Origin of the sequence: Methylocystis sp. (assembly GCF_046349115.1) — a bacterium.
Lineage (GTDB): Bacteria > Pseudomonadota > Alphaproteobacteria > Rhizobiales > Beijerinckiaceae > Methylocystis.
In genome coordinates this window covers 306,180-530,140 of record NZ_JAXMCX010000002.1, presented here as the reverse complement: position 1 = coordinate 530,140, position 223,961 = coordinate 306,180, and the positions used below count along the sequence as shown (strand labels likewise).

The following is a 223,961-nucleotide window of genomic DNA, read 5'->3' as shown; positions in this document are numbered from 1 at the left end:
AAAGGGCGAGGTCCGGGTCGGCGCGCCGACCAAGGCGCCGATGCTGCCGCAATTGCCGGCGCCGAAATCGACGCTCGGCGATGGGCTCTACAAGGCGAAGCACGTCATCATCGCGACCGGCGCGCGTCCGCGCGTTCTTCCTGGCCTTGAAACTGATGGGAAACTCATCTGGACCTATTTCGAAGCGATGAAGCCGGAAGCTTTTCCAAAATCGCTGCTCATCGTCGGCGCCGGCGCGATCGGCGTCGAATTCGCTTCCTTTTATCGCACATTCGGCGTCGAAGTTTTTCTCGTCGAAGCGCTGCCGCACATTCTTCCAGCCGAAGACGAAGAGATCGCGGCGCTGGCGCATCGTTCGTTCAAGAAGCAGGGAATCGACATTCGCGTCGCGACGACGGTGACGGGCGTCGAGAAAAAGGCGGATAGCCTCGTCGTCACGCTGAAAGGCGCCGATGGCGAGACGCAGACTCTTGAAGTCGAACGCGCGCTCTCCGCGATCGGCGTCGTCGCCAATGTCGAAAATCTTGGGTTAGAAGCGCTTGGCGTCGCGCTCGAGCGCGGAGTCATCAAGATCGACGGGCTTGGACGCACCAATGTCGAAGGCGTCTATGCGATCGGCGATGTCGCCGGCGGCCCGATGCTCGCCCATAAGGCGGAGCATGAGGGCGTCTCCTGCGTCGAGGCGATCGCCGGGCTGGACGCCCATCCGCTCGACAGATCGCGCGTGCCGGGCTGCACCTATTGTCACCCGCAGGTCGCCTCCGTCGGCCTGACCGAGGCGAAGGCGAAAGAGCAGGGGTTTGAGTTGAAGATCGGCCGCTTTCCCTATCTCGCCAATGGCAAGGCGATCGCGCTCGGCGAACTCGAAGGGATGGCGAAGACGATTTTCGACGCCAAGAGCGGACGGCTGCTCGGCGCCCATATTTTCGGGGTCGAGGCGACCGAACTGATTCAGGGCTTCGTCATCGCGATGAATCTTGAGACGACCGAAGAAGAATTAATGCGCACGATCTTCCCGCATCCGACGCTGTCGGAAACGATGCATGAAAGCGTGCTCGCCGCCTTCGGCCGCGCCATTCATGTTTGAGGCGAATGCGGACCGCGCCCGCAGCGCAGCGCGTCAGCTCTGCAGCACGTAGGCGCCCGGCGCGTCACAGAGCGCCTGGCCCATCGCCGGCGGCGCGACCGGCGGGCCTGAGCGCGCTGCGAGCCAGGCGCTCCATTCCGGCCACCACGAGCCATCCCTGACCGTTGCGATTTTCGTCCACTCGTCGGGGTCGGCGTAATGTTCCCCGTCGATGCGCGTCGTGAAACGGTAGCCGCCGCGTTTCTTCGCCGGCTCGGAGACGATGCCGGCGTTATGCCCGCCGCTCGTCAGCAGGAAGGTGATTTCGGCGTCGGCGAGCAGGTGAATCTTATAGACCGAACGCCAGGGGGCGACGTGATCGCGCTCCGTGCCGACGGCAAAGATCGGCGCATGAATATCATTGAGCGCGACGGCGCCGCCATTGGCGCGAAGCCGGCCCTCGGCGAGATCATTGTCGAGGAAGAGGCGCCGCAGATATTCTGAATGCATCTTGTAAGGCATGCGCGTCGCGTCGGCGTTCCAGGCCATCATGTCGCTCATCGGCTCGCGCTCGCCCATCAGATAGGACTTTAGCGCATAGGACCAGACGAGATCATTGGAGCGAAGGAGTTGGAAGGCGCCGGACATCTCCTTGGAATCGAGATAGCCGTGCTCCCACATCAAATCCTCGAGGAAAGAGAGCTGGCTCTCATTGACGAAGAGCGTCAGTTCTCCTGCCTCGGTGAAATCGGTTTGCGCGGCAAGCAGGGTCACGCTTTTGAGACGATTGTCATTGTCCCGCGCCATCGCCGCCGCGGCGATGGCGAGCAGCGTTCCGCCCAGGCAATAGCCGGCCGCATGGATCTTTCGGTCCGGCATGAGCTGCGAGATCGCGTCGAGCGCGGCCATGACGCCGAGTCGTCGATAGGCCTCCATGTCGAGGTCGCGATCTTCGGCGCCCGGATTGCGCCAGGAAATCATGAACACCGTAAAGCCTTGCTCGGTCAGATAGCGGACGAGCGAATTATGCGGCGAGAGATCGAGAATGTAATATTTCATGATCCAGGCGGGCGTGATCAGCACCGGCTCCGGCCGCACCGTCTCGCTCGCTGGCGCATATTGAATGAGTTCGATCAGTCGATTGCGATAGATGACCTTGCCCGGCGTCATCGCGACATTCTTGCCGGGCGCGAAGGCGTCGGCGCCGACAGGCCGCTTGCCGCCGGCGCGGCGCTCCATGTCTTCGAGAAAATTCTGCAATCCATAGACGAGATTGACGCCGCCGGTCTCGAAGGTTCGTTGCAACGCCTCGGGATTGGTCGCCAGGAAATTCGACGGCGAGAACATGTCGAGCAATTGCCGCGAGGCGAATTCGACGGCGTTTTCATGCTGCTTGGTGACGCCGCCAATGCCCGTCGTGGCGTTGTGCCACCATTGCTGATTGAGCAGAAAGCCCTGGTAGAGCAGGGCATAGGGCCAATGCCGCCACGCTTCGGCGGAAAATCTCCTGTCTTGCGGCAGCGGCTCGATGCAGGGCGCGGCGTTCGGCTGCAGCGCACAGCGCCAGGCGTAGCTGGCGAACCGCCAAGTCTTGCGCATCGCCTTTTCAGCGAGCTGCATCTGCTTTCCGGGCGAGGACGCGAGATGAACCGCCCAGTCCCAATAGGCGCCCGCCATGGCGGCAGGCGAAAGCCCGCCGGTCAGATGGGCGACGCTGGCATGCAGCGAGCGGTCGATGACGTCGCCGAGCGCCGCGTAACCGTATGACTCTCCCTCGGTGGCGCGCTCAGCCGCGAGGAAGGCGCTGGGCCAGGCCTCGACAAAGGCGCTCGAGGCGAGCCGAGGAAAGGTTTGAACCGCATTGGGGTTGGCCGCGCCAGAGGATGTCCGCTCGGCGCGCTCCTCATTCTTAAGCGCAATATTTGCGTGGGTCGTCATCGCCATTCCCTAAGCCGAGCCGCTCGGCGCCTTGGAATCTATGTTAGATGATGCTGCGCTGCAACATAGGCATTGGTCCGGGCTTGGCTGAACGGCGAGCGCTACCATCTCCTCATGAAGAAATATCTACTGTTCGGGAGTCCCTCGTGAGAGCCATCGCCGCCGCCGTGCTGACGCTCGCTTCCACCGCCGCGCTCGCCGCGCTCAAGCCCGGCGACGTCGCGCCGGATTTCACCCTTGAGGCGGCGCTCGGCGGCAAGGATGTTTCCTTCTCGCTGCGCCAGGCGCTCGCGAAGGGGCCGGTGGTTCTCTATTTTTATCCGAAGTCGTTCACCAGCGTCTGCACCGTCGAGGCGCATGAATTCGCCGAAGCCATGGACGAATTCGCCGGATTGGGCGCAAGCGTCCTCGGCGTATCGAGCGACAAGATCGCCGTTCAGCGCGAATTTTCGTCGAAGGAATGCCGCGACAAATTCCCGGTCGGCGCCGACCCCGACTTCAAGGTGATCAGCGCCTATGACGCGGCCTTCAAGGTTCCGATCGCTGGCGCGATGTTCGCCAACCGCATCTCTTATGTCATCGCGCCCGACGGAAAGATTCTCTCTGTCGTCGAGGACTCTGGCGCGACGGCGCATAGTCAAAATGCGCTCGCGGCGCTGAAGCGGTGGCGCGACGCGCAGGGCAAGTGAGACAATATTCGGTTGAACCGCTCGACTGTCATTCCCGACGCGCGCAGCGCGATCGGGAATCCAGAGCAAAACCAGCATTCGTGGGTTGGCTCTGGAGTCCCGGTCAGGCCTTCGGCCTGCCGGGAATGACAACGGTCCAAGCAAACGGATCAGCCGGAATTCGTACCAGACCGCCCCGTGCGATCAATGATTCCGGATCAGCCGGCGCAGCAGAACGATCTGCGCGAGCAGCGTAGCGACATGTGTGTTCCAGTTGACGAAGTTGGCGCAGGGCTCGTTCTCGTCGCCGCAGCCGAAGCTCTTTGCGAGCGCGGGATCGAGCAGCCATCCAATTGGCGCGCCGAGCGGAAAGGAGAGCGCCTGCATCGCCTGACGCGCGAATCGTCCAGTAGCGCGCAAACGTTCCGAGAGATCGTAATCGTCGTAAGCGTTGACATAGATCGCCAGAACGGCGAACGAGAGGGCGACAGTCGCAACCGCATAGGCCAGCCATGCGAGGCGCAGAAACCGTCCTTGCCCGTCGTGCGGCGGGCGGTCGCTCACCCTCTCTTCGGGCGAATACGGATGATCACGTCGCAGCCGACGATTTCCATCCCTTCAGGCGGCGCCGGCAGTCGCGCGAATTCGACCGAGCCGTCGGCGGCGTCGAACATGCGGCCCGACCCTTCATCCATGAAATGATGGTGCGGCGAGATGCGCGTGTGGAAGTAGGTGCGCGGTCCCTGCACGGCGATTTCGCGCAACAATCCCGCTTCCGCGAATTGGTTGAGCGTGTTGTAGACCGTGGAGAGCGACATGGTCAGACCAGCCTCGCGCGCCTCGGCGTGCAAGGCTTCGGCGCTCACATGCCGGTCGCCGTTGCCGAACAGCAGCCGGCTCAGGGAGAGCCGCTGAACGGTTGGACGCAGACCGGCGGCGCGCAGCCGCGTTTTGAGGTCCGAAATTTTCGTTGCGCTCTCGGACGATTGATCGCGCAGTTTGGTCGAGCGGTCGAAACTCGTAGACGAGGGTTGATGAGTCATTCGTGGCGACAGGCGAGCATCACTCGCTCCCTATTCATGCAAAAGCTTTTTTTAGTAGAAGGCAGCGTCCCGCCCCTGTCAAACGAAATGGCGGAAGGTGTAATATTTCCAAAGAAGCAGCAAAGGATTGGCTCATGACTAGGCGCCTTGCGCCATTACTCTGGGCGCCGATTGACCGCCGACGCATGCTCGGCGGTTTTACGCGCGCATTCGTGGCCGTCTGGATTGCGCGAGATTGCGCCCAAGCCGACACGTTCGAGGCGTTTTTGCAGAGTCTTTGGCCATCGGCGCAGGCGGCTGGCGTCTCGCGTGAGACCTTCGACGCGGCGATCGCAGGACTTACGCCTGACCCGTCGGTGTCGGCGAAACCGCGCGCCCAGGCGGAATTCATCGTCTCGATTCCCGCCTATCTCGGCGGCGCTGTGACGAATGGTCGCGTCTCGCGCGGCCGCGCCGTGGCCGCGGAACTCGCCGGACCGCTTGGCCGGGCGCAGGCCCGCCACGGCGTTCCGAGCGAAATCATTGTCGCCATTCTCGGCGTCGAAAGCAATTTCGGAACGGCGGCCGGCGGCGCCGACGCGCTGCGTGTCCTGGCGACGCTCGCCTGGCAGGGCCATCGCGCGGAAACCTTCATCGACGAAATCGTCGCGGCGCTGGTCATGCTCGAAAAGGGCTATGCGAATCGCGCGCAATTGCGCGGCTCCTGGGCTGGCGCGATGGGCCAGCCGCAATTCATGCCCTCCGCCTATCTCAAATTCGCGGAAAGCGACGAAGGCGGCGGCGCGCCGGACATCTGGCGCTCGCGCGCCGACTCGGTCGCGTCCATCGCCAATTTCCTGGCGAAATCCGGCTGGGTGGCGGGATTGCCGGCAGTCATCGAAGTTCGGCTGCCGGAAGGTTTCGACTATGCCGCCTTCGATCTCGATTTCGCGCGCTGGCGGCAGATCGGCGTCAAGCGCGCCGACGGCGGCGCATTGCCGGCGAGCGGCGCCGCGAGCCTTTATCTGCCGGCGGGCGCAAGCGGCCCGGCCTTTCTCATCAGCGACAATTTCGAAGTGATTCGTCAGTACAACACATCCGACGCCTATGCGATGTCGGTTGCGCTGCTCGCCGACCGCATCGCCGGACGCGACATTCCGCTTTCGCCCTGGCCGAAGGTCGCGCCGCTGCCCACCGCCGACGTCAAGGCGATGCAGCAGCTCCTCAGCGCACGCGGCTTCTATCAGGGAACATTCGACGGCAAGCTCGGACGCGCCAGCCGGAACGCCATCCACGCCTTTCAATTGAGCGCCGGCGTTCAACCCGCCGACGGCTTTGCGACCAAAGAGGTCCTGGCGCGGCTGCGCGGGAAATAAGCCCGCTTCGGTTCAGATGTCGAGATCGCGGTAGACGGATACTTCCCTTTCGCGCGCGGTCCGCGCCGCGTCGCCGGCGCGAATCCCGCGCCAGACATCGAAGGCCATGACCAGCGTCGTGAACAGTCCGGAAATTTTTCCGACGATGAAGCTGAAGGGAAAGATCAGCCGGTCCGGCGCAAGAATGAACTGCCCGCCGAGAAAAATGACGGCGGCGTTGATGAAATAGGCCGGCCGAAACAGCGATTTCTCCTCCCATGCGCTTTGCGCGTAGCTGCGCGAATTCTTCTTCACCGCGCGATTATAGGCGGGATTTGAAAACAGTCCCCCGAACCGCCGTTTGGGAGGAAGCGCATTGGGTCCGGCAAGCAGCGCGCGATAGCTCTGACGCACAGAGGAATGAGCGAGCAAAGCCAGCGCGACATTGGCGAGCGTGAAGGCGATTTTGAGCTGGATGAAGGTGAAGGACAGCTGCGCCGCGAGGTCGACGAAAAACAATTGCGTGAACGCGTTGAGCAGGAACGCCGAGCGATGAAAGCTCGCGCGGTTGATGTCTTGCGTCTTCTCGTCGATGAAGGCCGCGCCGGCCTTGGTCTCGGCGCGTTCCTTCAGAATCAGACGGTCATAGTCGTCGGTCTTGAAGCGCCTGGCGATTTCCTCGATCGTCTCGCTTGGCGCGCCGCGCTTGATCTTGAAGGTCGCCTTGCCAAGGAAGGAAGAAATCCGCGTGAACAGGCCGCGCGCCATGGCGTAATGCGAAGTGACCGACGTAAGAAAATCTGGCTCTCCCGCCATCGCGCGCACCTGAGCTGAATCTCTCGTTCGATTGCTGTTATAGCGGCAACGCGCGCCGGCGCCGACCCTTTGGCCGACTCTTGGGCCGCAGGTTGATCCGGTTCGGCCTCTTGGCCATATTTAGGCCTTCCGATCCTCGCGTCTCCGCATCACAGGAGTCGCCCACCCCTTGAAGGTGTCCCGCCATGTTCAGCGCCTTTCCGACGGCTCGCTCGATCGCCGAAGCCGCCGCGCCCGCCCCAAGGGCGGAAGCGCTGCCTGAATGGAATCTCGCCGATCTTTATCCGTCAACCGATTCGCCGCAGGTCGCGGCCGATCTCGCCCGGGCCGCGCAGGACGTCGCGCAATTCGGCAAGGAATATCGCGGCCGGCTCCAGGCGCTTGCGGTCGGGCCAAACGCCAGCGCCGAGTTGGGCGCGGCGGTCGAGCGGTATGAAACGCTGCAGGACCTGCTCGGTCGGCTGATGTCCTTCGCCGGCCTCCTCTACAGCGGCGATACGACTGACCCCGCGCGCGCCAAATTCTATGGCGACGTGCAGGAGAAAGTCACCAACGCCTCGGCGCAGCTGCTGTTCTTTCAGCTCGAACTCAATCGCCTCGACGACTCGACATTAATGGCGGCGGCGAGCGCTGAGCCGCTCGCGCGCTGGAAGCCCTGGTTGGAAGACATCCGCAAGGAAAAGCCGTACGAACTCGAAGACAGGCTCGAAGAGCTGTTCCACGAAAAATATATTTCAGGCGCGGCCGCCTGGAATCGTCTCTTCGATGAAACCATTGCATCTTTGCGCTTCAAGGTCGCGGGCGAGGAACTCGCGATCGAGCCCGTGCTCAATCTCATGCAGGACCCGCGCGAAGCGACGAGACGGGAAGCGGCCGAAGCGATCGGCCGGACGCTGAAAAACAATCTGCGCACCTTCTCGCTCATCACCAACACTTTGGCGAAGGACAAGGAAATCTCCGATCGCTGGCGCGGCTTCGAGGATGTGGCCGACTCACGTCACCTGTCCAATCGCGTCGAAAGAGAAGTGGTAGAAGCGCTCGCGCAGGCGGTGGAGGCCGCGCATCCGCGCCTGTCGCATCGCTATTACAAGCTCAAGGCGAAATGGTTCGGCAAGGACGCGCTCGATTATTGGGACCGCAGCGCGCCGCTGCCGGCGACGCCGGCCAAGCGCTATTCCTGGCCCGAGGCGCGCGAGATCGTGCTCGAGGCTTACAACGGATTTGCGCCGCGCATGGCGGAGATCGCCGGCCGCTTCTTCGACGAGAATTGGATCGACGCGCCGGTGCGCCCCGGCAAGGCGCCGGGCGCCTTCTCGCATCCGACTGTGCCGTCGGCGCATCCCTATGTGCTGCTCAATTTTCAGGGCAAGACCCGCGACGTGATGACGCTCGCGCATGAACTCGGCCATGGCGTGCATCAGGTGCTTGCGGCAAGGCAGGGCGCCTTGATGGCGCCGACGCCGCTCACGCTCGCCGAAACGGCGTCCGTCTTCGGCGAAATGCTGACCTTCCGCGCCCTCATCGCGCAGGCGTCGGACAAGGCGCAAAAGCGCGCGCTGCTCGCCTCGAAAGTCGAGGACATGCTCAACACCGTCGTGCGGCAGATGGCCTTCTACGCCTTCGAGCGCAAGGTGCATAATGAACGGCGCGAGGGCGAGCTGACCGCCGACCAGATCTGCGATCTATGGATGAGCGTGCAGGGCGAAAGTCTCGGCCCCTCGATCCGACTGGGCCCCGGTTATGAAACCTTCTGGGCGTATATTCCGCATTTCATCCATTCGCCGTTCTACGTCTACGCCTACGCCTTCGGCGATTGTCTGGTGAATTCGCTCTATGGCGTCTATCAGAGGGCGCATGAGGGATTCGCCGAGCGCTATTTCGCTTTGCTCGAAGCCGGCGGCGCCAAGCCCTATGACGAATTGCTCAAGCCCTTCGGACTCGACGCGCGCGATCCTGCCTTCTGGAACATCGGCCTCGAAATGATCGAGGGCCTGATCGCGGAACTTGAGGCGATGGAGGCGTGAGGCGAATGCCGGCCGATCTCTATGCTCGGCGGGTCATTCGCGGCAAATTGAAGCGCTGACCCGGCGCCGGTGTTTTCGGCCGTCGCGGACCATCGTTGCGCAGCGACCAAGCGGCCACGCCAACGAATCAAAACGCCGGCCCGAGGCCGGCGCTTTAACTTTATCGCGGTCGACGCTTATTGCTGCCCGGCGCGGATCGAAAATTTTGAGCCGTCGCATTTGACTTCGCCGCTCAGCACGTGTCCGCTGGCGGTGGCGGCGGGCTTGCCCGTCCAGACGCAATTCTTCTTGTCGTCCGTCCGGTCGACGAGGTTGACCGTGTAGGCTTCGCCTTCGGCGGTTCCATCAAGTTTATATTCAAGCATCTTGCCGTTATCGAACTGCATGTTGGCCGAGCCCGAGAGCTTGCCGCCAGCGTTGTCGAGAGTCCAGGTTCCCGACGCGACCTTGATGCCGACCGCGTTGGTTTCGGTCACGCTCCATTTCGTGGTCTCGGCGGAGGCGGCGGCGCACATCGCTAATCCGATTGCGGTCGTCGTCAATGCGATTTTGATCATCCTTGGTGCTCCCACAGTTACTGATGGGCGACATTTTCCGCCGCAGCGCCGACTGAGGCTCTTGAGAATGCGGCCAACCGAGCCTCTCGGCGTCTCGCGCCTTTGCGCGAAGGGCGACAACGCGTGAAACCATGCGCATTGTCAAATAAATTTATGGAATGCGCCGTCAAGCGCTCGTCAAAAAGGAAAGTTACATGCCTCAACAAGACTGGACTCGGGTCGACGATTACATCGCCGCGGCGCTGATTTCCAAGGACGAATCTCAGCAGGCGACGCTGGCCGCCAATGCCCGAGAAAATCTTCCGGCGATCGACGTGTCGCCGCCGCAGGGCAAATTGCTGCAGCTGCTCGCAAGCGCCATCGGCGCAAGACGCATTCTCGAAATCGGAACGCTCGGGGGCTATTCGACGATCTGGCTGGCGCGGGCGGTCGGCGACGGCGGAAGGGTCGTCACCTTTGAACTCGATTCGCGGCACGCCGAGGTCGCCAAGGCCAATATTGCCCGCGAAGGCGTGAGCGGGCGCGTCGATCTGCGCGTCGGACCCGCGCTTGAAATGTTGCCGCTCTTGGAGTCGGAAGGCCCGGAGCCCTTTGATCTCGCCTTCATCGACGCCGACAAGCCCAGCAACGCCGCCTATTTCGCCTATGCGCTGAAACTGTCTCGGCCAGGCGCGCTGATCATCGTCGACAATGTCGTTCGGGAGGGGACGGTCGCCGACCCTTCGAGCGCCGACGGCGGCGCGCTCGGGGCGCGCGCGCTGTTTGAGGCCGTCGCCGCGGAGAAGCGGGTCGAGGCGACGGCGGTGCAAACCGTCGGCGCCAAGGGATGGGACGGCTTTTTGATCGCGCGGGTCAAATAGCGGCGTCGCGCGCGTCTCAGGCGCTGTCGAACGCGCCTTTCGCGCCGCGCCGTTTTCGGCGCAGAGGCGCGCCGTCGGGGCCGAACATGGCGGCCTCGACCTGGTTGCCGCGGTCGTCGTAGCGCCAAGCGATCCGCGCCGCGCCGAGGTCCTTACGGACCGTCGGCTTGCCCTCGGCGTTGAAATAGGCCTCTTCGACCTGATTGCCCTTGGCGTCATATGAGCGCGCGACCCGGGCCGCGCCCAGGCTCTTTCGCTTCATCGGGCGCCCGTCATGGTCGAAATAGGTCTCCACGACCTCCATCCCGCCGCGCGTCGGCGCCGGCTCGGCGATGGCTTCGGGCGCGACGCGAATGTCGCCGTCGCTCGCGGCGGTGAGCTTCCCGTTCTGCGAGCAGCGCTGCTCTCCCGAGGCGGCGCGACGCGTCGTCTTAACGAGGCGCGTCGCGTTATGAGTTTTCTGTTCCATGATCCCAAGTCGCTGGGCGGTCCGATGGCTCGTCGCAGCCGCCAGTCTGGAAACTGAACGGCCCATGCGCGCTACGCGACGCACGCTGACAAACGACGGAAACGCTGTTCTGACTTCCCGCCGCCGGCTTGCCGGCGCATCGGGCGTGAGGCCGCGGACTGCGGCAAGCGTCAGATCAGGACGGGAGGGGCGCGGGATCCAAGAGGCGGAGTCGACGCCTCGGGGGTGGGGGAGGCCTCGTCAAAGGCGAGCTTGATCGTCGAAAAGGACGCCAGCGGATGCGTTTCGCCGACGAAGGCCGACGCCGCCGTCGCGCCGCCAAGCGACGCGCAATGCACGACGCAGCAGACATCGCCTTGTCGCGCCGGGCGCGCCGGCGTCGCTGGATCGCCTGAAAGCGGTCCGGACGACTTGTTAAAGCAAATGGCGTTGGCGAACAGGCCCGAATTGCGCCCGCTGAACGAGACGCCAATTGCGAAGCCCTGCAAAACAAGCAGATAGGCGACGAGCAGGGTGACTGCCGTCGAACCGCACTGCCATGTCTTGACGTCGCTGCGACCGCTCATAGCGGGTCAAAGCTATTCACTGATTCCGTCAAGGTCAATGCCGGCGCCGGGCGCCATCGGGCGCGCCGCGATCAGGGGCTCCAGGGCCGGGCGTCTTCCGGCGCGCGCTCAAGGGCTTTCTGCGCCTCGATGGCGTTGAAAAGCGCGCGCAGCGCCTCTTTGACGCCGGCGCCGCTCGCCGATGAAAGGGGGAGGGGCGCCGCCTGTCGGTTAGCGCCGGTCCTGGGCCCCGCTGAGGCGATTGCCCGCTTCAGCCGCTCCCGCTGCTTCTTGAGATGATCCGGATCGACCGCATCGATCTTTGAAAGCGCAACGATTTCAGGTTTCTCCGCAAGGCCGCCGCCATAGGCCGCGAGTTCGGCCCGGACGATCTTGTAATCCTTGCCGGCATGTTCGCCGGTCGCGTCAATGAGATGCAGCAGCGCCCGGCAGCGCTCGATATGGCCGAGGAAGCGGTCGCCGAGCCCGTGCCCCTCATGCGCGCCTTCAATCAGGCCGGGAATGTCGGCCAGCACGAATTCCCTGTCGCCGCTGCGCACGACTCCGAGACCCGGGTGGAGCGTGGTGAAGGGATAGTCGGCGATTTTCGGCTTCGCCGCCGTCACGGCCGCCAGAAAAGTCGATTTGCCGGCGTTCGGCAGGCCGATGAGCCCGGCGTCGGCGATCAGTTTCAGCCGCAGGACGATGGTGCGCTCCTCGCCCTCCTGCCCGGGGTTGGCGCGCCGCGGCGCCCGATTGGTGGATGTGGTGAAATGGGCGTTGCCGAAGCCGCCATTGCCGCCCTTGCAGATGACGACGCGCTGGCCAATTTCGGTGAGATCGGCGATGAGCGTCTCCTCATCCTCCTCGAAAATCTGGGTTCCGACCGGTACTTTCAGAACCGCGTCGGCGCCGCGCCCTCCGGCGCGGTTCTTGCCCATGCCATGTCCGCCGGTCTTGGCCTTGAAATGCTGCTGATAGCGATAGTCGATCAGCGTGTTGAGGCCCTCGACGCAAAGGGCGACGACATCGCCGCCGCGCCCGCCGTCGCCGCCGTCCGGTCCGCCGAATTCGATGAATTTCTCGCGCCGGAACGAGACGCATCCGGCGCCGCCGTCGCCGGACCGCACGTAAACGCGCGCCTGATCGAGGAATTTCATCTTGCGCTCACGTCGACGGAAAGCGCGGCCGACGCGCGCCGAACAGGGTATGCGCTTCGCCGCGCTTCAATTCGAAGAGCTCGACTTCGATATCGCCGCCGCGCGCCGGCGCCGCCAATATGCCGCGTCCCGTGCGCCGAAATCCGAGCTTCTCATGGATATGCAGGGAAAACTGGTTGTCGGGCCGCGCCGAGGACACGATCCGGTCGAGCGAAGTAATGCCGAAGGCGAGGTCGATCAGCGCCCGCGCCGCCTCGGTCGTGAAGCCTTGTCCCCAATAGGGCTTTCCCAGCCAAAAGCCGAGCGTCGCGGCGCCGCGCCGGTCCGCGCCATGCAGGCTGACGAGGCCGATCGGCTCGTTCGGACGATTCTTCGGGGTGACGACGAGATGCAGGCCGCCGCCGGCGGCGTTCTCCAACCGCGCCGATTTGATGAAGGCGTCGGCGTCATGCGCTTCATAGGGATGGGGAATGTTCGCCGTCATCAGCGCGACGTCGGGTTCGCTGGCGTGACGGCGAATCTCGTCGGCGTCCGCCGCGCGCGGCCAACGCAGCCACAAGCGCTCGGTTTCGAGCCGGAAAACGTCGTCGTGGGTGATTTCGGGAAACATCCAACGCTCCAAGCGATATTCGGAAATATTGGCCTAAAAGCCGTTAAGGAGAACATTCTCCCTCCCGGCCCGTCACGGCTTTTCCGGACATCTCGCCTGGAACGTTTCCCGCCTGGATCGCCAGCAAGCGGGTCGAGACGACCGTGATCCGCCGGAATGATCGGCGGCGGGTCGTCCCTACCGCCTTACTCCGCGGCCTGCGCCGGCGTTACCGATACGCTGGACCGTCCGCCGCTAGACTTAAATTCGACCACGCCGTCGACAAGGGCGAACAGCGTGTGGTCCTTGCCCATGCCGACATTGCGGCCCGGATGCCATTTAGTGCCGCGCTGGCGCACGATAATGTTGCCGCCGACGACCGCTTCGCCGCCGAATTTCTTGACGCCGAGGCGCCGGCCGTCCGAATCGCGGCCGTTGCGCGACGAGCCGCCTGCCTTCTTGTGAGCCATTGTTTTGCTCCGAATGTCTTAAGCGGCGACTGGGCCGCTGTGTTCCTAATGGCGCGAGAGGACGATCAGCCCTCGATCGCGGTGATTCTGACGAGCGTCAGGTCCTGACGATGACCGCGCTTGCGCTTTGAATTCTGCCGACGGCGCTTCTTGAAGGCGATCGACTTCGGGCTGCGGGTCTGTTCGGCGATTTCGCCGGAGACTTTCGCGCCGGCGACGGCCGGCGCGCCGATCTTGGGGCTGTCGCCGCCGAGCATCAGCACTTCGTCGAAGGTGACGGCGTCGCCCGGCGCGCCGTCGAGCGCCATGACGGTGATCACGTCACCGGCGGCGACGCTATATTGCTTGCCGCCGGTTTTGATGACTGCGAACATCTTCTTGTCCTGTGTTCGTTCCGGCTCTGGCGTTTCCGCCGGCCGGCTTCTTGGCAGTTGATTTTATTTCGCTTCGCTATTGCGTAGAGGCGCAAAAGAAAAACGCGGCGAAACCGCCGCGCCGAAGCGAAGTTCATCTACTCTCTAAACGCGGCGGCTGTCAATTGCGGGCGCTCGGTCGAAACGACTTCGCCGGCGGGGAACGTCCAGCGTCCCGAAGCGTTATTCTGTCATTGTTACGGTAAGTTATGGAGCATTGCTATGACCGTGCGATTTGGCTTGCGCCTCTGCGCGTTACTTTCCCTGTTACTGTTTGCGCTCCTGCTGGCGACGCCATCGCCGGCGATCGCCCGCCATGGCGGCGGGGTGGGCGCCAAATGCGGCGGCTTCGTGGGATTGCGCTGCGCCCCCGGCCTCTGGTGCGAGATGCGCCCCGGCGCCTGCCGCGTCGCCGACGCTTTCGGCCGGTGCGCGACGCGGCCCAAATTCTGTCCGCTGATTTATCGGCCGGTTTGCGGCTGCAACGGCCGCACCTATGGCAATGACTGCCAGCGGCGCGCCGCGATGGTCAACAAGAGTCACAACGGACCTTGCCGGCGTCATCATCGCTAGCGGTTAATCGAGGCGGCCGGCGCGAGCTGATGCGCCGCGCCGTTCCTTCGGCTAATTGAAGCAGCCGCTGGCCCGCATCTGCACGAACCAGACGGCGCAGGCCGCCTTGGCGCGTTCATACCGCTGGCGGCGATAGCCGCCATAGCCGGGACCGTAGCCCCCGTAGCCGGGACCGTAGCCCCCGTAGCCGGGACCGTAGCCCCCGTAGCCGGGGCCATAGGCTTGATCCTGGTAGTCGTCGTAATCGCCATCTCCGCCATAGGGACGGCCCGGATAGCCTGGGCCGTAGCCGCGGCGATAGAATCCGGCGAACTGGCTCTGGCGGACGCAATTATTGTAATTTTGCGCGATGGCGACGCAGAGCGGGAGATTGGCCGAATTGGCGGCGGGAGACGCGAGCAGGGCCGCCGCGCAGGCGGCGCCCAGAAGAGACGAGGTGACGAGGCGCATGTCGGCCAGTCCTTGAATGCGCCCAGCAGGGCGCCGACGACCCAGCCATTTTGACCGGCGCCGCTTAAAGCAAGCTGAACGGCCTCGGTCCGGCAGTGGGAATAATCACCAGCCGGCGATGCGTTTGCAGGAAGAGTCGCCCGCGCCAAAGGCGTAATGGTCGCCGCAGGCGAAGGCCACCGGCGGTTCGCCCGTCTGTTCGAAAAGGTCGTAGCCTTCCTTCAGGTTTTTCCAAAAACCGGTCCAGTGCTCGTAATTGCCGGTCGCGCCGACGAAGGCGAGCCAGCCGCCGCCGGTTTCGCGGGCGAGCGTCTGCTCCGTCATCCGGAACGGAAAAATATGCAGCTGCACTTCCTTTTGCCCGGCGCGGAGCGCCGCCTCGACGAAGGCGTAGATTTCCTCGATGCCGCGGTCGGTCATCGCGAAACAGCCGACCGATTTGCAGGCGCCATGGACCATGACGAGGCCGCCGGTCCGGCCGTTCTGGCGATCGAAGGCGTTGGGATAGCCGACGTTGAAGGCGCGATGATAATTGGAATTGGGATGAAGCTGTTTCGCCGAAACGCTGTAGAAGCCTTCCGGCGACTGGTAATCGGCTTCCTTCATCTTGGGGCCGAGCCTGCCCGACCATTTGCAGATCGGGTAGGTCTTATAGAGCGTGAAGCGGGCGTTGCTCTTTCTAAGCCATAGTTCGAGCTGGCCCTCCTGCTTGAAAATCCGCACGAAGACCTGGTCGCCCATGCCGTAACGGATCGGGGCCTCCTGCTGGAAGGCCTCGTCCGGCGCCGCCCGCAAGGTCGGCTCGACGGCGCGCGCCACCTGGGTCGGATGCGCCGCTTCGGCCGGTCCAGCCGGCGTCGTTTCGAGCGCGGCTCTCGCCGATGGTTGCTGCAGTCCGGCCGGCGGCGCAGTGGCGGCCGTTTCAGCTTGCGTCGGCTCGGCGGGCGTCGCGGCGGCTGACTCAGCGAAGCGGATCGCAAGCTCGGCGAGATCGGCCGGCCGCAGCGGCGGCAGCGGCGTGGATTTCTCGGCGGCCGGAGGCGGCGCGGCCGGGAAGGAGACCGAACCCTCCACCCCGTCCGAGGCGGGCGGAAGCGCCGCGACCTCGGCCGACGAATTGAGCGGCGCCGAGTCGAGAAGCAGCGGCGGCGCGATCATCGTAGCGGGCGGCGGCGTGGGGGGAAAAGCGCCGGGCTGCATGCGCATGGCGACGCGCATGCCGGTTGGCAGGGCGCCGCTCCAAATCTTGCGCGCCGCTTCGGTCCGGGCGGGAGGGCCGCTCCCGACGCCGGGCATGTAGCGGAGGGCTGCGAACCCGCCGATAAGCGCGACGACGGCGACCGACGCCAGCGCCAAAAGGGTCCGTCGCGGCGTCATGCGCCTGTGCAGCCTCTCCTGCTAGATCACGCCGCATTGGGGCGGAATCGCCCATATGCGGATAACGCGATCGATTTCATAAGTTTAAAGCACGCTGTGCTCGACGAGCCGGTTCCTGCCTTCTCGCCGCGCGCTCTGCAGCCTGGGCTGAACAAAAACATGAAACAAGGCGGTTTAGTGGCCTTCGAAGGCGACAAGGGTGCGCACCGGCACGCCGAGCGCCTCGAGCCGCTTCACGCCGTTAAGATCGGGCAGGTCGATGACGAAACAGGCGGCGACGACATCGGCCCCGGCCTGGCGCAGAAGCTTCACCGCGCCCTCCGCGGTGCCGCCGGTGGCGATCAGGTCGTCGACCAGAATCACCCGCTCGCCGGGGGTCGCCGCATCCGCATGCATCTCCATTTCGTCGACGCCATATTCGAGCTCATAGGCGACCGAGACGACGCGATGCGGCAGCTTGCCCTTCTTGCGGATCGGGATGAAGCCGGCCGAAAGCTGATGCGCCACGGCGCCGCCCAGGATGAAGCCGCGCGCCTCCATGCCGGCGACCTTGTCGATTTTCGTTCCCGCCCAGGGCTGCACCAGTTCGTCGACCGCCTTGCGGAACGCCTTGGCGTCGCCGAGCAGCGTGGTGATGTCGCGAAACAGGATGCCCTTCTTGGGGTAATCGGGAATCGTGCGAATGGCGTCGGCGAGGGGCATGGGGCGGCTCTCGGATCGGCGGCGGCGTCGCCGCGACTGGATGGCGATGGCGAACCGCCACGGCGTGAGAGAGATACACGGACGGCGGGGCAGGGCGCAAATGGGGCTGACAAATTAGAACGGAAAGCTTGAATCGATAAGCCCAGCTGACCGGTATTCTCTGCTTGCGAGACTGCGCTGAAAGAACTCTATGTTTTGCCAGGAGTGGAATATCTTTCGACTCAATACCGATAGGCCCAAGGCACAATTAGTTCGAAACAATTCTCGCCCGTGCAAAGCCGAAGAACGTCTCCTACCGCAGTCAAAGCGTCTCCTGACTGTCTTGGCGAAGCATCCTTAGTCTCGTGCATCAAGTTGTTACGGTGGCTGCGGACATCATTGATGCGCTGCTTCAAAAAATCATCGATTGCTCTCTCCTTGGTTAGCTTCTCGATCATCCCGTGAAATCCCAACTTGCTCAACTGACCACGCGAGATAGTCGATTTTAATCGGGAACCGTCCCAAGGCGACCGGAAGCACCAGCCACAAAGCCGTTCGCGAATATGGTCTCCTCAAGAGCGGCTTCGATCACCAGAGCCGAAAGAGCGATACTGGCTCCCGCGTGCTGACGACCATGCAAGACCATCGCCTGATAAGTCATCACCATCAGAGAGACGGGATCAGCGGCAAAATAAGAGGGTGTCGTGTTCAAGAGCCTGTCGGCTATATCGAATCCTTCATTTAAAGCATCTAATGGGATCGAATACCAATCTATTTCGCCATTAGGCCGTGTGGACGAATTTTATCAAGCACAGGCCTGCGGCGAAACTGACGATGGATCGGAAATTTCTGGCTGTCTTTTCGCAGCGTAGGGCGACGCGCTTGAAGCGTTTGATGCGTCCGATGCCCTGCTCGATGCGGGCGCGTGCTTTGTAGAGCGTCTTGGCGAAGAACTTCGGTTTGTCTTTCTCATTGGCTTTGTGCGGGATGACCGGGGCGATGCCGCGCGCCCTCGCCGCGGCGCGGTTGGCCTTGCTGGCGTAGCCCTTGTCACAGATGGCGGCGCGCGGCCGAATATCCGGGCCGATGTTGAGCAACGTTTCGAAATGCGGTGCGTCGGCAGCCTCGCCGCCAGTCAGATCGAACGCGATGATGTCGCCCGATGCGTCCGACTTCGCGTGGATTTTCGTGGTGAAGCCGCCGCGCGAGCGCCCGAGCGCCTGCGCCTCTTGCCCCCTTTGGCGCCTGCGGCCGACACGTGCGCGCGCACGATGGTTGAATCGAACATCTGGATCAGATGCGCCGACGAACTCATGGAGGCGAGCGTGTCGAAGAAGGCCTCGAATACGCCGGCCTTGCTCAAGCGGTCGAACCGTTTCCATACGCTGTTCCAGTGTCCGAACCGCTCCGGCAACGCGCGCCATCTTACGTTTTCGACCGTGAAGAAATGAAGCGCTTCGAGGAAGCGGCGATCGTCTTCGGCCTTGCGTCCGCGGCGCGGAAGGCAGGCCCGAAACACCGCGAGCGTATGCGCCCAGTCTTCCTCGTCCATCCGCGTCGACATGGCTTCTGGTCTCCGACTCAGTCGGAGTCCTATGAATCATGCCTGATTCCGCGAGGGAATCCCCTCGCAGTCTTCAATCATCAATTCGTCCACACGGCCTAGTCAAAGCGCGCTGACGGGTGCCAAGTTGGCTTTGCAGCCGCTTCGTATCCATCTCCGGCAGGAATAGTCCAGTGTCCGGAATTTCTACCCAACCATAAACGTCGTCGAGGCTTGGAAACGTAGGATTGTCAATAGATCTGCAGCTTCGCTTGGCGTGAACGCCGTAGATGCAAGCGGTTACGAATGTTGCAACTCTGAGGCGGTTAAGTTGCAATGAAATCAAGGCATCTGTGTTCTCGACCACCCGCTGTGGAACTTGTCCGGAACCTAGAAACTCCACACGACGAAAGCCGCCTAAGTTGCTGTTCCTATAATTGAAAGCCAAAAGGCCTAGATTCACAGCCAACACCTCGACGCCATTCGTCAGAAGACGTCGACCAAATATGCTCTGATTGAGCGTCCGCGATTTGTCCACCCCCCCCAAAAAAATATAGGTCTCACTTGGGAGGATGGCGATGCGATCAGTAAAATCTCGTTCAACGATCATTTACCGAGACTCGAAATCGTGATCCGCAATAACATTGAACCTCCGCTTGAGGTCGGCTTGCGTTGCGGTGTTTTCCGCTAGCGCCTCCTCGCGATGTTTGCGGGTAAGCATTGGTGGCGATCCTTGAAGCGATGACAGCGCGCGGCTGCGCAAAGCCCGTCCAAAACTCTACCCCGTTCCAAGCGCCTTCGTGGCGAGCGCGACGACGCGCGGGATCGGCTTCTTGCCCTGTTCGTAATAGGCGACCATGCGGCGGCTGATGCCAAGCGCTTCCGCCGCCGTGTCGAGCGTAAAAGCGTGGCGCTCGCGCCATTCCCGAAAGGCGTCGGCAGACAAAGTGGCGCCGGACTGTTCCTGCGCCAGCCGCCACAGCGTATCGGCGGACATGTCGATGTCGTCGGTCCAGACAATATCGGTTCCATGTTCGCCGACGCGCGCCTGCCGGAACAATTCAGGCGAGCGGCGCAGCGGCTCATAGACGCGGAACGTCGCGATGACGCCGGAGAGGTTCACAAGGCTCTCGTCGCCCCTATCCCAGCGCAGGCGCAAGGTCCGGGGCTTTTTGCCCGGCGCGACAGCGACGATGCGCGGCAAGGTCTTTTTCGGCATGGTCAATTCCGTTCGTTCAGTTCCGTCCACTTCAACGCGAGCATTTCCTTGTGCTCGCGCGCCCACGCCAAGGCTTCGGCGAGGTCGCCCGGTTTGGCGTCGCCGGCGATCACGGACAAATCCGAAATCCGCACCAGCGCCTGAAAATCGGGCGCGACGATGTGGACGTGCGGCGGACGATGATCGTCGGCATACATGCGGATGCTGACCGCGCCGAAGCGTTGCAAAACAGGCATGCCGATCCATCGATTGCCATAGTGCAATAGTTGCACCATTCCGAGTCAAAAATCAAGGTCGGAAGCAGTCGAGATTCGCGAGTATTGTTACGCTAGCAAACCTGCTCGCTGAGCACGGCTGTCAGGTTTTCAAATTCGTACGAAGCTGACGATGGACCATAGCGCCCGCAAACTTGCCCGCTGAGCTGCGTTCCTGTCGCGATGCCATTGCGCACGACGCCTCATCCCGCCTATCCGCCATTCACCCGCTTCATCACCGCGTCGAGCTTCTTCAGCAGTTCCGGATCGCGCGCGTCGGGGGCGGTGAGGATGGCGTTGTCGAGCGCGCGGTCTGAGCCGATCGGGCAGGGCTCATGCTCGCGCGGAAACTCCGACAGAATCCGCGTCAGCAGACGCGCGACCGTCGAAGAATTCTTCTGAACGACGGCGATCACCGCAGTGATGTCGACATTGTCGTGATCTGGATGCCAGCAGTCGAAATCCGTCACCATGGCGACGGTGGCGTAGGAGATTTCGGCTTCGCGCGCGAGCTTCGCCTCCGGCATCGCCGTCATGCCGATCACGTCATAGCCGGCGGCCTTGTAGGTGAGCGATTCGGCGTAGGACGAAAACTGCGGGCCTTCCATGCACACATAGGTTCCGCTTGTGACGTGATCGATGTTTTCGGCCTTGGCAGCCGCGGCGATGCGCGCGGACAGCAGCGGCGCGATCGGATGCGCCATCGACACATGGGCGACGCAGCCACTGCCAAAAAATGAGGATTGCCGCCCGAAGGTGCGATCGACGAATTGATCGACGAGGACGAAGAGACTTGGAAAAAGCTCCGCCTTGAACGAGCCGCAGGCCGAGACCGAAATCAGATCGGTGACGCCGGCCCGCTTTAAGGCGTCGATATTGGCGCGGTAGTTGATCGTCGAGGGCGAGAGTCGATGGCCCCGCCCGTGCCGCGGCAAAAAGACCGCCTGCGTCCCGCCCAATTCGCCGAAACAAAGTTCATCGGAAGGGTCGCCCCAGGGCGTCGTGACGCGCTCGCGGCGGATGTTGGCGAGCCCCGGCAGGTCGTAAACGCCTGACCCGCCGATAATTCCGACGACCGCTTTAGCCATGGGTGACGTCTCCTTGCATTGCTGTTGCTTGGCGCTTGCTTATCCGGCGAGCGCCGGCGCCAAAAATCGCGGCATTGTGACAGGGTTGCGCCCCCAAAACGCCTGTGTTAGGGGACGCTCGCCTTGGAGCTGGGGCGCAGCCGCCCTCGTTCCTTTTCCTACAGCATCCGTCGTTTGAGGCTAACCGCTTATCGTCGCGACCGCGCGATTTGCACTGCGGGCGGCGTCTCCAGACGATGTAGATTGACGAGCGAACCAGGTGGCTCAAGCCGAAGATTCCTTATCGGGCGTTGCAGGTCGCTACGCCTCCGCCCTTTACGATTTGGCGACGGAAAAACACGCCGCCGATGACGTCGCCGCCGCTCTCGACAAGTTTCAGGCTTTAATCGACGGCAGCGATGATTTGAAGCGGCTGGTGAAAAGCCCGGTGTTCTCCGCCAAGGAGCAGGTCAAGGCGCTCGACGCCGTGCTCGACAAGGCGCAGATTTCCGGCGTCGCCGCCAATTTCATCCGCCTCGTCGCCGCCAAGCGCCGTCTCTTCGTCATTTCCGACATGATCGCCGCCTACCGGCGCCTCAACGACAAGGCGAAGGGGCTGGTGCGCGCCGACGTCACGGTCGCGGGGCCGCTGAAGCCGGATCATGAAGCGGCGCTGCGCGAGGCGCTCGCCGGCGTCACCGGCGGCAAGACCGTCGATCTCAACGTCAGGACGGATCCGTCGATCATCGGCGGCCTCGTCGTCAAACTCGGTTCACGCATGGTCGACGCCTCCGTTCGCACCAAGCTCAATTCAATCCGCACACGCATGAAAGAGGTCGGCTGATGGATATCCGCGCCGCAGAAATTTCCGCGATCCTCAAGAATGAGATCGCCAACTTTGGCGCCGAGGCCGAGGTCACCGAGGTCGGGCAGGTTCTTTCCGTCGGCGACGGCATCGCCCGCGTCTACGGGCTCGACAATGTTCAGGCCGGCGAAACGGTCGAATTCGAGAATGGCGTGCGCGGCATGGCCCTCAATCTCGAAACCGACAATGTCGGCATCGTGATTTTCGGCTCCGACCGCGACATTAAGGAAGGCCAGACGGTCAAGCGCACCGGCGCCATCGTCGACGTGCCGGTCGGCAAGGAGCTTTTGGGCCGCGTCGTCGACGCGCTCGGCAATCCGATCGACGGCAAGGGGCCGATCAAGACCGCGCAGCGCGCCCGCGTCGACGTGAAGGCGCCCGGCATCATTCCGAGGAAGTCCGTGCATGAGCCGATGGCGACCGGCCTCAAGGCCGTCGACGCCCTGATCCCGATCGGCCGCGGCCAGCGCGAGCTCATCATCGGCGACCGCCAGACCGGCAAGACCGCGATCGCGCTCGACACCATCCTCAACCAGAAGTCCCTGAACGACGGCGACGACGAGAAGGCGAAGCTCTACTGCGTCTATGTCGCCATCGGCCAGAAGCGTTCGACCGTGGCGCAATTCGTCAAGGTGCTCGAAGAGCGCGGCGCGCTCGACTATTCGATCGTTGTCGCCGCCACGGCTTCCGATCCGGCGCCGATGCAGTTCCTCGCGCCCTTCTCGGGCTGCGCGATGGGCGAATATTTCCGCGACAATGGCATGCACGCGGTCATCATCTATGACGATCTGTCCAAGCAGGCCGTCGCCTATCGGCAGATGTCGCTGCTGCTGCGCCGCCCGCCGGGCCGCGAAGCCTATCCGGGCGACGTCTTCTATCTCCATTCGCGCCTGCTCGAACGCGCTGCGAAGCTTTCCGACGATCGCGGCGCCGGTTCGCTGACCGCTCTGCCGGTCATCGAGACTCAGGCGAATGACGTGTCGGCCTATATTCCGACCAACGTCATCTCGATCACCGACGGCCAGATCTTCCTTGAGACCGATCTCTTCTACCAGGGCATTCGTCCCGCGGTGAACGTCGGCCTGTCGGTGTCGCGCGTCGGCTCCTCGGCGCAGACCAAGGCGACGAAGAAGGTCGCCGGCAAGATCAAAGGCGAACTCGCGCAATATCGCGAAATGGCGGCCTTCGCTCAGTTCGGCTCGGACCTCGATGCGGTGACTCAACGTCTCCTCAATCGCGGGGCGCGCCTGACCGAATTATTGAAGCAGCCGCAGTTCTCGCCCTTGAAGATGGAAGAACAGACCTGCGTCATCTACGCGGGCGTGAACGGCTATCTCGATCCGCTGCCGGTCAATCGCGTGCGCGCCTTCGAGGACGGACTGCTCGCCCTGTTGCGTTCGCAGCACAGCGACATTCTGGAAAGCATCCGCACGACGAAGGATCTGAACGACGAGACCGCGGCGAAACTCAAAAACGTCGTCGAGACCTTCGCGAAGAGCTTCGCTTAACGCTTCTCCCTCTCCCCATGAGATGGGGAGAGGGTCGGGGTGAGGGGCTTGGGGACGTTCGCGCTGCGCGCCCCGGCCCCTCACCCTAGCCCTCTCGCCGCAGGCGGGGAGAGGGAATTGAAACTGAGATAGGCAAAACGATATGCCCTCGCTAAAGGATCTTCGAAACCGCATCTCCTCCGTCAAGGCGACGCAGAAGATCACTAAGGCCATGCAGATGGTCGCCGCCGCCAAGCTGCGGCGCGCGCAGTCGGCGGCCGAGGCGGCGCGGCCCTATGCCGAGCGCATGGAGTCGGTGCTTGCCAATCTTGCTTCCGGCGTGACGGCTGGCGGTCCTCAGCTCTTGGCTGGCAATGGCAAGGACGAGACGCATCTTCTCATCGTCGCCACCGCCGAGCGCGGCCTCTGCGGCGCCTTCAATTCCTCGATCGTGCGTCTCGCCCGCGAGCACATTGTGCGGCTTCAGGATCAGGGCAAGACCGTCAAAATCCTCTGCGTCGGCAAGAAGGGCTACGAACAGCTCCGCCGACAATATGAGCGCCACATCATCGAGCTGATCGAGCTGCGTGGCGTCAAGCAGATCGGCTTCGACAACGCCGACGAGATCGGCAAGAAAATCATCCGCATGTTCGACGAGGGCGGCTTCGACGTGGCGACGCTGTTCTTCTCGCGCTTCAAATCGGTGATCGCGCAAATCCCGACCGCGCAGCAGATCATCCCGGCGCAAATCCCGTCGAACGAAAACGCGCCGGCCGTCGAAGGTCCGCAGCCGTGCTACGAATATGAGCCGGGGCAGGACGAAATTCTGTCGACGCTGCTGCCGCGCAACATCTCCGTGCAGGTGTTCCGCGCGCTGCTCGAAAACGCCGCCTCCGAGCAAGGCGCGCGCATGAGCGCGATGGACAACGCCACGCGCAACGCCGGCGAAATGATCCGCAAGCAGACGACCCTCTACAACCGGTCGCGGCAGGCGATGATCACCAAGGAGCTCATCGAAATCATCTCGGGCGCCGAGGCGCTCTGACGCATTTTAGGACGAGGACGAAACATGGCCGCCAACAAGCCCAGCGGGCGCATCACCCAAGTCATCGGCGCCGTCGTCGACGTGCAGTTCGATGGGCATCTGCCTGAGATTCTGAACGCGCTCGAGACGACGAACCAAGGCAACCGCCTTGTGCTCGAAGTGGCGCAGCATCTTGGCGAGAATTCCGTTCGCACCATCGCCATGGACTCGTCGGAAGGCCTTGTTCGCGGTCAGGAAGTGACCGACACCGGCGCGCCGATTTCGGTTCCGGTCGGCGACGAGACGCTCGGCCGAATCATCAATGTCATCGGCGAGCCGGTCGACGAAGCGGGGCCGCTCAACACCGGCAAGACCCGCGCGATCCATCAGCCGGCGCCCTCCTATTCGGAGCAGGCGACGGAAGCGCAGATTCTCGAAACTGGCATCAAGGTCGTCGATCTGCTCGCGCCCTACGCCAAGGGCGGCAAGATCGGCCTCTTCGGCGGCGCGGGCGTCGGCAAGACCGTGCTGATCATGGAGCTGATCAACAATATCGCCAAGGCGCATGGCGGCTATTCCGTCTTCGCCGGCGTCGGCGAGCGCACCCGCGAGGGAAACGACCTCTATCACGAGATGATCGAGGGCGGCGTCAACAAGAAGGGCGGCGGCGAAGGCTCGAAATGCGCGCTGGTGTACGGCCAGATGAATGAGCCGCCGGGCGCGCGCATGCGCGTCGCGCTCTCCGGCCTCACCGTCGCCGAGGATTTCCGCGACCGTGGCATGGACGTGCTGTTCTTCGTCGACAACATCTTCCGCTTCACCCAGGCGGGCTCGGAAGTGTCCGCGCTCCTCGGCCGCATCCCGTCGGCGGTCGGCTATCAGCCGACGCTCGCGACCGACATGGGCGCGCTGCAGGAGCGCATCACAACGACCACCAAGGGCTCGATCACCTCGGTGCAGGCGATTTACGTGCCGGCCGACGATTTGACCGACCCGGCGCCCGCGACCTCCTTCGCGCATTTGGACGCGACGACCGTTTTGTCGCGCTCGATCGCTGAGAAGGGCATCTATCCGGCGGTCGATCCGCTCGATTCGACGTCGCGCATGCTGTCGCCTGCGATTGTCGGCGAGGAGCATTACGACGTGGCGCGCAAGGTGCAGTCGACGTTGCAGCGCTATAAGTCGTTGCAGGACATCATCGCCATTCTCGGCATGGACGAGCTCTCAGAAGAGGACAAGCTGGTCGTCGCCCGCGCCCGCAAGATCGAGCGCTTCCTGTCGCAGCCCTTCCATGTCGCGGAAGTGTTCACCGGTTCGCCCGGCAAGCTCGTCGCGCTCGCCGACACGATCAAGGGCTTCAAGGGCCTGGTCGAAGGCGAATATGACCATCTCCCCGAGGCCGCCTTCTACATGGTCGGTTCGATCGAAGAGGCGGTCGAAAAGGCCGCGAAGCTCGCCAAGGAAGCGGCGTAACTTTGAAGTAGGCGTCATGGCCGGGCTCGTTCCGGCCATGACGCTGATCGGTTGTCGTGGATGGCCGGGTCAAGCCCGGCCATGACGGGCTGGAACGCTAAGCGCCGTCGGAGAAAGTCATGGCCGCATTCCACTTCGAACTCGTTTCTCCCGAGAAGCATCTCTTCTCTGGCGAGGTCGAATCGGTCGTCGCGCCGGGCGCCGACGGCCAGTTCACCGTGCTCAAGGACCATGCGCCGGTCATGACCACACTGAAGGCTGGCGTCGTGACGGTCGCCGGCGGCGACGGCAAGGTCGAGAAGCTTTTCGTGCGGGGCGGTTTCGCCGACGTGAGCGCGTCCGGCTTCACCATTCTCGCCGAACAGGCGATTCCGCTCGCCGAGATCGACGCGGCCAAGGTCGACGCCGATATTCAGGACGCCCGCGAAGACATCGCTGACGCCAGATCCGACGAAGCGCGTCTCGCCGCCTCCGACAAGCTCGCTCAGCTGCAGGAATTGCGCGCGGCGATTGGCGCCTGATCAGACTTCGCTCGCCTCTTCAGACTCCGGCGGCTCCTCGAGTTCGGCTTCGATCATGTCGCCATGCCGTTCCGCCGGCGCGAGTTCCGATCGCGAGCGCATGACTTCGCGGATGGCGTCGCCGATTTCCGGATTGCGCTTGGTCAGCGTCTGCAAATCATAGGCGTCGAGGACAAGAAGCTTCGTCGCGGCCGTTGCGTGCACGTCGGCGCTGCGCAAGGTTTTTTGCAAGACGGCCATTTCGCCGAAGAACTGCCCTTCGCCGAGCCTGACGGTCTGACGCGCCAGTTCGACTTCGACCTCTCCCTCGGCGATGAAATACATCGAATGGGCGGGATCGCCCTTGCGCACGATCAACGCCCCTCGCGGGATCGACTGCGCCCGAAGATAGCGCATGATTTCGGCGATTCCCGAAGCGTCGAGACCACGAAACAGCGGCACGCTCGCGACCATCGTCCAGGTGACGACGAATTCGCGGCGATGGATTTCCTCGGCGAAGGCGGTGGCGAGAATGCCGACCGGAAGACCCAGCAGCATGAAACCCGTCACCATGGCGAAGGAGGCGATGAGCTTGCCCGCGAGTGTGAGGGGAATCACTTCGCCATAGCCGACGGTGGTCACGGTTTCGATCGCCCACCACATCGCGTCGGGAATCGTGCCGAATTTTTCAGGCTGCGCCTCATGTTCGGCGAGATGCATCGCGGTCGAATAGAAGAGCACCGCGCCAAACAGCAGGATCAGCCATGCAAGCAGCGCCTTGCGCTCCGCCTCGATCACCGCGAGCAAGGTGCGGATGCCCGGAGAATAGCGCGCGAATTTGAAGAAGCGCAGCAGGCGCAGCATCAAAAAGACGCGCAGATCAGTTGAGAAGTAGAAGGAGAGATAGAAGGGCAGGAAGGCGGCGAGATCGATCAGCGCCCAGCCCGACCTCATGAAGGCGAGGCGCGCGGCCAGGGGCGTGCGATGGGCGTAATAGGCATGTTCTGGCGCGCACCAGACGCGCAATATATATTCGAGCGTGAAGGCGGCGACGGCGACATATTCGACGCCATCGAAGACAACCGCATAACGGTCGCCATATTCAGGGACCGATTCGAAGATCACCGAGACGACCGACAGCAGCACAAGCGAAATCAGCGCGCGATGAACCACACGCGCGACATGGTCATGGCCGCCGCCGTCGAGAACGACATGGACGCGCCGCCGCAGCAGCGCCAGACCGCGCCGCCGGTCTGGCTCGCTCATGGCGCAGCCGCTTTTCCGCGCAGCGCATCCTCGACCGAGGCGAGCGCCTGATCGATCGCGGTCGCGTCGGGGCCGCCCGCCTGCGCCAGATCGGGCCGGCCGCCGCCGCCCTTGCCGCCGAGCTTGACGCTGGCGACGCGGACAAAATCGACGGCGCTGTATTTTCCGGTGAGATCGTCGGTGACGCCGACGACGATCCCGGCTTTTCCGTCGGGCGAGGCGCTGGCGATGGCGACGACTCCCGAGCCGATCGCCTTCTTGGCGTCGTCGACCATCGACTTCAAGTCTTTCGCCTCGATGCCTTCGACGGCGCGCGCGAGAAGCTTGACGCCGCCAATGTCGCGCGGCTTGTCCGCGGCGCCGTCGCCCGCGCCGCCGCCCATCGCCAGTTTGCGTTTGGCGTCGGCGAGTTCGCGCTCTAAGCGCTTGCGCTCGTCGAGAAGCGATGCGAGCCGCGTCGGCGCCTCTTCGAGAGGCGCGCGCATCAGCGCCGCCATGTCGCGCAGCGCGCGCGACTGCGAGACGAGCTGGCCGCGCGCGCCCTCGGCGGTGCGCGCCTCGATGCGTCGCACGCCGGACGCGACCGCGCCTTCGCCGACAATGGCGATGAGGCCGATGTCGCCGGTGCGGGCGACATGGGTGCCGCCGCAGAGTTCGACCGAGAAGGGATGCGCGACGCCAACGTCCGGCCGGCCCATCGAGACGACGCGCACTTCATCTCCATATTTCTCGCCAAAGAGCGCGCGCGCGCCGGAGCGGATGGCGTCGTCCTGGGCCATCACGCGAGTCTCGACCGGCGCATTGTCCTGAACGATCTCATTGGCGAGGGTTTCGACCCGCGCCAGCTCCTCTTCGGTGAGGGGTTTCGGATGGGTAAAGTCGAAGCGCAATCTGTCGGGCGCGACGAGCGAGCCTTTTTGCGCGACATGCTCGCCGAGCACCTGGCGCAGCGCCTCATGCAGAATATGCGTCGCCGAATGATTGGCGCGCGCCTGCTTGCGCCGCGCGTGATCGACGTCGAGCTCGAGCGCCATGCCCGGCGTGATCTCGCCTTCCTCGACGACGCCTTCGTGGACGATGAGGTCGCCGAGCTTTTTCAGCGTATTCTCGACGCGAAAGCGCAGGCCGCGGGCGCGCATCGCGCCGACGTCGCCGACCTGTCCGCCCGATTCTCCGTAGAAGGGCGTCTGATTGAGCAGGATCGCGCCGCGCGCGCCTGTTTTGAGTGAGAAGGCCTCGGCGCCGTCGTGGAGAATGGCGGTGACGACGCCTTCGCTCTTTTCGGTTTCATAGCCGAGAAATTCTGTCGCGCCGAGACGCTCCTTCAGGGCGAACCACAAAGCCTCGGTCGCGGTCTCGCCGGAGCCGGCCCAGGCCTTGCGCGCTTCTTCGCGCTGGCGCGCCATCGCCGCGTCGAAACTCTCCTTATCGACCGCGATGCCGCGCGGACGCAGCGCGTCCTCGGTGAGATCGAGCGGAAAGCCGTACGTGTCGTAGAGCTTGAACGCGGTTTCGCCGGAGAACTTGTCGCCCCGGCCGAGCGCCGCCGTCTCTTCGTCGAGGATCGCGAGGCCGCGCGCGAGCGTCGCGCGAAACCGCGTTTCTTCGGTGAGCAGCGTGTCGGCGATGAGCGCCTGGGCGCGCACCAGCTCGGGATAGGCCTGGGCCATCTCGGCGACGAGGGTCGGCGCGAGCTTCCACATTAGCGGCTCTTTCGCGCCGAGAAGCTGGGCATGGCGCATGGCGCGGCGCATGATCCGGCGCAGCACATAGCCGCGGCCTTCGTTTGACGGCGTGACGCCGTCGGCGACGAGGAAGGCGGAGGCGCGCAGATGATCGGCGATGACGCGGTGGCTCGCGCCCTGCGGGCCGTCGGCCGGCGCGCCGGTGAAATCGGCGACGGCGCCGGTTAGCGCGCGAAAGAGGTCGATGTCGAAAACGGAATGCACGCCCTGCAACAGCGCGGCGATGCGCTCCAATCCCATGCCGGTGTCGATCGACGGGCGCGGCAGCGGCGCGCGCTCGCCGGGCGCGACCTGCTCATATTGCATGAAGACGAGATTCCAGAATTCGAGGAATCGGTCGCCGTCTTCGTCGGGACTGCCGGGCGGGCCGCCGGCGACGCCTTCGCCCTGGTCGTAAAAGATTTCCGAACAGGGGCCGCAGGGGCCGACGTCGCCCATGCTCCAGAAATTGTCGGCGGTCGGAATGCGGATGATGCGATCGTCCGAAAAACCGGCGATTTTCTTCCACAGATCATAGGCCTCGTCGTCGTCGTGATAAACGGTGACGAGCAGTTTTTCGCGCGGCAGGCCGAGTTCGCGGGTGATGAAGCTCCAGGCGAGTTCGATCGCGCCTTCCTTGAAATAATCGCCGAAGGAGAAATTGCCGAGCATCTCGAAAAAGGTGAGATGGCGCGCGGTGTAGCCGACATTGTCGAGGTCGTTGTGCTTGCCGCCGGCGCGCATGCATTTTTGCGCCGAGGCGGCGCGCGCATAGGCGCGCTTCTCGACGCCGGTGAAGACATTCTTGAATTGCACCATGCCGGCATTGGTGAACATCAAGGTCGGGTCGTTATGCGGCACGAGCGGCGACGACGCGACCTTCTCGTGCCCATTGCGCGCGAAATAGTCGAGGAAGGCGGTTCGGATCTGGTTGACGCCACTCATGCGGTCACGGCTCGCGAATGCGCCCCTGTTCGCGAAGCGGCGGCGCCGATGCGGGAGAGGCGTTTAAAACAATAACCTGGAGCGGCTTTTCGTTTCAATGAAACAGGCGACGATCCGAGGTTGCGGCGAAGGCCGCGGCAGGCGGCGGCCTTCGCGCGCTTCGTCATGCGCGATATGACAGTTTCGGCGACAAACGGCAATGGCGGGAAACGCGCCGAACGGTCGGCGCAGGTCCAGAGCGACGAGGCCTATTCCTCGTCGTCCTGCGCCGCTTCGAGAATGCGCTCGGCGATCAGCCCGGCGTTTTCGCGGATCGACTGTTCGATGCGCTGGGCGGCCTCGGGATGCTGCTTCAGATAAGTCTTGGCGTTCTCTCGGCCCTGGCCGAGCCTCTGGCTGTCATAGGAGAACCAGGCGCCCGATTTCTCGACGACCCCGGCCTTGACGCCAAGATCGATCAATTCGCCCATCTTGGAGACGCCCTCGCCATACATGATGTCGAATTCGACCTGTTTGAACGGCGGCGCGACCTTGTTCTTGACCACCTTGACCCGGGTCTGGTTGCCGATCGTCTCGTCGCGCTCCTTGATCGCGCCGATGCGGCGGATGTCGAGCCGCACCGAGGCGTAGAATTTCAGCGCATTGCCGCCGGTGGTGGTTTCGGGCGAGCCATACATCACGCCGATTTTCATGCGGATCTGATTGATGAAGATGACCAGCGTGTTGGAGCGGGCGATCGAAGCGGTGAGCTTGCGCAGCGCCTGGCTCATCAGCCGCGCCTGCAGGCCGGGCTGCACGTCGCCCATCTCGCCCTCGATTTCGGCGCGGGGCGTCAGCGCCGCGACCGAATCGACGACCAGCACGTCGACCGCGCCGGAGCGCACCAGCGTATCGGTGATCTCCAGCGCCTGTTCGCCGGTGTCGGGCTGCGAAATCAACAGATCGTCGAGATTGACGCCGAGCTTGCGGGCGTAGACCGGATCGAGCGCATGTTCGGCGTCGACGAAGGCGCAGACGCCGCCCGCCTTCTGCGCCTCGGCGATGACATGAAGGGTGAGGGTGGTCTTGCCCGACGATTCAGGCCCGTAGATTTCGACCACCCGGCCGCGCGGCAGGCCGCCGACGCCGAGCGCGATGTCGAGCCCGAGCGAGCCGGTCGAAATCGTCTCGATCTCGACGGCCTTCTGGTTCTTGCCGAGCCGCATGATCGAGCCTTTGCCGAAGGCGCGCTCGATCTGCGACAAAGCGGCGTCGAGCGCCTTGGTCTTGTCCACGGACGTCCCTTCCACGAGGCGGAGGTTGGCTTGGCTCACGGCTGAAAATCCCTTCTGGCACGGTTGACTGGGCGCAGGCAATTGCTGCGAGGGCGCCAGCGCGTAAGGGGCGAGGGGAGAATGGCCGCGCTTGACCCTGACCCTCAATGTGCACGATTTGTTCTTTTTTGCCAAGTTCTTTTTTTGTTCGAGGTATTCAATATTGTTCTTCTAAGCCACGCTTCGCGCGAAGGCGCGGTCAGGCGCGGGACAAGTGCACGCCATTTGAAAGCGAGGCAGTGTTGTTAATCAATTATGCCTTGCTATTTGCTCTGCCTCGTCGACTGAATCCCCGAGGCTATCACCATAGGCGGCGTTTCGAGATGACCGTTCAGCATCTCTTCAATTCGTCAGGCGAGTGGATCGCGTTTCGGAAGGGCAAATATCTATTCACGACGGATGGAACGTGGATCGGCTGGCTTCCGTGGGATCAGTCAGAGGTAGTCGATAAGTCCGGGGCTTACCTTGGCCATATCCATGGTCGAAACAGGTTATTTAGGAAATTTTACAGTCCCTATCGGGGCTACCCCGGCTACCCCGGCTATCCCGGATATCCAGGTTATCCCGGCTACCCTGGGTATGCTGGATATACGCCGCTTCCCTACGGCATGACGGACGTTGATATCGAAAAGGTGTCTAAATGAACTCCGTCAAAAAGGGAGATACGTCTGAGCGATCCGACTTTAAGGAAAAGCTCGCGATCAACAAAATCGAGGAAGCTAGCAAACCCACTAAGTTGAAGCACGCGATCCTGATCCACAATCAGACAATGGCCGCAGTTGCAAACTTCCATCAACTGTACGTTGATAGCCAAAAGAGCACCACGGGATCCGCAACACACGATAAGCAGGACCTACTTCGCGCGATGCTCCTATTTGCGTGCTCTGGTCTGGACGCTGTGGTAAAGCAGCTGATTCAAGACACACTAGAGATAGTGCTTAGGCATGATGAGGGCGCGCAGAGGGAATTCAAGAAATTTGCCGAACGACGACTAAAGAAGACGTCAACGATAGACGATCGTGACAGGGGAACGACCGGCCAAAACTCACCGGACGTAAGTTTCCTTGCGGAACTCTTGGTCAGCTTCGATCCTCGCTCGTTACTGATCTCCACCCTGACCAACACCCTGGTATCTGATAGCTTGCAATCACGAGATCAGCTTCTGAAGGTTGCGACCCATTTTGCGCTCACCAGAGACGAGGTAATGGTAAACGACAAAATAACCAAAGAAGCGTTCGACGCCCGTAACCAAATCGCACATGAGATGGATGTTGACCTCCAGAATGGCGAAGGTCGCAGGGATCGAGACTACGCGACAATGGTGCGTTGGAGCGAGAACATCGCGGAAGTGTCGCGCAGCTTCATCGAGAAAGCAGCAGGCAAAATGCAAACGACAAGAGGCGATCCTGAGCAGGGGCAGGTATAATCCGCCGATGTTTATTTCTACGACTCTTGTGCACAGCAACCTGTCAACTCCGTGCCACGGCCTAACTTAACCAGCGAAAGCTTATTTGTTCTGAACGGGTGAGATGCCTGCTGAATCAGCCGCATCAGAGCCAACGATTCCTCCCTTCCGCGAGCGGGCGCCGTGGTTTGGGGGCGATTTGCAGACGTTGCGCAATATCATCTGCTGCGGGCCGCCGGAGCTTTTGGGTGGCGAGCGGCTGCTGCTCGCCCTGCCGGACGGCGACAGGCTCGCGGCGCGGTTCGATCAGCCGGGCACAGTTGCCGGCGCGCCGCTTAAGCGCGCGCTCGGCGCGCCGTCTTGCGGCTCGAGTTTCAGCGCGCGTGCAGAGCTTTCACAGAATGGATCGCCGCTGGACCGTCCTCGGTCCGGCGACGATCGCCCATCCGCTGGCGCGCGGCGGTACTTAAATTCGAATGTCGCTGAAGGACTCGATGCGACGGGCGCCGACCGTCGCGGCTTCCTCTTTGTCCGCGTCCATCAAAGGTCCGAAGTCGAGCTGCGTCAATTTCGCAATGTCGGCCACCGACACCTGAAACACTTTTACGTCCTCGGCGGTCAATCTTTCTTCGATGCGATCAATGTTCAAAATTAAATTTCGCTGGCTGACAATGAACGCAAGGATTTTGAGCTCGCCTTCCTCCTTGGTGATGAGAATTTTCCAAAAATACTTTGGTATGGGAATGCCGCCAAATTTGGGATCGGTATGCGCGGGAGCGTTGGGATCGGGCAATTGGTCTCCCTCGGCGTCGGGCCCGTCGAATATCGGCCCATTCATGACGATGCCCTTCTCACGATTGCGGAGCAATGTGTCGCGCGTGTAATCCTCGAGACCGGCCCATAATCTCCTTCCCTGATTGAACGAATAGAATTGCGGCGAGCAATTGGTGAAATGGAAAGAGTCGTTGCCATGCTCTTTCGCTTCGTCGACGCTGCTTCCCCATGTCGCGTCGAGCCGCCGAACAAGATGGCCTCGATCGAACGGATTGGCGGTCCGGTCGGCCTCGAATGTCGATTGCCGGCCATAAAAGTCATTGTCGATCTGAAATTCGGTTTCGATCCGCGGATCGACAAACCAAGCATCGCCCATGCGCCTGCCGACATCTAGCTGCTGGCTGGCGTCGATGTTGACGACGCTGAAAAATGCGAGCTTTCGCACCTTGTTCATAACGACGCTGTAATTGAAATATTTCAGCTCCGACTGCGCGGCTTTTCCCTTGAGGGTGGCGACCTGCGATTTCAGAGAAGCGGGGATTTTAGGAAGCGGCACGCTCAATTTGCCCGAACCCAGAAAATTCGGCTGATATCCAGGCCGCGAGCCCAAGGTGGTTTGATCGATTGTCACCGCCTCCACGGACAATGCGTCCAGCGCTGGGGCAGGGATCACATCGGTCTTGCCCGTCTCGACGGGGCGAACACTGGCCTTCGGACTGGTTGCCGCCAGTCTGCGTAGCTCGATCGGGATACGAAGGGGCACGACAAGGGAGGCTTTGTCGCCGTCGTCCTCTATCCACATTTCGGCGCATTCGTGCTTCGCGGCGATTGGCGCCATGACAGAGCTTTCGATCGGCGCTTGGGCGCGTTCTCCGCTTTCCAGCGCCGCCTTGACGAGAGGATGTGAGCCCATTGAGGCGTTAAGGTCAGCAACGATTGAACTGACCCGCGCGCCTTCATTCGCGATCCAGTCGATCAGCGATTCGTCCTTCGTCTGGTTCCAGACCGTGCCGTCGATGCAAAGGATTTCTCCCTTGGCGTTCTTTTTCGGGACGCCGCTGTGATGAAGCGCGATGACCTGCCAAAACCGATTGAAGGCGGGCGATCCTGACGATCCGCTGGTCGTGTCCGTCATATACCAGACGAAGTCGCCGAAATATTTAAGGAGCTTATTCTCGCGGACGCAAATCTGCTTGGTCTGACCGCCGGGGTGTTGGATGATGGTGAGATATTCGCCCGGGTCGCCTTTGCCGGGATCGCCGTTCAGCGGCAGCCAGCCCCAATCAGATAGATTGCGTCCTCCGTTGCGCGACGCCGGCGCAACGGCGACGACGGAATAGTCCAGCTTGTCATTTGTGTAAAAGAGCTTTGCGGGCTCGAAGCCGAAATGCACGCTCGCTCGCTCCTGGCCGTCGATATCGAGTTCGTAATCAAAATCGGCGATCGAGTTGGCTGCGTCTTGAGCGGCGCCGAAGACGTGATGATTGGTGATCAGGACGCCAGGTCCAATCAAAAAGCCAGATGCATAGCCGACGAGATTTGAGTTGGCGTCATTCAACTGTATGCGGCAAACGGCACGCGAGGCGCGCACGCCCTTGAGCAGATAATTGACGCTATCGAGATCATTGCCGTTGATGATCCGCTCAAGGCCAATTTGGGCCCTAATCGGGTCGCCGTCGTATTGCGCCAGAAGCTGGCGTCGGCGAACTTGGACCTTGACGGCCGACATATCGAGCGGGCGGCCGTCGCCAAGTTTTTTATCCATTTCAACTGGCGAAAAATCCGCTTTCTTGAAGCGTTGCTCGGAGGACGCCATGACAGAAGGCTTAATAATCATTTCCGTGACTCCCAAAAATTTCGACGGTAGAAAACAGGCGGTGAGTGTTAAGCTAAATCAGCCGATTAACGTCAGGGTCGCATGGACGAGCTCCTATCGAAATGTCGTTTATGAACTACGCGAAGCAAAGATGTAACTATTGTGACGATCGTGCTGGCGATACATGAATTGAGAAGAAAGCCGCAAAACGCAATAAAACATCATGCCGCATGAAACGCCAGTCTCCGCGCCGCCGCTTCCGCCCTTCCGCGAGCGCGCGCCGTGGTTTGGCGGCGATCTGCAGACGTTGCGCAACATCATCATCGGCGGACCGGCGGAGCTTCCCGGAGGCGAGCGGTTGCTGCTCGCCATGCCGGACGGCGACAGGCTCGCGGCGCGGCTCGATCGGCCGGCTTCAGATACGGGCGCGCCGCTGATCGTTCTGGCGCATGGGCTCGCCGGCTCAGAATCGAGCCTGCACGGAATCGCCACCGCGCGCTATCTCGTCGGCGAGGGGTGGCCGGTGCTGCGCCTCAATCTGCGTGGCGCGGCGCCCTCGCGGCCGACCTCGGGCGGGCGTTATCATGCCGGCAAGACCGAGGACCTTGCCGAGGCGCTGCGCGGCCTACCGGCGGAACTCGCGCGCCACGGCATCGTGCTCATTGGCAATTCGCTCGGCGGCAATCTCGTGCTGAAATTTATCGGCGAGGGCGGCCATGGCCTGCCCGTGCGCGCCGCAATCGCGGTGTCGACGCCGATCGATCTCGCCGCGACCTGCGCCCGGATGATGGCGCCGCGCAATTTCGCCTATCATCGCTATATGCTCGATCAGATGAAGCGCGAGGCGCTGGCGCCGGGCGCGGCGCTTGCCACGGCTGAGCGCGCGGCGATCGCTGGCGCGCGCAGCGTCTATGAATTCGACGATCTCTTCGTCGCGCCGCATTTCGGCTATCGCGACGCGCCGGAATATTACGAAGCCAACGCCGCCAAGAATTTCCTCGCCGGCGTCAGGCTGCCGACATTGATCCTGCACGCGCTCGACGATCCGTGGATTCCGGCGGACTGTTATCAGGCGATCGACTGGGCGAATCTGCCGGCGATCGAAACAGTGTTGACGAAAGGCGGCGGCCATATGGGCTTTCATGACGCGGAGAGCCTCACGCCATGGCATGATCGCATAAGCGCGCAATGGCTGGCGCGGCAAGGCCTCGGGCCGCGAATCCTGTCGGCGTAGGGCGAAATCGATGGAGGCGCGCCAGACGATGCTGTTCGGCGACAAGGCCGACGACTATCGGGCTTTTCGCCCGCATTACCCCGACGCGCTGTTCGCCTGGCTCGCGGGCGTCGCGAAGGAGCGCCGCCTCGCCTGGGATTGCGGCGCGGGCAGCGGGCAGGCGGCGGTCGGCCTCGCGCGCCATTTCGCGCGCGTGCTGGCGACCGATGAAGATTCACGCCAGCTCGCGCGCGCGCCGACGGCGCCCAACATCGATTACCGCTTGGCGCGGGCGGAAGCCGGTCTCGGCCTTCGCGAGGAGGTCGATCTCATCGCCTGCGCCTGTTCGATCCACTGGTTCGACCTGCCGAGATTTTACGAAGGCGCGCGGCGCGCATTGCGTCCCGACGGCGTCATCGCGGCATGGACCTATGACTGGCCATGGACGCAGATCGCCGAGATCGACAGGGTCCTGCTCAGGCTCAAGGAGGATATTCTCGGCCCCTTCTGGGGCGAGAACGCGTCGCTCTATTTCAATCGCTATGAGACGCTGCCGTTTCCTTTCAGGGAGATCGAAGCGCCGTTGTTTCATACGCTGGTCGCCCATTCGAAAAGCGATCTCTTAAGCTTTCTCAGGACTTGGTCGGCGGTCGAGAAATATAGGCTGCGCTTTGACAGCGATCCACTGGCGCTGATCGATCAGGAACTCGAGGACGCGTGGCGCGCGCAGCCGCCGGCTTTACCGCTGTCCGTCCCGCTTTACCTGCGCTGCGGCGTCAATACGCCGTAGCCTTGAGAATTGACGCGCGCTGTTCTGCTTCTCGCCCCGAACTTTCCCTAAATTTGCCTATTTCCTGACGACGATGAGGAAATCGTCGCGTTGAGCCGATGCCATGTGTCTCCTTTAAGGGGGTCGTTCAGCAAAGGATTGCAACATGCTTGAGGCCGGCAGAATTTACAAAGTCACGACGCTGGTGAATTACGAAGGCGCCTGGGACGAGGAGAGCGACCTTTGGACCGTCACGGCGGTCGAAGGCACCTGCGCCAAGCTCAGCAATGACGCTTGCGAGAATAGAATTGTCGATACCGCGTCCTGGAACTTCGTCAAAGCCGAAGCGGTGGAATAGACGCCGAGGGTGAAAGACAGTTTATCCCGGTAGGAATTGCGTTCCCGACGCACGCCGGGCGTCTCGAAGCGCGCGTCGTCAGCCATTATCTCGCTGTCAGCGGCCATGGGCAGAGGCCCGGACTAGGGTTGCTCCATCAACTCCTCCGCGGAAAGCCGTTCGAGCGCCTGTCGGCTCTTTTTCGACGCATAGCTTGGATGGGCGAACCAGACGATTACGGCGAGGCAGATGAATGTCATCGCGCCAAGCAGGAAGGCGTCGTTGAGCGCGAGGATCGCCGCCTGCTGGCGGATAAGCAGCGCCGCGCGGCTCTGCGCAGCGCCGGGCGACAGGCCCATCGTCTGCATGCGGTCCAGAAAATTCGTCAGCAGGTCGAGCGAGGCGAAGCGCCGTCCGCCGAATTGATCGGCGAGATCGAGCTGATGGAACGGCGTGCGGCGGAAGAAGACGACGCCGAGCAGCGTGATGCCGAAAGCGCCGAACACCGTGCGCAGCATCGCAAGCTCCTCCGCCGCGCGGATCAGACGCTCGCCGGCAAGGCCGGTCATCGCGAGCGTCGCGAGCGGCGCAAAGAACAGCGCGAGCGAGAGGCCGAAAAAGAACATCGGCGTCGTGATGTTATCGAAAGAAGCGCTCCTGTCGTATTGGCCGAGCCAAACGAAGGTCACCGCGAGGCCGGCGAAATTAAAGAAGGCGATCAGTCGCGCGTCGACGTTCCTGGTGAGTTCGTGCACCACGGCGGCGACGGCCATCGCCAGAAAGATCATGGCGAGATAGACCATGCCGGCGAGCGAAGACGTATAGCCGAGCAGAAGCTGCAGTTGCACGACGAACAGCGACAGCAGTCCCTGAATGACGAGAAAGCCGATCAGCGAACAGAATGTCGCGATCGCGAAGTTGCGATGCAAAAACAATCTGAGGTCGAGGGCGGGCCGGCGTTCGCCGAACTCCCAGAAAATGAACATCGGAAGCGCGAGCAGAACGACTAAGAGCAGCCATGCGAGCAAGGGTGAGGCGAACCAGTCGAAATCATTGCCCATGTTGAGAATCATCTGCACGCCGACAAAGACTGTCGCAAGCAGAAAAAAGCCGATCGTATCGAAGCGCGCGATGCGGCGCTCGAAGCCGCGCCCATGGAACAGCGCGGCAAACACGGCCGCCACAGGCAAAGCGACAATGACGTTGGAATAAAACAGCCACCGCCAATCGAAATATTCCGCCCAGAAGCCGCCCATGAAGACGCCGATGGTGAAGGGCGCCATGCTCATCACGCCCCAAAAGCCGACGCCGAGCGTGCGCTGGTCATCCTTATATTGCGCGAGGGTCACCGATTGAGCGAGCGGCAGCGCGACGCCGCCGGCAAGACCCAGAAGAAAGCGCATGAACGCGAAGAAGTAGATCGTCTCGCTCGCCGCGCACATCAGCGAGAAGACGGCGTAGATGACGAGCGCGCCGATCAGGACGCGATAGTCGCCAAATCGCGCCGAGAACCAGCGCGACAAGGGAAGGCCGAGCGCGACGCCGATCATATGGTCGGTCGTCGCCCAGGTGCCGTAGCTCGGCGTCACGCCCTGGAGGCTACCGGCGGCATAGGGCGCGAGCACCGTATAGCCGGGCACATTCGAGAGCATGACGACATTGGCCGCGCCCGCCGCGCCATTGAGCAGCAGGAAGCGCCAGCCTTTCATTCGAGTCGGTTCGTTCATGATCGCCTTGCGCTTGCGACTCATTGCTCAAAACGAGGCGGCTGTCACCCGAAGGGCGGATGGTGAAATTCGTCGCAAGCTTGTCAATGGCCCTCCGGATCGGCAATAAAAGCCGTTTGGCGGCGGGGATGGCGCATGACGGGGATCTGGTTTCAGGCGGCGCTCATATTCGGCTTGGCGCTCATCTCCGCGATGATCGCCGCGAGATTTCGCATCTCGACGGCGCTGACGGAAATCATCGTCGGCATGAGCGCAAGAGCGCTTTTCGCCGCGACGGTCGGCGCTGAAATTTTCAGCGCCCAGGAGCCCTGGGTCAAGACGCTTGCCGGACTGGGCGCCATCGCGCTGACCTTTCTCGCCGGCGCGGAACTCGATCCCGACGTTTTCAAGTTGAAGTGGAAAGAGGCGGCGGCGATCGGCGTCGCGAGTTTCCTTGCGCCCGCCATCGGCTGCTGGGCGGTCGCCCATTATCTGCTCGGCTGGGCCAGTTCGCCGGCGCTGCTCGCCGGCATCGCGCTCGCCGCCACCTCGGTCGCCGTCGTCTATACGGTGATGATGGAATATGGATTCAACCGCACCGATTTCGGCAAGACGATTCTCGCCGCCTGTTTCATCACCGACCTCGGCACGGTCGTGACGCTCGGTCTGGTGTTCGCCCCTTTCACTTGGAAGACCGCCCTATTCGTCGTCGCGGTCGGCGCGGCGTTTATTGGATTGCCGCGGGCGACGCCGGCGATCTTTGCAAAGTTCGGCGGACGCCCTTCCGAATTCGAGACAAAATTCCTGTTCTTTGCGCTGATGGCGCTTGGCGCGCTCGCGACTTGGGCGGGAAGCGAGGGCGTTTTGCCCGCCTATCTCATCGGCATGGCGCTCGCAGGCTCGGTCGGCCGCGACCACGCGCTTATCCGCAGATTCCGGGCGGTCACCATCGGATTGCTGACGCCTTTCTATTTCATCCGGGCTGGATATTTTGTTTCCATCCCGGCCGTTCTCGCCGCGCCGCTCGGCGTCGCCGCCTTTCTCGTCGTCGAGATGGCGACCAAGGTCGTCAGCGTCTATCCGGTCGCCCGCCAATTCGGCTCGCCGCACAAGGACGCCATGTATACCACGCTGCTGATGGCGTCCGGTCTCACATTCGGCACGATTTCGGCGCTGTTCGGCCTGTCGAACAACATCATCGACGAAAGCCAATATTCGACGCTGGTCGCGGCGATCATCGCGACGGCGATCGTGCCGACAATGATCGCGAACAGTCTTTATTTGCCGCGCCATTGGCTCCCGCAAAATCTGGCGCAGAAGCTAGCGAATTCGGCAGACCAGGAAACCGAGCCAGCGCTCGAGGGATAAATGCGACTTGATTCCCGGCTGGCGCGATGCAATCAACGCCCGTTGTCGCTCGAAGGCGCGCCCGCCCAGCCGCGCGTTGCTCTCCGCATGACTTCGAGGCGCCAAAGAAGGAAGGATAAGGTGAATGCGCATCTTCGTGAGGCTATCGGCTCTGCTGGCGTTTTTTGCGGTCGTGCCGACTTTCGCTCAAGGGACGGCTGAGCAACGCGCGGCTTGCGAAAGCGATGCGCATCGCGTTTGCGACGCCTATATACCCGACGCCATCGCCATCGAACGATGCCTGAGAGGCAACGCCGCTTCGATCAGCGCCGCGTGCCGCGCCGAACTCGGTCTTGCCTCGCCGGCGCCCGCGGCCGGCAAACGGCGCAAGCGCTAACCGACGCTGGGCAAGCTCAATTTCGCATCAGGTCGCGACGGCGAGCCGAGTCTCGGCGAGCCGCGCGGCCTCGGCGCCGGATAACATCGCGCCATTGAAGCCATGTTCGCCGCCGAAGGCGGATGCGAGATAGAGCCCAGCGAGCGGCGTGCGCGGCGTGCGCGGAAATCCCATCAGGATCGGCGCTTCGGCAGGCAGCGCCGCGAAGCCGTAAACCGCGCCTTCGGGCGTGTTGAGATAGCCCGCCATCGAATAGGCGTTGAGCAGCATCCGCGTCGTCACCAGGCTGGAAAATCCCGGATAGTCGCGGTCGAGCGAGGCCTGGAACGCGTCGAGCCAGCGTTCGCGTCGCGCGACCGCTTCTTCGCGCGGCAGATCGCGCCAATTGTCGAGGCGATCGAGGCCGAGCACGCTGACGAGGATCGGCGGTTCGTCCCAAAGTCCCGAATCGACCGCGGTGAAATTGGCGATGGTATGGAGCGGCATGGCGCCCTTGGGATCTTCCGCCATCGCGCCCGCCCCGTCGCCATATTGATCGAAGCGCTGCATGTCGGGCGGCATGACGACGGTGGTGAAATCCGTCAGTCCGATGGTCGAGGGTTTGGCGCTCAAGCCGAAATTCGCCGCGAACAGCGACGTCGAAAGCCTGCGCGCGCCGAAGGCCTCTTCCATTTTTACGCGCGCGGGGGCGTCCATCATCGCCGCCGCTTCCGAAGGCGCGCAATTGGCCATGACGACGCGCGCCGCGATGCGCTCTTCCCCCTCGCCGTCGCGCCGCGCGACGTGGCGAACCGCGACGACGGCGCCGTCCGAGTCCGTCTCGATGGCGTTGACCAGCCGGCCCAGGCGCACCACGCTCCCCGTCTTGGTGATCGCCTTGGCGAGCTTCAGGCTCAATTGTCGCGAGCCGCCTTTGATATAGGCGCCGCCGGAGGCGATGTAGCCGCCCTGGGCGAGCGCGTAGAAAATCCACCAAAGCCGGCGCGGATCGTCGCCGTAATAGGCGAGATTGGCCCCGAGCGCGCATTTAAGCGCCTCGCAGCCGGCGAAATCGCGCTCCATAATCTCGTGCAGGGAGTTCTGCCAGCCGGCGGCCGCCGGCGCGACCTCCCATAGTCCGCGGGCGAATTTGGCGAAGGAGCTTTCCTCGCGCGCTTGTTTCAATGTCCAAAGCGCGTCGTGGATTTGCTCGACCTCGCCGAGAAAGCGTTGGATGGGCGCGCGCTTATCCGGGAATCGGGCGGCGAGCGCCTCATAGGCCGGCCCAAAGCCGAAAGGCAGTTCGAAAGGCTCGCCGACCGGGCCGCCGCGCACCGTATAGAGCGCGCCGGTCGGCAGAAATTCGATCTCGTCGAGAATTCCCAGCCGGCGCAGGATGTCATGCTTCACGTCGCGGGGATTGCGCGCGTCCGAGGTCTGGTGGAGCGACGCTTCGACGGTCAGCGGCCCGACCTTATAGACCGAGGCGGCGCCGCCCAGGCTAAAATTGCGCTCGAGCAGGCAGACGCTGTAGCCGGCATGGGCAAGCAGCGCCCCCGCCGTCAATCCGCCCAGTCCCGAGCCGATCACCACGGCGTCGTATTGCTTGTCGCTCATTCTCGAATCATCGCTTTCGCTGAGTGTCGGCCACTCTATCCCTTCCAAAGCCTCTGGCGAAAGGCGGCGGTTGACATAGGATAGGAACTCGAACCCAAGAATCTTTGGAAAAAGGGGCCCTGGCAAATGGCCGATGAGAGCTTTCCCGTAACCCATACCGACGCCGAATGGCGTGCGCTGCTCACGCCCGAGCAATATCAGGTCATGCGCGGCCATGGCACCGAGCGTCCCGGCAGCTGCGCGCTCAATCACGAGAAGCGGCCCGGCGCATTTAACTGCGCCGGCTGCGGACAGCCGCTGTTTCGCTCCGGCGAAAAGTTCGAGAGCGGCACCGGCTGGCCGAGCTTCTTCGATCCGCTTCCCGGCGCGCTCGGCTCCACCGTCGATCGCGGCTACGGCATGGTCCGCACGGAAGTGCATTGCAGCCGCTGCGGCTCGCATCTCGGGCATGTGTTCAATGACGGGCCGCCGCCGACCGGACTGCGTTATTGCATCAACGGCGTCGCGCTCGACTTTCAGCCTGAATAGGGTCGAGCGACTATTGGCCGTCGCGATCGGCCGATAGAGTCAAGGATGCGACGCTGACTGCGACAAAATTTTTTCTCAGGCGCGTCTCAGCGACGCGCCGCCCGCTCGCCCACAGGCCATTCGGATAGGCGAGGATGGGGCGGAGCCGCGCCGAAGCGCGCGTCGCTCGCCTCTCCAGACCCGTCGCATCAGCCTTTCGGATGTGTGGGAACCGTCATGATTTCTGTAACAAATGCGCGGATTCAGCGACACGCAATCAGCCCTGCCTTTCCTATCTGAATGGGTGGTTATCGTATAGGCGCCCGGCCGGCTTGTCGAATAAGCGATCCGACTCGCGCGCGCCGTCAAGCGAGGGGCGACCGCATTGCGGCGCCAATGACGACGACGCGCCGCTAGCGGGTTTGCCGGCTTGACGAGCAATTTTGATTCCCGTCATACGGAATATCCGCCAATGAATGTTTCGGTTTGCGGACTCAATGCGCGCGTCGGCTTGTTGCGGCGAATTACGGGCCTTGATGCGCGGATTGGAGAAAACTACGGTCGCAAGAAAGGCTGCAGCCTGAGATCTGCAGGATTTCAGCCCGGTCTACCGGGAGCGGGATCGGCGGCGCCGACGCTCGTTTCTCGATGACCGAATAAAGAACGAATTCTGGGCCCTGAGCGACGCGGGCCCCGAGAGGGAGTGGACTGCATGTCAGAAAGGCCAGCCGCCGCGCCGGGCGCGAGCGGAAAAGACAATCAGCATCTTGCGCCGAAGTCCGACATCGAGATTTCGCAGGCCGCGAAGATGCGGCCGATCATCGACGTCGCCCGCGACAAGCTCGGCATCCCGGCCGAACATGTGCAGCCTTACGGCCACTACAAGGGCAAAATCTCCCTCGACTATATCTCCTCGCTCGCGGGCCAGACCGACGGCAAGCTGATCCTCGTCACCGCGATTACGCCGACGCCCGCCGGCGAAGGCAAGACGACGACCACCGTCGGCCTCACCGACGGCCTCAATTACATCGGCAAGAAGGCGCTGTGCTGTCTGCGCGAGCCCTCGCTCGGCCCCTGTTTCGGCGTGAAGGGCGGCGCGGCCGGCGGCGGCTATGCGCAGGTGGTGCCGATGGAGGACATCAACCTCCATTTCACCGGCGACTTCCACGCGATCGGCGCGGCCAATAATCTGCTCGCGGCGCTGATCGACAATCACATCTATTGGGGCGGCGAGCCCAAGATCGATTCGCGCCGCGTCTCCTGGCGGCGCGTCGTCGACATGAATGACCGCGCCTTGCGCTCGGTCGTTTCCTCTCTCGGCGGCGTCTCGAACGGCTTCGCCCGCGAGGACGGATTCGACATCACCGTCGCCTCGGAAGTGATGGCGATTTTCTGCCTCGCGTCGGATTTCGCCGATCTGCAGCGGCGGCTCGGCGACATTATCGTCGGCCAGACGCGCGAGAAGAAAAGCGTGCGCGCTTCGGAACTCAAGGCGGCGGGATCGATGGCGGCGCTGCTCAAGGACGCGATCGCGCCCAATCTCGTGCAGACTCTAGAGAACAATCCGGCGATCATCCACGGCGGCCCCTTCGCCAATATCGCGCATGGCTGCAATTCGGTGATCGCGACGAAGGCCGGCTTGAAGCTTGCCGATTACGTCGTGACCGAAGCGGGCTTCGGCGCCGATCTCGGCGCGGAGAAATTCTACGACATCAAGTGCCGCAAGGCGGGCTTGAAGCCCGATATCACGGTGATCGTGGCGACGATCCGCGCGCTCAAAATGCATGGCGGCGTCGCCAAGGACGATCTGAAGGCCGAAAATGTCGCGGCGGTCGAGAAGGGCTTCGAGAATTTGAAGCGCCATATCGGCAATGTCCGCAAATTCGGCGTGCCGGTGCTCGTCTCGATCAACAAATTCTCGTCCGACACCGCGGACGAAATGGCGGCGCTCGACAGGCTCTGCAAGGCGGAAGGCGTCGAATGCGTCGTCGCCGATAATTGGGGCTCCGGCGGCGCCGGCGCGGCCGACCTCGCGACGGCGGTCGTCAAGACGATCGAGACGCAGCCCTCGAACTTCAAGCCGCTCTACCCCGATGACATGCCGCTCGCCGACAAGGTGCGCACGATCGCCAAGGAACTCTACGGCGCCGCCGACATCTCCTATGATTCGAGCATCAAGGCGCGGTTCGCCGAATTGGAGAAGGAAGGCTTCGGCAAATTCCCAGTCTGTATCGCCAAGACGCAATACAGCTTCTCGACGGATCAGAACGCCAAGGGCGCGCCTTCAGGCTTCACGATTCCGATTCGCGAATTGCGTCTCTCGGCGGGCGCCGAGTTCATCGTGGCGGTGTGCGGCGACATCATGACGATGCCGGGATTGCCGAAGGTTCCCGCCGCCAACAACATCTATGTCGACGAGTCCGGCCGCATCGCCGGCCTATTCTAACCCATTCCCGGCGCCGTCGGCGTCGCGCCAACCCAATCCTGCGGCTCGAAAGGAGCATAAGAAATGTTGAATTCCAGAATTCCCGGCAAGAATTTTCTTTTTGTGCCGGGTCCGACCAATCTTCCCGACCGCATCGTGCGGGCGATGGCGGTCGCGTCGGAAGACCACCGCTCGCCGACCTTCCCGGACCTCGTCAAGCCGCTGTTTCCCGGCCTCAAGAAGGTCTTCGGCACCGAGAAGGGCCATGCCTTCATCTTCCCGGCGTCCGGCACCGGCGGCTGGGAAGCCGCGATCACCAACACGCTGTCGCCCGGCGACAAGGTTCTGGCGCAGCGGTTCGGCCAGTTTTCGCATCTGTGGATCGACCTCTGCAAGCGCCAGGGCCTCGACGTCATCGTGCAGGAGCGCGAATGGGGCACGGGCAATGATCCCGAGCTGATCGAAGAGACGCTGAAGGCCGACAAGAATCACGAGATCAAGGCGGTTCTCGCCACGCATAACGAGACGGCGACGGGCGTTACCTCAGACATCGCCGCGGTGCGCAAGGCGATGGACAACGCCAAGCATCCGGCGATGCTCTTCGTCGACGGCGTGTCCTCGGTCGCGTCGCTCGAGTTCAAAATGGACGAATGGGGCGTCGACGTGATCGTGTCGGGCTCGCAGAAGGGCTTCATGCTGCCGGCCGGCCTGCTGCTGATGGCGGCGAGCCCGAAGGCGATCGAAATGGGCAAGACCAACAAAGGTCGCCGCGCCTATTTCGAATTCCAGGACATGATCAACGCCAACAAGGCGGGTTATTTCCCCTACACGCCTTCGGTGCCGCTGCTCTATGGCCTCAAGGAATCGCTGTCGATCCTGTTCGAGGAAGGCCTCGATCAGGTCTACAAGCGCCATCATCATCTCGCCGAGGGCGTTCGCGCGGCGGTCGCCGCCTGGGGTCTCAAATGCTGCGCCAAGGAGCCCAAGTGGAACTCCGACACCGTGACGGCGATCGTCGTGCCGGAAGGCTATGACGCCGCCAAGGTGATCGAGATCGCCTACAAGCGCTACAACCTCGCGCTCGGCGCCGGCCTGTCGGAAGTCGCCGGCAAGGTGTTCCGCATCGGCCATCTCGGCGATCTTAACGAGCTCATGCTGCTCGGCGCCATCGGCGGCGCCGAGATGGCGATGCAGGACGTCGGCATTCCGGTGACGCCGGGTTCCGGCGCCGCGGCGGCGCAGGCCGTCTATCGCGCCAATCCGCTGCTCAAGATGTAAGTCGGCAATAGGCGTCGGCAGTCGGAGAATTTCGACTGCCGAAGCCCAATTGCCGACTGCCGACAAGAACGAATGACGTGAGGGGGAAACTGGGACATGTCGCACAAAATCGTCTTTCTCGACCGGGAAACGCTCGACGCCAATGTGCGCAAGCCGAATTTTCCTCACGACTACGTCGAACACGCTCAGACGGCGCCCGACCAGATCGTCGAACGACTGAAAGGCGCGACGATCTGCATCACCAATAAGGTGCCGCTGCGCGAGGCGACGCTAAAGCAGCTTCCGGATCTCAAGCTCATCGCCGTCGCCGCGACCGGCACGGATGTGATCGACAAGGCCTATACGACCGCCAATGGAATCGTCGTCTCCAATATCCGCAATTACGCCTTCAACACGCTGCCCGAACATGTGTTCGCGCTGCTGTTCGCGCTGCGCCGGAACCTGGTGAACTACTATAATTCCGTTCGCCAGGGCCGCTGGGGCTACGCCAATCAGTTCTGCTATTTCGACTATCCGATCTATGACATCGCCGGCTCGACGCTGGGCATCGTCGGCTATGGCGCGCTCGGCAAGGAAATCGAAAAGCGCGCGGTCGCGCTCGGCATGAAGGTGCTGATCAACGATGTGATGGACGTGCCGAACAAGGTCGACATCCCGACCATTCTGCGCGAGGCGGATGTCGTGACGCTCAACCTGCCGCTCACGCCGGAGACGAAGAACATGATCGGCGCGAAGGAATTCGCGTCGATGAAAAAGACCGCCTGCATCATCAACACCGCGCGAGGCGGGATCATTGACGAGCAGGCGCTCGCCGACGCGTTGCGCAATGGCGTCATTGCCGGCGCCGGCATGGATGTTCTGACCGTCGAGCCGCCAAAGAACGGCAATATTCTTCTCGATCCGACGATTCCCAACCTCATCATCACGCCGCATGTCGCCTGGGCCTCGAAAGAGGCGATGCAGGTGCTGGCCGACCAGCTCGTCGACAATATCGACGCCTATGTCGCCGGCAGCCCGCGCAATGTCGTGACGGGGTGAGGATGACGTGCCTTGCTCCCCGCCGCCGTCATGCCCGCGCTTGTCGCGGGCATCCACGCGGCGCTGCTGCGGAGCGACTGAAAATGTTGCGCAACGTCTCGGCGTGGATGGCCGGGACAAGCCCGGCCATGACGCGGCCTGAGGAAAGCCGATGACCAAGAAACTGCTTTTCCTATTCGACACCGACCCGGTTCCGAGCGTGTTCGACACGGTGGTCGGCTACGACGGCGGCGCCGATCACATCATCGGCTATGGCGCCGTGACGCCCGAGAACGTCGGCGCGCTGGTCGACGGCTGCATTTACACGCGCGGGCCGAAAGAGAAGCAATATACGGCGATTTTCGTCGGCGGCGGCAGCATGACCGCGGGCGAGGCCGTGTTCAAGGCGGTGAAGAAGCGCTTCTTCTCCAATTTCCGCGTCTCGGCGATGCTCGATTCGAACGGTTCGAACACCACCGCCGCGGCCGGCGTCGCGCTGCTCGCGAAGGCGAGTTCGCTGAAGGGCAAGAAGGCGGTCGTTCTCGCCGGAACCGGTCCGGTCGGCATGCGCGCCGCGGCGATGCTGAATATCGAAGGCGCTGAAGTCGCCATCACCTCGCGTGAGAAGTCGCGCGCCGAAGCGGCGGCTAAGGCGATCGAGGAGCGCTTCGGCTTCAAGCCCGTAGTGATCGAGGCCGCCGACAATGCGGCGCGCGCGGCGGCGTGCAAAGGCGCGCAGATCGTGTTCGCGGCGGGCGCCATCGGCGTGCCGCTGCTCGACGAGACGGATTGGCAGAACGATCCGACGATCGAACTTATCGCCGACTGTAATGCGCAGCCGCCGCTCGGCATTGGCGGCGTCGAAGCGACCGACAAGGCCAAGGAGCGTCACGGCAAGATCGTCATCGGCGCGCTGGGTCTCGGCGGGCTCAAGCTCAAACTGCATCGCGAATGCGTCGGCAAGCTGTTTGACGCCGCCGACCAGGTGTTCGACTGCGAAAACATTTACGCGCAAGCCAAAGTGCTCGCCTGAGCGAGGAAAGATATGAGCGCCAAGAACGATACGATCGGAAAATTCCTCGACGAACTCGCGAGCGATGCGCCCACTCCCGGCGGCGGCGGCGCGGCGGCGTTGTCTGGCGCGATGGGCGCGGCGCTGGTGTCGATGGTGTGCAATCTGACCATCGGCAAGAAGAATTACGAAGCGGTCTCCGCCGATCTGCAGCAGACCCTCGCCAAGGCCGAGAAGCTGCGCGCCGAACTGACCGCGGGCGTCGATGAAGACGTCGTCGCCTTCAACACGCTGATGGGCGCCTACGGCCTGCCGCGCGGCACGGACGAAGAGAAAGCAAACCGCTCGGCGGCGATTCAGTCGGCGCTGAAGGAAGCGACGCTGGCGCCGTTGAAGACCTGCAAGGTCTGCTACGAGGTCATCGCGCTGTCGAAGGAAGCCGCCGACAAGGGCAATCTCAACGTCATCAGCGACGCCGGAGTCGCGGTGCTCGCCGCCAATGCCGGCCTGCGCAGCTGCGCGCTCAATGTCTTCATCAACGCCAAGGCGATCAAGGACCGCGACTTCGCCGAGAAGCAACTCGCCGAGGTCAATGCGCTGCTCGCCAAGGCCGCCGCCGAGACTGAAAGCGTCTATGACACGGTCAAAGCCAAGATCGGCGGCTGAGGAAGCCGCGCCGCAATTGCGAGGAGAGGACTGAAATGGACGTCCACGAGTATCAGGCCAAGGAAATTCTGGCGAGCCACGGCGTCGATATTCCGCCGGGCACGGTCGCCTTCAGCCCGGATCAGGCGGTTTACGCCGCGACTGAACTTGGCGGCTCGCACTGGGTCGTCAAGGCGCAGATTCACGCCGGCGCGCGCGGCAAGGCCGGCGGCGTCAAGCTCTGCCGCACCTATCACGAAGTGCAGCAGGCGGCGCGCGATCTTCTCGGCAAGCGACTCGTCACCGCGCAGACCGGTCCCGAGGGCAAGCCGGTGCAGCGCGTCTATGTCGAAGTCGCCGATCCTTTCGAGCGCGAGATTTATCTCGGCTATGTGCTTGATCGCAAATTGGAGCGGGTGCGCGTCATCGCGTCGAAACATGGCGGCATGGAGATCGAGGAGATCGCCAAGAACACGCCCGACGAATTGCTCCAGGTGATCGTCGAGCCCGCCGTCGGCCTGCAGCAGTTTCAGGCGCGCGAACTCGCCTTTCAGCTCGGCCTCAATCTCAAGCAGGTGTCGCGCGCGGTGAAGACGATCATGGGCGCCTATCGCGCCTTCCGCGACAATGACGCGACCATGCTGGAAATCAACCCGCTCGTCGTCACCAAGGACGATAAGGTGCTCGCGCTCGACGCGAAAATGTCCTTCGACGACAATGCGCTGTTCCGCCGTCGCAACATTGTCGACATGAACGATCCTTCGCAGAGCGATCCGCGCGAAGCGCAGGCGTCCGAGCATGCGCTCAACTACATTGGCCTCGACGGCGAAATCGGCTGCATCGTCAATGGCGCCGGGCTCGCGATGGCGACGATGGACATGATCAAGCACGCCGGCGGCAATCCGGCGAACTTCCTCGATGTCGGCGGCGGCGCGTCGCCGGAGCGCGTCGCGACGGCCTTCCGCCTGGTTCTGTCCGACCGGCGCGTGAAAGTCGTGCTCGTCAATATTTTCGCCGGCATCAATCGTTGCGACTGGGTCGCCCAGGGCGTCGTCGATGCGGTGCGCGCCGAGAAGATCGAGGGCGTGCCGCTGGTCGTGCGCCTCGCCGGCACCAATGTCGAAGCAGGCAAGAAAATCATCGACGAGAGCGGCATTCCAATCATTCAGGCCGACACGCTGGCCGAAGCCGCCGAAAAAGCCGTCGCCGCCTACAAGGGCGCCAAGTAAGCGCCGGAGAACGACACATGAGCATTCTCATTGACGAAAAGACGCCGATCCTGGTTCAGGGCATCACCGGCGACAAGGGCAGCTTTCACACGAAAGAGATGATCGACTACGGCAGCAATGTCGTCGCCGGCGTCACGCCCGGAAAGGGCGGCAAGACTCATCATGGGGTGCCGGTGTTCGACACCGTGCGCGAAGCGGTGCGCGAAACCGGCGCGCAGGCGTCGATCACCTTCGTCGCGCCGGCGTTTTGCGCCGACGCGATCATGGAGGCGGCCGACTCGGGCGTCCGCCTGATCTGCTCGATCACCGACGGCATTCCGGCGCAGGACATGATGCGGGTGAAGCGTTACTTCCTGCGCTTCCCGAAGGATCGCCGGCCGATGATGGTGGGGCCAAACTGCGCTGGCATCATATCGCCCGGCAAGGCGATGCTCGGCATCATGCCGGGCCACATCTACAAGCAGGGCAACGTCGGCTTGATCTCGCGCTCCGGCACGCTCGGCTATGAGGCGGCGTCGCAGCTGAAGGCGCTCGGCCTCGGCATCTCGACATCCGTCGGCATCGGCGGCGATCCGATCAACGGCTCGTCCTTCCTCGATCATCTGGTGCTCTTCGACAAGGACCCGGAGACCAAGGCGGTGCTGATCATCGGCGAGATCGGCGGTCCGCAGGAGGCGGAGGCCTCCGCCTGGATCAAGGAGAATTTCTCCAAGCCGGTGATCGGCTTCGTCGCCGGCCTCACCGCCCCGAAGGGGCGCCGCATGGGCCACGCCGGCGCGATCATTTCGGCGACCGGCGACAGCGCCGCGGAGAAAACCGAGATCATGAAATCCTACGGTCTGACCGTTGCGCCGAGCCCGGCCGAATTCGGATCGACCGTCGCCAAAGTATTGCAGAGCGCCTGAAGGATAGGACCGACGCCGGCGCCGCCGTGCGTCGACGTCCGCACTCATGTCGCGACAGCCGTTCGTCCTGGACGCGCGAGCGCCTAAGGAGTCTTGATGACCGCCGAGACACAGACTTTGAGGAGCACGTCTTCGACCGGCCTGCCGTCGGCTTATGCGACTCGTTCGGTCACCGAAGCGTCGGCATTCCTTCGCGAGCAATTGCTCACGGTCATCCACCGTCACACGCCGGAGATCGAGGCGGTGGTGCGCGACTCCAAGGCGGGCGCGGGTCTCGAGCCGCGGCAGATGGCGCGTGCGCTTCAGGCGCAGGGCATTCTGTTTCAGCTCGTCTCCATCGCCGAACAGGCCTACGCCATGCGCCGGCGCCGGCGGATCGAACGCGAAAAAGGCCACGACAAGCTGCTCGGCACCTTCGACTATGTTTTGTCGAGCGCGGCGGCGTCGGGCGTCGCGCCCGATGAGATTCGCGCGCAATTGCAGACGCTGCGCATCCGCCCCGTCATCACCGCCCATCCGACCGAGGCGAAGCGCGTCTCGATCCTTGAAAAATATCGCCGTATCTATCTGCTGCTGCGCGAACTCGAATCGACCCGCTGGACCGACCGCGAGCGCGAAGCGCTGGTGAAATCGATCTATGATCAGATCGAGCTGTTGTGGCTCACCGGCGAATTGCATCTCGAAAAGCCCACGGTCGATCAGGAAGTCGCTTGGGGCCAGCACTTCTTTCACGAGAGCATTTTCGATCTCGCGCCGGAGCTTTTGTCGACCTGCGAACGCGCGCTGAGACGCCACTATCCCAACGAGACCTTCGAGGTCTCGCCGTTTTTCCAATTCGGCTCCTGGATCGGCGGCGATCGCGACGGCAATCCATTCGTCACGAATGACGTGACGCGCCGCACGATGCGCGAAAACGCTTCGGCGAGCTTGAATTATTATCGAACGCGCGTCGTCGACCTTGCGCGCATGCTGTCGATCAGTCAGCGCGCCGCCGATATTCCCGTGTCGTTCCGCGAGGAACTCGCTGAACGCCTCGCAACTTTGCCGGACGGCGCCGCGATCGAGGCGCGCAATCAGAACGAACCCTATCGGCAGTTCGTCACGACGATTCTGCGCAGGCTCGACCAGACGCTGCGCGCCGTGACCGGCGAGCCGGCGACGGGTCCGCGCTACGCGAGCGCCGACGATCTCATCGCCGACCTGCTCGTGCTCGAAAAGGCGCTGATCGAAGCCAAGAGCGACGCGCTGGCGACCGATCTCGTGCGGCCGCTGCGCCGTGCGGTGGAAATCTTCCGATTCAGCACGGTGCGTCTCGACATTCGACAGAACACGACGCGCACTACGCAGGCGCTCGAAGAATTGTGGCGCCTCAAGACCGGCGGCGAAACCCCGCCCGATCTTGAAGCGCCCGAGTGGCGCGATTTTCTGCTCGCCGAACTCGCGAAGCCCCGCACGGCGCCCGTTCCGCGCGAAAAACTTTCCGACGAAGCGCGCGACGTCATCGAAATGTTCGAGGTCGTCGCCGAGATGCGCACGCAACTCGACCGCGAAGCATTCGGCGGCTTCATTCTCTCGATGACGCGCTCGGCGGTCGACGTGCTTGGCGTTTATCTCCTCGCCAAGGAAGCCGGACTTTTCCTCGACGAACCCGGAATCGAGATACTGACCCTGCCGATCGTGCCGCTCTTCGAGACGATCGGCGATCTGCGCGCCGCGCCGGCGATCATGCGCGATCTCTTGCAGGTGCCGGTCGTGCGGCGCTCGACGCGCTGGCAGGGCAATCTGCAAGAGGTGATGATCGGCTATTCTGACTCGAATAAGGACGGCGGCTTTCTGTCGTCGAACTGGGAGCTGTTCAAGGCGCAGGCGCGGCTTTCTCAGGTCGGACGCGAACAGGGCGTCGCCATCGCCTTCTTCCATGGGCGCGGCGGCTCGGTGTCGCGCGGCGGCGCGCCGACCGGCCATGCGATCGCGGCGCAGCCGGCAGGCTCGATCCGCGGTCGCTTCCGCGTTACGGAACAGGGTGAAGTCGTCTCGTTCAAATATGCCAATCGCGGAACGGCGGCCTATCAGATGGAGCTTCTGGCCTCATCCGTCTTCCAGCACGCGCTGAAATCGGAACGCGAGGAAGCGCTGGCGCCGCATGCGGAATTCGACGAGGCTCTGGAGGAGATTTCCGGCGCCTCCTTCGCGACCTATGCGAAATTTATCGGCGATCCCGATCTTGTCGCCTATTTCCAGGCGGCGAGTCCGCTCGAAGAGATTTCGCTTCTCAATATCGGTTCGCGGCCGGCGCGGCGCTTTGGCGCGAAAAGCCTCGCGGATTTGCGCGCGATTCCCTGGGTCTTCGCCTGGGCGCAGAACCGCCATTCGATCACCGGCTGGTACGGCGTCGGCTCGGGGCTGAAGAATTTTGTCGACGTGCGCGGCGAGCGCGGCCTGGAGCTGTTGCGCCGCATGTTCGAGGATTCGCGCATGTTCCGGCTGATCATCGACGAGGTCGAGAAGACTCTCGCGCTCGTCGATCTTTCGATCGCCAAGCAATATGCCGGACTTGTCGCGGATGAGGCCGTGCGAACCAAAATCTTCAAGGCGATGGAAGAGGAATACGCTCTGACGCGCGAGATGGTTCTGCGCGTCGGCGGCGGCGTCGAATTGGCGGATCGTTTCAAGGAATATCAGGCGCGGCTGTCGCATCGCCTGCAGACCATCAACGAGGTCAATCGCGAGCAGGTGGCGCTGCTTCGCCGGTTCCGCGAGGCAAAGGACGAAGCGGAGAAAGAGGCGGTCAAAGTGCCTCTGCTGCTGTCGATCAGCTGCGTCGCCGCCGGCCTCGGCGCCACAGGCTAATTCAACAGGAAGGGGTAAAGATATGAGCTTCACTTTGATCGAGCAGGCGACGCCGCGTCTCCATCGCTCGGAACTTGCCGTGCCGGGCTCCGCGCCGGGCATGTTCGAAAAGGCCGCCCAGTCGAAGGCCGACCAGATCTTTTTGGATCTTGAAGACGCGGTCGCGCCCGACGACAAGGAACAGGCGCGCAAGAACATCATCCAGGGCCTCAACGACATCGACTGGGGCAAGAAGGTGATGACGCTGCGCATCAACGGTCTCGACACGCAATATTGCTATCGCGACGTCGTCGACGTTCTCGAGAACTGCCCGCGTCTCGACATCGTGCTGATCCCCAAGGTCGGCGTTCCGGCCGACGTCTATGCGATCGACATGATGATCACGCAGATCGAGCAGTTTAAAAAGCGCACCAAGCGGATCGGCATCGAAATCCTGATCGAGACCGCGCTCGGCATGGCCAATGTCGAAGCGATCGCGCAATCGTCGAAGCGCCTCGAAGCGATGTCCTTCGGCGTCGCCGACTATGCGGCCTCGACCCGCGCCCGCACCACGGTCATCGGCGGCGTCAATCCGGATTACGGCGTACTCACCGACAAGGACGCGAGCGGCAATCGCGAATATTACTGGGCCGATCAGTGGCACGCGGCGCAGACGCGGATGATGGTCGCCTGCCGCGCCTATGGCCTGCGTCCGATCGACGGCCCCTTCGGCGACTTCGGCGATCCCGACGGCTATATCGCCGCCGCCAAGCGCGCCGCGGTGCTCGGCTATGAAGGCAAATGGGCGATCCATCCGTCGCAGATCGAGCTTGCCAATCAGGTGTTCACGCCGTCGGAAGCGGAAGTGAACAAGGCGCGCCGCATTCTCGACGCGATGGCCCAGGCCGCCAAGGAAGGCAAAGGCGCGGTTTCGCTCGACGGCCGCCTGATCGACATCGCCTCGATCCGCATGGCCGAGGCGCTGATCGAAAAAGCCAACGCCATGGCGGCGTAACAAGGCGAAACGTTGGGCGCATCCTTCTCCCACTTGTGGGAGAAGGTGGCCCGGCGAAGCCGGGTCGGATGAGGGCCATTGGATTGACCGATGCCTGCGCGGGTCTCGAAATCTCAAACCGACTTTGCGCGTAAACTTCGGCGCAATATGACCATAGCCGAAGAAATACTGTGGCGATCGTTGCGTCGTTCGGGACTCGACGGACTCAAGTTCCGCCGACAAGTTCCAATCGGTCGCTATGTCGTCGATTTTCTATGTGTCGAACATCGACTCATTGTCGAACTCGATGGACCGCCACACGACAAGGATGAACAAAGGCTTCATGACGCTGCGCGCGATGAATGGTTGCGTGCGCAGGGATATCGGATGCTGCGTTTTCAAAACGACCTTGTGATCGGCGGCGGGAATATTCCGCTTGATCGCATTCGTGAAGCCATTAGGACTGGCGCGCGGCAAACTGAAGCGCCCTCATCCGACCCCGCTTCGCGGGGCCACCTTCTCCCGCAAGCGGGAGAAGGGAGAAACAGCGATTTGTGATCGGACTTCGAAGCCCATGCCCCAAGATCACCGCCAGCTTCTTCGCGCCATGTTTGACGCCGCCGTCGGCGCCGCGTCGCCGGCCGTGTGCCTGCCGCCGCATCTTGCGAGGATCGCGCCGCCCAAAGGCCGCACCATCGTCGTCGGCGCCGGCAAGGCGGCAGCCTCAATGGCGGCGGCGGTCGAGGCGCATTGGCAGGGTCCACTCGACGGGCTCGTCGTCACCCGTTATGAACACGGCGCGCCGACGAAGCACATCGAAGTCATCGAAGCCTCGCATCCGGTGCCGGACGCCGCTGGCCGCGAGGCGGCCAAGCGCATTTTGCAGAGAGTGCAGGGGCTCTCCGAAGACGACCTCGTCCTGGCGCTGATTTCCGGCGGCGGTTCGGCGCTGATGGCGCTTCCGGCCGAGGGCGTCACGCTTGAAGAAAAGCAGGCGGTCAACAAGGCGCTGTTAAAGAGCGGCGCGAATATTTCCGAGATGAATTGCGTGCGCAAACATCTCTCGGCGATCAAGGGCGGGCGACTCGCCCGCGCCGCCGCGCCGGCGCGAGTCGTGGCGCTGATGATTTCGGACGTGCCGAATGACGATCTATCGGTGATCGCCTCCGGCCCCACCGTTCCCGATCCGACGACGCGCCAAGACGCGCTCGCGGTCATCGCCAAATATAAGATCGACGCGCCGGCCGCGGTGCTCGCGCATCTGCAAAAGCCGGACTGCGAAACGCCAAAGCCTGGCGACGCCATCTTCGACAAGGTGCAGAACATTCTCATTGCCACGCCGCAAGGTTCGCTCGACGCCGCCGCGGCGGTCGCCAGGGCGGCGGGGTTCACGCCCTGCATTCTCGGCGATCTAGAGGGCGAGTCGCGCGACGTGGCGCTGGTGCACGCCGGCATCGCCAAGCAGATCGCGCTCCATGGTCAGCCCTTCGAGCCGCCGGTCGCGATCATCTCAGGCGGCGAGACGACGGTCACCGTACGCGGCAAGGGACGCGGCGGACGCGACGCCGAGTTCTTGCTCGGTCTGACGCTGGCGCTCGAAGGCTTCGGCGGCATCGCGGCGATCGCCTGCGACACCGACGGCATCGACGGCAGCGAGGACAACGCCGGGGCGATCATGACGGCGGATTCATTCGCGCGCGCGATGCAGGCGGGCGTCGATCTGAAGGCGCTCTTCGCCAATAATGACGCCTACACCGCTTTCGAGAAGCTCGGCGATCTCATCGTGACCAAGCCGACACGCACCAATGTCAATGATTTTCGCGCTATTCTCGTGCCGAAGCGGGTGTAGATCGTCCCAGGCTAAGCCCTTGGACCGTCGCGCGCGGCTTGTTAAACTGGTGCAAGAGCGCCGTGACAAGCTTGGCTTGCAGCGCAAGCCTTTCCACATTGGAAGCCCATGAACAAGCCTTTAAGCCCGCAACCCTTCGATCCGCGTGGCGCGGCGGCGATGTTTGAGCGCTATCGTCGCGACGATTCGCCGAAGCCGACGCAGTGGAACGACACGCTTGATCTCATTCTCGCGCATCGTTCGCATCGCAATTTCCTGCATCAGCCGCTGCCCGAAGGCGCGCTGGAGACGATCGTTGCCGCCGCGCAATCGGCGTCGACCTCCTCGAATTTGCAAGTCTGGAGCGTCGTCGCCGTCGAGGATCAGGCGCGCAAAACCCGCCTTGCCGATCTCGCCGGCGGACAGAAACATATTCGCGACTGCCCGCTGTTCCTTGTCTGGCTCTGTGATCTCGCGCGGCTGGAACATCTCGGGCGCGAGAAGGGGCGCGACGCCGCGGCGCTGCCTTATCTCGAAATCTTTCTCACCGGCGTTGTCGACGCCGCGCTCGCCGCGCAGAACGCCGTCACCGCGCTCGAATCGATCGGTCTTGGCTGCTGCTATATCGGCGCGATGCGCAACAAGCCTGAAGAGGTCGCCAAGGAATTGAATCTGCCGCCGAATGTCTTCGCCGTCTTCGGCATGGCCGTCGGCGTTCCCGATCCCGCGGCCAACGCCGCGGTCAAACCGCGCCTCGGGCAAGGCGCCGTGCTGCATCGCGAGCAATATGAATGGGGCGACGCGCAGCGCGAGGCGATCGAGACGCTCGATGTGAAGTTCAAGGACTTCCAGAAGGAACAAGGCCTGCCGGACCAGGGCTGGATTCGCCAGGCGTTGTCGCGAGTGCGCGGGGCAGAGGCGCTCAGCGGGCGCGACCGTATGCGCGAGGCTTTGAATGCGTTGGGCTTCGCCCTTAAGTAAGCGGCGACAAAGGGGCAGGCTGATGGACGCTCATCCGACGAACGCCTATTCGGGCGAGATTTTCGATCTCTGGGACACTTATAAGAAAGTCGTCGTCAAGGATTTGATGTTCCATGCCGCGCTCAGCGAAGATGTCGAGCGCGCTTTGCGCGCGCGCTTCCGGGGCGGCGACTATTCCCTGCTCGATCTTGGTTGTGGCGATGCGCAAGTCTTCGCGCCGATTCTGCGTCGCATCCCGCCGTCGAGCTATAGGGGCGTCGATCTTTCCGACACCGCGCTGACGCTCGCCGCCGAGAATCTCAAGTTCCTGCCATGCGCTGTGCAACTCGGGCATGGCGACATGCTGTCGGCGCTCGCCGATGGCGAGACCTATGACGTCATCCACAGCAGTTTCGTTCTGCATCACCTCGCCACCGCGGACAAGGCTGAGTTCTTCCGTCGCGCCGCGCGCGCGCTTGCGCCCGGCGGCGTGCTGCTGCTGGTCGACACCATGCGCGAAGAAGATGAATCCCGCGAAGACTATCTGAAACATTATTTCGACTGGATCGAGAAGGATTGGGCGGCGCTGTCGCGCGCTGAAAAGGACGCGGTTTACGAGCACGTCTCGACCAGCGACTATCCGGAGCCATTGTCGCTTCTTGAGCGGCAGGCGCGCGACGCGGGTCTTACGCGCCTCGCCGCCGATGCGCCGCATCGCTGGCATCATCTGATGCAATTCGAACGGGCCTAGCCGATGTCGGAAGCGGCGGTCGCCGCCCCGCCAAAGCCGCGCGCGCCGCAATCAATCGACGCCGACCGCGTCGTCGCCAAGGCGGCGCGGCGACTGGTTCCCTTTCTCGTCACGGCCTTTATCGTCGCCTATCTCGACCGCGTAAACATCGGCTTCGCGGCGCTGACGATGAATGGCGAACTTGGTTTCACGCCGGAATTCTTCGGCTGGGGCGCCGGCGTCTTCTTTATCGGCTATTGCCTGTTCGAGGCGCCGAGCAATTACATCATGCACCGCGTCGGCGCGCGCATCTGGATCGCGCGAATCATGGTGAGCTGGGGCCTGGTGTCGGCGCTCACCGCCTTCATCTGGAACGAGGCGAGCTTTGTTATTCTGCGTCTGCTGCTCGGCGTGATGGAAGCCGGTTTTGCGCCGGGCGTCATTCTCTATCTCACCTATTGGATTCCCGCCGCGCAACGCGCGCGCGTGCTCGCCGGCTTCCTCATCGCCGTGCCGGTGTCGAGCGCGATCGGATCGCCGATCTCCGGGCTTATTCTGGCGGCAATGGACGGCGTCGGCGGGATCAGCGGCTGGCGCTGGCTGTTTTTGATGGAGGCGCTGCCGTCGATCCTTCTCGGCGTCGTCTGCTTTTTCTATCTGCCTGACGGACCGCAGTCGGCGAATTGGCTAACCTCCAGTGAGAAAACGTCTCTGCGCGCCGCTCTCGATAAGGACGCCGGACAAGACCACGGCGATCACTGGCGCGCGCTCAAGGACATGCGCGTTCTTCTGCTTGGAGTCGCCTATTTCGGAATCGTCATTGCGCTTTACGGCTTGAGCTTCTGGCTCCCACAGATCATCAAATCGTTCGGCTTTGGCGTTATCGCCACGAGTCTGCTGGCGTCACTTCCTTACATCTGCGCCGCGCTCGCGATGTGGGCGTGGAGCCGCAGCTCAGATCGCCGGCGCGAGACCGTCGGCCATACGGCGCTTGCCGGCGTCATTGGCGCTGTTGGGCTCGCCTGCGCCGCCTATGCGCCGACGCCCTTGCTGTCGATGATCGCGCTGTCCGTCGCCGCCGTCGGCGCGATCGCCGCGCTGCCGACGTTTTGGAGCTTTGCGACTCTGGCGCTCGGTTCGGGGGACGGCGTCATCGGCGTCGCGGTGATCAACTCGATCGGCAATATTTCAGGCTTCGCCGGTCCCTACCTCGTTGGCCTCATCAAAGGCGCAACCGGCGAATTTTCGGATGCGCTGCTCGCGCTCGCCCTGGGACCGCTCGTCACGGCGCTCCTGCTTTTGCGGGCGCGGCGTTCAGCGAATAGTAAATATCCAGCGCGCGGCGCCTGAGCTCGTCGACGGTAATCTCTTCCTTGCGCGTCGAGAAGACCCAGACATGGCCGAAAGGATCGCGGACCGTTCCGCTGCGATCGCCATAGAACATATTTTGCGGCCCGCAGATTTTGGTCGCGCCGGCTTCGATCGCCTTGATGAAGATCGAATCGACTTCCGGCACATAGACGTTCAGACTGATTGACGACCCGCCGAGCGCTCTCGGCGACGAGAGCCCGCTCTCTTCATAAATATCGGAAAGCATGACAATCGAATCGCCGATCATGATTTCGGCATGGACGATGAGACCATTGGGGAGTTCGACGCGCACGCGCTCCTTGGCGCCGAAAGCGCTTCGATAAAAGTCGAGCGCCTTCGCCGCGCCGGCGATGCAGAGATAGGGCGTCACTTTGCTGTAAGGCGCTGGAACCGATTTGTCGGGCATGCTTCTTCCCCCCATTCTGCATCGCCCCCTCCGCATTAAGGTAACGCGCCCAGGCTTAAGGCAAGAGGGGCGCTCGATCTATCCTTCGATCGCCTCGCGCTTGATTTCGAGTTCCAGCCATTCCTCCTCGGCCGCGGCGAGTTCCGATTCCACCGTCGCGAACATTTCGCTCGCCTTGGCGAATTTGGGGGCATCTTTCGCGTAAAGCTCGGGATCGTCGAGCAACGCCTGTAGCTTGGCGCGTCTCGCGTTCAGCTCCTCGATCCTGCCGGGCAGAGTGGCGAGCGCGTGCTGCTCCTTGAAGGAGAGCTTCGCTTTCGACGCCGTCTTCTCGCGCGGCGCCGGCTTTTCCTTCGCCTCCCGCTGAATCGGCGCCGCGCACCGCGCCTCGACGCCTTCGCCGCGTTGTGCGACCATGTCGCTGTAGCCGCCAGCATATTCGATCCAGCGGCCGCCGCCTTCGCTCATCAATACGCTTGTTGCGACGCGATCGAGAAAGTCGCGGTCATGGCTGACGACGATGAGCGTGCCGGGATAATCGGCGAGCATTTCCTCCAAGAGATCGAGCGTTTCGAGATCGAGGTCGTTGGTCGGCTCGTCGAGCACGAGAAGGTTCGACGGCTTCGCCAAAGCCCGCGCGAGCATCAGGCGTCCGCGTTCGCCGCCGGAAAGCCTCCCGATCGGCGTGCGCGCCTGTTCGGGCTTGAACAGGAAATCCTTCATATAGCCGATGACGTGACGCCGTTCGCCGTTGATCTCGATCGTGTCGGAGCCGCCGCCGGTCAGTGCGTCCTGCAATGTCGTTTCGGGATCGAGACTCGCGCGGTTCTGTTCGAGGGTCGCCATGTCGAGATTGGCGCCCAATCGCACTTTGCCGCCGTCAGGCGCGAGGCCGCCGGTCAGAAGATTGACCAGCGTCGTCTTGCCGGCGCCATTGGCGCCGACGATCCCGAGGCGGTCGCCGCGCAGAATGCGCGTCGTGAAATTCGTGACAATGGCGCGTTCGCCAAATGATTTGCCGATCTTGATCGCCTCGATGACGAGCTTGCCGGAAAGCTGCGCCTCGCTCGCTTCAAGCTTCACGTCTCCGGTCGGCATGACGCGATTGCGCCGCTCGGCGCGCAGATGATGCAAGCCGGCAAGCCGCTTCATATTGCGCTTGCGTCGGCCCGAGACGCCGTGACGCAGCCAATGTTCTTCGGCGACGATCTTGCGCTCCAATTTGTGCTGCTGCTTTTCTTCTTCCTCCAATTCGCGGTCGCGCCAGGCTTCGAACTCCCTGAAGCCGCGCGCCAGATGTCGGGTGCGGCCGCGATCGATCCACAGCGTTTCGCGGGTCAAATCCTGAAGAAAGCGGCGGTCGTGGCTGATGAGCACCAGCGCCGAGCGCAACCCCGCGAGCCTTTCTTCGAGCCACAGGATCGTCGGCAGGTCGAGGTGGTTCGTCGGCTCGTCGAGCAGCAAAATGTCGGGTTCGGGCGCGAGAACGCGGGCGAGCGCCGCGCGGCGCTCTTCGCCGCCCGAGAGGCGCGCGGGGTTCTCGTCGCCGGTCAGACCGAGATCGTTGAGCAGCGTCCGGGCGACGTGGGGATCGTCCAACGGTCCGAGACCGGCTTCGACATAGGCGAGCGTCGTGGCGAAGTCCGAAAAATCCGGCTCCTGCGGCAGATAGCGCAATGATGCGCCGGGCTGCAGAAAGCGCGTCCCGCCGTCCGGCTCAATTTCGCCAGCGGCGATCTTGAGAAGCGTCGATTTGCCGGAGCCATTGCGGCCGACGACGCAGAGCCGCGCGCCCGGCGCGACGGTAAGGTCGGCGCCATCGAGCAGCGGCTTGCCGCCGAGCGTCAGGGTGACGTCTTGCAGGGCGAGAAGGGGCGGCGGCGGCATGGAGGATTAGCAGCGTCTTAGGGACATGAGATAGGCTTTTTCCACGCAGCCGGGCCGCTGTCACCCCCTGCGTTGGCAATCGTCCCTGGGAGCAAACGCAATGCCCGTCACCGCCGAGCAAATTCATGCCGGACAGGCGATTTACACGCCCAAAATGCTCGCGATCTACGACGTGCTGGTGCTCGGCCTGTCCAATCGCTGGATATGGAAATGTCCGACGCCGCAGGTGCTGGCGCATTACGACCGGCATGTCAGCGGCAATCATCTCGATGTCGGCGTCGGCACCGGCTATTTTCTCGACCGCTGCCGATTTCCGATGCCGACGCCGCGCATCGCGCTGATGGATTTAAATCGCGACGCGCTGCAATTTGCGGCGCGACGCATCGCGCGCTACCGGCCTGAGATTTATGTGCGCAATGTGCTGGAGCAGATTGACGTCGACGGCGCCAAATTCGACTCGCTCGGCGTCAATTATCTGCTTCACTGCCTGCCGGGCGATATGGCGACCAAGGCGCGCGCTTTCGACTTTCTGTCGCCCTTGTTGAACTCTGGGGCGATCGTCTTTGGCTCGACGCTGCTGCTCGGCGGCGTCGCGCGCAGCTTTGCAGCGCAACGGCTGATGGCGTTCTACAATTCCAAGGGCATATTCTCGAACACGCAGGACGATTTCGACGCACTGAAGCGCGAACTCGAAAAGCGCTTCGATGCGGTAAACGTCGAGACGGTTGGTTGCGCGGTCCTGTTTTCAGGGAAGGCGCGCGAATCAGGCGCCTAGTCCCAGCGCGCTCCGCACCCGCGCCGAATAGCCGTAAAGATCGGGGCGCAGCACAAGTCGCCCACCTTCATCGACATAGGCCGTGAAATATTCGATGTGGATCGGCAGCGGTTTTGAAAGATTGATGTAGCGCTCCGAGCCGCCGATCAGCCGGCGCACGCGGCTTTCCGACCAGCCGCTGCCGGGGCCGAGCACGGCTTCGGCGAGTGCAAAGGGCGCATCGACGCGCATGCAGCCATGGCTGAAGGCGCGATGCGACGCAGAGAACAGATTGCGCGACGGCGTATCGTGCAGATAGACCGAGAAGTCGTTGGGGAACATGAATTTGATGCGGCCCAGCGCATTACGCTCGCCCGGCGGCTGGCGCACCACGAGCTTGCCGCCGCGATAGCGGACGTCGAAGCCGCTCGCTGCGATCGCGGCCGGGTCGCCATTGGCCTTCGGCAGCAGTTCCTTGTTCAGGATCGACGGCGGCACGTTCCAATAGGGATTGACGATAATGTATTGCAGCGCGTTGGAGAAAATCGGCGTCGGCGTCGTCTCCTTGCCGACAATGATTCGCGTGCGATGTGTCACCGCGCCGTCGCGCACCACGGCGAGTTCGAAATCGGGGATGTTCACTTCGACCCGCTCGTCGCCGAGATCGCGCGGCAGCCAGCGCCAGCGCTCCATATTGGCGATGATTTCCGCTTCAATGCGGGAGGTTGAAGGCTTGGCGAGCGCGGCAGCGCGGCGCCGCTTGGGTTTGCCCGCAGGCGGCAGAGCGTCGCTCTGCGAGGCGCTCTCAGCGGCGGCGTAGCGTTCGTCGGAAGAAGGCGCGGCGGCGCGCTGCGCCTTCAGCTCGATCAGCTTTTCGCGCAGCTGCTGATAGCCGTAATGCGCAGGGTTATAGGCCTGCAGCGCCTCGCCAGCGGTTTCGCCGGCGCCGGCGATGTCGGCGATGGCGCGCGCCGGATCGGGCAGGGCGGTCTTCGCGCCGATGAGTTTCGAGATGCGCTCGGGGTCGATCCGGGCGCCGCGCGCCTGCAGCGCATAGGCGGCCACGGCTTCCGAAAGAGCAAGTTCGTCCGCCTCCGTCGGCGCGGCCTTTTCGGCGTCAGGCGTGGCATAGACGCGAAGATCGAGCCCGTCGTCGGCGGCATGGGCGAGCCGCGCCAGCGCCGCTTTCGCCGAGGCGCGCCATTCGCCATTCTCGATCCAGAAGGGCGCGAAATTCTCGGCCGCGTAAGCCGCAGCGAGCGCCGCCCGCAGGCGGCGGCGCTCCGGCGCCACGGCGGCGTGGCCGGCCCAGGCGTCGAGCGCCGAGGCGAGGCCGCGGTTCTCTTCGGGCTGGAGGCTCCAGGCGAGGCCGAGCGGGTCAGCGGGCTGCGCCGGCGCGGCGCGCGGATCGGCGTCGAGCAGCGCTGCCGCAGGCGCGGCGTCAGCGACAGCGAAATCCGGAACGTCTAGCGGCGCGCGCGTCGGAACGCGCTCAACGCCGTAAAGCGCGACGAGCGGCGGCGGGTCGAAGAGTTCGGCGCGGCGCGGCGGATGTTGATCCGCGCGCGCCGGAGCGGCGAGCGCCCAGGCGATCACGGTCGCAACATAGTAAATTCGCCCGGCTTTCGCGCCAGCAGTCATGGCTCGTCCTCGCATGAACCTCGTCGCGCGAGGTCTGAGCGTCTTTAGGGAGAAAATCTGTGCGATGGCGCAAGCGCGGGCGCTCGGCCATTGCTTCGACGTAAAGGTAATGCGCGGCGCGAGCCTTGTGAATCCGCCGACGCCCGCCGGCGCCGCTCAGACGCCGAAAAAGTCGGACTGTGGCGGCTACGCTACAGTCGCGCCAGGCGGCGAATCCAGCTTAGCGAGGCGTCATCTCGCCGCGTCATGGCCGCGCTTGTTGCGGCCATCCACGCGACGACGCGCTGCACTTGTGAGAAAATGGGCCGGACATGCCGTCTCAGCACGAAACATTTCGCGATGTCCCGGCGTGGGTGGCCGGGACAAGCCCGGCCATGAGGGCTGAAAGTGAGCGGAAATTAACCCGAGTTCGGAGCCCTGTGCTTACCCCGCCTGCACAAAACTCTCCAGCACCATCTTCCTGCCGGCCTTGTCGAAATCGACCGTGAGCTTATTGCCGTCGATCGCCGCCACCGAGCCGGGCCCGAACTTCAAGTGAAACACGCGCGCGCCAACCGAAAAGCGCGAGCCGCCTGACGGGCGCGCGATCACTTCGCCCTCGATCGTTATCGGCTTTTTTGCGCGGCCGCCGCGCGACTCGCGCATCGAGTCGCTGCGAGAAGACTCGCCTCGCGCCGAATCTGCGCCCGCCTTGGCGCGCTTCCAGCCCGGCGTCGAATAATCGGAGCCGTAAACATCGAGATTGGCGAAGCGCGAGACGCCATAGGAGCCATATTGCGAGCCGTTCGGCGCCTCGACCACTTCGACATTATCGGACGGCAGATTGTCGATGAAACGCGACGGCACGGTCGGCTGCCACAGACCGTGAATGCGTCGGTTGCTGGCGAAATAGATTTTGGCGCGGCGCTTGGCGCGCGTGAGCCCGACATAGGCGAGGCGACGCTCTTCTTCTAATCCGGCGCGTCCCTGTTCGTCGAGGGTGCGCTGGCTCGGAAACAGGCCTTCCTCCCAGCCGGGGAGATAGACGGTTTCGAATTCGAGGCCCTTGGCGCCATGCAGAGTCATGATCGACACGCGCTCCTGATCGGCGGCGCTGTCGGTCTCCATGACGAGCGAGACATGTTCGAGAAAAGCGGCGAGATCCGGGAAAGCCTCCATCGCCCGAACCAGCTCTTTTAAGTTATCGAGCCGCCCGGCGGCCTCCGGCGTCTTGTCGGCGCGCCACATTTCGGTGTAGCCGGATTCATCCAGCACTTGCTCGGCAAGCTCATGCTGCGGCTTTGCATCGATCAGCCCGCGCCAGCGGTCGAAATCCGCGATCAGGCCGCGCAGCGCGCCACGAGGCTTTGGCCTCAGCTCCTCGCTTTCGACAAGCACGCGCGCCGCCTGCATCAGCGGAACGCGCTCGCGCCGCCCATATTCATGCAGCATTTGAAGAGTCGCGTCGCCTAAGCCCCGTTTCGGCGTATTGATGATGCGCTCGAACGCGAGATCGTCGGCGGGCTGGGCGACGCAGCGCAGATAAGCGAGCGCGTCGCGGATTTCGAGCCGTTCGTAAAAGCGCGGGCCGCCAATGACGCGATAGGGCAGGCCGATCTCGACGAAGCGCTCCTCGAATTCGCGCATCTGAAACGAAGCGCGCACCAGAATTGCGATGTCTTCGAGCGAATCGCCCTGGCGATGCAATTGCTCGATGTCTTCGCCGATGACTCGCGCCTCTTCCTGACTGTCCCAAACGCCGGTAAGCGTCGGCCTGTCGCCGTCGCCGCCGTCGGTGAACAGCGTTTTGCCGAGCCTTCCGTCATTATGCGAAATGAGATGCGAGGCGGCGGCGAGAATATGTCCGGTCGAGCGGTAGTTGCGTTCGAGGCGGATCACTTTCGCGCCGGGAAAATCCTGATCGAAGCGCAGAATGTTCTCGACCTCGGCGCCGCGCCAGCCATAGACGCTCTGATCGTCGTCGCCGACGCAGCAGAGATTTTGCTTATCCGGCGCGCGCGCCTGCGAGATCAGCCGCAGCCACAAATATTGCGCGACATTGGTGTCCTGATATTCGTCGACGAGAATATATTTGAAGCGGCGCTGATAGTCCGTGAGCACGTCCGGATTGTCGCGAAAGAGCCGCAGGCTCTCCATCAGGAGATCGCCGAAGTCGACGGCGTTCAGGACCTTGAGCCGTTCCTGATAGAGCGCGTAAAGCGCCGCGCCCTTGCCGTTGGCGAAGCTCTCGGATTCGCCGGCGGGCACCTGCGCTGGCGTCAGGCCGCGGTTCTTCCAACCGTCGATGCGCATCGCGAGCGCCCGCGCCGGCCAGCGCTTGTCGTCGATGTTTTCGGCCTGCAGCACTTGCTTCAAGAGGCGGATCTGATCGTCGACATCGAGAATGGTGAAGTTCGGCTTCAACCCGACGAGTTCGGCGTGGCGGCGCAAAATCTTGGCGCTGATCGCGTGAAAGGTGCCGAGCCATTGCATCGCCTGCGCGCCTTCGCCGACCAGCGCCTCGACTCGTTCGCGCATCTCGCGCGCCGCCTTGTTGGTGAAGGTGACGGCGAGGATTTCATAGGCGCGAGCTTTGCCGAGGGCGAGGATGTGCGCGATGCGCGTCGTCAGCGCCCGGGTCTTGCCGGTGCCGGCGCCGGCGAGCACCAGCACCGGCCCGTCGAGCGTTTCGACGGCGGCGCGCTGCTCGGGATTGAGCGCATCGAGATAGCGCGGCCGTCCAGCGCTCGCCGCCGCGCGCGCGGCGAGCCCGCCGGATTGGGGCGCGTAATCGTCAATCTCGGGAGGGTGCGCGGGCCTCGGGCTGCCGTTCATGATTCTGCGATCATATAGGAGAACGGAAGGGGAATCACTGTTTTGGATGCTTATCGCGCGCCAATCCCCTGGCCCCTCATCTCACTTCTCCCCGCAAGCGGGGAGAAGACGCGGCGGCGTCGCGCGCTTTTGTCTTCGGCGGATTGGCGCGGTCTCTATGACCCCTCTCCTCGTTTACGGGGAGAGGCGAGGGGCTTGGGTGTGTTTCCCGAGCCTTCACCCTCTTTCGGCGCGAGCGCATCACAATCCGGCGGCCAAGACCAGGCTGCGGGTGCTTGGTTCTCCTCAAGGACCGGGCTTCGGAAAAACGCTCTTCCAGTCGTTCTTCATGCTGACGACGATCCAGCCGCGCGCCTGCGCCTCGTCGAGACCGCGATTCAAGCGCCCGACGGCGGATTTGCGGTCATAGGCCGCCTCCCTTTGGGCGTCGTCGTGGTGGACAATGAGGCCGAAGCGCGCGCCTTTGCCGGCGGTGGTCCATTGCAGCATTTCGAAATCGCCGTCGGAATTGCCGAAGGCGGCAATCGGACGTCGGCCGAGATATTCATTGATCCCGACCGGCTTTCCAGCCTTGTCGTCGATGAAATTGACTCGTGGTTCTCGTAAGAGCATCGGTTCGCCGTCCTTGACGACGAATTTCGTAACGATGGTCGAACCGATCACCATGTCGGGCGGCACGCCATAGACGCGCTCGGCGAATGTTCTGATGAACTCCGAGCCGCCCCCCGAAACGATATAGGTCTTGAACCCATTGGCGCGCAGATAGGACAGCAATTCGAGCATCGGCTGATAAACGAGTTCGTCATATCTCCGCTTGAAAAAGGGGTGGATCGCGGTCGCAAGCCATTGCGCGACGGTCGCCTGGAATTCCTGCGGCGTATTGCCCGCATGCGTCGCGGTGACGAGTCGCAACGCGGTTTTTTCGCCCCCGGCGGCAAGCGTTTTGAAATCATTTTCCAGCGCCGCCTTGAAGGGCTGTTTCTTGCGCCATTTGGGATGTTTGGGCGCAAGCGCCTTTACCCGATCCAGCGCGAAGAAGAGCTGGGAATAGGCCGGCCATTCGGTCCACAACGTTCCGTCATTGTCGAAAACCGCGATGCGATCCTCGGGCTTTACAAATTCGGCGCCTCCTTCGGCCGTCACACGAGAGACGAAGGCGATGATCGCCTGTTTGGCGGCGCCGTCGTTCCAGGAGGGAAGAGCGTCGAGCGCCAGCGCCGGACGTAACAAAAGAATCGCCAATGCGAACGCGACATGGACGAACAACCGCACCGATCTCACTCCCGTTGCTTGATCGGCAAGCCTGCAGTCGGCGCAGCGATTGGCGTTCAAGGAATGGCGCTCGCAGGTTCGGTTTAAGGCTTGTCGAAGCCAAAGGGGGAGCTATCTGCGGTCATATATAGGGAATTAGTCCGACGGGAGGGAAGGCGTCATGCGACTGACTGCGGTCTTAACGCTCGCGGGCGCGCTGGCGAGCCCGCTCGCCGCCGCGCAAGCCGAAACGACGAAAAAGCCACATATCGTGGTGATTTGGGGCGACGATATCGGACAGTCGAATATCAGCGCCTATACGAACGGTCTCATGGGCTATCGGACGCCCAACATCGACTCGATCGCCCAGCAAGGCATGATCTTTACCGATTATTATGGCGAACAAAGCTGCACCGCCGGGCGCGCCTCTTTCATCACCGGGCAGAGCGGATTGCGCACCGGCCTCACCAAAGTCGGCCTGCCGGGCGCGGACCTTGGATTGCGCAAGGAAGACCCAACGATCGCCGAGCTTCTCAAGGCGCAAGGCTATGTGACGGGCCAGTTCGGCAAGAACCATCTCGGCGACAAGGATGAGTTTCTGCCTACCGCGCATGGATTCGATGAATTCTACGGAAACCTCTATCATTTAAATGCCGAGGAAGAACCCGAGCTGCCGGACTATCCCAAGCCCAACGATCCCGAATTTCCCAATTTTCGCAAGAATTATGGCCCGCGTGGGGTCATTCATAGTTTCGCGACCGCGAATGGCGGACAGAAAATCGAGGACACCGGGCCGCTAACCCGAAAGCGTATGGAAACAATCGACGACGACGTCGCCGCGCGAGTCGTCGATTTCCTCGAAAGGCAGGTGAAAGGCGATAAGCCTGTGTTTCTGTGGGTGAACTTCACTCACATGCATTTTCGCACGCACCCAAAGCCGGAAAGCGTTGGCCAATCGGGACGCTGGAATGGTCCCTATGCGGATGTGATGATCGATCACGACAAAAACGTTGGGACGATTCTTCAAAAAATCAAAGATCTCGGGATCGAGGATGAGACGATCGTCTTTTATTCGACCGACAATGGCCCGCACATGAATTCCTGGCCGGATGCGGCGATGACGCCATTCCGCAACGAGAAGAACTCCAACTGGGAAGGCGCCTATCGCGTGCCGGCGATGGTTCGCTGGCCTGGAAAGATCAAGCCAGGTTCGGTGTCCAATGAAATCGTTTCGCATCTCGACTGGATGCCGACGCTTCTCGCAGCCGCAGGCGCGCCGGACATAAAGGAAAAGTTGCTGAAAGGGTACAAGATCGGAAAATCCAACTACAAAGTCCATCTCGATGGATACAATCTGCTGCCGTATCTGACAGGCAAGGAAGATAAGAGCTCGCGCAAGGAGTTCTTTTACATATCCGATGACGGCGATCTGACCGGACTGCGATTTGACAATTGGAAGTTCGTCTTCTCGGAGCAAAGAGCGCCAGGCACTTTGCGGGTTTGGGCCGAGCCGCTGACCAATCTTCGCGTGCCGCTGATTTTCAACCTCCGCATGGACCCCTATGAGCGCGCGAACATCACCTCAAACACTTATTACGACTGGCTGCTGGATCATGCGTTCATGCTGATCCCGGCACAGACCTATGTCGGACAATATCTGGCGACGTTCAAAGACTTCCCGCCTCGACAGAAGGCCGCGTCCTTCTCGATCGATCAGGTTTTGGAAAAGCTGAAACGACCGCTGCATCGCGATTGATACGGGCGGCGGCGAATGAATTGGGCGCTTGTAACGGCGAGGCGTGCGCAAAATGCGCTTCAAAATGTCGGCCTTTGTTTTTTGGTCTGGCGTCTACAACGCCGTCTTGGCGTCGTTTTTGACGTTCCCACCGCTTTATCGGGCGATTGGACTGAATATCTGTTCGCCGGAGTGGGGATGGCTCATTGCGGGGTTCCTCGCTTACACCGGCGTTGTGTTGATTTTCGCCTCGCGGAATCTGATTCAGCGCGGCGCATTGGTCTATTGGGAGTCGTTGCTTCGCTTTGTCGCGGCGATCGTGCTGATCCCGGCTGGCGTGTTCGGCGATGTTGGCTTGATCGCCGCCCTTCTGGGCTTCGGCGACCTCATCATCGGCCTCAATTATGCGTTCGGCCTGCCGAGAGAGCTTGGCGTATCACACCGCGCCTTGCTTTTTGCAGAGCCGGTTGAAGCCAAAGACTAGCCGGCGCAACCAGAGCATGGGAGCGACGTTATTCGGCGAATTTGGCGCGTCCCTTGCGACTTTGGCCTGTGGTTTCGAGGGAATTCAAAAGCGTCCGAGCGCCCGCTCGAGCACATATACCCTTAGCGCCGAGGAGAGATTCGCTTCGCCGCGTCCGGCGTCCACCCGCGCGATGAGCGCCGCGAGCGATAGGCCTTCCAGCGCGGCGATGTCCTTCAGCGCGCGCCAGAAGGCGTCTTCGAGCGACACGCTGGTACGATGGCCGGCGATGACCACCGAATGTTTGACGACGCGTGAGCTGGGGTCTGGCGACGCCGGCGCCTCGCTCACGCTCTGTCGTCCGTTTCGCCTTCGCGCTTCTGCGCGTCGAGCTTCGCTGTCTCCAGCCGCGCCTGTGCGGCGGTTAGTTCGCGTTCAGCTTTGCTGCGTCCATGCGCGGCGCGATTCGCTTGCGCCGCGTCGTCCTTGGCGCGGCGGTCGCGCTGCTTGCGGGCGCGGCGCAGATTGACGATGTCGCCCATCAGGGCTTTTTGCGGAAGGCGTCGATCGAGACGACCTTCTCGTCGCCTTCTTCTTTCGTTTCGACGGGCCTCAGCTTTCGCTGCTTCTCGCCGCTCGCCGCTTTGGCGGGCTCCGGTTTGCCCGCTTCGACTTTGACCGCTTCGATCTTGGCGGGTTCGATCTTGCCAGTCTCCGCCTTCGCCGGCTTGAGCTCCTTCACCGGCTCGGGCGTCTTGGCGACAAGGCTCGGTCCGCTCGCGGGCGTCTCGTCTTCCGTCTCCTCATCCTCATCTTCGGCCTCCTCGAAGCGCAGGCCGAATTCGACCGCCGGATCGAAAAAGCCGGTGACGGATGCGAAGGGCACGTAAAGATGTTCGGGGATCGAGCGGAACGACAAAGTGACGCCGAAGCCTTCCTCGTCGACCTCGAGATTCGAATATTGATGCTGGAGGATGATCGTCAGCTCACGCGGCCATTGCTCGGCGAGACGGCGCGAAATCGTTACGCCCGGCGCGTCGGTGCGAAAGCTGATGGTAAAGTGATGATCGCCCGGCAGATAGCCGTTTTCCGCGACGTCGCTCAATACTTTGCGCATCACGCCGCGCATGGCGTCCTGGACGAGAAGATCGTAACGAATAATGTCCTTGGCCATTGCGTCGCGCCAAACCACTAGCTGCATGGTCGTCGGGCTGTCGCTTTCGACCATCTTAGTTGCCGCGCTTTGCGTCGTCGCGGCGCGGCGCGAGAGAAATTAAGTGGAGGCTTCTGTTGCCAGGCGCCTCCGGACCCCGCCTAGAAGTGCAAACTCCTAGGGCTTTGATCCCGGTATGGGCGCTGCATTACGCAGCGACGGCCACCGGAGCATAGTTGTCGTTGGCAACTATAAGGTTTGACCCGATAACGGCGGTATCATGCCGAGCGAAAAATCACCCTTTACGCCCTCGTCGATCCTATTTCGCCCCCGCCGAAACCCGCCGCAATGACGGGCTTGGGTGGAGGCGCCGGGTACCGCCCCCGGGTCCGAATGGTTTATTGCGGTGTTCGTTTATCGCCATAGCCGCCGCAAGCGACGGCGCAGTGAATATAGGGGCTTGCGGGATTTTGTGAAAGGGCGCCGCCGTGTCGCGCTGTGGAGAAGGGCCGCGGCGGCGGGGCGCGCCGCCGTGGCCATTGATAAAACCGCTCCGCTTACGCCGCCTTATGCTTCATCGGATGATGGACCGCCCTGCCATAGTGCTTTCCCAGCAGTTTCGTCTGATGCTTGACATGGCGCTTTGCGGCCTTGTGCTTCGCGGCCGGCGCCTTGGTCGTTTCGGCGGCGGTGGGCTGATTTGCGTCGGCGGCCGCGAAGGCGGCGCTCGATTGGATCGCGATCGGCGCGGCGAGAATAGCGCCGAGAGCCAGTATCGTCGTGAGTTTCATGGGTCAGTCTCCGTTTCGAAAATGCCCCTCTCTACTTGCGCTTGATACTCTATGACGCGCCCGCTGAACCGGCGCTGAAATCGCCGTTCATTCGGGCTTCATCAGGCGGCGGAGGAGGAGGCGCAATCCGAGGATAGGCGCTTGGCGACGCGGCGTTGCGCTCGTCGCGCCTTACGCCTCGCCGACGCGCTTTACGGCGCTAAAGCCCTTCGCCTCCATGGCGAGATGGAGCCTGTTCTGCAGGCCGGCGTCGTCGCCCTTGACGATGAGCGCGGCATTGTCGGCGATCGCCTCGCAGAGCGCGGAGACCCAGGGCTCCTCGCTCTTGGCGAAATCGCTCAGCACATAGGAATGCACCAGCCCCTTGTCGCCGGGATGGCCGATGCCGAGCCGCACGCGCTTATAGTCATTGCCGATATGCGCGGTGATCGAACGTAGCCCATTATGTCCGGCGACGCCGCCGCCGGTCTTGATCCGGCATTTGGCCGGCGCGAGGTCGAGTTCGTCGTGGATGACGACGATCTCATTGAGGCCGATCTTGTGAAAACGCGCCGCTTCGCCAACCGAGCGGCCGCTCTCGTTCATATAGGTTTGCGGCTCCAGCAGCATGATTCGTTCGCCGCCGATCGTCCCCTCGCTGACAAGGCCCTGAAAGCGCGCCCGCGCCTGCGGGAAGCCGTGCCGCCTGGCGATCGCTTCGAGCGCCATGAAGCCGATATTGTGCCGGTTCCTGGCGTAGGCGCGTCCGGGATTGCCGAGTCCGACAAGGAGCAGCATGGAATGTACCCCCACCCCAACCCTCCCCCCTCTTCGCGGGAGAGGGAGCAGATCCGGCGCTTCGCCAGTCTCGTGAGAATGCCGATCGTCCGCGATCCCTCTCCCGCAAGCGAAGCGCGGCGGGGGAGGGCTAGGGAGGGCGCTACTTCTTCTTTTCTTCCTTGGCGGGCGCTGCCGTGGGCGCCGCCGCCGGAGTCTCCTCCGCCGCGCCGCCGCCGGCCGGCGGCGTCAGACTGGCGACCGTGAAATCCTTGTCGGGATTCGTCGGCTTGCAGCCTTGCGGCAGCGGGATCGCCGAAATATGCAGCGAATCGTTGAAGTCCATCCCGGTCATGTCGGCGGTGATCGCTTCCGGAATATTGTCGGCCGGCACCCACATCTCCACCGTATGGAAGACGATGTTGAGCGCGCCGCCGCGTTTGATGCCGGGCGAGGCTTCCTGGTTGATGAAATGCACCGGCACGTTGACGCGCAGCCGCGAGCCCGGTTTCAAGCGCAGAAAATCGACATGGATCGGCGTGTCCTTGACGACGTCGAGCTGATAGTCGCGCGGGATGGCGCGCTCCTTCTTGCCGTCGATGTCGAGTTCGAAAATCGTCGTGAGGAAATGCCCCGCGAAGATAAGCTGGGAGACGCTCTTCTTGTCGAGCGAGAGCGGCTGCGGCGCTTCGCCGCCCCCATAGAGCACTGCTGGAATGCGGCCTTCACGGCGAACGCTGCGGGCGGCCCCCTTGCCTGTCCCGCTGCGCACCGCGGCCGCGAGCTTCTTGGTCTCGGCCATGTCGGTGTCCTTTAGTCAAAAGAAAAGGCGCTGCTCGCCTCCAGGGGTGTCGGAAACGCAGGCGCCGGGGGCGCTTATAGAGGCCGGCGCGGGGCGTGGCAAGATTGCCGCGCCGGCGCGGGGGTAGATGTTATAAATCTGTCGTCGTGTCTCGGGCAGATGGCGTTCATGGCAAGCGATGCGACAGAATTAGACGAGCGCCTGATGGCCGACGACGCGACGCTCGAACTGCGCCAAATCCGAGACGAGGTCGCCGCGCTCCGCGACGCCGTGGCGCGCGAAAGCGAGACGCGCCTCCTGGAGTGGGGCGCGACCCGCGAGGGGGCCTGCAATCTCGCCCATTATCTCGCGCTTCGCAGCCATGACCTGATCGCGCTGCAGCTGCGCCTCTCCGCTTACGGTCTCTCTTCGCTCGGCCGCAGCGAAGCGGATGTCATGCCGGCGCTCGACGCGCTGCTGGCGACGCTGTGCAGGCTGTGCGGCGAAGAAGCGGCATATCCCGCGCGCGGAGCGATGCGCGCGGGCGAGGATGCGCTGATCCGCGCCTGCGATCAAATCTTTGGCGGCAGCGGAGGCGTGCGCCTGACGCGCATCATGGCGACGTTGCCGAGCGAAGCCGCGACCGACGCGAGCCTCGTCGCGGCGCTTATCGACGCCGGCATGGATTGCGCCCGCATCAATTGCGCCCATGACGACGCCGCGGGCTGGCGCCAGATGGTCGACAATGTCCGCGCCGCCTCGCGGCGTCTCGATCGGCCCTGCCGGGTGCTGATGGATATTGCGGGACCGAAGCTGCGCATAGAGGCCGTGCGCGCGCCGGAGCACTACCGACTGCATCCGGGAGAACGCCCGCGTCTCGTAGCCCGCCTCGACCGGCGCAGCGGCCCCATCGCCTTCTCGCTAAATTTTCCGCAGGTCGTATCGCAGCTGCGTCCCGGCGCGGAGATTTCCTTTGACGACGGCAAGGCGACAGGACGCATCGTCGCGGCGGATGACGAGGGCGTGGAGATCGAAATCATAGCGGCCCGGGCGAAGGGCATGCGGCTGAAGCCGGACAAGGGCGTGAACCTTCCCTCGATCGACCTCGACCTTCCGCCGCTCACCAAGAAGGATATCGCCGATCTCGATGTCGTCGCGCGTTTCGCGGATATCGTCGGCTTTTCCTTCGTTCAGCGGGTCGAAGACGTGATTCTCCTGCAGGCCGAACTTGCCGCGCGGCGCGGCGAAAAGCCGGCGCAGGCAATTATCTTGAAGATTGAAACGCCGCTCGCGATCCGCAACCTGCCGCGCCTGATCGTCCAGTCGGCGGCGCGCCATCCGACGGCGGTGATGATCGCGCGCGGCGACCTTGCGGTCGAAGTCGGCTTCGCGCGCCTGTCCGAGATGCAGGAAGAAATCCTGTGGCTCTGCGAAGCCGCGCATGTTCCCGTGATCTGGGCGACGCAGGTTCTGGATCAACTCGTGCATGAAGGCGTGGCCAGCCGGCCCGAGACCACCGACGCCGCGATGGCGCAACGCGCCGACTGCGTCATGCTCAACAAGGGCGACTATCTGCCCCAGGGCGTGCGCTTCTTGCGGGACGTCATCACGCGGATGGAACGTCACCAGTCCAAGAAATTCGCTCGGCTCGCAAGGCTGCAGGCGTGGAGATAGGCGCCAAATTCGTCAGGAGGGATTGCTTCACCCCTTCTCCGGCAGATTGAGCCTGATGTGCAATTCGCGCAGATGTTTCATCGTCGCTTCCGACGGCGCGCCCATTAAAAGATCCTCGGCGCGCTGATTCATCGGGAAGAGCGTCACTTCGCGCAAATTTTCCTCTTCCGCGAGCAGCATGACGATGCGGTCGACGCCCGGCGCGATGCCGCCATGCGGCGGCGCGCCATATTGAAAGGCGCGATACATGCCGCCGAATTTGTCGATCAGCACCTCTTCGCCATAGCCGGCGATCTCGAAAGCGCGGCGCATGATGTCGGGGCGATGGTTTCTGATCGCGCCCGAGGACAATTCCACGCCATTGCAGACGATGTCGTATTGCCACGCCTTGATGTCGAGCGGCTCCATCGTGTCGAGCGCGTCGAGCCCCCCCTGCGGCATCGAGAAGGGATTATGCGAAAAATCGACCTTCTTCTCGTCCTCGTTCCACTCATACATCGGGAAGTCGACGATCCAGCAGAATTCGAACACGCCGATCTTCGACAGGCCGAGTTCGTCGCCGATGCGGATGCGCGCCGCGCCGGCGAGTTTCGCAGCCGCCGTCTCTTCGCCGGCGGAGAAGAACACTGCGTCGCCGGCCGCAACGCCGGCCTTGGCGGCGATCGCCGCTTGGGCTTCGGCGGGAATGAACTTGGCGATCGGACCCTTGCCGGCGAGCGCGCCGTTTTCTTCCTCGAAAATCACATAGCCGAGGCCCGGCGCGCCCTCGCTGCGCGCCCAGTCGTTCAGCTTGTCGAAAAAGCTGCGCGGCTGAGCGGCGGCGCCAGGCGCCGGAATGGCGCGCACGGTCTTGCCCTTGAACGCCTTGAAGCTGACATCCTCGCGGGCGAATTCCTCGGATACGTCGGCGATGATCAGCGGATTGCGCAAATCCGGCTTGTCCGTGCCATATTTCAGCATCGCTTCGCTAAAAGGAATGCGCGGAAATTTCTGCGTGACGGTCTTGCCGTTGGCGAATTCCTCGAAGAGTCCGCGCAGCACCGGCTCCATCGCCTCGAATACGTCGTCCTGGGTGACGAAGCTCATTTCGACGTCGAGCTGGTAGAATTCTCCCGGCGAGCGGTCGGCGCGCGCGTCCTCGTCGCGAAAACAGGGCGCGATCTGGAAATAGCGGTCGAAGCCGGCGACCATGATCAGCTGCTTGAACTGCTGGGGCGCCTGCGGCAGCGCGTAGAATTTGCCAGGATGCAGGCGCGACGGCACGAGAAAGTCGCGCGCGCCTTCCGGCGACGAGGCGGTCAGGATCGGCGTCTGGAATTCGAAGAAGCCCGCCTGCTTCATGCGGGCGCGGATCGAATCGATGATGCGGCCGCGCAGCATGATGTTCTGGTGCAGCTTCTCGCGCCGCAGATCGATGAAGCGATATTTGAGGCGCGTGTCCTCCGGATAGGGCTGGTCGCCGAACACCGGCACCGGCAATTCCGCGGCCGGACCCAGAACCTCGATCTCGCCGACGTAAATCTCGACCTGTCCGGTCGGCATGTCGGGATTTTCAGTGCCGGCGGGGCGCTTGCGCACCTCGCCGTCGAGCCGCACCACCCATTCCGAGCGCAGCTTCTCGGCCTGGGCGAAGGCCGGCGAATCCGGATCGACGACGCATTGCGTCAGCCCGTAATGGTCGCGCAGATCGATGAACAGCACGCCGCCATGGTCGCGAATGCGATGGCACCAGCCGGAGAGGCGGATTTTTTCGCCGACAAGCGCCTCATTGGGCGCGCCACAATTATGCGAACGGTAGCGATGCAAGGGTCGGCTCGTCGGGCTTGGGTTGTAAGGGGACGCGATCCCGGAAGGATCGGGCGATTTCGCGGCGCAGAAAGGGCATGGGCCACAACCGGCTGTCAAGCCGAGCGCCGCCGGCCGCTGCTTACTTCTTGAAAAAAGCGTCCGCGGCGGCGCTCGCCGCCTGTTTCGCCGCGCGGGCGGCCTCCAGGCGCGCGATTTCCTGCCGCAGCCGCTCGATGCGCTCGTCGATTTCGGCGATGGAGAGAAGATCGAGCGGCTGGCCGATCTCGAAGGGCGCTGGGCGGCGCGGCGCGTCATCCTCTTTGCTTTTCATTGCGCCTCGCCTTCGCTGAATTTCCTCGATCGTCGGGAAAATAGCGCCGAAGGCGCGATGCGCCAACTTGTCGGCGCGCGTCATTTGAGCGTAATTTCCCGCGCGCTTGATGGCCCGCGCTGGCGGGGCGTCGGCGGCCGTTCTAGCGCCGGCCAGAAGCGCTCATGACCGCTCAAGGCGCGGCGCGGCCTCGCCTCACTCTCGCGCCGGACGAATATTCGTATGACCAAATGGGTTTACAGTTTCAGCGCCGGCCAGTCCGAAGGGTCGGCGTCGATGAAGGAGCTGTTGGGCGGCAAGGGGGCCAATCTCGCCGAAATGGCGGCGCTCGGACTGCCGGTGCCGCCGGGCTTCACCCTCACCACCGAGGTCTGCGCCTATTTTTACGGCAATGGCAAGACTTTCCCCGCCGATCTCGCCGGACAGGTCGATGCGGCGCTCGCCGAAATCGGCCGCATCGCCGGACATGCTTTCGAAGACCCGCAATGGCCGCTGCTCGTCTCGGTGCGCTCGGGCGCCCGCGCCTCGATGCCGGGGATGATGGACACGGTGCTCAATCTCGGCCTCAATGACGACACCGTCGAAGCGCTCGCGCGCAACGCCGGCGACGAACGCTTCGCCTGGGACTGCTATCGTCGCTTCATCGAAATGTATTCTTCCGTCGTGCTCGGCGTCGAACATCACGAATTCGAGGAAGCGCTTGAGCAATTCAAGGAGAGCCGGGGGTTCGCGCTCGATACGCAGCTCTCCGCCGACGATTGGCGCAAGGTCGCCGCGCAATATAAGGCGCTCGTCGAAAAATTCGCCGGCAAGAGCTTTCCACAGGATCCGCGCGAGCAATTATGGGGCGCGATCAAGGCGGTGTTTTCCTCCTGGATGAACAACCGCGCCATCGTCTATCGCAGCCTGCATAATATTCCCGAAAGCTGGGGCACCGCGGTCAATGTCCAGGCGATGGTGTTCGGCAATATGGGCGCGCAATCGGCGACCGGCGTCGCCTTCACCCGCAATCCTTCAACCGGCGTGCGCGAGCTATATGGCGAATATCTCATCAATGCGCAGGGCGAGGACGTGGTCGCCGGCATTCGCACGCCGCAGCCGATCGCTCAATCCGCGAGCCATGCCTCCGGCTTCGAGAAAGTGTCGCTCGAAGCGGCGATGCCGGCGATTTTCGCCGAATTCAAGGGCTACGCCGACAAGCTCGAACGCCATTTCCGCGACATGCAGGACATGGAGTTCACCGTCGAGCGCGGCAAATTATGGATGCTGCAGACGCGCGCCGGCAAGCGCACCGCGCGCGCGGCGCTGAAACTCGCGGTCGACATGGCGCGCGAGGGCCTGATCGGCAAGGACGAGGCGATCACGCGGGTTGAGCCGCAGTCGCTCGAACAATTGCTGCATCCGACGATCGATCCGGCGGCGAAGCGCAATATTCTCGCGACCGGCCTTCCCGCATCGCCGGGCGCGGCGGTCGGCGAAATCGTCTTCGATCCGGAAGAGGCGGCGAAGCTCTCTTCGAACGGGCGCAAGATCATCCTGGTGCGCATCGAGACGAGTCCCGAAGATATCGGCGGCATGCATGCGGCGGAAGGCATTCTGACCGCGCGCGGCGGCATGACCTCGCACGCCGCCGTGGTCGCGCGCGGCATGGGCAAGCCCTGCGTCACCGGCGCCGGCGCGCTGCGCATCGACTATGAGGACCAGAGTTTCACTGTCGCTGGCAAGCGCTACGGCAAGGGCGAGCGCATCACCATCGACGGCTCGGCCGGCCAGGTCATCGCCGGCGAGGTGAAGATGCAGCGGCCGGAACTCACCGGCGAATTTGCCGTGCTGATGTCCTGGGCCGATCAGAAGCGGCGCCTAAAAGTCCGCGCCAACGCCGAGACGCCGTCGGACGCGCGGGCCGCCCGCCGCTTCGGCGCCGAAGGCATCGGCCTCGCGCGCACCGAGCACATGTTCTTTGAAGGCGAGCGCATCGTCGCGGTGCGCGAAATGATTCTCGCCGACAATATCGAGGGCCGCCGCCACGCGCTCACGAAGCTCCTGCCGATGCAGCGCGAGGATTTCAAGCAGCTCTTCGAAATCATGTCGGGCCTGCCGGTCACCATCCGTCTGCTCGACCCGCCGCTGCATGAATTCCTGCCGCATTCGGATTCGGAAATCGCTGCGGTGGCGAAGGCGATGGGCGCCGATCCTTTGAAGCTGCGCCGGCGCGCCGCGCAGCTGTCCGAATTTAATCCGATGCTCGGCTTTCGCGGCGTGCGCCTCGCGGTGATTTTTCCCGAAATCGTCGACATGCAGGCGCGCGCGATTTTCGAGGCGGCGATCGAAGCCTCGCTTTCGACCGGGGAACCGGTCGACATCGAGATCATGGCGCCGCTCGTCTTCGCTCGCGCCGAACTCGATTTGGTCAAGGCGCGCGTCGCCGAAATGGCGAAGCTCGTCGAGGACGAGACGGGGATCAGGCCGAACTATCACGTCGGCACGATGATCGAACTGCCGCGCGCCGCGCTGCGCGCCGGCGACATCGCGCCCTCGGCGGATTTCTTCTCCTTCGGCACCAATGACCTCACGCAGACGACGCTCGGCATTTCGCGCGACGATTCAGGCTCCTTCCTCAACGCCTATGTCGAAAAGGGGCTGCTGCCGGCGGACCCCTTCGTGACGATCGATCAGGACGGCGTCGGCGAGCTTGTGCGGCTCGGCTGCGACCGCGCCCGCGCGGGAAATCCGACGATCACGCTCGGCGTCTGCGGCGAACATGGCGGCGATCCGGCCTCCGTCGCCTTCTTCGACAAGATCGGTTGCGACTATGTGTCCTGCTCGCCGTTCCGCGTGCCGATCGCCCGCCTCGCCGCGGCGCAGGCCGCGCTCGGCGAAAAACCCGCGAGCACGGCGTAAGGCGAACTCCGACTGCGTTCGCTTGGGCGGTCATTCCCGGCAGGCCGAAGGCCTGACCGGGAATCCAGAGCCGACCCAAGAATGTTGGTCTTGCTCTGGATTCCCGATCGCGCGCGTTGCGCGCGTCTGGAATGACACCCGAACAGCTCAAACCGATTTCATCTTACGCGCTCTCCAGCTCTTCGTCGCGGTGGTTCATCTCGAAGCGGCGGACGATCAGCCTCACGAGATAAAGGCCGAATTCCGGGTTCTGGAAATAGAGCTGTTCGAACTGCTCGTAGGTGATGACGAGCAGGCTGACGTCGCTCAGGCAGCGCGCCGTCGCGGTGCGTTTGCCATGCGCCGTGAATAGCGCCATTTCGCCGAAAATATCGCCGGGCGAAAGGATCGCGCCCCGTTCGATGATTTCGACCCGGCCCTCGACGATGACATACGCCTCGTCGGCTTCGTCGCCTTTCAAAAATACCGCATCGCGGCGTCCCAGCGCGCGCGGATGCATGAAGGGCTTCAGCCATTCGATGTTCAGGTCGCTGTCATTGGCTTCGCGGACGCTGGCGATCAGCCGGCGCATTTCGCGCATGCGGGTGAAATTCAGCGGCAGATTGATCGCATGTTTGGCGATGGTCGGCGGGCTGAAAGTGAGGAGTCCATAGGTCACGCCGAGCACATTGCCGAGCATCGCCGTGATGCGCAGCGGGATCATCCGCTTCATGTAAGCCGCGCCGACGACCGTCGAGGCCTCCGCCCAGGCGAGCGCCGTCAACGCCGCTGCGCCGACCGTCTTGCCTGTGTCCGACGTCGCCCAGCTTGTCACCGCATCAATCAGTTCAGACATTCCGACTTCCATCCTTCCGCCGCGCTTAACCCGCGTGCGCAAACAACTCAAGCGCGCGGGGGCTGGACTTTCCCATGCGCTTTCGCACATTCGCCCCATGCGACAAATGAGCCGAATGCTGCGGATCGAAACTACGGGACGCGGCTGTTACGAATTCACGCCGAACATTCGCGACTTTGCGCGTGACGCCGGCATGACGCATGGCCTGCTGACAATTTTCTGCCGCCACACCTCGGCCTCGCTGCTCATTCAGGAAAACGCCGACCCGACCGTGCTGAAGGATCTCGAAGCGGTTTTTGAACGGCTCGCGCCCGAAGAAGCCAATTACGCCCACGACACGGAAGGCGCCGACGACATGCCGGCCCATATCCGCGCCGCGCTGACCCAGACGCAGCTCTCGATTCCGCTGATCGGCGGCGCCTTGGCGCTCGGAACCTGGCAGGGCGTCTTTCTATTCGAGCACCGCCGGCGCCCGCATCGGCGCGACATCGCGCTCCATCTCATCGGCGAATAGGCGGGCGGGCGCCTCATTCTGGCACGGCCTCGCCTTTCCGCCGGCAACGGTTCCGCAAGCCTAATGAACGATAAGAATTGCGAAAGATCGCATCCGGGGCGGCGCGAATCGCAGCGCCTTGCGAATCGCGTCGTCGCAGGTGGGCCAGTCTATGCGTCGTCAGTCGAGAACGCGTTCCGCACGCAGAGGGATGGCGCCCTGGGTCGTCAGCGTTATGGCGCCCTGGGCGCTCGGCGTCGGCCTGCTGGTGTCCTTCACCGCCGCCGCCGGCCAGGACCCGACCGCCGACTGGAAGCTTTCGCCGCTCGTGGCGCGCGCGCCGGGCGCGCTGGCGATCGGCTTCAGCGAGGCGGCGAGTGGCGATTACGGCTTCTACGGCGAGACGCGCGCCAGAATTCAGGAGGCGCGGCTCGTCGTCGGCGCCGCGCAGGAGAACGCGATCGATCCCGACGAGCGCGAGCCGCATGTCGATCTCAAGCCCGACGTGAAGAATTTTCCCCAGGTCGATCGGCGCAATAAGGGTGATCCCGTCGTCGCCATGCGACCTGGTTTCGAGACGCGCCGGCAAAAGCCCGCGAATTTGGGGCTGACCGATTCGCCGCCGCTGTCCTTCGGCATCGAGGGCAAGTCGACGCGGCCGACGCCGACGCCGCTGCCGCCGCGCGGCAAGACCCCCGGCGACGAGGCGCTGGAGGAGGCCGACGCCAGCGCGCCCGCGGAACCGGCGACGACCCAAAAATCGACGGCTGCCGCCTCGCCGTCGCAAAGTTCATCGATTTCGACGCCCCCCGCCGCCGATCTCCCGCGCGACGCCGGGCGAGAGGCGCCGACCGAGCGCGCGCTGCACGGCGCCAGCCCGCAGACGCCGCGCGCCGTCGCGCTCGGGTCGTCGACGCCCGCCCAGCCCGACGCCGTGCCGATCGAAGTGTCGTCTTTCCAGGGCGCGACGCTGGCGCTCGCGACCCCCGGCAAAGAGGACGCCTCGCGGCCGGATTACGCCGCCTCGATCGATCCGGAAAAGCTCGGCCGCGAGACCCGCTGTCTCGCCGAGGCGGTCTATTTCGAAGCGCGCAGCGAGCCGGAGGCGGGGCAGGCCGCCGTCGCGCAGGTGGTGCTCAACCGCGTCCAGAGCGGGCTCTATCCGGCGAGCGTCTGCGGCGTCGTCTATCAGAACCGCCACCATTACCGTGGCTGCCAGTTCTCCTTCGCCTGCGAAGGCCGCTCGCTGCGCATCACCGAAGGCGACGCCTGGGAGCAGGCGGTGCGCGTCGCCAAGGAAGTCATGGTCGGCCGCACCTATATTTCCGACGTCGGCCGTTCGACGCATTATCACGCCAATTACGTGCATCCGCGCTGGGCGCGCGCGCTGAGAAAGATGGACGTGATCGGCAGGCATATCTTCTATCGGCTGAAGCCGGGGCAGACGTAGACGACGTCATTGCGAGCGAAGCGAAGCAATCCAGAGTCGCGCTCACGGCCCTGGATTGCTTCGTCGCTGCGCTCCTCGCAATGACGAGGCGTCGGTATCGGAGCCTCAATCGATAAGTCGCGCCCGGACAAGGCCGCGCACCGAATTGCCGAGGAAAAATTCTCGTTCCGCAATGTCTTCGAGCCGCAGGATCGACTCATGGGCGCGGCCTTGCGCGATCAGCGCGGCGCGCAGCGTTCCCGGCAGCAGGCCGCTGGAGAGAGGCGGGGTCAGTAGGATTTCGCCTAGCGGAACGAAGAGGTTGCAGCGCGCCGCTTCGCAAAGCTCGCCGCGTTCGTTTTGAAAGAGAACCTCGTCGGCGCCGCAACGTTGCGCCGCTTCGGCGAGCGAATCTTCGTAAAGAGCGCGCCGCGTCGTCTTGTGGCGCAGCAGCGGATCGGCGGAGGAGAAGCGCCGCGCGGCGAGGGCGACTCGCCAGACAGTGTCGCGCGAAATCGGTTCGATCGGCGTTTCGCTTATTTCAATCGCGCCGTCGCGCGAAAGAACCAGCCGCACGCGAAGGCGTTCGCTCGCGGCTTGCGCCACGGCGGCGTTCAACGCGTCGCGCACGCGCGCTTCGTCATAGGAAAAGCCCAGCGCAGCGCTCGACGCGGCGAGTCGTGCGACATGTTCCGCCAAGAGATGAAAGCCCTCGCCGCGCGTCCACAGCAGCGTTTCGATCAGGCCGAAGTCATTGTCGCGCCGGTCAGAAAGCGCGCCTTGATCAGACATTCCTCATACTCTTCGCGCGCCCGGGAATCGGCGACGACGGCGGAGCCGACATTGCAGATCAGTTCGCGGTCCGGAAAAATCGTCAGCGTGCGGATCGCGACATTGAAGCGAATGTCGCCATCGGGCGCGATCACGCCGAGCGAGCCGCAATAGACGCCGCGCGCCGCGCATTCGAGATCGCGGATAATTTCCATCGCCCTGATCTTCGGCGCGCCGGTCACCGAGCCGCAGGGAAAAAGCCCGGCAAAGAGATCCTTCAGCGTCACGTCGTCGCGCAATTGCGCCTCGATGCCCGAGGTCATCTGATGCAACGTCGGATAGGTCTGGATAGTGAAGAGATCGGTGACCTTCACCGTGCCGACGACGGCGAGGCGCGAAAGATCGTTCCTTAAGAGATCGACGATCATCAGATTTTCGGCGCGCGATTTTTCGTCTTCGACGAGATATTGCGCGCGCGCCATGTCTTCGGTCGGCAACACGCCGCGCTGCGCCGTGCCCTTCATCGGGCGCGCGCGGATGGCGCGGTCCTGCGCCTCGAAGAACACTTCCGGCGACAGCGAGACGACGGTTTCGGCCGCGAGCGCGACGACGCCGCCATAGGCGACCGGCTGGCGCTTGCGCAGGCCCCGATAGAGCGCCAGCGGATCGCCCTCATAGCGCCCGTAAAGCGGGAAGGTCAGATTGATCTGATAGACGTCGCCGGCGAAAATATATTCGCGGCATTTGTTGAATCGCGCCGTGTAATCTTCCTGCGTCCAGGCGGGCGAAAGCGGAATATTCGGCGCGGCGCTTTCCGCCGGCGGCAGCGACCAGGGCCGCGGCGCCCGAAACGCGCCAAAGAGCAGCAGCGGCGTGCGCGCCGCCGGCGTGGCTTGCGTCGCGAATTTCGGCTCCAGCGCGTAGCCCAGCTCATAGCCGGCATAGCCCGCGAGATAGAGGCCGCGCCTTGTCGCCGCCTCCATCCGTTCGAAGGCGGCCGGAACGTCTTTCGCCGCGCGCGCGACGATGATGTCCTCCGGCTCGTCGAAGAGCAGCGCCTGACCGCCGCTACGGCCGTCTTCGAATACGACGTAAGGCCGCGCCGGCGCGTCGCTTTGGGTCAGGACGGCGGGGCGTTCGGCGGCGTCTTGCATCTTTGGCGGAGCTTTCAAGGGAAAGGGATGTTACATCAGCCCGCCCCAGTTATGAAACGCCGCGTCGCCGCGCAACCGCCGCTGCGCTTTGCCCTCGCCGCGCGCGCAGGCTATGACGGCCTATGTCGACATCCGCGCCGCTCCGGCTTCTCTTTATCGGCGACGTGCTGGGCCGTTCCGGCCGCGCGGCGCTGGCGCGCTTCGTGCCGCGACTGCGCGAAAAATGGGCGCTCGACTTCATCGTCGCGAATGGCGAGAACGCCGCCGGCGGCTTCGGCATCACCGAAGCGATCTGCGACGAAATGCTCGGCCTGGGCGTCGACTGCGTCACGCTCGGCAATCACGCCTTCGATCAGCGCGAGGCGCTCGTGTTCATCGAGCGCCAGCCTCGGCTGCTGCGCCCGATCAACTATCCGCCGGGAACGCCGGGGCGCGGCGCCGGCATCTTTTCGGCGGGCGGCGGGCGGCAGGTTCTCGTCGTCAATCCGCTCGGCCGGGTGTTCATGGAGGCGCTCGACGATCCTTTCGCCGCGATCGAGCGCGAACTCGGCGCCTGTCCGCTGGGCGTCGGCTGCGACGCGATCGTCATCGACATGCACGCCGAGGCGTCGAGCGAGAAAATGGCCATGGCGCACTTCGTCGACGGCCGCGCTTCCGTGGTGATCGGCTCCCATACCCATACGCCGACCGCCGACGCGCAGATTCTGCCGGGAGGCACCGGCTATCAGACCGACGCCGGCATGACCGGCGACTATGATTCCGTCGTCGGCATGGACAAGGAGGAGCCGCTGCGCCGCTTCCTGCGTAAGACGCCCGGCGCGCGCTATGAGCCGGCGAATGGCGAGGCGACTTTCTGCGGCGTGGCTGTGGAAATCGGCGCCGACGGGCTCGCGGCGATGATCGCGCCGGTGCGGCTCGGCGGCAGGCTGCGGGAAGAATGGCCCGAGGAATGGGGCGCGCCATGAGCGGGCGCGACGATTTCGCTAAAGCCCTACTGGGATACGGCGCGATCGACGAAAGACGCCGCAAAATGCTGGATCAGATTATAGAAGATGACCGGCAGCATCACTTCGGGGTGTTCGGCGAGGGCCGTGGCGGCGAGCACCAGCGCCGTGCCGTTGTTGTTCATGCCCAGGCCAAACATTATCGAAACCGTGTCCGGCCGACTGACGCCGAGGGCTTGAGAAAGACCGTAGCCTGTAGCGAACATGACCACGCATAGCCCGCCCACGATCGCGAGAATCGCCGCCAAAAAATCAAAGTCAGGGTAGGCCACGACATTTGGCAGCGACAAGGAAGCATTGGAATAATTGAGCAGCGTCAGGACAATCATATTGGCGATCTTCAGGTAAGGGCTCGCGGCTGCGACGCGGCCTTGGCCGGCGATCCTATTGACCGCAAGCCCCAGAACCGTTGGCAGGATCACCCAGGCGCCGAGAAAGGCGAAGGCGCCGCCGGAAGCGAGCTCATGCAGGTCTTCGGAATAATCCCCGATCGTCACATAGCCGACGCCATGGAGAACAACCGGCGTCAGGATCGGACTGAGCAGCGTCGTCAGCAGCACCAGCGCCAGGCTCAATGCGAGATTGCCATTGGCGTTTTGCGACCAGGCCGTGGAAGCGCCTGCGATCGGCATGGAGGCGATAAGTGCCAGTCCGACGAGAATTTGTTGAACCTCCTGGGGATTGTGCCAAAGGGTCAGCGTGGCGCTCATCGCGGCGATAAATGCGAGCGGAACGACAATGTTGGCCGCGAGCCCAGACGCCAATAATTTCGGTCGACTGAGCAGGTTTTTGATGTCGCCGATTCTGGCGGCGAACCCGGCATTGAAAAGTAAGAGGGCTAACATCATCGTGGGCAGCGAAACATTCAGCTGCACGGGAAGCAGATCGAGCGGACTGAATTCGACGCCGCGAATCATCAGGCCGATCGCGGGCCAAAGCGCGGCTGCTACATAAGAAACCCCGATAATATAGATGAAATAATGATGAATAACCCTGACGATTATTTGTATTTTACTTGAATCAGCACGCATGTTCATCCCTTGAGGCCGCCGGTATTTTAGGGCTGTCTACGCGCGCATTCCTTTTGCATAATCCTGGAGCGGAGTGGCTGACCGCACACATCGCGCCTCTGTCTACTCTACCCAGAGCCGGCTGGCTCGCTTAAATAGCAGTCGCAGCGCCCTTCGAGCGCGCCGGTCGGAGCGTGACGTTATGAAATGGGAAGATCTCCAGTCGTCCGAAAATATCGAGGATCGCCGCGGCCAGGGTCCAATGAGCGGGGGCGGGCCGCGTATGGGCGCGGGCGGCATCGGCCTGGGCACAATGGTGATTTTGGGATTGATCGGCTGGGCGCTCGGCATCAATCCGGCGATTCTCATCGGCGGCGCGCAGATGATCAACAATATGCGCCCGGACCGCGAGGCGGCGCTGCCCCGGCAGGAGGCGCCCCGGCAAAGCGCGCCGCCGACCGATCAGCTGGGCGGTTTCGTCGCGAAAGTGGTGGGCTCCAACGAACAGGTCTGGTCGCAGGTGCTGCCGGAGCAGAAGGGGGTGCGCTTCCAGCCGCCGCGGCTCGTTCTCTACAGCGGCTACACCCAGTCGCGTTGCGGCACGGCGCAGTCGGCGATGGGGCCGTTCTACTGCCCGCTCGACCAGCGCATCTATCTCGACACTTCCTTCTTCCGCGACATGCAGCGCCGGTTCGGGGGCGGCGGCGATTTCGCCTATGCCTATGTGATTTCTCATGAGATGGGGCATCATATCCAGAATCTTCTGGGCATTCTGCCGAAGGTGCAGCGCGCGCAGCAAATGGCAGGCAGCCGGTCGGAAGCCAATGCGCTTTCGGTGCGGGCGGAGTTGATGGCGGATTGCCTCGCCGGCGTCTGGGCCAACAACGCCAATAAGCAGAAGCCCATTCTCGAAGAGGGCGACATCGAACAGGCGGTCGCTTCGGCGCAGGCGATCGGCGACGATCGCATGCAAAGAGCGACGCGCGGCTATGTCGTGCCGGACAGTTTCACCCATGGCTCCGCCGCGCAACGCACGCAGTGGCTGCTGAAGGGCCTGCGCACCGGCAGCGTCGACGCCTGCAACACTTTCGCGAATTGAGTATTGACTGCGCCAACCCCGGGTTGGTCGGAACCCTGCGAGCCTCCAGGCTCGCCAAAGCTCCATTTCATGGCGTCGCCTTAGTCTATGAGACAAGGCGGGCGCGGGTGGTGAGGTCCGCGCCGCGCAGCTTGCGCGCCAGTCGGCGAAAATCCGTGGCTTTGGCCGCAGCAAGCGCGTTCTTTGTCGCAATGAGGCCGACCGGTCGCGCCAGGCCGGGCGCGAGGCGGGTGATCAGGGAATCCGGCGCGGCGCGAAGCGTCCTGGCGCGACTTTTGTCGCCATAAGCGAAAATATCCTGCGCCTCCTCGACGAATCCGCGCTCCACCGCAAATCCTGCGAGGAGAAGGAAGACGTGGTCGCGCCGCGCCGCCTTCAGCGCCTGCGCAACGGCGTCGCCACAAGGCGCTTCGATCAGCGCGCAGCCGGCTTCGTCAGCGACTCCTTCCAAATCTCGGATCGCCTGAGCGACGATGATGGCGTCGGCGACGAGTCCCTGCACGCATGCCTCGATCAGCGAGCCGAGGCTGCGCGCCACCGCCTCACGACGCAATGGCGCTCGAGGGGAGTCGACGGCGATCAAAATGGCGCTGAGCATCCAGCAGACATAGCGGAAAGCCGCGCGTTGCGAAATGCGGCGCCGCATTAACATGCGTTGCGTTGATCTTATCGGCGGCGCCCATTGCGCGGGCGACGCCATTCGGTCACCATCGCGCCATGCCTTCCGCTCTCCCGCTCGAAATCCTGACGACGGATCAAATGGCGCGCGCCGACCGCCTGACGATCGAGGGCGGCGTCCCGGCGATGACGCTGATGGAGAGCGCCGCCGCGGCGATCGCGCGGGCGACCAGCCAGATTCTTCAGCGCACCAGCGGGCGGCGGGTCTTGGTGCTCTGCGGCCCGGGCAACAATGGCGGCGATGGCTTTGTCGCGGCGCGGCTGCTGCGCGCGCAGCGCTACAAGGTTCGCGTCGCCTCGCTGACGCCGCTCGACAAATTGCGCGGCGACGCGGCGCGCGCCGCCGCCTCATGGCCCTGTCCGGTCGCTTCGGCGCTCGACTGCCGCTTCGACGGCGTCGATCTCGTCATCGATGCGCTGTTCGGCACGGGGCTGGCGCGCGATCTCGACCCTGCCGCCTGCGATCTGGTCCGCCGCCTCAACCGCTGGCGTCGCGAAAGCGGGCAGAATGTCCTCGCCGTCGACATTCCAAGCGGCGTCGACGGCACCACGGGGGCGGTGCGCGGCGCGGCGGTCGAGGCCGACACCACTGTCACCTTCTTCCGAGTGAAGACCGGCCACCTGCTTCTGCCGGGCCGTCTGCATTGCGGCCAGCTCATCTGCGCCCATATCGGCATTCGCTCTTCGGCGCTTGAATCGATTGGCGCGACGGCTTTCGTCAACATGCCGCAGCTGTGGCGGGGGGCGCTGCCCTTGCCGCAGATCGAAGGCCACAAATATTCGCGCGGCCACGCATTGGTCGTCTCCGGCGGCGCCTCGTTCACCGGCGCGGCGCGGCTTTCGGCGGCGGCGGCGCTGCGCGCCGGCGCCGGCCTCGTCACCCTCGCCAGTCCGATGGAAGCGCTCGCGGTCAACGCCAGCGCGCTGACCTCGGTCATGGTTCGGCCGTCCGATGGCGCAAAGGGACTCGCCAGGGTTCTCGCCGACGAGCGCAAGAACGCCGTCGCCATCGGTCCGGGGCTGGGCGTGAGCGAGGAAAGCTGCGCGCAGGTCGAAACCGCGCTTGCGCCGCAGGCCTATCGCCGCGCCGCCGTGCTCGACGCCGATGCATTATCCAGCTTCGCCGACGATCCGGAGCGACTGTGGCGGGCGACGCGGGCCGCGCCCGGCCCGGTGGTGATGACGCCCCACGCTGGCGAATTCGCCCGCCTTTTCGCCGCCTGCGACGCCAATTGCGACTGCCGCTCGAAACTCGACAAGGCGCGTGAAGCGGCGCGGGCCAGCGGGGCGATCGTGCTGTTCAAGGGGCCGGACACGGTCGTCGCGGCGCCAGACGGACGCGTTTCGATCCTGCCTTACGCGACGCCCTGGCTCGCCACCGCGGGCTCGGGCGACGTCTTGACGGGGATCATCGCCGGCCTGCTGGCGCAGCGCATGGACGGCTTTCTCGCCGCCTCCTGCGCCGCCTGGATGCATGCGCGCGCCGCCGAGATTTTTGGCCCTGGACTGATCGCCGACGACATCATCGCCGCCCTGCCGCAGGTCTGGCGGGAGCTGTGCGCCGTCCAGCCGAAGTAACCGCATGAAATAATTAACTTTTGACGTTGACCCGCCCAGCCTGGCGCTATTTGAGCGTCAGTCCACGGGCTTGTCGGGACCGCGCGAGCTTCGTAGACTCCGCAGCCTTTGAGCCATGGCGCTGTCGACGCGGACAGATCGTCTCGGCTCGGGCTCTTGCGATAAGCGGCTGCCGTCGTCGCCACGATAGTGTCGCTGCCCGAAGGCCTCAAAGCGCGACGGGTGAGGAAATGAGCGCCGGATGCAATCCTTCGAAAAACTGTTGCTTGAGAACAAAGCCTGGGCCGAGGAAGTCAAGGATCGCGACCCAGGCTATTTCGAGCGCCTCGCGGCCGCCCAGAAGCCGGAATTCCTGTGGATTGGCTGCTCCGACAGCCGCGTGCCCGCGGACATCATCGTCAATGCACGGCCCGGCGCCATTTTCGCGCATCGCAATATCGCCAATCAGGTGATCGCCACGGATTTCAACTGTCTGAGCGTCATTCAATACGCCGTGCAGGTGCTCAAGGTTCCACATATCATTATCTGCGGCCACTATAATTGCGGCGGCGTTCGCGCCGCTCTCGACCGACAGCGTCCCGATCTTGCGCTGCTCAACAAATGGCTGATGCACATCAAGGACACCTATCGGATGCACCGAGTCGAGATTGACGCGCTCAACTCCGAGACGGAACGGGCCAATCGGCTGGTCGAGCTCAACGTCATCGAGCAAGTGATCCGCCTGTCGCAATTCTCCATCGTGCAGACCGCATGGAAGGAGGACCAGCGGCCGACGCTGCATGGCTGGGTGTTCGGCCTCGACGATGGAATTCTGCATCAGCTCATCACCCTGCCGCCGGGCAGCGACGTCGATGTCATCTATCAGCAATTCGGCGAGGATTTTTAATCGGGCGCAAAACGCCACAAGGAGAGCTCTGGCGTGTTCAGACGGCATTTCGACTACTACTACCGCTACCTCGATCACGACCTTCCGGCAGGCGTCGTGGTGTTCCTCGTCGCTGTGCCGCTGTGCCTCGGCATTGCCGTCGCTTCCGGCGCGCCGCCGTTTTCCGGAATTATCGCAGGCATGATCGGCGGGCTCGTCATCTCGATTCTCAGCGGGTCGCAGTTGAGCGTCTCGGGTCCGGCCGCGGGCCTGACCGTCATCGTGGCGGCCGCGGTCGACAAGCTCGGCTTCGACGCCATGCTGCTCGCCGTCGCGCTGTCTGGCCTGATGCAATTGGCGATGGGGTTTCTGCGCGCGGGCGTTATCGGCGCCTTTTTTCCTTCCGCTGTCATCAAGGGCATGCTCGCCGCGATCGGCCTGATCCTGATCATGAAGCAGCTGCCGCACGCGGTCGGCTATGACGCCGATGCGGAAGCCGATTTGTCGTTCCTCGAGGACGACAGCCACACGCATCTGTCCTTTCTCTGGGACGCGCTTAGCGCTTTTTCGACCGGGGCGGTGATCGTCAGCCTTGTCTCGGTCGCGATCCTGTTGCTTTGGGAAACGCCTGTCATCAAGCAGCGTCGCGTCCTGTCGCTGGCGCCCGGGCCTCTGGTCGCGGTGCTGTTCGGCGTACTCTACAACGTCGTCGCGCAGACGCTGTTTCCTTCTTTGGCGATCGCTTCGCAACATCTCGTCAGCCTTCCCGCGATCTTCGGACCGATGGATTTCGCGCGGGAGCTTAGCTTTCCGGATTTTGCCCGGCTGATCGACATTCAAATCTATGTGACGGCGGCGACTCTGGCCCTGGTCGGCAGCCTTGAAACATTATTGAGCCTCGAAGCCGTCGATAAACTCGATCCGCTCAAGCGCACCGCGCCGACCAATCGCGAGCTCAAGGCCCAGGGCGTCGGCAATTTTTTAAGCGGAGTGTTGGGCGGGCTGCCGATCACCGCGGTGATCGTGCGCAGTTCCGCCAATATCGACGCGGGCGCCCACACCAAGGCGGCGTCCTTCGTTCATGGCCTGCTGCTGTTGCTGAGCGCGATGTTCCTTTCGAGCCTGCTCAATATGATCCCGCTTGCCTGCCTCGCGGCGGTGCTGATCTTGACCGGCTACAAGCTCGCGAAGCCGACGCTCTTCATGCAGCAATATGAAAAGGGCTTCAATCAATTTGCCCCCTTCGCCGTGACGGTCGGCGCAATTCTATTGACGGACCTTCTCAAGGGCATGGCCATCGGCATGGCCGTGGGTCTGTTCTTCGTGTTGCGCGCCAATTATCACTCGGCGTTCACGCTGACGCGCGACGGCCGGAATTACCTTTTGCGACTGCAAAAGGACGTGTCCTTCCTCAATAAGGCGCAGCTGCGTAGCTTGCTCGAGAATATCGAGAATAACAGCTACCTGGTGATCGACGGAACGCGCGCGAACTTTATCGATCAGGACATCATGGAAACGATTCAGGATTTCATCAAGGCCGCCAGCGATTACGACATTCGCGTCGAACTTAAGGAGATGCGCGGGCTCGAACCGGTCAACGGATTGGTTCCCGCCCAATAGCGCGCGCTCTATGGCGCAAAGCCTTCGAAGACGATCTGGTCGGTCCAGTCTCGCGCCGGCGCCGCTATTTCAAGCGAGCGCACGGTCCAGGCGGTTATCGGAATCCCGAGCGCGTCGCGCAGCAGCAGCGGAATCGCATGCGGCAGATCGCGCACGTTCCAAGACAGGAAATCCGGCAGCGTGCGCTTATAATGCAGGAAATGCGTAAGCTCGGCGCGCTGCGCCGCCGACAATTGCGGCCAGTCCGCTTCGCTGTACTGCGCTTCGCCGACGATGCCGAGCGGCCGATGCGCGATCCCCAGCGCCGCGGCGCGGGCGCGAAGAAATGCGATCAGATCGGGATCGAAACTTTCGATGGCGACTGGCCCGTCATAACGCGCCAGCGCCTGCGCGGCGCGCAGCGCGGCGGTTGTATCGCCATCGAAGGCGCTCTTGATTTCGACGACGATCGGGGTCCGCCCGCCGATCGCCGCGAGAAAATCCGGAAAGGCAGGAATGGCGTCATTGCTCCCGCGCAGGCGCAGACGTTTCAGCTCTTCCGCTTTCCGCGTCGCGACCGCGCCGGCGCCATCGGTCAGGCGGTCAAGCGTCTCGTCATGGAAAACGACAAGTTCGCCATCGGCGGTCAGCTGCACGTCGCATTCGACGCCAAATCCGCTGGCGATCGCCGCGCGCGCCGCCGAAATCGAATTTTCGATCACGCCCTCGGCGGCGTCATGCAGGCCGCGATGCGCGATCGGGCGCGCCGTCAACCATGAAAGATCGGGCCTCATCACGCCAGAATCTCGAAAATCCCCTCGACTTCGACGGCGGCGTCGAGCGGCAATTGCGCGACGCCGACCGCGAAGCGCGCATGTTTGCCGTTCTCGCCAAGAACCGTGGCGATGAGATCGGATGCGCCATTGACGACTTGCGGCAGCGCGGCGAAATCGGGCGCGCTATTGACAAAGCCGCCGAGCCGGACCGCGCGCAGCCGGGCAAGATCGCCAACGGCGGCATTGGCTTGGGCGAGGACGTTGAGCGCCGCCTGGCGCGCCGCGGACTGGCCGTCCTCAAGCGACACGCCGGCGCCGAGTTTGCCGCGATGCGCCGGGTCGACGCCATTGGCGCCAATCGGCAGCTGTCCCGATATGAACAGCAACGCCCCCGTGCGCACGAACGGAACATAATTGGCGACGGGCGCCGCCGCCGTCGGCAGCGACAGTCCCAGTTCTTTCAGCCGCGCAAGCGGCGTATCGGACGATGCGGTCATGGCCCCTCTTTAAAAGAGAAAGTCGTTGCTCCAAGGAAAGCGCGACCCTAGTTTCCTACTTCACGCGACGCAATGGCGCCGAAGCGCCGACATTGAAAGAGGTCCGATGATTTTGTCACGCGCGCTGGCCGCCGCGATCTGCATGGCGACGCCGCTCGGCGAGGCGTTGGCGGAGAGCGCCCCCGCGCTCGCCAACCATCGCGCCGTCTATGAGCTGAGCCTCTTGAAAACGAGCGGCGCGAAGGCGCCGGCCCAGGCGCGCGGCCGTATCGCTTTCGACTTCTCCGGTTCGGCCTGCGAGGGCTATGTGCAGAACTTTCGCCAGATTACCGAACTTCAGCCCTCGGAGGGGGCGCCAAAGCTCTCCGACATGCGCTCGGCGACTTTTGAAGGCGGCGACGGCGGCGATTTTCGATTCAAGGTGGAAACCAAGGTCGATAATTCGCGCGCCGAGGAAGTCGACGGAAAAGCCAAAAAATCGAGTGACGCGCGGCTCTCCGTCGATCTTTCCAAACCCAAGCGTGCGCGTGTGGAATTCGCCGGTCCGATGTTTTTTCCGACCGAACATTTGCGTAAAATCGTCGAGACGGCCATGGCCGGCGAACATCTGCTCGAAGCGCAGGTCTTCGACGGCACGGGAGACGGCGAAAAGGCGTTCGACACTTTAACGGTGATCGGCAAGCCGACGACCGAGCCGCCGCAGGAAAAGGCGGCGCGAGTCGACGAGCTCAAAAACATGCGCCGCTGGCCAGTGGCCATCTCCTATTTCGACCTCGGCAAGAAGGACGGCCAGCCGATTTACGTGCTGTCGTTCGACCTTTATCAAAACGGCGTCTCACGCGCTCTCAAGCTCGACTACGGCGATTTCGTCTTGAGCGGCGACATGACCGATCTCGTTCTCCAGCCGACGCCAGCCTGCAAAAAATAGAAGGGCGCCTAGCGGCTCAACGGCGCCGCAACAGCGCCGCGATTCGTGCGACAAGCGATCGCGGACGCCAGTAGATTACGGCGTGAATGTCGAGGGTCTGGTCCGGAAAATCCGCCGTCGGCGGGTCGGCGAGAAGCGTCGCGTCCTCGGGAGCGCGTCTCAGCGCCGCTTCATCGTCAGGCATGGCGATCGACACGCCGCGCTCCGTGACGATCGCGCCCGACACATAATGCAGCAGCATGAGATTGGCGACGATTTCCTGCATCTTCGAGCGCGGATTTTTGCGCCGGGCGCATCGCGGCGCGCGGATGAGATAGTCGCCGCTGGTCTTGTCGGAATGAAGCATCAAGCCTACCAGACGGCCGCTTCCTGGAAAGCGGCATTCGCTGGGTCGCTTCAGGCGGATGAAGTCGCCTTCGAAAACCTTGGATACGATGTGACGCCGCTCGCACGCGCCGCGCGCGCGCGCGCGTCTCACGTCGACGTATTCGAAGCGAATCTCCCTGTCGCGCGCCTCGGGGATTCGGGCGTCGCCCAAACTCGTTAAGACCGCGGCGGCCACGGCCGCCGAGGCCTTGATCGTCAGGTGGTTTTGATCCTGATAATGCGCCGCCGTCGGTCCCCCGGGAAATACATCCTCCAGCCAGATGGCGGGGGTCGCATAACGCTTCGTCGCTTGCGCATAGAGCCGGCGCGCGCGCCGCCTAGCGCCGCGCAGCTCTTTCGACGGCGCCTCGCTTGGGTCGAGGCAAAGGAACATCAGCCGAATTCCCCGCCGCGCACAGCAGGCGGCGACAGCCTCCAACGTATCGACGACCAGCGTCTCTTGCAGGCAATTGGCGGCGAAAAGCAAAATGTCGTTTAGACAATATTCGAAAATGATGATCTCCGGAGGCGCCGCTCCCTCGCGCTCCATCCTCAACAGCGCCATCAAACCATAGAGAGATCCAACCGCGCCGAGAAACCGATTCTCCACTTCATGCTCCGACGCCTGCCGTTGAAATTGGAAGGCCCATCCTTCCTTGATTCCGGCGTTGGAGCCGCCGAGCAGCAATATTTTCATGTGGTCGAGATATCTTGCGTCAGAGGTCGGGGGCCGAAGCGCGCTGCGCGATGCTAACCGGTTCGCGCGCGCGAGGCCAGACGCATCTCGCTGACGCGCTTATGGCGAAGCGGCGTTTTCGTTCTAATTGAGATGGCGGGTTTCTTCGCTACGGAGCGCGTGAGATGTTTCCCATACCACAATGCGTCTTCCTGACGCGCGGCGTCGGCGCGCATCGTCATCGTCTCACGGCGTTCGAATATGCGCTGCGCGACGCGGACATCGAGCAGCAAAATCTCGTGGCGGTCTCGTCAATTCTGCCGGCGGGGTGCGATATTGTTCCGGTCGAAAAAGGAGTCGCGACGCTCCAGCCTGGCGAAATCACTTTCACCGTGCTGGCGCGCGTCGAGACCGACGAACCAGGACGGCGCATCGCGGCGAGCATCGGATTGGCGCGGCCAAGAGAGCCGACGCTCTATGGCTATATTTCGGAGCATCACGGCTATGGCGTCACCGAGCGCGAGAGCGGAGATTACGCCGAAGACCTCGCAGCGACGATGCTTGCGTCGACGCTTGGAATCGAATTCGATCCTGACGCCGCCTGGAACGAGCGCAAGAAGGTGTATGAAACAAGCGAGCTGATCGTCGAAAGCCTGTCGCTGACCGCGGCGGCGCAAGGCGCGTCGGGCGGCGGGTGGACCTGCGCGGTCGCGGCGGCGGTGTTCCGCTTCGTCAAACTGGACGGTTCGCCATGAGCGATACGCCGACATTCGCCGCGCGACCAACGTTTCTCGGCGCCGAGGCGCGCGCCGATGCGGCGTTCGTCGTCGCCGGCGTCCCCTTTGACATCGGCGCGACCAATCGCAGCGGCGCGCGCTTTGGGCCGCAGGCGATTCGTTACGCCAGCCGAATGTTGATCGACGGCGCGCATCCCTTGCACTGGATGTCGCCCTCCGATCTCTCGCTTGCCGACGTCGGCGATTTCGCCATCGCGCTCGGCGACATCACCGCAAGTTTGAAGCTGATTGAGGCGCAGGCGTCAAACTATGCGCATCTCGTCACGCTTGGCGGCGATCATGGCGTTACGCTGCCCTTGCTGCGCGCCTGCGCGAGACGGCGCGGACCGCTGGCGCTGATTCATTTCGACGCCCATGTCGACACATGGCCCGATAATTTCGGCCAGCCCTATGCGCATGGGTCGATGTTCTATCACGCGATCAATGAAGGAATCGTCGATCCGCGCCGGATGATTCAGATTGGCATCCGCTCGCCCGTGCAACGCGAGGTCTATGAGTGGACGCTGGCGCAAGGCGTCGCGATCGTCGCCGCGCAGGAGGCTCATGAAATCGGACCCGCCGCCATCGCCTCGAGAATCGTCGAGACGATCGGCGAGGCGCCGGTCTATTTGACCTTCGACGTCGACGCGCTCGATCCGGCTTTCGCGCCTGGAACGGGGACGCCGGAAGTCGGCGGTCTCGCGACCTGGCAGGCGCAGTCGATCATGCGCAAACTGACCGGCTTGAGCTTTGTCGGGATGGATGTCGTCGAAGTCGCTCCCGCCTATGACGTCTCCGAAATCACCGCGCTCGCGGGCGCGACGATCGCGTGGGAATACCTCAGCCTTCAGGCGAGGTCGGCGGCCCTGTCTCGTAAGGCCTAGCGGCAGCTTTTTCGCCATGAAACGGCTCTTGCCAAGGCCGCTCTTCCGCAGCACTCTCGACGGTGATCCATTCCCAGGCGGCAGCCCGGTTCAAGGCGTTTCGAGCGGAGGGGAGGGCGGCATGACTGGTGCGGATGGCGGTAGAAGCCGCGAGGTGGTCGGCGTTTTCTCGGATGGCTATGCGCTGGAGAACGCCGTGGCGGAATTGCTGAATTCAGGCTTCGATCTTGGCGACGTCAGTCTGCTTGCCGGCGAAAAAGCCGTCGCGAGCAAGCTTGGCCATACCTATGAAAAGATCGAGGAGGTCGAAAACGACGACAAGGCGCCGCGCATCGCCTATGCGCCAAGAGAATCGCGCGGCGCGAAAAAGGGCGCGCTGGTCGGCGCTCTCGTCTATGTCGGCGCCGCCGCCGCGGCCGGCGCCGTGCTCGCCTCCGGCGGCGCGCTCGCGATGCTTTTGTTGAGCGGCGTCGTCGGCGCCGAATTCGGTGGGCTGATCGGTGTCGTGCTCGGCGAATTTATGGACGAGAGTCACGCAAAATATCTCCAGGAGCAACTCGACCATGGCGGTCTGCTGCTCTGGGTGCGAACGCGAAATTCAGCGCTTGAAGAAAAGGCCATGCAAATTCTTGCCAAACACTCGGGCCGCGACGTGCATGCGCATGACATGCCCGTTGCGGCGGCGTAACTTCGCGCATTTTGAATTTCAGGTCGAAAATGCGCCTGGCGACGAACGGACTGACCCTGGCGCGGTTGGTTGGCGATGCGCGGGTGCGGCGTCCGTCCCGCAGCCTTGACGCCAGTGACCGTTTTTTGGGCGACGCATCGGCAGGATAGCAATGATTCAGAAACATATTGTTCCCAGGGAAGTTTTTTGCTTGGGAGCACTGTCATTATTCAGTCACGGTGCATCTCCTCTAGAGTAATGTCTTGATCAAGCTCCAGCGCTCGTGACAGAAGGCGCTGGCATTTGGAACCGGTCGGCTGGGCGGCAATCTGGAAGTGAAACAGGCGTTGGGTCTCGCGAGCCGCATTTCTTTGAGTCGACGCCAAATTCTCATTGTGGCATCGGCGTTGGGCGCTTTGGCTCTGGCCGTCGCGCTGCTTTTTCGGATGGGTTGGGAAGGGAGTTTGTCGCTCGGCGACGCGGGAAGGCAGTCGGATCGTCGGCGCGTCCCGCCGCTTGTGCGGAAGGGAAAGGCGATATTTATTCCCGAGGGTTCTCCCTATCGCGCCCATATCGTCGTCGAGCCGGTCCAAACCCGCAATGTCAGCCTCAGTCGCGTCGTGCCGGGAGCGGTCGAAGCCGATCCGGCTCGTACAGTAAGGGTCTTGGCGCCTGTCAACGGACGCGTCAGCGAACTCGACGTCGAGCTTGGCGACAATGTCAAAAAGGGCCAGCCCCTGGCGACGATTGATTCGGGCGATTTGGCGCAGGCCGTGGCCGACGCGGAAAAGGCCCGCGCCTCGGCGAAACTGACCAAGAGCGCCCTGGATCGGGCCACGGGGCTGAACAAAGCGGGCGGCCTTGCGCTTCGCGAGCTTGAGCAGGCGCAAAACGACTATCTGCAGGCGACGTCGGAACTGAAGCGCGCCGAGGCCCGGCTCGATGTGATCGGCGACAACAGCAAGGTCACCGGGCAGCGCAAGATCACCCTCAATGCGCCGATCGACGGCACCATCACCGCGCTCGACACCGCCCCCGGCGACTTCATCGACAATACGACGTCGCCGATGATGACCATCTCCAACCTTGATCGCGTGTGGGTCACGGCGAGCGTGCAGGAGAAGGATCTCTCCTTTGTGCAAAAAGGCGAGCGGGTTGAAGTTTCGCTGGTCGCCTATCCGCGCCAGATATTCCCCGGCAAGGTTGAAATCATCAGCCAGCTGCTCGAAGCGGATACGCGCCGCAACAAGGTCCGCATCGCCTTCGACAATCCCAACGGAATATTCAAACTTAACATGTTTGCGACGGTGCGCTTTTTTTCGCCGCCGTCGCAACGCGTCGTGGTTCCGGCCTCGGCGCTGATGATGGTCAATGACACGTCAAATGTTTTCGTCGAAGTCGCGCCTTGGACCTTTGAGCGGCGGCCGGTGCAGCCTGAAGCCGACATCGATGGCGTTACGGCGATCGCGGGACTGAACGCCGGCCAACGCATCGTCGTGCGGGGCGGAGTCCTGCTGAATGATTGAGCGCATCGTCGAGTTCTGCCTCAAGCACCGCTATGGGGTGATATTGGCGACGGCGATCCTGTTCGCCTTCGGCGTCTACTCATGGACGCAGCTCAAGATCGAAGCCTACCCCGAAATCGGCGATGTGACGGTGATCGTCACCACCAAGGCCACTGGCCTCGCCGCCGAGGAGGTGGAACAGCAGATCACCGTGCCCCTGGAGCGCGCGCTGGCGAGCACGCCGGGCCTCCTCACGATACGCTCGACCAGCACTTTCGCGCTGTCGCTGATCACGATGGTCTTCAAGGACGGCGTCGAGGATTATTGGGCGCGCCAACGCGTATTGGAGCGCATCGCGCAAGTCTCGCTTCCCGCCAATATTCAACCCGCGCTCGGCCCGTTGACCGGCCCGACCGGCGAGATCCTCAGATACACTTTGGAGTCCGACGCGAAAAATGTCGAGGAATTGTCGGAAATCCAGCGCTGGATCGTGATCCCGGCGCTCAATCAGGTCGCCGGCGTCGCCAGCGTCGCCAATTTCGGCGGCGTCACGCGCCAGTTTCAGCTCCAGCTCGATCCGGTCGCGATGCAGCGCTACGGACTCGGACTGACCGACGTCACCAATTCCATCATCGCCAACAGCGCCAGCGCCGGCGGCAGCCGCATCACCCGCGGCGAGCAGTCATACGTCATTCGCAGCATCGGCCTCGTGCGCACCAAGGAGGATCTCGGAAATATCGTCATCGCCCAACATGGCGGCGTGCCGGTGTTGACCAGGGACGTCGGGACCCCGCGTTACAGCGCGCAAGAACGCGAAGGCATGCTCGGCAAGGATTACAACTCGAACGCCATTCAAGGCGTCGTGCAGATGTTGAAAGGCGAGAACGCCACGGTGGTTTTGAAGGCGGTGCATGACAGAATTGACGAGCTGAACGCCCAACTCGCGCCGAAAGAGGTGAAAATCGTTCCCTACATGGACCGCAACGAGCTGGTGCAGCTCACGGTTTCGAAGGTCGCGCACACGGTGACGGAAGGCATTGTTCTGGTCATCGTGGTGCTGATGCTTTTTCTTGGCAGCCCGCGCAGCTCGCTCGTCGTCGCGGCGACAATTCCACTGTCATTGGCCTTCGCCTTCATCCTGATGAATTTCACCAAGCTGCCGGCCAATCTTCTGTCTCTCGGGTCGATCGACTTCGGCATTATCGTCGATGGCGCGATCATCGTGACCGAATCGATTCTCAGGTTACGGGAGCATAATCCCGACCGCGAGCTTCAGGTCGTCGACGTTCAATTCGTCGTCGGCCAGGTGGTGCGGCCGATTTTTTTCGCGACCGTGATCATCATCGCCGGCTATGTGCCGCTGTTGGGGTTGGAGCGCGTCGAGGCCAGACTGTTCGCGCCCGTCGCCTATACGATCGCCTATGCGTTGCTGGGCGCGCTTCTCTGTACGTTGATGCTCGTCCCCGGCCTCGCCTATATGGCGCTGCGCTATCCATCGAAGCCGTTCCACAATCGCGTGCTTGAATGGATGGAGCAGCGTTACAAGGACCTTCTCTATCGGTGCCTCGAGCGGCCTTCTATCATCTATGTCACGACGGCGCTGGCGATCTGGGGCCTCGTCATGGCCGGCGGCGCGGTCGGACGCGACTTTCTCCCCAATCTCGACGAAGGCTCACTTTGGCTGCAAGTGCAGCTGCCGAGCGGCATCTCATTCGAAAAAGCGTCTGATATGGCGAGCGATTTGCGTCAGGCCGTGATGGAGTTTCCGGAGGTTTCTTACGTCATCACCCAGATCGGGCGAAACGACGATCGCACCGATCCCTGGACGACCAGTCATATCGAGGCGCCGGTCGGACTGAACCGCTATGATTCCTGGCCCGATCGCGAGACGAAGGAGCAATTCGTCGCCAAGCTGACAAGGCGTCTCAGCCAGCTTCCGGGGATGGATGTCGGCGTCAGCCAGCCGATCATCGACAATGTCAATGATCTCGTCAGCGGCGCGCATAGCGCAATGGTGGTCAAGGTTTTCGGTGAAGATCTCAAGGAGACGCGCCGCATAGGAAATGAAATCGTCGCCGCGTTGAAGACGGTAAAGGGCACCACCCAGACGTCGATCGTGCAGGAGCCGCCTATTCCGCAGATCGCCTTTCATATCGATCGCGCCGCGGCGGCGCGCTACGGCATCAACGTCGCCGACGTTTCGAACATGATTCAGATCGGAGTCGGCGGCGCCTCGATCGGACAGGTTTATGTGAACGACCGCAGTTACGACATGACGGTGCGCTTTCCGCTTCAGTCGCGCAACAGTCCGGAGGAGCTCAGCGATCTTCTGGTGAAGTCTTCCTCCTCCAACGCGCAGATTCCCCTTTCAGCCATATCAAAAATCACGCTGCAGAATGGCGAGAGCGCCATCTCGCATGAAAAGACCAAGCGCGTGCTGACCATTCGTCTCGACTATGCCGACCGGGATCTCAGCTCCTATCTCGCGGACGCGCAAAAGAAGGTCGCGGAGGCCGTCACTTACGACAAGCAGGCGAACAGCGTCGTCTGGAGCGGAAAATTCGAAAATCAGCAGCGCGCGCAGGCGCGGCTGACGATCATCGTCGGCGTCGTGCTGTTGCTGATGCTGCTGATTCTCTACATCGGCTTCGCCAAGCTGCGCAACGCGCTGCTGATCCTGGGGGTGGTGCCGTTATCGGCGTTGGGCGGGCTGATCCTGCTGATCGTGACGCGCGAGACGCTGAATGTGGCGACAGGCGTCGGCTTTCTGGCGCTGTTTGGCGTCGCGGTGCAAAATGGCATCATCATGGTGTCGCATCTCAATCGCGTCACCGCGGTTCATGTCGCGTCAGCCCGCGCGCGCCGTCTTGGAGTGACGGACGAAGATATCATCGGCGACGAGCGCGCGAATTTCCGCGATCAGGTTCTCGACGGCGCGTCGGAGCGTTTCCGCTCGGTGCTGATGACGTCGGCCGTGCCGATGGTCGGCATGCTGCCGGCGGCGTTGGCGACAGGCGTCGGCAGCGACGTTCAGCGCGGCCTCGGCACGGTCATCGTCGGCGGACTGTTCGCCGCGACGGGTTTGATCCTCTTTGTCATTCCAACGCTGCATTTCGTCATCGAACGCTTTATAGAAAAGCGCATGAGCGGCGGCGCGAGAGAAGCTCTTCGGGTCTGATAACTGCCGATGGACGAGACGAGCGACCTTTCGAGGCAAAGAGCCGGCGCCGCGCGCGTAACGCGCGCCGCGACCGTCGCGGGGCTTGTCGCTTCGCTTGCCGCGTCGCTTGCCGGCTGCATGGTCGGCCCTGACTTCATCAAGCCGCCGGCGCCCGACGCCCCGCATTTCACGCCGGAAAAGACGACTTCGCCCGGATTGGGTCAGCGCTTCGCCGAAGGGCGTGACATTCCTGAGGATTGGTGGGCGCTCTATCGGTCGAAGCCGCTCGACGTTCTGGTGCGCGAAGCGCTTGAACATAATCCCTCGATCGAATCCGCCGAGGCGGCGATCCGCATGGCCTATTTCAACGCCGAAGCGCAAAGGGGCGCGCTGCTGCCGCAGGTCGGGATACTGGCCAATGAAAGCCAGAACCTCCTGTCGAACAACCGCTCGCTTGGCGCAATCAACCAGTCGCTCTTCAACCAATATTTCCCGAGCGCCTATAACATCGTCACCGGACAACCGACGCCGAGCCCGTTTACGACCAATCCCAACGCGCCTTACGGCCTGTTCCTCAAGCAGCTCTCTATTACTTACGCGCCCGACATCTGGGGGCTAAACCGGCGATCGCTCGAATCGCTTGAGGCGCAGACCGAACAGGCGGCGTTTCAGATGGAGGCGGCGCGGCTGGCGCTGACCTCCAACGTCGTCGTCGCGGCCATTCAGGAGGCGTCGATCAGAGGACAGATCGAGGCGACGAAGAACATCATCACGATTCTCAAAGACTCGCTCGAAATCCTCAATCGACAATATTCCTTCGGCTCCATCGCCAAGGCCGATGTCGTCGCGCAGGAGGCGGCGCTCGCGCAGGCCGAGCAGGCGCTGCCGCCGCTGGAAAAGCAGCTCGCGCTCCAGCGCGACCTTCTCACCGCGCTCGCCGGCCGCTTTTCCTTCGATGAGATCGGACAGAAGTTCAGCCTCTCGCAATTGAAGCTGCCGGTGACCGTTCCGGTCAGCGTGCCCTCGATGCTGGTCGAGCAACGTCCCGACATTCGCGCCGCCGAGGCCAATCTTCATGCCGCGACCGCGGCGGTCGGCGTCGCGCGCGCCTCTCGGCTGCCGAACATCACGCTCTCCGCCAATCTGGGCGCGAGCGCCTTTCATCTCGCGCAGCTCTTCGCGCCCGGCACGGGCTTTTATACTTTCGCGGCGAATGCGGCGCAGCCGCTATTCGACGGCATGACGCTTCTCAATAAGGAACGCTCAGCCGTCGCCGCTCTGGAGCAGGCCGACGCGCAATATCGCAGCACGGTGATCAACGCGTTTCAAAACGTGACCGACGCGTTGCGTTCCCTGCAGTCGGACGCGCGGGCGGTCGAAACCGCGCGCAAGAGCGAAGACGCCGCGAAACGCAGCCTCGATATCGTGCGCATGCAACTCAAATACGGCCAGGTTTCGCAGATCGCGGTCTTCACCGCGCAGCGCATCTATTTCTCGGCGTCGCTGTTGCGGGTGCAGGCCGAAGCGACGCGCCTCGCCGATACGGCGGCGCTGTTCATGGCGCTCGGCGGCGGCTGGTGGAATCGCGCGCCGGACGCGCCCAATTAGAGCGCGCCGGTTTTGCCGTTGTTTCCGGCGATCTCGGGCTTTTCCGTCATGCCGTTTTTGATCTTGTCGAGAATCTTCGGCAAATCGTCCGGGTCCGGATTGAGATCGCGCGCGTGATTCCACTGGAAATGCGCTTCGAGCTTGCGGCCGATGCGCCAATAAGCGTCGCCGAGATGATCGTTGATCACCGGGTCGGAGGGCTTCAGGTCGATCGCCTTCTCCAATTCGCGCACGGCATCGTCATAACGGCCGAGGCGATAATAGGCCCAGCCGAGACTGTCGACGACATAGCCGTCGCGTTGCCGCAGATCGACGGCGCGCCGCAGCATCTTGAAGGCCTCGTCGAGATTGGCCCCCTGATCGACCCATGAGTAGCCGAGATAGTTCAAAACCAGCGGCTGATCGGGGTTGAGCTCCAGCGCCTTTTTGAGATCGGCCTCGGCCGCCGGCCAATCCTTGCGCCGCTCATTGGCGATGCCGCGATAATAGTAAAGCAGCCACTGGCTCTTGTCGGTCGGCGCGCGCAGATCAAGCACGCGCGTATAGGTCGCGGCGGCGTCGGCGAAGGCCTTGCGCGAACGCTGAAGATTGCCGAGGGCGGTCAGCGCTTCCTGATTCTGCGGATGCGCGGCGACGATGGCGGCAAGCGCGTCGGTCGCCTCTTTCGATTTCCCGAGGGTTTCGAGCAGCAGCGCCGCCTGAACGTCGGCGTTGACCCGTAGCGGATCGTCCTTCGCGACGCTCTGATAAAGATCGATCGCCGCCTCTTCCTGCTTCATGCGCTCATAGACGTCGCCCAGCGTAACGAGCGCCAGCGCATTTTCCGGCGCAAGATAGAGCGACAGGCGCAGATAGATCAGCGAGGCGAGCTCGTCGCCCTGACGACCGCCGACCGCGCCGAGTCCGTAGAGCACCTCGCCCGCGCCTTCGTCGGCGCTGCGCACGAAGGGCGGCAGCGGCTTGCCTTCGTCGAGCGCCGCAAGCCCGGCGATGACGATCGGATGATTGGGCGCGACCTCGTTAAAGGTGAGATAGAGCTGCTTGGCTTCGTCGCGCCGTCCATGCGTCGCGAGAAAGCGCGCATAGGCGTCGACGAGGCGCAGCGTGTTCTTCTCGGCGTTGTAGGCCGATTTGAAGCGCTTTTCAGCCTCGGCCTTGTCGCCGCCGAGATCGGCGATCATGCCCGCGTGATAGTCGCGGAACACCACGAAGGCGTCGTCGGTGAGCGTATCGAGCGTCGCCAGCGCGCGGCGCGTGTCCTTGGCGCCGGCGTAGCTCCATGCCGAGAGCAGGGTTGAGGTGATGTCGCGGCGCCGGTCGCCGCCGCCCTTCGCGAGTTCGGCGCGCGCGGCGGCGTATTTCCGGTTCTTGATCATATCGACGCCGCGCGAGAGATGCGCGAGGCCGTTGGCGCGGTCATGCGCGATCACCCGACCAGCGAGCGCGAGTCCCTCGGCCATATTGCCATTGGCGAGAGCGGCGACGAAGGCGCGATCAGTCAGGTCCGGGTTCTTGGGATCGTCGCGCAGCGCCTCGCGGAAAAAGGTCGAGGCGGCCAGCGTGTCGCGCTCCGCGCCGGCGACGATCGCGGCAAGGTAATTGCCCGAGAGGCTTGAGCCGACCTCGAAGGGTCGGGCGATGACAATGTTTTCCCGCGCCGCGAGGCTGCTGTCGCAGGAGAGCGCGAAGGCGCCGGTTCCGGCAAGGACCGCGAAAGACAGGCGCGCCAGAGCGCGTCTCGCGCGGCTGGCGGAGGACGCAGACAACAGGGCAGTTTTGGGCACTGGCGCTTTCCTAAAAGGCGGCGGGGCGGGCGAGGCGCGAAAACTGCGACGCCTGCGGCGCGGTCGCCGGGAAGGGCTAAAGTCGCCGCCAAACATGGCCCTTTTGCGCCACTCCCGCAAGGCGAAAGAGAAGCGAGGCTTTGCCGCTTGCGGAGAGAAGCGAAATCAACCGGCGCGAACCCTTCTCCCGCAGGCGGGAGAAGGAAAAACCCAACGATCGCGCAACGGCCCCGAGGCGCGCCGCTTATGCCGCCCTTATCGCCGCGACGATTTTCTGCGCGGCGTCGTCGAGATCGTCGGCTGGGATGACGTTGAGGCCCGATTCATTGATGATCTTCTTGCCGAGATCGACATTCGTGCCTTCAAGCCGCACCACGAGCGGAACCTTCAGCCCCACTTCCTTAACCGCCGCGATCACGCCTTCGGCGATGGTGTCGCAGCGCATGATGCCGCCGAAAATATTGACCAGAATGCCCTTCACATTCGGATCGGCGGTGATGATCTTGAAGGCGGCCGTCACCTTCTCGGTGGTGGCGCCGCCGCCGACGTCGAGGAAGTTCGCCGGGAACTCGCCGTAAAGCTTGATGATGTCCATCGTCGCCATGGCGAGGCCGGCGCCGTTGACCATGCAGCCGATATTGCCGGGCAGCGAAATATAGGCGAGGTCGTATTTCGACGCCTCGATTTCCTTCTCGTCCTCTTCGCTCTTGTCGCGGAGCTCGACCATGTCGGGATGGCGATAGAGCGCGTTGTTCTCGAAACTGACCTTGGCGTCGAGGCAGCGCAGTCTGCCGTCCTTGGTGACGATCAGCGGATTGATTTCGAGAAGCTCCATGTCCTTGGCCACAAACGCCGCGTAGAGCTTTTCGGTCAGCTCCCCCGCCTGTTTGGCGAGATCGCCCTTGAGGCCCAGAGCGTCGGCGACCTGGCGGCCGTGATGCGGCATCAGGCCGGTCGCCGGATCGACCGAGAAGGTCACGATTTTCTCAGGCGTGTCATGCGCGACCTTCTCGATGTCCATGCCGCCTTCGGTCGAGACCACATAGGCGATGCGCGAGGTCGAGCGGTCGATCAGCATCGAGAGGTAGAATTCCTTGTCGATATCGGCGCCGTCCTCGATATAGAGGCGGTTGACCTGCTTGCCGGCGTCGCCGGTCTGCAGCGTGACGAGCGTCGCGCCGAGCATCTCTTTGGCGAAGGCTTCGGCCTCGTCGATCGATTTGGCGATGCGCACGCCGCCCTTGTCGCCCGCTGACGCTTCCTTGAACCTGCCCTTGCCGCGCCCGCCGGCGTGTATCTGCGCCTTCACCACATAGACCGGGCCGGGCAGCTTTTCCGCCGCCGCGCGGGCGTCTTCCGCATGCAGCACGGCGAAACCGTCGGCGACGGGCGCGCCGAAGTCTCGCAGAACGGCCTTGGCCTGATATTCATGGATATTCATGGACTTGCGTCTCCCTGGCGTAATCTCGCGCCGGCGCGGGCGTAGGCGACATTCGGAAATATATGCGCCAATCGGGGCGCGACTCCCCTCTCCCCGCTTGCGGGGAGAGGGTTAGGGTGAGGGGCCTGGGGCATTTTGCCGAACGCTGGAAACACCAACGGATTTAAAGCCGTCATCGGCATTCCTGTTCCTATCCCCGGCCCCTCACCCCAGCCCTCTCCCCGTAAACGGGGAGAGGGGGCTCGCGTCCAATCGATTCACGTATTTTGTGGCGTCGCCTTAGTCGCGGCCAAAAGGCATGAGCGGCGCGGTTTCGTCAAGGCGACGGGCGGTCGCGGGGCGAGCGGCGGTTGCCTTTGGCGGGTGCTTTGACCGGCGGGGCGGGTGGTGAAGCGGCAACGGAAGGTTGCGGCGTCTTCGCCGCTTCGGGCGATTCCGAATTATTCTTCAGCGCCTCCGCCCTGATCTTTTGTAGGCGCGCCTTGTCGGCATCGGTCAGCGCGGCGGAGACGGGGCAATCTTTTCCTTTGAGAATATCGTCGATCAGCGCCGGAGCCTCGCGACCGGTGGCCTCAAGACGAGGAAAAAAACCGTTGCTGACCCCGCGCAGAATGTGGATCGCATTTGCTTCGGAACTGCAAACCAGCATGCGAAGGCGCCGCGCAAGCGCCTTCGCATATGTCGATTCGTCGGCCTGTGCGGCTTCGAGAAGCCCGCGCCATTTGCGTACTGCAGATGGCAGTTTCGCATTCTCTGCGCAGGACGCCAGATCATCGCCGCTCTTCTTGCAGTCAAGGCGCGCGATGCGCTCCAGGGCGTTAACGCGCGCGTCGCCTTGCGGGACTTCCCCTTCGATCCTCTTGCGCAGTTCGTCATAGGTGCGATCGGTCCATGGTTCGTCTTGATATCTCAGAGCCTTCCAACGCGGGTGGACGAAGCGGATAGGCTTCATCGCCCTATTCAACTCGCCCCAATTCGCGCGCCACAGATAAGAGCCTCCGAACGCCACGTCCTCAAGCTGCGCCCCATTGAGCGACGCGCCCTGAAGCTGCGCCTCATAGAGCGATGCGCCCTGGAGCTTCGACTCATTGAGAGACGCGCCCTGAAGCTGCGCCTCATAGAGCGATGCGCCCTGAAGCTGCGCGTTATAGAGCGAAGCGCCCTGAAGGTCTGTCCCATCGAGCGACGCGCCCTGAAGCTCCGCCCCATTGAGCGACGCGCCCAGAAGCCCCGTCACAAGCAGCGACGCGCCCTGAAGTTGTGCCCGATCAAGGGACGAACCTTGAAGCTGCGCTGCAAAGAGCGATGCGCTCTGAAGCTGCGCAAGGTCGAGCGAGGCGCCCTTAAGCCGGGCCGAATCAAGCAACGCCCTGAAGCTGCGCGTAAACGAGCGACGCGTCCTGAAGGTCCGCCCCATCGAGCGACGCGCCCTGAAGCTGCGCCTGAACGAGCGATGCGCCCTGAAGGTCCGCCCCATCGAGCGACGCGCCCTGAAGCTGCGCCGCTTTCAAATCCGCTTTGGGCAGTTTCGCTCCCCAGAAGACCGCCCGATCCAGCGCGCGGCCGCGAAGATCGATCAAATGGTCTTTCCAATCGAGCTTCGTCTTGTCGTCGACTTTCAGCGCCACGTAAACATCGAAGCCCGGCAAGACGAGCGTATTGGAGAACAGGCTCTTGCGGCGGCGCGTCACTGGGTCGACCTCGCCCGCGAAAAGGCGCTCTCGGGTAGAGACTAATGGGACCTCGTCGGCCTGCCATTCGCTAGGGTTCGGCCAAATCTTCGGGTCGAGCGCGGCTAAATTCTTCTCTTGCCATTCGTTGGGAATGGTCGCCACCACCACCGAGAACCAGATCGCCAGAAGACTGAGAACGCCCGTAACGGCCAGACCTGCGCCGCGCATCGCGCGCACGCGCTTCGGGGCCGTCTCCGCCTCGCCCCCATGAAAGCTCCAGCCGCCAACGCCGTTCAGAAGCGTCGGCGGCCGTAACACCCAAAGGATCGCAATGTCGAACATCAGCGCGCCGCGCTGTGTCCATGTGATCCAGCCGGCGTGGTAAGGCAGGAATTGAATCTGCAACAGCAGCAGCAGAAGAACCGGACAGACGAGCAGCGTCAGAATGACGATCGCCTTCAGGATGAGGCCAAAACGGCCGTCGCGCAGTTCCGGCGGCCCAGCGAAAATCTGTACCAGCACATTGCTCGGCAAGAGCCGCCGCAGCTTGTCGCGAATTTCTTTTTCGTCTTTGAGCTGATGATGCAGCTCGGCGTTAAAACGCGCCGCCTTCTGGCCAAGCATATTGAAATGCACGATCGTATAGATATGCGTCGCGACGAAGAGGAGCGGCGCGAGGAAGAAGAACGCCAGCAGCGGAAGTTCGACATTTAAAAAAGGCAACTTGACCGGGCGCTGAAGCAAGAGGTCTTCATGCGTCACCGCGCCGGCCGCGACGGCGATGTAAAACATCACGAAAAGATAGGAGAGCCACAGCGCGCCGCTGACCGTCGCGGCGCTGTCGACCGTATCCTTGATCGCCTGAAGGTCATCGGCCTTCTTGGCGATGTCAGGCAGCGTCGGTTTTGGCGCGGCGAAATCCTTCGCCCGCTGCAATCGAAATTTGCGCAATTCGTCCGACGCCATCGGCTATACTCGCAATCAAACGCATTTTGCGTCAGACGCGCCGTTGTCGGCAAGAGGCCAAGAGGCGAGGCCAGGGCTCGAACTCGGGTTAATTTCGGCTTGCTTTCCGCCGTCATCGCGAGCGCAAGCGAAGCGATCCAGAGCCGCGGGGCGGCGCGATGGATTGCTTCGCTGACGCTCGCAATGACGCGGTGAGGCGACGCTTCGTTAACCTGGATTCGGAGCCCTGCAGGTGAGACAGGGGTGAGGCAAGAGGCGAGGAGAACGCGCGCCTGACCCCAGGGGTCATACGGATTCCGGCTGATCGGTTCGCTGGGGCTGTGTCATTCCCGACAGGCCGAAGGCCTGATCGGGAATCCAGAGCCAATTCAAGAATGCTGGTTTTGCTCTGGATTCCAGATCGCGCGCGTTGCGCGCGTCTGGAATGACAGCCGAGCAGATCACCCGGAACTCGTATCATGCGCTAGATGTTATCGTAAAGGCGTCGTTTCTAAGCAGAGTTTCTTGCGCCCGCCTGGAACAATTCTAGACCCCTGCGGGTTCCATCCGCACGGAGCTCCCCCTCCCCCCTCGCACTACGCCCGACCAACCTGGCCGGGCGCTTTTTTTTTTGGCGAAGGTCAGTATTTCGCGACGATCGGCGCGACGCCCCAGTTGAGGTGATAGTTGACGCCGACGCGGACGACATGGCCGTCGAACCGCGCGCGCGCCTGAGTGGCGTTGGCGGCGAGGAGAGTCGGTGTCTCCCAATCTCCGGTGATTGCGACCGGATAGGCGGCGGCGCCAAGATCATAGAAGAGATATTCGAGCTTGGCGCTCCACTGCGGCCAGAACAGCCATTCCAGCCCGGCGCCGGCGGTCCAGCCGACGCGCATCTGCGAATAGCGGCCCTGATTGGCGCCGAGCAGCCAGAAGCCCGGCGTGTCATTGGGCACGTGCTGGAAGAAATTGGTGGTCGAACTCGCCTGGCCATAGGCGAGGCCGCCGGTCGCATAGGCGAGCAGGGTGGGCGTGATGAGATAGCCGAGCCGCGCCCGCGCCGTGCCGAGAAAATCCAGCGATTTGGCGGCCGACACGCTGGTCAGGAAATTGAGCCCCTGCGCCGCGAGCGGCGTCGGCGCGAGCGTCAACGCGCCGGCGCCGTTGCTCGAGCCGGCGACGCCCTGAATGTCGGTCTCCAATCCGGCGAGGAAACCGCCGGCGAACTGCCAATCATAGCCGATCTGTCCGCCGCCGATGAAGCCGGCCCAATTGGTCGAAAGGACGCCCGAGCCCGCAGCCGCCGCGCCCAAAGCCCAGGGAGCATTGTCGGCGCCATTGATGACAAAGGGCGTCGAGACGAAATTGGTCGTCGTGCTTGCGGCCCACGTTCCACCGGCGTTCAGACCGACGTGAAACCCGGTCCACAGCGGCGGCGGCGGGACATAGGGCGGCGGCGCCTTGAGGGAGGGAAGATCCGCGGCGAACGCCGATCCGGCGGCGAGCGCCAGAGCCAAAACCACGCTCGCGATGAATTTATTCGTCACTGCCCTGTCCCCGCCGCTGCGAACGACTCATTAAGGTCCAAGGCAACTGAGCAAGGCGAAAGCCGTTTCGCAATTAAAACCTTATGTTTTTGCAGGGGCTTTGGTTCATTTCACGAGAGCTGTGCCATATCTGCAACAGGCGGCGTGGCGATCGGCGCGCGGCCTATGGCTTCTCGCCGGCCATCTCCAGCACCACGCGCCATTCTTCGTCGGTCACCGGCTGCACGGAGAGGCGCGAATTATTGACGAGGACCATGTCCTTCAGACGCGGCTCGCCTTTAATTTCAGCAAGCGTCACCGGCTTTTTCAGGCCCTTGACCGCCTTCACGTCGACCATGCCGAATTTGCCGGTCTCGTCGGTATGGTCGGGATAATAGGTCTTGATGATTTCGACGATCCCGACCACCGCCTTGTCCTCGTTGGAATGGTAGAAAAAGCCGCGCTCGCCCTTCTTCATCGCCATCAGATTGAGTTTGGCGGAATGGTTGCGCACCCCGTTCCAGAAGGTGCCCTTGGCCCCAGCCGCGACCTGCTGATCCCAGGACCAGCTCGACGGCTCGCTCTTTAGAAGCCAATGCGCCATCAGAGCTGCGCTCCCACCACGCGTTTCCAGGGTTTTAAGTCAACAGAGGCGAAGAGGCCGGCGATTGCGTAGGGGTCTTCGGCGAGCAGCGCGCGCGCCGCCGCCTCGTCTTCGCAGTCGAGAATGAGCATCGAGCCGATCGGCGTCTCGCCGTTAAGCAAGGGGCCGCCGAGCTTTACCCGCGCGGCGTGTTTTTCGAGAAAAGTGAGATGCGCGGCGCGCGTCGACAGGCGCAAATCGACATGATCGGGCTTATCCAGACAAAGGGCGACGAAGAGCACGAGCGGCCTCGCGAAGGTAGAGCGAAGGCGCAACTTGTTCCAAAGCGCGCGCCGCCGGTCAACCGCGCGCGCGTGCGATTTCGCTTTCGGACGAAAGTTTTGGGGGCGGGGAGGGGCCGCGCCTCAGGCGCGTTTGGCCGGCGCCTCGAAGTCCTGCGCGACCACACGGTCGCCGAATTCGACGATCGCCTCCCGCAGCGACGCGATTTCAGCGTCGCTCGCCGCGGCGGGAACGACCGACAGTCCCTTGGCCCCGCCAGTGGCGCGGCGCAGATTGGCCCGATCGGCGCGCAAGGCCTCCACCGCGCCTTGCAGCATGGCGTTGTCGGCGCGCGCCGATTCGAGCTTGCCGGCGGCGTCGTTGGCTTCGGCACGAGCGACGCGCAGAGCGCCCTCCAATTGATCCGCTTCGCTTTTTTGGCGCTCCTCGACGGCTTTGAGCTTCGCCCGCGCCTCGTCGAGTTCGGCGGCGAGCGTATCGCCCAGCGCGCGGGTCGCCGCGAGTTCGCCAGAAATATGGGTAAGCTGATGTTCGAGTTCGGTCGCCCGGGCGTCGGGCAGGCCGGCCCGCGCATTTTCCTCGCGCAAAGCCTCCAGCACGCCCTGCAATTCGGCGTTATGCTGATGCAGCGCCGCGACGCGCGCCTCATAGGCGGCGACGAGCCCTTCCAGCTGCACGCCGGCCTCTTCGTTAAGCTGCGCCGTCTCTGATCGAATCAGGCGCATCTGCGAGACGCGGGTCTCGGCGCGGTCGGTCATGTCCTGTAGCGCCCGCTCCGTGGCGTGCAGAAGGCCGGTGCGCTCCGCCAGAGCCTTTTGCGCCTCGCCGACGCGAACATTCATGTCGCGATTGTCGGCCGCGGCGACTTTGAGCTGCGTTTCGAGATCGTTGATTCGCGCGACGTGGCGGCCGATCGTCGCGAGATCATTCGCGCGCGTTGCCTGAACCGATTCCATCGACTGTTCGAATCGCCGCTCGCGGACGGCGAATTCGGCGCGCAGCAGATCGCGCTCGGCGAAGACCTCCTCCATCGTCATCGGCGCGAGCATCTGCAGCCGCCGCATCGAAAGTCGAAGCGCGCGCCGCCAGAAAGCGGGCAGGAACATCAAGGCGAAAAGCCCGGCGACGAGAAAGCCGAGCGCAAAATACATCGCTTGTTCGATCAAGACGCAGCAATCCTTGATCCGTCTCGAAGCGGACGGCGTCATTGATTTTGCCACGTAATGACGCCGAACGCAAAAACCCGCCGGGCGATTCGCGTCGCTCGAGCGCGCCCGGAGAGGTCCGCCGCGCCGAATTACGGCTTCGTCTATTCGGATGACGACTTCTCCGCCGGCGCGCGGCAGAACCCGCGTCAGTCACGCCGCGCACGCGGTTTGCGGACGAATTGGAGTGAAGCCATATGAGTTTGCGCTGCCCCGGCGTTCCTTCGCTTCCTGCCGGCGACGCGCGCGTGAGCGGCGATCAGCGCCCGAGCGCCCCGGCTTTTGCGACGACGCTTGCCGCCGATGAGGGCTTTCTGGCGGCGGCGCTATATCAGGGCGCGCCTGCCGCGCGCCGGCGATTCGCGCCAGCTTGCGTCGAAACCGACTGCGCGCATTGGCGCGGCGGGGGATGCGAGCTGCTCGGCCGAATCGCGCAACTTCTGGCGGAGGCCGGCGCGCCGGTCAGGCCGAGCCCCGCATATGACTGCGGCATTCGTCAGGACTGCCGGTGGCGCCGGCAGCGCGGCGACGCGGCTTGCGGCATTTGCAGTTTCGTCGCGCGCGAACCGCTGGAGCCGTCCTCCGATCGTCTCAGAACGGGTTCCAGGTCGATTCCGGCGTGAATTTCAGATAGCCGAGATTGAGGCCAAGCCGCGCGCCGAGCCCGGAGCGCACCGGCATCACGACGACCTCGTCATTGTTGAGCGCCGTGAATCCGAATCCGCCGACGAGATAGGCCGAGCCATTGGCGCCCGAATACCGCCGATAGATCGCGTCGACCGACGGCAGATTATAGACCAGCATCATGGTCCGGTCGCCGTCGCCGCCAGCGTCGAGGCCGATCGAAGGCCCTTGCCAAAAGACCCGCTGCTGGCCTGCGTTGCGCGTATACATCGTGCCTTCGCCATAGCGGAGCCCGCCGACGAAGGCCCCGCTCGCCTCCTGGCCGAGGATGTAGGCGTTCGGGCTGCCCCATTGGCGCGAGGCGCGTTCGACGCCTTCGGCGAGTCCGCGCGAGATCGAGCCGAAGAAGCGATGGCCGTTCTCGACGATTTCGCCGCTCGAATAGGTTTCGGGACGCTGATTGGCGCGCGCGAAAGACAAAGGCGCCGCCCATGCGCAGGCCGAGGCGGCGGCGAGGCGAATGAGATCGCGGCGCGAGGCGGCGTTGAACGAGGATTTGCTCATGGCGACGAAACTCCGGAACCCGAATGTCAGGGCAAGCGTCGGCGCGAACCATGGCCGACGCGCGGCGCCGCCGCGTCGCAAAGACGACGCCCGGCGTTGCTTGCTTCAAATTCGCGCGTCGCGGTTAAGGAAGCGTTGCGGCGTCGCGCGCGGCTGGGTCCGCCCAGGCGATGAACGGGCCGTTACGAAAAGCGGCGTCGCTCTTGCCGTAGCGCAGCGGCGCGCCGTCCGGATCGAGCGTGGCGCCGCCGGCGGCGCGCAGCACCGCGTCCGCCGCCGCCGTGTCCCATTCCATCGTCGGGCCGAAGCGCGGATAGACGTCCGCCTCGCCTCTGGCCAGCAGGCAGAATTTGAGCGAGGAGCCGGCCGACATGCTGCGCGCGATCGGATGGCGGGAAAGAAACGCCTTCGTCTCCTCATCGAGGTGGGATTTTGAAACCAGCGCAACGAGCCCGTCTTCGGGACGCGGTCGCGCCCGCAGCAAACGCCAGTCCTGCGACGCGGGCAACGATCGGCCGGGCGCCGCCTCCGCCTCATAGCCGCGCGCGCCGGCGAACCAGATGCGCCCGTGAGCCGGCGCGTAAACGGCGCCCACGCGCGGCGCGCTTCCTTCGGCGAGCGCCACATTGATGGTGAAATCGGCGCTGCGGGCGAGAAACTCGCGGGTGCCGTCGATCGGATCGATCAATAAAAAGGCGTCGCCTGCGCTCAGCGTCACGCCGCGCGCGGCGCTTTCCTCGGCCAAAAAGGGCACGCCGGGCAATGATTTTTCGAGTTCGCGCAGCAGATAGGCCTCGACGCGCTCGTCAGCCTCGGTCACCGGCGACCTGTCGCCCTTGAGTCGCGATTCAATGTTCGCGTTGTTGAACGTCTCCATCGCCAGCGCGCCGGCGGCGACCGCGAGAGTCGCGAACAGGCGGGCGAGGTCTTCCAACTCCTCGGACGCGACCGGCGTATGCAGGGATTTGCCTTCCGTCATCGTTAGCTTTCTCTTCGCACGTTTTAAAATCGCGGCGCGAGTTATTTGCAATCCGCGCCGCGCCCGCTAGTTTCGATCAGCCGGAACGCGGTGATTCGCCCGTAACGTCATTCCGTCGCGCGTTCTACTAGAAGTTCAATCCGAGCTTCCTTAGACGTCGCCGCTTTCGCCCGCTTTGGATGGCGCCATGACCAAATTCACGCTCGACCCGCTCGATCTCGCCGCGCTCCTGTCGTCGAGGGTCTGCCATGACGTCATCTCGCCCGTCGGCGCGATCGTCAACGGCCTTGAAGTCCTCGAAGAGGAGAAGGACGCCGAAATGCGCGGCCATGCGCTGGCGCTGATCAAGTCAAGCGCCAATGAGGCCTCGGCGCGGCTGCAGTTCTGCCGGCTCGCTTTCGGCGCGGCGGGCTCCAAGGGCGCGTCGATCGACACCGGCGACGCGGAACTGGTGACGCGTCAACTGATCGCCGACGAACGCACCCAGCTCTTGTGGAGCGTGCCGCGCGTTCTGATGTCGAAGAACAAGGTGAAGCTGCTCCTCAATCTGTGCCTTCTCGCCGACGCGGCGATCCCGCGCGGCGGAATCATTTCGGTGAGTTCCTCGGGCGAAGACGACGGGCTCGCCTTCAAGATCGAGGCGAAGGGCGTCAATGCGCGAGTCGCCGCCAACGTGCCGCAGCTCTTGGAAGGCGAAGCGGAAGAGGGCGCGATCGACGCGCGCGCGATCCAGGCCTATTACGCCGGCCTCGTCGCAAAGGCCTGCGGGATGCGGGTTGTCGTGTCGGGCGAGCCCGAGATTGTGACCATCGAGGCGGTCCCGGCGCAGACGCAGACCGCGGGGTCGGACGGGTCCGCAGAGAGCGCCGCCGCCTGAGAAGGCGCTCGCCGGCAATGGGCTTTTCGCGCCCGATCGCCGTAAGATCGTGCGGCCCGGTTCCCGAACCGCGTAAGATGCAGTTCTGCATCGAAGAGAAAGCTGCTCATGGAGATTTCGAATGAAAATCTCGGTCGCTTCCGCCTCGACGGCCGCCGCCGCCATCGCGCTGGTTCTTGCCGGAGCGGCCCCGTCCGCCGCAAAGGGCAAGAACCATAGCCGCTCCCAAGCGTCTGCCGCGAAACAGGATTGCAGACAGCAGACCCAATGCGGCCGAAAGGCCAAGGCGGAAAAGCCGACCGACGGCGCCCAGGAAACGGGCGGCAAGTAAGACGCTGCGCGACCAGAGCGGATAGTATAATCGCCGCAGCCGAGCGCGCCGTATCAAGAAGTTCGGCGCCTCCAGAATAATCGTAACCATTTGAGAATGAGACAAGATCATGCAACTGTCCGGCGTCGGGGCCGGTCTTTTCGCGGGGTCTATCTCAAGGGCCGCCCAATGAGGCTTCTGCGAATCCTCGCGATACAGGTCATGAAGTTGCCATCAGGTTCGTTTCGCTTGGAAGGGCGGCGTGTTGGTCTTAAAGAGCGGCAATCATATAAGTCGGCAAATTGACCGGGAATCGGAACCTATTGGGATAGGCATGAAAAAGTCAGCTGTCGTTTTTGCCGGCGTCGTTTTGTCGATTTCCATGACTCCCTCGGTTGCCGGAGAATTCGCCAAGGACGCGCCGCCTGCTCCGATCATGGCCGGCATGCTCGCGTCGAACTCCGAACCGACGCTGCGGCTCGGGGGCTATGTCGGCGTGCTCACCAATGAAGCATTGGTCGACATAACGCTGTTGAGACCTTGGCGTCAGGATTTCAAGTCAGGCCTTCTTGTCGACGCCCATGCGATTTACACGGCCTACCGTTTTCAAAGCATCCCCCTCGAACTTGAAATAGAGGGCGGCGTCGCGAAGCGCTTTGGGACCGCTTATACGGGAAACCAATGGGAGTTTGATTTGATCCCCATGGCGAGGTGGACGTATTTTCCTTGGAATGATTACGTATATACCAACTTCCGTCTTGGATTATTTGGGGCAAGTTACGTCACCGGCGTTTCTGGCTTTGAAAGAGATTTCGACAGTAGCCACCACGGCAATGGATTTCTCAATCTACTCATCCCCGAGGTTACATTTTCTCCCAGCAAGGAAGCGCCTTTCGAGGTTTTTGTTCGCGTGCATCACCGTTCGGGCGTATTCGGCGCCATCAATGGCGTGCATGGCGGATCGAATTACATTTCGACCGGCGTGAGGTTCACCGCATTTTGAATTTCCGCCGCAGGCGGCGCTCCTGAAAAGCGGCGTGTTTCGGGACGCGAAAACCTGTCGAAAATCCAGCCTCGGCGGCGACGCCTCACAACTGACGTCGGCCGTCTTGTCGCGCTTTGGGACGATGGCCGAAGCAGGGGCGCTCACGCCGTGATGCGCTCATCCGCTTCGCTTGGTTCGCGCAGCACATAGCCGCGGCCCCAGACGGTTTCGATGTAATTGCGGCCTTCGCTGGCGTTGGCGAGCTTCTTGCGCAATTTGCAGATGAAGACGTCGATGATTTTCAGTTCCGGCTCGTCCATCCCGCCATAGAGATGGTTGAGGAACATTTCCTTGGTCAGAGTCGTGCCCTTGCGCAGCGAGAGCAGCTCCAGCATCTGATATTCCTTGCCGGTCAGATGCACGCGGGCGCCGGCCACCTCCACCGTCTTCTGGTCGAGATTGACGACGAGTTCGCCGGTGATGATCACCGATTGGGCATGGCCCTTGGAGCGGCGGACGATGGCGTGAATGCGCGCGACGAGTTCGTCCTTGTGGAAGGGCTTGGTGAGATAGTCGTCGGCGCCGAAGCCGAGGCCCTTCACCTTGTCTTCGATGCCGGCAAGTCCGGAGAGAATGAGGATCGGGGTCTTCACCTTGGCGACGCGCAGCGTGCGCAGCACCTCATAGCCGGACATATCCGGCAGATTGAGGTCGAGAAGAATAATGTCGTAGTCGTAAAGCTTGCCGAGATCGATGCCCTCTTCGCCGAGGTCGGTCGTATAGACGTTGAAATTCTCGGACTTGAGCATGAGCTCGATGCTTTGAGCCGTTGCGCTGTCGTCCTCGATCAATAAAACGCGCATGTTGGTTCCCCACCGAGCTTCGTCGTCCACAACCGGCCCGCGCCAAGAGCGCGCGCCGGCGGGCCGGCGAGTCCTCGCCCCTGCGACCTGACCGACCTTCCAGGAAGGTAAGCGGAATTGGTTAATAAACCTTCACTTACGCCTCAAACGCGGCCCAAAGTCTTAATCATGGGCGCCAAGCGAGGCGGACGCGTCACGCTACGTCTGGAAGGATACGGACAACGACGCGAATCACGTCGTTACCAATCTATACGCCGTCGTGAGTCAGGTGGGCAAAGACAAAATACGCGACGCGTATTCGAGGCTCATGCGAGGCTGCGTATCAGCGTTTCTCGCCCCATTTGCGTCATCATCCGGCCCGATGCGCGGCGTGAATGAGGCGCCGCGAAGAAGTGCGGGCGACGCGCGCAGCGGACTAGGCCCTCGGCCTCGGCAAATTCGGTTCATCGCGCTTTTCATCAGTTCGGATTGGCGCGCGAGAGGCCGTCTTGCACCCTTGCGCCCCTCTTGCCAAACTAAGACGACTGGTCATATTATAACACGATGAGCCGACGCGACGTAAATGAGCTGAGAGAGAAACTCCTGGACCGTGGAGTCGCGCTGCTAATGGAGCAAGGCTATCACGGCACCGGGCTGCAGGAGTTGGTGCAGAGCGTCGGCGTGCCCAAAGGCTCCTTTTACAATTACTTCGAAAGCAAAGAGGCGTTCAGCGCAGAGGTCGTCAAACATTATATCGAGCCATTCATCCAACAGCTCGACGCGCATCTGCGCCGTGAGGGCGTCACGGCTGACGTCGCGCTCAAGGGATATTTTGAGGAGATGATTGAGGAGACGGAGCGTCGCGATTTCAAAGGCGGATGCCTCCTTGGCAATCTCATTGGCGAGATCGGTGACACGAGCGAACTCTGCCAGACGTCGCTGCGCCAGGCTGTCCATCGCTATCGTGACAAACTGCGCGAGGGAATCGCCCGAGCTCAGCGCGAAGGTAGGTTCCGCACCGACATGGAGGCGAAGGACATGGCGGATTTCCTCGTCAACGTCTGGCAGGGGGCATTGCTGCGCATGAAGATCGAGCGCTCGGTGCGTCCGCTGACGCAGTTTTGCGACATGTTGCTAAACGGCTACTTCAAGGCGTGATCTTTTTTCGCCGAAATGAGACGACCGGTCATATCAATACGTTGCAAGATAGGAAGGATGGTCAATGCAGAAATTCATCATCGAACGCGACATTCCCGGCGCCGGCCAGATGACTCAAGCCGATCTCCAGGCGGTTTCGCAACGCTCCTGCGCGGTGCTGCGCGAGCTCGGCCCGCGGGCGCAATGGATCGAGAGCTATGTCACCGACGACAAGCTCTATTGCGTTTACATCGCCGAAGACGCCGAAGCGATCAGAGAACATGCGGCGCAAGGAGGCTTTCCAGCGAACCGGATCAGCGAAATCAGGGCGATCATAGACCCTGCCACAGCCTGACCGGAGTCTGACCAAAAAGGGAGAATGGTTCAAATGAAAAGCTTGCCGTCTCGCGCCGCCGTCTGCGCGCTTGCCTTGGTTTGGGCGCTTGCGCCTGCCGCTGCGGACGAAACCTGCAACTCGCCTTTCATGACCGGTCTGATCAAAGGGCAGGAGCAGTATCTCCATGTCTGGACGCTTGGCGAAAAAGGCGTGGGCGATGGATCCGACAAGCTCGTCACGATCGACGTCATTCCTGGCTCTCCGACTTACGGCAAGGTGATTCACGCCATTTCCGTCGGCGGGCGCGGCGAAGCCCATCACATGGGCTTCACCGACGATCGCAAACATCTCTGGGCGGGTCGTCTCGACGACAACAAGATTTTCATTTTCGACGTCGGCTCCGATCCCTCGACGCCGAAGCTCGTCAAGACCATCGACAATCTTGCCGAGAGCACAGGCTACGTCGGGCCGCACACATTTTACGCGCTGCCTGGCCGCATGCTCGTGCAGGCGCTTTCCAACAACAAGGATCACGGCGGCGTCACCGGGCTGATCACTTACAACAATGCCGGCGAGCTCGTGACGACGACGCCCATGCCGCTTGGTGACGGCGGCGACGGCTATGGCTACGACATCGCCATCAATCCGGCCCAGAACCGCATGCTCACGTCGGGTTTCACGGGCTGGACCAACTACATGATGGATCTCTCGCAACTCATCCAGGACAGTTCCGCGATGAAGAACTTCGGGAACACGATGGTGATGTGGGATTTGAAGGCGATGAAGCCTTTAAGGGTGTTTTCCGTCCCCGGCGCGCCGCTCGAAATCCGTTGGGCGCTGAAGCCCGGCGCGAATTGGGCGATCACCGCTGGCGCGCTCACCTCCAAACTCTATTTGGTCAAACAGGACGACAAGAACGAGTGGCAGGCGAAAGCCGTCGCCGACATTGGCGATCCGTCGAAGATTCCATTGCCCGTCGACATTTCGATTTCGTCCGACGCTTCGTCGCTTTGGGTCAACACATTCATGGACGGGACGGCGCGGCTCTTCGATCTTTCCGATCCGGAAGCGCCGAAACAAGTCTATGCGAAAAAGATCGGCGCGCAGGTGAACATGGTCTCGCAAAGCTGGGACGGGAAGAGAGTCTATTTCACGACCTCGCTACTCGCCAACTGGGACAAGAAGGGCGCCGAAAACGAGCAGTTCCTGAAGGGCTACTCCTGGGATGGCAAGGAGCTGAAGCAGGATTTCGTCGTCGACTTCCACAAGGAGGGCCTCGGCCGTGCGCATCATATGAAGTTTACCGCAAGCGCGCAGAAGGCCGAGCTGCCGTGAGCGCGCGCCGCAGCATTTTGAGAGCCGCGATCGCCTTTGTGCTCGCGCTCGGAGCGACGTCGGCCTTCGCTGTGGACCCGGCGGCCACGAGACTGCCGGCGCCCGGAAGCTATGTGCTGCATTCGATCCAAAGCGCGCCAGAGGCGTCGCTGCTCGACGCGCAAGGCAGGCGGACGTCGCTCTCCGCTTACACGCGGGGCGCGGTGACTGCGCTCGGCTTCTTCTATTCGCGCTGCGCCGATCCCCTCGGCTGCCCGGTTGCATGGTCGACATTTGAAGAGACGCGAAAACAGGCGGAGACCGATCCGCTCCTGAAGGGCAGGCTCCGCCTTGTTTTCGTCAGCCTCGATCCCAACCGCGACACGCCTTCCGTCTTGCGCTTGCTGGAGACGCAAGAGCGCGGCGGCGACGTGCCCTGGGTCTTTCTCGCCGGCGCGAGCGAAGCGGAGATGACGCCGCTGCTTGCCGCCATGGGACAGGATATCGCCTATGAGACGGATCGCGCTGGGAGGCGCACCGGCGCGATCAATCATATGCTGAAAGTGTTTCTGATCGATCCCGAAGGCCGGGTCCGCGAGATCTACAGCACGGCGTTCTTGACGACAGAAGGCTTGCTGAACGACCTCCGAACGCTCGCGATGGAGTTTCCGGACGCGAGCAATGCGGTGACCGCAAAATGAACGTTGCGCAGTTCTTCATTGTGCGCTTTCTGACCATTCTCGCTGTGCTGGGCTGCTTCAACAGCGCCGCAGGGGAAGCCATCGAACCGCCGCTGGGTCTCCCTCCGGTTCCCGCCGCAGTCGCGGGAACGCCTGCGATGCGCAAGCTTGGCGAGAAGCTGTTCTTCGATCGCAGCCTTTCGGCGAATGGCACGCTCTCCTGCGCCATGTGCCATATTCCCGCGCAGGGCTACGCCTCAAACCAAAGCGCGCTTTCGATCGGCATGGAGGGGCGATCGCTGCGGCGTAATGCGCCCTCGCTCTACAATGTCGTCTTCAAGAAATTCCTCTTCCATGACGGTCGCGAGACCGATCTCGCAGCGCAGGTCTGGGGGCCGCTGCTCGCCGCCGACGAGATGGACAACGCCGGCATCGGCCCGCTGATCGGCCGCCTCCGCGCTGACGCGGACTATGGGTCACTATTCGATGCGGTCTTTCCGGGCGAAGGCGCAACAATGATGACGCTGGGCCGCGCCATCGCCGCCTATGAAGCTTCGCTGCTGCGCGGCGGTGGGCGCTTCGATCGCGCGGTCTATGGCGGCGAGCGCGCGGCGCTGACGCCCGAGGAATGGCAGGGCTATGAGCTTTTCATTGGCAAGGCCGGCTGCGCCGCCTGCCATATGATCGGAACCGAGACGGCGCTGTTCACTGACCAATCCTGGCACAACACCGGGGTCGCGTTTCGGTCCGGAGCGAGGCGCGCCAAACGGTTGGTGCAACTCGCGCCCGGCGTATTCCAAAATGTCGATATCGCTGCGGTGGGCCTAGCTCTGGCCGGAGCGTCGAACGACGTTGGCCGTTTCGAGATCACCAACGCGCCCGCCGATCGCTGGGCGTATGCCACCCCGATGCTACGCGGCGTGAGCGAGAGCTCGCCCTACATGCACGACGGAAGCTTGAGCACGCTCGCCGAGGTTGTCGAATTTTACGACCGCGGCGGCGGCGCCAATCCATCGCTCGACCCGAAAATCCGCCCGCTGGATCTGTCCGTCGAAGAAAAGGCGGCGATCGTCGCCTTTCTCGAGACGCTTTGAATCGGAACTGTCCGCCTCGAACCCGCAGGTCATCTGCGACCGCGGTCCGGCCGTTTTACGCGCCTCCGGACGCAAAACGGCCGGGGCCAACATTGACTTGAACGCGCGCTTTCTCCTATATGCCTGCGATCGGCGCCGCTCCAAAAGGGGCGGCGAATGTTTTGTGACGACCGTGCGGCGTCGCAGGCGCCGAACCATTTTCAAGCCGTCTGCGGCGAGCCGCCGGGGGCGATCGGCAAGTCGAGCGCGGGAGCGGGCCATGACGTCCCTTTCGCCAGCGGAGAAGAACGGTGAAACGGACATTCCAGCCCAGCAAGATCGTGCGCAAGCGGCGTCACGGCTTTCGCGCCCGCATGGCCACGGTCGGCGGCCGCAACGTCATCGCCGCGCGGCGCGCACGTGGGCGCAAGCGCCTGTCGGCCTGATCCGGCGCTGCGCGGGCGAGGCGGATGGCTGCATGAAGGCGCAAGTCCCCGCCGAAGGTGAGAAATCCCCGCGCCCGGAGGTTTTGCGCCGGCGCGGCGATTTTGTGCGGGCGTCGGGCGGCGCGCGCGTCGCCCTGCCAGCCTTCACGGTGCAGATGGCGTCCCGGGAGCCTGCGGACTCAAATGCGCCGGCCCGCTTCGGCCTGACCGTCACGCGGAAGGTCGCCGGGGCGGTGGAGCGCAACCGCATCCGCCGCAGGCTTCGCGAGGCCCTGCGGCTCGGCGGCGCCCTTGGCGCGAAGCCCGGACGCGATTACGTCTTTGTCGCGCGGCGCGCAGCCCTCTCAGCGCCGTTTCCCGAACTTCTCACGCAGATGACCGAAGGACTCGCCAGATTGCACGATCGCGGCGCGGCGCATCCAAGGCGCAAAGTCCAAGACGCAAACAGGAAGACAGGCTGACGCGGCCATGAACGACAACACCAAAAATATGCTCCTCGCCGCGGCCGTGTCGCTGATCTTCATCGGCCTGTGGGATTATTTCTACGCCTTCCCGGAGATGGATAAGCAGCGCCGGGCTCAGACTGAGCAGGCGCGTCTCGCGCAGGTTCCAAAGCTTGGCGCGCCCGAGCAGCGGGTGACGGCGGCGCCTGCGAAGGCCGCGACTAAGACCCGCGCCGAAGCCCTGGCGCTCAGCCCGCGCATCGCCATCGACACACGGTCGATTTCCGGCTCGATCGCCCTGAAAGGCGCGCGGATCGACGACGTCTCGTTGAAAACTTATCACGAGACGGTCGACCCCTCGAGCCCGATCATCACGCTGCTGTCGCCCGAGGATGCGCCCGGCGCCTATTACGCCGAGCTCGGCTATCTGACCGCCGAAACCGAAAATGCGCCGGTTCTGCCGACCACCGAGACGCTGTGGACCGCCGATTCCGAAGTTCTGACCGCAGCGAAGCCTGTGACGCTCACCTGGGACAATGGCCAGGGCCTTGTTTTCAAGCGCGTCATTGCCGTTGACGATGAATATCTTTTCACGGTCAACGACAGTGTCGAAAACAAGACGGGTAAGGCGATCGCCCTCTATAATTACGCGCGGGTGAATCGCGTCGGCCATCCGCCGTCGGCGGGCTACGCCGCCCTGCATGAGGGCTTCGTCGGCGTCGTCGGCGACGCCGGACAGGAAGTCACCTACGACAAGATCGAGAAGGAAGACAATGCGGCCAAGACGTTCAAAGGCGTCGGCGGCTGGGTTGGATTGACAGACAAATATTGGGCCGCCGTCGTCGCGCCCAATCAAAATGCGCCGATGGAGGCGCGCTACGCCGCGATGGGCGGCGCGGTGAAAACCTATCAGGCGGATACGGTCAGCGACCCCGCCACGGTCGAGCCTGGGAAATCGGGGCAGGCGACGACCTATGTCTTCGCCGGCGCCAAGGTCGTCGACGTGCTCGACGCCTATAAGGACAATCCCGGCCTCAAGCGCTTCGATCTGCTGATCGACTGGGGATGGTTCTACTTCATCACCCGGCCAATGTTTCGCTTGATCGACTTCCTCTACAAGGTCCTCGGCAATTTCGGTCTGGCCATTCTGGCGGTGACGGTGATCGTCAAGCTCGCCTTCCTGCCGCTCGCCAACAAGAGCTACCAATCGATCGCCAAGATGAAGGCGATTCAGCCAAAGATCAAAGAGCTGAAAGAAAAATACGGCGACGACAAGCACAAATTCAACATGGAGCAGATGGAGCTTTACAAGCGGGAGAAGATCAATCCCGCGAGCGGCTGTCTGCCGGTGATCGTGCAGATTCCGGTGTTCTTCTCGCTCTACAAGGTTCTGGTCGTGACCATCGAAATGCGTCACGCGCCCTTCTTCGGCTGGATCAAGGATCTGTCGGCGCCCGATCCGACCAATGTCTTCAATCTGTTCGGCCTGCTGCCGATCGATCCGACCCACATCGCGATTTTCGGCCCCTATCTCGCGCTCGGCGTCTGGCCGCTCTTGATGGGCGTCTCGATGTGGCTGCAGATGAAGATGAATCCGGAGCCCGCCGACGAAATTCAAAAAACCATGTTCGCCTGGATGCCGGTGATCTTCACCTTCACCATGGGCGGCTTCGCCTCGGGTCTGCTGATCTACTGGACTTGGAACAACCTCCTGTCGATCGTCCAGCAGGGCGTCATCATGAAGCGCGCCGGCGTGAAGTTCGAGTTCTGGGACAATCTGCGCAAGACGTTTCAGCGCGCTTAAGGGACGGCAGTCGGGCTTAGGCAGTCGGCAGTAGACAACAATCCGACTGCCGATTGCCCACTGCCGATTGCTGATCTCATGCACGAAGCAGCGGAGACAGATTTCGCGGAGCAGGGCCGCCTTCTCTTTGCCGGCCCTTGCGACTTCATCTTTGCGAGCGCCAAGGCGAACGATCTTCCGCCGATCGGCCCGTCGGAGGTCGCCTTCGCCGGGCGCTCAAATGTCGGCAAATCCTCGCTGCTCAACGCGCTGACCAATCGCAAGACGCTGGCGCGAGTCTCCAACACGCCGGGCCGCACGCAGCAGCTCAATTTCTTCGCGCTCGGCGGCGCGCCCGGCGCGGAACGCCTGCGCCTCGTCGATATGCCGGGCTATGGCTACGCGGCCGTCGGCAAGGAGAAGGTCGCGAACTGGTCGCAGTTGATGCGCGATTATCTTAAGGGCAGGGCGAGTCTTGACCGCGTCTTCGTGCTCGTCGACGGGCGGCGCGGCGTGAAGCCCCTCGACGAGGAAATGTTCGATCTCCTCGATCAGTCCGCCGTCTCCTATCAGGTCGTTCTGACCAAGCATGACGAATTGAAGAATGCCGAGCGCGACGAGGTGCTCGCCGCGACGACGAAGGCGATGGAGAAACGGCCGGCGGCCTATCCCGAGGTGATTTTCACATCGGCGCTCAAGGGCGAAGGAATCGCCGAATTGCGCGCGGCGATCGCAAAGCTCATCGCCGAACGAAACGCTTGAATACGACGGGCGCGGCGGGCTAGTTGGGCCCGTCAACCCTGGAAGAGGGCAGCGCCCCGCGAGGCTCCACGATGACCGACGCCGCCGACACCGCGCTCCAGCAGGCCCGCATTCTGATGCAGGCGCTGCCCCATATGCTGCGCTATGACGACGCCATCGTCGTGGTGAAATATGGCGGCCACGCCATGGGCGACGATCAGGTGGCGCGCGATTTCTCGCGCGACATGGTCCTGCTCGAACAATCCGGCGTCAATCCCGTCGTGGTGCATGGCGGCGGACCGCAGATCGGCGCGATGCTGAAGCGGCTCGGCGTCGAGTCGCGCTTCGCCGACGGGCTGCGCATAACCGATGACGAGACGATGGATGTCGTCGAAATGGTGCTCGCCGGCGCCATCAACAAGCAGATCGTCGGCTTCATCAACTCCGAGGGCGGCCGCGCCATCGGCCTTACCGGCAAGGACGGGCGCATGGTCACCGCCAAGAAGCTGGAGCGGCCCGATGGCGTCGATCTCGGCTATGTCGGCGAGCCTGACAAGGTCGACACCACCGTGCTCGATCAGGTGCTCGGCCGCGAACTCATCCCGGTTCTGGCGCCCGTGGCGCAAGGCCCCGACGGCGCGAGCTACAATGTCAACGCCGACACTTTCGCCGGCGCGATCGCCGGCGCGCTTCACGCCAAGCGCCTCATCTTTCTGACCGACGTGCCTGGCGTGCTCGACAAGGACAAGAACATCATCGAGGAGCTGAAAGTCGACGATATTCCCGAGCTCATCGCCGAAGGCGTGATCACCGGCGGCATGATCCCCAAGGTCGAGACCTGCATGTATGCGATCGAGCGCGGCGTCGAGGGCGTCGTTATTCTCGACGGCAAGCTGCCGCACGCCGTGCTGATCGAACTGCTCACCGACCATGGCGCGGGCACGCTGATTACAAGGTGAAGGAGCTTGTGCGTTCTTGCAGCGCGTCATGGCCGGGCTTGTCCCGGCCATCCGGGCTTGTCCCGGCCATCCACGCCGGAACGCCGCGCGCTGACGAAGGAGTTGCCGCACGATCGAGCTTGACGTTCCAGCCGATTGCAATGTCCTGGCGTGGATGCCCGCGACAAGCGCGGGCATGACGGGACATGGTCGATGAACCTCTTCATCCTCACCGGCGCCGGCGTCTCCGCCGAAAGCGGCCTCGGCGTCTTTCGCGGGCCGGGCGCGGCGTTGTGGAAGCGCTACAATCCGATACGGCTTGCAACGCCGGAAGCCTTCGCGCATGACCCGGCGCTGGTGCATGACTTCTACAATACGCGGCGACGCAATCTCATCGCCGCTTCGCCAAACGCCGCGCATGTCGCGCTGGCGCGGCTCGAAGCGGAACTCGCACGGCGCGGCGGCGCATTCACGCTCGTGACGCAGAATATCGACGATCTGCATGAGCGCGCCGGTTCAAAGAACGTCATTCACATGCATGGCGAATTGCTGAAGGCGCGTTGCGCGTCATGCGGCGCCGTGCGCGACTGCCGCGACGATCTTTCCGTCGACTCACGCTGCGGCTGCGGCGGCGCGCTGCGCCCGCATGTCGTCTGGTTCGGCGAAACGCCGCTCGATACGGACGAGATTTATGAAGCGCTGGCGGCGGCGGAAATCTTCGTCGCCATCGGCACGTCGGGCGCTGTCTATCCCGCGGCTGGCTTCGTGCGCGCGGCGCGGGCGAGGGGCCGGCGCTGCTGCGAGCTCAATCTCGAGCCGTCGGGCAATGCCGAGGAATTCGACGACAGGCGCTATGGTGCAGCGAGCGAAATCGTGCCTTCATGGGTGGAGGAGATACTGGCGCGATGAATTGGCGTCATTCCCGAGGCGCGAAGCGCGATCGGGAATCCAGAGCGACCACAGCGATCTTTGGCGTTGCTCTGGATTCCCGCTTTGGCGGGAATGACATGCGGCGATCGATACGATGACGAAAGACTTGCCACGGAAATCGCGCTTCGCCGAGATCGACACATGGGTGTTCGATCTCGACAATACGCTTTATCCGCAGACCGCCGATCTCTGGCCGAAGATCGACGCGCGCATCACTTTGTTCATGATGCGGCTCTTCGGCCTCGATGCGATTTCGCTGCGGGCCTTGCAGAAGCACTACTACCGCCAATATGGCACGACGCTGCGCGGGCTGATGACCGAGCATAACATCGATGCCGAAGCCTATCTTTCCTATGTGCACGATATCGACCGTTCGTCGCTGGCGCATAATCATTCGCTCGCCGAGGCGATCGCGGCGCTCCCCGGACGCAAGCTGATCCTCACCAATGGCTCGCGTCATCATGCGATCGAAACCGCGAAGCAGCTCGGCATCGATCATGTCTTTGAGGATATTTTCGACATCATCGCCGCCGAATTCATCGCCAAGCCCGATGAAGGCGCCTATATGCGCTTTTTCGAAAAGCTGAAGATCGAGCCCAAACGCGCCGCGATTTTCGAGGATATCGACCGCAATCTCGTGGTGCCGCATAAGCGCGGCATGACGACGGTGCTGGTGCTGCCGTCCCATGACGAAGGTCCGGAGCGGGAAGAATGGGAAATCGCCACCGGCGACGAACCGCATGTGGATTTTGTCACCGATGATCTCGTCGAGTTTTTGGAGGGGTTGAGCGGCGCTTAAGCCGAAAATGGCTCCATCAGCATCAAATCGGTGTCTTGCGGCCTGACGCCTGCGGCGGTCAGCATCGCATGGACTTGGCCCCTGTGGTGAGTTTGGTGGTTGAAAATATGGCTGACGACAAACCATTTCGGCCGTGCGAGTTCTGCATTGATGATCCTCGAGCGCCAGATGAGATCGCCCGTGAGCCACTCGTCAGTCACGCCGTCGGCCCAGATGATCAGCCGTTCGTCACAAGTCATTCTGTCCTGTTTCAATGTCGTCCAGTCGTCACGATATGAACTCGATTCCTCAAGCTGTGTTGAGGGCGGCTGCGCATCGGAAATGCGGCTCAGCCACATATGATCCGCCCAAAGCAAATGGCTGAGGGTCGCATGAATTGATTTGAAGAAAGCGCCGCGGTCCTTGCGCCGCTCATCATTCGACAAACTATCGGCTGCGGCGTAGAGGCTGGCGTTCTGCCAGCGATTGTAGCGCGCCATGGTTCTCACAAATGTCGAACAGGTCATGTGATTGTCTTGCCTCCTGAAAGCAGCAACGCAGCGGCTTTCGCCAAAGCCTGCGCCACTTCCGCCTTCGTCGCGGCGCCTTTCTTCTTCGCCTTGCGCGCGCGCCAGTCGAGGCTCTTCACCTGATCGGCCAAAGCGGCTGAAGGCTTCGCGTCCGCGAGCGCAACTTCGAACGGATAGCCCTTGATCTTCGTCGTCATCGGGCAGGCGAGCATCAGCCCGGTCTTGCCATTATAGGCCTTGGGACTGAGCACCAGCGCCGGGCGATGGCCCTTTTGTTCATGTGCCGCCTGCGGATCGAAACTGAACCAGACGATGTCGCCGCGCTCGGGGATGTAAGCCATTTCAATGTCCATTTCGTGCATGTCATTCCCGACGCGCGCAAGCGCGATCGGGAATCCAGAGCAATATTTAGAAAGCTTGCGGTTGCACTGGATTCCTGATCAGGCCTTCGGCCTGTCGGAAATGACATGCGCGGTTTCGCGTCATCCATCAACTAAAGAGCCTCGCGGCCGACGGGCGCGCCGAAGTCTTCCTCCTCATGCAGATTGTCGCGCGTGACGCCGGCGAGCAGCGCGTCGAGCGTGAACTCCGGCGGCGCCAGCGGCTCGATCACCACACGCCCTTGTTCAACCCGAACGTCGACCGGCTGGTCGATTTCAAGCCGCGCTTCCTCCATCACCGCAGCCGGCAGGCGCACGGCGGCCGAGTTTCCCCATTTCTTCACGGTCGCGCGCATAACGCTCTCCAATTAGGAGGTCGTCATTGCGAGCCAAGCGAAGCAATCCAGAATCCGCCCCGTGACTCTGGATTGCTTTGTCGCTGCGCGCCTCGCAATGACGGCGGGTGTATCTACATCGTAGAAACATAGGGCGCGTCGTTCGGCGCGTCAACGCCGCTCTGCTGGCCGATTCCGCGCCCCTTGTTGACTCCCTTCGCCAGACTCCTACAACCGCGCCAGCCTCCACCGCATCATTTCGGGAATTTCATGCCGCACACCGGACTTGAGACGCTCATCACCGCCGCTTTCGAGGATCGCGCCAATATCACCGCCGAGACCCAGGGCGACATTCGCCGCGCCGTCGACGGGGCCCTGCGGCTCCTGGACGCCGGCAAGCTGCGCGTCGCCGAGAAGATCGAAGGGCAGGACGGTCCGGAAAGCTGGAAGGTCAATCAGTGGCTCAAAAAAGCGGTGCTGCTGTCCTTCCGCCTGAACGAAATGGCGGTGATCGCTGGCGGGCCGGGCGGCGCGACCTGGTGGGACAAGGTCCCTTCCAAATTCGTCGGCTGGGGCGCGGGCGAGCATACGTCGGCGGGCTTTCGCTCAGTGCCCGGCGCGATCGTGCGCCATTCGGCCTATGTCGCGCCCGGCGCGATCCTGATGCCCTCCTTCGTCAATCTCGGCGCCTATGTCGACAGCGGCACGATGGTCGACACCTGGGTCACCGTCGGCTCCTGCGCGCAGATCGGCAAGAATGTGCATCTTTCCGGCGGAGTCGGCATTGGCGGGGTGCTGGAGCCTTTGCAGGCGAACCCGACCATCATCGAAGACGATTGTTTCATCGGCGCGCGCTCGGAGGTCGTCGAAGGCGTCGTCGTCGGCAAGGGCTCGGTGCTGTCGATGGGCGTCTTCATCGGCGCCTCGACGAAAATCATCGACCGAGCGACAGGCAAGATCCATGTCGGCTATGTGCCGCCCTATTCGGTGGTGGTTTCGGGGAGCTTGCCCGGCAAGCCCTTGCCGGACGGCGCGCCGGGCCCGTCGCTCTATTGCGCGGTGATTGTCAAGACCGTCGACGCGCAGACGCGCAGCAAGACCGGCATCAACGAGCTCCTGAGGGATTGATGGACGCGGAGCGCCTGCGCTTTCTCTATCGGACCGAACAGGGCCGCATCGATCGCGCGACCTGGCGGCGCGGCGCTGGCGCGCTTCTCGCGGTTATTCTTCCCCTGACGCTGATCTGGTTCGCGCTTCAGCCGTATTCGGCCCATGATCTGGCGACGACGCCCTTCTTCGCGCCGATGACCATTCTTGCCTACGCCTATGTGATTTTTTTCGCCTTCGCGGTCATGCTCTGCGTAGTGAGCTTCATCAATCTTTCGGCCAAGCGCTGTCGCGACCGCGGCCTCACGCCGCCGCTTGGCCTCGCGAGCCTTGCGCCGCTCCTGGCGCTCATCGCCGGCGCCGCGCATTTTTGGCAGCCGCGCGCCGCCGAGATCATGTCGCGCTGGTATGTCTGGGGCATCGACGCAATCTTCGTCGCCGCCGCACTCTGGACTGTCTATGAACTGGGCTGGCGGGAGGAACCTCGCTCATAATGCGCATTGCGTCCGCCTGAATTGCTCGAGCTGAACGAAGCGAAATGACAATGCCGGAGTCCCCCGCCGTCGCGCTCACCCGCGAGCTTATCCGCTGTCCATCCGTCACGCCGGCCGACGCCGGCGCGCTCGATGTCGTCGAGAAGGCGCTGAAAGCCGCCGGCTTCGAGACGCATCGCGTCACCTTCTCCGCGCCGGGCACGGCGGACATCGACAATCTCTTCGCCAAGATCGGCGCTGGCGCGCCGCATCTTTCCTTCGCCGGCCATACCGACGTCGTGCCGCCCGGCGATCCCGCGCGTTGGCGCTTCGATCCCTTCTCCGCTGAAGTCTCGGACGGCCGCGTCTACGGCCGCGGCGCATCGGATATGAAGGGCGCCATCGCCGCCTTCGTCGCGGCGGCGATTCGTTACGTCGAGGGGCATGGCCCGCGGAATGATAAATCTTGGGGGACGCTGTCGCTGCTCATCACCGGCGACGAGGAAGGCCCGTCGATCAACGGCACGGCGAAGCTCCTCGAATGGGCGCGCATGCGCGGCGAGCGTTTCGATCATTGCATCGTCGGCGAGCCGAGCAATGTCTCGACCCTCGGCGACATGATCAAGATCGGCCGGCGCGGCTCGCTCAACGGGCGGATTCGCGTCATGGGTCAGCAGGGCCATGTCGCCTATCCGCATCGCGCCGAAAATCCGGCGCCGATCATCGCGCATATCGTCGCCGCGCTGTCGGGGCATGAACTCGACAGGGGCACCACCCATTTCGAGCGCTCCAATCTCGAATTTTCCACCATCGACATCGGCAACAAGGCGGTCAATGTTATTCCCGGCGAGGCGCGCGCCGAATTCAACGTCCGCTTCAATGATTCATGGACACATGACACGTTGAAGGAACGCATTCTGCAGGTGATCAAGGCGGCAGCGCCGAGCGCCAATGTCGAGGTCGAATTTCCGCCGTCGAACGCCCACTCCTTCATCACCAAGCCCGGCCCTTTCACCGAACTTGTGGTCGAGGCGGTGCGGCAGGTTACGGGCCTGACGCCCGAACTCTCGACGACCGGCGGCACGTCCGACGCGCGCTTCATCGTCAATTATTGTCCGGTTTTGGAATTCGGCCTCACCAATGAGACGATCCACGCGGTCAATGAGAATGTCCGCGTCGCCGATGTCGACCAGCTTTGCGCCGTCTATCTGAATGTGCTGGAGCGCTATTTCCGTTGCTGATCGCTATGGGATGCCCGACAGCCCGAAAGCTCTAATTTCATACGCTTGATGAGTGAAGAGCATCTCGGGCGACAGCAGCGACAAGGACGATGTGATCGGCGGCGGGCCTCCGCCACGCTTGGAGTTTTTTGGATAGACGATCTTCGTCAGCTGCGTTTTGCCGGAGGGCGGGCCGATGGTGATCAGCAGGGTGCTCGTATCCTTTCTGCTCGCGTCGAACAGCGGCGCGGTGGAGGTCGAGACGCGCACGAGGCTCCAAGAGGGCGTGGCGTTGACGTCGAATCTGAGCGCGAATTGCACTTGATGGGTGAGGGTTGAAATCGGATTTCCCAGAAGGATTTTTGTAAAGTCCGCCTTACGGCAGGCTTCGCTCTGTTCGGCTTCGCCAGCGAACATCGTCATTCTTTGCGCTTGCTCAACATCGAGCGGAAATCCCAAAAAGGCGCATTTCTTTACCGGCTCCAGGACGTCGTCGAGCCAGTCATTCAGCTTAAGATCCGCTTCGATGGTGACGCCGGCGATCGAATAACATGGTTGGTCATCCGACAGTTCGACAAGTTCTTTTCTCTCGTCCAGGAACTGCTGGAACGGATAGGCGAATTGGACCATGTCTTCTCGACTGGGGTTATATTGAACGCTTCCGCCAACGCTAAACCTATATGACTGCGGCACAGTGCGCCTCGTGGTGTTCGCCAGCCACACAACCGCATCGGGCAAATTGGGGGTGAGAAGGGAAACCCCCGGACTGAACGTAATCGAATCGTCGATTTTGACATTCAAGTCGATCAACGCGTTCCAGGTCTCAAGCCATGCGAGCTTACGCGCGCCCCACCAGCCGGCCCGATCACGGTCGATCTGCGCCCTGACCGACCTTCTGATCTCGCACTGCACGCCCCGGATCACGTCGTAAAGAATGCGCTTCTTTCTTTCGTGTCCCAGCAAGGGCGCGGCTTCCGGAATGATACAGCCGGAAAGGCTGGGGGCGATCAAAGAGATGGCCGAAATGAAAGATATTATTCGACGAATTGATGCGCGCTCAGCCATATTGAGCACTCCTTGGCCGGAACTCGGTCAAATAACTGAATTACAATCACTACACTGTCGATGAGGCGCGCGCGATCCGCGTCGACTCGCTCAAGTCGCCAAAATCATAGGCAAGTGTGAACGTTGGCGCAACGGTTCGACAATAAAGAGTTATTTTGCATCCGCGCCGGGAGGTTGACGCTGGCATGTTTCCGAAATGACGCCATTCGATGGCGTGGGCCGTTCGTGGCTGTAATTTTGAAGCCTTTCTTCTCGAGACGCCCCCAAATTCAGTTATCAATCGCTTTCACGAAGTGGTCGTCGAAACTGCCGGCCGTGAGGTAATCTCTTGTTTCGTCGCTGACGCCTCAAGCTCGCCGTAAAATCAGCAAGGCGCTGACATTTTTCTATGCGCATCGCTTTCGGGTCGTCAGACTGTTCGTTCGACCAGCGGCTCAATGCGCCAAGCGCCTAAGGCGTGGAAGAAGGAGGCTAAATGAGCGGGACGCCTCTCAGCGATTGGACGCCGATCGCCTATTTGCAAAGGGAAGAAGAGCGCCGCCGACGCGAGCAAAAACTGGCGCCGCCGCCGTCGCCCGGGCAGGAGCGTCGAAACAATGATGAAAAGCCATTGAGCGACGTGACGGTCGTAAATCTGCAGCGCAGATTTCTGCTCCTCGAACAACGTCTCGCTGTGCTCGAGCAGCGGGAGCATGAGCGTCAAATCAGAGAAAAGTTTCAAGCGGCGACGGCGCAATCCCAAAGAGGGACGCCGACCGACGGCGCGCCATATTTCGAAGAAGATAGTTCCGTCCGGCAACGAGAAGATTATTCGAAGGCGAATTCGGGGCCAGAATTCACCTACAGCAAAGTCGAACAGGACGAACCGGCCGCCGAACATAAAATCCGTGATCTCGACGCTCAATCGCCGGCAGGCGACTCATCGCGCGACAACGGGAGCAGGTCTCCAAGTGATTTTGTCGAGATACATCCCTTGCGGAGCGGCGAGCCAAGTCAGGCGGGAGCGGCGCGCAAGGCCGCGGAAGCGTTCAATTCCTTCGTGGTGACAGCATTCTTGGCCGGCGCCATTGGCTTTATCGGCGCAATTGTGATTATGCCGGCTGAAAAAGCGCTCCAATTTCACGCTCTCGTCAACTTCGCGGTTAACGCGATCTCCGCCGGTTCTCACGCCAAATAGCGTCCGTTTCCCGGCCAGGGCGGCGTCGCCCGCCGAATTACCGACGACTTACGCCGCGTTGTCGTTGAGGCGAACTGGCTAAATTTCAGCTGCGCGGCGTCATGCGACAAACGACCGCGAGAAGCGCCGGCTTTGAGCCCTACATCCTTGTGAGCGACGAATCCCAGCTCCGCCGCAACAGAACGCCCCGCCCGTGGATGTAACGGCGGGGCGTATTTGCGTGTCAACCCAGCTTTGACGCCAGCACTTCAACTTTCTCGATTTTTGGCGGCTGCGAGAAAAGCTCCGGCGCCTTCGCCATAAGCGCCTTTGCGACCTCCCCAGCAAGATGAGCGTCTCTGCCGGCTTCGTCTTGAAAGACATCGAAAATGCCGAAAGTGGTCGACGACATCTTGATTGCGAACCACGACACAGTTCCCGGCTCCGCTTCCACGAGCGGCAATGCCGAATTCAAGAATGCTGCGACCTCGTGCTCCTTGCCGATCTTCGCTTCCAGCGTCGCCAAGATGCCAAATTTCACCATTGCGCACCTCGCTTGAAACCTATGGCCTCCTGGTCGTCAGTTTTCGCACCTTTCGATGCATTTTGCACGATGGCACGATTCTTGGGTCGCGCAACCGTCATGGAACCAATAGTCTGACGATGGTCGGTAAGCCTAAACAGTCAACGGTCGGAGCCGTCAATGATTGCGCCAAATTTTGACCAGGCGGTGGACGAAACACTCCGCGGAAACGAGGACTTGGCAGATCAGCCAGCCCCTCAGACAGACGAGGTCGCTGCCGCGCTAAATCTTGTGTCAGAAACAGCCGCGGCGATCAAAGCATTCGAGGAGCAGGCGGCCAATGCGCTAATGCGCGCCCAGGAGGTCGCCGACGCCGTGAGGGAGGATTTGGCCCGCGCTGAGCTGCGGGCCGAGCGTGCAGAGACGATGTTGCGCCTGGCCGAGGATCAAGTCGAGCAAATGTCCGCCACCCTCGGGCGCGCGCGTCAAGAGATCGAGGCGCTGCAATCACAGCTCGACTCCAAGGACGGAGAGTTAACCGCGTCGGAACAGCGGGCGGACGATGCAGAGGGCACTATCGAGCAAATCATGCATGTGATCCGCGAGCGCACCCTCCCGCGAAATTGACCAGCCCGTCAGAGTAAGCGCGGGCCTATCTGGGCTCCGCCGCGTCCAAGATCGCCCGCGCGATCGTCTGCGCTACGGCCCTGGCGTCCGCGCCTGAGAGGCGATTGACGAGCGCCCGCCTGGTCGGCTCATCCTCGAAGCAGGCACAGGCGAGCTCGATCCCGTTCGCTTCTTCAACGATCTAGGATTCACCGCTCTTGCGGACGCACAGCGGTAGTGCGTAGGGCGGGGGCGTCACCTCTTCCGTGGCTCGGGGAACTCGCCTAAGAACGCTCATGGGTTGGCGCGGACAGGATAATCGCGATCGAGACGCGGAACGCGAGTGGCGGAAACTGCCGCTCCGCGAGCGCTATGACGCTGCCGCTTCTTGGTGCTTTGCATCAAATCGAAATTTGCCTCGCTGTTCGACGCAGGACGCCGCGTCCTCGCTTCGCAGGAACTATGAGCGCATCTGCGCAAGCTTATGACCGCCCGCCGCCCGCTGGATGACTTCGATCCGCGCCGTCGTGGCGACGTTGAAGCGCGGCGCGAGATTCCGCGGCTGCCCGATCAAGTCGGCGAGGCGTTGGAGCTCTTCCCAGGATAGATGTTGCGTGAAGCGTCCCCGCATGGCGGAAGCATAGCAGGCCCGCGCGCGAATTTGGCGACGAAAAAAGAGGCCGGCGCCCCCAGACACCGACCCCGACGTTTCGAAACGCTGAACGTTTTCGCAACAACCAGATCATCGCGCGTCTCGCTTAATGGCGCAGTGCGCCCGCGCACGTGATGATCCATTATCGCAAGCGCCCGTCGCCGGATGTAAGCGCGGGCGTATTTTTTGCTGTGTCGGGCGGCGAGACCAGGTTAAGGGCGATCTCGCCGCCCTAGCCGCGCCACGGTGGCGTCTCGCCCGGCGCGGGAATGGTCTTAGGCCGCTCGCTTCCGCCCTTTGCAAAGAGCGAAGGCTCGCTCTTCCAACCGGTCACGAATGATATCGAGCATTTCACGACGATCGTACCAAGGAGCAATTGCGCTACGAAATCGCGAGCGCAATCGACCGCGTCTGCCGTGATAGGAAACGAGCGGCGCGCAAGGGGAGTCTAACGTTTCCGACTCGCTATAGGCAAATGCATACTCGGCAAAATTGCTGGCGTGTTCACGGACTGCCAGCAACGTTTCACATGCTGCGCCCTCAGCGTAGATGACATCGTGGCCATCGAGCTTGATGTGATAATATTCGAGTTTGTCGAATTCCTCTGCAGCGTAACGCGTTATCGTGATCCCATTAATCAGATCGCGCGCTGGCACGAGCACATCGTCGACGAACAGGGCGTGGCCGCTGCTAACGAAGAGATCGGCGCTCGGGACATTTGGCGCAAGGGCCGAACGGGCGATGCGAACCGGCCGCGCATCATTCGCCCAAGGCTTAGAGGGATCACTCTTACCGTAGGAATAGCGCCCGACCCATCGAATGGGCCGCACTCCGCCAAAGAGAGTCGGCAGCATATCGCCCGCCGCCAGCTCCTCGACCTTGCGATCGCCATCAGCCGTGCGAATTTTGGCGCCCTTCAGGAAGCATTTTCCATTGTGACCATAATCACCATTTGAACCATTTGAACCATCATCATGAGTGCAGGTTGAACCATCATCATGAGTGCAGGCCGCATTTGCGATGATAGCGCCTGCCGCGAGGATGTTGCGCATCATTATTCTGCGCCCCACCACTTGATTGAGCGCCGGTTCATGTTTTTCAGAATTAGTCATGGTGATCTCTAACGGATATCAGGGAGCATTCCATTTGGCTCATTTTGAAGCAAGCGTGCTTCTAAAAAGGACAAACGCGACGAGCCAAATATTGCGTGTCAATCCGTGTGCCGTCTGTATTCGTTCAATTGCTTGCAGTTGAAAGAAGGGGAACGAAGTGTCCTCTTCCCCGCGCGGCTCTCGACTTCAGCCCATTCGCTGCGGGCCAAGATTCAGACGGCTAATTGATTTTCGACTGCAGCAGCTGCGAAGAGGCGCTTCCGCCGATGGCGTCCGAACCACTGCGCCCTGACGAGGCGCTCACAACGAGATGCGCTCATGTGGACTATGTCCGCCGCGACCGGTGACAAAATGTCGGGCGGCGACGGCCGGTTCGATCAGCGTCGGATCGTCATCGCCGGCGCCCGATCTGTTCACCCTCGGCGAGACGATCCATTCTTGCAACGCATCCTCGGATGAACAGGCGGGGGCTTGCGTTTGCGAATGGTTACGGTTGGTTGCGTGCAGTGATGCTAATAGCCCCACACTTTACCGGCGATGATCCGCGCGCCAAGCCTCAGTGCGAGCAATAACAAAGCGGCGACCATGACGTATTCGACTAAAGTCATGTCGGACTTCTTGTTCTTGGGGAAGCGAGAAAGGAAATCCTTCATAATCTCTACTCTCAGCTGCGGTGAACTTAATTTGCTATGCCGCCCGCCGCGTGCCACGCGAACGCGATTTCGCTCCATTGTGAAACGGTATTTCTTGCGAGGGAGCTGGAATAGGACGGGCTACAACCAAGCTGTGCGGGATCCGTACAGCTAGGCACGAGCCATCGCGTCTTGGGCAGCTCGATGAAAACGAAGCCCTCAGGTGCGCCGATCGCTCCGAAAGGCACGAACCCATAATGCTGGCAAGCTCGATTTAGGCACCTTACGCGCGCGCCCTGAACGCGCTGGGCGCGAAGACCGACGATCATCGCAAGGGGAAGGCGCCCGAATCTCGGAAGCGGGCGGCGGCCGGCGGTGCTCGTCGCTGCTACTATCGGATCCCCAAAAACCCCAGAACGCCCTTTTTCTTTTTGAGGCGTCGGACGTCTGCGGCTTCACGACGAACTGACTCTCGAAGTTCGAGGATTTTCTCGTCGGGAATCGAGAAATCGATTGCAGCCAAGGCCAGATTCCGGCGAGCTCCCGCAAGATTTTCTTGCAAGTAGTCGGTCAGGTTCTTTTTCGCCATGTCGTCCCTCCTGTGATCATCCTGCCAATCATAGCCTGGCTGCCGGCGACGATCCTTTCAACCGCGAAACTCCAGCCCGGCTGGCGACGAGCGGGCTTTTTCGCGTGGGTGAAGCCGCGAATTGGCCGGATTCGATCACCCCCGCGCGCTCAATACGGCGGCCAATCCGGCATGAGTTTCGCGTCGCGGGCGCGCATTTTCGGCAGAAGATGCTGGACGCCCGTGTGTGCTCTAGCACGGTCCTTGTCGAGGAACGGCTCCATGACTGTCCGGTCAGAGGAAGCACGATCGGCACAACGAAAAGGATGAGGAAATGCAGCTCGGGACGATCAAATACTACAGCCCAGAACGCGGATTCGGATTTGTGCGTCCCGACAGCGGTGGAGCGTCTGTGTTCTTTCACTCTGACGTTCTTCAGCACGCGAGAATTGAGGGCGTCACGCCAGGCTTGAAAGTTTATTTCGAGACCGCAGCCGACCTCCGTCGCGGGACCGAATGGGTCGAGAAGGTGAAGCCCGGCGGCGCGCCGATCGCTTCGAAGGGCACGACTCCATAATGCCGGCAAGCGCGGTTTAGGCGCCTTGCGTGAGCGTCCTGCACGCCAGCGCGAAGATCGGCGATCGTCGGAAGGCGCCGGGCGATTTCGCTCTGGTGGCGACATGATCTCGCCAAGGGCGGCGATCGCGCGGATTTTTCCGTCTATGAATTTGATTTTATTGGTGGAGCCAGACGGAATCGAACCGACGACCTCTTCAATGCCATTGAAGCGCTCTCCCAACTGAGCTATGGCCCCATTCCATTCGGTCGCCTCTTGGGGGAGGTCCGGACCGGCTCGTTGCCGTCGTGCGCTGTATAATTCAGCCGCGCGTCGCCCGCAAGCCCGTCGAACGCGCTGCCATAACGGCGAAATCGTCGGTCAGGAGCGTTCCGCGAGAAAGGCGTTCACCGTCTCGAGAAACTTCGCCACCGAGATTGGTTTCGACAGATAGGCTTCGCAGCCGCCCTGAAGGATTTTTTCCTCATCGCCCTTCATCGCGAAGGCGGTGATCGCCACGACCGGAATGGATTTGAGATCGTCATCCGCTTTGAGCAGGCGCGTCACGTCGAGGCCGCTGATATCCGGTAGCTGAATATCCATCAAGATGAGATCGGGCCTATGGTTTCGCGCCAGGGAAATCGCTTCGCGGCCGTTTTTCGCGCAGAGCGTCGCATGGCCGTTGGATTCGAGAAGATCGTTGAAGAGCGTCATATTGAGCTCATTGTCTTCGACGATCAGAATGGTTTTGGTCATTGCCTTTCGGCCCGCTTTCCGGGAGCGATGGAATATTGCTTAGCATAGGCGGATTAATGGAAAGCGCCAAAAAACGGCGCATTTCTAGTGATTTTGCGATTCCCGCGGACCTTCTTGGCGCTCTTGCGCAGGGTCCGGCCCTCAACTAAACGGGTTGGACGCGGGGCGCGGCGCGCCTTAGCAAAGTCTATGCTTTGGCGGAAAGCTGGCGCGTTCAGCGGCGCTCTCGCGCGCATCGGAGGCGCGGGTCGATGACTCTCCTCATGCCGGCGCCGGAGCCGGAGATCATGTCGCGGCGCGATGAGCTGATCGCGCGGCTTGGCGCGATTCTCCCTCGCGAAAGCCTGATCGTCGACGAAGTCTCGCGCCGCGCCTATGAATGCGACGCCTTCACCATGTATCGCGCGCTCCCGCTCGTCGTCGCGCTGCCGGAGAGCGTCGAAGAGGTGCGCGCGGTCATGGCGCTCGCCGCCGAAATGAATGTCAAACTCGTGCCCCGGGGCGCCGGCACGTCGCTTTCCGGCGGCTCGATGCCGCTTGAGGACGGCATTCTTCTCGGCATGTCGAAGTTCAATCGCATCCTCGACATCGACTATGAAAACCGCTGCGCGCGCGTCCAGCCCGGCGTTCAGAATCTGGCGATCTCGAAAGCCGTCGAAGCGCAGGGCTTCTATTATGCGCCGGATCCCTCCTCGCAGATCGCCTGTTCGATCGGCGGCAATGTCGCCGAGAACGCCGGCGGCGTTCACTGCCTGAAATACGGCCTGACGACCAACAATATACTCGGGCTCGAGGTCGTGCTGATGGGCGGAGATCTCATCAGGCTCGGCGGCAAGCATCTCGACAGCGAGTTCTATGACCTGATCGGCCTGATGACCGGCTCCGAAGGACTGCTCGGAATCGTCACGGAAGTGACCGTGCGGCTCTTGCAGAAGCCGCCGGTCGCGCGCGGCCTGCTGCTCGGCTTTGCGAGCGTTGCGGCGGGCGCGCGCTGCGTTAGCGCGATCATTGCGCGCGGAATCATCCCCGGCGGGCTGGAGATGATGGACAGAGCGACGATCCATGCGGTCGAGCGCTTTCAGCCTTGCGGCTATCCGCTCGACGCGCAAGCGCTGGTCATCGTCGAACTCGACGGGACGCAGGCGGAAGTCGACCATCTTGTCGGGGTGGCGGAAAATATCGCGCGCGACGAAGGCGCGACGACGATACGGGCGTCGACGAGCGAAGCGGAGCGGCTGCGGTTCTGGGCCGGCCGCAAGAACGCCTTCCCGGCGGTGAGCTGCATCGCCCCGGACTATCTTTGCATGGACGGCACGATACCGAGGGCGCGGCTGCCCGAGGCGCTCGCCGGCATGGATCGGCTCGCCAAGGAGCAGGGGCTGAGCGTCGCCAATGTGTTTCACGCCGGCGACGGCAATCTCCATCCGCTGATTCTCTATGACGCGGCGAAAGCGGGCGACGTGGAACGCGCGGAGAAACTCGGCTTCGACATTTTGCGGCTGTGCGTGTCGCTCGGCGGCGTTCTCACCGGCGAGCATGGCGTCGGCGTCGAGAAGCGCGACCTGATGGGCGAAATGTTCAGCGACGTCGATCTTGCGCAGCAGATGCGGCTCAAATGCGCTTTTGATCCGGCAGGCCGTCTCAATCCGGGCAAGGTGTTCCCGACGCTGCATCGTTGCTCCGAATTCGGGATGATGCATGTCTCCGGCGGCAAGACGCCGTTTCCCGATCTGCCGAGATTTTAGCGATGCGATGCGCTTCGGCGACGCTAGACATCCGCGACGAGGCGGACGCCGCTGACGCGATCCAGGCGGCGAATGCGACGGGTGTTTCTTGCGCGATCGTCGGCGGCGGCTCGAAGTCGCGGCTTGGCCGCCATGCGCCGCAGGCGCAGTCGCTTTCCACGGCGGCGCTGACGGGGGTGACGCTGTATGAGCCCGAGGAGCTCGTGCTCTCGGCGCGCGCGGGGACGCCTCTGAGCGAAATCGAAGCGCTGGTGGATCAGCATGGCCAGCAGCTCGCTTTCGAGCCGATGGATTACGGACCGCTCTTCGTCGCGGCGCGGGGCGGCGCGACGATCGGCGGCGTCGTCGCCGTCAACGCCTCCGGCCCGCGGCGGATCAAGGCGGGCGCGGCGCGCGACCATCTGCTGGGGTTTCGCTGCGTCACCGGGCGGGGCGAGATTGTGAAATCCGGCGGCCGCGTCATGAAGAACGTCACCGGCTATGATCTTTCAAAACTCGTCTGCGGCTCTTACGGCACACTGGCGCTCTTGACCGAGGCGACGCTCAAAGTGCTGCCGAAGCCGGAGACCGAATGCACGCTGCTCGCGATCGGCGCGAGCGAAGCCGAGAGTCTCGCGCTGCTGCGCCGCGCCACGGCGACGCCTTGCGAACCGTCGTCGCTCGCGATGCTGCCGCCCGGCTCCGGTTTGGCGCTCGCCGCGAACGGCGCCGCCATTCGCCTCGAAGGCCCCGCGATATCGGTGATGGCGCGTCGCGACGATCTCGCCCAGCGATTGGCGGGCGATGGCCTCCGGTTTGAGACGCTGGGCGAAGGCGACTCGAAGGCGCTGTGGCGCGACTTTCGCGACGCCGCGCCCGTCGCCGCATCGGCCGGCCAAGTCTGGCGGATTTCCGTCGCGCCGACCGACGGCTTCGCAGTTGTCGAGCGCCTGCGCCGCGCCGGCGCGCCGATACTCGCACATTTTTACGATTGGGCCGGCGGATTGATCTGGCTCTGTGTCGAACCCGCGCCTGACGCGCATGCCGGCGCGGTGCGCGGCGCGGTCGACGTCTGCGGCGGCCATGCGACTCTCATCCGGGCGAGCCATGAGACGCGCGCGGCGGTCGACGTCTTTCATCCGCAGCCGGCGGCGCTTGCGGCGCTGACCAAGCGCGTTAAGGAAAGCTTCGATCCGGCGCATATTTTGGAGCGCGGCCGCATGCGCGCGGAGTTCTGATGCAGACGTTCTTTTCGCTGCAGGCGCTGGCCGATCCCGATATGGCGGAGACGGAGAAGATTCTCCGCGCCTGCGTCCATTGCGGCTTCTGCACGGCGACCTGTCCGACCTATCTTTTCACCGGCGACGAACTCGATGGGCCGCGCGGGCGCATCTATCTCATCAAGGACATGTTCGAAAAGGAGCGGCTGGCCGATGCGCATACGGCTCTTCATATCGATCGCTGTTTGTCGTGTCTCTCCTGCATGACGACATGCCCGTCGAGCGTGCATTTCATGCATCTCGTCGATCACGCGCGGGCGCATATTGAGAAGACGTTCCAGCGCCCCTTCGCGGAACGCGCCATTCGCGCGGCGCTCGCCTTCGTCTTGCCGCGGCCTTCTATGGCCCGTCCGCTGTTTCTCCTCGCCGCGGCGCTGCGCCCCCTGGCGCGATTGCTGCCGCGCCGAGCCGCGGCGGCGCTCGCGCTCGCGCCGGCGCGGCTTCCGCCGCGTTCAAAAGTCGATTCTCCGCAGGTCTTTGCCGCGCAAGGCGCGCGCAAGAAGCGCGTCGCGCTGCTCAGTGGCTGCGTCCAGACGGTGCTCGACACATCGATCAATGAGGCGACGATACGGCTGCTCACCCGCCATGGCGTCGAGGTCGTGATCGCGCAAGGCGCCGGCTGCTGCGGGGCGTTGCCGCATCATCTCGGCAAGATCGACGAGTCGCTGCGCCATGCGCGCGCTGACATCGAAGCCTGGTCGCGCGAAATTGAGTCTGGCGGACTCGACCAAATCGTCATTAACGCCTCGGGCTGCGGCACGAGCGTCAAGGATTACGGCCATATGTTCCGCAACGATCCGGCGCTCGCGGACAAAGCCGCGCATATCTCGTCAATCGCCAAAGACGTGACAGAGCTTTTGCAAGAGATCGGCTTTGCGCCGTCGGGCGACGCGCCAAGGCTTCGCGTCGCCTATCACTCGGCCTGCTCTCTGCAACATGGGCAGAAGATAACGCAAGAGCCGGTCGCGCTTCTGCGCGCCGCGGGCTTCGAGGTCGTCGATGTTCCGGAAGGCCATATCTGCTGCGGCTCGGCGGGAACCTATAATGTGCTGCAGCCCGATTTCGCAGGCGCGCTGCTGACTAGAAAAATCGCCAATATCGAAAACGTCGCGCCGGACATCGTTGCAGCGGGCAACATCGGCTGCATCATTCAGATCAGGTCCGGCGCGGCCGTTCCCGTCCTCCACACCGTCGAACTGCTCGATTGGGCGAGCGGCGGACCGAAGCCTCCAACCGCCTAGAAAAGCTGATATAATCGGCGACCGAGGACATGGCGATGCCGCTGCTCGACACGTTGCTTTCAAAACGCGCGGAAGTGCTCAAGGCCGCATGTCGGCACGGCGCTTCGAATGTTCGTCTCTTTGGATTGGTCGCGCGCAGGACCGAAACGCCGTCGAGCGACGTGGACATCTTGATCGATTAGGCGGGAGACCGCGGTTTTTCCGATTTTCTTGCGCTCGCCGAAGAACTCGAAGAGCTGATCGGACGAAGAGTCGATCTCATCACGTCGCTAGGCCTCAGTCCTTTTTTGAAGCCGCTCATCGAAGAGGAAATCGTCGCGATCCAAGACGAAGGTGAGTTGTCAAATGCGCAATCCTGCTTCTGACCGGACTGCCCGTGTCATTCCCGACGCTCGCGAAGCGAGCGATCGGGAATCCAGAGAAAAACCAGCATTCATGGAGCGGCTCTGGATTCCCGGTCAGGCCTTCGGCCTGCCGGGAATGACGCGTCTTGCAAATTGAATTACCGAATTCCCTACATCTCCGGCCTACCGCAAAAACCCGACAATGTCCTTCACCGCATTCATATTCTCGCGGGCGATGGCGCGGGCGCGTTCGGCGCCGTCGCGCAGCACGCCGTCGACATAGGTCTCATCCTCGCGAATGCGGCGCATCCTGTCGGTGATCGGGGCGAGCTTGGCGACGGCGAGATCGACCAGCGCGTTCTTGAAGGTCGAGAAATTGGCGCCGCCGAATTCACCGAGCACGTCCGCCTTGCCGCGTCCCGACAGCGCCGCGTAAATGCCGACGAGATTATCCGCCTCCGGGCGCCCTTCCAATCCCTTTTCCTCCGAGGGCAAAGCGTCGGGATCGGTTTTCGCCTTCTTCACCTTCTGCGCGATCTGATCGGCGTCGTCGGAGAGATTGATGCGCGAATAATCGGAAGCGTCCGACTTCGACATTTTCTTCGTGCCGTCGCGCAGGCTCATCACCCGCGTCGCCGGGCCCGAGATCAGCGGCTCGGGCAGGGGGAAGAAGGCCTCGCCAAAGCCGTTGCGCGCGATCGACTCCGAGAAGTCATTGTTAAACTTCTGGGCGATGTCGCGCGCGAGTTCGAGATGCTGCTTCTGGTCGTCGCCGACCGGCACATGGGTCGCGCGATAGATTAAAATATCGGCGGCCATCAGCACCGGATAGTCGAGCAGGCCCATCGAGGCGTTCTCGCGATCCTTGCCGGCCTTGTCCTTGAACTGAGTCATGCGGTTGAGCCAGCCGATGCGCGCGACGCAGTTGAGCACCCAGGCGAGTTCGGCGTGCTCCGGCACCTGGCTCTGGTTGAAGACGATGTTCTCCTTCGGGTCGATGCCGCAGGCGATGAACGCGGCGGCGATCTCGCGCGTATTCGCCCTCAGCGCGACCGGGTCCTGCGGGACCGTGATCGCATGCAAATCAACGACGCAATAGATGCAGTCGAAGCTCTTCTGCAGCTCGACGAATTTGACGATCGCGCCGAGATAGTTACCGAGATGCAGATTGCCTGTGGACTGCACGCCCGAGAAGACGCGCTGTGGGAAAGGAGACATGGGGTCGGCCAAGGTTTGTGCGTTTGGCCGGTCTTATGGCGAGAAGCGTGCGCTGGCGCAAGGGGTTCAAGGCTTGCAGCCTAATTGCGTCTTGAAATTCGGCCAGCGTCGTGTAGATAGACGATGTCTTTACAGAACTTGGGGTCCGTTATGGCTCAAGCGCGCAAGCAACCCAAGGCCGCGCCGCGCGGACTGGTGAACCTCCGCATGGCGCAGGAGGACCGGAATATCATCGACCGGGCGGCGAAAGCCGTCGGCAAGACTCGAACCGAATTCATGGTCGAGGCGTCGCGCCGCGCGGCCCATGAGACGCTGCTCGATACGAATTTGATCGTCGTCGACGAAAAGACCTTCGATCGGTTCCGCAGCCTGTTTGACGCGCCGGCGAAGCCAAATGCGCGTCTGCGCAAGCTCATGAATATGAAAGCGCCATGGGATCGGACGTGACGCCGATATCGGCGCCGGAGCCATTGACCGATGTGCATGAGATTGACGAGTTCTGTAGCGGCGAACCCTCGCTCGATGATTGGTTGAAGCGTCGCGCCCGGGCGAATCAGATCAGTGGGGCGTCGCGCACATTCGTGGCCACGCGCGGTTTGCGCGTCATCGGCTATTACGCGCTGGCGGCCGGCGCGATCGCTTCGAGTAAGGCTCCCACCCGGCTTCGCCGAAATATGCCCGACACCATTCCGGTTTTCGTTCTCGGCCGGCTGGCGGTCGATCGCAGCGAGCAGGGCAAGATGCTTGGTTCGCTCCTGCTGCGCGATGCGATCTTGCGCAGCCGTAAGGCGGCGGAGTTCGGCGGCGTCGCGGGGGCGCTCGTACACGCCATTTCGGAGCGCGCACAGAAGTTTTATCTGCGCCATGGCTTCATCGAATGTCCCCATCATCCGATGACGCTGGTCGCGCGTATGAAGGATCTGGCGTGACTACAAGATAAACCGGCTCAGATCCCGGTTCTTCGCCAGATCGCCGATATGCTCCTCGACATAGGCGCCGTCGATGACGATTCTGTCGCCGGCGCGGTCGGACGCCGAAAAGCTGATGTCGTCGAGCACGCGCTCCATCACCGTTTGCAGGCGCCGCGCGCCGATATTCTCGACGGACGTGTTCACCTGCACGGCGACCTTGGCGATCGCGTCGACGGCGGAGGGCGCGAATTCGAGCGTCACCCCTTCCGTGCCCATCAGCGCCGAATATTGCTTGGTCAGACAGGCTTCGGTTTCGGTGAGAATGCGACGGAAGTCGTCTTCGTTGAGCGAGGAGAGCTCGACGCGAATCGGCAGGCGTCCCTGCAATTCGGGCAGGAGGTCTGACGGCTTCGCCACATGAAATGCGCCCGACGCGATAAACAAAACGTGGTCCGTCTTCACGGTCCCATGTTTTGTCGCCACCGTGGTGCCTTCGATCAGCGGCAGAAGATCGCGCTGCACGCCTTCGCGCGAAACATCGGCGCCGCCACGTCCCTCGCGCGCGCAAATCTTGTCCATCTCGTCGATGAAGACGATGCCATTGTTCTCGACTTCGTGGATCGCCTCGCGGACGCTCGCTTCCTGGTCGATCAGCTTTTCGCTCTCTTCGGCGACGAGCGGCCCCTGCGCTTCTTTTACCGAAAGCTTGCGCGGCTTGCCGCGCTGCATCGCCTTGCCGAAAATATCGCCGAGCGAAAAGGCCGAGACGCTGGCGCCGGGCATGTTGGGCAGTTCGAACATCGGCATCGAGGAGCCCGATTGAGTGAGTTCGATCTCGATCTCCTTGTCGTCGAGTTCGCCGCTGCGGAGCCTTCGCCGAAAGGTTTCGCGCGTGCCGGGCGAGGCGGCCGGCCCGACGAGGGCGTCGAGCGTACGCTCTTCAGCCGCTTGTTGCGCGCGCGCCTCCACATCCTTGCGGCGGCGCTCCTTGACCATCACGATGGCGACTTCGATTAAATCGCGCACGATCTGTTCCACGTCGCGGCCGACATAACCCACTTCGGTGAATTTCGTCGCTTCGACTTTGAGAAAGGGCGCGTTAGCGAGGCGCGCCAGGCGCCGCGCGATCTCGGTCTTGCCGCAGCCTGTCGGGCCGATCATGAGAATATTCTTCGGCAGCACCTCTTCGCGCATCTGGCCTTCGAGCTGCAGCCGGCGCCAGCGATTGCGAAGCGCGATGGCGACGGCGCGCTTGGCGTCGTTCTGCCCAACGATAAAGCGATCAAGTTCGGAAACGATCTCGCGCGGCGAGAAATCGGCCATGGGGAGTTCCTTCGGAACGGCAGGCAGCAGTCGGCAATAGGCAGTCGGATTATCCTACTGCCGATCGCCGACTGCCGATTGCCCTATATCTTCTCCACCACCACATTCTGGTTGGTGTAGACGCAAATTTCTGAAGCGATGACCATGGCCCGTCGCGCGATGGTTTCGGCGTCGAGCGATGAATCGAGCAAAGCGCGCCCGGCGGCGAGCGCGTAGTTTCCGCCTGAACCGATCGCGGCCACCGCGCCTTCGCCTGTTCCTTCCGGCTCCAGCACGTCGCCGGAGCCAGTGAGGACGAGGCCGACGCTCTTGTCGGCGACGAGCATCATCGCCTCAAGCCGCCGCAAATAGCGGTCCATGCGCCAATCCTTGGCGAGTTCGACGCAGGCGCGCATCAATTGTCCGGGATATTGTTCGAGCTTCGATTCCAACCGTTCGAACAGCGTGAAGGCGTCGGCGGTCGCGCCGGCGAATCCGGCGATCACGTCGCCCTTGCCGAGACGGCGCACTTTCCTGGCGTTGCCCTTCATGATCGTCTGGCCGAGGCTGACCTGACCGTCGCCGGCGATCACCGTTTCTCCCGCTTTCTTGACGAGGATGATGGTCGTCGCGTGCATCGCCGCCGAGCGGCATTGTTCGCTATCCATTCGCTTTTCCAGCCTGAGACGTTCAGCCGATGTAAGGTTCTGCGCAGATTTGAGCAAGAGCGGGGCGGCGTCGGCCGTCGCGATCCCTTCATTCGCGCGGCGAGGGCGCTGAAAAATCGAGAATCTCGCGCGTATAGGTCTCATGCACTTCCGAGACCGGACGTTGATCGCGCGCATAGACCACGGCCGTGTGTTCGAAGAGATCGTGCGGCATGGAGAGCGCGCCGCTCGTCTTGGCGGGCGCGGCGGCGGTCGCGGAGACTTCCCAGCCTTCCGGCAGGGGCGACCAGCGCATCTTCATCTCGATCGTGCGGCGGAACGGCTGAAGCGGGGCGATCGTCTTGCCAAAGGGCGTTTCCGTCGTGTCCAAGGCGCGGTTCATGTCGTCGGAAAGCCGTCCCGGCACATACCAATTGTCGGCTTCCGACAGCACATGTTCGCCACAGGCGAGCTGCACCCGGCGGTATTTCACTGGCTCCTCGGCGCCAACCTCGAGCCGCCGGCGCGTCTCCTCGCTTGGCGGCTTGTCGACGCCTGAAACGCGGCGCGCGACGATTTTGGGCTCCGCCGACATTTTGTGATCGGCGCACCATTTCTCGAGCGTCGCGGTCGCGCTGCGGCTCGCGAGCAGCGATGCGTTCAGCGTTTGCATGACGGCGAGCGCCTCGACGCGCGAGACGAAGCCGTCCCGCCACGGTTCGGCGGTCGCCGGCTGAAAGGCTAGCGCCGCCGCAACGAGGGCAGGAAGCGATCTCGCCCGCATGTCGTCTCCTCTCCTCGCCTCGCCCCCCCGGCCGTTCGGTTGCGCGAGCAACATAAGCCCCCGCGGATGCGGCATTTTGCTCAGGGAGGCGTCTTTTTAGGGCGTTTGCGCCAAGCTATAAGCGTTTAGAGCGCCAGACAAATTGCCCTGGTCGCGCTTTGGCCGGGAATCGAGGCGAACGGAAGGACCATTCCCTGCTTCGCTTCCGATTTGCCGACAAGCGGCGCTCGTTGGCGCGCATCTCGCTTCTCCTTGACGCGGACGGTTGACGCGGAAGCGGCGCGGGTGGCTTATCCGACAAGGAATTGATACAAACCGGCCGCTTCGGCCACAGTCGCCGGAATCGCCGGCCAGAGCCCACAAAAGGCAGGAAATGCGCAGCGCGACGATCGAGCGCAACACGAAGGAAACGAAGATTTCCGTGGCCGTCGACCTCGACGGGGCCGGCCGCTCGGAGATTTCGACGGGATTAGGCTTTTTCGATCACATGCTTGACCAGATCGCCCGTCACGCGCCGCTGGATCTGACCGTGCGCGCCGAGGGCGATCTGCATATCGACGGCCATCACACGGTGGAGGATGTCGGCATCGCCCTCGGCCAGGCGGTGGATCGCGCGCTTTCCGACCGCAAGGGCATTGCCCGCTACGGCGACGCCCATGTGCCGCTCGACGAGGCGCTGACCCGCGTCGTGGTGGACGTTTCCGGCCGTCCCTTTCTCGTTTACGAGGTCGCCTTCCCGGCGCAGCGGATCGGCGAATTCGATACCGAACTGATGCGCGAATTCTTCCAGGCCTTCGCGGTGCACGCCCGCATCGGGCTGCATATCGAGCGCCTGCGCGGCGTCAACAGCCACCATATCGCCGAAAGCGCCTTCAAGGGCTTCGCGCGGGCCTTCGGCAAGGCGGTGGCGATTGATCCACGCCGTTCGCAGGGCGAAGCGCCCTCCACCAAGGGAACGCTCACCGCCTAAAAAGAGGCGCGTGACGCGAAGGAGGGGACGGCCGATGGCCATATTCACTGTTCATTATCCGCGAACGGCGTCGGGCGCGCTTCCGCCGCCGGACAAGATCTTCTTTCTGCGCGACGGCTTTTCCTGGCCGGCTCTGCTGTTCGGTCCCTTTTGGCTGGCCTGGCGCCGGGCCTGGATCGTCGCCGGCCTGTGGACGCTTCTGCTCGTCGCCCTGGCGCTCATCGCCTGGAAAATGCGGGTGTCGCGCGACGCCATCTCATGGCTGACCTTCGCGCTCGCCGTCTGGCTCGGCTTCGAGGGGGAGCGGCTCGTCGGCTGGAATCTGGCGCGGCGCGGCTATGTCGAGCAGGACCTTGTCGTCGGCGACGACATTGACGAGGCCGAGACGGCGTTCTTTCACCGACGCTGCCCCATCGCCGACCAAGACGCCGCCCGGGAGCCCGCTCCTTGACAACGGCGATCATCGACTACGGGTCGGGCAATCTTCATTCCGCCTTGAAAGCCTTTGAGCGCGCGGCGCGCGAATCCGCGCAGCCGGCCGATATCCGCGTCACCAGCGATCCTGACGTGGTGCGCGCCGCCGAGCGCGTCGTTCTGCCGGGCGTCGGCGCTTTCGCCGATTGCCGTCGCGGCCTGATGGCGATCGACGGGCTTTACGCCGCGCTGCAGGAGGCCGCCATCGGCCGCGGGCGGCCGTTCCTGGGGATTTGCGTCGGCATGCAGCTGATGGGCGCGCGCGGCCTCGAACATGGCGAATGGCCGGGCCTCGGCTGGATTCCAGGAGACGTCGCGGCGATCGCGCCCGCCGATCCGTCGCTAAAAATTCCCCATATGGGCTGGAATACGCTGACGCTGAGCCGCGCGCATCCGCTCTTTGCCGGCGTGCCGACCGGAGAACACGGATTGCACGCCTATTTCGTGCACTCGTTTCAGCTCTCGCCTGAGGCGCCGGAACAGGTTCTCGCGACAACCGACTATGGCGCGCCGCTGACCGCGGCGGTCGCCCGCGACAATCTCGTCGGCGTGCAGTTTCATCCCGAAAAAAGCCAGAGGCTCGGCCTAGCCTTGATCGGCAATTTCCTCAGGTGGCGACCGTGATTCTATTTCCCGCAATCGATTTGAAGGAAGGGCAGTGCGTGCGCCTCGCCCAGGGCGACATGGACCGCGCGACTGTGTTCAGCGACGACCCGGCGGAGCAGGCGCGGGCCTTCGAGCGGGTCGGATTCGAATATCTTCATGTCGTCGATCTCGACGGCGCCTTCGCCGGCGCGCCGCGCAATGCTTCCGCCGTCGAAGCGATTCTCGCGGCGCTGACCATTCCCGTGCAGCTTGGCGGCGGCATTCGCGACATGCGCACGCTGTCGCGCTGGCTGGATAGAGGCGTCGCCCGCGTCATCATCGGCACGGCGGCGGTCAAGGATCCGTCTTTCGTGCGCGAGGCGGCCCGGGTTCATCCCGGCCGTGTCGCGGTCGGCGTCGACGCCAAGGACGGTTGCGTCGCCGTCGACGGCTGGGCCCGCGCGACCCGCATGTCGGCGCTCGATCTCGGCAGGAGTTTCGAAGACGCTGGCGTCAGCGCCATCATCTACACCGACATTTCGCGCGACGGCGTGCTCACGGGCCTCAACATCGAGGCCACTCTGGCGCTTGCCGACGCTCTGACGATTCCCGTCATCGCCTCCGGCGGCCTCGCCTCGCTCGCCGATGTGGAGCGGCTGCTGCAGCCAGATTGCCGCAAGCTCGCCGGCGCCATCACCGGGCGGGCGCTTTATGACGGGCGGCTCGATCCGGCGCAGGCATTGGCGATGATACGCCGGGCGCGGGCGGCGACGGAGAACGCATAATGCTCAAGGCGCGCGTCATTCCCTGCCTCGATGTGAAGGAAGGCCGCGTCGTCAAGGGCGTCAATTTCGTCGATCTGCGCGACGCCGGCGATCCGGTCGAATGCGCCATCGCCTATGATTCCGCCGGCGCCGACGAGCTCTGCTTCCTCGACATCACCGCGAGCCATGAGAATCGCGGCATTCTGCTCGATGTCGTGCAGCGCACCGCCGAAGCCTGTTTCATGCCGCTCACCGTCGGCGGCGGCGTGCGCACGCTCGACGACATTCGCAAACTCCTGCTCGCCGGCGCCGACAAGGTCTCGATCAATTCGGCGGCCGTCGCCAATCGCGGCTTCGTTCGAGAAGCCTCGGAAAAATTCGGCGCGCAATGCATTGTCGTCGCGATCGACGCCAAGCGCGTCGCCGACGGACGCTGGGAAATTTTCACGCATGGCGGCCGCCGTCCGACCGGGATCGACGCCGTCGACTATGCGCGCGAGGTGACGGACCTCGGCGCCGGCGAAATCCTGCTGACCTCGATGGATCGCGACGGGACGAAGAGCGGCTTCGACATCGCGCTGACCCGCGCCGTCGCCGACGCGGTGCCTGCGCCGGTCATCGCCTCGGGCGGCGTCGGAACGCTCGATCATCTCGTCGCGGGCGTGAAGGAAGGACATGCGAGCGCCGTGCTCGCCGCCTCGATTTTCCATTTCGGCGAATTTTCGATCCCGCAGGCGAAGATTTACATGGCTGCTGCGGGATTGCCGATGCGCCTCGACGGTTTGGAGGCGGCGGGATGATCGCTATTGAACGCCTTGAATGTCATTCCCGACGCGCGCAACGCCCGAGATCGGGAATACCGGGTAGGCGCAGCGTTGCAGCAGCGGCTCTGGATTCCCGGTCGGACCGTCGGTCCGCCGGGAAAGGCGCGACGCAATTGATCGACATTAGCGAACTCCTGATGAAGCGCTTAGCTTGCTCCCTCTCCCGCGAAGCGGGGGAGGGCTGGGGAGGGGGCCAGTCGTGACCTTTACCCTCGACGATCTCGCAGCGCTGATCAAATCGCGGCGCAACGACAGCGCCTCGACGTCCTATACGAAGACCCTGCTCGACGCCGGCATGCCGAAAATTGCCAAGAAATTCGGCGAAGAGGCGGTGGAAGCCGTGATCGCGGCGATGGAGGGCGATCGAAGCGCGCTCATCAACGAGGCCGCCGACACGCTCTACCATCTTCTCGTCATGCTCGAAGCGCGCGATGTCTCGCTTGACGATGTCGTGCGCGAGCTGGAGCGGCGCACGCAGCAATCTGGCCTTGCGGAGAAAGCCGCGCGGGGAGCCAAGGAATGACGGCGGCGGAGCTCGTTCCCAATAGCGAGGCTCTGTCTCCCTACCGGCATTTTACGCGCGCCGACTGGGCGGCGCTGCGCGCCGACACGCCGCTCACTCTCACCCTCGACGATCTTGCCCGGCTGAAATCGCTCAACGATCCGATCTCTCTCGAGGAAGTCATCGAAATCTATCTGCCGCTGTCGCGACTGCTCGCGCTATACGTCGCCGCGACCCAAGGCCTCTTTAAAGCGACGCAGCGCTTTCTCGGCGCCGAAGACGGCAAGGTTCCCTATATCATCGGCGTCGCGGGCTCGGTCGCGGTGGGAAAATCCACGACCGCGCGCGTGCTGCGCGCCTTGCTGTCGCGCTGGCCGAACACGCCGAAAGTGGAGCTCATCACCACCGACGGCTTTCTCCTGCCCAACCGAACTCTCGAAGCCGAAAGGCTGATGGACAAAAAGGGCTTTCCCGAGAGCTACGACAATAAATCGCTGCTGCGATTTCTCTCCGACGTGAAGGCCGGCCGGCGCAATGTCTGCGCGCCGGTCTATTCGCATTTGACCTATGACGTGGTCGAAGGCGAGGCGACTTGCGTCGACCGGCCCGACATTCTCATTGTCGAAGGCGTCAATGTTCTGCTGGCGCCGCGTCCGCGCGACGGCCGCGAGATTCCCTTCGTCTCGGATTTTTTCGATTTCTCGGTCTATCTCGACGCCGCCGAGGACGTGCTGGAGCACTGGTATGTGGAGCGGTTCCGGCGGCTTCAGCAGACCGCGTTCCGCGATCCCGAATCCTACTTCCGGGTCTACGCCGATCTCGGCGAAGTGGAGACGACGCGCGTCGCCAAGGACATCTGGACGCGCATCAATCTCGAGAATTTGCGCCAGAACATCGCGCCGACCCGGCCGCGCGCAAGTTTGATCCTGACCAAGGGCGCCGATCACAGGATCGAGGAAGTGGCGCTGCGCAAATTATGAGCTTCGCTTCAGTCGCGACGCTGAGTTCGCTTGCGCGAGGCGCGGCTTATGGGGAGAGCGCATGATAACGGCTCTGGAAACGCTTGTCGTTCTCCTCGCGGTGGTGGCGGCCGTCGCCTTCGTCGCCTCGCGACTCGGACTCGCCTCGCCGATCCTGCTCGTCGCGGCGGGCGTGGCGATCGCGATGGCGCCGGGCGTGCCGCCGCTGGTGCTTGAGCCCGAATTCATCTTGCTCCTCGTCCTGCCGCCGGTGATCTACATTTCGGCGATCTCCATGAGCTGGCGGGAATTTCAGTTCAATCTGCAGCCGATCCTTGTGCTTGCGATCGGCTGCGTCGTCTTCACGACCATCGCCGTTTCGGCGGCGACGAATTGGTTGCTCGGCTGGCCCTGGGCGGTCGGCTTCGTGCTCGGCGCGATCGTCTCGCCGCCCGACGCCCTCGCGCCGCTCGCGATCGCGCGCCGCATGCGGCTGCCCCGGCGTATCCTCGTCATTCTGGAGGGAGAAGGCCTCGCCAATGACGCGACGGCGCTGGTTCTCTATCGTTTCGCGGTGGCGGCGGTCAGCGTCGGCTCCTTTTCGCTGGCGCAAGCGGGCGAAACCTTCACGATCATCATCGTTTCGGAGATTGTGTGGGGCGTCGGCGTCGGCTGGACGATGTTGCGGCTGCGCCGCTTCATGCGCGATCCGCGCATCGAAATCACGCTGTCGCTGATTACGCCGTTCCTCGCCTATTGGCCGCCAGAACATCTTGGCGGCTCGGGCGTCATCGCGACCGTGGCGACGGGCCTCTATATCAGCTGGAATGGACCTCGGCTGATCAGCGCCGCGACGCGTCTGCAGGGCGTCTTCTTCTGGGACTTCTTCATCTATCTGATCGAAGGCCTCGTCTTTCTCTTCACCGGCCTGCAGGCGCAGGCGCTTTTCGCACGCATCCAGAACCACTCGCTTTACGATCTGGCGGCGTCGGCGGCGCTTGTTTCGCTCGTCGTGATTGTGGCGCGCTTCGTCTGGGTTTTTCCGCACGCCTATCTGCCGCGATGGCTCATCCCGCGCGCGCGGCGCCAGCCGGCGCCGCCCTGGCAAGGGCCCTTCATCACTTCCTTCACCGGCGTGCGCGGAATCGTCTCGCTCGCCACCGCGCTGGCGATCCCGATCACGACAGCGCGCGGCGAGCCCTTTCCCTATCGCGACGCTATTTTCTTCCTCGCCTTCTGCGTCGTGATGGTCACGCTCGTCTTACAGGGCGCGATGTTGCCTTGGGTCATTCGTAAGCTCGGGGTCGCCAAAGTCGGGATGGAGGAGCGTCTGCTCGACCGAGCCGAAGAAATTCAGGCGCGCCGGCTCGCCATAGAGGCGTCAAGCGCGCGGCTGGCGGCCTTGGGCGAAGAGCGGGAAGTGCCAGAAGAAGCGACGCTATCGTTTCTCGCGCAACAGGATTATTTCCTGTCGCGCATCCGCATGAAATGCGACATCGAGGAAGAACGCCGCGCGCTGACCGAGCTGCATGACGAGATTGAATTGCAGCTCATCGCCGCCGAGCGCGACGCAATCAACTGCATGCTGCGCGAGGGCGCGCTCAAGGACGAGGCCCGCCGCCGCATTGAGCGCGAACTCGATCTGCGCGAAGCGGATGTGCTGAACCGCCGCGCCGAACGGCTGTGGTAGCAGCGGCGCGCCGCGTCATGGAAGCGGCGCTCGGGCAATGCGAAGAACCCCCTCCTTGCCCCTCCCCCGCTTCGCGGGAGAGCGTAGGGGAGGGGGCTCAAGCGTTCCCCACCGTCCGCAGCAGCGGCGCGGCCCGCCCATGCGTCGACTTGCCGTCGATGACAAGGCCTGTCGCGTCGGCCGAAACCTCGACCGTCGCGCCGTCGATGATCTCGCCGGCGAGGAGGCGTTCGGCGAGCGCATCCTGCAGTTCCTTCTGCATGACGCGCTTTAACGGCCTTGCGCCATAGGTCGGGTCGTAGCCCTTTGCCGCCAGCCAGTCGCGCGCCTTTGAGTCGAGATGCAGCGTGATCTTGCGATCTTCGAGGAGCTTCTGCAGCCGCTTGACCTGGATGTCGACGATCGCGCCCATGTCCTCGCGCCGCAGCCGATTGAACAGGATGATCTCGTCGACGCGGTTGAGGAATTCGGGGCGGAAATGCGCCCGCACCACCTGCATGACTTCATCATGCACGGCCGACGAATCCTCGCCCTCCTTCTGCATGACGAGGAATTCCGAACCGAGATTCGACGTCATGATGATTAGCGTGTTCTTGAAATCCACGGTGCGGCCCTGGCCGTCGGTGAGACGTCCGTCGTCGAGCACCTGCAACAGCACGTTGAACACGTCAGGATGCGCCTTCTCGATTTCATCGAAGAGCACCACCTGATAGGGCCGGCGGCGGACCGCTTCGGTCAAAGCGCCGCCTTCCTCATAGCCGACATAGCCGGGCGGTGCGCCGATGAGCCGCGCCACCGAATGCTTCTCCATATATTCCGACATGTCGAGACGGACCATCGCGGTCTCGTCGTCGAAGAGGAAGCTCGCCAGCGCCTTGGTCAGCTCGGTCTTGCCGACGCCGGTCGGGCCAAGGAAGATGAAACTGCCGATCGGACGGTTCGGGTCCTGCAATCCGGCGCGCGCGCGGCGCACCGCGGTCGACACCGCGACGACCGCGTCATGCTGCCCGACGACGCGCTTTGCAAGCTCGTCCTCCATATGCAGCAGCTTCTCGCGTTCGCCTTCCAGCATTTTGTCGACCGGCACGCCGGTCCAGCGCGAAACGACCTGCGCCACGTCATTGGCGGTGACCGCCTCGTCGACGAGCGTGTCGGCTTCGCCTTCAGTCTCCTTGAGTTTCTTTTCGAGGTCGGGGATCACGCCATAGGTCAGTTCGCCGGCGCGCTGATATTCGCCGCGCCGCTGCGCCTGGGCGAGATCATTGCGCGCCGCTTCAAGCTGCTCCTTGAGCTTCTGTGCGCTTCCGAGCTTGTCTTTCTCGGCCCGCCACCGCGCGGTGAGCGCCGCCGATTTCTCTTCGAGGTCGGCAAGCTCGCCTTCGAGCTTCGACAGACGGTCCTTTGAGGCGGCGTCGGTCTCCTTCTTTAAGGCTTCCTGCTCGATCTTGAGCTGGATGATGCGCCGATCGAGTTCGTCGAGCTCCTCGGGCTTCGAGTCGATCTGCATGCGCAGACGCGACGAGGCCTCGTCGATGAGGTCGATCGCCTTATCGGGAAGGAAGCGGTCGGAAATATAGCGGTTGGACAGCGTCGCCGCGGCGACGATCGCGCTGTCGGTGATGCGCACGCCGTGATGGAGTTCGTATTTCTCCTTCAACCCGCGCAGGATCGAGATCGTATCCTCGACAGTCGGCTCGTCGACGAAAACCGGCTGGAAGCGCCGCGCCAGCGCCGCGTCCTTTTCGACGTGCTTGCGATATTCGTCGAGCGTCGTCGCGCCGACGCAATGCAATTCGCCGCGCGCCAGCGCCGGTTTCAGGAGGTTGGAGGCGTCCATCGCGCCATCCGCCTTGCCGGCGCCGACGAGCGTATGCATCTCGTCGATGAACAGGATGATCTTGCCGGCGGCGGCGGTGATCTCATTGAGCACGGCTTTCAGCCGCTCCTCGAATTCGCCGCGATATTTCGCGCCGGCGATCAGCGCGCCCATGTCGAGCGCAAGCAGCTTCTTGTCCTCGAGCGACTCCGGCACGTCGCCATTGACGATGCGCAGCGCGAGTCCTTCGACGATCGCAGTCTTGCCGACGCCGGGTTCGCCGATCAGCACCGGATTGTTCTTGGTGCGGCGCGACAGCACCTGCACGGTGCGGCGGATTTCCTCGTCGCGGCCGATGACCGGATCGAGCTTGCCCTCGCGCGCCGCTTCGGTGAGGTCGCGGGCGTATTTCTTCAGCGCGTCATAGGCGTTTTCGGCGGAAGCCGAATCCGCGGTGCGGCCCTTGCGCAAATCCTCGATCGCCGCGTTCAGCGTCTGCGGCGTCACGCCCGCGTCGCGCAGAATGCGCGCGGCCTCCGAATCCTTCTCCATCGCCAGCGCCAGCAGCAGCCGCTCGACGGTGACGTATGAATCGCCCGCCTTCTGCGCGATCTTCTCGGCGTTGTCGAAAAGCCGCGCCGTCGCCGGCGCGAGATAGAGCTGGCCGGCCCCAGAGCCGGCGACTTTCGGCAGTTTGGCGAGGGCGGCTTCGGTTTTGGCCAGAGCCTCGCGCGAACGCCCGCCGGCGCGATCGATCAACCCGGCGGAGAGGCCCTGATCGTCATCGAGCAGGACTTTTAAGATATGCTCGGGGGTAAACTGCTGGTGGCCTTCCCGCGTCGCCAGCGCCTGCGCGCTCTGCACGAATCCGCGCGCGCGTTCGGTGTATTTCTCAAAGTTCATTCATCGCCCCTCTGACCATGAGGCGGCCCTTCTTCGAGCGGCGCGCCTCGCGTCCGAAATTTTAGCTTAAGGCCCCTTGCGGCGGCCCTCGTGGTCGATATGGGAAGCGGAGGCCATATGAAAAGGCCCGGTTGCGGCGCAAGCGCCGCAATTTGCCGCCGCTCCGGCAGGACGTATTGTCGCTGCCGATTTTCGCCGGAGTTCGCATGCGTCTCGCCACACTCTATCGCTATCCCGTCAAGGGCCTCTCGCCCGAGCCGCTGCAGACCGCCGATCTCGAAGCCGACGGCTATTTTCCCGGCGATCGGCTGTTTGCGCTCGAAAACGGGCCGTCAGGCTTTAGGCCCGAAGCGCCCGAGCATCAGCCCAAGATCAAATTTCTGATGCTGATGCGGAACGCCGCGCTCGCTGGTCTTAAGACGCGTTACGACGCGGCGACCGGCATATTGACGATCGATAAGGATGGCGGCGAGGTCGCGCGTGGCGATTTGCGGTCGACCGAAGGTCGCGAAGCGATCGAAGATTTCCTAGCCGGCTTTCTCAGCTCCGAAATCCGCGGCGCCGTCAGGCTTCTCGCCGCGCCGGGCGGTTTTCGCTTCACCGATTCGAAGTCGGGTTTCGTCTCGCTTGTTAACCTCGCGAGCGTTGCGGCGATCAGCGCGGCGCAGGGGGCCGCGGTCGATCCGCTGCGGTTTCGCGCCAATCTCTATGTCGAGGACATGGCCCCCTGGGCCGAGGCGGCGCTCCCTGGGCGAACGCTCGCGATCGGCGGCGCGCGGCTCGATATCCTCAAGATGACCGACCGCTGCGCGGCGACCGGGGTCGAGCCTGGAACCGGGCGGCGCGACATGGACCTCGTCCAGACGCTGCGCGCCAACTTCGGCCATATCGATTGCGGCGTCTATGCGCGGGTGACGCAGGGCGGCCGCATCGCCGCCGGCGACGCGATCAACGTCGTTTCAGCATAGCCTTAGGCGACGCCATGAAATGACTGAATCGGTTGCAGGAAACTTGGCGCGCCTGGAGGCGCGCGGTCCAAGGGCGTCGCGGGCTGGACCGCGCGCCTCCGGGCGCGCAGCATCGCGAACAAGCCGGAGCTACCCCATTTCATTCGCGGCGCCGATTTAGAACCGGTCCGGCTCAGCCGGCAGTTCGCCGACCTCCGGCGCGTCATCGTCCCGCGAGCCGCCGGCGACGTCGTCCATCGGCGGGCGCGGCCGCCGGCGACGGCGCGAGCTCAGATGATAATTCACGCCGCCCTCATGGTCGCGCGGCGCGTTTTCTCGCTCGACGAAGGGCTCGGCGCTTTCGCTCGGCGCGGGGCGGGAGGCCACTGGCGCGGTGATGAACGACGGCAGCGCGGCGCCTGCGGCGCCCTCGGCGGCGGCCTCGCCGCGCGGCTGGAAGCGACGGTCGCGGCTGCGGTCGTAGCCCTGGTGACGCGGGCGCTCGCCGCCCTCGGCGTTTCGGTCCCGGTTAAACGGCGGCCGTTCGGGCCGCTGCGGGCGCTCGGGCCGCTCAGCGCGCTGCATCTCGCCGATCGGGCGCTCCTCGAAAGGCTGAGGCTGGGGCTGCGGCGCGGCGAAATGCGGCTGCGGCGTGAAGGGCTGCTGTTGCGGCTGCGGCTGATAGGCCGGCGCCGGCAGCCTCTCCGAAAGCGGCGCGAAACGGTCGGGCAGCGCGGCGAAATCGTCGTCGTCCTCGCTGGTTTCAACTTCCGCTTCGTACTGCGGACGGGCATAGCCGTTGACCTGCTGCTGCGCCGCCGCGATCAGCCGGAAATAGTGCTCCGCATGCTGCAGCAGGCTTTCGGCCATGATCGTGTCGCCGGAAGACTGCGCGTCGCGCGCCAGCTGAAGATATTTTTCGGCGACATGCTGAGCCGTGCCGCGAATCTTCACGTCGGGGCCGTTCGACTCATAGGATCGCGTCAGCGGATTGGGCCCTTTGCGGCCGTTGCGTCCGCGCATTCTCTTGTTTTGTCCTGGTCTCATCAAACTCCCCGCAATCTCGTCGCGCTTGGCCCTTGCCCGCGCGGCCTGATCAACAACGCCGCCGCCAAATTCCTTCGCGAAAAGCCGCCAACGCCATACGACCGGGCGATAACGACCCGTGCCCGGACCGCGAGCATCAAGAGCGGCGCGCGCGAGTCGAATGTCCTCAAGTCGGCCGCATTCGGCGGCCCCGCGTAGCTCTGCGCCAATTCCCCTCAGCGCGAATTCACGACGCTAAGCGCGACGGGATGCCGTCTGCCTGCCTGGCGTGTAACGCCCGGCGACGATCGAAGTGGCCTCACTCCGGCGCGCTCATGTCGATTTCGACTTTGCTCCTGGCCGGTCGTTTCGGGCTTCCGTTCGCGAAGCGGAGCCAAAGGTCTCGAGGTTCTCTCTCGAAGTCGGCGATCGGCTGGACGTGAGATGACTATAGTGGAGGGGGCGCCCCCCAACAAGACCGCGCGCCGAGCAACGGGCCAAAAAAGGGGGTACTGTAGCCAATATGTCACGTCAGCGGGGGCGCAAACCGCGCCGCGACAATCCTTTCGTGTCCGCCGGCGTCGCGGGCGACGCGCTCGATTTGCAGCCCTTGGGCGCCCAAAAGCTCGGCGACGCTCGCAGCTTGGTCGAATCCGACCTCGAAGAGGACGAAGGCGTCTTCCGCCAGCAGCCGCGGCTGATCGCGGATAATGTCCCGATAACAGTCGAGCCCGTCGGCGCCGCCGTCGAGCGCCATCGCCGGATCATGCAGTCGCACCTCAGGGTCGAGCCCCGCGATGTCGCCGGTGCGCACATAGGGCGGATTGGAGACGACAAGGTCAAAACGCCCGCAAAGCGCCTCGGCCCAGCGGCCTTGGACCACTTCCGCGCGATCGGAGAGGCCGCAGCGGGCGAGATTGGCGGCGGTCGCCGCGCAGGCTTCCGGCGACAGATCGACGGCGAGCGCCCGGGCGGCGGGAAGCTCGCTGAGCAGCGCGCAGACGATGGCGCCCGAACCGGAGCCGAGATCGAGAATCGAGAGCGGCGCGTCGCGCTTTTCGGCGACAAGGCTCAACGCGGCTTCGATCAGCGTTTCGGTGTCCGGCCGCGGATCGAGCACGCCGGGCGCGACGATAAGATCGAGCGTCCAGAATCCGCGCTCGCCCAGAATGCGCGACAGGGGTTCGCGGGCGATTCGCCGCGCCAGATAGTCGGCAAGGATGCGCGATTCATCTTCCGTCAGAGGCGCGCGCGGCGCGAGCGCGAGTTCGAGCCGCGTCAGCGCCGCGGCGCCGCGCAGCAGCGCGCGGGCCTCGTCCTGCGGATGCGCGACGCCGGCGGCCTCGAGATCGTCCGCGACCATCGCGATCGCCTCGATTCGCGTCGGGAGCGGCTCGCCGTTCGTAGCCGCCTTGTTCCCAACGCCTGACGTCATGTCCTATCCCTTATTGGCGAGAAGCGCCGCCAGCCGCTTAGCGAAAGCCGCCGCATCGACCGGATGCTCGCCGTCCGCGACGCGTGCGAGGTCGAAAAGAAGGAGCTGATCGTCGCGGGTCGCCTCGCGCCCCTTCTCGCGCAGGGCGCCGGCGAGTGCGATGATCGCCTCATGTCTCGGGTTGACCTCCAAAACCGGCTTTCCAAAGGCCGCTTCCTGACCATGTTCGGCCAGAAGCCGGGACAATTGGCGATCGAAGCCGGCGTCGGGCGCGACGAGGCAGACGGCGCTGTCGGTGAGCCGGGTCGAGGCGCGCACGTCGTCGACATAGTCGCCGAGCGTTTCCTTGAGCGCCGAAAGCAGATCGGCGACGTCGGCCGGCGCCGCGCTCTCAGTTTTGGCGTCGTCGACGAGTGCGATCGCGTCGATGTCCGCCTGACCCTGGGTCACGGACTTGAACGGCTTGCCGTCGAAGCCCAGCGCGCTCGTCACCCAGAAGGCGTCGACGGGGTCGTCGAGCAGCAGCACCTCGACGCCTCTGGCGCGGAAGCCTTCGAGCTGCGGGCTGGCGCGCAGCCGCTTCATATCGTCGCCGACGAGATAATAGATCGCGGTCTGATTCTCCCTCAGATCGGCGACGTATTCCTTGAGCGTGCGGGTCTTTTCCTCTGATTTGGTCGAGGCGAAACGGGCGATTTCGAACAAAGCGTCGCGGCGGCTCGGGTCTTCATGCAGGCCTTCCTTCAGCACGGCGCCGAAGTTCTTCCATACTTCCGCGAATTTCTCGGGCTCGGCGTCGGCGAGCTTTTTCAGCTCCTGCAACATGCGCGTTGCGATCGCCTTGCCGATCGCGCCGACGGCCGGGCTCTTCTGCACCATCTCGCGCGAGACATTGAGCGGAATGTCGGCGCTGTCGACCACGATCCGCGCGAATCGCAGCCATGCCGGCAGCATCGCCATGTCCCGCGAGATCAGCACACGGCGCACGTAAAGCTTGGATTTGCTGCTTCGCGCCGGGTCGAAAAGGTCAAAGGGCCGCGAGCCCGGAATGAAGGCGAGCACCGTATATTCGGTGCGCCCTTCGGCGCGCCAATGAGCGATCAGCGCCGGCTCATCCAATTGACCGGACAATTGCCGGTAGAAATCGACATATTGCTCCTGCGTGATCTCGGATTTGGGCTTCGTCCACAGGGCGACGCCTTCGGCGATTCGTCGCGGCTCTTCGCCCGGCGCGGCGACGAGGTCGATCGGCGCGGCGATCGCGCCCGAATGTTCGCGCACGACGCTTTCGACGCGCCAGCCGTCGAGAAATTCGTCGCTCTCTTCGTTGAGATGCAAGGTGACGCGCGCGCCGACCGGCGGCGCGTCTTCGAGCGGCAGCGGCGCGATCTGATAGGAGCCCTTGCCCTGCGAACTCCACAGCCAGGCCTGATCCTCGCCGGCGCGCCGGGTCGCGACCTCGACGCGGTCGGCGACCATGAAGGCGGAATAAAAGCCGACGCCGAACTGGCCAATGAAGCCGTCGTCCTTTTCCTTGCCGAGCTTGTCGAGAAAGGCGCGGGTTCCGGAATTGGCGATGGTGCCGAGCGCGCTGATCAGCTCCTCGCGCGACATGCCGACGCCATTGTCGGCGACGGTCAGCGTGCGCTTGTCCTTGTCGAGCGAGATCGTGACCAGCGGCGCGCCGGCCTGGGCGGCGAGCTTTTCGTCCGAAAGCGCCTCATAGCGCAGCTTTTCGCAGGCGTCGGCGGCGTTCGAGACAAGCTCGCGCAAAAACACGTCGCGCTCCGAATAGACGGAATGCGTCATCAGTTCGAGGAGCCGCGAAACATCGGCCTCGAAGCCGAAATCGGCGGCCTGCGGATCGGCGGCTGGGGCCGCGCTTTCGACGGAAGCGGCGTCGTCGGTCATGTTCTCTCCAATGAAAAGCAAAAGGGAATCAGCGTCGCGGTCGGCGCGACGGCGCATCTTGAGTTCGTCATTGTCGGGAATTTTGCAAGGGCGCCATTGGGCGCGCTGGAGCGCGCCTCATTTCCCCCGGACGCGCATGGCCGAGGCCAAAAGTAGACGAGCCGGCGCGGGAGCGAGACTCCCGGCCGACTCGACCATCGCCACGACCTCTATATCTCGGAACCGCGCGCTTTCGGGGGGCTGGGGGGCTGACGAAACCGAAAACGCGAGGCCCCGAGCTGTCGAGGCAATGAATTTCATTTTGGGCGGCGCGTTTGTCTGGCAAGGGGCGCCATGTCGGCGAAAGTATGATTATTGCAGGCTAAATCTTATCCGGTTGCAGGACTGCGAAGATTTTCGTCGCAAACTCGTCATTAAGTCTTGCCCGCCGGATGCGCGCTTGCCAACATGGCGGCAAGACAGTGAGGAGAGCGTCACGCATGGCGGAGTCGGAGACGACGGAGCCCAGCCGCGCCCGGCCCGCGCTTTTCGTCGTGAACGGCGTTTCGCCGGACGCGGCGCCAGGGGCGCGGGGAGATCGCGGCGCGGCGGTTTCATTCAGCCGGCCGGAACTCAACGTCATCTTCAATCTTTACGGAGCGAAGGTCGCGCAGGGCGAATGGCGCGACTATGCGATCGACTTCACGCCGGCCAAGGCGGTGTTTTCGATTTTCCGCCGTGCGAGCGAGGCGCCGCTCTATCGAATCGAAAAAAATCCCGCGCAGGCGCGCCGGCAGGGGGCTTTTTCCGTCATCGCCGCGACGGGCCTGGTGCTGAGGCGCGGCCATGATCTTTCGCGGGTGGTGCGGGTTCTGGAGCCGGCGCTGCGGCTCGTCGGGGCGGAGTAGGGTTAGAAGCGGTCGGCGCGATAGGGCGTCGGGTCGATGAAGGGCTCCTCGCCGGTCATCATTTCCGCGAGGAGGCGACCGGAGACGGGGCCGAGCGTCAGCCCGTGATGGGCATGGCCGAAATCGAACCACAGGCCTTCATGGCGCGGGGCTGGGCCGACGATCGGCAGCATGTCCGGCAGACAGGGCCGCGCGCCGCGCCAGGGCTCCGGATCGAGCCGTTCGGCGAGCGGAAACAGCCGGCGAGCGGCGGGTTCGCATAATTCGATCTGCACGGGCGTCGGCGGCGCGTCGCGGCGCGCGAATTCGGCGCCGCTGGTCAGCCTGATGCCCCGGCGCATCGGCGCGAGGAGATAGCCGACGTCGGCGTCTAGGATCGTATGATTGAGCTTCGCCCCGTCCTTCGCGGCGTAATGCATGTGATAGCCGCGCTTCCAGCCAAGCGGGATGCGATAGCCGAGCGGGCCGTAGATGGCGTCCGACCAGGGGCCGAGCGCTGCCACCGCCGCGCCGGCGATGAGCGGACCCTCCGCCGTCGCCACGCGCCAGCGCCCATTTGTCTCCTGCGACAGGCTGCAGGCCTCGCCGGCGATGAATTGGCCGCCGCGTGAAACAAAGAGGTCGGCGTAAGCTTTCGAGAGCGCCGCCGGATCGACGATTCCAGCCGTGTCGCGATAATGGACGCCGCCGGCGATCGGCTCGAAATCTGGCTCCAGCGCCGCGACCCCGGCCGAATCGAGCGAGTCGATGTGTAAGCCATAGCCGCGCAGCCGCTCGGCGTCGGCAAATCCGGCCGCGAGGGTCGCCTCGCTGCGAAAGAGCTTGATCCAGCCGTTTCTGCGCAGGAGTTCGCCCGCGCCGGCCTGCTGGATCAGCGCCTCATGTTCGCTGAGGCTGTTTTCGATCAGCGGGCGCCGCGCCTCGATATTTTGCTCGACGCGCTCGGGCGCGCTGGCGCGCCAATAGCGCAAGAGCCACGGCGCCACCGCCGGCAGGGCCGAGAGATGGTAATAGGATTCGGGGAGAAGATTCAGCGCATATTTGACCAGCCGCGCCGGATCTCGCGGGAAAAGATAGGGGATGAGCGAGGAGCGTTCGATCAGCCCGGCGTTGCCGAAGCTCGTCTCCTGACCTACGGCGCCGGCGCGATCGATCAGCGCGACTTCCCGGCCGCGCGCCTGCAGATGCAGCGCGGCGCTCACGCCGACGACGCCGGCGCCAAGAACGACGACATCCGTCGACTTCATGAATCCTCCAGGGTCGTCGGCTCATATATGGACTTTGATGCAATGCGCATGCTAGGCGCCTGTTTCATTCCATAGAATTTCAAGGCGCCTGATGATCCCCCGCTACTCCAGACCCGAAATGACGGTCATTTGGGAGCCGCAGACGCGGTTTCGCATCTGGTTCGAGATCGAAGCCTATGCCTGCGACGCTCTCGCCGAGATCGGCGTCATCCCGCGAGAAAGCGCCAAGGCGATCTGGGACAAGGCGGATTTTGTCACTTTTGATGTCGCGCGGATCGACGAGATCGAACGCGTCACCAAACATGACGTGATCGCCTTTCTCACTCATCTCGGCGAATTCATCGGCGCCGACTCGCGCTTCGTTCATCAGGGCATGACGTCGTCCGACGTGCTCGACACCTGTCTCGCCGTGCAATTGTCGCGCGCTGCGGATTTGTTGATCGCCGATGTCGACGCGCTGCTCGCCGCGCTCAAGAGGCGCGCCTTTGAGCATAAATACACGCCGACGATCGGCCGCTCGCATGGCATTCACGCCGAGCCGACGACCTTCGGGCTGAAACTCGCCCAGGCCTATGCCGAATTTGCGCGGGCGCGCGCGCGGCTCGTCGAGGCGCGCAGGGAAATTTCGACCTGCGCGATTTCCGGCGCCGTCGGCACCTTCGCCAATATCGATCCGCGCGTCGAGGAATATGTCGCGCATAAGATGGGCCTGACCGTCGAGCCGATTTCAACCCAGGTCATTCCGCGCGACCGCCATGCGGCCTATTTCGCGACGCTCGCCGTGGTGGCGTCGTCGGTCGAACGGCTGGCGATCGAAATCCGTCATCTTCAGCGCACCGAGGTGCTGGAGGCGGAGGAGTTTTTTTCTGCGGGGCAGAAGGGCTCTTCCGCCATGCCGCATAAGCGCAATCCGGTGCTGACCGAAAATCTGACCGGCCTCGCGCGGCTCGTGCGCGGCATGGCGATTCCGGCGATGGAGAATGTCGCGCTCTGGCACGAGCGCGATATTTCACATTCTTCGGTCGAGCGCATGATCGGGCCCGACGCGACGGTGACGCTGGATTTCGCGCTCGCGCGCCTGACCGGCGTGATCGAAAATCTCGTCGTCTATCCGGACAATATGCGCAGGAATTTAGAAAAGCTCGGCGGACTCATCCATTCGCAGCGCGTTCTTCTGGCGCTCACGCAGAAGGACGTCTCGCGCGAAGACGCCTATGTGATGGTCCAGCGAAACGCCATGCCGGTCTGGCGCGGCGAAGGCGATTTCCGCACGCTGCTTGGCGCGGACAAGGACGTGAGCGCGAAACTTTCGCCGCAGGAGCTCGACGAACTCTTCGACCTCTCGTACCACTTCAAACATGTGGATACGATTTTTGCGCGCGTTTTCCGCGAGACCTGACGTTTCCCTCGATCTCCAAAAACCCAAGCTGCAATTCTCTCGCGAAGGCAATCAGCGCGCCGGTGAAAAGGATCATCGCGACAGCGAAGAGGAAGCCTGCGCCATATTCGTGACGCACGTGCAGAAAGGCCGCGCCGAATCCGAGAATGACGAGGACGCTCGTCGCGATGCAACTTCCGACGCCCCAATAGATGGCGCGATGTATCAGCTTCGCGCGCATCCTGAGGACTGGCAGTTCGGCCTTGAGATTCGGCTGCGCCTGATTGTCCTGCGCGTCGATCTCTCTTGAACGGTCGACGATGCGGTCGAGCCGCGAGATAAGCACGTCCAAAAGCTGCGCCTCGGCCGCAAGCAGAAAGGCGGGGCCGGTGACCTGCGAGATCACCGTGGAAAGCTGTTCGATCGAAGGCGAATAATACATCGTCAGCGCCGGCCTGTTGGAGCGATCCAGTTCTGCGGCGCTTATACCGCAAGTCGCGAGACGGGCGCCTGGCATTTTTGCGCCGGCGCCGCGCCGCTGGTCCGGTGCGTTCCGCCTGGTATGTCTCTTCCAAACTCCCCCGCAAAGCCTTAAACAGCGGGCCATGATCTGGCTTACCTTCGCTTTGCTGACCGGCGCCGCGGTCATGGCGGTGCTGGCGCCGCTCGCCATGCGGGGCGGGGCGCAGAATGACAGCGCCGCAGACATCGCCTTTTTCGAGCAGCAGATCGCCGAGATCGAGCGCGAGCGCGCCGAAGGCCGGCTCGACGCATCTGACGCCGAAACCGCCAAGACCGAGGTGGCGCGCCGCCTGCTGCGCGCCGAAGCCGCGCCGAAGGCCAAGGCCGCGGCGTCGCGCAAATTGGCGCTCGCCGCCGCGCTCGCCGCCATCGTCGCGATACCGGCGGTCGCGCTGTCGCTCTATGCGAAACTCGGCCATTCCGACCTGCCTGACATGCCGCTGACGGCGCGGCTCGACTCCGCGCCTGAAGGGCGCGATCTCGCCGGCGCCGTGGCGCGTATTGAACAGCATTTGCGCCAGCATCCCGAAGACGGCCGTGGCTTCGAAGTCGTCGCGCCTTATTATCTGCGCACCGGCCGCGGCGAAGAGGCGATCCACGCCTATTCGGAAGCGCTGCGGCTTCTGGGCTCGAGCGCGGCGCGGCGCGCAGCGCTCGGCGAAGCGCGCGTCGTCGTCGCGCGCGGCGTGGTGACGCCGGAAGCGAAGGCGGATTTCGATGCGGCGCTGGCGCTCAATCCGTCAGAGCCCGAGGCGCAATATTATCTTGGCGTCGCCGCGGCGCAGGCGGGCGACAACGAAAAAGCGATCGAAATCTTTTCCAAAATGGTCGCTGACGCGCCACCCGGCGCCGCTTATCTCAAGGCGGTGAACGCGCAGCTCGCGATGTTGCGCGGCGAGGAAAGCCCGCCGGTCGCCGCGAGCGGTCCGTCGAGCGAACAGGGCAAGGCGATCGCGGCGATGCCCGCCGACCAGCGCCAGGCGATGATCCGCGGCATGGTGGATCGTCTCGCGTCGCGGCTTGAAGCCCAGGGCGACGATGTCGAAGGATGGCTGAAGCTCATTCGCGCCTATAGCGTCCTCGCCGAGACCGAAAAGGCGAAGAAGGCGGTGAGCGACGCGCGACAGGCGCTGGCGCGCAAGCAGGACGACGTCGCGCGCATCGACGCGCTGGCGAAGGAATTGAATATCGGCGGCTAGAGCGAAGTTTCGCCTCTATGGGAGCGTTCTGAACAAGATGACGCGCAAGGGCAAGCGACTGACTTTAATTGCTGGAGCGATGGCGGTTCTCGGCCTCGCCGCTGGGCTGATGCTGTTCGCGCTTCGCGACAATATCGTCTTCTTCTACACACCGTCGGAGCTTGCGAAGAAACAGGTCGCCGCCGGCGCGCGGCTGCGCATCGGCGGGCTGGTGAAGGAAGGCTCAGTCGTCAAGAATGGCCAAGACGTGAACTTCACCATCACCGACAAGACCAGCGATCTTGCGGTGTCCTACACCGGCCTGCTGCCGGATCTTTTCCGCGAGGGGCAGGGCGTCGTCGCCGACGGCGTGCTGCAGCAAGGCGGCGGCTTTCGCGCCGACAGCGTGCTGGCGAAACACGACGAACGCTACATGCCGCGTGACGTCGCCGACGCTCTGAAGAAGCAGGGCGTCTGGCAGGGAGAGAAGAGGTGAGCAATATTCGCGCGCGAAATCCCTCTCTCGCAAGCGGGAGAGGGTGGCCCCGCGAAGCGGGGTCGGGTGAGCGCGCCGCGATCGCCCGATCGGCCCTCATCCGTCACGCCTTCGGCGCGACACCTTCTCCCGCAAGCGGGAGAAGGGGGAGACAGCTGCATGATCGTTGAAACCGGACATTACGCGCTCGTTCTCGCCCTCGCTTTGGCGCTGGCGCAATTCGCCATTCCCTTCATCGGCGCGCGCTTAAACGACGCGGCGCTGATGCGCGTCGCGCGTCCGGCGGCGATCACGCAATTTCTGTTCGTCGCGCTCTCTTACGGCGCGCTCACTTACGCGCATGTCGTCTCCGATTTCTCTCTCGTCAACGTCATCGAGAATTCGCATTCCTTAAAACCCTTCATCTATAAAATCTCCGGCGTATGGGGGAACCACGAAGGCTCGATGCTGTTGTGGGTGCTGGTCCTCTCGCTCTGCGGCGCGCTGATCGCGATTTTCTCGAATGCCATGTCCGACAGGCTGCGTTCCGATGCGCTCGCCGTGCAGGGCCTGCTCGGCGCCGCCTTTCTTCTGTTCATCCTGCTCACCTCTAATCCCTTCGCGCGCGTCGCGCCGGCGCCATGGGAAGGCCGCGATCTCAATCCGATCCTGCAGGATCCCGGCCTCGCGATCCATCCGCCGCTGCTCTATCTCGGCTATGTCGGCTTTTCGATCGTGTTCTCCTTCGCCGCCGCCGCGCTGATCGGCGGACGCATCGACGCCGGCTGGGCGAGAGTCATTCGGCCCTGGACGCTCTTCGCCTGGATCGCGCTGACGCTCGGCATCGCGATGGGGTCCTATTGGGCCTATTACACGCTCGGCTGGGGCGGCTTCTGGTTCTGGGACCCGGTCGAGAACGCCTCGCTGATGCCCTGGATCGCCGGCACGGCGCTGGTGCACAGCGCCGCGGTGATGGAAAAGCGCGAGGCGCTCAAGGTCTGGACGATTTTTCTGGCGATCCTCGCCTTTTCGCTGTCGCTGCTCGGCACTTTCCTGGTGCGCTCCGGCGTGCTCACCTCGGTGCACGCCTTCGCCAGCGATCCGGATCGCGGCGTGTTCATCCTCGCCATTCTCGTCTTCTTCATCGGCGGCGCGCTGGCGCTGTTTGCGCTGCGCGCCGGGGCGCTGCCCATCGGCGGATTGTTTTCGCCGATTTCGCGCGAAGGCGCGCTGGTTCTCAATAATCTGCTGCTGTCGGCGTGCTGCGCCACCGTCGTCGTCGGCACGCTCTATCCGCTGGCGCTCGAAGCGATCACCGGCGAAAAGATTTCGGTCGGCGCGCCTTTCTTCAACACTGTGTTGATGCCCATCGCGCTGCCGCTCGCTTTATTGATGCCGATCGGCCAGATGCTGTCCTGGAAACGCGGCGATCTTGCCGCCGCCCTGCAGCGGCTGCGCGTCGCCTTCGTCGTCGGCGTTCTGGCGGCGGCGGTTTTCGGCGCCTGGTATGGAACGCCTTTTCTGTCGATCATTACCGCCGGAATTGCGATCTATCTCGTCGTCGGCGGTTTGAGCGATCTCGCCATACGCGCTCGTGGACGCGCCGGACGCGTAAGCCTTAAGCGCCTCGCCGGCCTGCCGCTTTCGGCCTTCGGTACATCGATCGCCCATGCCGGCATGGGGCTGACGCTGCTCGGCCTCGCCGCCACCGGCTGGGGCGTCGAGAGCATCGTGGCGATGAAGCCCTTGAGCTTCTATGACGTCGGTCCCTACCAGATCGGCATCGAATCCGTCTCGCCGCGGCAGGGACCAAACTATTCGGAAGTCTATGCGGTGATGGCGGTGCGCAAGGACGGCGCGACGCTCGCGACGATCGAGCCGGCGAAGCGCTTCTATCAGGCGCGGCGCATGTCGCGCTCCGAGGCCGGCATCGTCACCATCGGGCTGGGGCAGGTCTATGCGGCGATCGGCGAGTCGCATGAGGACGGAACGATCGACGCGCGGCTTTACTGGAAACCGCTGGTGACTCTGATCTGGATCGGCGCGCTGGTCATGGCTTTCGGCGGCGCGCTGTCGCTCGCCGATCGCCGCCTGCGCATCGGCGTCGCCCGCCGCGCTCCCGCCCCGGCGCTGGAGCCGGCGGAATGAGCGGCGGAGCCCCCTCCCTGTCCCTCCCCCGCTGGCGCGGGAGAGGGGACCCTAACGATCGGCATTTGCGCGTTTCGCGGGGATCGCCGAATCGGACTCCCTCTCCCGCGAAGCGGGGGAGGGCTGGGGTGGGGGCCTTATTCGCTTTGCTCCTCCTCCCGCTCACCGCCCATGCCGTCACGCCCGGGGAAATGCTCGCCGATCCGGCGCTCGAAGCCCGGGCGCGGGAGATCACTAAGGAGCTGCGCTGCCTCGTCTGCCAGAACCAGTCGATCGATGATTCAGACGCTTCGCTCGCCCAGGATTTGCGCGTGCTGGTGCGCGAGAAACTCCAGGAGGGGATGAGCGATGCGCAGGTGCGCGACTATGTGCATTCCCGATACGGCGATTTCGTGCTGCTGCGCCCGCCGATGAAGCCCGGCACGCTGCTCTTATGGAGCGCGCCGGCGATCGCGCTGCTCGCCGGCGCCGCCGCCGTCTGGATGGCGGTCCGACGCAATCGCGGCGCGCCGTCGCTGGCGGCGAATTTGACCGGCGAGGAAAAGGCGCGACTGGAAAAATTAGGCGTGACTGGTCTTAGCGATTCGGAACCGAGCGAATAGCGTCGAGCGTCATCCGAGAGTTGCACGAAAAGGTTAGACGGGCTGTGTCCATCAGGAGCGGTCCATGACATCTCTTGCCTCCGGCGTCGACCTTACGGCTGGCCACGATCCCCACAGCCCCAAGCCCAAACTCGATCGTTCCTTCGACATTCGCGGCCTGCTTGTTTTTCTCGCCGTGATGGCTTGCGGCCTCGGCTTCACCGCCTTCAGCATCTGGAGCGATCTGCGCGACTCCGGCGCGCCGGTGACGACCTATCTGCCCTTCGTCCTGCTCGGCGTCGCGCTGCTGATCGCGCTCGGCTTCGAATTCGTCAACGGTTTCCACGACACGGCGAACGCCGTCGCGACCGTGATCTATACGCATTCGCTGCCGGCGACCGTCGCGGTCGTCTGGTCCGGCGTTTGGAATTTCCTCGGCGTCATGGCGTCGACCGGCGCGGTCGCTTTCGGCATCGTGTCGCTGCTCCCGGTCGAACTCATTCTGCAGGTCGGCTCGAGCGCCGGCTTTGCGATGGTGTTCGCTCTGCTCATCGCCGCCATCGTCTGGAATCTCGGCACCTGGTGGCTTGGCCTGCCGGCCTCGAGTTCGCATACGCTTATCGGCTCGATCATCGGCGTCGGCGTCGCCAATGCGCTCTTACGCGGTCGCGACGGCACGTCGGGCGTCGATTGGGCCAAGGCGGTGGAGATTGGCTATTCGCTGCTGTTCTCGCCGATCGTCGGCTTTGTCGCGGCGGCGCTCTTACTGCTCACCATGAAAGTGCTCGTGCGCAATCCAGCGCTTTATCAGGAGCCCAAGGGCCAGAATCCGCCGCCCTGGTGGATTCGCGGCCTGCTGATCCTCACCTGCACCGGCGTCTCCTTCGCGCATGGCTCGAATGACGGCCAGAAGGGCATGGGCCTCATCATGCTGATCCTGATCGGCACGGTGCCGACCGCCTATGCGCTCAACCGCGCGCTGCCGGCAAGTCATATCGCGGCGTTCACCAGCGCGTCGGAAGCAGCTTCAAAAATCGTCGAAGGGAAGGCTGAGGGCTATCGCGTTCTCGGCGATCCGCGCCCGGCGGTGACGCAATATATTTCGCGTCACGAGCTGAGCGAAGGCACATTTCCCTCGCTCGCCGTGCTGATGCGCGACATCGCCCACGAAATCGAATCCTACGGCTCGATATCGAAAATTCCCTTCGCAGCCGTCGGCAATACCCGCAACGACATTTATCTCGTTTCCGAGGCGCTCCGCTCCATCGTCAAGGATCGGGACGCTGAACTGACCGACGGCGACAAGAAGGTTCTGAAAAATTACAAGGATGAGATCGATCGGGCGACGAAATTCATTCCGACCTGGGTCAAGATCGCGGTGGCGATCGCGCTCGGCCTCGGGACGATGATCGGCTGGAAGCGGATTGTCGTGACCGTCGGCGAAAAGATCGGCAAGCAGCATCTGACCTATGGTCAGGGCGCTTCCGCCGAACTCGTCGCGATGAGCACGATTGCGGTCGCCGACGCCTATGGCCTGCCGGTCTCGACGACGCACGTGCTGTCCTCGGGCGTCGCCGGAACGATGGCGGCCAATGGCTCCGGCGTGCAGATGGGCACGATCCGCAATTTGCTGATGGCCTGGGTGCTGACGCTGCCCTGCGCCATCCTCCTCTCGGGCGGACTTTATTTCGTGCTGAGCCATATTTTGAAGTTCGGCTGAGGCGGCGACGCAGGGACGTCGCCGCCCTTTGGTCGGGCCCGCCCGCCAAAGCGCATTATGGGAATCGATTCATCAATGCGCTGTAATTTCTTGAATTGACGTATTTTCTGGGCCAAGCCGGCATTGGCGTCGGCGGAAAATGCTCTACCCAAGCCGCGCCGCCTGCAATATAGGGACGGGAGAGTTTCCGGCCGGGGCGACGCCCGCGGCCCTCAAGCCGACGAGCGAACGATGGCCGAACATTCCACGCCCCATTTCCACAATCAGCCCGGCGTTTCCCAAATTCGCGTCGGCGCCAAGGAATTCATGTGCGTCGGCGCGCTGCCGCCCTTCGACCATCCGCATGTCTATATCGACATGGGCGCCTCGAATGAGGCCGTCTGCCCCTATTGCTCGACGCATTACGTCTATGACCCCGCCCTCCGCGGCGGCGCCGACCCGGCCGAATGCATCTATCGCCCGGCGCAAGACGCCGCTGCTTGACGGAAGCTAACGGGTGAGCGCGCCGATCGTCATCGCCGGCGCAGGCATCGGCGGCCTCGCCGCGGCCCTGTCGCTGGCGCGCGCCGGCAAACGCGCGCTGGTCCTGGAGCGCGCGCCGCGGATCGAGGAGATCGGCGCCGGATTGCAGATCGCGCCGAACGCCGGGCGAGTCCTCGCCAGCCTCGGTCTCGAGACGGCGCTCGCAGCCATGGCGCTCGAGCCCGAAGCGATCAATATCCGCCGCGGACGCGACGGGGCCGTGCTGGCTCGGCTCGACCTTTCCGATGCTAGGAACCGCTGGGGCGCGCCGTTCAGGCTGTTCCACCGCGCCGATCTGCAGGGCGCGCTGCTGCAGGCGGCGCTCGAGAATCCGCAGACACATGTCCGCTCCGGCGCCCGCGTCGGCGATTTCGAAGCGCGCGCGAACGGGGTTCGCATTCGCGTGCACACGCAGGAGGGCGTCGAGGAAATCGAAGCGGCGGGACTTGTCGGCGCCGATGGCGTGCGCTCAAGCGTGCGCGCCCATCTTGTTCCTTCGGAGCGCGACGCGCCCTATTATTCCGGTTGCGTCGCCTGGCGGGCGACTTTGCCCGCCGACAGCGTTCCGGCGGCGCTGCGCGCCCGCGAATCGAACCTCTGGCTGCTGCCGGGCGCCCATGTCGTGCACTATCCTTTGCGCGACGGCTCGCTGATCAACGCCGTCGTCATCATCGAGGAGCCGCCGGAGGCCGAGGACGCCCATTCGAGCCTGTCGCTCAAGGGCGCGGAACTTGCAGGTCGCTTTTCGCAGCGTCGCCTCGCCGCTGAGCTACGCGAATTGATCGAGGCCGGCGATTCCTGGCGGCATTGGCCGTTGTTCATGCGCCCGTCGCTGAAACAATGGACGCGCGGGCCGGTGACGCTGCTCGGCGACGCCGCGCATCCGATGGTTCCGTTTCTGGCGCAGGGCGCGGCGCAGGCGATCGAGGACGCCGATGCGCTCGGCGGCGCTTTCATGCGCTTGGGCGCGACGGTCGAGACCGGCTTCGCCGCCTATGAAACCGTCCGGCGCGACCGCGCCGAGCGGGTGGTGCGCGCCTCGCGACGTCAGGGCGCATATGATCATCTGAGCGGACTGCCGGCCGTCGCGCGCGATCTCGCGATTCGCGCGCTCGGCGGACCCGGCTTGCTCAGGCGCAATGCCTGGCTCTATCGCGATCCGCTCAGGTGATGACGCTTGGCGCTGCGCGCTGCGTATAGCGCTCGATCGCGGCGAGTTCACGCGACAGCGCTATGAGGTCGGCGAGCGCCGACTGAGTTTCCAGATATTGTTGGGCGGGATCGGGTTCGTAACGCTCGATGTAAACGCGCAGCGTCGCGCCAGACGTGCCGGTGCCCGACAGCCGATAGACGATTCGCGAACCGTCGGCGAACATCACCCGCAAGCCTTGATGCAGAGAGTCCGAGCCGTCGACCGGATCGTGATAGGCGAAGTCGTCGGCCTTCGCGACTTCGAGCCCGCCGAAACATTTGCCTTCATGAGTCGGCAAACGATCACGCAGCGCGTCGATCAGCGCATGAGCGCCGTCGCTCGCGACTTCCTCATAATCGTGACGCGAATAATAATTGCGTCCATAGCTCGTCCAATGCTGACGAACGATGGCGTCGACGCTCTCCTTGCGCGCCGCGAGCATGTCGAGCCAGAACAGCACCGCCCACAGCCCGTCCTTCTCGCGCACATGATCCGAGCCGGCGCCGGCGCTTTCCTCGCCGCAGATCGTCACAAGGCCGGCGTCGAGCAGATTGCCGAAATATTTCCATCCGGTCGGCGTTTCGTAGAGCGGGACGCCGAGTTTTGCCGCGACGCGGTCGGCGGCGCCGCTTGTCGGCATGGACCGCGCGATTCCCGCAACGCCCTTGCGATAGCCCGGCGCAATCGTCGCGTTGGCGGCAAGAATCGCGAGACTGTCAGAAGGCGTGACGAAACGCCCGCGGCCGATGATGAGATTGCGATCGCCGTCGCCGTCAGAGGCGGCGCAAAGATCGGGCGCGGCGTCGGACATGGCGAGATCGTATAGATGCCTCGCATAGACGAGATTGGGATCGGGATGATGGCCGCCGAAGTCGGGCAGGGGCGTCGCATTGATGACGCTGCCCGGCCGCGCCCCCAACTCTTCTTCGAAAATCGCACGCGCGTAAGGGCCGGTGACCGCCGACATGGCGTCGAATTTGAGGGTGAGCCCCGAACGAAACGCGTCGCGAATGCGATCGAAATCGAACAGCGTCTGCATCAGCGCCTGGTAATTCGCGACGCTGTCGACGATTGCGACGCGCATGTCGCCGATCGTCGTTTCGCCGATCCTGTCGATATCCACGTCGTCAGTTTCGACGACGCGGTAGGATGTAATTTCGAGCGTGCGTCGGTAGATCGCTTCCGTCGTCTTCTCAGGCGCGGGGCCGCCATTGGCGACGTTGTATTTGACGCCGAAATCGCCGTGCGGGCCGCCGGGATTATGGCTCGCCGAGAGCACGATTCCGCCAAAGGCCTTGAGCGAACGAATAAGCGCCGAGACGGCGGGCGTCGAGAGGATGCCGCTCTGTCCGACGATGATGCTGCCGACGCCGTTCGCCGCGGCGATCTTCAAAATTTTTTGAATGGCCTCGCGATTGTAATAGCGGCCGTCGCCGCCAAGGACGAAGGTCGCGCCCTCAAATCCTTCGAGACTGTCGAAGATCGACTGAACGAAATTCTCAAGATAATTGGGCTGCTTGAAGATTTCGACCTTCTTGCGCAGTCCCGACGTGCCCGGCCGCTGGTCGGCGAAGGGCATCGTTGCGATTGTTATCGCGCGTAATTTTCCCATTTCGTGTGGAAGCCTCGCATAGCTGACGGCGCCGCGATCGGCGCGGCGACAGCTTCTACAATTTGCTTCCTGTCACGGCAAAAAGGCGGCGAGAGAAACGCTCGCCGCCTTTTTCAGATTTCGTGACGGGCTTTGAGCTTACCAGCCCCAGCCGCCGTAATAGGGATATCCGCCATAATAATAGCCCGGATAGTATCCATAGGGATAACCATAATATCCGCCGCTCGACGCCGCGAGGCCGGCGCCCAGAAGTCCAAGGCCGACGCCCGCCGCGACGGCGGCGCCGGGATTGTAATAGCCGCGCCGATAGTAGCCGCGATAACCCCATCCACGTCGATACCAGACGTTTTCGACGGAGCTCGAGGGCGAGACCACCGACCGATCCGGCGCGCTCATCGGGCCAGCGAGCGCCTCGGTGGGAATGGCGGTCGCCAAAGTCGCGGTGCATAGCGCGCCGCAAAGCGCCAATTTTAGGCCATTACGCATCATTTCTACTCCTCCTGGCGCGGCGTTCCGCCGCGATGCGTCGCAAACTCTGCTGGAGCTCGCGCCGTAACTAACAACTCGCTTGGGAGGGAATTGATCCGAATTCGGGAGGCTGAAGCCGAACTTTTTTCTCCTTCATGCTAAACGGCCGGCGTTGGGGACGAACGTCACCAACGGCCGCGACGGCCCTCGCGCGTCGCTCGAGAGTCAAATGACATAATGACTGCAAGGCTTTAAGCGGCGCCGTCTCGAGACGTGGCCTCCTCCTCGGCGACCGCGAGCCGGTAGCCGCCGCCATCCGTCTTGAGCCAGCGCGGGCGCGCCGGCGACGACTCCAATTTGCGTCGCAAGCGGTGAATATGGGTTTCGAGCGTGCGGGTCGACATATTCGGCCCGTAGCCCCATACGTCGCGCAGCAGCGCTTCACGGGACACGGCTGCGCCCTGCGCGCGCGCAAGCCTCGCGAGAATGGCGGATTCTTTTTCCGTCAGTTTCAGACGCGCGCCGGTCGGGGTCCATAATTCGCCGGCCTCGAAGCGATAGGGGCCGACGGCGCTCGGCGCCGGCGCCGAATCGACGAGATCGACAAGCTCGGCGAAGCGGAACGGACGCGCGATGACCGCGTCGACGCTTGGCGGCGGCGCTTTCGGCGCATCGGCGATCAGCACGATCTTGGTCGTGCAGCCCTGCCGGCGCGCATCGGCAAGCGCTTCCGCGTCGCAATGCGCCTCATCCAGGATCGCCGCATCGGGCCAATCTTCTCCCGGCGCGGCGAACCGGCCGTCGCGCAGCGCATAGCGGCCGAGCGCGGCGAATTGCTCGACGACAATGGCCTGCAATCGCGGTTCGGCGGCGATGCTGACGATGCGCGGAAGTGACATGATCCGTAAAGCGCGCTCTAAACTGCATATGGGCGATTCCGCCCATATTCGGCGTGACCCAGCGCGCCGGCAAGCGGCGCGGATGAAGCCATCATGCCACGGCGATCAATGCGGACGAAACCCGTTGAACTCAATTTGCTACGCGTCGCGCGGCGAATCGGCGGGCGCCCGCACGAGGGTCGGCTGATCGCCGGGACGCTGGTTCTTCCTTGCGCGCTGGGCCGCAGCGGAATCACGCGTTGCAAACGCGAAGGCGATGGCGCGACGCCTGCCGGCCGCTGGCCGCTCCTCTATTTCTACCTGCGCGCGCCACTTCCATTGCGCCTGCTTTGGCGGCGCATGCGGCGGGGCGATATCTGGTGCGACGATCCGCGGTCGTTTCTCTACAACAAGCCGCTTCATGGGCCCTCGCGCCTCGGCCATGAGGAAATGTGGCGCAAGGACGAACTCTACGACGCCGTCGGGGTGTTGGATTACAACCTTCGTCCCCGCACGCGCGGGCGCGGCAGCGCGATTTTCTTTCATGTCGCGACCGGCGATCTTTCGCCCACCGCCGGCTGCGTGGCGCTGCGAGCGCGCGACATGGCGCGACTTCTGCCGAGGCTCGGGCGCTCAGTCTCAGTGTCAGTATCTTGAGACGGCTCCTTTTGATCTTTGGTTGAGCTATGATGCAACCCTAGGCGTTCGAGTTCTTCGATTCGCGGTTATAGAGGCCGTATGCTCCGTGGCTAATGCAACCACAGTCCATTTTGACTGGAAGAACCACCCCGTCGTAGTGGCCGCGCTGGCTGCTGCGGGGGCGTTTGCGTTCGCTATCACTTACATAGTTCCCGTTTACACTACGGAATTGCAGGCCGACCTTCGCCTCCTGAAAAAGGAAGTCGAACGTTTGCAATCGGAATTGAATTTGCAAACCGATGCTGCCGTTGCGGCCAAAGAAAAAATCAAAGAGTTAACTTTGGCCAACGAGACTGCGCATAAAAGGCTCCAAAAGGCCGAATTGAGCGGTCTGTATTCTTCGGGTAGCGCTTATCCCGTGGGTTTAGAAAGAATTAAGATAGGCGACAATATCAACGACATATTCAAAGTATATCGGCCAGAGTCGATTAAAAAGGCAGATGAAGAAAGCTATGAAGTTTCTAACGAACACACTTTTTTTGATAAGGTAACCTATTCATACGATCCAAAATCTCCAAAAAGTAACATTGTACAAATTTCCCTGCACGCTTCCAGCGTACCATTTGACGGTGATGATATTGTGTTAGAGAAGCTCTATGGAAGTATAGGAAGGCCGGCATCGAATCCGGAGAAGGGCCGCTACTGCTGGAATCTCAAACAAGGAGTGTCAGCTTACATTATATTTGGTGGCTCTTACCAGTTAATGGACTCGCAACATTATCCCAGGCTATGGCCTCAAAGTGGTTGTGTGGAAAAAAAATAGAAAACAATGCCTGCCGTCGTAAGCGTTTACGCGGGATAATCGCGCTCGCCCATGATCGCTGAGCCGACCCGGACATAGGTGGCGCCGAGCTGTATCGCGAGTTCGAAATCCGAACTCATGCCCATCGAGAGTTCGCTCAATCCATTGCGCGCGGCGATGTCGGCGAGGAGCGCGAAATGCGGCGACGCCTGCTGATCGACCGGCGGCACGCACATCAAGCCTTCGATCCGCAGCCCGTAATTGTCGCGACAGGCCGCCAGGAACGCGTCGGCGTCTTCGGGAAGGACGCCGGCCTTTTGCGGCTCGGCGCCGGTGTTGACCTGCGCGAACAGCCTTGGGCGCTTGCCTGTCCTGGACATTTCCTCGGCAAGCGCTTTAGCGATCTTTTCCCGATCGACGCTTTCGATGACGTCAAAGAGCGCCACCGCCTCATGCGTCTTGTTCGATTGTAGAGGGCCGATGAGGTGAAGTTCGATATCGGAATATTTCTCGCGGAGCTTGGGCCATTTGGCCGCTGCCTCCTGAACCCGGTTCTCGCCGAAAATCCGGTGGCCCGCATCGAGCAGCGGAACGGCCGCCTCGGCCGGAAAAGTCTTGGTGACGCAGACGAGGCGGATGGCGCGGAGGTCGCGGCCGCAGTCCGTTGCGGCGCGGCAAATCGCGTCGCGCGTCGAAAAAGGCGGTCCAGGGCTCCCATGGCTCGCGAAAATCGCGATTTTCGCGAAAGGGTCAAGCGCCGAATGTTTTGTGCTTTCGCAGTGCGGAACTTCCTGCGGTCCGGCGCGTTAGCTTTCGGCCGGGGCGAGATGCGGTTGCGACGTTCGATATTGAGAAACGCCGGAGCCCTACCAATTACCATTCTCACAGCATTGGAGGCCGAAAATGGTCAATGACAGCCTGATTTACGACGGCGGAGCGACGCAATTGCATCATCTGCGCCGCAAATGGGGTGGATCGTCGCGCTTGGCGCGCTGATGCTCATTGGCGGCCTGTTTGCGCTCTACAATGTCGCGACAGCCACGATCGTGACCGTGTTTTACGTCGGCGCGGCGATGCTCGTCGCCGGCGCGATGGAAATCATCACCGCCGTGCAAATCAGGCCCTGGGGCAGGGCGCTGCTGTGGGGCGCGATCGGAATCATCACGATCCTCGCTGGATTCTTTACATTCCAGCACCCCTTGCTCGCTGCGGTGTCGCTGACGGCGCTCGTCGGGGTCGCGCTGATCGTCGCCGGCCTGTTCAAGCTGATCCTCGCTTGGCACATCCGCGACGTCGGCCCTTGGGGCCTCGTGGCATTTTCAGGCGTGATCAGCGCCGTGCTCGGCGGCATGATCATGGCGGAATGGCCGATGTCGGGCCTCTACATCCTCGGCCTGTTCCTGGCGATCAATCTGATCTTCGAGGGCGTCAGCTGGATCACCGTCGGGCTTTCCGCGAAGGCGTAAGCCGACCTAATCATCCGAGCAAGACCGGTGGGGGGGACCGCCGGTCTTGCTTAAGGGCTCCGAACTTGGGTTAATTTTAGCTCACTTTCAGCCGGCATGGCCGGGCTTGTCCCGGCCATCCACGCCGGACAATCGCGGAATGTTTCGCGCAGAGTCCGAATGTCCGGCGCAGTTTTTCACATTTGCCGCGTCAAGCGCGGCCATGACGCGCCGAGAGGGCGCCTCGTTAACCTCGATTCAGACCCCTGGGTCTTGCTTGCGCAGCCTTGCTTTCATCCCGCTGCTGCATCAAGCAGCAGGGTCGAATAAGATGCGCTGGTCAGGCTCCCGACGATTGACGAGCGTTGGATTGTTAAACCATGCGACGCAGGTTCGGATTAAAGCTCGGACATCCTATTTTTGCCCTTCCGGCCATTTGAATCCGAGGTAGTAGCCATTCGCGATTCCGGCGAGGAGCAATAGATTTGAATCGAATTTTGGAAACGAGAGTTGCGATAGAACCGACCATAGGAATATCGCGACGAGGATGAGAGTCCAGGCGAGCATTTGAATTCGATAAAGAGTCACGGTTTGCCCATCAGACAAAATGTCGGTCAGGAAATTGCCGCTCGAAGGCAGCGCCTTTTCCTTCGAATCCATCAGAACTGAAGCCAGTCCACTGCTGCCTTGAATGCCTAGCAAGGTAAGAACCTCCGGCGTTATTATTCCGTCCGATTTTCCAGTGACGACCCAAAGCAGGATGAAACATCCGATCGTCAGGATCGACCATAAGCCCAAGCCGACTTTGCTCAGGCTGAAAGTGGTTAGATACGGCGTTGCATCTTTGCCATCGACGAGGCCTGCTCCATGTCCGCTTCCGTCTCGAAGCAACCCCGAATTCAAGTTTCCGATGATGAGGCCGCCGGCGACCAACAACAAACCGATGAGGCCCGCCAAAACCAAAATGGGTTTGAACACCACGAGCGTCGTTTTGTCGTCTTCGCTGGTAACGGCGCGCGGAACCGACTCCTCGGCATCGCCCAAGCCGATGCTGACCGATCGCTGTCCGGTCAGAAGCCTGGCGCCGCCGAGAATCTTTTTCCAATTTGACTGGGCTTGCGGTTGATCGGCGACTCTGACTGGCCAGGTCGTCCACAGCCAATCCCCCGAGTCGGCGTTTGGCGCGATTGGAATCGCGATATGCGCGTCAATGTCGTCGATAAATAATTTTAACGACTTACCTTTGGTTAACTCTGGATACTTTTTTCCGTTGAGCGCAATACAGAGCGGTCCGTTCAATTCAAAACTTCGGAGGATGTCGCTCCCAAAGGCTTTTTGTGCTGGCGGGACGACCACCGAAACATTTGGATTCAGCGTGGCCGACTTTTTGACTTCCGCTGTGCACCCGACGGCGTTCATCGCTTCGGTGACCGAATATCCCGAGAAGGCCAATACCCCCGCCATCACCAAGGCGCCGAGGACCGCGACAATATTTCCAGTAGATGCGCGCATTTTGGAAAGCCTCAAAAAATTAAACAATTAGAATCCGGGATGCGGAGGATGAGCAAAGTCTGCCCCTCCAAACGCCAATCACATACCCAAATGCGATTTAATTGTGCGGCGCCAAGATCATCTCGCCGGTGGGGGTCTGTCAAGGATCACGGAGTCGTTGCGCGACCCTTTGACATCCCCTCGACCCCCCGGCATTTAGAGGCGCAATCCAGAACGCCTGTGACCGGACGCGCCAGCCAGATGAGACCCGAACGCTATAATTTCGCCGAGGCGGAGCCGCGCTGGCAAAAAATTTGGGAGGAAAAGCAGTCTTTCAAAGCCGGCGACCGACCGGACGCCGAAAAATATTACGTGCTCGAAATGTTTCCCTATCCCTCGGGCCGGCTGCATATGGGCCATGTGCGCAACTACTCGCTGGGCGACGTCCTCGCCCGCTTCATGCGCGCCAAGGGCTTTGACGTGCTGCATCCGATGGGGTGGGACGCTTTTGGCCTTCCCGCCGAAAACGCTGCGGCGCAAACCGGGGCGCCTCCGGCGCAATGGACCTACGCCAATATCGCGGCGATGCGGGCGCAGCTCAAAACGCTGGGCCTGTCGCTCGACTGGTCGCGGGAAATCGCGACCTGCGGTCCCGAATATTACGGGCGCCAGCAAAAGCTCTTCCTCGATTTTCTCAAGGCCGGCATCGTCGACCGCAAGAAGTCGAAGGTGAATTGGGACCCGGTCGACATGACGGTGCTCGCCAATGAGCAGGTCATCGACGGGCGAGGCTGGCGTTCGGGCGCGCTCGTCGAGCAGCGCGAGCTGACGCAGTGGTTCTTCAAGATCACCTCCTATTCGGAGGAGCTGCTCGCCGCGCTCGATGGACTTGACCGCTGGCCCGACAAGGTGCGGCTGATGCAGCGCAATTGGATCGGGCGCTCGGAAGGCATGCTGGTCCGCTTCGCGCTCGCCGATAAAGTCGGGGATACGCGAGAGATCGAAGTCTTCACCACCCGCGCCGACACGCTGTTTGGCGCGAAATTCGTCGCGCTCGCCGCCGATCATCCGCTGGCCAAGGCCGCCGCCGAGAAGGACCCGGCGCTCGCCGCCTTCGCCGAGGAGTGTCGGCGCGGCGGGACCTCCGCCGAAGCGATCGAGACCGCCGAAAAGAAGGGCTATGACACGGGGCTGCGCGTCGTTCATCCCTTCGATCCCAATTGGACGCTGCCGGTCTATGTCGCGAATTTCATTCTGATGGATTACGGCACGGGCGCGATTTTCGGCTGCCCGGCGCATGACCAGCGCGACCTCGACTTCGCGACGAAATATGGGCTCGGCTTCAAGGTCGTCGTCTGCCCGGAGGGACTCTCGGCGCAAGCGCTCGAACGCCAGATCGCCGAAAGCGGCGAAGCCTTCGAGGCCGACGGCGCTCTGGTGAATTCGGGCTTTCTCGACGGGCTCGCCGTGCCGGAGGCGAAGGAAGAGGTGGCGAACCGTCTGACGACGACGGCGCTGTTCGGGCTTCCTCAGGGCGAACGCAAGGTGAATTTCAAGCTGCGCGACTGGGGGATTTCGCGCCAGCGCTATTGGGGCTGCCCGATTCCGATCATTCATTGCGAGAGCTGCGGCCCGGTTCCGGTTCCCGAAGCCGATTTGCCGGTCAGGCTGCCGGACGACGTATCCTTCGACCAACCCGGCAATCCTCTCGACCGCCATCCGAGCTGGAAGAACATCCCCTGTCCCTCCTGCGGCGCGCCGGCGCGGCGCGAGACCGACACGATGGACACTTTTGTCGACTCCTCCTGGTATTACGCGCGCTTCGCCGATCCGCATAATGAGACGGCGCCGGCGAGCGCCGAAGCGGTGGCGCGCTGGCTGCCGGTCGATCAATATATCGGCGGCGTCGAGCATGCGATCTTGCATCTTCTCTATTCGCGCTTCTTCGCCCGCGCCATGCGCGATAGCGGCCATGCCGCGGTCGCCGAGCCTTTCGCCGGACTCTTCACGCAAGGAATGGTGGTTCACGAAACCTATCGCGCGCCGGACGGCCAATGGGTCGCGCCCGACGCCATCCGGATCGAAGCAAGGGACGGCGGCCGCCGCGCCTTTCTCCTCGACGGCGATGTCGAGATCGAGATCGGCCCGATCGAGAAAATGTCGAAGTCGAAGAAGAACACGGTCGACCCCGACGATATCGTCGCGAGCTATGGCGCCGATACGGCGCGGCTTTTCGTGCTTTCCGACAGCCCGCCCGACCGCGACGTGATCTGGTCGGACGAGGGCGCCCAGGGCGCCTGGCGTTTCATCCAGCGCCTGTGGCGCCTCACCGGCGAACTCGGCCGGGTCGCGGCGCCCGTCGGCGCGGAGCCGCCGGCGGAGTTCCACGATCTGGCGCTTGCCGTGCGCAAGGCGACGCATCGATCGATCGCCCAGGCGAGCGAGAATATCGAGCGGTTGCGCTTCAACAGCGCCATCGCCCGCATCCGCGAATTCGCCAATGAGCTGACAAGCGCGCTCGACGCCGTGACCGAAACCCCGGTTCCCGACGATCTCGCCTTCGCCTTCCGCGAGGCGGCGGACGCGCTCATCCGGCTCGTCGCGCCGATGACGCCGCATGTCGCGGAAGAATGCTGGGCCGATCTGGGCCACGGGGGCCTCGTCGTCGAGGCGGCATGGCCCGTCGCCGATCCTACCCTCGTGGCCCAGGAGATGATAAGCCTGCCGGTGCAGGTCAACGGCAGGAAGCGCGCCGAAATTCTCGTCGCCCATGACGCCGACGAAGAAACGATTCGCAAAGAAGCTTTGGCGCAAGATGGGGTTCAGCGGGCCATGGAAGGCAAGCCGCTGAAGAAATTCATTCTGGTTCCGAAGAGGATCGTCAATGTGGTGGTTTAGCAAGTCGGCAGTCGGCAGGTCGGCAGTCGGCATCCGTCCTATTGCCGACGGCCGACGGCCGACTGCCTTGCGCCGGCAAGTGCCGCTCCTGTGCCTGGCGCTTCTCGCCCTGCCGCTCGCCGGCTGTCTGCAGCCGCTTTATGCGCCGGCGGGCATCGGGGTCGACTCGGCGCCGCTCGCGGCCGAGCTGCAATCGATCGCAGTGGACGAAATTCCCCAGCGGCTCGGGCATTATGTTCGCAATGAGCTGATCTTCGGGCTGAACGGCACAGGCTCGCAGCCGCCGCCGCGCTACCGGCTGATGGTGACGCTGCGCGAGCGCGTGCAGACGCCGATTCTCGACACGGTGACGGGTCGCGCCACCTCAGCGACGGTGATCGTCGACGCTGAATACCGGCTGGTCACCGTGCCGCAGGAGATCGAGGTGACCAAGGGCATCGCCTTCAATATCGCGAGCTACGACCGTTTCTCGAACCGCTTCTCCAATGTGCGCGCCGCGCGCGACGCGGAGATTCGCAACGCGCGGGTCATCGCCGAATCGATTCGCACCAGAATCGCCACGGTCATGGCGGCCCGCTTGGGGCCCGTCCCGCCGCCCGTCGTCCCCAATTGACGGGAGTAGCGGGCGGCGGCGCATCATGACGGCGATCAGGCATCGCGACGCCGAACGCTTCGTCGCCGCGCCGCCGGAGGGCATTTTCCTTTTTCTTGTCTTTGGCGCTGACGCCGGCATGGCGCGCGAGCGCGCGCTGGCGATCGTCCACAGGCGCGTCGACGATCGCCGCGATCCGTTCCAATTCATCGAAATGAGCGGCGATACGGTCGCCGCCGATCCACTCGCGCTGCTCGACGAGGCCAACACCACGCCGCTCTTTGGCGGACGGCGCGCGATCCTTGTCGAGACCGGCGCGAAATCGGTGCTTCCGGCGCTCACTTCGCTCATCGCCGCGCCGCCAGAGTATTGCACGGTGGTGCTGACGGCCGGCGCGCTGAGGCGCGACTCGCCGCTGCGCAAGCTGGTCGAAGGCGCGAAGCTGGGGGCGGCGATCGAATGCCAGCCCGACGCCGAAGCGGATTTGCAGGCGCTGATCGATCGCAGCCTGGGCGAGGCCGGTCTTGTCGCCAGTCCCGAGGCGCGCGGGCTGCTGCTGGGCGCGCTCGGCGAAGACCGGCTGATGAGCCGCGCCGAACTCAGCAAGCTCGCGCTCTATATGCACGGCCGCGAACATGTCGAAGCCAAGGACGTCGAAGCGATCGTGGCGCATGCTTCGAACATCGCTTCGGATCGCCTCGTGACGGCGGCGTTCGGCGCGAACGCTGACATCGGCGCGGCGCTCGACGCCTATTTCGCGCAGGACGGCGACGCGCAGCCGCTTCTCATCGGCGCCTTGCGCTACGCCGTCGCGCTGCACCGCGCCCGTCTTGCCATGGAGCGCGAAGGCGGGCGTCCCGACGCTGGCGTTTCGGCGCTGATGCGCGCGGGCTTCGGCTTCATGCATCGGGCGTTGATGGAAGAGCAGCTCAAGCGCTGGTCATCGGCGCGGCTCGGCGCGCTGATCGAGCCGCTGCGCGCCGCGCAGACTCGGGCGCGCGCCAACGCCAATATCGCGCAAATGGAGGCCGAACGCGCGCTGTGGAACGTCGCGAAAGCCGGCGCGCGGCGATAGTCAGGCGTCGGTCAGCCTTGGCCTTCGTCCAGCAATATGGTGAAGCCGCCGAAGATCATGCGCTTCCCATCGAAGGGCATCGGCATGTCCTTCATGCGCGGGTCTTCGTGCATTTTCTTATGGGCCGCGTCGCGAATCTCTTTCGACGGCCACAGCACCCAGGAGAAGACGACATTCTCGCCGCTCTCGGCGGCGACGGCGCGTTTGAAGTCGGTGACCTTGCCGTCGGGCACCTCGTCGCCCCAGCATTCGACGACGCGCAGCGCGCCCCATTCCTTCATGATCGGCCACATCAGCGCGGCGGCCTTCTGGTAATCTTCCTTCCGTTCCACCGGCACCGGAATTACGAAACCGTCGACATAGCTCATTGCGCCGCTCCTTTTTGCTGACGCGCGTTTGACGCTGCCTTGGAGTATACGCAAAGCTTGCGTCGCCAATGACGGTCCGTTCAAGCCGCGCTGGCGAGGCTTTCGAACAGCGCGCGGCCATCGATTCCGCCGACCAACGGGTCGATGAGATTTTCCGGATGCGGCATCAGGCCCAGCACATTGCGCTTGTCTGAATAGATTCCGGCGATGTCGTTGCGCGAACCGTTGGGATTAGCCTCGCCGCCGACCTTTCCGGCCGAATCGCAGTAGCGGAAGGCGACGAGGCCGTCGCCCTCCAGCCGCTCGATCGTCGCCTCGTCGGCTTCGTAATTGCCTTCGCCATGCGCGATGCAGACCTCGATGATCTGGCCGCTGGCGTAATGCCGGGTGAACGCCGTATCGTTGCGTTCGACCTTGAGATGCTGCATTCGACAGACGAAGCGCAGATTGGCGTTGCGCATCAGCACGCCCGGCAGAAGGCCGCTTTCGCAGAGTATCTGAAAGCCGTTGCAGACGCCGAGCACAAGCCCGCCGCGCGCCGCATGGGCGCGCACCGCATCCATGATCGCGGCGCGGCCGGCGATCGCTCCGCAGCGCAGATAGTCGCCATAGGAAAAGCCGCCGGGCAATACGACGAGATCAGTCCCGGCAGGCAGCTCGTGATCAGCGTGCCACAGCATCGAGGGCGCGCGCCCCGTCGCTTGTTTCAACGCGCGCGCCATGTCGCCTTCGCGATTGGAGCCGGGGAAAACGACGACGGCGGCTTTCATGGGCATGTCCGTTTCGGCAGGTCGGGCTTCGGCAGTCGGCAGTCGGAAAAGCTGCCCCGACTGCCGATTGCCGAAGCCCGACTGCCCCTCATCGCCTTACACATCGATCTGGTAATTCTCGATGACCGTATTGGCGAGCAGCTTCTCACAGGCCGCTTGCAACTGAGCTTTCGCGGCGTTGGCGTCGGCGCCGGCGAGCTCCACGTCGAACACCTTGCCCTGGCGCACGCTCGCGACCCCTTCGACGCCGAGCGATTTCAGCGCGCCTTCGATCGCCTTGCCTTGCGGATCGAGGATGCCGGATTTGAGAGTGACGACGACGCGGGCTTTCATCGGCTGGGTCCCATCATGAATGGAAAAACTGTTAGTCGGCGCCGCGTGAACACGCAATCTTATTTGCGCCGATATTCACCAGATCGCCATCGATCCCGGCCAAGCTGCGATCCGCGTCGCCGCGCGAGCCAGCGCGCGCATTGTCTCGCAGAGCGATGGGGATAAGATCAAGTCATGGCATTCCAACGTCCATCGATGGTTTGGATCGCGACCGCTGCGGTCGTCGCCGCAACGATCGTCCTGCTGCGCGAAATCCTGACGCCTTTTTTGGTTGGGATCGCGCTCGCCTATCTGCTCGACCCGCTCGTCACCCGACTGGCGCGTCTCGGATTGGGCCGAGGCGTCGCGGCGCTTGGCATCATCAGCCTTTTCTATGCCGCCATCATCGCCTTGATCGTCGTTCTCACCCCGATAATTGGCGAGGAGATCGCGCTTTTCGTCGAAAAACTTCCTGGTTATCTTTCGCAGCTGCAAACCTTGGCGACTGACCCAAGCCGGCCCTGGATGCGCAAGATCATCAGCGAAGGTCTGAACGAAGCCCGGCAGTCGACAGGAGAATTGACGACCCTCGGCGCCAATTTGGGCGCCAATCTCTTGCGCAAGCTCTGGTCGGATGGCGGCGCATTGGCGTCGATCTTCTCCTTGCTCGTCGTCGCGCCGATCGTCACCTTCTATCTGCTGATCGATTGGGACCAAATCATCGCGACGCTCGACAAGATGATTCCCGCGGCGAATCGAGAGACGGTGCGGGCCTTGGCGCGCGAGATCCATGAGACGATCGGCGTGTTCCTGCGCGGCCAGGGGCTGATTTGCCTCATTCTCGCTTTGTATTACGCGGTGGCGCTCGGCTTGACCGGCCTCAACCATGCGTATCTGATCGGCATCGTCGCCGGTCTGATCAGTTTTATTCCTTATTTGGGCGTGCTTACCGGCTTGGTGTTGTCGATTAGCGTGGCGCTTCTTCAGTTTTGGCCGAGCTGGGATTCGATTCCGTTCATCGCGGGCATCTTCATCATCGGACAATTGGTTGACGATAACCTGTTGACGCCCCGTCTCGTCGGCGCGCGGGTGAATCTCGATCCGCTTTCGGTCATGTTCGCCATCGCGGCGTTCGGCTATCTGTTCGGCTTTGTCGGTCTGCTTATCGCGGTGCCGTTGGCTGCGACGATCGGCGTGATCGTGCGCTTTATCCTGGCGCAAGGTGTGGAAGCCTCGTTCGACCGGGCGCCGGAGCGGAACGCCGTCGCGTCAAATCCTCCGCCGAAGAAAGGCCGCTGGTGGTTCTGACCGGTATGGAGCCCTGCGGCTCTGCTATTCCACCAGCTTCGGCGCGCCGGTGCGGATCGTCTCGTTTTCCTGCATCACGCCGAGACGGCGCGCGACCTCGGTATAGGCTTCGACGAGCCCGCCCAGGTCGCGACGGAAGCGGTCCTTGTCGAGCTTGTCGTTCGACTTGATGTCCCATAGCCGGCAGCTGTCAGGCGAAATCTCGTCGGCGACGACGATCCGCATCATGTCGCCTTCCCAGAGCCGTCCGCATTCCATCTTGAAATCGACGAGGCGGATGCCGACGCCGAGGAAGAGGCCGGAGAGGAAGTCATTGACGCGGATGGCCAGAGCCATCACGTCGTCGATCTCCTGCGGGGTCGCCCAGCCGAAGGCGGTGATATGCTCTTCCGACACCATCGGGTCGTCGAGCGCGTCGTTCTTATAGTAGAATTCGATGATCGAGCGCGGCAGCTGCGTGCCTTCTTCCATGCCGAGGCGCTTGGCGAGCGAGCCGGCCGCGACATTACGCACGACGACTTCGAGCGGGATGATCTCGACTTCGCGGATGAGCTGCTCGCGCATGTTCAGCCGGCGGATAAAGTGGGTCGGCACGCCGATGCTGTTCAAATGCTGAAAGATATATTCGGAGATCCGGTTGTTCAGCACGCCCTTGCCGTCGATCACCTCGTGCTTCTTCGCATTGAAGGCCGTGGCGTCGTCCTTGAAGTGCTGAATCAAGGTGCCGGGCTCCGGGCCCTCATAGAGGACCTTGGCCTTGCCCTCGTAAATGCGGCGACGGCGGTTCATCGGGATCAACCGGGGCTTGAGAAAATCCATGGGGTGGGCTTGGCTCCTCCGAAGTCATGTCCGCATGCAGCCGCCCGTTCCGGGCGCGGGGCCTCAAGGAGCGGCGGCGGGCAGGCGCCCGGGCCGAAGATTAGGGCGGTCCTAGCGTTTTTAGCCGCCAGTGACAAGCCGACATCGCATTCTATAGCAAAGGGAAAGGCGAGACAATCAAACAGACGAGGCGGCGGCTGAGCATTACCGCGCCTCTCACGCATCCCCCTCGCGCCGGCGCCCTTTTGGTGGGCGCCGGGCCGGGCCGCTCATTTTTGAAGCCTCCGGGCGCCACTACTTCCAGCCGGCCTGTTTCTCGCACTCTTTTCGGGCGTCAGGATTCGAATTTTCCCATTCGGTGACCGACCGCGTTTCGCTGTCGTCCATCTTCTCATTCATGCAAATGCAATAGGCGCGGATAATGGCGGGCGTCCCGCCTTCCTCGTCCTTGTTATCGCTGATGCATTGATTGATCCATTTAAGGTCGTCGCTGTTCATTTTCTGGGCGAGCGCTGGGCCGCCAATAGCCAAGACGCACGAAAAGACGCATGACGCAGCGATTGCAACTTTCCTCATCGACGACTCCCCAGCCTGGTCCGACGATCGGACGACGAATGCTAGCATTCGCAGAAGGTTTGGCGAGATGGCGCGGCCTCGCTTGCGATCTATTTTCGCCGGGCGCGACATCTCATGAACGGTCGCGGTCGCGACTGACCCTAAGTTTCGAGCGAAGAACCGAGCGGCGCGCCCGCTTGCGATCGGCCGAAATCGGGCGTTTGGACGCAGTCAAGATCGCGCTGTCCGGCATTGGCTTTGCGCGCGAATGCGCCTATATCGAACCGAAGCAGACGCTTTCTGCGTCGCCCTCCCCATAGATCAGCCCGCCGAGGATGAACGTGAGCACTTTCGACCAGCGCGAAGACTCCTTCGAGAAACGCTTTGTCCATGACGAGGAGCTTCAGTTTCGCGCCGAGGCGCGCCGCAACAAGATGCTCGGCTTGTGGGCGGCGGAAAAGCTCGGGAAAACCGGCGCCGAGGCTCAGGCTTACGCCGAGTCGCTGGTCGCGGCGGAAGTCGCCGCCGACGCCAATGAGCGGGTCGTCGCGCAGGTCAAAAAGGATTTCGAGGCGGCCGGCGTCAACCAGTCCGAGCACCAGATCCGCCGCACCATGGACGAAATGCTGGCCAAGGCGATGGCGGAGATCAAGGCGGGCGAATAGCCGCGGCTAACGGCGTTTTCATTTTCTGCGGCGACAGTCGCGCGATGCGCGATTCGTCTTCTAAAGCGCCGCTTCCCGACGCCGCTAGCTTTTCGGCGGCGCCGGCGATCGCTGCAGAAGCGGCGGCGTGGTTGAGCTATCTCGCTGGCGAGCGGCGCGCCTCGCGCCATACCGTCGAGGCCTATCGCCGCGACCTCGCCGCCTTTCTCGCCTTTCTGACTGAACATCTCGGAGCGCGGCCCGGCGCCGCCGAGCTGCAAGCCCTTCAGCCAGCGGATTTGCGCGCCTTTCTCGCCAAGCGCCGCCGCGACGGATTGGAGAGCCGCTCGCTGCTGCGGGCGCTTGCCGCCGTGCGAAATTTTCTGCGATTTCTTGAGAAGAAGGGCTTGGCCCGCGCTGATGTTTTCGGGGCGGTGCGCCCGCCTAAGCGCCCGCACAGCCTGCCCAAGGCGCTCACCGTGACCGACGCCCGCGACATCGTCGACCCCGCGCAGCGGGCGGGCGAGGCGCGCGAGCCCTGGGTCATCGCCCGCGACGCCGCCGTGCTGGCGCTGCTTTACGGGGCCGGGCTGCGGATTTCCGAGGCGCTGTCGACCGCGCGCGACGCGGCGCCGGTCGGCGCCGCCGATCGGGTCACGATATTGGGGAAGGGCGGCAAGAGCCGGACCGTGCCGGTGATCGCCCCGGTGCGCGCGGCGATCGAGGCCTATCTCGCGCTCTGCCCATACGAGCTTGCCGGGGGGCCGCTGTTCGTCGGCGCGCGCGGCGGGCCGCTGTCGCCGCGCATCGTCCAGCTCGCCGTCGAGCGCCTGCGCGGCGCGCTGGGCCTGCCGGACAGCGCGACGCCGCATGCGCTGCGCCATTCCTTCGCGACGCATCTCTTGGGCAAGGGCGGCGATCTGCGCACGATCCAGGAATTGCTCGGCCACGCCTCGCTGTCGACGACGCAGATTTATACCGCCGTCGACAAGGCGCGGCTCCTCGACGCTTATCGGTCTGCCCATCCGCGCGCCGCGGATTGAGCCAGCAGGCCGCGATCCCACCCTCCCCTTGAGAGGGAGGGTGGCATTGCGTAGCAATGCGGGGTGGGGTGACCGCGTGGAAAGGGAGCACGCATGTTCGGCCGGGCGTTGCGCGTCGCGTTGGTCGTCTGCTTAGCCGGCGCCGGCCTTTCGGCGAAAGCCGCCGCGCCGGACGCCTGCAGAGGCGACGCCTGCGAGAGCGTTTTCGCTGTCGGCCCCTATCTCTTTTCGTTTTTCGCGACCCAAACCCGCGAGGATCGAGCCGCGCAGCGCTATGACCGGGAAATCCCGAGTTTCGGGCCGACCCTTTTGAATATTGAAATTGTTGGGCGCACGGATGATCCGACGCGTCCGCCGCCATTCGAGGACGTCAGGGACCTCGACATCGAAGCGCAGCTCTATTGGGCGAGAAACGACCTCAAGACGCCCGAACTCTTAAAAACCTATCGGGCGCATGGCGTCGCGACGCTTTCCTTCGACTATGATTTTTCAGAGGACGGCAAATATGTCGTCGCGGTAAGCGTTCGAACGCCAGATGGCGTCGCGCATCAGGGCGAACATATTTTCTTCGTCATCGCCTCGGCCGAGTCTGGCCTTCCCATCGCAGGGGCAGCCTCGCTTTTCCTACTCTGCTTCGCCATCCTGGTCTGGCGGCTGAGAAAACCGCTTACTCCACCGGCTCGACGGCGGTGATCTCGATTCCGAAGCCTGAAAGCCCGACGAAGGCGCGGGGCGCCGAGGAGGAGCGCAGGCGGATCGAGGAGACGCCCAAATCCTTCAAAATCTGCGCGCCGAGGCCGACATCGAACCATTGGCGTTTGCGCGTCTCCTCGGCGTTTTCCTCGCCGCGCCCGACGATGTTCGCGGGCACGCCGGCGGCGCCGTCGCGCAGATAGACCAGCACGCCGCGGCCTTCGCGGGCGAAACGCGCCAATGTCTTCTTGATCGTCGGCGCGCCGCACATCACATCGGAGATGATGTCGGCGCGATGCAGCCGCGTCGGCACGTCGCGCCCGTCGCCGATCGCGCCGAGCACGAAGGCGAAATGCTGCACGCTGTCGAAGGGCGTCACATAGGCGTGGCCGATCATGTCGCCGGCCTCGGTGGCCACCGGAAAGGTCGCGACCCGCTCGACGAGCTTTTCGCGCCCCTGCCGGAAGGCGATGAGATCGGCGACCGACACGAGCTTGAGATCATGCGCGCGGGCGAATTCCTCGATCTGGCCGCCGGTCATCACCGTGCCGTCGTCATTGGCGAGTTCGCAGATCACGCCGACCGGCGGCAGGCCGGCGAGCTTGCAGAGATCAACGGCGGCTTCGGTATGGCCGGAGCGCATCAGCACCCCGCCGTCCTTGGCGATCAGCGGAAAGACATGGCCGGGCCGCACGAAATCGCTGGCGCCCATATTGCCATTGGCGAGCGCGCGCACCGTGTTGCAGCGCTGTTCGGCGGAAATGCCGGTGGTCAGGCCATGGCGGGCGTCGACCGAGACGGTGAAGGCGGTGGCGAGCGGCGCGTCATTTTCCGCCACCATCGGCGCGAGATGGAGACGGCGCGCCTCTTCGATCGTCAGCGGGGCGCAGACGATGCCGCTGGTGTGGCGGATGATGAAGGCCATCTGTTCCGGCGTGCAGAGCGATGCGGCGATGACGAGATCGCCTTCATTTTCGCGATCGTCGTCATCGGTGACGACGACCATCTCGCCTCTGGCGACGGCCTCGACGGCTTCGGTGATGGAATGGGACAATGAGATCTCCGGGACGCGCCGCTTGCGGCGGCTGCCCCGCATATCTAGCCTTGCCGCGACGCGGTTTCAAACGGGTCGTCGCCCGTTATTCACGCGCGGGCGCGTCACCCGTCATTGCGAGCCGAAGGCGAAGCAATCCAGATTCGCGCGCCAGCATGGATTGCTTCGGCGCTTTCGCGCCTCGCAATGACAGACAGGCGGAAGGGAGGTTCGATTGCTCGACGCGAAACTGAATAATTGCGCGGCGTCACGTTTCGTGAAGACGCTGGCGGTTGCGGCGCTGACGCTCCTTTCGGCGCCAGCGCTCGCTGGCCAACCCTGCGTCGACATCGAGGACGGCGGCGCCTATACGCTGTGCGACTTCGATGCGCGCAAAAGCGACATTCGGCTTTTTTTGCGCAATGAGACAGGCGAGACCTATGGCGACTTTTCTCGCCTGGCGGGCGAACTCGCGCGCAAGGGCGAATCGCTCGCCTTTGCGATGAACGCCGGCATGTATGCGGAAGATCGCGCGCCGGTCGGACTCTATGTCGAGAACGGCCGGATGCTTAAGAGCGCCAATACGCGTCCGGGCCCGGGCAATTTCCATATGAAGCCGAATGGCGTCTTCTGGATCGACGGGCCGCGCGCCGGCGTGACCGAGACGGCGCATTTCCTCAAAAGCCGCCAGCGCGTCGACTTCGCCACCCAATCGGGGCCGATGCTTGTCATCGGCGGGCGCATTCATCCGCGCATTCACGAAGACGGCATGTCGCGGAAATTCCGCAACGGCGTTTGTGTTCAGGACGGCCATATCGCGCGCTTCGCGATTTCCAACCGGCCGGTGAGTTTTTTCGAATTCGCGCGGCTGTTTCGCGATCGGCTGCATTGTCAGGACGCGCTGTTTCTCGACGGAGGCGCGGCTTCGGGACTCTATGCGCCCTCGCTCTCGCGCCATGATCGCTTCCTGCCGGCGATGGGGCCGATCGTCGGCGTCGTCGAGAAGGCCGCGCGCTAGATCACGCTGCATTTGGGCGGAATCGCCCAAATGCAGATGAAGTGATCGATTCCAAAAGTTTAGAGCGCGCTCTACCCGAAAACCGGTTCCCACGTTTTCGCAACGCGCTCTAGCTCAATCGCGCCAGCGCCGCATTGAGCTTGTCGATGCGCGCCGCCGTCTCGTCGCGCCGTTCGCGGTGCTCGTCGATTACTTCCTCGTCGGCCTTGGCGAGGAAGCCCTCATTGGCGAGCTTGGCGTCGAGTTTTTTCAACTCGCCTTCGAGCTTGTTGATCTCTTTTGTAAGTCGCGTCCGTTCGGCGCCAAGATCGATCACGCCTTCAAGCGGCATTGCGGCGACGCCGCCGCGCACCAGAAGCTGCGCCGAAGATTTCGGCGCGGCGTCGGCGAAATCCAATCGGGAGAGTCGCGCAAGCTTGCGGATCGTCTCGTCCCAGCGCCGCGCGCGGGCCTGCAGCACGGCATCGGCGCCGATCAGCAGCAGTTCGGTCTCGCTGGTTAAGTTCATCTCGGCGCGCAGCGACCGCACTTCGGAGATAAGATCGACGACCCAGCCGATTTCCTGTTCGACCTCGGCGTCTTCGAGACCTTCGAGCGACGGCCAGGACGCAAGCGCCAGCAGGCTCTCGCGCTTGGGCCCCTCGGCGCCCTTTATCGCCCACAGCTCCTCGGTGAGAAAGGGCATGAAGGGATGCAGCAGCGCGTAGATTTGATCGAGGGTGAAGGCGACCGTCGCGCGCGTTTCGTCCTTGTCCGCGCCGTCGGCGCCTTGCAGCAGCGGCTTCGCGAGTTCGACATACCAGTCGCAGAAGACGCTCCACACGAAGCGATAGACGGCGTTCGCCGCATCATTGAAGCGATAGGCGTCGATCGCCGCGCTGACCTCCGCGGTCGTGCGCGCCGCTTCGCCGACGATCCAGCGGTTGAGCGTGATTTTATTGGCGCGCGGATCATAGTGCGCGACGCGCGCGCAGCCGTTGAGCTCGGCGAAGCGCGAGGCGTTCCACAGCTTCGTCGCGAAATTGCGGTAGCCTTCGACGCGCTGGGTCGACAGTTTGATGTCGCGTCCCTGCGCCGCCATCGCCGCAAGCGTGAAGCGCAGCGCGTCGGCGCCATAGTCGTCGATGAGATGCAGCGGGTCGATGACATTGCCCTTCGACTTGCTCATCTTCGCGCCCTTCTCGTCACGGACGAGCGCATGGATATAGACGTCGCGGAAGGGAACCTCGCCCATGAAATGAAGGCCCATCATCATCATCCGGGCGACCCAGAAGAAGATGATGTCGAAGCCTGTGACGAGCGTATTGGTCGGATAGTAGCGCGCAAGCTCGGGGGTCTTCTCCGGCCAGCCGAGAGTCGAAAAGGGCCACAGCGCGGAGGAAAACCAGGTGTCGAGAACGTCTTCGTCGCGTCTTAAGAGCGAAGAGGTTGACCCGGCCGCGACGATGTCGTCGGCTTCTTCCTCCGACATGGTTCCGTCAGCGACATATTTGCGCAACGACGCAATAATCGCCTCCGCCTCGGTCTCCTCGACAAACATGTCGGTGGGATCGTTCTCGTGGTTCGGCCCGTACCACGCCGGAATCCGATGGCCCCACCAAAGCTGGCGCGACACGCACCAGGGCTGGATGTTTTCGAGCCATTCGAAATAAGTTTTCTCCCAATTCTTCGGGACGAAAACCGTCTTGCCGTCGCGCACCGCATTGAGCGCCGGCTGCGCCAGCGTCTTGGCGTCGACATACCATTGGTCGGTGAGTCGCGGCTCCAGCACCGCGCCAGACCGGTCGCCATGCGGAACCATGTGCTTGTGATCGTCGATCCCGTCGAGAAGCCCCTGGGCCTCCATCATTTCGACGATCAATGTTCGCGCTTTCTCGCGCGGCTTTTCGTCGAGCAACGTGATCAATTGTTCGGGATCGGCTGACGATTCGACGCCGTACCAGAAGTCGGCGTTTCCTTTCAGCGTCACGCGCGCTTGCGCGTCGAGCACATTGACGAGCCGCAGTCCGTGTCGCTTGCCGACTTCGAAATCGTTGAAGTCATGCGCCGGCGTGATTTTCACCGCGCCGGTGCCCTTCTCTGGATCGGAATAGTCGTCGGCGACGATCGGGATCAGCCTGCCGACGAGCGGCAGGCGCACGCGCTTGCCGACCAGCGCCCTGTAGCGCTCGTCTTCAGGATGCACCGCGACGGCGGTGTCGCCCAGCATCGTCTCGGGGCGCGTCGTGGCGACGACGATATGGTCGCCGGTCTCTTCGCCCGCGTCGTCGACGATCGGATATTTGAAGCGCCACAAATGGCCCTTCACTTCGACCTGCTGCACTTCGAGATCGGAAATCGCCGTGTGCAGCGCCGGGTCCCAATTGACCAGGCGCTTATCCTTGTAGAGCAGGCCCTCGCGATAGAGCTGCACGAAGACTTTGACGACCGCGCGCGACAGGCCTTCGTCGAGGGTGAAGCGTTCGCGCGACCAGTCGCAGGAGGCGCCGAGCCGCTTCAACTGCTCGACGATCTTGCCGCCAGATTCCGCCTTCCATTCCCAGACGCGCTCGACGAATTTCTCGCGCCCGAGCGTGCGGCGATGTTCCTGGCGCTCCATCAGCTGGCGCTCGACCACCATTTGCGTCGCGATGCCGGCGTGATCGGTGCCCGGCTGCCAGAGCACGTCGTCGCCCTTCATGCGGCGGTAGCGCACCAGAATATCCTGCAGCGTATTGTTGAGCGCATGGCCCATATGCAGGCTGCCGGTGACGTTCGGCGGCGGAATGACGATGGAGTAGGGCGCCGCACCGGCGCGCTCTCGCCGCCCGGCGCGAAAGGCCTGCGCCGCCTCCCAGGCGTCGCGGATGCGCGATTCGATTGCGGCGGGATTGAAAGTCTTGTCCATGGTCATGGGGGCGAGCAGAGGCAGGAATTATGCTAAACCCGCCCCGTTGCGGGGCGGGCGGACCCGCGAAGCCGGGCCGGGTGCGCTTCTATACGCAAAGAAACCCCGTCCGTCGAAGCCGGCGGTTGATAAAATTTCGGCCGCCGTCACCCCCGCGCCGCGAGCGGCACGACATTATGGAGCTGCGTATCCGCCGTCTCGAAGAAGCGGCGCAGATTACGCGCCGCCTGACGGATGCGCTGCTCGTTCTCGACCAGCGCGAGACGGACGAAGCCCTCGCCATGCTCGCCGAAGCCCTCGCCCGGCGCCACCGCGAGGTCGGCCTTCTCGATCAGCAGTTTCGAGAATTCGAGCGTGGAGATATTGCGGAAGCGCTCGGGCGCCGGCGCCCAGGCGAACATCGAGGCGCGCGGCGCCGGAATCGGCCAACCCGCCTGGGCGAAGCTCTCGACCATCACGTCGCGCCGGCGCTTGTAGATCGCCCGCATCTCGCGCACGCATTCGTCCGAGCCGTTGAGCGCCGCGACCGCCGCGACCTGCACCGGGGTGAAGGCGCCATAGTCGAGATAGGACTTCACCCGCGCCAGCGCCGACAGCAGCCGCTCATTGCCGACCGCGAAGCCGATGCGCCAGCCGGCCATCGAGAAGGTCTTCGACATCGAGGTGAATTCGACCGTCACATCCATCGCGCCCGGCACCTGCAGAACCGAGGGCGGCGGATTGTCGTCGAAATAGACTTCGGCATAGGCGAGGTCGGAGAGCACGAAAATCTCGTGCTTCTTCGCGAAGGCGACGAGGTCTTTGTAGAAATCGAGCGAAGCGACTTCCGCGGTCGGATTGGACGGGTAGCAGACGACGACCGCGATCGGCTTCGGGATCGAATGGATGATCGCCCGCTCCAGCGCCACGAAATAGTCGGGCGTCGGCGCCGAGGGCACCGAGCGGATGACGCCGCCGGCCATCAGAAAGCCGAAGGCGTGGATCGGATAGGAGGGGTTCGGCACCAGCACCACATCGCCCGGCGCGGTGATCGCCTGCGCCATATTGGCGAAACCCTCCTTGGAGCCGAGCGTCGCCACAACTTGCGATTCGGGATCGAGCGCCACGCCGAAGCGGCGCGCGTAATAGCCCGCCTGCGCCCGGCGCAGCCCGGCGATGCCCTTAGAGGCCGAATAGCGGTCGGTGCGCGGCTTGCCGGCGGTCTCGACCAGCTTGTCGATGACATGCTTGGGGGCGGGGAGATCCGGATTGCCCATGCCGAGGTCGATGATGTCGGCATGCGCCGCCCGCGCCTTGGCCTTGAGGCGGTTGACCTGCTCGAAGACATAAGGGGGCAGACGCTTGATGCGATAGAAATCCGACATTTCAGTTTTTGTTCCGGAGGGCGCGAAGCGGGAGTTTAGCATCTCTCCCGCCGCGCGGGGAGGGGCGGCGGCGCGGGCCGACGGCAATGGCCAAGGCAATGGCTGGGCCGGTGGGAAACTCACGCCCGCGCGGATCAAGTCGCACGACGCGGGCATGAAGGGCCGGGGCCATGTCGACAGGTGGCCAAAGTGCGGATAATGTGCGAGTATTCAGTCAATTGACGGAAACTGCACAGTATAAAAATAATTTGCAAATGCATTCTAAATTAAAAGGAGTTTATTGATGACCGATGCAATCGTTAATCCCACTGCCGGCGATCATTTCGATAGATTGTCCGCTCTCGAGGCGCGCGTCGATACGCTAAGCGCAGAGACGGAGAAGAAGAAGTCGAAAAGTTTCGTTAAAGATCCGACACAGCTCATTGCCGTCGCAGCCTTTATAATTTCTCTTGGCACGACCATAATGTCGGCATATCGGACTTATCAACAAGATAAGAGCCAGATAAAGTCAGATTTGAGAACGACAATCATGCAATTAAATGCAAATTACCTAACTGGCACCGAGATGAGTATCAAATACAAAGACAATGAACATCTTTCCTCACTGGCGAGTTATGTTAATTCATATAATACGCTGAACGCCAGGCAGGCTTATTCTATCTTGCGGGAACTTGGCTCCTCCGCATCGGCCTTTGACCATATTTATGTTTCCTTTGCGTTGAAAAACTCAGGCAATTTCGCAAGTGCCGAGCAACTCGCAAAGCGGGCTGTTGATTTTAGCAAGCAACACATATGACTATTCCGCCGCGACGCAACTTCTAGGCGCCTTAAGTCTCTCGCACGGCAACCTGAAAGAAGCCGATATCTATCTTCAAGAATCGCTCAACTCATTCAGTAAATTCAGCAATGAGAACTTTAGTGAAACCTATATCAAGCATGAGAAGATCAGAACATATTTATATTTTATTTCTAACACAAATGATTGTGGTTTTGCAAAAAATAAAATGGCGGATGTTGATACGTATTTTGGCGCTGGTCCGAGTATTATTTTGGCCGATCTCACGTCTCAGCGGCAGTTCCTGAAGGCAAACATACAGAAATATTGTAGTCAAGGCGATGTCAAAACGCTGACTGGCGTTTCAGCGCCGCCGTTGGCGAACCACTGACGCCATCGCGACAAGAATCCGCGCGCTGGCCAAGGCTGGTCGCGCGCCGCCATCGAGTTTGGGTCCGGACGGCCATCGGTCTGCCGCTCGTCGGACAAGGCGGAGCCCTTGCCCGCTAATCAGCTGGCTCTACCTCCCTGTTAGGCGCCCTGAAATTGGGCGCCGCACATTCGCTGGTTCAAAATTGTCAGCGCCCGCGCAGCAGCCTCGCGACGCGGCGTCATCGAGCTCCAACGCACGCCCCAAGAGTTTTGCCGCAAGAGTTTTCAGGGCGAAGCCGGCTCGATGAAGAAACGCCCGAAAGCGAAGCGCCGGTGACGCTTTGGCTGCTTGCGCCGCGTCGGGGGGAAAAATGATTGGCAGGATCTCGATTTGCTGGCGTGAACCGCTCAGGCTCCTGCTTGTCAATCTGGGAATCCTGGCGGCGCTTTACCTAATCGCCGAAATCGCGCTTCACCTTTATTCCAGCGCGGCCAATCCGCTGCTCGGCGCGGGGACTTTCCGCGTTCGCCACCCCGCCTTCCATCACGGGCTGAAGCCCAATTTCGAAGGCTCCGAAGGCTGGATCAAGGACGTCTATCCCTACCGTATCAATTCGCTCGGATTTCGCGATGCGGCCGCGCGCGAGGCCCCGCTCGCCGTCGACCGCAGGCGCATTCTCTTCATCGGCGATTCCTTCACGGAAGGGTTGGGTCTGCCCTATGAGCAGACCTTCGTCGGGCGGTTTGCGGCCGCCTTTCCCGAACTCGACGTTTTGAACGCCGGGGTCACCTCCTACGCCCCGTCGGCCTATTACGAGAAGATCAAATATTTTCTGAGCAAAGGCCTCAAGGTCGACGAGGTCTTCGTCTACATCGACATTTCCGACATTCAGGACGAGGCGCTGAGCTATTATTATGACGAGCGCGGAGTCCTGCAATGGAAGACCGACGCCTGTTCGCCGACCGAGCCGCTCTGGTCCGAAAAGCCGCTGTGGAAACGGGCGTTCTATGTCGCGGAATTCGCCGATCTTTTTTTCGAGAAGCGCAAATTGGCGGAGCTCATCGACAAGGCGAGCCTGACGGCGCTTTCTCAGTCGGGCTACATCTACAGCCGCGACTGGCCGCGCCCGTCATGGACCTATGACCCTGCCGATTCCTGTTTCGGCGCGCTGGGCGTCGAGGGCGGCATTCGCAAGGCCAAGGAGCGCATGGACAGGCTCCACGAGCTTCTTGCCGCGAATGGAATTCCGCTGTCGGTCGGCGTTTATCCCTGGCCGCAGCAGCTCCTCTATGACGAAGAGAATTCGCGTCAGGTCCGGATTTGGCGCGACTGGTGCGCCGGCAAATGCAGGCGCTTCCTCAATCATTTTCCGGCGTTTTTCGAGGCGAAGCGAAGCGATCCGGATTTCGTCAGGAATCTCTTTATCTGGGGCGACGTTCATTACAGCGCGCGCGGCAATGAAATAGTGGCGGACGGGCTGATCAAAGCTTTCCGCGCCGAAGCGTTTTGAGCTTGTCCGCGACCGCCCCATCTCGCGCCGGCCGCGACTCGCGGCGGCAAAGCGATGGGCGCGAGCGGCCCTTGGCGCGTCGACGACGGTCGGCGGGCGAGGCGGCGCCCTTGCCCGCCGTCATGCTGGCTCTAACTCCCAATGACGCCTCGTAGCGGCGAGGGGCGCATGTGATGGAGGATATGATGATATCAGCCAGAGAACACATGACGATGGCGGCGTTGGGCGGCATGGTCGGCGCAGCCTTGGGCGCCGGAATCGGCGGCGCGCTGTTTGGTCTGCCGGGCATCCTCTCCGCTGCGATTCTGGGCGGAATCGGCGGCGCCATCTTCGGATCGTTTCTTTAATTGAGCGGCGACGTCGTCGCGCTCGTGAGAGATAAGCGCCGCGCTGTCTGGGCGCGGCGCTTTGGCGAGGTCTGCAAATCTTTTTGCATTACAGTTCACTGGCGAGCGCCGTGTCCCGCGATGATGGGCAATCGCTTTCCTAACACATGCCGCGCGAGTTTCGATTGACGCCGGAGGCGCCGATCAATTTGTTCGAGCGCCCGCTTCTGACCCAAAGCGGAAGCCCCATGAAGCGCGATTCAGGAAGTTCCTTCAGCATCTGCCAGCCGAGCCAGCTGCGCCGGATTACGCACCGTTACCTTTTGTCTGCCCGACACAACCAGGCCGCGCTCTTCCCATGCGCTTAATATGCGGCTCACGGTATGCAAGGTCGTGCCTGTCATTTGCGCGATGTCCTGGCGCGATATCGGAAAATCGATCAAAACACCTTCTGTTGTTTGCTTTCCGCCTTGGCTCAAAAGTCGCAGCAAAGCGTGCGCGATGCGACGTTCGACCTCCAGCGTCGACATTTCCATAAGCCGCGTTTGCGACTCCTGCAGGCGCGCGCCGAGCGTCTGCATGGTGTGGACGCCAAGAGTTGGAAAGCGCGCCAGCATCCCCGGCCAAGCGCTGTTCGGCCAGGCGAGGGCCACGCTTTCGACCACGGCGATCGCGGTGGCAGGGTAAATGCTTTGACCGATGGCCATCGCAACGCCGAACATCTCTCCGGGCGCGATAAATCTGATCACGACCTGTTCGCCAGTGGGCGTGAGTTTTTGAGCGCGCACCCGTCCATGGAGGAGCAGGAAAAAGCTTTCCGCCTCCTGCCCCTGTTCAAAGGCAACCGCATTCTTGGCAAAGCGCAGCGACCGCGCCTCGCGCAGCGCATCGTCCAATTCCGTGAGCGTAAGCCCCGCGAAAATCGATAGTTCGGCGACAAGAGACCGATCGACCGCCGACATTTGCAAAAGTCCTCCTGGCAGCCGGAGGCGCTGCGCGCCTGCGCCGCACCTACATCACCCATTTGTTTGATCCAGCGCAAATTCGCCTCGCCCAGATACCGCTAATCAAGGCCGGAATTAGGGAGAGCGAATAGGGTCGTCCAACGTTCACGGCCGGCGAGGCGCCCCGCTTACAAACGCCGAAATCTCAGGAGCGCGAATATGACGGAAATTCTGACGAAGACGGCCGCCCGTAATGTCTTCTACGGCGGAACAGTCTTTTTCTTCGCCATTTTCGCGGCGCTCGTCGCGCATAGTTACTACTTTGCGCGCGAGATCGAGACCGCCCACCCGATCAGCGACGCGGTCGCGCAGGGCAAGCGGGTCTGGGAAAAAAAAGCCTGCTTCGATTGCCACACGCTTTACGGCGAGGGCGCGCGCTATGCGCCGGAGGTCGGACAGGTCTGGCTGAAATATGGCGGTGACAAGGACGCGGCGGGGGCCCGCGACGCGCTCAAAGCCTGGTTCAAGGCGCAGCCGACCGGCGCCGCCGATCGCCATCAGATGCCGAACTTCAAGTTGAGCGATCAGGACCTCGACAACATGATCGAGTTTCTGCGCTGGACCAGCGCCATTGATCTGCAGGGCTGGCCGCCGAAAAAGACCTCGAAATAACGCCGTCAGCCTGTATCACAAAATTCACGCGCCGCTAGGAGTGGACGCTCATGAAATATGAATCGCAACAGGTCGCAAAGCTCTACTTCTATGGAGCCTTGCTCGTCTTTTCGCTGCAAATCCTGTTCGGGCTGCTCGGAGCGATCAACTATGTCGCGCCGACGCTGATCCCCGTCGAGATACTGCCTTTCAGCGTGGCGCGCATGGTGCACACCAACGCCGCCATCGTCTGGATGCTGATGGGCTTTTTCGGTTCGGCCTTCTTCCTCATTCCCGAGGAGACGGAGACTGAGCTTTACAGCCCGCTGCTGGCGAAGATTCAGTTTTGGGTCTTCCTTGTCGCGGCGGTTGTCGTCGTTGTCGGCTATCTCTTCGGCAATTACGACGGACGCTCCTATCTCGAGCAGCCCTGGTATCTGAAGGTCGGCATTGTCATCGTCGCGCTGATGTTCCTGTTCAACACGTCGATGACGGTGCTGAAGGGCCGGCGCACGGTCATCACCAACATCCTCATGCTGGGCCTCTGGGGAATCGCCGTCTTCTTTCTCTTCGCCTTCTACCAGCCGGCAAATATCGTCATCGACAAAGTGTTCTGGTGGTGGGTCGTGCATCTCTGGGTCGAAGGCGTTTGGGAGCTGGTGCTCGCCTCTATCCTCGCTTTCCTCATGATCAAGCTCACCGGCATTGATCGCGAGATCGTCGAGAAGTGGGTCTACATCATCGCCGGCGCCGCACTCTTCACCGGCATTCTCGGCACGGGCCATCATTATTACTGGATCGGCACGCCGGGCCATTGGCAGTGGATCGGCAGCATTTTCTCGGCGCTGGAGCCGCTACCCTTCTTTGCCATGGTCGTCTTCGCCTTCATGATGGTGTGGAAGGGCGGCCGCGATCACCCGAACAAGGCGGCGCTGCTGTGGACTCTCGGCTGCGCGGTGCTGGCGTTCTTCGGCGCCGGCGTGTGGGGTTTCCTGCACACGCTTTCCTTCGTGAACTATTACACGCATGGCACGCAGGTCACGGCGGCGCATGGCCATCTCGCCTTTTACGGCGCCTATGCCATGATCAATCTCGCGATGATCACCTATGCGATGCCACTGCTGCGCGGGACAGCGCCCTATAACCAGCTGCTCAATATGTGGAGCTTCTGGGTGCTGTCGGGCGGTGTCGTCTTCATGAGCGTCGTGCTGACCTTCGCTGGCGTGCTGCAAACGCATCTCGAACATGTGATGGGCATGGACTTCATGGAGGTGCAGCAGCAACTCCAGCTCTTCTATTGGATGCGGCTCATTGGCGGCGTTGTCACGGCCTTCGGCGCGGCAATGTTCATCACGGCGATCGTGTTGCCGCCGCGCGAAGAACCCGTGACGCGGGCGACGTTCGCGCCGGCGGAGTAAGGGGGCTGGGCCAAGGGGCGCCGGGGGCAAGACGACTGGCTCCAAAAGGGCCGGACGCAAAAAGGGATTGAGCAGTGCATATGTCCATGCCTGATGCGAAGACCGCCGAGGCCATTCCCTATTATCTGCCGGTCGGCAATGAGTGTGAACTCTTCGAACTCGCCTGGCGTCGACAGTTGCCGCTGCTGCTCAAGGGGCCGACCGGCTGCGGTAAGACGCGCTTCGTCGCGCATATGACGGCGCGGCTCGGCCGCGTGCTGCACACCGTGCCCTGCCACGACGATCTCACCGCCGCCGATCTCACCGGGCGTTATCTTCTGCGCGGCGGCGATACGGTCTGGGTCGACGGCCCGCTGACGCGCGCGGTGCGCGAGGGCGGCGTCTGCTATCTCGACGAGGTGGTGGAGGCGCGCAAGGACGTCACCGTGGTGCTGCATCCGCTGACGGACCACCGCCGCGTATTGCCACTCGACCGCACCGGCGAGACACTGCACGCGCCGCCGGAATTCATGCTGATCGTGTCGTACAATCCCGGCTATCAGAATGTGCTGAAATCGCTGAAGCCGAGCACACGCCAGCGCTTCATCGCCATTGAGTTCGACTTTCCGCCGCCTGCGGCGGAACTCGACATCGTCACGGCGGAGTCGGGTCTGCCGCGCGAGCGCTGTCAGCCGCTCGTGACCCTCGCCGGACGTCTGCGCGCGCTCAAGGGCGTCGATCTTGAAGAAGGCTGTTCGACGCGGCTGCTCGTCTATTGCGCTTCGCTGATGGCGGCCGGTGTGAAGTTGGAGGACGCCGTGATGGCGGCGATTATTGAGCCGCTGACCGACGACGCCGACGTCAAGAAGGGCCTTGTCGAAGTCGCGCGTGCGATTTTGGGGTAGGACGCCGTGGCCAGCCTCATGAACCTCTTCGAGCCGGAAGAAACGATCGGACGGTTCTGGCATCGCCTTGTCGGCGCCTCGACCTCGACGCCGCGTTTTCCGCAGGCGGGCGTCGACCTCATATCGGTGAAGACGGCACTTTCCGTCTTTTTTCGCGGCCTTGGCGGACCGACCGGCGTCGCGCTGGCGCCGGCAGTCGCGCAGACCTCACGGCATCGCCTGTCGCAGCGGGTGAAACTTGCGCTGGGCGAAGAGAAGTCGGACACGGCGCGGCGCGACCGCAACGCGCTCTATCTTCCCGTACGCATCGACGTCTTCGACGATCCCGCGCTCAATCGCGCGCTCTATTTCTGGCTCGCCGCCTTGTTCGTGCATCGCCCGTTTCGCGCCATGCAGAACGCCGATCCGCTGCGTCGCGACCTCATTTTCCTCCGCGATGCGCGGCGCGCAAGCGAAGCGGCGCTTGCCGCCAATCCCGGACTTGCGCCCATCCATGCGCGGCTTTGCGAAACGCTCTTGCGGCTGCGTCCTTCAAGACGCCTGCCGCCGGTCGAGGTGGCCGTCGAACAGGCTGTGCGCGCCCTGCTCGGCGCGTTGCCACCGAAAGGCGATTACGGGCCTTATGTGTTCGACGAGAGCGACGTTTCACAGCTTGCCGCGCCGGCGACCTACCGCCCCTTCCTGCCCGTTCCACTCTGGGGCGAGGCGCTCGATCACGGCGCCGCCGACGCGCCCACGGAAGACAGCGCGTCGCCGCCGCCGCAGGGCGCTGCTGAAGAAGCGAGCGATGATCGTGTGCGCAAGGCGCGGCGCCAGGCCGACGACCAGATACGCCGCAAGGATTCGCTTATTTTCAATCGCTTCGAAAAAGCGCTTACGCTGATCGAAGCGCTCAACATCAACCGCGCTCTCGACGATGACGACGAGGCGAACGCAAAAAAGGCGCTGGAGGAGGCCGAGGAGGTCGCGCTCTCCAATGTTTCGAAGCGGCCGTCGACACGGTTGCGCGTCGAACTCGATTTACCGGCGCCGTTGACCGGCGGCGCAATGCTCACAGGCGAATTCGTCTATCCGGAATGGGATTATGCGAAGCGCTCCTATCGCGCAGCGCATTGCCGCGTCATCGCCGGCGTTGCGACGGAGCGTGGCGAAGAGTGGAAGCCCGACGCCGTCGCGCAGGCGCGGATTGCGCGCGTGCGCCGCCAGTTCGAGGCGCTGCGCCCACGCCCCGTCGTTGAGCGTGGCGCGATTGACGGCGCTGAGCTCGATCTCGAAGCGTTGGTGCGTTCGCGCGCCGATTTTCGTGCCAGCGGCGTCGGTTCGGACCGCATCTATCTCGAGCGCCGTCGGCAGGCGCGCGATCTCTCCGTCGCCTTTCTTGTCGATGTGTCGCTCTCGACTGACAGCTGGATCGCCAACCGGCGCGTTCTCGACATCGAGAAGGAGGCGGTGCTTACGCTGGCGCATGGTCTTTTCGCTTGCGGCGACGATCACGGCATCTTCACCTTCACCTCGAGGACCCGCAGCGAGGTGCAGATCGATACGGTTCAGGATTTCGACGAGACATTCGACGCGGCGGTCGATCGACGCATCGCGGCGCTGAAGCCGCAGCATTACACCCGCCTCGGCGCCGCCATGCGCCACATGGTGAAACGGCTGGAAGAGCGACCGAACGTGCATCGCCTGCTATTGGTGCTGACCGACGGAAAGCCGAACGACGTAGACCACTACGAAGGCCGTTACGGCGTCGAGGATGCGCGCCGCGCCGTGATCGAGGCGCATCGTGCCGGCGTTTCCGTCTTCGGCATTACCGTGGATATGAAGGCGCGCGATTATTTTCCCGCAATATTCGGCCGCGGAGGCTACGCCATCGTCGGCGATGCAACGCGGCTTCCGACCGCGCTGCCGGCAATCTATCGACGGCTCGCCGTCACCTGACTTCGCAGTTCCTAGCGCCAAGGTAGCGTTGATAGTCCGCTTCTGGCGCTAAGCTGACCTTTAATGTAAGAGGGCCTACCCCACCTCGCTCGACCACCTCTCCGAGCGAAAGGCCAGCGCGATCGCCTCGGCGCGGGCGGTTTGGCGCGCTTCGGCTGAGCCGGTCGCCGTAACCTCGGCGCAGGCTTTGAGCGCGATTTCCAGCAGCGCCGCCTTCGGATAGGTCTGGCCCTCGCGGCCCTCATGGGCGCAAAAATCGCAGGCGCAGACCATCATCAGTTCGCGGAAGCGCTCGGGCGCGTCGAACGCCCCGATCCGCTCCAGCATCACCGCCGCCGGACCGGCGCGCATTTTCGACACGCGATGCACGCGCTCGCATTCGGCAAGCGCCAGCAGCGCGAGTTCGCGGCATTCGGCCGGCGCGAGAAAGCGTTCGCACATCTCCTCGATCCGCGGGCGCCCGCGCTCGATATGTTTGTAATGCACGGGGAGATGTTCGCGCGGCGAATCCGACTTGCCGACATTCATCGCGAGCAGCGCGAAGCGGACGGGAAGCGGCGCGCCGCGCTTCGCCGCCGCATCGAGCGATGTCATCAGATGCTGACCGAGATCGACCTCGTCCTGCCCGTCGGAAATCTGCGGCACGCCGAAGAGCGAGGCGACTTCCGGCAGGATTTCGACGAGCGCGCCGCAGCCGCGCAGGGTCTTGATCATTTTCGACGGCGCCGGGCTCATCAGGCCGCGCATGAGCTCCGGCCAAATTTGCGCCGGCTGAACGTCGACGAGATGGCCGGCCTCGACCTGTTCGAACAATAGATCAAGCGTCTCTTCGTCCGGCTCGTCGTCGCTCTCAGCAATCAGCGCCGCCATGCGCAGCACGGCGAGGCCGGGATCTGTTTGTCCGAAATCGGACAGGGAATCGGGTTCAAAGGCCATTGCGGAGGCGCCTGCCGGGGGAAACCGTCTCGACATGCAAAGGCCTTGCCGTTTTGCCCGGCCGCGGCGACGCGAATATTGTGCAGAAGCGAAAGCAGCGGTGGCGTCGAACGGCCCCGTGTTGCAGACTGGCGGGGTCAAATTTTCACGAATGGAGTTATGCAAATGTTTCTCGAAAAATCACTCGCTCGCGCGGCGCGAGGCACCGGAGCGGCGGTCGATTTCACCGGCAAATGGCAGAACGAACTCGGCTCCATCGCCACGATCGCTCAGACCGGCGACGTTATCGCGGGCCAATATGTCAGCGCGGTGAGCGAGGGCGGAACGTCCACGACCGGCGTTCTGAGCGGGTTCGTCGACGGCGATCTGATTTCCTTCGTCGTGCATTGGGATCAGTTCCAGGCGATCACCGCCTGGGTCGGCCAGCTCGACCCGAAGGCGTCGACCCAGACGATCAATACGCTATGGCAGATGACCTCGCAGGTCCCGCCCGGCGACGAATGGGCGTCGATCAACGCCGGCGCCGATGTTTTCGTGCGCATCGCCTGACCATCGAGGCGATGCGCGGCGCAAGTGGCGGGTCGGCCGATCTCGGCCGGCGCTGGGGCTAGTTGTTGCAGGGATTGCAGCCCGCGACGTGATGTTTGGCGTGATGCGTCGAATGGGGCGGCGGAATCGCGATGCAGCGCCGATAGGGACGCGACGGCGCCGACTGCCACCAGCAATGTTCATAGGGCGCGCCAGTACTTTCGCCGGACCCTGCCGAAATGAACGGAAAATACGGACTGGCCTCTGCGGCGCCGGCGAAAGCGGCGACGATCGCGGCGATCGATAGCGGATAGTAGATTTTCGACATCTGAATATCTCCCTTCGTTTGAGTGCGATGAGGGAGAGATGAATCGCTTCGCGACACGATCAAGAGCCCGCTGCGGCTGCGAAACGGCGCCGCAACACACGAGAAATCATCTGAAATCTCGCTTGGTCCCGTCGCGGCCGACAGCGCTGACGCCGGGCAGGTCCCTATTGAATGAAGCGCCGGCTCATTCAGCCGGCGCTTATCATTATTCGTCGGGCGCGACGTCCGGATTGTAGTCGGGGGTGCGGCCGGCGTAGCCGTAGTAGCCCAACGCGCGCGGCGCGATCGGCACGCACAGGCGGAACGGACGCGAAGGCCCGGATTGCCACCAGCAGCGTTCGTACGGCGCGCCGGTGCTTTCCCAAGAAGCGAACGGATAATAGGGGCCGGCCTGGGCGGCGCCGGCGAACGACAGAGCGACCCCGGCCGCCAACAGCAGCAGTTTGATTTTGGACATGCGGACATCTCCTCAACGCGGGATGCGTTGTGAGCATAGAAATGTGCCGACGCCGGATGGTATCAAGAGTCAATGACACTTAAATGACACTTTGGACATCGACCGGAAATCCCGCGCTGAAACGAAATCATTCAGCTCGGATCGAAGCGTGGCCGGTCCTGCCGGAGGACACCCGCCGCGCTGGGGCGGGCCGGGGCCGAGCGAGCGGAATCGGCCTGCGTTCAGGCGGCGCGCCATCGCCGATCAATCGCCTGATTTCAAAGCCCGAGAGGGCGTTTCTTCAGAAAGGCGGGGTTCCGTTTGTCGCCCGCCGCGCGCTTTAGCGGGCGGGTTTCGCCGGCGCGTCGGGCGTGGCGACGCGCGCCGCCTTGCGCCGGTTCTCGGCCGCCGCCGCTTCGAGCCCGGCGCCCATGGCGCGCAGATCCGCGGCGGTCTTGCGCTTGGGGTCCTTCTGAGGCGTCGGATCGAAGGGACGATAGTCCATATGCTCGGGCCGCGACTCGCGCACAAAATCGGCGGCCTGCCGGGGCGGGGAGCGCAATCCGGCGGCGTCGAAGAACCGCCCGATCAACTCGCCGCCGCTGGCGGGCGTCTCCTGCGCCAGGGCGGCGCGGGCGGCGACGGCGAAAACGAGCGCCAGGGCGATGCGTGTGAAGGTCATCTCGGCAGCGCACCACAAAAATGCGGCGCCAGTAGGTCGGCGCCGATCACGCGATCCGCGCGTAGACCGCGTCGATCCGGGCACCGCGGTTGAGCCCGCGATGGATCGAAATGTCGAGCCCCTCCTCGCGGGCCTGCGCGCCATAGCGTCCGAGGAGGCGCCGCGCCGCCGCGTCGCTGTCGACGAAGACGAAGCCTGTGGGGCCCCATGACGTCTGGCCGCCGCCGGTCGCGCCATCGGCGAGGAGCCGCGCCACCGTCGCCTCGACCTTGGCGCTGGTGAAACGGCGCCCGCCCTGCGCCGGCGCGAAATGATCGCCGACGATCTGCTGAATGCGGGTGACCGCCGCGCCGAAGGGCGCAAGCTCCTTCTCGGCCAGGGCGGGCAGAATCTGCATCAGCACCAGCCGGCAGACTTCGCCGCTCGTCGCCGCGTCGAAAGGCGGCAGCTCCGCGAAGGCGTCGCGCTCATCCGCGCCATGCAGCCCGACGTCGCCCGGATCGCTGACCAGCAGCGCCCGCCATGCGTCGGGAAATTCGGCGCGGGCGACGACCGGCGGCGTCGACGTGTGCGGGCCGCGGCCGCCGTCGACGACCACGCCGCCGAGCTGAAACAGACCGGCGCCGAGCCCCGAACGCGCGCCGCGCGCCATCAGCGCCGCGTCGGCGATGGGATCATTCGGCCGCTCTTCGAGGCGGCGCAGCGCCGCGCTGATCGCGAGCGCGAGCTGCGTGCCGGAGCCAAGACCCGCATGGGCGGGAATCGCCTCCTCGATCGACAGCCTGTGACGCCCGGCCGCGCCGAGCGCCTCCTGCGCGCGCTCGAGAAGCGCCGCTGCGCGAATGCTTTCGGGTCCTTCGACGCAATTTTTGTCGGCCCGCGTCAGAGTCAGCCGAGTCGCCGGCGCGTCGAGCGCCATGCCGACGCCGCCGAATTTGCGGCCGAGCCCGCCATTCATGTCGAGAAAACCAAGATGCAGCCGCGCGCTCGCCGCGACGCTCACACTAGCCGGCATAGCGCCTCTTTAGTGGGACTGAGACTTTCGATCGGTTTAGGCTATAACGCGTCTCAACGAAAGAATGTTGCGGCGCAATGCGCTAAGAGGGAGCCGGTCATGGCCAAGGAAGAGCGCGCCTATTCCGAAGACGAAATCGCGTCGCGGCTGAAGAGCGAACTGCCGCACTGGCGCTACGAGAACGGCTGGATCAGGCGCAAGTTCAAAACCCACAGCTGGAAGGGCACGCTGATGGTGGTCAATACCGTCGGCCATCTCGCGGAAGCCGCCTGGCACCATCCCGACATCGCCGCCTCCTACGCCTGGGTCGAGGTGAAGCTCATGACCCATACGGCGAAGGGGATCACCGACAAGGATTTCGAACTCGCCAAAAAAATCGAGGAGGTCGTGTCCTGGCGGCCGGGCAAGGCCGGCGGCGCGCTCGAAGGCACGCCGGAGACCGACCAGCGCTTCGCCTATCTGAAATACGACGACTGACGGGGCTTAGCGCTTGGCCTTCGATGTCGAGGCGATCGCCAAGGCGCGCGATCGCTTTCTGTCGCTGATCGGGACGCGCCCGGTCATCATGGGAATCGTCAACGTCACGCCCGATTCCTTTTCGGACGGCGGGCTCTACGCGACGCGCGCGGCGGCGCTGGCGCAGGCGAAGAAGCTCGTCGGCGCGGGCGCCGACATAGTCGACGTCGGCGCCGAATCCACGCGTCCCGGCCATACGCCGCTGACGGCGGAAGAGGAATGGGCGCGCCTCGCGCCGCTGCTCGCCGCGCTCGTCGCCGAAGCCGGCGCGCCGGTGTCGATCGACACCTATAAGGCCGAGACGGCGCGGCGGGCGCTGGCGCTCGGCGTCGCGCTCGTCAATGACGTCTGGGGCCTGCAGCGCGATCCCTTGATGGCGCCAACGATCGCCGAAGCGGGCGCGGCCGTGGTGATCATGCATAATCGCGAGACGACGGACCCTGAGATCGACATCGTCGCGGATATGAAGCGGTTCTTCGCTCGCTCGCTAGACATCGCCCGGCGCGCCAGCATTCCGGGGCGCCATATCCTGCTCGATCCGGGGATCGGCTTCGGCAAAAGCCGCGCGCAGAATTACGCCGCGCTGCGCGCCGTTCCAGAACTGCTGACGCTCGGTTTTCCGCTCCTTATCGGCGTGTCGCGCAAATCCTTGTTCAAGGAGCTCGGCGATGGCGCGCTGGAAGGCCGGCTCGTCGGCACGCTCGCCGCCAATCTGCTCGCCGCCCGCGATGGCGCGCAGGTCTTTCGCGTGCATGACGCGGCCGAGCATCGCGCCGCGTTCGACGTGCTGCGCATCCTCGCCGCGCAGCCGGGAGGTTGAGACGATGCGGGTCGGATTCGGGCTTGGCAGCAATCTCGGCGACAAGCCGCAAAACATCCGTGAGGCGTTGCGTCTCATCGAGGCGCGCGGGCTGGCGCGGCTCGAGGCGGTGTCGCGAATCTATCGCACGCCGCCCTGGGGCGATCTCGACCAGGGCGATTTCGCCAACGCCTGCGCCATCGGCGAGACCGCGCTCGCGCCCTATGAACTGCTCGCGGCGGTCAAGAAAATCGAAGCCGACATGGGCCGCGCGCCGACCCGGCGCTGGGGGCCGCGCCTGATCGACGTGGATATTCTCTTCCTCGGCGACCACGCGATCGACGACCCCGAACTGACCCTGCCGCATAAGGAGCTGTTCCGCCGCGGCTTTGTGCTCGCGCCGCTGGCCGAGATCGCGCCCGACCTTGAATTGGATGGGATTTCGATGCAAGAAGCGCTCGCCGGCGCGGATGCGACAGGCGTGCGTCCATGGGCTGACGAATAGGCGCCCACCCCTGATGGTTGTCATCCTGTGCAATGCAGCAAAATCAGAGCCGGCGCCGCGCCGAACGGCGATTGTGAGTTGGAATAATTTTTATTTTCAATGTAATATCGCTATGGCTGCGGCGCGTCAAACAGCCTCGTGACGCTTCTCTAGGGTAGCTCTCTTCCCACCCAGAATGGTTGTATTGGCTATTCGATAGATTGTGATTCTCTATACCAAGGGGTATTGTGTGTAGGAGGGGTTATTGGAATTGTTGCGGCACGCTGAGCTGGGTCTGCGATCTGCTTCTTTAGGGGGCGGGCGGGAGATTTTGGCTTAGGCGGCGACGTCGGTGTTCGTCCGATAACAACAAGCAGCCGGGTTCTGGGATTTTGGGAGAGGGTCTTTGCTTTCGGGCGGGACGGTTTCTTGAAATTTTGGGAAGGCTGCGCGAGAGACAAGGGCGGGTTTGCGTGTTTTTTGGAAGAAGACGCGCTTTCGCTTTGCTTGAGAAACGAGGACGAAGCGGCTCCGTTGTGGGAGGCGGAGCGATACCGGTCACGCGCAATTCCCTGGGAGCACATTAGGAGGAGAAAGGTATGAGCTCGACGACTGACACAGCGGCCCGGGCGGCTGCTGGCTCGGAAGCTGTAGTAGACCTTAAGGGCATGTGGATTGGCCTTGCGGTTCTGAACGGCTTTTATCTTGTGGTCCGGATTTACGAGCAGATTTTTGGCTGGCGCGCCGGCCTTGATTCGTTTGCTCCGGAATTCCAGACCTACTGGATGGCGATTCTTTGGACGGAGATTCCGCTTGAGCTGATCTCTGGCATTGGCCTTGCGGGCTTTTTGTGGAAGACGCGCACGCGCGACTTCTCGACGCTGACGGCGCGCGAAGAGATGCGCCGGATTGTTGTCGAAATCCAGTGGCTGGTTGTTTACGCCGCGGCCATTTACTGGGGCGCGTCGTTCTTCACCGAGCAGGACGGCACCTGGCACATGACGGTGATTCGCGACACGGACTTCACGCCGTCGCACATCATCGAGTTCTACATGAGCTACCCGATCTATTCGGTGATCGCGGTTGGCGGCTTCTTCTATGCGAAGACTCGTCTGCCGTATTTCGCGAAGGGCTATTCGGTGGCGTATCTGATCGTGGCGATTGGCCCGTTCATGATCATCCCGAACGTCGGCCTGAATGAGTGGGGCCACACGTTCTGGTTCATGGAAGAACTGTTCGTTGCGCCGCTTCATTGGGGCTTCGTGTTCTTTGGCTGGATGGCGCTTGGCGTGTTCGGCGTCGTGCTTCAGCTGCTGAGCTGCATTGGCCGCCTGATCGGCAAGGAAGGCGTCGCCCTCCTGACCGAGTAATCGGCTGAACGAATGAGACATGGCGCCGCCCGCCCTGGGGCGGGCGGCGTCTGGCTCCGGGCTTTTCGCGAAAACAGGAAGCATTTGCCTTATCGCCATGGCGAGCGGGTTGGTTTTCTGCGGTCTTTTGACGGGGCTTTGAGGGCTCCGGGGGATCCTCGGGCGCGAAGGGTTTTAAGGGATGCGGGCGGCGGAATATCCGCCGTCCGGGCGCCGGCCGGGGAGGCTGGGGCGACTAAGGAAAGAGCTCGGGCTTTTTAAGGTTCGAGAAACACCAAGGAGAAGAGTGATGTCACAATCGAAAAGCGGGGGGGCGGTCGGTCCGTTCAACTCCGTCGCCGAGGCGGCGGGTTGCGTACAGGCGGTCGACTGGATGCTTCTGGTTCTTCTGTTCTTCGCCGTTTTGGGCGGCTATCACGTCCACTTCATGCTGACGGCGGGCGACTGGGACTTCTGGATTGACTGGAAGGATCGTCGTATGTGGCCGACGGTCGTGCCGATTCTTGGCGTGACCTTCTGCGCGGCGACGCAGGCGTTCTGGTGGGTGAACTTCCGTCTGCCGTTTGGCGCGGTGTTCGCGGCTCTTGGCCTTCTGATTGGCGAGTGGATCAACCGCTACGTCAACTTCTGGGGCTGGACCTATTTCCCGATCAGCCTTGTGTTCCCGTCTGCTCTGATCGTTCCGGCGATCTGGCTTGACGTGATCCTGCTTCTGTCTGGCTCCTATGTGATCACGGCGATTGTCGGTTCGCTGGGTTGGGGTCTGTTGTTCTATCCGAACAACTGGCCGGCGATCGCGGCGTTCCACCAGGCGACGGAGCAGCATGGCCAGCTGATGACGCTTGCGGATTTGATTGGCTTCCACTTCGTCCGCACGTCGATGCCTGAATATATCCGCATGGTCGAGCGCGGCACGCTGCGCACCTTCGGTAAGGACGTTGTGCCGGTCGCGGCGTTCTTCTCGGGCTTCGTCTCGATGATGGTTTACTTCCTGTGGTGGTTCATGGGTCGTTGGTATTCGACGACCAAGGTCATCGACACGATTTAAGCGCCTCGTCGCGGACTGCGGCCCCTTGGGCGGGGCCGCGGCCAGCAAGGAAAGAAGAGAGCGGCGGGCTTTGGGCTTTTTTGAGGGAGCCTTTGGTCCGCTGCGAGAGAAGCAAGACCGGTTGGCGCGCGAGGCGGCGGCCGGGAAGAGGAACCTGGGAGGTTTATCGATGAAAAAGTTCGTCAAGCTGGCCGCGATTGGCGCGGCGGCGGCTGTGGCGGCGACCCTTGGAGCTGTCGCTCCTGCGTCGGCGCACGGCGAGAAGTCTCAGCAGGCGTTTCTTCGGATGCGCACGCTGAACTGGTATGACGTTTCGTGGTCGAAGACGACGGTTAACGTCAATGAAGAGATGGTGCTGTCGGGCAAGATCCATGTGTTCTCGGCCTGGCCGCAGGCGGTCGCCAATCCGCGCGTTGCGTTCATGAACGCCGGCGAGCCCGGTCCGGTTCTGGTGCGCACGGCGCAGTTTATCGGCGAGCAGTTTGCGCCGCGTTCGGTGTCGCTGGTTCCTGGCAACGACTACGCCTTCTCGATTAACCTGCGCGGTCGTCGCGCCGGCCGTTGGCATGTTCATGCGCAGATCAACGTCGAGGGCGGCGGACCGATCATCGGCCCGGGCCAGTGGATTGAGATCAAGGGCGACATGAAGGACTTCACCGATCCGGTGACGTTGCTTGACGGCTCGACGGTCGACCTCGAGACCTATGGCATCAGCCGCGTTTATGCGTGGCATCTGCCGTGGCTTGCGGTTGGCGCGGCGTGGATCCTGTTCTGGTTCGTGCGTAAGGGCATCATCGCCTCTTATCTGCGCGTCGCCACGGGCAAGGTCGACGAGCAGGTGACGGACGACGACAAGCGGATTGGCGCGATTGTTCTGGCGCTGACCATTCTTGCGACGATCGTCGGCTATGCCGTGACGAACTCGACGTTCCCGCGCACGATCCCGCTTCAGGCGGGCTTGCAGAAGCCTCTGACGCCGATCCAGACGGACGGCACGGCGGGCGTCGGCAAGGAGCGGGTGACGGCTGAGCTGAACGGCGGCGTCTACAAGGTTCCTGGCCGTGAGCTGACGATCAACGTCAAGGTCACGAACACGACCTCCGAGCCGCTGCGTCTTGGCGAATACACCACGGCCGGCCTGCGCTTCCTGAACCCTGACGTGTTCACGACCAAGCCCGACTTCCCGGACTATCTGTTGGCCGACCGCGGTCTGTCGACGGATCCGACGCCGCTGGCGCCGGGCGAGACCAAGGAAATCGCGGTTAAGGTGCAGGACGCGCGTTGGGACATCGAGCGTCTGTCTGACCTGGCTTACGACACCGACAGCCAGATCGGCGGCCTGCTGATGTTCTTCTCGCCGTCGGGACGCCGCTTCGCGGCCGAAATCGGCGGTCCGGTGATTCCGAAGTTCGTCGCCGGCGATATGCCCTAAGCGATACGACGGTTGAAACCAAAAAGCCCCCCGGCCCACAAAGCCGGGGGTTTTTTTTATGTGCCGCGATGGGGCTGGCGGTTCGACGGGCGCGTGAGGAGACGCTCAACATTTATCAGGTTCGGCGTTATTCGCGCGCCGATCTGCGGCGCGCTCGAACCTCTGCAGGAGCATGCGTTTTTCATTTCGGTTCGGTTACTTGAACGCGCTGGCGTTTCCACCGCGCTTGTTTCGACGAACCGCGCTCACTATAAAATGGCGGAATTCCCTGGAGATCGGCGCCGTCGACGCCGCAAAGCCGGCTTTCGCTCGCTATCGCCAGTGACACGCCGCCCGAGGGAGCCACGCGCCGCCCCAATGTCCGATCTTTCCGAAGTCTTCCGCGCCGGCGCGACGAACGCCTGGATTTTCGCGCCGACCGCGGTGGCGTTGGGCGCGCTGCACGGGCTTGAGCCCGGTCATTCGAAAACGATGATGGCGGCCTTCATCGTCGCGGTTCGTGGCACGACGGCGCAGGCGGTTCTGCTCGGCCTGGCGGCGACGATCTCGCACACGGCGATCGTCTGGGCGATCGCGCTTACCGGCCTGTATTTCGGCGCGCAGCTCAATGTCGAGGCGAATGAGCCTTATCTGCAGATCGTTTCCGGCGCGCTGATCCTCGTCGTCGCTCTGTGGATGATCTGGCGAAGCTGGCGGGACATCGCCGCCAGGAACGCCCAGACCAGCGCCGCGAGCGAGGTCGCCGCCGGCGCTCGCTCCGCCATGGCCCATACGCACGCCGCTCATGTTCATTCGCACGCCGCCCAAATTCATGCGCATGAACATGTTCACGCGCATGAAGCGGGGCTTCCGCACAGCCATGAAGAAGAGGAATTCGAAAGCGAACTCCTCGACGTCGATCCAACAGTTTACGCCGACGCCCATGAGCGCCAACATGCGCTCGAGATTGATCGACGCTTCGCCAATCGCAGTGTGACGACCGGACAGATCATTCTCTTTGGACTGACCGGAGGTCTCATTCCCTGTCCCGCGTCGATCACCGTGCTGCTGCTATGTCTGCAAGTCGGGCGTATCGGGGAGGGCGCGCTGCTGGTGTTATGTTTCAGCGTCGGTCTCGCGCTGACCCTCGTGCTGGTTGGCGTCGCCGCGGCGCTTGGCCTGCGTCACGCCGCGTCGCGCTGGCCGGGGTTTGAAACGCTTGCCGCGCGAGCGCCCTATCTCTCCGGCGCGATCGTCGCCGCCATCGGCGCCTATACGATCGCAGCCGGCGCCGCCGCCTTGGCCTGACTATTTGTCGGCGTGAAACGCCAGTTTCGCCACCCTGGCGGTGATCGGCGCGTCGAGGAAGAAATCGAGCGCCGCGTCGAGGCGGGGATCGACGGCGTAGGTCGAGAAGTCGGTCATGCCTTCTTCTGTCAACACCTGCGTATCGATGAAGAAATTGCCGGTGCAGCTCTTGGCCGGACGAACGAAAATCGCGTGCGCGGCGTCGCCGACGATCTGCGGCTTTCGCGATCGGCGCAGCAGTTCCTCGCCGCCGAGCAGATT

At 63.0% G+C, this 223,961-nt stretch carries 220 protein-coding genes, 1 tRNA gene, 1 other RNA gene and 3 pseudogenes (2 of these 225 cut by a window edge); 123 read left to right on the top strand and 102 right to left on the bottom strand.

Features of this window, described 5'->3' with window-relative positions:
• A protein-coding gene (lpdA, locus tag U1E20_RS08285) for a dihydrolipoyl dehydrogenase (protein ID WP_409980118.1) crosses the window boundary here: on the top strand, positions 1-1,087 show its 3' portion. 353 nt of this gene lie to the left of the window's left edge; only the last 1,087 of its 1,440 coding nucleotides appear in the window; the start codon falls outside the window, past its left edge; it ends in the stop codon at positions 1,085-1,087.
• A gap of 33 nt (positions 1,088-1,120) precedes the next feature.
• On the opposite strand, the gene U1E20_RS08280 is transcribed toward lpdA, so the two are convergent.
• A complete protein-coding gene (locus U1E20_RS08280; RefSeq protein ID WP_409980117.1) occupies positions 1,121-3,004 on the bottom strand; it encodes a PHA/PHB synthase family protein in 1,884 nt (627 codons plus the stop codon).
• Between the two features lie 146 nt (positions 3,005-3,150).
• Between U1E20_RS08280 and U1E20_RS08275 the strand changes: the two genes are divergently transcribed.
• Positions 3,151-3,693, top strand: coding sequence for a peroxiredoxin (locus tag U1E20_RS08275; RefSeq protein WP_409980116.1), 543 nt, complete (start codon positions 3,151-3,153; stop codon positions 3,691-3,693).
• 183 nt (positions 3,694-3,876) lie between these two features.
• On the opposite strand, the gene U1E20_RS08270 is transcribed toward U1E20_RS08275, so the two are convergent.
• Entirely contained in the window at positions 3,877-4,236 is a 360-nt protein-coding gene (locus tag U1E20_RS08270) for a hypothetical protein (RefSeq protein ID WP_409980115.1), read from the bottom strand.
• Positions 4,233-4,715: an iron response transcriptional regulator IrrA gene (irrA, locus tag U1E20_RS08265; RefSeq protein WP_409980114.1), complete on the bottom strand. Its 483-nt coding sequence runs from the start codon at positions 4,713-4,715 to the stop codon at positions 4,233-4,235. The genes U1E20_RS08270 and irrA overlap by 4 nt, the downstream gene beginning before the upstream one ends.
• 134 nt (positions 4,716-4,849) lie before the next feature.
• Here irrA and U1E20_RS08260 point away from each other — a divergent pair, with 134 nt between their 5' ends.
• On the top strand, positions 4,850-6,070 hold the full coding sequence (locus U1E20_RS08260) for a lytic murein transglycosylase (protein ID WP_409980113.1): 1,221 nt from the start codon (positions 4,850-4,852) through the stop codon (positions 6,068-6,070).
• A gap of 12 nt (positions 6,071-6,082) precedes the next feature.
• On the opposite strand, the gene U1E20_RS08255 is transcribed toward U1E20_RS08260, so the two are convergent.
• On the bottom strand, positions 6,083-6,865 hold the full coding sequence (locus U1E20_RS08255; RefSeq protein WP_409980112.1) for a hypothetical protein: 783 nt from the start codon (positions 6,863-6,865) through the stop codon (positions 6,083-6,085).
• 185 nt (positions 6,866-7,050) lie between these two features.
• Between U1E20_RS08255 and U1E20_RS08250 the strand changes: the two genes are divergently transcribed.
• Positions 7,051-8,889 (top strand): M3 family oligoendopeptidase, encoded by a 1,839-nt coding sequence (locus U1E20_RS08250; RefSeq protein WP_409980111.1) that lies wholly within the window; start codon positions 7,051-7,053, stop codon positions 8,887-8,889.
• Between the two features lie 176 nt (positions 8,890-9,065).
• On the opposite strand, the gene U1E20_RS08245 is transcribed toward U1E20_RS08250, so the two are convergent.
• Positions 9,066-9,446 (bottom strand): hypothetical protein, encoded by a 381-nt coding sequence (locus U1E20_RS08245; protein WP_409980110.1) that lies wholly within the window; start codon positions 9,444-9,446, stop codon positions 9,066-9,068.
• A 194-nt stretch (positions 9,447-9,640) separates the two neighbouring features.
• Here U1E20_RS08245 and U1E20_RS08240 point away from each other — a divergent pair, with 194 nt between their 5' ends.
• On the top strand, positions 9,641-10,306 hold the full coding sequence (locus U1E20_RS08240; RefSeq protein WP_409980109.1) for an O-methyltransferase: 666 nt from the start codon (positions 9,641-9,643) through the stop codon (positions 10,304-10,306).
• Positions 10,307-10,322: 16 nt separating this feature from the next.
• Here U1E20_RS08240 and U1E20_RS08235 read toward each other — a convergent pair whose 3' ends face one another.
• The 6 genes from U1E20_RS08235 to rplU form a co-directional block, all read right to left on the bottom strand.
• Positions 10,323-10,775: a hypothetical protein gene (locus U1E20_RS08235; RefSeq protein WP_409980108.1), complete on the bottom strand. Its 453-nt coding sequence runs from the start codon at positions 10,773-10,775 to the stop codon at positions 10,323-10,325.
• 170 nt (positions 10,776-10,945) lie between these two features.
• The gene (locus U1E20_RS08230) at positions 10,946-11,341 is read right to left on the bottom strand and encodes a hypothetical protein (RefSeq protein ID WP_409980107.1); all 396 of its coding nucleotides are present in this window, start codon (positions 11,339-11,341) and stop codon (positions 10,946-10,948) included.
• Positions 11,342-11,412: 71 nt separating this feature from the next.
• On the bottom strand, positions 11,413-12,480 hold the full coding sequence (gene obgE / locus U1E20_RS08225) for a GTPase ObgE (RefSeq protein ID WP_409980106.1): 1,068 nt from the start codon (positions 12,478-12,480) through the stop codon (positions 11,413-11,415).
• A 7-nt stretch (positions 12,481-12,487) separates the two neighbouring features.
• The gene (locus U1E20_RS08220) at positions 12,488-13,090 is read right to left on the bottom strand and encodes a GNAT family N-acetyltransferase (RefSeq protein WP_409980105.1); all 603 of its coding nucleotides are present in this window, start codon (positions 13,088-13,090) and stop codon (positions 12,488-12,490) included.
• Positions 13,091-13,275: 185 nt separating this feature from the next.
• Positions 13,276-13,539 carry a 50S ribosomal protein L27 gene (rpmA, locus tag U1E20_RS08215; RefSeq protein ID WP_409980104.1) on the bottom strand — a complete coding sequence of 88 codons (264 nt, stop codon included), beginning with the start codon at positions 13,537-13,539 and terminating at the stop codon, positions 13,276-13,278.
• 65 nt (positions 13,540-13,604) lie between these two features.
• Positions 13,605-13,913 carry a 50S ribosomal protein L21 gene (rplU, locus tag U1E20_RS08210; RefSeq protein WP_409980103.1) on the bottom strand — a complete coding sequence of 103 codons (309 nt, stop codon included), beginning with the start codon at positions 13,911-13,913 and terminating at the stop codon, positions 13,605-13,607.
• Between the two features lie 261 nt (positions 13,914-14,174).
• On the opposite strand from rplU, the gene U1E20_RS08205 reads away from it, so the two are divergent.
• The gene (locus tag U1E20_RS08205; protein ID WP_409980102.1) at positions 14,175-14,525 is read left to right on the top strand and encodes a Kazal-type serine protease inhibitor family protein; all 351 of its coding nucleotides are present in this window, start codon (positions 14,175-14,177) and stop codon (positions 14,523-14,525) included.
• 51 nt (positions 14,526-14,576) lie between these two features.
• Here the strand turns inward: U1E20_RS08205 and U1E20_RS08200 are convergent, their stop codons facing one another.
• The 10 genes and pseudogenes from U1E20_RS08200 to U1E20_RS08155 all read right to left on the bottom strand — a co-directional run bounded on the left by U1E20_RS08200 (position 14,577) and on the right by U1E20_RS08155 (position 21,137).
• Positions 14,577-14,975: a hypothetical protein gene (locus U1E20_RS08200; RefSeq protein ID WP_409980101.1), complete on the bottom strand. Its 399-nt coding sequence runs from the start codon at positions 14,973-14,975 to the stop codon at positions 14,577-14,579.
• A gap of 105 nt (positions 14,976-15,080) precedes the next feature.
• A complete protein-coding gene (locus U1E20_RS08195) occupies positions 15,081-16,352 on the bottom strand; it encodes a L,D-transpeptidase family protein (protein WP_409980100.1) in 1,272 nt (423 codons plus the stop codon).
• Between the two features lie 174 nt (positions 16,353-16,526).
• Positions 16,527-17,054 carry an adenine phosphoribosyltransferase gene (locus tag U1E20_RS08190; protein ID WP_409980099.1) on the bottom strand — a complete coding sequence of 176 codons (528 nt, stop codon included), beginning with the start codon at positions 17,052-17,054 and terminating at the stop codon, positions 16,527-16,529.
• A gap of 484 nt (positions 17,055-17,538) precedes the next feature.
• A complete protein-coding gene (locus U1E20_RS08185; protein ID WP_409980098.1) occupies positions 17,539-17,745 on the bottom strand; it encodes a hypothetical protein in 207 nt (68 codons plus the stop codon).
• Between the two features lie 70 nt (positions 17,746-17,815).
• Positions 17,816-18,415 carry an IS5 family transposase gene (locus U1E20_RS08180; protein ID WP_409980372.1) on the bottom strand — a complete coding sequence of 200 codons (600 nt, stop codon included), beginning with the start codon at positions 18,413-18,415 and terminating at the stop codon, positions 17,816-17,818.
• 11 nt (positions 18,416-18,426) lie between these two features.
• Positions 18,427-18,585 (bottom strand): annotated as a pseudogene (locus tag U1E20_RS08175) (hypothetical protein); the annotation flags it as partial.
• An 85-nt stretch (positions 18,586-18,670) separates the two neighbouring features.
• A complete protein-coding gene (locus U1E20_RS08170; RefSeq protein WP_409980097.1) occupies positions 18,671-19,186 on the bottom strand; it encodes a hypothetical protein in 516 nt (171 codons plus the stop codon).
• A gap of 168 nt (positions 19,187-19,354) precedes the next feature.
• Positions 19,355-19,795, bottom strand: coding sequence for a DUF2442 domain-containing protein (locus U1E20_RS08165; RefSeq protein ID WP_409980096.1), 441 nt, complete (start codon positions 19,793-19,795; stop codon positions 19,355-19,357).
• Positions 19,796-19,797: 2 nt separating this feature from the next.
• On the bottom strand, positions 19,798-20,031 hold the full coding sequence (locus tag U1E20_RS08160) for a DUF4160 domain-containing protein (RefSeq protein ID WP_409980095.1): 234 nt from the start codon (positions 20,029-20,031) through the stop codon (positions 19,798-19,800).
• Positions 20,032-20,261: 230 nt separating this feature from the next.
• Positions 20,262-21,137 (bottom strand): S-methyl-5'-thioadenosine phosphorylase, encoded by an 876-nt coding sequence (locus tag U1E20_RS08155; RefSeq protein ID WP_409980094.1) that lies wholly within the window; start codon positions 21,135-21,137, stop codon positions 20,262-20,264.
• A 259-nt stretch (positions 21,138-21,396) separates the two neighbouring features.
• Here U1E20_RS08155 and U1E20_RS08150 point away from each other — a divergent pair, with 259 nt between their 5' ends.
• From U1E20_RS08150 to U1E20_RS08130, 5 genes are all read left to right on the top strand, one after another.
• A complete protein-coding gene (locus U1E20_RS08150) occupies positions 21,397-21,960 on the top strand; it encodes a F0F1 ATP synthase subunit delta (protein ID WP_409980093.1) in 564 nt (187 codons plus the stop codon).
• On the top strand, positions 21,960-23,489 hold the full coding sequence (gene atpA, locus U1E20_RS08145; protein WP_409980092.1) for a F0F1 ATP synthase subunit alpha: 1,530 nt from the start codon (positions 21,960-21,962) through the stop codon (positions 23,487-23,489). Before U1E20_RS08150 ends, atpA begins: the two co-directional genes overlap by 1 nt.
• Before the next feature lie 142 nt (positions 23,490-23,631).
• Positions 23,632-24,513: a F0F1 ATP synthase subunit gamma gene (locus U1E20_RS08140; protein WP_409980091.1), complete on the top strand. Its 882-nt coding sequence runs from the start codon at positions 23,632-23,634 to the stop codon at positions 24,511-24,513.
• Between the two features lie 24 nt (positions 24,514-24,537).
• Entirely contained in the window at positions 24,538-25,965 is a 1,428-nt protein-coding gene (gene atpD, locus U1E20_RS08135; RefSeq protein WP_409980090.1) for a F0F1 ATP synthase subunit beta, read from the top strand.
• A gap of 119 nt (positions 25,966-26,084) precedes the next feature.
• Positions 26,085-26,486 (top strand): F0F1 ATP synthase subunit epsilon, encoded by a 402-nt coding sequence (locus tag U1E20_RS08130; RefSeq protein WP_409980089.1) that lies wholly within the window; start codon positions 26,085-26,087, stop codon positions 26,484-26,486.
• Here the strand turns inward: U1E20_RS08130 and U1E20_RS08125 are convergent, their stop codons facing one another.
• From U1E20_RS08125 to recA, 3 genes are all read right to left on the bottom strand, one after another.
• On the bottom strand, positions 26,487-27,731 hold the full coding sequence (locus tag U1E20_RS08125; RefSeq protein ID WP_409980088.1) for a cyclic nucleotide-gated ion channel: 1,245 nt from the start codon (positions 27,729-27,731) through the stop codon (positions 26,487-26,489).
• A complete protein-coding gene (gene alaS, locus U1E20_RS08120) occupies positions 27,728-30,400 on the bottom strand; it encodes an alanine--tRNA ligase (RefSeq protein WP_409980087.1) in 2,673 nt (890 codons plus the stop codon). The genes U1E20_RS08125 and alaS overlap by 4 nt, the downstream gene beginning before the upstream one ends.
• A 248-nt stretch (positions 30,401-30,648) precedes the next feature.
• Positions 30,649-31,713, bottom strand: coding sequence for a recombinase RecA (gene recA / locus U1E20_RS08115; protein ID WP_409980086.1), 1,065 nt, complete (start codon positions 31,711-31,713; stop codon positions 30,649-30,651).
• A 107-nt stretch (positions 31,714-31,820) separates the two neighbouring features.
• On the opposite strand from recA, the gene U1E20_RS08110 reads away from it, so the two are divergent.
• Both U1E20_RS08110 and U1E20_RS08105 read left to right on the top strand, forming a co-directional pair.
• Positions 31,821-32,357, top strand: a complete 537-nt coding sequence (locus tag U1E20_RS08110; RefSeq protein ID WP_409980085.1) for a 4-fold beta flower protein — start codon at positions 31,821-31,823, stop codon at positions 32,355-32,357.
• Positions 32,354-33,139, top strand: a complete 786-nt coding sequence (locus U1E20_RS08105) for a HEPN domain-containing protein (protein WP_409980084.1) — start codon at positions 32,354-32,356, stop codon at positions 33,137-33,139. Before U1E20_RS08110 ends, U1E20_RS08105 begins: the two co-directional genes overlap by 4 nt.
• A 445-nt stretch (positions 33,140-33,584) precedes the next feature.
• On the opposite strand, the gene U1E20_RS08100 is transcribed toward U1E20_RS08105, so the two are convergent.
• The gene (locus U1E20_RS08100; protein WP_409980083.1) at positions 33,585-35,657 is read right to left on the bottom strand and encodes a DNA/RNA non-specific endonuclease; all 2,073 of its coding nucleotides are present in this window, start codon (positions 35,655-35,657) and stop codon (positions 33,585-33,587) included.
• 274 nt (positions 35,658-35,931) lie between these two features.
• Here U1E20_RS08100 and U1E20_RS08095 point away from each other — a divergent pair, with 274 nt between their 5' ends.
• The 3 genes from U1E20_RS08095 (at position 35,932) to U1E20_RS08085 (ending at position 38,048) form a co-directional block, all read left to right on the top strand.
• Positions 35,932-36,942, top strand: a complete 1,011-nt coding sequence (locus U1E20_RS08095) for a YheT family hydrolase (RefSeq protein ID WP_409980082.1) — start codon at positions 35,932-35,934, stop codon at positions 36,940-36,942.
• A gap of 10 nt (positions 36,943-36,952) precedes the next feature.
• Positions 36,953-37,711 carry a class I SAM-dependent methyltransferase gene (locus U1E20_RS08090; RefSeq protein WP_409980081.1) on the top strand — a complete coding sequence of 253 codons (759 nt, stop codon included), beginning with the start codon at positions 36,953-36,955 and terminating at the stop codon, positions 37,709-37,711.
• A 145-nt stretch (positions 37,712-37,856) separates the two neighbouring features.
• A complete protein-coding gene (locus tag U1E20_RS08085; RefSeq protein ID WP_409980080.1) occupies positions 37,857-38,048 on the top strand; it encodes a hypothetical protein in 192 nt (63 codons plus the stop codon).
• A gap of 122 nt (positions 38,049-38,170) precedes the next feature.
• Here the strand turns inward: U1E20_RS08085 and U1E20_RS08080 are convergent, their stop codons facing one another.
• Positions 38,171-39,754, bottom strand: coding sequence for an MFS transporter (locus tag U1E20_RS08080; protein WP_409980079.1), 1,584 nt, complete (start codon positions 39,752-39,754; stop codon positions 38,171-38,173).
• 135 nt (positions 39,755-39,889) lie between these two features.
• Between U1E20_RS08080 and U1E20_RS08075 the strand changes: the two genes are divergently transcribed.
• Together U1E20_RS08075 and U1E20_RS08070 are read left to right on the top strand one after the other, a co-directional pair.
• Positions 39,890-41,101 (top strand): cation:proton antiporter, encoded by a 1,212-nt coding sequence (locus tag U1E20_RS08075; protein ID WP_409980078.1) that lies wholly within the window; start codon positions 39,890-39,892, stop codon positions 41,099-41,101.
• Between the two features lie 124 nt (positions 41,102-41,225).
• Positions 41,226-41,477, top strand: a complete 252-nt coding sequence (locus tag U1E20_RS08070; protein ID WP_409980077.1) for a hypothetical protein — start codon at positions 41,226-41,228, stop codon at positions 41,475-41,477.
• Between the two features lie 27 nt (positions 41,478-41,504).
• Here the strand turns inward: U1E20_RS08070 and U1E20_RS08065 are convergent, their stop codons facing one another.
• Entirely contained in the window at positions 41,505-43,073 is a 1,569-nt protein-coding gene (locus U1E20_RS08065) for a phytoene desaturase family protein (protein ID WP_409980076.1), read from the bottom strand.
• Positions 43,074-43,199: 126 nt separating this feature from the next.
• Between U1E20_RS08065 and msrB the strand changes: the two genes are divergently transcribed.
• The 15 genes from msrB to U1E20_RS07990 all read left to right on the top strand — a co-directional run bounded on the left by msrB (position 43,200) and on the right by U1E20_RS07990 (position 60,782).
• Positions 43,200-43,601 carry a peptide-methionine (R)-S-oxide reductase MsrB gene (gene msrB, locus U1E20_RS08060; RefSeq protein ID WP_409980075.1) on the top strand — a complete coding sequence of 134 codons (402 nt, stop codon included), beginning with the start codon at positions 43,200-43,202 and terminating at the stop codon, positions 43,599-43,601.
• Between the two features lie 691 nt (positions 43,602-44,292).
• Positions 44,293-46,026 (top strand): formate--tetrahydrofolate ligase, encoded by a 1,734-nt coding sequence (locus U1E20_RS08055; protein WP_409980074.1) that lies wholly within the window; start codon positions 44,293-44,295, stop codon positions 46,024-46,026.
• Between the two features lie 63 nt (positions 46,027-46,089).
• The gene (locus tag U1E20_RS08050) at positions 46,090-47,283 is read left to right on the top strand and encodes an aminotransferase class V-fold PLP-dependent enzyme (protein WP_409980073.1); all 1,194 of its coding nucleotides are present in this window, start codon (positions 46,090-46,092) and stop codon (positions 47,281-47,283) included.
• A gap of 96 nt (positions 47,284-47,379) precedes the next feature.
• Positions 47,380-48,321 carry a D-2-hydroxyacid dehydrogenase gene (locus tag U1E20_RS08045; RefSeq protein WP_409980072.1) on the top strand — a complete coding sequence of 314 codons (942 nt, stop codon included), beginning with the start codon at positions 47,380-47,382 and terminating at the stop codon, positions 48,319-48,321.
• Between the two features lie 151 nt (positions 48,322-48,472).
• Positions 48,473-49,333 carry an NAD(P)-dependent methylenetetrahydromethanopterin dehydrogenase gene (locus U1E20_RS08040; protein ID WP_409980071.1) on the top strand — a complete coding sequence of 287 codons (861 nt, stop codon included), beginning with the start codon at positions 48,473-48,475 and terminating at the stop codon, positions 49,331-49,333.
• A 12-nt stretch (positions 49,334-49,345) separates the two neighbouring features.
• Complete coding sequence (gene fchA, locus U1E20_RS08035; RefSeq protein WP_409980070.1) at positions 49,346-49,978, top strand: methenyltetrahydrofolate cyclohydrolase; 633 nt, start codon at positions 49,346-49,348, stop codon at positions 49,976-49,978.
• Between the two features lie 35 nt (positions 49,979-50,013).
• Positions 50,014-51,186: a malate--CoA ligase subunit beta gene (locus U1E20_RS08030; RefSeq protein ID WP_409980069.1), complete on the top strand. Its 1,173-nt coding sequence runs from the start codon at positions 50,014-50,016 to the stop codon at positions 51,184-51,186.
• Between the two features lie 17 nt (positions 51,187-51,203).
• Positions 51,204-52,091, top strand: a complete 888-nt coding sequence (gene sucD, locus U1E20_RS08025) for a succinate--CoA ligase subunit alpha (protein WP_409980068.1) — start codon at positions 51,204-51,206, stop codon at positions 52,089-52,091.
• Between the two features lie 96 nt (positions 52,092-52,187).
• Positions 52,188-54,941: a phosphoenolpyruvate carboxylase gene (locus tag U1E20_RS08020; RefSeq protein ID WP_409980067.1), complete on the top strand. Its 2,754-nt coding sequence runs from the start codon at positions 52,188-52,190 to the stop codon at positions 54,939-54,941.
• Between the two features lie 22 nt (positions 54,942-54,963).
• Positions 54,964-55,935 (top strand): HpcH/HpaI aldolase/citrate lyase family protein, encoded by a 972-nt coding sequence (locus tag U1E20_RS08015; RefSeq protein ID WP_409980066.1) that lies wholly within the window; start codon positions 54,964-54,966, stop codon positions 55,933-55,935.
• Positions 55,936-56,025: 90 nt separating this feature from the next.
• Complete coding sequence (locus U1E20_RS08010; RefSeq protein ID WP_409980065.1) at positions 56,026-56,472, top strand: endonuclease domain-containing protein; 447 nt, start codon at positions 56,026-56,028, stop codon at positions 56,470-56,472.
• 16 nt (positions 56,473-56,488) lie between these two features.
• Positions 56,489-57,763 (top strand): glycerate kinase, encoded by a 1,275-nt coding sequence (locus U1E20_RS08005; RefSeq protein WP_409980064.1) that lies wholly within the window; start codon positions 56,489-56,491, stop codon positions 57,761-57,763.
• A gap of 108 nt (positions 57,764-57,871) precedes the next feature.
• On the top strand, positions 57,872-58,723 hold the full coding sequence (locus U1E20_RS08000; RefSeq protein ID WP_409980063.1) for an NADPH-dependent oxidoreductase: 852 nt from the start codon (positions 57,872-57,874) through the stop codon (positions 58,721-58,723).
• Positions 58,724-58,745: 22 nt separating this feature from the next.
• Positions 58,746-59,453, top strand: coding sequence for a class I SAM-dependent methyltransferase (locus tag U1E20_RS07995; RefSeq protein ID WP_409980062.1), 708 nt, complete (start codon positions 58,746-58,748; stop codon positions 59,451-59,453).
• Between the two features lie 3 nt (positions 59,454-59,456).
• Positions 59,457-60,782 carry an MFS transporter gene (locus U1E20_RS07990; RefSeq protein ID WP_409980061.1) on the top strand — a complete coding sequence of 442 codons (1,326 nt, stop codon included), beginning with the start codon at positions 59,457-59,459 and terminating at the stop codon, positions 60,780-60,782.
• On the opposite strand, the gene U1E20_RS07985 is transcribed toward U1E20_RS07990, so the two are convergent.
• Together U1E20_RS07985 and U1E20_RS07980 are read right to left on the bottom strand one after the other, a co-directional pair.
• Positions 60,715-61,209 (bottom strand): VOC family protein, encoded by a 495-nt coding sequence (locus U1E20_RS07985; protein ID WP_409980060.1) that lies wholly within the window; start codon positions 61,207-61,209, stop codon positions 60,715-60,717. The genes U1E20_RS07990 and U1E20_RS07985 overlap by 68 nt on opposite strands.
• 78 nt (positions 61,210-61,287) lie before the next feature.
• Entirely contained in the window at positions 61,288-63,096 is a 1,809-nt protein-coding gene (locus tag U1E20_RS07980) for an ABC-F family ATP-binding cassette domain-containing protein (RefSeq protein WP_409980059.1), read from the bottom strand.
• Between the two features lie 100 nt (positions 63,097-63,196).
• Between U1E20_RS07980 and U1E20_RS07975 the strand changes: the two genes are divergently transcribed.
• Positions 63,197-63,871 (top strand): class I SAM-dependent methyltransferase, encoded by a 675-nt coding sequence (locus U1E20_RS07975; protein WP_409980058.1) that lies wholly within the window; start codon positions 63,197-63,199, stop codon positions 63,869-63,871.
• On the opposite strand, the gene U1E20_RS07970 is transcribed toward U1E20_RS07975, so the two are convergent.
• The 3 genes from U1E20_RS07970 to U1E20_RS07960 form a co-directional block, all read right to left on the bottom strand.
• Positions 63,860-65,491 carry a murein L,D-transpeptidase gene (locus tag U1E20_RS07970; protein WP_409980057.1) on the bottom strand — a complete coding sequence of 544 codons (1,632 nt, stop codon included), beginning with the start codon at positions 65,489-65,491 and terminating at the stop codon, positions 63,860-63,862. The genes U1E20_RS07975 and U1E20_RS07970 overlap by 12 nt on opposite strands.
• A gap of 423 nt (positions 65,492-65,914) precedes the next feature.
• Positions 65,915-68,305, bottom strand: coding sequence for an ATP-dependent helicase (locus U1E20_RS07965; protein WP_409980056.1), 2,391 nt, complete (start codon positions 68,303-68,305; stop codon positions 65,915-65,917).
• Between the two features lie 285 nt (positions 68,306-68,590).
• Positions 68,591-69,586, bottom strand: coding sequence for an HAD family hydrolase (locus tag U1E20_RS07960; RefSeq protein ID WP_409980055.1), 996 nt, complete (start codon positions 69,584-69,586; stop codon positions 68,591-68,593).
• A 151-nt stretch (positions 69,587-69,737) separates the two neighbouring features.
• Between U1E20_RS07960 and U1E20_RS07955 the strand changes: the two genes are divergently transcribed.
• Together U1E20_RS07955 and U1E20_RS07950 are read left to right on the top strand one after the other, a co-directional pair.
• Positions 69,738-71,312, top strand: a complete 1,575-nt coding sequence (locus U1E20_RS07955) for an arylsulfatase (RefSeq protein WP_409980054.1) — start codon at positions 69,738-69,740, stop codon at positions 71,310-71,312.
• Between the two features lie 52 nt (positions 71,313-71,364).
• Positions 71,365-71,775 (top strand): hypothetical protein, encoded by a 411-nt coding sequence (locus tag U1E20_RS07950; RefSeq protein WP_409980053.1) that lies wholly within the window; start codon positions 71,365-71,367, stop codon positions 71,773-71,775.
• Positions 71,776-71,859: 84 nt separating this feature from the next.
• Here U1E20_RS07950 and U1E20_RS07945 read toward each other — a convergent pair whose 3' ends face one another.
• The 7 genes from U1E20_RS07945 to U1E20_RS07915 all read right to left on the bottom strand — a co-directional run bounded on the left by U1E20_RS07945 (position 71,860) and on the right by U1E20_RS07915 (position 75,256).
• Entirely contained in the window at positions 71,860-72,105 is a 246-nt protein-coding gene (locus U1E20_RS07945) for a ribbon-helix-helix domain-containing protein (RefSeq protein ID WP_409980052.1), read from the bottom strand.
• Entirely contained in the window at positions 72,102-72,296 is a 195-nt protein-coding gene (locus U1E20_RS07940; RefSeq protein WP_409980051.1) for a DUF4169 family protein, read from the bottom strand. Before U1E20_RS07940 ends, U1E20_RS07945 begins: the two co-directional genes overlap by 4 nt.
• Complete coding sequence (locus U1E20_RS07935; RefSeq protein WP_409980371.1) at positions 72,296-72,928, bottom strand: SspB family protein; 633 nt, start codon at positions 72,926-72,928, stop codon at positions 72,296-72,298. Before U1E20_RS07935 ends, U1E20_RS07940 begins: the two co-directional genes overlap by 1 nt.
• 102 nt (positions 72,929-73,030) lie before the next feature.
• Positions 73,031-73,389: a transfer-messenger RNA gene (ssrA, locus tag U1E20_RS07930) on the bottom strand.
• 75 nt (positions 73,390-73,464) lie between these two features.
• The gene (locus U1E20_RS07925) at positions 73,465-73,698 is read right to left on the bottom strand and encodes a hypothetical protein (protein ID WP_409980050.1); all 234 of its coding nucleotides are present in this window, start codon (positions 73,696-73,698) and stop codon (positions 73,465-73,467) included.
• A gap of 171 nt (positions 73,699-73,869) precedes the next feature.
• The gene (gene pth, locus U1E20_RS07920) at positions 73,870-74,475 is read right to left on the bottom strand and encodes an aminoacyl-tRNA hydrolase (protein ID WP_409980370.1); all 606 of its coding nucleotides are present in this window, start codon (positions 74,473-74,475) and stop codon (positions 73,870-73,872) included.
• A gap of 142 nt (positions 74,476-74,617) precedes the next feature.
• The gene (locus tag U1E20_RS07915) at positions 74,618-75,256 is read right to left on the bottom strand and encodes a 50S ribosomal protein L25/general stress protein Ctc (RefSeq protein ID WP_409980049.1); all 639 of its coding nucleotides are present in this window, start codon (positions 75,254-75,256) and stop codon (positions 74,618-74,620) included.
• Between the two features lie 204 nt (positions 75,257-75,460).
• Between U1E20_RS07915 and U1E20_RS07910 the strand changes: the two genes are divergently transcribed.
• Positions 75,461-76,909, top strand: a complete 1,449-nt coding sequence (locus U1E20_RS07910; protein WP_409980048.1) for a pyruvate kinase — start codon at positions 75,461-75,463, stop codon at positions 76,907-76,909.
• Between the two features lie 27 nt (positions 76,910-76,936).
• On the opposite strand, the gene aspS is transcribed toward U1E20_RS07910, so the two are convergent.
• Entirely contained in the window at positions 76,937-78,715 is a 1,779-nt protein-coding gene (gene aspS / locus U1E20_RS07905) for an aspartate--tRNA ligase (protein WP_409980047.1), read from the bottom strand.
• 121 nt (positions 78,716-78,836) lie between these two features.
• On the bottom strand, positions 78,837-79,028 hold the full coding sequence (locus tag U1E20_RS07900) for a DUF1192 domain-containing protein (protein WP_409980046.1): 192 nt from the start codon (positions 79,026-79,028) through the stop codon (positions 78,837-78,839).
• A 222-nt stretch (positions 79,029-79,250) separates the two neighbouring features.
• Here U1E20_RS07900 and ppdK point away from each other — a divergent pair, with 222 nt between their 5' ends.
• Positions 79,251-81,929, top strand: coding sequence for a pyruvate, phosphate dikinase (gene ppdK, locus U1E20_RS07895; protein ID WP_409980045.1), 2,679 nt, complete (start codon positions 79,251-79,253; stop codon positions 81,927-81,929).
• 163 nt (positions 81,930-82,092) lie between these two features.
• Here the strand turns inward: ppdK and U1E20_RS07890 are convergent, their stop codons facing one another.
• A complete protein-coding gene (locus U1E20_RS07890; RefSeq protein WP_409980044.1) occupies positions 82,093-82,764 on the bottom strand; it encodes a Crp/Fnr family transcriptional regulator in 672 nt (223 codons plus the stop codon).
• A gap of 97 nt (positions 82,765-82,861) precedes the next feature.
• On the opposite strand from U1E20_RS07890, the gene U1E20_RS07885 reads away from it, so the two are divergent.
• Entirely contained in the window at positions 82,862-83,278 is a 417-nt protein-coding gene (locus tag U1E20_RS07885; protein ID WP_409980043.1) for a secondary thiamine-phosphate synthase enzyme YjbQ, read from the top strand.
• A gap of 190 nt (positions 83,279-83,468) precedes the next feature.
• Positions 83,469-84,707, top strand: coding sequence for a cell wall hydrolase (locus U1E20_RS07880; RefSeq protein WP_409980042.1), 1,239 nt, complete (start codon positions 83,469-83,471; stop codon positions 84,705-84,707).
• A gap of 105 nt (positions 84,708-84,812) precedes the next feature.
• Here U1E20_RS07880 and U1E20_RS07875 read toward each other — a convergent pair whose 3' ends face one another.
• Positions 84,813-85,478 (bottom strand): aminotransferase class IV, encoded by a 666-nt coding sequence (locus U1E20_RS07875; RefSeq protein WP_409980041.1) that lies wholly within the window; start codon positions 85,476-85,478, stop codon positions 84,813-84,815.
• Positions 85,427-86,611 carry an aminodeoxychorismate synthase component I gene (locus U1E20_RS07870; RefSeq protein ID WP_409980040.1) on the bottom strand — a complete coding sequence of 395 codons (1,185 nt, stop codon included), beginning with the start codon at positions 86,609-86,611 and terminating at the stop codon, positions 85,427-85,429. The genes U1E20_RS07875 and U1E20_RS07870 overlap by 52 nt, the downstream gene beginning before the upstream one ends.
• Positions 86,612-86,733: 122 nt before the next feature.
• Between U1E20_RS07870 and U1E20_RS07865 the strand changes: the two genes are divergently transcribed.
• Positions 86,734-87,576 carry a YmdB family metallophosphoesterase gene (locus U1E20_RS07865; RefSeq protein WP_409980039.1) on the top strand — a complete coding sequence of 281 codons (843 nt, stop codon included), beginning with the start codon at positions 86,734-86,736 and terminating at the stop codon, positions 87,574-87,576.
• Between the two features lie 26 nt (positions 87,577-87,602).
• On the opposite strand, the gene U1E20_RS07860 is transcribed toward U1E20_RS07865, so the two are convergent.
• Positions 87,603-88,532: a bile acid:sodium symporter family protein gene (locus U1E20_RS07860; protein WP_409980038.1), complete on the bottom strand. Its 930-nt coding sequence runs from the start codon at positions 88,530-88,532 to the stop codon at positions 87,603-87,605.
• Between the two features lie 295 nt (positions 88,533-88,827).
• On the opposite strand from U1E20_RS07860, the gene U1E20_RS07855 reads away from it, so the two are divergent.
• The gene (locus U1E20_RS07855) at positions 88,828-89,724 is read left to right on the top strand and encodes a neutral zinc metallopeptidase (RefSeq protein ID WP_409980037.1); all 897 of its coding nucleotides are present in this window, start codon (positions 88,828-88,830) and stop codon (positions 89,722-89,724) included.
• An 85-nt stretch (positions 89,725-89,809) separates the two neighbouring features.
• Here U1E20_RS07855 and U1E20_RS07850 read toward each other — a convergent pair whose 3' ends face one another.
• A complete protein-coding gene (locus U1E20_RS07850) occupies positions 89,810-90,370 on the bottom strand; it encodes a transposase (protein ID WP_409980036.1) in 561 nt (186 codons plus the stop codon).
• A gap of 71 nt (positions 90,371-90,441) precedes the next feature.
• Here U1E20_RS07850 and U1E20_RS07845 point away from each other — a divergent pair, with 71 nt between their 5' ends.
• The 3 genes from U1E20_RS07845 (at position 90,442) to U1E20_RS07835 (ending at position 94,465) form a co-directional block, all read left to right on the top strand.
• Positions 90,442-91,980 (top strand): NAD(P)H-hydrate dehydratase, encoded by a 1,539-nt coding sequence (locus U1E20_RS07845; protein ID WP_409980035.1) that lies wholly within the window; start codon positions 90,442-90,444, stop codon positions 91,978-91,980.
• 241 nt (positions 91,981-92,221) lie between these two features.
• Complete coding sequence (gene can, locus U1E20_RS07840; RefSeq protein WP_409980034.1) at positions 92,222-92,866, top strand: carbonate dehydratase; 645 nt, start codon at positions 92,222-92,224, stop codon at positions 92,864-92,866.
• 33 nt (positions 92,867-92,899) lie between these two features.
• Positions 92,900-94,465, top strand: a complete 1,566-nt coding sequence (locus tag U1E20_RS07835) for a SulP family inorganic anion transporter (RefSeq protein ID WP_409980033.1) — start codon at positions 92,900-92,902, stop codon at positions 94,463-94,465.
• Positions 94,466-94,473: 8 nt separating this feature from the next.
• Here the strand turns inward: U1E20_RS07835 and U1E20_RS07830 are convergent, their stop codons facing one another.
• Both U1E20_RS07830 and U1E20_RS07825 read right to left on the bottom strand, forming a co-directional pair.
• Positions 94,474-95,238, bottom strand: coding sequence for a glycerophosphodiester phosphodiesterase family protein (locus tag U1E20_RS07830; RefSeq protein ID WP_409980369.1), 765 nt, complete (start codon positions 95,236-95,238; stop codon positions 94,474-94,476).
• On the bottom strand, positions 95,238-95,717 hold the full coding sequence (locus U1E20_RS07825; RefSeq protein ID WP_409980032.1) for a RidA family protein: 480 nt from the start codon (positions 95,715-95,717) through the stop codon (positions 95,238-95,240). Before U1E20_RS07825 ends, U1E20_RS07830 begins: the two co-directional genes overlap by 1 nt.
• A gap of 106 nt (positions 95,718-95,823) precedes the next feature.
• Here U1E20_RS07825 and U1E20_RS07820 point away from each other — a divergent pair, with 106 nt between their 5' ends.
• Positions 95,824-96,645 (top strand): cell envelope integrity EipB family protein, encoded by an 822-nt coding sequence (locus tag U1E20_RS07820; RefSeq protein ID WP_409980031.1) that lies wholly within the window; start codon positions 95,824-95,826, stop codon positions 96,643-96,645.
• Positions 96,646-96,661: 16 nt separating this feature from the next.
• Here the strand turns inward: U1E20_RS07820 and U1E20_RS07815 are convergent, their stop codons facing one another.
• Complete coding sequence (locus tag U1E20_RS07815; RefSeq protein ID WP_409980030.1) at positions 96,662-97,708, bottom strand: hypothetical protein; 1,047 nt, start codon at positions 97,706-97,708, stop codon at positions 96,662-96,664.
• Between the two features lie 164 nt (positions 97,709-97,872).
• Between U1E20_RS07815 and U1E20_RS07810 the strand changes: the two genes are divergently transcribed.
• The 6 genes from U1E20_RS07810 to U1E20_RS07785 all read left to right on the top strand — a co-directional run bounded on the left by U1E20_RS07810 (position 97,873) and on the right by U1E20_RS07785 (position 106,287).
• Positions 97,873-98,442, top strand: a complete 570-nt coding sequence (locus tag U1E20_RS07810) for a pyruvoyl-dependent arginine decarboxylase (protein WP_409980029.1) — start codon at positions 97,873-97,875, stop codon at positions 98,440-98,442.
• The gene (gene speB / locus U1E20_RS07805; RefSeq protein WP_409980028.1) at positions 98,439-99,347 is read left to right on the top strand and encodes an agmatinase; all 909 of its coding nucleotides are present in this window, start codon (positions 98,439-98,441) and stop codon (positions 99,345-99,347) included. The genes U1E20_RS07810 and speB overlap by 4 nt, the downstream gene beginning before the upstream one ends.
• Before the next feature lie 121 nt (positions 99,348-99,468).
• On the top strand, positions 99,469-100,035 hold the full coding sequence (locus tag U1E20_RS07800) for a hypothetical protein (protein WP_409980027.1): 567 nt from the start codon (positions 99,469-99,471) through the stop codon (positions 100,033-100,035).
• A 497-nt stretch (positions 100,036-100,532) separates the two neighbouring features.
• The gene (locus U1E20_RS07795; RefSeq protein WP_409980026.1) at positions 100,533-101,540 is read left to right on the top strand and encodes an efflux RND transporter periplasmic adaptor subunit; all 1,008 of its coding nucleotides are present in this window, start codon (positions 100,533-100,535) and stop codon (positions 101,538-101,540) included.
• Positions 101,533-104,697, top strand: a complete 3,165-nt coding sequence (locus U1E20_RS07790; RefSeq protein WP_409980025.1) for an efflux RND transporter permease subunit — start codon at positions 101,533-101,535, stop codon at positions 104,695-104,697. Before U1E20_RS07795 ends, U1E20_RS07790 begins: the two co-directional genes overlap by 8 nt.
• 9 nt (positions 104,698-104,706) lie before the next feature.
• Complete coding sequence (locus tag U1E20_RS07785) at positions 104,707-106,287, top strand: efflux transporter outer membrane subunit (protein ID WP_409980024.1); 1,581 nt, start codon at positions 104,707-104,709, stop codon at positions 106,285-106,287.
• Here U1E20_RS07785 and U1E20_RS07780 read toward each other — a convergent pair.
• From U1E20_RS07780 to cysQ, 11 genes and pseudogenes are all read right to left on the bottom strand, one after another.
• The gene (locus U1E20_RS07780; protein WP_409980023.1) at positions 106,284-108,071 is read right to left on the bottom strand and encodes a tetratricopeptide repeat protein; all 1,788 of its coding nucleotides are present in this window, start codon (positions 108,069-108,071) and stop codon (positions 106,284-106,286) included. The genes U1E20_RS07785 and U1E20_RS07780 overlap by 4 nt on opposite strands.
• Before the next feature lie 244 nt (positions 108,072-108,315).
• Positions 108,316-109,512 carry an ADP-forming succinate--CoA ligase subunit beta gene (gene sucC / locus U1E20_RS07775; protein WP_409980022.1) on the bottom strand — a complete coding sequence of 399 codons (1,197 nt, stop codon included), beginning with the start codon at positions 109,510-109,512 and terminating at the stop codon, positions 108,316-108,318.
• A 316-nt stretch (positions 109,513-109,828) separates the two neighbouring features.
• Positions 109,829-110,749, bottom strand: a complete 921-nt coding sequence (locus tag U1E20_RS07770) for a pentapeptide repeat-containing protein (protein ID WP_409980368.1) — start codon at positions 110,747-110,749, stop codon at positions 109,829-109,831.
• Positions 110,750-110,815: 66 nt separating this feature from the next.
• Positions 110,816-110,878 (bottom strand): annotated as a pseudogene (locus U1E20_RS07765) (hypothetical protein); the annotation flags it as partial.
• Positions 110,871-112,151, bottom strand: a complete 1,281-nt coding sequence (locus U1E20_RS07760) for a pentapeptide repeat-containing protein (protein WP_409980021.1) — start codon at positions 112,149-112,151, stop codon at positions 110,871-110,873. The gene U1E20_RS07760 and the pseudogene U1E20_RS07765, both read right to left, overlap by 8 nt.
• Before the next feature lie 620 nt (positions 112,152-112,771).
• Positions 112,772-113,677: an outer membrane protein gene (locus U1E20_RS07755; protein WP_409980020.1), complete on the bottom strand. Its 906-nt coding sequence runs from the start codon at positions 113,675-113,677 to the stop codon at positions 112,772-112,774.
• A gap of 163 nt (positions 113,678-113,840) precedes the next feature.
• Complete coding sequence (locus U1E20_RS07750) at positions 113,841-114,260, bottom strand: EVE domain-containing protein (protein ID WP_409980019.1); 420 nt, start codon at positions 114,258-114,260, stop codon at positions 113,841-113,843.
• Positions 114,260-114,541, bottom strand: coding sequence for a YciI family protein (locus U1E20_RS07745; RefSeq protein WP_409980018.1), 282 nt, complete (start codon positions 114,539-114,541; stop codon positions 114,260-114,262). Before U1E20_RS07745 ends, U1E20_RS07750 begins: the two co-directional genes overlap by 1 nt.
• Before the next feature lie 123 nt (positions 114,542-114,664).
• Complete coding sequence (locus tag U1E20_RS07740; RefSeq protein WP_409980017.1) at positions 114,665-115,708, bottom strand: hypothetical protein; 1,044 nt, start codon at positions 115,706-115,708, stop codon at positions 114,665-114,667.
• 630 nt (positions 115,709-116,338) lie between these two features.
• The gene (locus tag U1E20_RS07735; RefSeq protein WP_409980016.1) at positions 116,339-116,935 is read right to left on the bottom strand and encodes a DUF1134 domain-containing protein; all 597 of its coding nucleotides are present in this window, start codon (positions 116,933-116,935) and stop codon (positions 116,339-116,341) included.
• Positions 116,936-117,059: 124 nt separating this feature from the next.
• Entirely contained in the window at positions 117,060-117,914 is an 855-nt protein-coding gene (cysQ, locus tag U1E20_RS07730) for a 3'(2'),5'-bisphosphate nucleotidase CysQ (protein WP_409980015.1), read from the bottom strand.
• 187 nt (positions 117,915-118,101) lie between these two features.
• On the opposite strand from cysQ, the gene chpT reads away from it, so the two are divergent.
• The 3 genes from chpT to U1E20_RS07715 all read left to right on the top strand — a co-directional run bounded on the left by chpT (position 118,102) and on the right by U1E20_RS07715 (position 120,104).
• Entirely contained in the window at positions 118,102-118,791 is a 690-nt protein-coding gene (gene chpT / locus U1E20_RS07725; RefSeq protein ID WP_409980014.1) for a histidine phosphotransferase ChpT, read from the top strand.
• A gap of 121 nt (positions 118,792-118,912) precedes the next feature.
• Positions 118,913-119,122, top strand: a complete 210-nt coding sequence (locus U1E20_RS07720; protein WP_409980013.1) for a hypothetical protein — start codon at positions 118,913-118,915, stop codon at positions 119,120-119,122.
• Between the two features lie 241 nt (positions 119,123-119,363).
• Positions 119,364-120,104 carry a hypothetical protein gene (locus tag U1E20_RS07715; RefSeq protein ID WP_409980012.1) on the top strand — a complete coding sequence of 247 codons (741 nt, stop codon included), beginning with the start codon at positions 119,364-119,366 and terminating at the stop codon, positions 120,102-120,104.
• 143 nt (positions 120,105-120,247) lie between these two features.
• Here U1E20_RS07715 and ctrA read toward each other — a convergent pair whose 3' ends face one another.
• Entirely contained in the window at positions 120,248-120,949 is a 702-nt protein-coding gene (ctrA, locus tag U1E20_RS07710; protein ID WP_409980011.1) for a response regulator transcription factor CtrA, read from the bottom strand.
• A gap of 543 nt (positions 120,950-121,492) precedes the next feature.
• Between ctrA and U1E20_RS07705 the strand changes: the two genes are divergently transcribed.
• The 12 genes from U1E20_RS07705 to U1E20_RS07650 all read left to right on the top strand — a co-directional run bounded on the left by U1E20_RS07705 (position 121,493) and on the right by U1E20_RS07650 (position 131,549).
• Positions 121,493-122,086, top strand: coding sequence for a TetR family transcriptional regulator C-terminal domain-containing protein (locus U1E20_RS07705; protein ID WP_409980010.1), 594 nt, complete (start codon positions 121,493-121,495; stop codon positions 122,084-122,086).
• A gap of 64 nt (positions 122,087-122,150) precedes the next feature.
• Positions 122,151-122,420: a DUF4242 domain-containing protein gene (locus U1E20_RS07700; protein ID WP_409980009.1), complete on the top strand. Its 270-nt coding sequence runs from the start codon at positions 122,151-122,153 to the stop codon at positions 122,418-122,420.
• A 33-nt stretch (positions 122,421-122,453) separates the two neighbouring features.
• A complete protein-coding gene (locus tag U1E20_RS07695; protein ID WP_409980008.1) occupies positions 122,454-123,737 on the top strand; it encodes a selenium-binding protein SBP56-related protein in 1,284 nt (427 codons plus the stop codon).
• Positions 123,734-124,417, top strand: a complete 684-nt coding sequence (locus U1E20_RS07690; RefSeq protein ID WP_409980007.1) for an SCO family protein — start codon at positions 123,734-123,736, stop codon at positions 124,415-124,417. The genes U1E20_RS07695 and U1E20_RS07690 overlap by 4 nt, the downstream gene beginning before the upstream one ends.
• Positions 124,414-125,490 (top strand): cytochrome-c peroxidase, encoded by a 1,077-nt coding sequence (locus U1E20_RS07685; protein WP_409980006.1) that lies wholly within the window; start codon positions 124,414-124,416, stop codon positions 125,488-125,490. The genes U1E20_RS07690 and U1E20_RS07685 overlap by 4 nt, the downstream gene beginning before the upstream one ends.
• A gap of 290 nt (positions 125,491-125,780) precedes the next feature.
• Positions 125,781-125,915: a 50S ribosomal protein L34 gene (gene rpmH, locus U1E20_RS07680; RefSeq protein WP_083858773.1), complete on the top strand. Its 135-nt coding sequence runs from the start codon at positions 125,781-125,783 to the stop codon at positions 125,913-125,915.
• 32 nt (positions 125,916-125,947) lie between these two features.
• Positions 125,948-126,376, top strand: coding sequence for a ribonuclease P protein component (gene rnpA / locus U1E20_RS07675; RefSeq protein WP_409980005.1), 429 nt, complete (start codon positions 125,948-125,950; stop codon positions 126,374-126,376).
• Positions 126,377-126,383: 7 nt separating this feature from the next.
• Complete coding sequence (gene yidC, locus U1E20_RS07670) at positions 126,384-128,162, top strand: membrane protein insertase YidC (RefSeq protein WP_409980004.1); 1,779 nt, start codon at positions 126,384-126,386, stop codon at positions 128,160-128,162.
• Between the two features lie 78 nt (positions 128,163-128,240).
• Complete coding sequence (gene yihA / locus U1E20_RS07665; protein ID WP_409980003.1) at positions 128,241-128,903, top strand: ribosome biogenesis GTP-binding protein YihA/YsxC; 663 nt, start codon at positions 128,241-128,243, stop codon at positions 128,901-128,903.
• Positions 128,904-128,974: 71 nt separating this feature from the next.
• The gene (gene argB, locus U1E20_RS07660; protein ID WP_409980002.1) at positions 128,975-129,841 is read left to right on the top strand and encodes an acetylglutamate kinase; all 867 of its coding nucleotides are present in this window, start codon (positions 128,975-128,977) and stop codon (positions 129,839-129,841) included.
• A gap of 192 nt (positions 129,842-130,033) precedes the next feature.
• Positions 130,034-130,729 carry an NAD-dependent deacylase gene (locus U1E20_RS07655; RefSeq protein ID WP_409980001.1) on the top strand — a complete coding sequence of 232 codons (696 nt, stop codon included), beginning with the start codon at positions 130,034-130,036 and terminating at the stop codon, positions 130,727-130,729.
• Between the two features lie 115 nt (positions 130,730-130,844).
• A complete protein-coding gene (locus U1E20_RS07650; RefSeq protein WP_409980000.1) occupies positions 130,845-131,549 on the top strand; it encodes a pyrimidine 5'-nucleotidase in 705 nt (234 codons plus the stop codon).
• Here U1E20_RS07650 and U1E20_RS07645 read toward each other — a convergent pair.
• From U1E20_RS07645 to U1E20_RS07635, 3 genes are all read right to left on the bottom strand, one after another.
• Entirely contained in the window at positions 131,546-132,028 is a 483-nt protein-coding gene (locus U1E20_RS07645; RefSeq protein WP_409979999.1) for a DinB family protein, read from the bottom strand. The two genes, U1E20_RS07650 and U1E20_RS07645, sit on opposite strands and share 4 nt — an antisense overlap.
• Before the next feature lie 23 nt (positions 132,029-132,051).
• Positions 132,052-132,420: an endoribonuclease MazF gene (mazF, locus tag U1E20_RS07640; protein ID WP_409979998.1), complete on the bottom strand. Its 369-nt coding sequence runs from the start codon at positions 132,418-132,420 to the stop codon at positions 132,052-132,054.
• Between the two features lie 131 nt (positions 132,421-132,551).
• On the bottom strand, positions 132,552-132,794 hold the full coding sequence (locus U1E20_RS07635) for an AbrB/MazE/SpoVT family DNA-binding domain-containing protein (RefSeq protein WP_409979997.1): 243 nt from the start codon (positions 132,792-132,794) through the stop codon (positions 132,552-132,554).
• A 249-nt stretch (positions 132,795-133,043) separates the two neighbouring features.
• On the opposite strand from U1E20_RS07635, the gene dapD reads away from it, so the two are divergent.
• The 3 genes from dapD to dapE are packed head-to-tail and all read left to right on the top strand — an operon-like array spanning position 133,044 to position 135,594.
• Entirely contained in the window at positions 133,044-133,901 is an 858-nt protein-coding gene (gene dapD, locus U1E20_RS07630) for a 2,3,4,5-tetrahydropyridine-2,6-dicarboxylate N-succinyltransferase (protein WP_409979996.1), read from the top strand.
• On the top strand, positions 133,901-134,374 hold the full coding sequence (locus U1E20_RS07625; RefSeq protein WP_409979995.1) for a hypothetical protein: 474 nt from the start codon (positions 133,901-133,903) through the stop codon (positions 134,372-134,374). The genes dapD and U1E20_RS07625 overlap by 1 nt, the downstream gene beginning before the upstream one ends.
• Before the next feature lie 50 nt (positions 134,375-134,424).
• On the top strand, positions 134,425-135,594 hold the full coding sequence (dapE, locus tag U1E20_RS07620; RefSeq protein WP_409979994.1) for a succinyl-diaminopimelate desuccinylase: 1,170 nt from the start codon (positions 134,425-134,427) through the stop codon (positions 135,592-135,594).
• 3 nt (positions 135,595-135,597) lie between these two features.
• Here the strand turns inward: dapE and U1E20_RS07615 are convergent, their stop codons facing one another.
• Positions 135,598-136,638, bottom strand: a complete 1,041-nt coding sequence (locus U1E20_RS07615; protein WP_409979993.1) for a hypothetical protein — start codon at positions 136,636-136,638, stop codon at positions 135,598-135,600.
• A 409-nt stretch (positions 136,639-137,047) separates the two neighbouring features.
• Entirely contained in the window at positions 137,048-137,542 is a 495-nt protein-coding gene (locus U1E20_RS07610; protein WP_409979992.1) for a hypothetical protein, read from the bottom strand.
• A 69-nt stretch (positions 137,543-137,611) separates the two neighbouring features.
• On the opposite strand from U1E20_RS07610, the gene U1E20_RS07605 reads away from it, so the two are divergent.
• On the top strand, positions 137,612-137,815 hold the full coding sequence (locus tag U1E20_RS07605) for a hypothetical protein (RefSeq protein WP_409979991.1): 204 nt from the start codon (positions 137,612-137,614) through the stop codon (positions 137,813-137,815).
• A 223-nt stretch (positions 137,816-138,038) separates the two neighbouring features.
• Here U1E20_RS07605 and U1E20_RS07600 read toward each other — a convergent pair whose 3' ends face one another.
• Positions 138,039-138,338, bottom strand: a complete 300-nt coding sequence (locus U1E20_RS07600; protein ID WP_409979990.1) for a putative quinol monooxygenase — start codon at positions 138,336-138,338, stop codon at positions 138,039-138,041.
• Between the two features lie 159 nt (positions 138,339-138,497).
• Between U1E20_RS07600 and U1E20_RS07595 the strand changes: the two genes are divergently transcribed.
• A complete protein-coding gene (locus U1E20_RS07595) occupies positions 138,498-138,944 on the top strand; it encodes a hypothetical protein (protein ID WP_409979989.1) in 447 nt (148 codons plus the stop codon).
• Between the two features lie 906 nt (positions 138,945-139,850).
• On the opposite strand, the gene U1E20_RS07590 is transcribed toward U1E20_RS07595, so the two are convergent.
• The 3 genes from U1E20_RS07590 to U1E20_RS07580 form a co-directional block, all read right to left on the bottom strand.
• On the bottom strand, positions 139,851-140,687 hold the full coding sequence (locus tag U1E20_RS07590) for a Hint domain-containing protein (RefSeq protein WP_409979988.1): 837 nt from the start codon (positions 140,685-140,687) through the stop codon (positions 139,851-139,853).
• Between the two features lie 512 nt (positions 140,688-141,199).
• The gene (locus U1E20_RS07585; protein WP_409979987.1) at positions 141,200-141,340 is read right to left on the bottom strand and encodes a hypothetical protein; all 141 of its coding nucleotides are present in this window, start codon (positions 141,338-141,340) and stop codon (positions 141,200-141,202) included.
• Positions 141,341-141,710: 370 nt separating this feature from the next.
• Complete coding sequence (locus U1E20_RS07580; protein WP_409979986.1) at positions 141,711-141,908, bottom strand: hypothetical protein; 198 nt, start codon at positions 141,906-141,908, stop codon at positions 141,711-141,713.
• A gap of 313 nt (positions 141,909-142,221) precedes the next feature.
• Between U1E20_RS07580 and U1E20_RS07575 the strand changes: the two genes are divergently transcribed.
• Positions 142,222-142,464, top strand: coding sequence for a cold-shock protein (locus U1E20_RS07575; protein WP_409979985.1), 243 nt, complete (start codon positions 142,222-142,224; stop codon positions 142,462-142,464).
• 161 nt (positions 142,465-142,625) lie between these two features.
• On the opposite strand, the gene U1E20_RS07570 is transcribed toward U1E20_RS07575, so the two are convergent.
• Positions 142,626-142,701: transfer RNA gene (locus U1E20_RS07570), tRNA-Ala, on the bottom strand.
• 123 nt (positions 142,702-142,824) lie between these two features.
• Positions 142,825-143,199, bottom strand: coding sequence for a response regulator (locus U1E20_RS07565; protein ID WP_409979984.1), 375 nt, complete (start codon positions 143,197-143,199; stop codon positions 142,825-142,827).
• A gap of 251 nt (positions 143,200-143,450) precedes the next feature.
• Between U1E20_RS07565 and U1E20_RS07560 the strand changes: the two genes are divergently transcribed.
• The 3 genes from U1E20_RS07560 to glcF are packed head-to-tail and all read left to right on the top strand — an operon-like array spanning position 143,451 to position 147,444.
• Positions 143,451-144,944, top strand: coding sequence for an FAD-linked oxidase C-terminal domain-containing protein (locus tag U1E20_RS07560; RefSeq protein ID WP_409979983.1), 1,494 nt, complete (start codon positions 143,451-143,453; stop codon positions 144,942-144,944).
• Positions 144,945-144,946: 2 nt separating this feature from the next.
• Positions 144,947-146,161, top strand: a complete 1,215-nt coding sequence (gene glcE / locus U1E20_RS07555) for a glycolate oxidase subunit GlcE (protein WP_409979982.1) — start codon at positions 144,947-144,949, stop codon at positions 146,159-146,161.
• Positions 146,161-147,444 carry a glycolate oxidase subunit GlcF gene (glcF, locus tag U1E20_RS07550; protein ID WP_409979981.1) on the top strand — a complete coding sequence of 428 codons (1,284 nt, stop codon included), beginning with the start codon at positions 146,161-146,163 and terminating at the stop codon, positions 147,442-147,444. Before glcE ends, glcF begins: the two co-directional genes overlap by 1 nt.
• Positions 147,445-147,971: 527 nt before the next feature.
• Here the strand turns inward: glcF and trpS are convergent.
• Positions 147,972-149,006, bottom strand: coding sequence for a tryptophan--tRNA ligase (gene trpS, locus U1E20_RS07545; RefSeq protein WP_409979980.1), 1,035 nt, complete (start codon positions 149,004-149,006; stop codon positions 147,972-147,974).
• Between the two features lie 150 nt (positions 149,007-149,156).
• Between trpS and U1E20_RS07540 the strand changes: the two genes are divergently transcribed.
• Positions 149,157-149,453 (top strand): DUF1778 domain-containing protein, encoded by a 297-nt coding sequence (locus U1E20_RS07540; RefSeq protein ID WP_409979979.1) that lies wholly within the window; start codon positions 149,157-149,159, stop codon positions 149,451-149,453.
• Positions 149,438-149,935, top strand: coding sequence for a GNAT family N-acetyltransferase (locus tag U1E20_RS07535; RefSeq protein ID WP_409979978.1), 498 nt, complete (start codon positions 149,438-149,440; stop codon positions 149,933-149,935). The genes U1E20_RS07540 and U1E20_RS07535 overlap by 16 nt, the downstream gene beginning before the upstream one ends.
• On the opposite strand, the gene hslU is transcribed toward U1E20_RS07535, so the two are convergent.
• The 3 genes from hslU to U1E20_RS07520 form a co-directional block, all read right to left on the bottom strand.
• Positions 149,936-151,240: an ATP-dependent protease ATPase subunit HslU gene (gene hslU, locus U1E20_RS07530; protein WP_409979977.1), complete on the bottom strand. Its 1,305-nt coding sequence runs from the start codon at positions 151,238-151,240 to the stop codon at positions 149,936-149,938.
• 83 nt (positions 151,241-151,323) lie between these two features.
• A complete protein-coding gene (gene hslV / locus U1E20_RS07525) occupies positions 151,324-151,887 on the bottom strand; it encodes an ATP-dependent protease subunit HslV (RefSeq protein ID WP_409979976.1) in 564 nt (187 codons plus the stop codon).
• Positions 151,888-151,975: 88 nt separating this feature from the next.
• Positions 151,976-152,650 (bottom strand): hypothetical protein, encoded by a 675-nt coding sequence (locus U1E20_RS07520; protein WP_409979975.1) that lies wholly within the window; start codon positions 152,648-152,650, stop codon positions 151,976-151,978.
• Positions 152,651-153,023: 373 nt separating this feature from the next.
• Between U1E20_RS07520 and hisB the strand changes: the two genes are divergently transcribed.
• The 8 genes from hisB (at position 153,024) to U1E20_RS07480 (ending at position 159,418) form a co-directional block, all read left to right on the top strand.
• A complete protein-coding gene (hisB, locus tag U1E20_RS07515; protein WP_409979974.1) occupies positions 153,024-153,620 on the top strand; it encodes an imidazoleglycerol-phosphate dehydratase HisB in 597 nt (198 codons plus the stop codon).
• Positions 153,621-153,654: 34 nt separating this feature from the next.
• Positions 153,655-154,071, top strand: a complete 417-nt coding sequence (locus U1E20_RS07510; RefSeq protein WP_409979973.1) for a DUF2628 domain-containing protein — start codon at positions 153,655-153,657, stop codon at positions 154,069-154,071.
• Positions 154,068-154,718: an imidazole glycerol phosphate synthase subunit HisH gene (gene hisH / locus U1E20_RS07505; RefSeq protein ID WP_409979972.1), complete on the top strand. Its 651-nt coding sequence runs from the start codon at positions 154,068-154,070 to the stop codon at positions 154,716-154,718. Before U1E20_RS07510 ends, hisH begins: the two co-directional genes overlap by 4 nt.
• Positions 154,715-155,464 carry a 1-(5-phosphoribosyl)-5-[(5-phosphoribosylamino)methylideneamino]imidazole-4-carboxamide isomerase gene (hisA, locus tag U1E20_RS07500; RefSeq protein WP_409979971.1) on the top strand — a complete coding sequence of 250 codons (750 nt, stop codon included), beginning with the start codon at positions 154,715-154,717 and terminating at the stop codon, positions 155,462-155,464. Before hisH ends, hisA begins: the two co-directional genes overlap by 4 nt.
• Positions 155,464-156,243 carry an imidazole glycerol phosphate synthase subunit HisF gene (hisF, locus tag U1E20_RS07495; protein ID WP_409979970.1) on the top strand — a complete coding sequence of 260 codons (780 nt, stop codon included), beginning with the start codon at positions 155,464-155,466 and terminating at the stop codon, positions 156,241-156,243. The genes hisA and hisF overlap by 1 nt, the downstream gene beginning before the upstream one ends.
• Before the next feature lie 223 nt (positions 156,244-156,466).
• Complete coding sequence (locus tag U1E20_RS07490) at positions 156,467-156,790, top strand: phosphoribosyl-ATP diphosphatase (protein WP_409979969.1); 324 nt, start codon at positions 156,467-156,469, stop codon at positions 156,788-156,790.
• Positions 156,787-157,749, top strand: coding sequence for a type I pantothenate kinase (gene coaA / locus U1E20_RS07485; RefSeq protein WP_409979968.1), 963 nt, complete (start codon positions 156,787-156,789; stop codon positions 157,747-157,749). Before U1E20_RS07490 ends, coaA begins: the two co-directional genes overlap by 4 nt.
• Before the next feature lie 61 nt (positions 157,750-157,810).
• Positions 157,811-159,418 carry a Na+/H+ antiporter gene (locus U1E20_RS07480; protein WP_409979967.1) on the top strand — a complete coding sequence of 536 codons (1,608 nt, stop codon included), beginning with the start codon at positions 157,811-157,813 and terminating at the stop codon, positions 159,416-159,418.
• 97 nt (positions 159,419-159,515) lie between these two features.
• Here the strand turns inward: U1E20_RS07480 and clpB are convergent, their stop codons facing one another.
• Positions 159,516-162,137, bottom strand: coding sequence for an ATP-dependent chaperone ClpB (gene clpB, locus U1E20_RS07475; protein ID WP_409979966.1), 2,622 nt, complete (start codon positions 162,135-162,137; stop codon positions 159,516-159,518).
• A 206-nt stretch (positions 162,138-162,343) separates the two neighbouring features.
• On the opposite strand from clpB, the gene U1E20_RS07470 reads away from it, so the two are divergent.
• Positions 162,344-163,105 carry an MOSC domain-containing protein gene (locus tag U1E20_RS07470; RefSeq protein WP_409979965.1) on the top strand — a complete coding sequence of 254 codons (762 nt, stop codon included), beginning with the start codon at positions 162,344-162,346 and terminating at the stop codon, positions 163,103-163,105.
• 156 nt (positions 163,106-163,261) lie between these two features.
• Here U1E20_RS07470 and U1E20_RS07465 read toward each other — a convergent pair whose 3' ends face one another.
• The 3 genes from U1E20_RS07465 to htpG all read right to left on the bottom strand — a co-directional run bounded on the left by U1E20_RS07465 (position 163,262) and on the right by htpG (position 167,456).
• Positions 163,262-164,107: a DUF4167 domain-containing protein gene (locus tag U1E20_RS07465; protein WP_409979964.1), complete on the bottom strand. Its 846-nt coding sequence runs from the start codon at positions 164,105-164,107 to the stop codon at positions 163,262-163,264.
• Between the two features lie 529 nt (positions 164,108-164,636).
• Positions 164,637-165,545 carry a peptide chain release factor N(5)-glutamine methyltransferase gene (gene prmC / locus U1E20_RS07460; protein ID WP_409979963.1) on the bottom strand — a complete coding sequence of 303 codons (909 nt, stop codon included), beginning with the start codon at positions 165,543-165,545 and terminating at the stop codon, positions 164,637-164,639.
• 3 nt (positions 165,546-165,548) lie between these two features.
• Positions 165,549-167,456, bottom strand: coding sequence for a molecular chaperone HtpG (htpG, locus tag U1E20_RS07455; RefSeq protein ID WP_409979962.1), 1,908 nt, complete (start codon positions 167,454-167,456; stop codon positions 165,549-165,551).
• Between the two features lie 479 nt (positions 167,457-167,935).
• Between htpG and U1E20_RS07450 the strand changes: the two genes are divergently transcribed.
• Positions 167,936-168,343, top strand: coding sequence for a DUF2794 domain-containing protein (locus tag U1E20_RS07450; RefSeq protein WP_409979961.1), 408 nt, complete (start codon positions 167,936-167,938; stop codon positions 168,341-168,343).
• Between the two features lie 2 nt (positions 168,344-168,345).
• On the opposite strand, the gene U1E20_RS07445 is transcribed toward U1E20_RS07450, so the two are convergent.
• Positions 168,346-169,590 (bottom strand): NAD(P)/FAD-dependent oxidoreductase, encoded by a 1,245-nt coding sequence (locus tag U1E20_RS07445; RefSeq protein ID WP_409979960.1) that lies wholly within the window; start codon positions 169,588-169,590, stop codon positions 168,346-168,348.
• 91 nt (positions 169,591-169,681) lie between these two features.
• On the opposite strand from U1E20_RS07445, the gene purB reads away from it, so the two are divergent.
• Positions 169,682-170,989 (top strand): adenylosuccinate lyase, encoded by a 1,308-nt coding sequence (gene purB / locus U1E20_RS07440; RefSeq protein WP_409979959.1) that lies wholly within the window; start codon positions 169,682-169,684, stop codon positions 170,987-170,989.
• Here purB and U1E20_RS07435 read toward each other — a convergent pair.
• Positions 170,943-171,410: a DUF2721 domain-containing protein gene (locus tag U1E20_RS07435; RefSeq protein ID WP_409979958.1), complete on the bottom strand. Its 468-nt coding sequence runs from the start codon at positions 171,408-171,410 to the stop codon at positions 170,943-170,945. The two genes, purB and U1E20_RS07435, sit on opposite strands and share 47 nt — an antisense overlap.
• A 163-nt stretch (positions 171,411-171,573) precedes the next feature.
• Here U1E20_RS07435 and ccmI point away from each other — a divergent pair, with 163 nt between their 5' ends.
• The 7 genes from ccmI (at position 171,574) to U1E20_RS07400 (ending at position 179,285) form a co-directional block, all read left to right on the top strand.
• Complete coding sequence (gene ccmI / locus U1E20_RS07430) at positions 171,574-172,689, top strand: c-type cytochrome biogenesis protein CcmI (protein WP_409979957.1); 1,116 nt, start codon at positions 171,574-171,576, stop codon at positions 172,687-172,689.
• Positions 172,690-172,726: 37 nt separating this feature from the next.
• Positions 172,727-173,164, top strand: a complete 438-nt coding sequence (gene ccmE, locus U1E20_RS07425) for a cytochrome c maturation protein CcmE (protein ID WP_409979956.1) — start codon at positions 172,727-172,729, stop codon at positions 173,162-173,164.
• A 159-nt stretch (positions 173,165-173,323) separates the two neighbouring features.
• Positions 173,324-175,291 carry a heme lyase CcmF/NrfE family subunit gene (locus U1E20_RS07420; RefSeq protein ID WP_409979955.1) on the top strand — a complete coding sequence of 656 codons (1,968 nt, stop codon included), beginning with the start codon at positions 173,324-173,326 and terminating at the stop codon, positions 175,289-175,291.
• Between the two features lie 128 nt (positions 175,292-175,419).
• Positions 175,420-175,893, top strand: coding sequence for a cytochrome c-type biogenesis protein (locus U1E20_RS07415; RefSeq protein ID WP_409979954.1), 474 nt, complete (start codon positions 175,420-175,422; stop codon positions 175,891-175,893).
• 64 nt (positions 175,894-175,957) lie between these two features.
• Positions 175,958-177,592, top strand: coding sequence for an inorganic phosphate transporter (locus U1E20_RS07410; protein ID WP_409979953.1), 1,635 nt, complete (start codon positions 175,958-175,960; stop codon positions 177,590-177,592).
• 231 nt (positions 177,593-177,823) lie between these two features.
• On the top strand, positions 177,824-178,075 hold the full coding sequence (locus tag U1E20_RS07405; RefSeq protein WP_409979952.1) for a zinc-finger domain-containing protein: 252 nt from the start codon (positions 177,824-177,826) through the stop codon (positions 178,073-178,075).
• Positions 178,076-178,088: 13 nt separating this feature from the next.
• On the top strand, positions 178,089-179,285 hold the full coding sequence (locus tag U1E20_RS07400; RefSeq protein WP_409979951.1) for an FAD-dependent monooxygenase: 1,197 nt from the start codon (positions 178,089-178,091) through the stop codon (positions 179,283-179,285).
• Here U1E20_RS07400 and U1E20_RS07395 read toward each other — a convergent pair.
• From U1E20_RS07395 to U1E20_RS07385, 3 genes are all read right to left on the bottom strand, one after another.
• Positions 179,278-180,918, bottom strand: coding sequence for an alpha-D-glucose phosphate-specific phosphoglucomutase (locus U1E20_RS07395; RefSeq protein ID WP_409979950.1), 1,641 nt, complete (start codon positions 180,916-180,918; stop codon positions 179,278-179,280). The genes U1E20_RS07400 and U1E20_RS07395 overlap by 8 nt on opposite strands.
• A gap of 138 nt (positions 180,919-181,056) precedes the next feature.
• On the bottom strand, positions 181,057-181,407 hold the full coding sequence (locus U1E20_RS07390) for a hypothetical protein (RefSeq protein ID WP_409979949.1): 351 nt from the start codon (positions 181,405-181,407) through the stop codon (positions 181,057-181,059).
• A gap of 230 nt (positions 181,408-181,637) precedes the next feature.
• Positions 181,638-182,285 (bottom strand): winged helix-turn-helix domain-containing protein, encoded by a 648-nt coding sequence (locus U1E20_RS07385; RefSeq protein WP_409979948.1) that lies wholly within the window; start codon positions 182,283-182,285, stop codon positions 181,638-181,640.
• Positions 182,286-182,393: 108 nt separating this feature from the next.
• On the opposite strand from U1E20_RS07385, the gene U1E20_RS07380 reads away from it, so the two are divergent.
• Both U1E20_RS07380 and U1E20_RS07375 read left to right on the top strand, forming a co-directional pair.
• Positions 182,394-182,921, top strand: a complete 528-nt coding sequence (locus tag U1E20_RS07380) for a L,D-transpeptidase (protein WP_409979947.1) — start codon at positions 182,394-182,396, stop codon at positions 182,919-182,921.
• Between the two features lie 88 nt (positions 182,922-183,009).
• A complete protein-coding gene (locus tag U1E20_RS07375; protein ID WP_409979946.1) occupies positions 183,010-183,726 on the top strand; it encodes a hypothetical protein in 717 nt (238 codons plus the stop codon).
• A 26-nt stretch (positions 183,727-183,752) separates the two neighbouring features.
• On the opposite strand, the pseudogene U1E20_RS07370 reads toward U1E20_RS07375, so the two are convergent.
• A pseudogene (locus U1E20_RS07370) lies at positions 183,753-184,423 on the bottom strand (YggS family pyridoxal phosphate-dependent enzyme).
• Between the two features lie 247 nt (positions 184,424-184,670).
• Between U1E20_RS07370 and U1E20_RS07365 the strand changes: the two are divergent.
• The gene (locus U1E20_RS07365; protein ID WP_409979945.1) at positions 184,671-185,171 is read left to right on the top strand and encodes an HdeD family acid-resistance protein; all 501 of its coding nucleotides are present in this window, start codon (positions 184,671-184,673) and stop codon (positions 185,169-185,171) included.
• A gap of 393 nt (positions 185,172-185,564) precedes the next feature.
• Here the strand turns inward: U1E20_RS07365 and U1E20_RS07360 are convergent, their stop codons facing one another.
• Positions 185,565-186,662, bottom strand: coding sequence for a hypothetical protein (locus U1E20_RS07360; protein ID WP_409979944.1), 1,098 nt, complete (start codon positions 186,660-186,662; stop codon positions 185,565-185,567).
• Positions 186,663-186,902: 240 nt separating this feature from the next.
• On the opposite strand from U1E20_RS07360, the gene leuS reads away from it, so the two are divergent.
• The 3 genes from leuS (at position 186,903) to holA (ending at position 191,206) form a co-directional block, all read left to right on the top strand.
• The gene (leuS, locus tag U1E20_RS07355) at positions 186,903-189,539 is read left to right on the top strand and encodes a leucine--tRNA ligase (RefSeq protein WP_409979943.1); all 2,637 of its coding nucleotides are present in this window, start codon (positions 186,903-186,905) and stop codon (positions 189,537-189,539) included.
• Between the two features lie 79 nt (positions 189,540-189,618).
• Positions 189,619-190,152 (top strand): hypothetical protein, encoded by a 534-nt coding sequence (locus tag U1E20_RS07350; protein ID WP_409979942.1) that lies wholly within the window; start codon positions 189,619-189,621, stop codon positions 190,150-190,152.
• 25 nt (positions 190,153-190,177) lie between these two features.
• On the top strand, positions 190,178-191,206 hold the full coding sequence (holA, locus tag U1E20_RS07345; protein WP_409979941.1) for a DNA polymerase III subunit delta: 1,029 nt from the start codon (positions 190,178-190,180) through the stop codon (positions 191,204-191,206).
• A gap of 11 nt (positions 191,207-191,217) precedes the next feature.
• On the opposite strand, the gene U1E20_RS07340 is transcribed toward holA, so the two are convergent.
• From U1E20_RS07340 to purS, 3 genes are all read right to left on the bottom strand, one after another.
• Positions 191,218-191,574, bottom strand: coding sequence for a DUF1428 domain-containing protein (locus tag U1E20_RS07340; protein WP_409979940.1), 357 nt, complete (start codon positions 191,572-191,574; stop codon positions 191,218-191,220).
• A gap of 80 nt (positions 191,575-191,654) precedes the next feature.
• On the bottom strand, positions 191,655-192,344 hold the full coding sequence (purQ, locus tag U1E20_RS07335) for a phosphoribosylformylglycinamidine synthase subunit PurQ (RefSeq protein ID WP_409979939.1): 690 nt from the start codon (positions 192,342-192,344) through the stop codon (positions 191,655-191,657).
• 96 nt (positions 192,345-192,440) lie between these two features.
• The gene (gene purS / locus U1E20_RS07330) at positions 192,441-192,677 is read right to left on the bottom strand and encodes a phosphoribosylformylglycinamidine synthase subunit PurS (RefSeq protein WP_409979938.1); all 237 of its coding nucleotides are present in this window, start codon (positions 192,675-192,677) and stop codon (positions 192,441-192,443) included.
• A gap of 174 nt (positions 192,678-192,851) precedes the next feature.
• Between purS and U1E20_RS07325 the strand changes: the two genes are divergently transcribed.
• Positions 192,852-193,964, top strand: coding sequence for an AI-2E family transporter (locus U1E20_RS07325; RefSeq protein WP_409979937.1), 1,113 nt, complete (start codon positions 192,852-192,854; stop codon positions 193,962-193,964).
• A gap of 24 nt (positions 193,965-193,988) precedes the next feature.
• Here the strand turns inward: U1E20_RS07325 and purC are convergent, their stop codons facing one another.
• Both purC and U1E20_RS07315 read right to left on the bottom strand, forming a co-directional pair.
• Entirely contained in the window at positions 193,989-194,783 is a 795-nt protein-coding gene (gene purC / locus U1E20_RS07320; RefSeq protein ID WP_409979936.1) for a phosphoribosylaminoimidazolesuccinocarboxamide synthase, read from the bottom strand.
• Between the two features lie 294 nt (positions 194,784-195,077).
• Positions 195,078-195,281, bottom strand: a complete 204-nt coding sequence (locus tag U1E20_RS07315; RefSeq protein WP_409979935.1) for a hypothetical protein — start codon at positions 195,279-195,281, stop codon at positions 195,078-195,080.
• A gap of 398 nt (positions 195,282-195,679) precedes the next feature.
• On the opposite strand from U1E20_RS07315, the gene U1E20_RS07310 reads away from it, so the two are divergent.
• From U1E20_RS07310 to U1E20_RS07300, 3 genes are all read left to right on the top strand, one after another.
• Positions 195,680-196,003, top strand: a complete 324-nt coding sequence (locus U1E20_RS07310) for a DUF1476 domain-containing protein (RefSeq protein ID WP_409979934.1) — start codon at positions 195,680-195,682, stop codon at positions 196,001-196,003.
• A gap of 44 nt (positions 196,004-196,047) precedes the next feature.
• Entirely contained in the window at positions 196,048-197,025 is a 978-nt protein-coding gene (locus U1E20_RS07305; protein WP_409979933.1) for a tyrosine recombinase XerC, read from the top strand.
• Between the two features lie 93 nt (positions 197,026-197,118).
• Positions 197,119-197,718, top strand: coding sequence for a hypothetical protein (locus tag U1E20_RS07300; protein ID WP_409979932.1), 600 nt, complete (start codon positions 197,119-197,121; stop codon positions 197,716-197,718).
• Here the strand turns inward: U1E20_RS07300 and ribB are convergent.
• The gene (ribB, locus tag U1E20_RS07295) at positions 197,693-198,814 is read right to left on the bottom strand and encodes a 3,4-dihydroxy-2-butanone-4-phosphate synthase (protein ID WP_409979931.1); all 1,122 of its coding nucleotides are present in this window, start codon (positions 198,812-198,814) and stop codon (positions 197,693-197,695) included. The two genes, U1E20_RS07300 and ribB, sit on opposite strands and share 26 nt — an antisense overlap.
• A 172-nt stretch (positions 198,815-198,986) precedes the next feature.
• Here ribB and U1E20_RS07290 point away from each other — a divergent pair, with 172 nt between their 5' ends.
• Positions 198,987-199,769 carry a phosphodiester glycosidase family protein gene (locus U1E20_RS07290; RefSeq protein WP_409979930.1) on the top strand — a complete coding sequence of 261 codons (783 nt, stop codon included), beginning with the start codon at positions 198,987-198,989 and terminating at the stop codon, positions 199,767-199,769.
• A 109-nt stretch (positions 199,770-199,878) separates the two neighbouring features.
• Here U1E20_RS07290 and U1E20_RS07285 read toward each other — a convergent pair whose 3' ends face one another.
• Positions 199,879-202,656: a valine--tRNA ligase gene (locus tag U1E20_RS07285; RefSeq protein WP_409980367.1), complete on the bottom strand. Its 2,778-nt coding sequence runs from the start codon at positions 202,654-202,656 to the stop codon at positions 199,879-199,881.
• Between the two features lie 146 nt (positions 202,657-202,802).
• Positions 202,803-204,020 carry an LL-diaminopimelate aminotransferase gene (locus tag U1E20_RS07280; protein WP_409979929.1) on the bottom strand — a complete coding sequence of 406 codons (1,218 nt, stop codon included), beginning with the start codon at positions 204,018-204,020 and terminating at the stop codon, positions 202,803-202,805.
• A 283-nt stretch (positions 204,021-204,303) separates the two neighbouring features.
• Between U1E20_RS07280 and U1E20_RS07275 the strand changes: the two genes are divergently transcribed.
• From U1E20_RS07275 to U1E20_RS07260, 4 genes are all read left to right on the top strand, one after another.
• On the top strand, positions 204,304-204,816 hold the full coding sequence (locus U1E20_RS07275; protein ID WP_409979928.1) for a hypothetical protein: 513 nt from the start codon (positions 204,304-204,306) through the stop codon (positions 204,814-204,816).
• Positions 204,791-205,186, top strand: coding sequence for a hypothetical protein (locus U1E20_RS07270; RefSeq protein WP_409979927.1), 396 nt, complete (start codon positions 204,791-204,793; stop codon positions 205,184-205,186). The genes U1E20_RS07275 and U1E20_RS07270 overlap by 26 nt, the downstream gene beginning before the upstream one ends.
• A gap of 352 nt (positions 205,187-205,538) precedes the next feature.
• Entirely contained in the window at positions 205,539-206,678 is a 1,140-nt protein-coding gene (locus tag U1E20_RS07265) for an SGNH/GDSL hydrolase family protein (protein ID WP_409979926.1), read from the top strand.
• 182 nt (positions 206,679-206,860) lie between these two features.
• Complete coding sequence (locus U1E20_RS07260; RefSeq protein ID WP_409979925.1) at positions 206,861-207,025, top strand: hypothetical protein; 165 nt, start codon at positions 206,861-206,863, stop codon at positions 207,023-207,025.
• Positions 207,026-207,264: 239 nt separating this feature from the next.
• Here U1E20_RS07260 and U1E20_RS07255 read toward each other — a convergent pair whose 3' ends face one another.
• Positions 207,265-207,966 (bottom strand): Crp/Fnr family transcriptional regulator, encoded by a 702-nt coding sequence (locus U1E20_RS07255; RefSeq protein WP_409979924.1) that lies wholly within the window; start codon positions 207,964-207,966, stop codon positions 207,265-207,267.
• Between the two features lie 201 nt (positions 207,967-208,167).
• On the opposite strand from U1E20_RS07255, the gene U1E20_RS07250 reads away from it, so the two are divergent.
• The 4 genes from U1E20_RS07250 (at position 208,168) to U1E20_RS07235 (ending at position 212,839) form a co-directional block, all read left to right on the top strand.
• Positions 208,168-208,620, top strand: a complete 453-nt coding sequence (locus tag U1E20_RS07250; protein WP_409979923.1) for a c-type cytochrome — start codon at positions 208,168-208,170, stop codon at positions 208,618-208,620.
• 50 nt (positions 208,621-208,670) lie between these two features.
• Positions 208,671-210,017, top strand: coding sequence for a cbb3-type cytochrome c oxidase subunit I (locus U1E20_RS07245; protein ID WP_409979922.1), 1,347 nt, complete (start codon positions 208,671-208,673; stop codon positions 210,015-210,017).
• Positions 210,018-210,097: 80 nt separating this feature from the next.
• A complete protein-coding gene (locus tag U1E20_RS07240; protein ID WP_409979921.1) occupies positions 210,098-210,901 on the top strand; it encodes a CbbQ/NirQ/NorQ/GpvN family protein in 804 nt (267 codons plus the stop codon).
• A gap of 18 nt (positions 210,902-210,919) precedes the next feature.
• A complete protein-coding gene (locus U1E20_RS07235; protein WP_409979920.1) occupies positions 210,920-212,839 on the top strand; it encodes a nitric oxide reductase activation protein NorD in 1,920 nt (639 codons plus the stop codon).
• Positions 212,840-212,914: 75 nt separating this feature from the next.
• Here the strand turns inward: U1E20_RS07235 and U1E20_RS07230 are convergent, their stop codons facing one another.
• Entirely contained in the window at positions 212,915-213,775 is an 861-nt protein-coding gene (locus U1E20_RS07230) for a tRNA nucleotidyltransferase (protein WP_409979919.1), read from the bottom strand.
• Positions 213,776-213,940: 165 nt separating this feature from the next.
• Here U1E20_RS07230 and U1E20_RS07225 point away from each other — a divergent pair, with 165 nt between their 5' ends.
• The gene (locus tag U1E20_RS07225; protein WP_409979918.1) at positions 213,941-214,324 is read left to right on the top strand and encodes an avidin/streptavidin family protein; all 384 of its coding nucleotides are present in this window, start codon (positions 213,941-213,943) and stop codon (positions 214,322-214,324) included.
• Positions 214,325-214,382: 58 nt separating this feature from the next.
• Here U1E20_RS07225 and U1E20_RS07220 read toward each other — a convergent pair whose 3' ends face one another.
• The 4 genes from U1E20_RS07220 to U1E20_RS07205 form a co-directional block, all read right to left on the bottom strand.
• Positions 214,383-214,631, bottom strand: a complete 249-nt coding sequence (locus U1E20_RS07220) for a hypothetical protein (protein ID WP_409979917.1) — start codon at positions 214,629-214,631, stop codon at positions 214,383-214,385.
• 205 nt (positions 214,632-214,836) lie between these two features.
• Entirely contained in the window at positions 214,837-215,088 is a 252-nt protein-coding gene (locus U1E20_RS07215; RefSeq protein ID WP_409979916.1) for a hypothetical protein, read from the bottom strand.
• A 319-nt stretch (positions 215,089-215,407) separates the two neighbouring features.
• Positions 215,408-215,749, bottom strand: coding sequence for a hypothetical protein (locus U1E20_RS07210; protein ID WP_409979915.1), 342 nt, complete (start codon positions 215,747-215,749; stop codon positions 215,408-215,410).
• A 46-nt stretch (positions 215,750-215,795) separates the two neighbouring features.
• Positions 215,796-216,764, bottom strand: a complete 969-nt coding sequence (locus U1E20_RS07205) for a beta-ribofuranosylaminobenzene 5'-phosphate synthase family protein (protein ID WP_409979914.1) — start codon at positions 216,762-216,764, stop codon at positions 215,796-215,798.
• Between the two features lie 99 nt (positions 216,765-216,863).
• On the opposite strand from U1E20_RS07205, the gene U1E20_RS07200 reads away from it, so the two are divergent.
• The 7 genes from U1E20_RS07200 to U1E20_RS07170 all read left to right on the top strand — a co-directional run bounded on the left by U1E20_RS07200 (position 216,864) and on the right by U1E20_RS07170 (position 223,700).
• Positions 216,864-217,241 (top strand): 4a-hydroxytetrahydrobiopterin dehydratase, encoded by a 378-nt coding sequence (locus U1E20_RS07200; protein WP_409979913.1) that lies wholly within the window; start codon positions 216,864-216,866, stop codon positions 217,239-217,241.
• Between the two features lie 13 nt (positions 217,242-217,254).
• Complete coding sequence (folP, locus tag U1E20_RS07195) at positions 217,255-218,100, top strand: dihydropteroate synthase (protein ID WP_409979912.1); 846 nt, start codon at positions 217,255-217,257, stop codon at positions 218,098-218,100.
• 4 nt (positions 218,101-218,104) lie between these two features.
• Positions 218,105-218,584, top strand: a complete 480-nt coding sequence (folK, locus tag U1E20_RS07190) for a 2-amino-4-hydroxy-6-hydroxymethyldihydropteridine diphosphokinase (protein WP_409979911.1) — start codon at positions 218,105-218,107, stop codon at positions 218,582-218,584.
• A gap of 578 nt (positions 218,585-219,162) precedes the next feature.
• Positions 219,163-219,933, top strand: a complete 771-nt coding sequence (gene amoC / locus U1E20_RS07185) for a bacterial ammonia monooxygenase, subunit AmoC (protein WP_409979419.1) — start codon at positions 219,163-219,165, stop codon at positions 219,931-219,933.
• A 289-nt stretch (positions 219,934-220,222) separates the two neighbouring features.
• Positions 220,223-220,981 (top strand): bacterial ammonia monooxygenase, subunit AmoA, encoded by a 759-nt coding sequence (gene amoA, locus U1E20_RS07180; protein ID WP_409979420.1) that lies wholly within the window; start codon positions 220,223-220,225, stop codon positions 220,979-220,981.
• Between the two features lie 169 nt (positions 220,982-221,150).
• Positions 221,151-222,413, top strand: a complete 1,263-nt coding sequence (gene amoB, locus U1E20_RS07175) for a bacterial ammonia monooxygenase, subunit AmoB (RefSeq protein ID WP_409980366.1) — start codon at positions 221,151-221,153, stop codon at positions 222,411-222,413.
• 357 nt (positions 222,414-222,770) lie between these two features.
• On the top strand, positions 222,771-223,700 hold the full coding sequence (locus U1E20_RS07170) for a nickel/cobalt efflux transporter (RefSeq protein ID WP_409979910.1): 930 nt from the start codon (positions 222,771-222,773) through the stop codon (positions 223,698-223,700).
• On the opposite strand, the gene U1E20_RS07165 is transcribed toward U1E20_RS07170, so the two are convergent.
• Positions 223,701-223,961 carry the end of an SDR family oxidoreductase gene (locus U1E20_RS07165; RefSeq protein ID WP_409979909.1) on the bottom strand. The gene runs 627 nt beyond the window's last position, so only the last 261 of its 888 coding nucleotides appear in the window; its start codon lies beyond the right edge, outside the window; its stop codon occupies positions 223,701-223,703.

Bases quoted from the DNA above. Each gene is read 5' to 3' on its own strand.
- U1E20_RS08095 (WP_409980082.1), top strand. From the start codon at position 35,932: ATGCCGCATGAAACGCCAGTCTCCGCGCCGCCGCTTCCGCCCTTCCGC.
- U1E20_RS07315 (WP_409979935.1), bottom strand. From the start codon at position 195,281: ATGAACAGCGACGACCTTAAATGGATCAATCAATGCATCAGCGATAAC.
- amoC (WP_409979419.1), top strand. From the start codon at position 219,163: ATGAGCTCGACGACTGACACAGCGGCCCGGGCGGCTGCTGGCTCGGAA.
- prmC (WP_409979963.1), bottom strand. From the start codon at position 165,545: ATGACGTCAGGCGTTGGGAACAAGGCGGCTACGAACGGCGAGCCGCTC.
- U1E20_RS08180 (WP_409980372.1), bottom strand. From the start codon at position 18,415: ATGGAAACGGTTCGACCGCTTGAGCAAGGCCGGCGTATTCGAGGCCTT.
- U1E20_RS07820 (WP_409980031.1), top strand. From the start codon at position 95,824: ATGATTTTGTCACGCGCGCTGGCCGCCGCGATCTGCATGGCGACGCCG.
- U1E20_RS08200 (WP_409980101.1), bottom strand. From the start codon at position 14,975: ATGCGCCTCGTCACCTCGTCTCTTCTGGGCGCCGCCTGCGCGGCGGCC.
- trpS (WP_409979980.1), bottom strand. From the start codon at position 149,006: ATGTCTCCTTTCCCACAGCGCGTCTTCTCGGGCGTGCAGTCCACAGGC.
- U1E20_RS08110 (WP_409980085.1), top strand. From the start codon at position 31,821: ATGTGCACGATTTGTTCTTTTTTGCCAAGTTCTTTTTTTGTTCGAGGT.
- U1E20_RS07265 (WP_409979926.1), top strand. From the start codon at position 205,539: ATGATTGGCAGGATCTCGATTTGCTGGCGTGAACCGCTCAGGCTCCTG.
- U1E20_RS07810 (WP_409980029.1), top strand. From the start codon at position 97,873: ATGTTTCCCATACCACAATGCGTCTTCCTGACGCGCGGCGTCGGCGCG.
- U1E20_RS07510 (WP_409979973.1), top strand. From the start codon at position 153,655: ATGGCCATATTCACTGTTCATTATCCGCGAACGGCGTCGGGCGCGCTT.
- U1E20_RS08005 (WP_409980064.1), top strand. From the start codon at position 56,489: ATGCCCCAAGATCACCGCCAGCTTCTTCGCGCCATGTTTGACGCCGCC.
- U1E20_RS07340 (WP_409979940.1), bottom strand. From the start codon at position 191,574: ATGAGCTATGTCGACGGTTTCGTAATTCCGGTGCCGGTGGAACGGAAG.
- mazF (WP_409979998.1), bottom strand. From the start codon at position 132,420: ATGCACGAAATGGACATTGAAATGGCTTACATCCCCGAGCGCGGCGAC.
- U1E20_RS07870 (WP_409980040.1), bottom strand. From the start codon at position 86,611: ATGCAAGACGCCGCCGAACGCCCCGCCGTCCTGACCCAAAGCGACGCG.
- folK (WP_409979911.1), top strand. From the start codon at position 218,105: ATGCGGGTCGGATTCGGGCTTGGCAGCAATCTCGGCGACAAGCCGCAA.
- U1E20_RS07720 (WP_409980013.1), top strand. From the start codon at position 118,913: ATGAAAATCTCGGTCGCTTCCGCCTCGACGGCCGCCGCCGCCATCGCG.
- U1E20_RS07420 (WP_409979955.1), top strand. From the start codon at position 173,324: ATGATCGTTGAAACCGGACATTACGCGCTCGTTCTCGCCCTCGCTTTG.
- U1E20_RS07885 (WP_409980043.1), top strand. From the start codon at position 82,862: ATGCGACAAATGAGCCGAATGCTGCGGATCGAAACTACGGGACGCGGC.
- speB (WP_409980028.1), top strand. From the start codon at position 98,439: ATGAGCGATACGCCGACATTCGCCGCGCGACCAACGTTTCTCGGCGCC.
- U1E20_RS07470 (WP_409979965.1), top strand. From the start codon at position 162,344: ATGCGTCTCGCCACACTCTATCGCTATCCCGTCAAGGGCCTCTCGCCC.
- U1E20_RS08125 (WP_409980088.1), bottom strand. From the start codon at position 27,731: ATGAGCGAGCCAGACCGGCGGCGCGGTCTGGCGCTGCTGCGGCGGCGC.
- U1E20_RS07790 (WP_409980025.1), top strand. From the start codon at position 101,533: ATGATTGAGCGCATCGTCGAGTTCTGCCTCAAGCACCGCTATGGGGTG.
- U1E20_RS07625 (WP_409979995.1), top strand. From the start codon at position 133,901: ATGGACGCGGAGCGCCTGCGCTTTCTCTATCGGACCGAACAGGGCCGC.
- U1E20_RS08130 (WP_409980089.1), top strand. From the start codon at position 26,085: ATGGCCGCATTCCACTTCGAACTCGTTTCTCCCGAGAAGCATCTCTTC.
- purB (WP_409979959.1), top strand. From the start codon at position 169,682: ATGATCCCCCGCTACTCCAGACCCGAAATGACGGTCATTTGGGAGCCG.
- U1E20_RS07685 (WP_409980006.1), top strand. From the start codon at position 124,414: ATGAACGTTGCGCAGTTCTTCATTGTGCGCTTTCTGACCATTCTCGCT.
- U1E20_RS07240 (WP_409979921.1), top strand. From the start codon at position 210,098: ATGTCCATGCCTGATGCGAAGACCGCCGAGGCCATTCCCTATTATCTG.
- U1E20_RS07405 (WP_409979952.1), top strand. From the start codon at position 177,824: ATGGCCGAACATTCCACGCCCCATTTCCACAATCAGCCCGGCGTTTCC.
- U1E20_RS08205 (WP_409980102.1), top strand. From the start codon at position 14,175: ATGACCGTGCGATTTGGCTTGCGCCTCTGCGCGTTACTTTCCCTGTTA.
- U1E20_RS07595 (WP_409979989.1), top strand. From the start codon at position 138,498: ATGATTGCGCCAAATTTTGACCAGGCGGTGGACGAAACACTCCGCGGA.
- amoA (WP_409979420.1), top strand. From the start codon at position 220,223: ATGTCACAATCGAAAAGCGGGGGGGCGGTCGGTCCGTTCAACTCCGTC.
- U1E20_RS07970 (WP_409980057.1), bottom strand. From the start codon at position 65,491: ATGACTGCTGGCGCGAAAGCCGGGCGAATTTACTATGTTGCGACCGTG.
- U1E20_RS07760 (WP_409980021.1), bottom strand. From the start codon at position 112,151: ATGGCGTCGGACGAATTGCGCAAATTTCGATTGCAGCGGGCGAAGGAT.
- purS (WP_409979938.1), bottom strand. From the start codon at position 192,677: ATGAAAGCCCGCGTCGTCGTCACTCTCAAATCCGGCATCCTCGATCCG.
- U1E20_RS07940 (WP_409980051.1), bottom strand. From the start codon at position 72,296: ATGGGCGACATCGTCAATCTGCGCCGCGCCCGCAAGCAGCGCGACCGC.
- glcF (WP_409979981.1), top strand. From the start codon at position 146,161: ATGCAGACGTTCTTTTCGCTGCAGGCGCTGGCCGATCCCGATATGGCG.
- U1E20_RS07535 (WP_409979978.1), top strand. From the start codon at position 149,438: ATGGGATCGGACGTGACGCCGATATCGGCGCCGGAGCCATTGACCGAT.
- U1E20_RS07735 (WP_409980016.1), bottom strand. From the start codon at position 116,935: ATGAGCAAATCCTCGTTCAACGCCGCCTCGCGCCGCGATCTCATTCGC.
- argB (WP_409980002.1), top strand. From the start codon at position 128,975: ATGACCGACGCCGCCGACACCGCGCTCCAGCAGGCCCGCATTCTGATG.
- U1E20_RS07645 (WP_409979999.1), bottom strand. From the start codon at position 132,028: ATGGCGCGCTACAATCGCTGGCAGAACGCCAGCCTCTACGCCGCAGCC.
- coaA (WP_409979968.1), top strand. From the start codon at position 156,787: ATGACGGCGGCGGAGCTCGTTCCCAATAGCGAGGCTCTGTCTCCCTAC.
- rpmA (WP_409980104.1), bottom strand. From the start codon at position 13,539: ATGGCTCACAAGAAGGCAGGCGGCTCGTCGCGCAACGGCCGCGATTCG.
- U1E20_RS07255 (WP_409979924.1), bottom strand. From the start codon at position 207,966: ATGTCGGCGGTCGATCGGTCTCTTGTCGCCGAACTATCGATTTTCGCG.
- U1E20_RS07890 (WP_409980044.1), bottom strand. From the start codon at position 82,764: ATGTCTGAACTGATTGATGCGGTGACAAGCTGGGCGACGTCGGACACA.
- yidC (WP_409980004.1), top strand. From the start codon at position 126,384: ATGAACGACAACACCAAAAATATGCTCCTCGCCGCGGCCGTGTCGCTG.
- yihA (WP_409980003.1), top strand. From the start codon at position 128,241: ATGCACGAAGCAGCGGAGACAGATTTCGCGGAGCAGGGCCGCCTTCTC.
- U1E20_RS07980 (WP_409980059.1), bottom strand. From the start codon at position 63,096: ATGCCGCCGCCGCCCCTTCTCGCCCTGCAAGACGTCACCCTGACGCTC.
- U1E20_RS07230 (WP_409979919.1), bottom strand. From the start codon at position 213,775: ATGGCCTTTGAACCCGATTCCCTGTCCGATTTCGGACAAACAGATCCC.
- hisF (WP_409979970.1), top strand. From the start codon at position 155,464: ATGCTCAAGGCGCGCGTCATTCCCTGCCTCGATGTGAAGGAAGGCCGC.
- U1E20_RS07200 (WP_409979913.1), top strand. From the start codon at position 216,864: ATGGCCAAGGAAGAGCGCGCCTATTCCGAAGACGAAATCGCGTCGCGG.
- U1E20_RS07215 (WP_409979916.1), bottom strand. From the start codon at position 215,088: ATGTCCAAAATCAAACTGCTGCTGTTGGCGGCCGGGGTCGCTCTGTCG.
- U1E20_RS07800 (WP_409980027.1), top strand. From the start codon at position 99,469: ATGACTGGTGCGGATGGCGGTAGAAGCCGCGAGGTGGTCGGCGTTTTC.
- U1E20_RS08040 (WP_409980071.1), top strand. From the start codon at position 48,473: ATGACCAAGAAACTGCTTTTCCTATTCGACACCGACCCGGTTCCGAGC.
- can (WP_409980034.1), top strand. From the start codon at position 92,222: ATGCAATCCTTCGAAAAACTGTTGCTTGAGAACAAAGCCTGGGCCGAG.
- U1E20_RS07395 (WP_409979950.1), bottom strand. From the start codon at position 180,918: ATGGGAAAATTACGCGCGATAACAATCGCAACGATGCCCTTCGCCGAC.
- U1E20_RS07360 (WP_409979944.1), bottom strand. From the start codon at position 186,662: ATGCGCGCATCTACTGGAAATATTGTCGCGGTCCTCGGCGCCTTGGTG.
- U1E20_RS07845 (WP_409980035.1), top strand. From the start codon at position 90,442: ATGCCTTCCGCTCTCCCGCTCGAAATCCTGACGACGGATCAAATGGCG.
- U1E20_RS07260 (WP_409979925.1), top strand. From the start codon at position 206,861: ATGATGATATCAGCCAGAGAACACATGACGATGGCGGCGTTGGGCGGC.
- U1E20_RS07380 (WP_409979947.1), top strand. From the start codon at position 182,394: ATGCGGACGAAACCCGTTGAACTCAATTTGCTACGCGTCGCGCGGCGA.
- U1E20_RS07955 (WP_409980054.1), top strand. From the start codon at position 69,738: ATGCGACTGACTGCGGTCTTAACGCTCGCGGGCGCGCTGGCGAGCCCG.
- U1E20_RS07585 (WP_409979987.1), bottom strand. From the start codon at position 141,340: ATGAAGGATTTCCTTTCTCGCTTCCCCAAGAACAAGAAGTCCGACATG.
- U1E20_RS07520 (WP_409979975.1), bottom strand. From the start codon at position 152,650: ATGCGGGCGAGATCGCTTCCTGCCCTCGTTGCGGCGGCGCTAGCCTTT.
- U1E20_RS07615 (WP_409979993.1), bottom strand. From the start codon at position 136,638: ATGGCTGAGCGCGCATCAATTCGTCGAATAATATCTTTCATTTCGGCC.
- obgE (WP_409980106.1), bottom strand. From the start codon at position 12,480: ATGAAATTCCTCGATCAGGCGCGCGTTTACGTGCGGTCCGGCGACGGC.
- U1E20_RS08085 (WP_409980080.1), top strand. From the start codon at position 37,857: ATGCTTGAGGCCGGCAGAATTTACAAAGTCACGACGCTGGTGAATTAC.
- U1E20_RS07655 (WP_409980001.1), top strand. From the start codon at position 130,034: ATGAACCTCTTCATCCTCACCGGCGCCGGCGTCTCCGCCGAAAGCGGC.
- U1E20_RS07235 (WP_409979920.1), top strand. From the start codon at position 210,920: ATGAACCTCTTCGAGCCGGAAGAAACGATCGGACGGTTCTGGCATCGC.
- U1E20_RS07975 (WP_409980058.1), top strand. From the start codon at position 63,197: ATGCCCGTCACCGCCGAGCAAATTCATGCCGGACAGGCGATTTACACG.
- fchA (WP_409980070.1), top strand. From the start codon at position 49,346: ATGAGCGCCAAGAACGATACGATCGGAAAATTCCTCGACGAACTCGCG.
- atpA (WP_409980092.1), top strand. From the start codon at position 21,960: ATGGATATCCGCGCCGCAGAAATTTCCGCGATCCTCAAGAATGAGATC.
- U1E20_RS07935 (WP_409980371.1), bottom strand. From the start codon at position 72,928: ATGGCCAAGGACATTATTCGTTACGATCTTCTCGTCCAGGACGCCATG.
- U1E20_RS08235 (WP_409980108.1), bottom strand. From the start codon at position 10,775: ATGGAACAGAAAACTCATAACGCGACGCGCCTCGTTAAGACGACGCGT.
- U1E20_RS07860 (WP_409980038.1), bottom strand. From the start codon at position 88,532: ATGATTCGCGGCGTCGAATTCAGTCCGCTCGATCTGCTTCCCGTGCAG.
- U1E20_RS08195 (WP_409980100.1), bottom strand. From the start codon at position 16,352: ATGACGCCGCGACGGACCCTTTTGGCGCTGGCGTCGGTCGCCGTCGTC.
- U1E20_RS07750 (WP_409980019.1), bottom strand. From the start codon at position 114,260: ATGGCGCATTGGCTTCTAAAGAGCGAGCCGTCGAGCTGGTCCTGGGAT.
- U1E20_RS07900 (WP_409980046.1), bottom strand. From the start codon at position 79,028: ATGAAAAGCAAAGAGGATGACGCGCCGCGCCGCCCAGCGCCCTTCGAG.
- U1E20_RS08260 (WP_409980113.1), top strand. From the start codon at position 4,850: ATGACTAGGCGCCTTGCGCCATTACTCTGGGCGCCGATTGACCGCCGA.
- holA (WP_409979941.1), top strand. From the start codon at position 190,178: ATGACGGCGATCAGGCATCGCGACGCCGAACGCTTCGTCGCCGCGCCG.
- sucD (WP_409980068.1), top strand. From the start codon at position 51,204: ATGAGCATTCTCATTGACGAAAAGACGCCGATCCTGGTTCAGGGCATC.
- U1E20_RS08050 (WP_409980073.1), top strand. From the start codon at position 46,090: ATGTTGAATTCCAGAATTCCCGGCAAGAATTTTCTTTTTGTGCCGGGT.
- U1E20_RS08190 (WP_409980099.1), bottom strand. From the start codon at position 17,054: ATGCCCCTCGCCGACGCCATTCGCACGATTCCCGATTACCCCAAGAAG.
- U1E20_RS07880 (WP_409980042.1), top strand. From the start codon at position 83,469: ATGGCGCCCTGGGTCGTCAGCGTTATGGCGCCCTGGGCGCTCGGCGTC.
- U1E20_RS08240 (WP_409980109.1), top strand. From the start codon at position 9,641: ATGCCTCAACAAGACTGGACTCGGGTCGACGATTACATCGCCGCGGCG.
- U1E20_RS07915 (WP_409980049.1), bottom strand. From the start codon at position 75,256: ATGGCCGAGACCAAGAAGCTCGCGGCCGCGGTGCGCAGCGGGACAGGC.
- hslV (WP_409979976.1), bottom strand. From the start codon at position 151,887: ATGGATAGCGAACAATGCCGCTCGGCGGCGATGCACGCGACGACCATC.
- U1E20_RS07875 (WP_409980041.1), bottom strand. From the start codon at position 85,478: ATGTCTGATCAAGGCGCGCTTTCTGACCGGCGCGACAATGACTTCGGC.
- rplU (WP_409980103.1), bottom strand. From the start codon at position 13,913: ATGTTCGCAGTCATCAAAACCGGCGGCAAGCAATATAGCGTCGCCGCC.
- U1E20_RS07480 (WP_409979967.1), top strand. From the start codon at position 157,811: ATGATAACGGCTCTGGAAACGCTTGTCGTTCTCCTCGCGGTGGTGGCG.
- U1E20_RS08280 (WP_409980117.1), bottom strand. From the start codon at position 3,004: ATGACGACCCACGCAAATATTGCGCTTAAGAATGAGGAGCGCGCCGAG.
- U1E20_RS07305 (WP_409979933.1), top strand. From the start codon at position 196,048: ATGCGCGATTCGTCTTCTAAAGCGCCGCTTCCCGACGCCGCTAGCTTT.
- U1E20_RS07445 (WP_409979960.1), bottom strand. From the start codon at position 169,590: ATGAAGTCGACGGATGTCGTCGTTCTTGGCGCCGGCGTCGTCGGCGTG.
- ccmE (WP_409979956.1), top strand. From the start codon at position 172,727: ATGACGCGCAAGGGCAAGCGACTGACTTTAATTGCTGGAGCGATGGCG.
- U1E20_RS07580 (WP_409979986.1), bottom strand. From the start codon at position 141,908: ATGGCGAAAAAGAACCTGACCGACTACTTGCAAGAAAATCTTGCGGGA.
- U1E20_RS07250 (WP_409979923.1), top strand. From the start codon at position 208,168: ATGACGGAAATTCTGACGAAGACGGCCGCCCGTAATGTCTTCTACGGC.
- U1E20_RS07210 (WP_409979915.1), bottom strand. From the start codon at position 215,749: ATGACCTTCACACGCATCGCCCTGGCGCTCGTTTTCGCCGTCGCCGCC.
- U1E20_RS07170 (WP_409979910.1), top strand. From the start codon at position 222,771: ATGTCCGATCTTTCCGAAGTCTTCCGCGCCGGCGCGACGAACGCCTGG.
- U1E20_RS07990 (WP_409980061.1), top strand. From the start codon at position 59,457: ATGTCGGAAGCGGCGGTCGCCGCCCCGCCAAAGCCGCGCGCGCCGCAA.
- U1E20_RS07390 (WP_409979949.1), bottom strand. From the start codon at position 181,407: ATGATGCGTAATGGCCTAAAATTGGCGCTTTGCGGCGCGCTATGCACC.
- U1E20_RS07575 (WP_409979985.1), top strand. From the start codon at position 142,222: ATGCAGCTCGGGACGATCAAATACTACAGCCCAGAACGCGGATTCGGA.
- msrB (WP_409980075.1), top strand. From the start codon at position 43,200: ATGGCCGATGAGAGCTTTCCCGTAACCCATACCGACGCCGAATGGCGT.
- U1E20_RS08070 (WP_409980077.1), top strand. From the start codon at position 41,226: ATGCGCATCTTCGTGAGGCTATCGGCTCTGCTGGCGTTTTTTGCGGTC.
- U1E20_RS08160 (WP_409980095.1), bottom strand. From the start codon at position 20,031: ATGCCTGTTTTGCAACGCTTCGGCGCGGTCAGCATCCGCATGTATGCC.
- U1E20_RS08020 (WP_409980067.1), top strand. From the start codon at position 52,188: ATGACCGCCGAGACACAGACTTTGAGGAGCACGTCTTCGACCGGCCTG.
- U1E20_RS07985 (WP_409980060.1), bottom strand. From the start codon at position 61,209: ATGCCCGACAAATCGGTTCCAGCGCCTTACAGCAAAGTGACGCCCTAT.
- U1E20_RS07635 (WP_409979997.1), bottom strand. From the start codon at position 132,794: ATGCGCGCGACCGTGAAGAAATGGGGAAACTCGGCCGCCGTGCGCCTG.
- U1E20_RS07450 (WP_409979961.1), top strand. From the start codon at position 167,936: ATGGCGGAGTCGGAGACGACGGAGCCCAGCCGCGCCCGGCCCGCGCTT.
- purQ (WP_409979939.1), bottom strand. From the start codon at position 192,344: ATGAAAGCCGCCGTCGTCGTTTTCCCCGGCTCCAATCGCGAAGGCGAC.
- U1E20_RS08055 (WP_409980074.1), top strand. From the start codon at position 44,293: ATGTCAGAAAGGCCAGCCGCCGCGCCGGGCGCGAGCGGAAAAGACAAT.
- U1E20_RS08230 (WP_409980107.1), bottom strand. From the start codon at position 11,341: ATGAGCGGTCGCAGCGACGTCAAGACATGGCAGTGCGGTTCGACGGCA.
- U1E20_RS07275 (WP_409979928.1), top strand. From the start codon at position 204,304: ATGACCGATGCAATCGTTAATCCCACTGCCGGCGATCATTTCGATAGA.
- U1E20_RS07650 (WP_409980000.1), top strand. From the start codon at position 130,845: ATGACGAAAGACTTGCCACGGAAATCGCGCTTCGCCGAGATCGACACA.
- U1E20_RS07225 (WP_409979918.1), top strand. From the start codon at position 213,941: ATGTTTCTCGAAAAATCACTCGCTCGCGCGGCGCGAGGCACCGGAGCG.
- U1E20_RS08250 (WP_409980111.1), top strand. From the start codon at position 7,051: ATGTTCAGCGCCTTTCCGACGGCTCGCTCGATCGCCGAAGCCGCCGCG.
- U1E20_RS08080 (WP_409980079.1), bottom strand. From the start codon at position 39,754: ATGAACGAACCGACTCGAATGAAAGGCTGGCGCTTCCTGCTGCTCAAT.
- U1E20_RS07220 (WP_409979917.1), bottom strand. From the start codon at position 214,631: ATGTCGAAAATCTACTATCCGCTATCGATCGCCGCGATCGTCGCCGCT.
- U1E20_RS08245 (WP_409980110.1), bottom strand. From the start codon at position 9,446: ATGATCAAAATCGCATTGACGACGACCGCAATCGGATTAGCGATGTGC.
- pth (WP_409980370.1), bottom strand. From the start codon at position 74,475: ATGCTGCTCCTTGTCGGACTCGGCAATCCCGGACGCGCCTACGCCAGG.
- U1E20_RS08045 (WP_409980072.1), top strand. From the start codon at position 47,380: ATGTCGCACAAAATCGTCTTTCTCGACCGGGAAACGCTCGACGCCAAT.
- U1E20_RS07815 (WP_409980030.1), bottom strand. From the start codon at position 97,708: ATGAAAATATTGCTGCTCGGCGGCTCCAACGCCGGAATCAAGGAAGGA.
- U1E20_RS07540 (WP_409979979.1), top strand. From the start codon at position 149,157: ATGGCTCAAGCGCGCAAGCAACCCAAGGCCGCGCCGCGCGGACTGGTG.
- rnpA (WP_409980005.1), top strand. From the start codon at position 125,948: ATGAAGGCGCAAGTCCCCGCCGAAGGTGAGAAATCCCCGCGCCCGGAG.
- U1E20_RS08010 (WP_409980065.1), top strand. From the start codon at position 56,026: ATGCCTGCGCGGGTCTCGAAATCTCAAACCGACTTTGCGCGTAAACTT.
- atpD (WP_409980090.1), top strand. From the start codon at position 24,538: ATGGCCGCCAACAAGCCCAGCGGGCGCATCACCCAAGTCATCGGCGCC.
- U1E20_RS07705 (WP_409980010.1), top strand. From the start codon at position 121,493: ATGAGCCGACGCGACGTAAATGAGCTGAGAGAGAAACTCCTGGACCGT.
- glcE (WP_409979982.1), top strand. From the start codon at position 144,947: ATGCGATGCGCTTCGGCGACGCTAGACATCCGCGACGAGGCGGACGCC.
- U1E20_RS07950 (WP_409980053.1), top strand. From the start codon at position 71,365: ATGCGCTTCAAAATGTCGGCCTTTGTTTTTTGGTCTGGCGTCTACAAC.
- clpB (WP_409979966.1), bottom strand. From the start codon at position 162,137: ATGAACTTTGAGAAATACACCGAACGCGCGCGCGGATTCGTGCAGAGC.
- U1E20_RS07285 (WP_409980367.1), bottom strand. From the start codon at position 202,656: ATGGACAAGACTTTCAATCCCGCCGCAATCGAATCGCGCATCCGCGAC.
- U1E20_RS07410 (WP_409979953.1), top strand. From the start codon at position 175,958: ATGACATCTCTTGCCTCCGGCGTCGACCTTACGGCTGGCCACGATCCC.
- hisB (WP_409979974.1), top strand. From the start codon at position 153,024: ATGCGCAGCGCGACGATCGAGCGCAACACGAAGGAAACGAAGATTTCC.
- U1E20_RS07300 (WP_409979932.1), top strand. From the start codon at position 197,119: ATGTTCGGCCGGGCGTTGCGCGTCGCGTTGGTCGTCTGCTTAGCCGGC.
- U1E20_RS07385 (WP_409979948.1), bottom strand. From the start codon at position 182,285: ATGTCACTTCCGCGCATCGTCAGCATCGCCGCCGAACCGCGATTGCAG.
- U1E20_RS07435 (WP_409979958.1), bottom strand. From the start codon at position 171,410: ATGTATTATTCGCCTTCGATCGAACAGCTTTCCACGGTGATCTCGCAG.
- U1E20_RS07995 (WP_409980062.1), top strand. From the start codon at position 58,746: ATGGACGCTCATCCGACGAACGCCTATTCGGGCGAGATTTTCGATCTC.
- U1E20_RS08155 (WP_409980094.1), bottom strand. From the start codon at position 21,137: ATGGCTAAAGCGGTCGTCGGAATTATCGGCGGGTCAGGCGTTTACGAC.
- cysQ (WP_409980015.1), bottom strand. From the start codon at position 117,914: ATGACGGAAGGCAAATCCCTGCATACGCCGGTCGCGTCCGAGGAGTTG.
- ribB (WP_409979931.1), bottom strand. From the start codon at position 198,814: ATGCGGGGCAGCCGCCGCAAGCGGCGCGTCCCGGAGATCTCATTGTCC.
- U1E20_RS08090 (WP_409980081.1), top strand. From the start codon at position 36,953: ATGGAGGCGCGCCAGACGATGCTGTTCGGCGACAAGGCCGACGACTAT.
- U1E20_RS08105 (WP_409980084.1), top strand. From the start codon at position 32,354: ATGAACTCCGTCAAAAAGGGAGATACGTCTGAGCGATCCGACTTTAAG.
- alaS (WP_409980087.1), bottom strand. From the start codon at position 30,400: ATGAGTGGCGTCAACCAGATCCGAACCGCCTTCCTCGACTATTTCGCG.
- U1E20_RS07600 (WP_409979990.1), bottom strand. From the start codon at position 138,338: ATGGTGAAATTTGGCATCTTGGCGACGCTGGAAGCGAAGATCGGCAAG.
- U1E20_RS07590 (WP_409979988.1), bottom strand. From the start codon at position 140,687: ATGACTAATTCTGAAAAACATGAACCGGCGCTCAATCAAGTGGTGGGG.
- U1E20_RS07910 (WP_409980048.1), top strand. From the start codon at position 75,461: ATGGCCGACGACGCGACGCTCGAACTGCGCCAAATCCGAGACGAGGTC.
- amoB (WP_409980366.1), top strand. From the start codon at position 221,151: ATGAAAAAGTTCGTCAAGCTGGCCGCGATTGGCGCGGCGGCGGCTGTG.
- chpT (WP_409980014.1), top strand. From the start codon at position 118,102: ATGACCAAATTCACGCTCGACCCGCTCGATCTCGCCGCGCTCCTGTCG.
- U1E20_RS07565 (WP_409979984.1), bottom strand. From the start codon at position 143,199: ATGACCAAAACCATTCTGATCGTCGAAGACAATGAGCTCAATATGACG.
- ppdK (WP_409980045.1), top strand. From the start codon at position 79,251: ATGACCAAATGGGTTTACAGTTTCAGCGCCGGCCAGTCCGAAGGGTCG.
- U1E20_RS07280 (WP_409979929.1), bottom strand. From the start codon at position 204,020: ATGTCGGATTTCTATCGCATCAAGCGTCTGCCCCCTTATGTCTTCGAG.
- sucC (WP_409980022.1), bottom strand. From the start codon at position 109,512: ATGAATATCCATGAATATCAGGCCAAGGCCGTTCTGCGAGACTTCGGC.
- U1E20_RS08170 (WP_409980097.1), bottom strand. From the start codon at position 19,186: ATGATCGTTGAACGAGATTTTACTGATCGCATCGCCATCCTCCCAAGT.
- U1E20_RS08065 (WP_409980076.1), bottom strand. From the start codon at position 43,073: ATGAGCGACAAGCAATACGACGCCGTGGTGATCGGCTCGGGACTGGGC.
- U1E20_RS07965 (WP_409980056.1), bottom strand. From the start codon at position 68,305: ATGAACGGCAGCCCGAGGCCCGCGCACCCTCCCGAGATTGACGATTAC.
- U1E20_RS08030 (WP_409980069.1), top strand. From the start codon at position 50,014: ATGGACGTCCACGAGTATCAGGCCAAGGAAATTCTGGCGAGCCACGGC.
- ctrA (WP_409980011.1), bottom strand. From the start codon at position 120,949: ATGCGCGTTTTATTGATCGAGGACGACAGCGCAACGGCTCAAAGCATC.
- U1E20_RS08220 (WP_409980105.1), bottom strand. From the start codon at position 13,090: ATGTTTCCCGAAATCACCCACGACGACGTTTTCCGGCTCGAAACCGAG.
- irrA (WP_409980114.1), bottom strand. From the start codon at position 4,715: ATGACTCATCAACCCTCGTCTACGAGTTTCGACCGCTCGACCAAACTG.
- purC (WP_409979936.1), bottom strand. From the start codon at position 194,783: ATGGATTTTCTCAAGCCCCGGTTGATCCCGATGAACCGCCGTCGCCGC.
- U1E20_RS08015 (WP_409980066.1), top strand. From the start codon at position 54,964: ATGAGCTTCACTTTGATCGAGCAGGCGACGCCGCGTCTCCATCGCTCG.
- U1E20_RS08100 (WP_409980083.1), bottom strand. From the start codon at position 35,657: ATGGATAAAAAACTTGGCGACGGCCGCCCGCTCGATATGTCGGCCGTC.
- U1E20_RS07465 (WP_409979964.1), bottom strand. From the start codon at position 164,107: ATGCGCGGACGCAACGGCCGCAAAGGGCCCAATCCGCTGACGCGATCC.
- U1E20_RS08165 (WP_409980096.1), bottom strand. From the start codon at position 19,795: ATGCCGAAAAAGACCTTGCCGCGCATCGTCGCTGTCGCGCCGGGCAAA.
- dapD (WP_409979996.1), top strand. From the start codon at position 133,044: ATGCCGCACACCGGACTTGAGACGCTCATCACCGCCGCTTTCGAGGAT.
- dapE (WP_409979994.1), top strand. From the start codon at position 134,425: ATGCCGGAGTCCCCCGCCGTCGCGCTCACCCGCGAGCTTATCCGCTGT.
- U1E20_RS07830 (WP_409980369.1), bottom strand. From the start codon at position 95,238: ATGAGGCCCGATCTTTCATGGTTGACGGCGCGCCCGATCGCGCATCGC.
- U1E20_RS07865 (WP_409980039.1), top strand. From the start codon at position 86,734: ATGTCGACATCCGCGCCGCTCCGGCTTCTCTTTATCGGCGACGTGCTG.
- U1E20_RS07925 (WP_409980050.1), bottom strand. From the start codon at position 73,698: ATGAAACTCACGACGATACTGGCTCTCGGCGCTATTCTCGCCGCGCCG.
- U1E20_RS07205 (WP_409979914.1), bottom strand. From the start codon at position 216,764: ATGCCGGCTAGTGTGAGCGTCGCGGCGAGCGCGCGGCTGCATCTTGGT.
- U1E20_RS08000 (WP_409980063.1), top strand. From the start codon at position 57,872: ATGAACAAGCCTTTAAGCCCGCAACCCTTCGATCCGCGTGGCGCGGCG.
- U1E20_RS08140 (WP_409980091.1), top strand. From the start codon at position 23,632: ATGCCCTCGCTAAAGGATCTTCGAAACCGCATCTCCTCCGTCAAGGCG.
- U1E20_RS07700 (WP_409980009.1), top strand. From the start codon at position 122,151: ATGCAGAAATTCATCATCGAACGCGACATTCCCGGCGCCGGCCAGATG.
- U1E20_RS07785 (WP_409980024.1), top strand. From the start codon at position 104,707: ATGGACGAGACGAGCGACCTTTCGAGGCAAAGAGCCGGCGCCGCGCGC.
- hslU (WP_409979977.1), bottom strand. From the start codon at position 151,240: ATGGCCGATTTCTCGCCGCGCGAGATCGTTTCCGAACTTGATCGCTTT.
- leuS (WP_409979943.1), top strand. From the start codon at position 186,903: ATGAGACCCGAACGCTATAATTTCGCCGAGGCGGAGCCGCGCTGGCAA.
- htpG (WP_409979962.1), bottom strand. From the start codon at position 167,456: ATGACCGACGACGCCGCTTCCGTCGAAAGCGCGGCCCCAGCCGCCGAT.
- U1E20_RS07855 (WP_409980037.1), top strand. From the start codon at position 88,828: ATGAAATGGGAAGATCTCCAGTCGTCCGAAAATATCGAGGATCGCCGC.
- U1E20_RS07245 (WP_409979922.1), top strand. From the start codon at position 208,671: ATGAAATATGAATCGCAACAGGTCGCAAAGCTCTACTTCTATGGAGCC.
- ccmI (WP_409979957.1), top strand. From the start codon at position 171,574: ATGATCTGGCTTACCTTCGCTTTGCTGACCGGCGCCGCGGTCATGGCG.
- U1E20_RS08255 (WP_409980112.1), bottom strand. From the start codon at position 6,865: ATGGCGGGAGAGCCAGATTTTCTTACGTCGGTCACTTCGCATTACGCC.
- U1E20_RS07850 (WP_409980036.1), bottom strand. From the start codon at position 90,370: ATGCGGCGCCGCATTTCGCAACGCGCGGCTTTCCGCTATGTCTGCTGG.
- U1E20_RS07560 (WP_409979983.1), top strand. From the start codon at position 143,451: ATGACTCTCCTCATGCCGGCGCCGGAGCCGGAGATCATGTCGCGGCGC.
- U1E20_RS07325 (WP_409979937.1), top strand. From the start codon at position 192,852: ATGGCATTCCAACGTCCATCGATGGTTTGGATCGCGACCGCTGCGGTC.
- U1E20_RS07825 (WP_409980032.1), bottom strand. From the start codon at position 95,717: ATGACCGCATCGTCCGATACGCCGCTTGCGCGGCTGAAAGAACTGGGA.
- U1E20_RS08075 (WP_409980078.1), top strand. From the start codon at position 39,890: ATGACGGGGATCTGGTTTCAGGCGGCGCTCATATTCGGCTTGGCGCTC.
- U1E20_RS07365 (WP_409979945.1), top strand. From the start codon at position 184,671: ATGGGGTGGATCGTCGCGCTTGGCGCGCTGATGCTCATTGGCGGCCTG.
- U1E20_RS07695 (WP_409980008.1), top strand. From the start codon at position 122,454: ATGAAAAGCTTGCCGTCTCGCGCCGCCGTCTGCGCGCTTGCCTTGGTT.